Origin of the sequence: Parapedobacter lycopersici, assembly GCF_024643285.1 — a bacterium.
Taxonomy (GTDB): Bacteria; Bacteroidota; Bacteroidia; order Sphingobacteriales; family Sphingobacteriaceae; genus Parapedobacter; species Parapedobacter lycopersici.
Map to the genome: position 1 here is coordinate 1 of NZ_JAMSLW010000001.1, position 230,686 is coordinate 230,686.

At 49.6% G+C, this 230,686-nt stretch carries 202 protein-coding genes, 2 tRNA genes and 2 pseudogenes (1 of these 206 cut by a window edge); 117 read left to right on the forward strand and 89 right to left on the reverse strand.

Features of this window, described 5'->3' with window-relative positions; genetic code table 11:
* The 7 genes from NEV57_RS00005 to NEV57_RS00035 all read left to right on the forward strand — a co-directional run.
* Window positions 1–394 (forward strand): tetratricopeptide repeat protein (locus NEV57_RS00005; protein ID WP_257656232.1); only part of this gene is annotated, 394 nt, incomplete at its 5' end.
* Between the two features lie 17 nt (window positions 395–411).
* Window positions 412–2,139, forward strand: coding sequence for a TonB-dependent receptor (locus NEV57_RS00010; RefSeq protein WP_257656233.1), 1,728 nt, complete (start codon window positions 412–414; stop codon window positions 2,137–2,139).
* 39 nt (window positions 2,140–2,178) lie between these two features.
* Entirely contained in the window at window positions 2,179–3,252 is a 1,074-nt protein-coding gene (locus tag NEV57_RS00015) for an SPOR domain-containing protein (protein WP_257656234.1), read from the forward strand.
* Window positions 3,253–3,305: 53 nt separating this feature from the next.
* On the forward strand, window positions 3,306–4,007 hold the full coding sequence (locus NEV57_RS00020) for a MotA/TolQ/ExbB proton channel family protein (protein ID WP_257656235.1): 702 nt from the start codon (window positions 3,306–3,308) through the stop codon (window positions 4,005–4,007).
* Window positions 4,008–4,098: 91 nt separating this feature from the next.
* Window positions 4,099–4,506 carry an ExbD/TolR family protein gene (locus NEV57_RS00025; RefSeq protein WP_257656236.1) on the forward strand — a complete coding sequence of 136 codons (408 nt, stop codon included), beginning with the start codon at window positions 4,099–4,101 and terminating at the stop codon, window positions 4,504–4,506.
* An 81-nt stretch (window positions 4,507–4,587) separates the two neighbouring features.
* Window positions 4,588–5,406: an energy transducer TonB gene (locus tag NEV57_RS00030; RefSeq protein WP_257656237.1), complete on the forward strand. Its 819-nt coding sequence runs from the start codon at window positions 4,588–4,590 to the stop codon at window positions 5,404–5,406.
* A 19-nt stretch (window positions 5,407–5,425) separates the two neighbouring features.
* Window positions 5,426–6,742, forward strand: coding sequence for a bifunctional folylpolyglutamate synthase/dihydrofolate synthase (locus NEV57_RS00035; RefSeq protein WP_257656238.1), 1,317 nt, complete (start codon window positions 5,426–5,428; stop codon window positions 6,740–6,742).
* An 11-nt stretch (window positions 6,743–6,753) separates the two neighbouring features.
* On the opposite strand, the gene NEV57_RS00040 is transcribed toward NEV57_RS00035, so the two are convergent.
* The 6 genes from NEV57_RS00040 to NEV57_RS00065 all read right to left on the reverse strand — a co-directional run bounded on the left by NEV57_RS00040 (window position 6,754) and on the right by NEV57_RS00065 (window position 12,344).
* The gene (locus NEV57_RS00040) at window positions 6,754–7,776 is read right to left on the reverse strand and encodes an asparaginase (RefSeq protein WP_257656239.1); all 1,023 of its coding nucleotides are present in this window, start codon (window positions 7,774–7,776) and stop codon (window positions 6,754–6,756) included.
* Between the two features lie 38 nt (window positions 7,777–7,814).
* Window positions 7,815–8,594, reverse strand: a complete 780-nt coding sequence (locus NEV57_RS00045) for a TatD family hydrolase (protein ID WP_257656240.1) — start codon at window positions 8,592–8,594, stop codon at window positions 7,815–7,817.
* A gap of 110 nt (window positions 8,595–8,704) precedes the next feature.
* Window positions 8,705–9,655: an FKBP-type peptidyl-prolyl cis-trans isomerase gene (locus tag NEV57_RS00050; RefSeq protein WP_257656241.1), complete on the reverse strand. Its 951-nt coding sequence runs from the start codon at window positions 9,653–9,655 to the stop codon at window positions 8,705–8,707.
* A gap of 13 nt (window positions 9,656–9,668) precedes the next feature.
* Window positions 9,669–10,679, reverse strand: coding sequence for a DHH family phosphoesterase (locus NEV57_RS00055; RefSeq protein ID WP_257656242.1), 1,011 nt, complete (start codon window positions 10,677–10,679; stop codon window positions 9,669–9,671).
* Window positions 10,680–10,899: 220 nt separating this feature from the next.
* Entirely contained in the window at window positions 10,900–11,268 is a 369-nt protein-coding gene (gene panD, locus NEV57_RS00060; protein ID WP_257656243.1) for an aspartate 1-decarboxylase, read from the reverse strand.
* A gap of 41 nt (window positions 11,269–11,309) precedes the next feature.
* Window positions 11,310–12,344 carry a DUF6695 family protein gene (locus NEV57_RS00065; protein WP_257656244.1) on the reverse strand — a complete coding sequence of 345 codons (1,035 nt, stop codon included), beginning with the start codon at window positions 12,342–12,344 and terminating at the stop codon, window positions 11,310–11,312.
* A 538-nt stretch (window positions 12,345–12,882) separates the two neighbouring features.
* On the opposite strand from NEV57_RS00065, the gene NEV57_RS00070 reads away from it, so the two are divergent.
* Window positions 12,883–15,918 (forward strand): ThuA domain-containing protein, encoded by a 3,036-nt coding sequence (locus tag NEV57_RS00070; RefSeq protein ID WP_257656245.1) that lies wholly within the window; start codon window positions 12,883–12,885, stop codon window positions 15,916–15,918.
* A gap of 261 nt (window positions 15,919–16,179) precedes the next feature.
* Here NEV57_RS00070 and NEV57_RS00075 read toward each other — a convergent pair whose 3' ends face one another.
* Window positions 16,180–18,813, reverse strand: a complete 2,634-nt coding sequence (locus tag NEV57_RS00075) for a PQQ-binding-like beta-propeller repeat protein (RefSeq protein WP_257656246.1) — start codon at window positions 18,811–18,813, stop codon at window positions 16,180–16,182.
* 177 nt (window positions 18,814–18,990) lie between these two features.
* Between NEV57_RS00075 and NEV57_RS00080 the strand changes: the two genes are divergently transcribed.
* Window positions 18,991–19,380, forward strand: a complete 390-nt coding sequence (locus NEV57_RS00080; protein WP_257656247.1) for a DUF423 domain-containing protein — start codon at window positions 18,991–18,993, stop codon at window positions 19,378–19,380.
* A 46-nt stretch (window positions 19,381–19,426) separates the two neighbouring features.
* A complete protein-coding gene (gene priA, locus NEV57_RS00085; RefSeq protein WP_257656248.1) occupies window positions 19,427–21,910 on the forward strand; it encodes a replication restart helicase PriA in 2,484 nt (827 codons plus the stop codon).
* On the opposite strand, the gene NEV57_RS00090 is transcribed toward priA, so the two are convergent.
* Window positions 21,904–22,644: a hypothetical protein gene (locus NEV57_RS00090; protein WP_257656249.1), complete on the reverse strand. Its 741-nt coding sequence runs from the start codon at window positions 22,642–22,644 to the stop codon at window positions 21,904–21,906. The two genes, priA and NEV57_RS00090, sit on opposite strands and share 7 nt — an antisense overlap.
* Before the next feature lie 113 nt (window positions 22,645–22,757).
* Between NEV57_RS00090 and NEV57_RS00095 the strand changes: the two genes are divergently transcribed.
* Entirely contained in the window at window positions 22,758–23,414 is a 657-nt protein-coding gene (locus NEV57_RS00095; RefSeq protein ID WP_257656250.1) for a protein-L-isoaspartate(D-aspartate) O-methyltransferase, read from the forward strand.
* Window positions 23,415–23,458: 44 nt separating this feature from the next.
* Window positions 23,459–25,258, forward strand: coding sequence for a MutS-related protein (locus tag NEV57_RS00100; RefSeq protein ID WP_257656251.1), 1,800 nt, complete (start codon window positions 23,459–23,461; stop codon window positions 25,256–25,258).
* A 20-nt stretch (window positions 25,259–25,278) separates the two neighbouring features.
* Here the strand turns inward: NEV57_RS00100 and smpB are convergent, their stop codons facing one another.
* From smpB to NEV57_RS00120, 4 genes are all read right to left on the reverse strand, one after another.
* Window positions 25,279–25,734 carry an SsrA-binding protein SmpB gene (gene smpB / locus NEV57_RS00105; RefSeq protein WP_257656252.1) on the reverse strand — a complete coding sequence of 152 codons (456 nt, stop codon included), beginning with the start codon at window positions 25,732–25,734 and terminating at the stop codon, window positions 25,279–25,281.
* Between the two features lie 23 nt (window positions 25,735–25,757).
* Window positions 25,758–26,420, reverse strand: coding sequence for a metal-dependent transcriptional regulator (locus NEV57_RS00110; RefSeq protein WP_257656253.1), 663 nt, complete (start codon window positions 26,418–26,420; stop codon window positions 25,758–25,760).
* A 148-nt stretch (window positions 26,421–26,568) separates the two neighbouring features.
* Window positions 26,569–27,447: a succinate--CoA ligase subunit alpha gene (gene sucD, locus NEV57_RS00115; RefSeq protein WP_257656254.1), complete on the reverse strand. Its 879-nt coding sequence runs from the start codon at window positions 27,445–27,447 to the stop codon at window positions 26,569–26,571.
* A gap of 176 nt (window positions 27,448–27,623) precedes the next feature.
* Window positions 27,624–28,166, reverse strand: a complete 543-nt coding sequence (locus NEV57_RS00120) for an RNA methyltransferase (protein WP_257656255.1) — start codon at window positions 28,164–28,166, stop codon at window positions 27,624–27,626.
* A gap of 233 nt (window positions 28,167–28,399) precedes the next feature.
* Between NEV57_RS00120 and rpsT the strand changes: the two genes are divergently transcribed.
* Complete coding sequence (gene rpsT, locus NEV57_RS00125; protein WP_257656256.1) at window positions 28,400–28,654, forward strand: 30S ribosomal protein S20; 255 nt, start codon at window positions 28,400–28,402, stop codon at window positions 28,652–28,654.
* Between the two features lie 79 nt (window positions 28,655–28,733).
* Here the strand turns inward: rpsT and NEV57_RS00130 are convergent, their stop codons facing one another.
* The 9 genes from NEV57_RS00130 to NEV57_RS00170 form a co-directional block, all read right to left on the reverse strand.
* A complete protein-coding gene (locus NEV57_RS00130; protein WP_257656257.1) occupies window positions 28,734–29,585 on the reverse strand; it encodes a 3-keto-disaccharide hydrolase in 852 nt (283 codons plus the stop codon).
* Between the two features lie 22 nt (window positions 29,586–29,607).
* Entirely contained in the window at window positions 29,608–30,420 is an 813-nt protein-coding gene (locus NEV57_RS00135) for a helix-turn-helix domain-containing protein (protein ID WP_257656258.1), read from the reverse strand.
* Between the two features lie 111 nt (window positions 30,421–30,531).
* Window positions 30,532–32,928, reverse strand: coding sequence for a gliding motility-associated ABC transporter substrate-binding protein GldG (gldG, locus tag NEV57_RS00140; protein ID WP_257656259.1), 2,397 nt, complete (start codon window positions 32,926–32,928; stop codon window positions 30,532–30,534).
* 112 nt (window positions 32,929–33,040) lie between these two features.
* Window positions 33,041–33,622, reverse strand: a complete 582-nt coding sequence (locus NEV57_RS00145; protein ID WP_257656260.1) for a hypothetical protein — start codon at window positions 33,620–33,622, stop codon at window positions 33,041–33,043.
* A gap of 117 nt (window positions 33,623–33,739) precedes the next feature.
* Entirely contained in the window at window positions 33,740–34,453 is a 714-nt protein-coding gene (locus tag NEV57_RS00150) for an ATP-binding cassette domain-containing protein (RefSeq protein ID WP_257656261.1), read from the reverse strand.
* 10 nt (window positions 34,454–34,463) lie between these two features.
* A complete protein-coding gene (locus tag NEV57_RS00155) occupies window positions 34,464–35,399 on the reverse strand; it encodes a glycerophosphodiester phosphodiesterase family protein (protein WP_257656262.1) in 936 nt (311 codons plus the stop codon).
* Between the two features lie 8 nt (window positions 35,400–35,407).
* Window positions 35,408–35,938, reverse strand: coding sequence for a shikimate kinase (locus NEV57_RS00160; RefSeq protein WP_257656263.1), 531 nt, complete (start codon window positions 35,936–35,938; stop codon window positions 35,408–35,410).
* A gap of 12 nt (window positions 35,939–35,950) precedes the next feature.
* Window positions 35,951–37,135, reverse strand: coding sequence for a BT_3928 family protein (locus NEV57_RS00165; RefSeq protein WP_257656264.1), 1,185 nt, complete (start codon window positions 37,133–37,135; stop codon window positions 35,951–35,953).
* A gap of 10 nt (window positions 37,136–37,145) precedes the next feature.
* Window positions 37,146–37,694 (reverse strand): DUF1599 domain-containing protein, encoded by a 549-nt coding sequence (locus tag NEV57_RS00170; protein ID WP_257656265.1) that lies wholly within the window; start codon window positions 37,692–37,694, stop codon window positions 37,146–37,148.
* A 204-nt stretch (window positions 37,695–37,898) separates the two neighbouring features.
* Between NEV57_RS00170 and NEV57_RS00175 the strand changes: the two genes are divergently transcribed.
* The 4 genes from NEV57_RS00175 to cysM all read left to right on the forward strand — a co-directional run bounded on the left by NEV57_RS00175 (window position 37,899) and on the right by cysM (window position 40,832).
* Window positions 37,899–38,687: a HipA family kinase gene (locus NEV57_RS00175; protein WP_257656266.1), complete on the forward strand. Its 789-nt coding sequence runs from the start codon at window positions 37,899–37,901 to the stop codon at window positions 38,685–38,687.
* Complete coding sequence (locus NEV57_RS00180; RefSeq protein ID WP_257656267.1) at window positions 38,665–39,051, forward strand: DUF3037 domain-containing protein; 387 nt, start codon at window positions 38,665–38,667, stop codon at window positions 39,049–39,051. The genes NEV57_RS00175 and NEV57_RS00180 overlap by 23 nt, the downstream gene beginning before the upstream one ends.
* A gap of 88 nt (window positions 39,052–39,139) precedes the next feature.
* Window positions 39,140–39,952 (forward strand): serine O-acetyltransferase EpsC, encoded by an 813-nt coding sequence (gene epsC / locus NEV57_RS00185; RefSeq protein WP_257656268.1) that lies wholly within the window; start codon window positions 39,140–39,142, stop codon window positions 39,950–39,952.
* A 7-nt stretch (window positions 39,953–39,959) separates the two neighbouring features.
* Complete coding sequence (gene cysM, locus NEV57_RS00190) at window positions 39,960–40,832, forward strand: cysteine synthase CysM (RefSeq protein ID WP_257656269.1); 873 nt, start codon at window positions 39,960–39,962, stop codon at window positions 40,830–40,832.
* Window positions 40,833–40,848: 16 nt separating this feature from the next.
* Here cysM and NEV57_RS00195 read toward each other — a convergent pair whose 3' ends face one another.
* The 3 genes from NEV57_RS00195 to NEV57_RS00205 form a co-directional block, all read right to left on the reverse strand.
* Entirely contained in the window at window positions 40,849–43,086 is a 2,238-nt protein-coding gene (locus NEV57_RS00195; RefSeq protein WP_257656270.1) for a Tex family protein, read from the reverse strand.
* Window positions 43,087–43,113: 27 nt separating this feature from the next.
* The gene (locus NEV57_RS15705) at window positions 43,114–43,623 is read right to left on the reverse strand and encodes a Sec-independent protein translocase subunit TatA/TatB (RefSeq protein ID WP_307876364.1); all 510 of its coding nucleotides are present in this window, start codon (window positions 43,621–43,623) and stop codon (window positions 43,114–43,116) included.
* 189 nt (window positions 43,624–43,812) lie between these two features.
* The gene (locus tag NEV57_RS00205; RefSeq protein WP_257656271.1) at window positions 43,813–46,530 is read right to left on the reverse strand and encodes a M14 family metallopeptidase; all 2,718 of its coding nucleotides are present in this window, start codon (window positions 46,528–46,530) and stop codon (window positions 43,813–43,815) included.
* Between the two features lie 135 nt (window positions 46,531–46,665).
* Here NEV57_RS00205 and NEV57_RS00210 point away from each other — a divergent pair, with 135 nt between their 5' ends.
* Window positions 46,666–48,027 (forward strand): MATE family efflux transporter, encoded by a 1,362-nt coding sequence (locus NEV57_RS00210; RefSeq protein ID WP_257657015.1) that lies wholly within the window; start codon window positions 46,666–46,668, stop codon window positions 48,025–48,027.
* Window positions 48,028–48,100: 73 nt separating this feature from the next.
* Here NEV57_RS00210 and NEV57_RS00215 read toward each other — a convergent pair whose 3' ends face one another.
* The 3 genes from NEV57_RS00215 to NEV57_RS00225 form a co-directional block, all read right to left on the reverse strand.
* Window positions 48,101–49,444, reverse strand: coding sequence for a dihydrolipoamide acetyltransferase family protein (locus NEV57_RS00215; RefSeq protein ID WP_257656272.1), 1,344 nt, complete (start codon window positions 49,442–49,444; stop codon window positions 48,101–48,103).
* Window positions 49,445–49,584: 140 nt separating this feature from the next.
* Window positions 49,585–50,841, reverse strand: coding sequence for a competence/damage-inducible protein A (locus NEV57_RS00220; RefSeq protein WP_257656273.1), 1,257 nt, complete (start codon window positions 50,839–50,841; stop codon window positions 49,585–49,587).
* A 38-nt stretch (window positions 50,842–50,879) separates the two neighbouring features.
* Window positions 50,880–53,537, reverse strand: coding sequence for a putative LPS assembly protein LptD (locus NEV57_RS00225; protein WP_257656274.1), 2,658 nt, complete (start codon window positions 53,535–53,537; stop codon window positions 50,880–50,882).
* A gap of 181 nt (window positions 53,538–53,718) precedes the next feature.
* Here NEV57_RS00225 and NEV57_RS00230 point away from each other — a divergent pair, with 181 nt between their 5' ends.
* The 4 genes from NEV57_RS00230 (at window position 53,719) to tig (ending at window position 57,145) form a co-directional block, all read left to right on the forward strand.
* Window positions 53,719–54,522 (forward strand): N-acetylmuramoyl-L-alanine amidase family protein, encoded by an 804-nt coding sequence (locus NEV57_RS00230; RefSeq protein ID WP_257656275.1) that lies wholly within the window; start codon window positions 53,719–53,721, stop codon window positions 54,520–54,522.
* Window positions 54,523–54,595: 73 nt separating this feature from the next.
* Window positions 54,596–55,543 (forward strand): MlaD family protein, encoded by a 948-nt coding sequence (locus NEV57_RS00235; protein ID WP_257656276.1) that lies wholly within the window; start codon window positions 54,596–54,598, stop codon window positions 55,541–55,543.
* Window positions 55,544–55,645: 102 nt separating this feature from the next.
* Window positions 55,646–55,727 (forward strand) — tRNA-Leu (locus NEV57_RS00240).
* 68 nt (window positions 55,728–55,795) lie between these two features.
* The gene (gene tig / locus NEV57_RS00245; protein WP_257657016.1) at window positions 55,796–57,145 is read left to right on the forward strand and encodes a trigger factor; all 1,350 of its coding nucleotides are present in this window, start codon (window positions 55,796–55,798) and stop codon (window positions 57,143–57,145) included.
* Between the two features lie 94 nt (window positions 57,146–57,239).
* On the opposite strand, the gene NEV57_RS00250 is transcribed toward tig, so the two are convergent.
* Window positions 57,240–58,019 (reverse strand): copper resistance protein NlpE N-terminal domain-containing protein, encoded by a 780-nt coding sequence (locus NEV57_RS00250; protein WP_257656277.1) that lies wholly within the window; start codon window positions 58,017–58,019, stop codon window positions 57,240–57,242.
* Window positions 58,020–58,370: 351 nt separating this feature from the next.
* On the opposite strand from NEV57_RS00250, the gene NEV57_RS00255 reads away from it, so the two are divergent.
* Window positions 58,371–58,703: an ArsR/SmtB family transcription factor gene (locus tag NEV57_RS00255; protein ID WP_257656278.1), complete on the forward strand. Its 333-nt coding sequence runs from the start codon at window positions 58,371–58,373 to the stop codon at window positions 58,701–58,703.
* A gap of 77 nt (window positions 58,704–58,780) precedes the next feature.
* Window positions 58,781–59,311: an SRPBCC family protein gene (locus tag NEV57_RS00260; protein WP_257656279.1), complete on the forward strand. Its 531-nt coding sequence runs from the start codon at window positions 58,781–58,783 to the stop codon at window positions 59,309–59,311.
* A gap of 9 nt (window positions 59,312–59,320) precedes the next feature.
* Here NEV57_RS00260 and NEV57_RS00265 read toward each other — a convergent pair whose 3' ends face one another.
* Window positions 59,321–60,235 carry an NAD(P)/FAD-dependent oxidoreductase gene (locus NEV57_RS00265; RefSeq protein WP_257656280.1) on the reverse strand — a complete coding sequence of 305 codons (915 nt, stop codon included), beginning with the start codon at window positions 60,233–60,235 and terminating at the stop codon, window positions 59,321–59,323.
* A gap of 163 nt (window positions 60,236–60,398) precedes the next feature.
* On the opposite strand from NEV57_RS00265, the gene NEV57_RS00270 reads away from it, so the two are divergent.
* The 7 genes from NEV57_RS00270 (at window position 60,399) to NEV57_RS00300 (ending at window position 66,575) form a co-directional block, all read left to right on the forward strand.
* A complete protein-coding gene (locus NEV57_RS00270) occupies window positions 60,399–61,394 on the forward strand; it encodes a hypothetical protein (protein WP_257656281.1) in 996 nt (331 codons plus the stop codon).
* A 1-nt stretch (window position 61,395) separates the two neighbouring features.
* Window positions 61,396–62,022: a hypothetical protein gene (locus NEV57_RS00275; RefSeq protein WP_257656282.1), complete on the forward strand. Its 627-nt coding sequence runs from the start codon at window positions 61,396–61,398 to the stop codon at window positions 62,020–62,022.
* Window positions 62,023–62,030: 8 nt separating this feature from the next.
* A complete protein-coding gene (locus tag NEV57_RS00280) occupies window positions 62,031–63,386 on the forward strand; it encodes a hypothetical protein (protein WP_257656283.1) in 1,356 nt (451 codons plus the stop codon).
* Window positions 63,387–63,458: 72 nt separating this feature from the next.
* Window positions 63,459–64,151, forward strand: coding sequence for a deoxyribonuclease V (nfi, locus tag NEV57_RS00285; RefSeq protein WP_257656284.1), 693 nt, complete (start codon window positions 63,459–63,461; stop codon window positions 64,149–64,151).
* A 99-nt stretch (window positions 64,152–64,250) separates the two neighbouring features.
* On the forward strand, window positions 64,251–65,117 hold the full coding sequence (locus NEV57_RS00290) for an aldose 1-epimerase family protein (RefSeq protein WP_257656285.1): 867 nt from the start codon (window positions 64,251–64,253) through the stop codon (window positions 65,115–65,117).
* A gap of 43 nt (window positions 65,118–65,160) precedes the next feature.
* Window positions 65,161–65,700 (forward strand): NUDIX domain-containing protein, encoded by a 540-nt coding sequence (locus NEV57_RS00295; RefSeq protein WP_257656286.1) that lies wholly within the window; start codon window positions 65,161–65,163, stop codon window positions 65,698–65,700.
* Window positions 65,701–65,705: 5 nt separating this feature from the next.
* Window positions 65,706–66,575, forward strand: coding sequence for an SDR family NAD(P)-dependent oxidoreductase (locus tag NEV57_RS00300; RefSeq protein WP_257656287.1), 870 nt, complete (start codon window positions 65,706–65,708; stop codon window positions 66,573–66,575).
* On the opposite strand, the gene NEV57_RS00305 is transcribed toward NEV57_RS00300, so the two are convergent.
* Together NEV57_RS00305 and NEV57_RS00310 are read right to left on the reverse strand one after the other, a co-directional pair.
* Window positions 66,570–67,061, reverse strand: coding sequence for an SRPBCC family protein (locus NEV57_RS00305; RefSeq protein WP_257656288.1), 492 nt, complete (start codon window positions 67,059–67,061; stop codon window positions 66,570–66,572). The two genes, NEV57_RS00300 and NEV57_RS00305, sit on opposite strands and share 6 nt — an antisense overlap.
* A gap of 330 nt (window positions 67,062–67,391) precedes the next feature.
* On the reverse strand, window positions 67,392–68,648 hold the full coding sequence (locus NEV57_RS00310; protein WP_257656289.1) for an MFS transporter: 1,257 nt from the start codon (window positions 68,646–68,648) through the stop codon (window positions 67,392–67,394).
* A gap of 350 nt (window positions 68,649–68,998) precedes the next feature.
* On the opposite strand from NEV57_RS00310, the gene NEV57_RS00315 reads away from it, so the two are divergent.
* From NEV57_RS00315 to NEV57_RS00325, 3 genes are all read left to right on the forward strand, one after another.
* A complete protein-coding gene (locus NEV57_RS00315; RefSeq protein ID WP_257656290.1) occupies window positions 68,999–71,005 on the forward strand; it encodes a M13 family metallopeptidase in 2,007 nt (668 codons plus the stop codon).
* Window positions 71,006–71,148: 143 nt separating this feature from the next.
* Window positions 71,149–72,054: a DnaJ C-terminal domain-containing protein gene (locus tag NEV57_RS00320; protein WP_257656291.1), complete on the forward strand. Its 906-nt coding sequence runs from the start codon at window positions 71,149–71,151 to the stop codon at window positions 72,052–72,054.
* Window positions 72,055–72,058: 4 nt separating this feature from the next.
* The gene (locus tag NEV57_RS00325; protein ID WP_257656292.1) at window positions 72,059–72,355 is read left to right on the forward strand and encodes a chaperone modulator CbpM; all 297 of its coding nucleotides are present in this window, start codon (window positions 72,059–72,061) and stop codon (window positions 72,353–72,355) included.
* Window positions 72,356–72,394: 39 nt separating this feature from the next.
* Here NEV57_RS00325 and NEV57_RS00330 read toward each other — a convergent pair whose 3' ends face one another.
* Window positions 72,395–74,197 carry a CocE/NonD family hydrolase gene (locus NEV57_RS00330; RefSeq protein WP_257656293.1) on the reverse strand — a complete coding sequence of 601 codons (1,803 nt, stop codon included), beginning with the start codon at window positions 74,195–74,197 and terminating at the stop codon, window positions 72,395–72,397.
* Window positions 74,198–74,332: 135 nt separating this feature from the next.
* On the reverse strand, window positions 74,333–76,210 hold the full coding sequence (locus NEV57_RS00335) for a chloride channel protein (RefSeq protein WP_257656294.1): 1,878 nt from the start codon (window positions 76,208–76,210) through the stop codon (window positions 74,333–74,335).
* A gap of 78 nt (window positions 76,211–76,288) precedes the next feature.
* Here NEV57_RS00335 and NEV57_RS00340 point away from each other — a divergent pair, with 78 nt between their 5' ends.
* Window positions 76,289–76,990, forward strand: a complete 702-nt coding sequence (locus NEV57_RS00340) for a Crp/Fnr family transcriptional regulator (RefSeq protein WP_257656295.1) — start codon at window positions 76,289–76,291, stop codon at window positions 76,988–76,990.
* Window positions 76,991–77,018: 28 nt separating this feature from the next.
* Here NEV57_RS00340 and NEV57_RS00345 read toward each other — a convergent pair whose 3' ends face one another.
* Window positions 77,019–77,567 (reverse strand): DNA-3-methyladenine glycosylase I, encoded by a 549-nt coding sequence (locus NEV57_RS00345; RefSeq protein ID WP_257656296.1) that lies wholly within the window; start codon window positions 77,565–77,567, stop codon window positions 77,019–77,021.
* 216 nt (window positions 77,568–77,783) lie between these two features.
* Between NEV57_RS00345 and NEV57_RS00350 the strand changes: the two genes are divergently transcribed.
* From NEV57_RS00350 to NEV57_RS00375, 6 genes are all read left to right on the forward strand, one after another.
* Complete coding sequence (locus NEV57_RS00350) at window positions 77,784–78,779, forward strand: aldo/keto reductase (RefSeq protein ID WP_257656297.1); 996 nt, start codon at window positions 77,784–77,786, stop codon at window positions 78,777–78,779.
* 91 nt (window positions 78,780–78,870) lie between these two features.
* Window positions 78,871–79,284 (forward strand): DUF6157 family protein, encoded by a 414-nt coding sequence (locus NEV57_RS00355; protein WP_257656298.1) that lies wholly within the window; start codon window positions 78,871–78,873, stop codon window positions 79,282–79,284.
* 119 nt (window positions 79,285–79,403) lie between these two features.
* On the forward strand, window positions 79,404–81,389 hold the full coding sequence (locus NEV57_RS00360) for a sensor histidine kinase (RefSeq protein WP_257656299.1): 1,986 nt from the start codon (window positions 79,404–79,406) through the stop codon (window positions 81,387–81,389).
* A 1-nt stretch (window position 81,390) separates the two neighbouring features.
* Window positions 81,391–82,011 (forward strand): response regulator transcription factor, encoded by a 621-nt coding sequence (locus tag NEV57_RS00365; RefSeq protein WP_257656300.1) that lies wholly within the window; start codon window positions 81,391–81,393, stop codon window positions 82,009–82,011.
* Between the two features lie 127 nt (window positions 82,012–82,138).
* Window positions 82,139–82,603 (forward strand): SRPBCC family protein, encoded by a 465-nt coding sequence (locus NEV57_RS00370; protein ID WP_257656301.1) that lies wholly within the window; start codon window positions 82,139–82,141, stop codon window positions 82,601–82,603.
* A gap of 170 nt (window positions 82,604–82,773) precedes the next feature.
* Entirely contained in the window at window positions 82,774–83,439 is a 666-nt protein-coding gene (locus NEV57_RS00375; protein ID WP_257656302.1) for a ferredoxin reductase domain-containing protein, read from the forward strand.
* Window positions 83,440–83,506: 67 nt separating this feature from the next.
* Here NEV57_RS00375 and NEV57_RS00380 read toward each other — a convergent pair whose 3' ends face one another.
* Together NEV57_RS00380 and NEV57_RS00385 are read right to left on the reverse strand one after the other, a co-directional pair.
* Window positions 83,507–84,115, reverse strand: a complete 609-nt coding sequence (locus NEV57_RS00380; RefSeq protein WP_257656303.1) for a uracil-DNA glycosylase family protein — start codon at window positions 84,113–84,115, stop codon at window positions 83,507–83,509.
* 89 nt (window positions 84,116–84,204) lie between these two features.
* Window positions 84,205–85,254: an acyltransferase family protein gene (locus NEV57_RS00385; protein ID WP_257656304.1), complete on the reverse strand. Its 1,050-nt coding sequence runs from the start codon at window positions 85,252–85,254 to the stop codon at window positions 84,205–84,207.
* A gap of 133 nt (window positions 85,255–85,387) precedes the next feature.
* Here NEV57_RS00385 and katG point away from each other — a divergent pair, with 133 nt between their 5' ends.
* On the forward strand, window positions 85,388–87,664 hold the full coding sequence (katG, locus tag NEV57_RS00390; RefSeq protein WP_257656305.1) for a catalase/peroxidase HPI: 2,277 nt from the start codon (window positions 85,388–85,390) through the stop codon (window positions 87,662–87,664).
* Between the two features lie 112 nt (window positions 87,665–87,776).
* Here the strand turns inward: katG and NEV57_RS00395 are convergent, their stop codons facing one another.
* On the reverse strand, window positions 87,777–88,676 hold the full coding sequence (locus NEV57_RS00395) for a DMT family transporter (protein ID WP_257656306.1): 900 nt from the start codon (window positions 88,674–88,676) through the stop codon (window positions 87,777–87,779).
* A 305-nt stretch (window positions 88,677–88,981) separates the two neighbouring features.
* Here NEV57_RS00395 and NEV57_RS00400 point away from each other — a divergent pair, with 305 nt between their 5' ends.
* From NEV57_RS00400 to NEV57_RS00410, 3 genes are all read left to right on the forward strand, one after another.
* On the forward strand, window positions 88,982–93,178 hold the full coding sequence (locus NEV57_RS00400) for a T9SS type B sorting domain-containing protein (protein ID WP_257656307.1): 4,197 nt from the start codon (window positions 88,982–88,984) through the stop codon (window positions 93,176–93,178).
* A 10-nt stretch (window positions 93,179–93,188) separates the two neighbouring features.
* Window positions 93,189–94,088, forward strand: coding sequence for a PorP/SprF family type IX secretion system membrane protein (locus NEV57_RS00405; RefSeq protein ID WP_257656308.1), 900 nt, complete (start codon window positions 93,189–93,191; stop codon window positions 94,086–94,088).
* A gap of 151 nt (window positions 94,089–94,239) precedes the next feature.
* Entirely contained in the window at window positions 94,240–94,743 is a 504-nt protein-coding gene (locus NEV57_RS00410) for a DinB family protein (RefSeq protein WP_257656309.1), read from the forward strand.
* 82 nt (window positions 94,744–94,825) lie between these two features.
* Here NEV57_RS00410 and NEV57_RS00415 read toward each other — a convergent pair whose 3' ends face one another.
* The 5 genes from NEV57_RS00415 to NEV57_RS00435 all read right to left on the reverse strand — a co-directional run bounded on the left by NEV57_RS00415 (window position 94,826) and on the right by NEV57_RS00435 (window position 100,281).
* On the reverse strand, window positions 94,826–95,743 hold the full coding sequence (locus NEV57_RS00415) for an EamA family transporter (protein WP_257656310.1): 918 nt from the start codon (window positions 95,741–95,743) through the stop codon (window positions 94,826–94,828).
* A gap of 299 nt (window positions 95,744–96,042) precedes the next feature.
* Entirely contained in the window at window positions 96,043–97,956 is a 1,914-nt protein-coding gene (locus tag NEV57_RS00420) for a sodium/solute symporter (RefSeq protein ID WP_257656311.1), read from the reverse strand.
* On the reverse strand, window positions 97,953–98,249 hold the full coding sequence (locus tag NEV57_RS00425) for a DUF485 domain-containing protein (protein ID WP_257656312.1): 297 nt from the start codon (window positions 98,247–98,249) through the stop codon (window positions 97,953–97,955). Before NEV57_RS00425 ends, NEV57_RS00420 begins: the two co-directional genes overlap by 4 nt.
* Window positions 98,250–98,444: 195 nt before the next feature.
* On the reverse strand, window positions 98,445–99,104 hold the full coding sequence (locus NEV57_RS00430) for a DUF2461 domain-containing protein (RefSeq protein ID WP_257656313.1): 660 nt from the start codon (window positions 99,102–99,104) through the stop codon (window positions 98,445–98,447).
* Between the two features lie 115 nt (window positions 99,105–99,219).
* Window positions 99,220–100,281 (reverse strand): linear amide C-N hydrolase, encoded by a 1,062-nt coding sequence (locus tag NEV57_RS00435; protein WP_257656314.1) that lies wholly within the window; start codon window positions 100,279–100,281, stop codon window positions 99,220–99,222.
* A 281-nt stretch (window positions 100,282–100,562) separates the two neighbouring features.
* Here NEV57_RS00435 and NEV57_RS00440 point away from each other — a divergent pair, with 281 nt between their 5' ends.
* Window positions 100,563–101,894 carry a metal-dependent hydrolase family protein gene (locus NEV57_RS00440; protein WP_257656315.1) on the forward strand — a complete coding sequence of 444 codons (1,332 nt, stop codon included), beginning with the start codon at window positions 100,563–100,565 and terminating at the stop codon, window positions 101,892–101,894.
* 349 nt (window positions 101,895–102,243) lie between these two features.
* On the opposite strand, the gene NEV57_RS00445 is transcribed toward NEV57_RS00440, so the two are convergent.
* The 21 genes and pseudogenes from NEV57_RS00445 to prmC form a co-directional block, all read right to left on the reverse strand.
* Window positions 102,244–103,113, reverse strand: a complete 870-nt coding sequence (locus NEV57_RS00445; RefSeq protein ID WP_257656316.1) for an alpha/beta fold hydrolase — start codon at window positions 103,111–103,113, stop codon at window positions 102,244–102,246.
* A gap of 97 nt (window positions 103,114–103,210) precedes the next feature.
* Window positions 103,211–103,615, reverse strand: coding sequence for a VOC family protein (locus NEV57_RS00450; protein ID WP_257656317.1), 405 nt, complete (start codon window positions 103,613–103,615; stop codon window positions 103,211–103,213).
* Between the two features lie 96 nt (window positions 103,616–103,711).
* The gene (locus tag NEV57_RS00455) at window positions 103,712–104,383 is read right to left on the reverse strand and encodes a helix-turn-helix domain-containing protein (RefSeq protein WP_257656318.1); all 672 of its coding nucleotides are present in this window, start codon (window positions 104,381–104,383) and stop codon (window positions 103,712–103,714) included.
* Window positions 104,384–104,614: 231 nt separating this feature from the next.
* Window positions 104,615–105,106 (reverse strand): anthrone oxygenase family protein, encoded by a 492-nt coding sequence (locus NEV57_RS00460; protein WP_257656319.1) that lies wholly within the window; start codon window positions 105,104–105,106, stop codon window positions 104,615–104,617.
* Window positions 105,107–105,111: 5 nt separating this feature from the next.
* Complete coding sequence (locus NEV57_RS00465) at window positions 105,112–105,939, reverse strand: NmrA family NAD(P)-binding protein (protein WP_257656320.1); 828 nt, start codon at window positions 105,937–105,939, stop codon at window positions 105,112–105,114.
* A gap of 450 nt (window positions 105,940–106,389) precedes the next feature.
* Window positions 106,390–107,031 (reverse strand): DNA alkylation repair protein, encoded by a 642-nt coding sequence (locus NEV57_RS00470; RefSeq protein WP_257656321.1) that lies wholly within the window; start codon window positions 107,029–107,031, stop codon window positions 106,390–106,392.
* Window positions 107,032–107,930: 899 nt separating this feature from the next.
* A complete protein-coding gene (locus NEV57_RS00475; RefSeq protein ID WP_257656322.1) occupies window positions 107,931–108,833 on the reverse strand; it encodes a TIGR01777 family oxidoreductase in 903 nt (300 codons plus the stop codon).
* A complete protein-coding gene (idi, locus tag NEV57_RS00480) occupies window positions 108,830–109,348 on the reverse strand; it encodes an isopentenyl-diphosphate Delta-isomerase (protein WP_257656323.1) in 519 nt (172 codons plus the stop codon). The genes NEV57_RS00475 and idi overlap by 4 nt, the downstream gene beginning before the upstream one ends.
* 20 nt (window positions 109,349–109,368) lie before the next feature.
* On the reverse strand, window positions 109,369–110,670 hold the full coding sequence (locus NEV57_RS00485; RefSeq protein WP_257656324.1) for a cryptochrome/photolyase family protein: 1,302 nt from the start codon (window positions 110,668–110,670) through the stop codon (window positions 109,369–109,371).
* Window positions 110,660–111,226 carry a lipocalin family protein gene (locus NEV57_RS00490; RefSeq protein WP_257656325.1) on the reverse strand — a complete coding sequence of 189 codons (567 nt, stop codon included), beginning with the start codon at window positions 111,224–111,226 and terminating at the stop codon, window positions 110,660–110,662. Before NEV57_RS00490 ends, NEV57_RS00485 begins: the two co-directional genes overlap by 11 nt.
* Entirely contained in the window at window positions 111,207–111,542 is a 336-nt protein-coding gene (locus tag NEV57_RS00495; RefSeq protein ID WP_257657017.1) for a lycopene cyclase domain-containing protein, read from the reverse strand. The genes NEV57_RS00490 and NEV57_RS00495 overlap by 20 nt, the downstream gene beginning before the upstream one ends.
* 90 nt (window positions 111,543–111,632) lie before the next feature.
* A pseudogene (locus tag NEV57_RS00500) lies at window positions 111,633–111,908 on the reverse strand (lycopene cyclase domain-containing protein); the annotation flags it as partial.
* A complete protein-coding gene (locus NEV57_RS00505; RefSeq protein WP_257656326.1) occupies window positions 111,905–112,363 on the reverse strand; it encodes a sterol desaturase family protein in 459 nt (152 codons plus the stop codon). The pseudogene NEV57_RS00500 and the gene NEV57_RS00505, both read right to left, overlap by 4 nt.
* 1 nt (window position 112,364) lies before the next feature.
* Window positions 112,365–112,832, reverse strand: a complete 468-nt coding sequence (locus NEV57_RS00510; RefSeq protein WP_257656327.1) for an SRPBCC family protein — start codon at window positions 112,830–112,832, stop codon at window positions 112,365–112,367.
* 3 nt (window positions 112,833–112,835) lie between these two features.
* Window positions 112,836–113,294: a hypothetical protein gene (locus tag NEV57_RS00515; RefSeq protein WP_257656328.1), complete on the reverse strand. Its 459-nt coding sequence runs from the start codon at window positions 113,292–113,294 to the stop codon at window positions 112,836–112,838.
* The gene (locus tag NEV57_RS00520) at window positions 113,291–114,127 is read right to left on the reverse strand and encodes a phytoene/squalene synthase family protein (protein ID WP_257656329.1); all 837 of its coding nucleotides are present in this window, start codon (window positions 114,125–114,127) and stop codon (window positions 113,291–113,293) included. Before NEV57_RS00520 ends, NEV57_RS00515 begins: the two co-directional genes overlap by 4 nt.
* 5 nt (window positions 114,128–114,132) lie before the next feature.
* Complete coding sequence (gene crtID / locus NEV57_RS00525) at window positions 114,133–115,605, reverse strand: bifunctional phytoene desaturase/3,4-desaturase (RefSeq protein WP_257656330.1); 1,473 nt, start codon at window positions 115,603–115,605, stop codon at window positions 114,133–114,135.
* Entirely contained in the window at window positions 115,602–116,264 is a 663-nt protein-coding gene (locus NEV57_RS00530; RefSeq protein WP_257656331.1) for a MarR family winged helix-turn-helix transcriptional regulator, read from the reverse strand. The genes crtID and NEV57_RS00530 overlap by 4 nt, the downstream gene beginning before the upstream one ends.
* A 402-nt stretch (window positions 116,265–116,666) precedes the next feature.
* A tRNA-Lys gene (locus tag NEV57_RS00535) sits at window positions 116,667–116,739 on the reverse strand.
* 190 nt (window positions 116,740–116,929) lie between these two features.
* Window positions 116,930–118,576 (reverse strand): amidohydrolase, encoded by a 1,647-nt coding sequence (locus NEV57_RS00540; RefSeq protein ID WP_257656332.1) that lies wholly within the window; start codon window positions 118,574–118,576, stop codon window positions 116,930–116,932.
* A 7-nt stretch (window positions 118,577–118,583) separates the two neighbouring features.
* Window positions 118,584–119,453: a peptide chain release factor N(5)-glutamine methyltransferase gene (gene prmC, locus NEV57_RS00545; RefSeq protein WP_257656333.1), complete on the reverse strand. Its 870-nt coding sequence runs from the start codon at window positions 119,451–119,453 to the stop codon at window positions 118,584–118,586.
* A 68-nt stretch (window positions 119,454–119,521) separates the two neighbouring features.
* On the opposite strand from prmC, the gene ribD reads away from it, so the two are divergent.
* Genes ribD through NEV57_RS00570 form a run of 5 tightly spaced genes read left to right on the forward strand, consistent with a single transcriptional unit; the run spans window position 119,522 to window position 123,791 of the window.
* On the forward strand, window positions 119,522–120,571 hold the full coding sequence (gene ribD, locus NEV57_RS00550; protein WP_257656334.1) for a bifunctional diaminohydroxyphosphoribosylaminopyrimidine deaminase/5-amino-6-(5-phosphoribosylamino)uracil reductase RibD: 1,050 nt from the start codon (window positions 119,522–119,524) through the stop codon (window positions 120,569–120,571).
* A gap of 19 nt (window positions 120,572–120,590) precedes the next feature.
* Window positions 120,591–121,472 carry an ABC transporter permease gene (locus NEV57_RS00555; RefSeq protein ID WP_257656335.1) on the forward strand — a complete coding sequence of 294 codons (882 nt, stop codon included), beginning with the start codon at window positions 120,591–120,593 and terminating at the stop codon, window positions 121,470–121,472.
* Window positions 121,473–121,482: 10 nt separating this feature from the next.
* Window positions 121,483–122,238, forward strand: coding sequence for an ABC transporter ATP-binding protein (locus NEV57_RS00560; RefSeq protein ID WP_257656336.1), 756 nt, complete (start codon window positions 121,483–121,485; stop codon window positions 122,236–122,238).
* A gap of 43 nt (window positions 122,239–122,281) precedes the next feature.
* A complete protein-coding gene (locus NEV57_RS00565) occupies window positions 122,282–123,577 on the forward strand; it encodes a DUF2851 family protein (RefSeq protein ID WP_257656337.1) in 1,296 nt (431 codons plus the stop codon).
* Window positions 123,570–123,791 (forward strand): PspC domain-containing protein, encoded by a 222-nt coding sequence (locus NEV57_RS00570; protein ID WP_257656338.1) that lies wholly within the window; start codon window positions 123,570–123,572, stop codon window positions 123,789–123,791. Before NEV57_RS00565 ends, NEV57_RS00570 begins: the two co-directional genes overlap by 8 nt.
* A gap of 16 nt (window positions 123,792–123,807) precedes the next feature.
* Here the strand turns inward: NEV57_RS00570 and NEV57_RS00575 are convergent, their stop codons facing one another.
* Window positions 123,808–124,458 (reverse strand): ankyrin repeat domain-containing protein, encoded by a 651-nt coding sequence (locus NEV57_RS00575; protein ID WP_257656339.1) that lies wholly within the window; start codon window positions 124,456–124,458, stop codon window positions 123,808–123,810.
* A gap of 134 nt (window positions 124,459–124,592) precedes the next feature.
* Between NEV57_RS00575 and NEV57_RS00580 the strand changes: the two genes are divergently transcribed.
* The 9 genes from NEV57_RS00580 (at window position 124,593) to NEV57_RS00620 (ending at window position 131,275) form a co-directional block, all read left to right on the forward strand.
* Complete coding sequence (locus NEV57_RS00580; protein WP_257656340.1) at window positions 124,593–125,159, forward strand: UbiX family flavin prenyltransferase; 567 nt, start codon at window positions 124,593–124,595, stop codon at window positions 125,157–125,159.
* Between the two features lie 208 nt (window positions 125,160–125,367).
* Complete coding sequence (locus NEV57_RS00585) at window positions 125,368–126,633, forward strand: dihydroorotase (protein ID WP_257656341.1); 1,266 nt, start codon at window positions 125,368–125,370, stop codon at window positions 126,631–126,633.
* Window positions 126,630–127,301: a hypothetical protein gene (locus NEV57_RS00590; protein WP_307876367.1), complete on the forward strand. Its 672-nt coding sequence runs from the start codon at window positions 126,630–126,632 to the stop codon at window positions 127,299–127,301. Before NEV57_RS00585 ends, NEV57_RS00590 begins: the two co-directional genes overlap by 4 nt.
* 11 nt (window positions 127,302–127,312) lie before the next feature.
* On the forward strand, window positions 127,313–127,912 hold the full coding sequence (locus NEV57_RS00595; protein WP_257656342.1) for a DUF4199 domain-containing protein: 600 nt from the start codon (window positions 127,313–127,315) through the stop codon (window positions 127,910–127,912).
* Window positions 127,913–127,954: 42 nt separating this feature from the next.
* Window positions 127,955–128,905 carry a glycosyltransferase family 2 protein gene (locus NEV57_RS00600; protein WP_257656343.1) on the forward strand — a complete coding sequence of 317 codons (951 nt, stop codon included), beginning with the start codon at window positions 127,955–127,957 and terminating at the stop codon, window positions 128,903–128,905.
* A 36-nt stretch (window positions 128,906–128,941) separates the two neighbouring features.
* Entirely contained in the window at window positions 128,942–129,946 is a 1,005-nt protein-coding gene (locus tag NEV57_RS00605; protein WP_257656344.1) for a glycosyltransferase family 2 protein, read from the forward strand.
* A gap of 59 nt (window positions 129,947–130,005) precedes the next feature.
* The gene (locus NEV57_RS00610; RefSeq protein WP_257656345.1) at window positions 130,006–130,278 is read left to right on the forward strand and encodes a hypothetical protein; all 273 of its coding nucleotides are present in this window, start codon (window positions 130,006–130,008) and stop codon (window positions 130,276–130,278) included.
* Window positions 130,275–131,045 carry an MBL fold metallo-hydrolase gene (locus tag NEV57_RS00615; RefSeq protein WP_257656346.1) on the forward strand — a complete coding sequence of 257 codons (771 nt, stop codon included), beginning with the start codon at window positions 130,275–130,277 and terminating at the stop codon, window positions 131,043–131,045. Before NEV57_RS00610 ends, NEV57_RS00615 begins: the two co-directional genes overlap by 4 nt.
* A 77-nt stretch (window positions 131,046–131,122) precedes the next feature.
* Entirely contained in the window at window positions 131,123–131,275 is a 153-nt protein-coding gene (locus NEV57_RS00620; protein ID WP_257656347.1) for a lmo0937 family membrane protein, read from the forward strand.
* Here the strand turns inward: NEV57_RS00620 and NEV57_RS00625 are convergent.
* Both NEV57_RS00625 and queA read right to left on the reverse strand, forming a co-directional pair.
* The gene (locus tag NEV57_RS00625; RefSeq protein WP_257656348.1) at window positions 131,246–131,971 is read right to left on the reverse strand and encodes a 2-C-methyl-D-erythritol 4-phosphate cytidylyltransferase; all 726 of its coding nucleotides are present in this window, start codon (window positions 131,969–131,971) and stop codon (window positions 131,246–131,248) included. The two genes, NEV57_RS00620 and NEV57_RS00625, sit on opposite strands and share 30 nt — an antisense overlap.
* Before the next feature lie 63 nt (window positions 131,972–132,034).
* A complete protein-coding gene (gene queA, locus NEV57_RS00630; protein ID WP_257656349.1) occupies window positions 132,035–133,084 on the reverse strand; it encodes a tRNA preQ1(34) S-adenosylmethionine ribosyltransferase-isomerase QueA in 1,050 nt (349 codons plus the stop codon).
* 210 nt (window positions 133,085–133,294) lie between these two features.
* Between queA and NEV57_RS00635 the strand changes: the two genes are divergently transcribed.
* Window positions 133,295–134,539, forward strand: coding sequence for an ABC transporter permease (locus NEV57_RS00635; protein ID WP_257656350.1), 1,245 nt, complete (start codon window positions 133,295–133,297; stop codon window positions 134,537–134,539).
* A 49-nt stretch (window positions 134,540–134,588) separates the two neighbouring features.
* On the opposite strand, the gene NEV57_RS00640 is transcribed toward NEV57_RS00635, so the two are convergent.
* Complete coding sequence (locus NEV57_RS00640) at window positions 134,589–135,794, reverse strand: pyridoxal phosphate-dependent aminotransferase (RefSeq protein ID WP_257656351.1); 1,206 nt, start codon at window positions 135,792–135,794, stop codon at window positions 134,589–134,591.
* 190 nt (window positions 135,795–135,984) lie between these two features.
* Here NEV57_RS00640 and NEV57_RS00645 point away from each other — a divergent pair, with 190 nt between their 5' ends.
* The 5 genes from NEV57_RS00645 to NEV57_RS00665 all read left to right on the forward strand — a co-directional run bounded on the left by NEV57_RS00645 (window position 135,985) and on the right by NEV57_RS00665 (window position 145,778).
* Complete coding sequence (locus tag NEV57_RS00645) at window positions 135,985–136,965, forward strand: cation diffusion facilitator family transporter (protein WP_257656352.1); 981 nt, start codon at window positions 135,985–135,987, stop codon at window positions 136,963–136,965.
* A 71-nt stretch (window positions 136,966–137,036) separates the two neighbouring features.
* Window positions 137,037–139,430 (forward strand): transglycosylase domain-containing protein, encoded by a 2,394-nt coding sequence (locus NEV57_RS00650; RefSeq protein ID WP_257656353.1) that lies wholly within the window; start codon window positions 137,037–137,039, stop codon window positions 139,428–139,430.
* A gap of 88 nt (window positions 139,431–139,518) precedes the next feature.
* Window positions 139,519–142,647 carry a tolB protein precursor gene (locus NEV57_RS00655; RefSeq protein ID WP_307876368.1) on the forward strand — a complete coding sequence of 1,043 codons (3,129 nt, stop codon included), beginning with the start codon at window positions 139,519–139,521 and terminating at the stop codon, window positions 142,645–142,647.
* A gap of 103 nt (window positions 142,648–142,750) precedes the next feature.
* Window positions 142,751–144,025 carry an amidohydrolase/deacetylase family metallohydrolase gene (locus NEV57_RS00660; RefSeq protein WP_257656354.1) on the forward strand — a complete coding sequence of 425 codons (1,275 nt, stop codon included), beginning with the start codon at window positions 142,751–142,753 and terminating at the stop codon, window positions 144,023–144,025.
* A 10-nt stretch (window positions 144,026–144,035) separates the two neighbouring features.
* Window positions 144,036–145,778 carry a PQQ-dependent sugar dehydrogenase gene (locus tag NEV57_RS00665; RefSeq protein ID WP_257656355.1) on the forward strand — a complete coding sequence of 581 codons (1,743 nt, stop codon included), beginning with the start codon at window positions 144,036–144,038 and terminating at the stop codon, window positions 145,776–145,778.
* A gap of 3 nt (window positions 145,779–145,781) precedes the next feature.
* On the opposite strand, the gene NEV57_RS00670 is transcribed toward NEV57_RS00665, so the two are convergent.
* Window positions 145,782–146,102, reverse strand: a complete 321-nt coding sequence (locus NEV57_RS00670) for a GIY-YIG nuclease family protein (protein WP_257656356.1) — start codon at window positions 146,100–146,102, stop codon at window positions 145,782–145,784.
* Between the two features lie 110 nt (window positions 146,103–146,212).
* On the opposite strand from NEV57_RS00670, the gene NEV57_RS00675 reads away from it, so the two are divergent.
* The 31 genes from NEV57_RS00675 (at window position 146,213) to xth (ending at window position 187,273) form a co-directional block, all read left to right on the forward strand.
* Window positions 146,213–146,986 carry an XRE family transcriptional regulator gene (locus NEV57_RS00675; protein ID WP_257656357.1) on the forward strand — a complete coding sequence of 258 codons (774 nt, stop codon included), beginning with the start codon at window positions 146,213–146,215 and terminating at the stop codon, window positions 146,984–146,986.
* 455 nt (window positions 146,987–147,441) lie between these two features.
* A complete protein-coding gene (gene rimP, locus NEV57_RS00680) occupies window positions 147,442–147,906 on the forward strand; it encodes a ribosome assembly cofactor RimP (RefSeq protein WP_257656358.1) in 465 nt (154 codons plus the stop codon).
* A 1-nt stretch (window position 147,907) separates the two neighbouring features.
* On the forward strand, window positions 147,908–149,146 hold the full coding sequence (gene nusA / locus NEV57_RS00685) for a transcription termination factor NusA (RefSeq protein WP_257656359.1): 1,239 nt from the start codon (window positions 147,908–147,910) through the stop codon (window positions 149,144–149,146).
* Between the two features lie 116 nt (window positions 149,147–149,262).
* A complete protein-coding gene (infB, locus tag NEV57_RS00690) occupies window positions 149,263–152,130 on the forward strand; it encodes a translation initiation factor IF-2 (RefSeq protein WP_257656360.1) in 2,868 nt (955 codons plus the stop codon).
* A gap of 172 nt (window positions 152,131–152,302) precedes the next feature.
* Complete coding sequence (locus tag NEV57_RS00695; protein ID WP_257656361.1) at window positions 152,303–153,283, forward strand: formylglycine-generating enzyme family protein; 981 nt, start codon at window positions 152,303–152,305, stop codon at window positions 153,281–153,283.
* A 17-nt stretch (window positions 153,284–153,300) separates the two neighbouring features.
* The gene (locus tag NEV57_RS00700) at window positions 153,301–154,626 is read left to right on the forward strand and encodes a Gfo/Idh/MocA family protein (protein WP_257656362.1); all 1,326 of its coding nucleotides are present in this window, start codon (window positions 153,301–153,303) and stop codon (window positions 154,624–154,626) included.
* 14 nt (window positions 154,627–154,640) lie between these two features.
* Complete coding sequence (locus NEV57_RS00705; RefSeq protein WP_257656363.1) at window positions 154,641–155,651, forward strand: FAD:protein FMN transferase; 1,011 nt, start codon at window positions 154,641–154,643, stop codon at window positions 155,649–155,651.
* A 32-nt stretch (window positions 155,652–155,683) separates the two neighbouring features.
* Window positions 155,684–156,598 carry a hydroxypyruvate isomerase family protein gene (locus NEV57_RS00710; RefSeq protein ID WP_257656364.1) on the forward strand — a complete coding sequence of 305 codons (915 nt, stop codon included), beginning with the start codon at window positions 155,684–155,686 and terminating at the stop codon, window positions 156,596–156,598.
* Between the two features lie 78 nt (window positions 156,599–156,676).
* Window positions 156,677–157,909: a nucleoside permease gene (locus tag NEV57_RS00715; protein ID WP_257656365.1), complete on the forward strand. Its 1,233-nt coding sequence runs from the start codon at window positions 156,677–156,679 to the stop codon at window positions 157,907–157,909.
* Window positions 157,910–157,963: 54 nt separating this feature from the next.
* Window positions 157,964–159,643 carry a GMC oxidoreductase gene (locus NEV57_RS00720; protein WP_257656366.1) on the forward strand — a complete coding sequence of 560 codons (1,680 nt, stop codon included), beginning with the start codon at window positions 157,964–157,966 and terminating at the stop codon, window positions 159,641–159,643.
* 77 nt (window positions 159,644–159,720) lie between these two features.
* Entirely contained in the window at window positions 159,721–160,290 is a 570-nt protein-coding gene (locus NEV57_RS00725) for a gluconate 2-dehydrogenase subunit 3 family protein (RefSeq protein ID WP_257656367.1), read from the forward strand.
* A gap of 30 nt (window positions 160,291–160,320) precedes the next feature.
* Window positions 160,321–160,776 (forward strand): NUDIX hydrolase, encoded by a 456-nt coding sequence (locus NEV57_RS00730; protein ID WP_257656368.1) that lies wholly within the window; start codon window positions 160,321–160,323, stop codon window positions 160,774–160,776.
* 5 nt (window positions 160,777–160,781) lie between these two features.
* A complete protein-coding gene (locus NEV57_RS00735; protein ID WP_257656369.1) occupies window positions 160,782–161,174 on the forward strand; it encodes a hypothetical protein in 393 nt (130 codons plus the stop codon).
* A gap of 148 nt (window positions 161,175–161,322) precedes the next feature.
* Window positions 161,323–161,886, forward strand: coding sequence for an RNA polymerase sigma-70 factor (locus NEV57_RS00740; protein WP_257656370.1), 564 nt, complete (start codon window positions 161,323–161,325; stop codon window positions 161,884–161,886).
* Between the two features lie 132 nt (window positions 161,887–162,018).
* Window positions 162,019–163,032 (forward strand): FecR family protein, encoded by a 1,014-nt coding sequence (locus tag NEV57_RS00745; protein ID WP_257656371.1) that lies wholly within the window; start codon window positions 162,019–162,021, stop codon window positions 163,030–163,032.
* A gap of 194 nt (window positions 163,033–163,226) precedes the next feature.
* The gene (locus NEV57_RS00750; RefSeq protein ID WP_257656372.1) at window positions 163,227–166,688 is read left to right on the forward strand and encodes a SusC/RagA family TonB-linked outer membrane protein; all 3,462 of its coding nucleotides are present in this window, start codon (window positions 163,227–163,229) and stop codon (window positions 166,686–166,688) included.
* Between the two features lie 17 nt (window positions 166,689–166,705).
* Window positions 166,706–168,253, forward strand: a complete 1,548-nt coding sequence (locus NEV57_RS00755; RefSeq protein WP_257656373.1) for a SusD/RagB family nutrient-binding outer membrane lipoprotein — start codon at window positions 166,706–166,708, stop codon at window positions 168,251–168,253.
* 69 nt (window positions 168,254–168,322) lie between these two features.
* Window positions 168,323–169,522, forward strand: a complete 1,200-nt coding sequence (locus NEV57_RS00760; protein WP_257656374.1) for an aminotransferase class V-fold PLP-dependent enzyme — start codon at window positions 168,323–168,325, stop codon at window positions 169,520–169,522.
* A 47-nt stretch (window positions 169,523–169,569) separates the two neighbouring features.
* The gene (locus NEV57_RS00765) at window positions 169,570–170,679 is read left to right on the forward strand and encodes a bile acid:sodium symporter family protein (protein WP_257656375.1); all 1,110 of its coding nucleotides are present in this window, start codon (window positions 169,570–169,572) and stop codon (window positions 170,677–170,679) included.
* 29 nt (window positions 170,680–170,708) lie between these two features.
* Complete coding sequence (locus NEV57_RS00770; RefSeq protein WP_257656376.1) at window positions 170,709–172,175, forward strand: M81 family metallopeptidase; 1,467 nt, start codon at window positions 170,709–170,711, stop codon at window positions 172,173–172,175.
* 50 nt (window positions 172,176–172,225) lie between these two features.
* A complete protein-coding gene (locus NEV57_RS00775) occupies window positions 172,226–172,756 on the forward strand; it encodes a RidA family protein (RefSeq protein WP_257656377.1) in 531 nt (176 codons plus the stop codon).
* Between the two features lie 82 nt (window positions 172,757–172,838).
* Window positions 172,839–174,593 carry a gamma-glutamyltransferase gene (gene ggt / locus NEV57_RS00780; RefSeq protein ID WP_257656378.1) on the forward strand — a complete coding sequence of 585 codons (1,755 nt, stop codon included), beginning with the start codon at window positions 172,839–172,841 and terminating at the stop codon, window positions 174,591–174,593.
* 56 nt (window positions 174,594–174,649) lie between these two features.
* The gene (locus tag NEV57_RS00785) at window positions 174,650–176,008 is read left to right on the forward strand and encodes a hypothetical protein (protein WP_257656379.1); all 1,359 of its coding nucleotides are present in this window, start codon (window positions 174,650–174,652) and stop codon (window positions 176,006–176,008) included.
* A gap of 33 nt (window positions 176,009–176,041) precedes the next feature.
* Window positions 176,042–177,352, forward strand: a complete 1,311-nt coding sequence (locus NEV57_RS00790) for an aspartate aminotransferase family protein (RefSeq protein ID WP_257656380.1) — start codon at window positions 176,042–176,044, stop codon at window positions 177,350–177,352.
* A gap of 44 nt (window positions 177,353–177,396) precedes the next feature.
* Window positions 177,397–178,053 (forward strand): RNA polymerase sigma factor, encoded by a 657-nt coding sequence (locus tag NEV57_RS00795; protein WP_257656381.1) that lies wholly within the window; start codon window positions 177,397–177,399, stop codon window positions 178,051–178,053.
* Window positions 178,054–178,061: 8 nt separating this feature from the next.
* On the forward strand, window positions 178,062–178,829 hold the full coding sequence (locus NEV57_RS00800; protein ID WP_257656382.1) for a carbohydrate-binding family 9-like protein: 768 nt from the start codon (window positions 178,062–178,064) through the stop codon (window positions 178,827–178,829).
* 128 nt (window positions 178,830–178,957) lie between these two features.
* Window positions 178,958–180,118 (forward strand): FecR family protein, encoded by a 1,161-nt coding sequence (locus NEV57_RS00805; RefSeq protein WP_257656383.1) that lies wholly within the window; start codon window positions 178,958–178,960, stop codon window positions 180,116–180,118.
* Window positions 180,119–180,289: 171 nt separating this feature from the next.
* On the forward strand, window positions 180,290–183,688 hold the full coding sequence (locus tag NEV57_RS00810; protein ID WP_257656384.1) for a SusC/RagA family TonB-linked outer membrane protein: 3,399 nt from the start codon (window positions 180,290–180,292) through the stop codon (window positions 183,686–183,688).
* A 33-nt stretch (window positions 183,689–183,721) separates the two neighbouring features.
* A complete protein-coding gene (locus tag NEV57_RS00815; RefSeq protein WP_257656385.1) occupies window positions 183,722–185,281 on the forward strand; it encodes a SusD/RagB family nutrient-binding outer membrane lipoprotein in 1,560 nt (519 codons plus the stop codon).
* 125 nt (window positions 185,282–185,406) lie between these two features.
* Window positions 185,407–186,393: a 3-keto-disaccharide hydrolase gene (locus NEV57_RS00820; protein ID WP_257656386.1), complete on the forward strand. Its 987-nt coding sequence runs from the start codon at window positions 185,407–185,409 to the stop codon at window positions 186,391–186,393.
* Between the two features lie 103 nt (window positions 186,394–186,496).
* A complete protein-coding gene (gene xth / locus NEV57_RS00825; protein WP_257656387.1) occupies window positions 186,497–187,273 on the forward strand; it encodes an exodeoxyribonuclease III in 777 nt (258 codons plus the stop codon).
* Between the two features lie 28 nt (window positions 187,274–187,301).
* Here the strand turns inward: xth and NEV57_RS00830 are convergent, their stop codons facing one another.
* From NEV57_RS00830 to NEV57_RS00845, 4 genes and pseudogenes are all read right to left on the reverse strand, one after another.
* The gene (locus tag NEV57_RS00830) at window positions 187,302–187,646 is read right to left on the reverse strand and encodes a four-helix bundle copper-binding protein (RefSeq protein ID WP_504928503.1); all 345 of its coding nucleotides are present in this window, start codon (window positions 187,644–187,646) and stop codon (window positions 187,302–187,304) included.
* A 98-nt stretch (window positions 187,647–187,744) separates the two neighbouring features.
* On the reverse strand, window positions 187,745–188,665 hold the full coding sequence (locus NEV57_RS00835; protein ID WP_257656389.1) for a M28 family peptidase: 921 nt from the start codon (window positions 188,663–188,665) through the stop codon (window positions 187,745–187,747).
* A 197-nt stretch (window positions 188,666–188,862) separates the two neighbouring features.
* Window positions 188,863–189,711: pseudogene (locus NEV57_RS00840) on the reverse strand (prephenate dehydrogenase); the annotation flags it as partial.
* Window positions 189,712–189,728: 17 nt separating this feature from the next.
* Window positions 189,729–190,901, reverse strand: coding sequence for a pyridoxal phosphate-dependent aminotransferase (locus NEV57_RS00845; protein WP_257656390.1), 1,173 nt, complete (start codon window positions 190,899–190,901; stop codon window positions 189,729–189,731).
* Window positions 190,902–190,993: 92 nt separating this feature from the next.
* On the opposite strand from NEV57_RS00845, the gene NEV57_RS00850 reads away from it, so the two are divergent.
* From NEV57_RS00850 to NEV57_RS00870, 5 genes are all read left to right on the forward strand, one after another.
* A complete protein-coding gene (locus tag NEV57_RS00850; RefSeq protein WP_257656391.1) occupies window positions 190,994–192,814 on the forward strand; it encodes an ABC transporter ATP-binding protein in 1,821 nt (606 codons plus the stop codon).
* Window positions 192,815–192,864: 50 nt separating this feature from the next.
* Window positions 192,865–194,070, forward strand: a complete 1,206-nt coding sequence (mqnE, locus tag NEV57_RS00855; protein ID WP_257656392.1) for an aminofutalosine synthase MqnE — start codon at window positions 192,865–192,867, stop codon at window positions 194,068–194,070.
* 13 nt (window positions 194,071–194,083) lie between these two features.
* Window positions 194,084–194,710 (forward strand): histidine phosphatase family protein, encoded by a 627-nt coding sequence (locus NEV57_RS00860; RefSeq protein WP_257656393.1) that lies wholly within the window; start codon window positions 194,084–194,086, stop codon window positions 194,708–194,710.
* Window positions 194,710–195,459: a menaquinone biosynthetic enzyme MqnA/MqnD family protein gene (locus NEV57_RS00865; protein ID WP_257656394.1), complete on the forward strand. Its 750-nt coding sequence runs from the start codon at window positions 194,710–194,712 to the stop codon at window positions 195,457–195,459. Before NEV57_RS00860 ends, NEV57_RS00865 begins: the two co-directional genes overlap by 1 nt.
* 160 nt (window positions 195,460–195,619) lie before the next feature.
* A complete protein-coding gene (locus NEV57_RS00870) occupies window positions 195,620–196,078 on the forward strand; it encodes a MarR family winged helix-turn-helix transcriptional regulator (RefSeq protein WP_257656395.1) in 459 nt (152 codons plus the stop codon).
* A 7-nt stretch (window positions 196,079–196,085) separates the two neighbouring features.
* On the opposite strand, the gene NEV57_RS00875 is transcribed toward NEV57_RS00870, so the two are convergent.
* Complete coding sequence (locus tag NEV57_RS00875; protein ID WP_257656396.1) at window positions 196,086–196,838, reverse strand: ZIP family metal transporter; 753 nt, start codon at window positions 196,836–196,838, stop codon at window positions 196,086–196,088.
* Window positions 196,835–197,419: a phosphatase PAP2 family protein gene (locus NEV57_RS00880; protein ID WP_257656397.1), complete on the reverse strand. Its 585-nt coding sequence runs from the start codon at window positions 197,417–197,419 to the stop codon at window positions 196,835–196,837. Before NEV57_RS00880 ends, NEV57_RS00875 begins: the two co-directional genes overlap by 4 nt.
* A 229-nt stretch (window positions 197,420–197,648) precedes the next feature.
* On the opposite strand from NEV57_RS00880, the gene glmM reads away from it, so the two are divergent.
* The 4 genes from glmM to NEV57_RS00900 all read left to right on the forward strand — a co-directional run bounded on the left by glmM (window position 197,649) and on the right by NEV57_RS00900 (window position 202,939).
* On the forward strand, window positions 197,649–199,031 hold the full coding sequence (gene glmM, locus NEV57_RS00885; RefSeq protein ID WP_257656398.1) for a phosphoglucosamine mutase: 1,383 nt from the start codon (window positions 197,649–197,651) through the stop codon (window positions 199,029–199,031).
* An 82-nt stretch (window positions 199,032–199,113) separates the two neighbouring features.
* Window positions 199,114–200,562, forward strand: coding sequence for an arginine deiminase family protein (locus NEV57_RS00890; protein WP_257656399.1), 1,449 nt, complete (start codon window positions 199,114–199,116; stop codon window positions 200,560–200,562).
* Between the two features lie 9 nt (window positions 200,563–200,571).
* Window positions 200,572–201,483, forward strand: coding sequence for a citrulline utilization hydrolase CtlX (gene ctlX / locus NEV57_RS00895; protein ID WP_257656400.1), 912 nt, complete (start codon window positions 200,572–200,574; stop codon window positions 201,481–201,483).
* Window positions 201,484–201,493: 10 nt separating this feature from the next.
* A complete protein-coding gene (locus NEV57_RS00900) occupies window positions 201,494–202,939 on the forward strand; it encodes a glycoside hydrolase family 140 protein (RefSeq protein WP_257656401.1) in 1,446 nt (481 codons plus the stop codon).
* 6 nt (window positions 202,940–202,945) lie between these two features.
* Here NEV57_RS00900 and NEV57_RS00905 read toward each other — a convergent pair whose 3' ends face one another.
* Window positions 202,946–203,944 carry an acyl-ACP desaturase gene (locus NEV57_RS00905; protein WP_257656402.1) on the reverse strand — a complete coding sequence of 333 codons (999 nt, stop codon included), beginning with the start codon at window positions 203,942–203,944 and terminating at the stop codon, window positions 202,946–202,948.
* A gap of 116 nt (window positions 203,945–204,060) precedes the next feature.
* Here NEV57_RS00905 and NEV57_RS00910 point away from each other — a divergent pair, with 116 nt between their 5' ends.
* The 3 genes from NEV57_RS00910 (at window position 204,061) to NEV57_RS00920 (ending at window position 208,709) form a co-directional block, all read left to right on the forward strand.
* Complete coding sequence (locus tag NEV57_RS00910; protein WP_257656403.1) at window positions 204,061–204,507, forward strand: NUDIX domain-containing protein; 447 nt, start codon at window positions 204,061–204,063, stop codon at window positions 204,505–204,507.
* 112 nt (window positions 204,508–204,619) lie between these two features.
* Entirely contained in the window at window positions 204,620–205,888 is a 1,269-nt protein-coding gene (locus tag NEV57_RS00915; protein WP_257656404.1) for a Gfo/Idh/MocA family oxidoreductase, read from the forward strand.
* Between the two features lie 28 nt (window positions 205,889–205,916).
* On the forward strand, window positions 205,917–208,709 hold the full coding sequence (locus NEV57_RS00920) for a DUF1080 domain-containing protein (protein ID WP_257656405.1): 2,793 nt from the start codon (window positions 205,917–205,919) through the stop codon (window positions 208,707–208,709).
* Between the two features lie 21 nt (window positions 208,710–208,730).
* Here the strand turns inward: NEV57_RS00920 and dapA are convergent, their stop codons facing one another.
* From dapA to NEV57_RS00945, 5 genes are all read right to left on the reverse strand, one after another.
* Entirely contained in the window at window positions 208,731–209,609 is an 879-nt protein-coding gene (gene dapA, locus NEV57_RS00925; protein ID WP_257656406.1) for a 4-hydroxy-tetrahydrodipicolinate synthase, read from the reverse strand.
* A 134-nt stretch (window positions 209,610–209,743) separates the two neighbouring features.
* Window positions 209,744–211,762 (reverse strand): NAD-dependent DNA ligase LigA, encoded by a 2,019-nt coding sequence (gene ligA / locus NEV57_RS00930; RefSeq protein ID WP_257656407.1) that lies wholly within the window; start codon window positions 211,760–211,762, stop codon window positions 209,744–209,746.
* A 100-nt stretch (window positions 211,763–211,862) separates the two neighbouring features.
* Window positions 211,863–212,597 (reverse strand): hypothetical protein, encoded by a 735-nt coding sequence (locus tag NEV57_RS00935; RefSeq protein ID WP_257656408.1) that lies wholly within the window; start codon window positions 212,595–212,597, stop codon window positions 211,863–211,865.
* A gap of 69 nt (window positions 212,598–212,666) precedes the next feature.
* Window positions 212,667–213,740, reverse strand: coding sequence for a glycosyltransferase family 2 protein (locus NEV57_RS00940; protein ID WP_257656409.1), 1,074 nt, complete (start codon window positions 213,738–213,740; stop codon window positions 212,667–212,669).
* Window positions 213,695–214,516 (reverse strand): lysophospholipid acyltransferase family protein, encoded by an 822-nt coding sequence (locus tag NEV57_RS00945; protein WP_257656410.1) that lies wholly within the window; start codon window positions 214,514–214,516, stop codon window positions 213,695–213,697. Before NEV57_RS00945 ends, NEV57_RS00940 begins: the two co-directional genes overlap by 46 nt.
* Window positions 214,517–214,664: 148 nt before the next feature.
* Here NEV57_RS00945 and NEV57_RS00950 point away from each other — a divergent pair, with 148 nt between their 5' ends.
* Window positions 214,665–215,282: a WbqC family protein gene (locus tag NEV57_RS00950; protein ID WP_257656411.1), complete on the forward strand. Its 618-nt coding sequence runs from the start codon at window positions 214,665–214,667 to the stop codon at window positions 215,280–215,282.
* On the opposite strand, the gene NEV57_RS00955 is transcribed toward NEV57_RS00950, so the two are convergent.
* The gene (locus tag NEV57_RS00955) at window positions 215,271–217,478 is read right to left on the reverse strand and encodes a RelA/SpoT family protein (protein WP_257656412.1); all 2,208 of its coding nucleotides are present in this window, start codon (window positions 217,476–217,478) and stop codon (window positions 215,271–215,273) included. The two genes, NEV57_RS00950 and NEV57_RS00955, sit on opposite strands and share 12 nt — an antisense overlap.
* Before the next feature lie 135 nt (window positions 217,479–217,613).
* Between NEV57_RS00955 and NEV57_RS00960 the strand changes: the two genes are divergently transcribed.
* Together NEV57_RS00960 and bshB1 are read left to right on the forward strand one after the other, a co-directional pair.
* Window positions 217,614–218,237, forward strand: coding sequence for a DUF4294 domain-containing protein (locus NEV57_RS00960; RefSeq protein ID WP_257656413.1), 624 nt, complete (start codon window positions 217,614–217,616; stop codon window positions 218,235–218,237).
* Window positions 218,238–218,289: 52 nt separating this feature from the next.
* Window positions 218,290–219,030 (forward strand): bacillithiol biosynthesis deacetylase BshB1, encoded by a 741-nt coding sequence (gene bshB1, locus NEV57_RS00965; protein WP_257656414.1) that lies wholly within the window; start codon window positions 218,290–218,292, stop codon window positions 219,028–219,030.
* 53 nt (window positions 219,031–219,083) lie between these two features.
* On the opposite strand, the gene NEV57_RS00970 is transcribed toward bshB1, so the two are convergent.
* The 7 genes from NEV57_RS00970 to NEV57_RS01000 form a co-directional block, all read right to left on the reverse strand.
* Window positions 219,084–219,410 carry a HesB/IscA family protein gene (locus tag NEV57_RS00970; RefSeq protein ID WP_257656415.1) on the reverse strand — a complete coding sequence of 109 codons (327 nt, stop codon included), beginning with the start codon at window positions 219,408–219,410 and terminating at the stop codon, window positions 219,084–219,086.
* 277 nt (window positions 219,411–219,687) lie between these two features.
* Window positions 219,688–220,623 (reverse strand): transporter, encoded by a 936-nt coding sequence (locus NEV57_RS00975; RefSeq protein WP_257656416.1) that lies wholly within the window; start codon window positions 220,621–220,623, stop codon window positions 219,688–219,690.
* Between the two features lie 12 nt (window positions 220,624–220,635).
* Complete coding sequence (locus tag NEV57_RS00980) at window positions 220,636–221,694, reverse strand: cytochrome-c peroxidase (protein ID WP_257656417.1); 1,059 nt, start codon at window positions 221,692–221,694, stop codon at window positions 220,636–220,638.
* Window positions 221,687–222,535 carry an MbnP family protein gene (locus NEV57_RS00985; protein WP_257656418.1) on the reverse strand — a complete coding sequence of 283 codons (849 nt, stop codon included), beginning with the start codon at window positions 222,533–222,535 and terminating at the stop codon, window positions 221,687–221,689. Before NEV57_RS00985 ends, NEV57_RS00980 begins: the two co-directional genes overlap by 8 nt.
* 103 nt (window positions 222,536–222,638) lie before the next feature.
* Window positions 222,639–223,022 carry a hypothetical protein gene (locus NEV57_RS00990; RefSeq protein ID WP_257656419.1) on the reverse strand — a complete coding sequence of 128 codons (384 nt, stop codon included), beginning with the start codon at window positions 223,020–223,022 and terminating at the stop codon, window positions 222,639–222,641.
* 97 nt (window positions 223,023–223,119) lie between these two features.
* Window positions 223,120–223,326, reverse strand: coding sequence for a hypothetical protein (locus tag NEV57_RS00995; RefSeq protein ID WP_257656420.1), 207 nt, complete (start codon window positions 223,324–223,326; stop codon window positions 223,120–223,122).
* 348 nt (window positions 223,327–223,674) lie between these two features.
* Window positions 223,675–224,286, reverse strand: coding sequence for a C40 family peptidase (locus tag NEV57_RS01000; protein WP_257656421.1), 612 nt, complete (start codon window positions 224,284–224,286; stop codon window positions 223,675–223,677).
* Window positions 224,287–224,383: 97 nt separating this feature from the next.
* Between NEV57_RS01000 and yihA the strand changes: the two genes are divergently transcribed.
* The 5 genes from yihA (at window position 224,384) to cmk (ending at window position 229,507) form a co-directional block, all read left to right on the forward strand.
* Window positions 224,384–225,016 carry a ribosome biogenesis GTP-binding protein YihA/YsxC gene (gene yihA, locus NEV57_RS01005; RefSeq protein ID WP_257656422.1) on the forward strand — a complete coding sequence of 211 codons (633 nt, stop codon included), beginning with the start codon at window positions 224,384–224,386 and terminating at the stop codon, window positions 225,014–225,016.
* Window positions 225,013–225,867, forward strand: coding sequence for a UbiA-like polyprenyltransferase (locus NEV57_RS01010; RefSeq protein WP_257656423.1), 855 nt, complete (start codon window positions 225,013–225,015; stop codon window positions 225,865–225,867). The genes yihA and NEV57_RS01010 overlap by 4 nt, the downstream gene beginning before the upstream one ends.
* A 168-nt stretch (window positions 225,868–226,035) precedes the next feature.
* Window positions 226,036–228,366 (forward strand): type I DNA topoisomerase, encoded by a 2,331-nt coding sequence (gene topA, locus NEV57_RS01015; protein WP_257656424.1) that lies wholly within the window; start codon window positions 226,036–226,038, stop codon window positions 228,364–228,366.
* A gap of 56 nt (window positions 228,367–228,422) precedes the next feature.
* Window positions 228,423–228,836, forward strand: coding sequence for a hypothetical protein (locus NEV57_RS01020; protein ID WP_257656425.1), 414 nt, complete (start codon window positions 228,423–228,425; stop codon window positions 228,834–228,836).
* Window positions 228,837–228,841: 5 nt separating this feature from the next.
* On the forward strand, window positions 228,842–229,507 hold the full coding sequence (cmk, locus tag NEV57_RS01025) for a (d)CMP kinase (RefSeq protein WP_257656426.1): 666 nt from the start codon (window positions 228,842–228,844) through the stop codon (window positions 229,505–229,507).
* Here cmk and NEV57_RS01030 read toward each other — a convergent pair.
* A protein-coding gene (locus tag NEV57_RS01030) for a pyridoxal phosphate-dependent aminotransferase (RefSeq protein WP_257656427.1) crosses the window boundary here: on the reverse strand, window positions 229,504–230,686 show its 3' portion. The gene runs 14 nt beyond the window's last position; only the last 1,183 of its 1,197 coding nucleotides appear in the window; its start codon lies beyond the right edge, outside the window; the stop codon is at window positions 229,504–229,506. The genes cmk and NEV57_RS01030 overlap by 4 nt on opposite strands.

Genomic DNA, 230,686 nt, shown 5'->3' on the forward strand with positions numbered 1-230,686 from the left:
CTCGGAGGAGGATATCGCACGGGCCCACCTGTACACCGGCCATGCACTGCTGCGGGCGGGTAATGCGGCGGAAGGGGCCAAGGAGATGAACCTGGCGGCCCTGAAGAGCCAGACGGTGGTGGGAGCGGAGGCGCAGTACTACGTTGCCCAGCTGCAATACGAGGCCAAGGAATATGACAAGGCGATTGAGAGTGCTTTTGATGTGATCAACAACAGGTCGTCATACGACTACTGGGTAGCCAGGAGTTTTATTGTGCTGGCCGACGGCTATGCACGTAAGGGCGATGACCTCCAGGCGAAGAGCACCCTGGAAAGTGTCATTGAAAACTATGGAAATGATGAAGACGGCGTAATCGTTTCGGCTAAGGAACGATTGAAGAAATTAACTAAATGAGTAACAGGAATTTAACTATGATATTGCGAAAATCGATGCGTACGGGGTATTTACTGGCTTTCTTTTGTTTGGGAGTATTTCGGGTCGGATTGGCCCAGGAGGAGCGGCCTGTCACGAGTGAGCGGCCTGCTACCATTGACTCTATTGATGTGGTACGCGATTACCGGCCGGTCCTGGCTGATGCGGTAAAGATCCGCCGCAGTCCGGATATGACCAACAAACGGCAATACCAGCCGGCGCTCACCTATAATATCCTGGATAATAAACTGGATATTACCTCAGGAACAAAACGCCTTACGGTGCAGGAAATGCCGTTTACAAACATCGAGGCGCGGACAAACAACTATGTGAAGATCGGCGCGGGCAACCTGGGCACGCTGCTCGGAGAGGTGTACCTGACCACCGACCGTTTTCCGGATGCCCGGATAGGGGGGTATCTGAAACACCTCAGCCAGAAAGGAAACCTGGAAGGACAGGCTTTTTCGCAGCAGCAGATCGGTGTTTTCGGCCGTAAGACATTGGTGCCGTTTACGCTGAATGGCGAACTCGGATTTAACCGTTATGGTACCCGCTTCTACGGTGTGGTGCAGGATGAGTTCGGCATGAACCTGAACCCTGATCCGCAACGGCAGGCTTTTAATGACATTTTTTTCAATGGGGAGCTGACCAGTAATTTTGAAGAAGACGATCCGGATGCGGTAAGCTATTCGGTGAAAGCGGATGCCTATGCGTATGGCGATGCCTTCAGTGCCCGCGAAAATTCCGTTGCCCTGAGCGGCTACTTCAATAAACGGGTCAGGGCATTTAATGTCGGGGCCAATGTGTCCGGCGACTTTACCGGTGTGAAAGGTACTGATTACCAGCTGGGCAACCACATCGCCCGGTTGAACCCCTATATCCGTTTTCAGGGGAATAACTATAACGTGACGTTAGGGGCTGCTTTTGTGGCGGAGTTCGGCGGCACATCGAGGACCAATATTTTCCCTTCTGCTGAAGTCGATTTTGCCGTGGTTCCGCAATATGCCCACCTGTTCGGTGGCATTAACGGCGATGTCAATAAAACAGCCTTCCGTGAGCTAAGCAGGGAAAACCCGTTTCTGGCACCTGATATTGCCATACGCAATTCAGTGGACCGCTTGCACATATTCGGTGGGATCAAAGGGAATGCGGGCGCAACCTTCGGATATAAAGTGCAGGCGTTCTACCGGCAGGTTGAGGGAATGCCTTTCTACCGGAATAACACGGATTCGCCCCACCTTTTTGATATCATCTACGAAAGCGGCGAGGACGCGAGCAAGATCATCGGACTGGAAGGTGAGATCAATGTACGGGTTTCGGAAACAGTAAGCTTGGGTGGAAAGGCCAACTTCAATGAGTTCGATCTGGCACAGGAGCAGGAAGCGTGGTTCACACCCAAAATGCGACTGTCTGCACATACGCGGATCAACATCAGTGACAAGCTGTATATCAATGGGGAACTGCTCTTCCAGGGGCTGACCTATGGATTTATCGGGGATGCCGCAATTGACCTGAGTGATTATAGCTGGACGGAAATTGCAACCGGTGGAAGAAAAGTGACCATTCCGTCGTTTGTGGATCTTAGTGCAGCTGCTGAATACCGTGCGACCGACCGGATCGGTGTGTATGTGCGGTTGAATAACCTGATGAGCACCACTTACGAACGTTATCTGTTTTACCCGCGATTGGGGCTGAATGTGATCGGTGGTGTTAATTTTTCATTTTGACCGATAAGGTTATAACTTTGCAGGGAGAAAGTTGAAAGGATGAATCTGGGACTGTGCATAGCGAATTTGTTGAGGCAATATCCGGAAGTAAATGTGCCGGGTATCGGCATCTTCCGGAAAATTTCCGTTCCGGCCTCGTTTGAAGCGGAGGCACAGGTTTTTTCCGCTCCCGGCACGCGTATTGAACTGATTGAAGGACAGGGGAGTGGACTGCTGTTGACGGATTACCTGCGTGCCCAGCAGCAGCTCAGCGAAGAGTCGGCGGGGCGTATGCTGGAAGAAATGGTCCAGGGGCTGATTGCCGCCGCACAGCGTAACGGCAAAGTGCTTCTCTCGGGCCTGGGTTATTTAGCCGCCGATGGCGCATCGCTGGTGTTTGAACAGCTGAGCCCGGCGGGCCTGACACGTCGGCCGGTAAAAGCCCGGCCTCCGGTAGCCCCGGCGGTCACGGAACTTCCTTCGGGTACAACAGTGGAAGAACCGGCACCATTTATTCCCGCAGACGCTGCGGATGAAGAGCCGGTAACGGAACTGGAAGCAGCAGTGCCGGATGAGGGTGAGGAGACATTGGAGGAGCGGTCGCGCCGCACGGGCTGGTGGATCGCTGCGGCGGTGGTGGTGGCATTGCTGGCGGGCGGTATATGGTTTTACCAGCCTGCATGGCTGACCGGCATACAGCAAACACCCGTTTCGGACCAAACCGATTCGGAACAGCCTGTTGCCGGACAGGCCGCACAATTGCCGCTGGATAGCGGGTTGACCGATTCAACAGGCCAGCCGGTTGCCATGGAAACTGCCGGTGGGCGTGATAGTGTTCCTGCTGCCGCAGCTGCTACGCCGGCGCCGGTAGAAGCCAGCAAGCCCGCGGTTACCTATGAAATTATCGTCGGTTCGTTTGCTACCATGCGGCAGGCCGATAAATACGTGAAAGAAATGAAGGCTAAGGGGTATGACCTAAAGGCAATTGAAAGCCGGATGCCGGGTAACCGGAAAAAGATCAGCTGGGGATCGTTCGCCACGGAAGAGGAAGCTTACCGGGAACTGGTTAGCGTGCAGAAGAATTTTGAGCCGGGAGCCTGGATTGCCAAGGTTGTCCATGATGGAACGGAATAAAACGCATTGATATTAAAACAACATAATACTTAAAAAAATTACACGATCAATTTATGTTACTATTACAACAAGACACCATTTACCCGCTGGATACGATGGCGGAAGCGGCACAGCAGACGGTAGAGCTCGCAAATGAGCAGGTAAGCCTTATCGGGCTTTTATTTAAGGCAGGCTGGATTATGATTCCGCTGGCATTGTTACTCTTTGCCACCCTCGTGATTTTTATTGAACGTTACCTGACGATAAAAAGAGCCGCTAAATATGATCCGAACCTGATGTCGCACATCAAACAGAGTGTGCTTTCCGGCCGGTTGGACTCTGCATTGTCCGTTTGCCGGTCGAGTAACAGTGCACTGGGCCGGATGCTGGAAAAGGGATTGCTGCGGATCGGACGCCCCATCAAGGACATTGAGGGTGCGATTGAAAATGTCGGTAAACTGGAGGTCGCCCGGCTGGAGAAGAACCTCAACCTGCTGAGCATTATTTCGACGATCGCGCCGATGCTGGGTTTCATCGGTACGATTTTCGGGGTGATTATCATCTTCCGCGATGTGGAAGCTGCGGGTGGGATTGATATTGCCAGTGTATCCGGCGGTCTGTATGTGAAAATGATTGCCTCGGCCTCTGGACTGACTATCGGTATTTTGGCCTTTGCAGGATATCACGTGCTGAATACGATGCTGGAGCGGCTGATTCTCCGGATGGAGACCGATGCCATTGAGTTTGTTGACCTGCTGGACGAGCCCGGTTCCTAATTGCTGCTGATACGATTGGAACCTGCCCGGCAGTACGCTGGAAAGGCGATGCAAGCGGCGGTTTCATAAGGCCATAAAAAGTATTTGACAAATGAATTTAAGAGCAAAACGAAATAATTCGGAGATCAGGGTTTTTACGGATTCCCTGAACGATATCATGTTTTTCCTGATGTTATTCTTCCTCCTGGCGTCTGCCGTAGCTAATCCCCAGGTGGTGAAGCTGCTGCTGCCACGATCAAGCGCGGGGGAGCAGTCGGTTGCCAAGAAAACGGTGACTGTCTCGGTAACACAGGACCTGAAATATTTCCTGGATAAGCAGGAAGTGCCGTATGAAAACCTGATGACAGCCCTGGAGGCCTACGTACAGCCCGGTGAGGAATTGACCATCATGCTATACGCGGACAGCACCGTGCCCATTCAGAACGTGATTTCGGTAATGGACGTTGCCAATAAGTTGAAAATCAGGTTGGTATTGGCCACCGAACCCATTAGGGAATAACGGTGACAGACCGGTTATGGAAACAGGCCGATGATTTCATCATAGTTAATAGATAAGGATCATAGCACTGCATTTAGTACCATGAGTTATCATACACAGGAAGAGAATAATTACCCGAAGGCCATGTGGATTTCGAGCGGGATTATGGGAGGGCTGCTTTTGGTCAGCTTTTTCATCATGATCGGCTCGGCGCTGCCGCAATTCGGGATGGGCGGTATCATTGTCAACTACGGCACATCCGATATCGGGATGGGCGACGATTACATGACCGTGGATGAAGCTTCCGCGGACCCCAACGCAAATGAGGTACGCCCCGACCGGATTGACCCGCAGGAAGCGGTTCAGCCGACACCATCACAGCAGATCACGGAAAGGAGCGTAGTCACCCAGGACCTGGAAGATGCGCCTGCCGTAGTGGCCAACGAAAGAAAGAAAGCCAATGCCGAAGAGGCTACGGTTGAAAAGGAAGACAGCAAACCGGCCATCAATCCGAATGCATTGTACCGGGGTGCGAAGAACAACTCCACAGGGAGGGGTGACGGCACAGGTACGGAAGCAGGTAACCAGGGAAGTAAGCTGGGCGATCCGCTGGCGGCTAATTACGGGGAAGGTGGTTCCGGTGACGGAAATATGGCGCTTTCGGTGACCAACAGGCGCTGGGAGGTTCGGCCGGCGATCGAAGATAACGGGCAGCAGGCCGGCGTCGTGGCCGTGGAGATCCACGTGGCTCCCGACGGACGGATTACCTATGCCCGGGCAGGCGTGCGCGGTACAACACTGCCCGACCGGTCACTCTGGGAGAAATGCGAACGCGCCCTGCGGGGTGCACGGCTTAACCGGCTGGAGCAGGCTCCCCAGGTGCAGAAAGCTGTCGTTCCCATTTACTTCAGGCTGAAATAATTATCACATTCCATACCACATGCTGTACGAGGAGGCAATCGATTATCTGTACACCAGATTGCCTATGTTTACCCGCGACGGGGCATCCGCTTTCAAAAAGGATCTTTCCAATAGCTTAAGGCTTTGCGCTGCGCTGGGCGATCCGCACCGGCAATTTAAGTCCATTCATATTGCAGGCACCAACGGTAAGGGGTCCACATCGCACATGCTGGCGGCTATACTGCAGCTGGCCGGCTACAAAACCGGCCTGTATACTTCGCCGCACCTGGTGGATTTCCGCGAACGTATCCGGATTAACGGCGTGCCCATCCCCAAGCAGGAAGTTGCTGGCTTTGTTGACCGCAGCCGATCGCTTGTGGAGGAAATACAACCTTCTTTTTTTGAACTCACCATGGTCATGGCCTTTGCCTACTTCGCTAGGGAGAACGTGGATATTGCCGTGGTGGAAACCGGTCTGGGCGGACGCCTCGACTCGACCAACATCATCATCCCCCTGTTTTCGGTAATTACCAATATCGGTTACGATCACATGGCGATGCTGGGCAATACGCTGCCTGAAATCGCAGCGGAGAAGGCGGGAATTATCAAACCGGAAGTTCCGGTAATCGTGGGCGAGCGGCAGGAGGAGGTGAGCGGCGTGTTCGACCGGGCAGCTGCCGAACGGCAGAGTGTGTTGACCTATGCTGCGGAACAGTGGCAGCCGGTTTCGCAGCAGCGCGGGGAAGCGTATCAGGAAATAGAAGTGGTGCACCGAAACGACGGCGAGCACTTTCGTTATGCGCTGGACCTGATGGGCAGTTACCAGGCCCGCAACCTGCCTGGCGTGCTGCAGGCGGTTACGGAGCTGCGCAGGCAGGGGTATGCCATTGCCGAACCGGATGTTTCAGCGGCGCTGAAGCAGGTACAGCAGCTTACCGGACTTCGTGGCCGGTGGGAGACCTTGTCGACCCGGCCGCTGGTCATCTGTGATACGGGACATAACGAAGACGGATGGCGGGAGGTGCTGGCCAACATCCGGGCGACCCCGCATGCGGCGCTTCACCTGGTGATCGGTGTGATGCGCGATAAAGACCTGAGCCATATGCTTCCGCTGCTCCCCGCGCACGGCCGTTATTATTTTTGCCAGGTGGATATGCCACGGGCGCTCCCCGCTGTGGAACTGCTGGAACAGGCGCAGGGTTATGGATTGTCGGGAAGTGCATTCCCGGGCGTAATGCCGGCGTTGCAGGCCGCAAAAACACAGGCACAGGAAGCCGACCTGATTTTCGTTGGCGGAAGTACGTTTGTAGTAGCTGACCTGCTGGCTTCCCATGACACCGGGGCCGACGGTAACTAAAGTGATACCGGTTAATCCTGCACGGTCAGTTCGCCCCTGATATTCTTTTCCGCCCAATAGGCGACATCGCTTTGCTTGTCAAATTCGCCCTGCAAATACATCAGTTTGGTAACAGCAGCCTCAAAAGTCATGTCATACCCATTCAGTACACCCATTTCCTTGAGCCACTTGCTGGTTTCGTAACGGCCAAGCTCTACGCTGCCCACTTTACACTGTGAAATATTGAGTATATTCTTGCCGTTCCGTATGGTCTGCCGGAGCATGTCGAGAAACCAGCTGTCGGTGGTGGTGTTTCCCGATCCGAATGTTTCCATAATGACCGAACGGGCATCCGATTCCAGTACGGCGCGGACGACCTGCTTGCTGATTCCCGGGTATAGCTTCAATACCGAAACGGCATCGTCAAGCCGGGTATGGAGCTGGAAATCCATGCCACTGTTGTTTAGCAGCGCATCATTGTTGTATTTTAGGTAAACACCGGCTTCCACAAGTACGGGATAATTAGGCGAACGGAACGCCTCAAATTTAGCCGAGTTATACTTGAACGAACGGTTGCCCCGGAATAATTTATTATCGAAGAAAATACACACTTCATGAATGAGTGATTTCCCTCTTTTTTTGGCGGAAGCAAGCTCCAGTGCAGTGATCAGGTTTTCCCGGGCATCTGTCCGTATTTCACCGATCGGCAACTGTGAACCCGACAGGATTACGGGTTTCTGGAGACCATCCAGTATAAAACTCAGGGCCGAAGCGGAAAAGGCCATGGTATCCGAGCCGTGGAGGATGACAAAACCATCGTAGTCGTCGTAATTATCCTTGATCAGACTCGCCATTTCCAGCCAGATGGCGGGTGTCATATTGGACGAATCGATGATTGGCGTGAAGGAGTGTACGCGGAGGTTGTAATTAAGCCGGGCAAGCTCCGGAATGTTTTTGGCAATAAGGTCGAAATCAAAGGGGATGAACGTACCGGTCTGTTCATCCCTGACCATGCCAATGGTACCTCCGGTATAGATTACAAAGACATTATTCATCAGTTTGGCTGCTAGGGTATGGTTTGGTAAGCTGCATATTATATCCTGAAAATCCGTTTAGCGTTTTCGGTTGTTGCGTTGGCAACCGCTGCCAGGGGAATTCCCTGCAAATCTGCGATTTTTTGTGCAATATGCAAGAGGTAACTGCTTTCGTTGCGTTTTCCCCGATGCGGCACAGGGGCCAGGTAGGGAGCGTCGGTCTCCAGTACCAGGTGGCGGAGATCCAGCTGGCTGACCACCTGATCAAGGCCTGCGTTTTTATACGTTACCACCCCGCCGATCCCCAAATGGAGGCCGAGGGCAATCGTGCGTTCCGCCTGTTGCAGCGTACCGGTAAAGCAATGGAGCACGCCGGTGAGGCGGCCGTCCTGCTGCTCATCCAATAGCTGGAAAAGCTCATCGAACGCATTCCGGCAATGGATGGATACGGGCAGTCCGAGCGCTTTGGCCCAGTCGGTCTGTATCCGGAATGCTTCCTGCTGCTGGGGCAGGGTGGTTTTATCCCAATGCAGGTCGATGCCGATTTCACCGATAGCATACACCTTATTTTCGGCAATGGCCCGTTCAACGACGGCCAGCTCGTCGAGATAATCTGCCCGTACCTCACAGGGATGAAGTCCCATCATGGGATAACAATTGGCGGGGTAATCCGCCGCCATGCCCAGCACCTTAGGAATGGATGCACGGTCGACATTCGGTAACAGCAGCTGCTGTATACCATGGTCGAAGCAACGCTGCATCTGGATGTCCAGCTCGGCATCGCCGTACAGGTAATAGGCATGGGTGTGGGTGTCGATCAATACGGTTTCCTGTGTCATTATTAAAAATCATGTATCCCGCGGCGGATAGCCGCCGGATTGACTAATGGATAACTGCAAAGGTATTAAAAAGAAACGCCCCGGTAATAATCGGGGCGTTTCGCGGTATTTTAGTTTGCTGTGCTGTCCGGTGCAGCCGGTTTCAGTACATCGACCAGCTCGATGTCAAAGACCAGGGGAGCAAACGGCGGAATAGTCCCGCGCATGTCTCCGCGTTCACCGTATCCCAGTTCGGACGGAATGATCAATTTTGCCTTGCTGCCTTTTGGCAACAGCAGTAACCCTTCATCCCAGCCCGGAATTACCTGCCGCACGCCAATGGCAAATTTGGCGGGCTCATAAGGGCGCATGGGATTGAAAATGTTGTTCTTTTCGGCTATTTCCTTCACGGATGTGTCGAACACGTCGCCACTGGTAAGTGCACCGGTGTAATTAACCTGTACGGTATCGCCGGGCGTGGGCTTTTCGCCGGTACCTTCCTCAACGATTACGTATTGCAGGCCGGATGCAGTCTTCAATGGCTCCAGGTTGTTGTCTGCAATGTATTTGCTGATTTTTCCCGCTTCGGCCTGTTTCAGCTTTTCGATTTCAGCTTCGAAATAAGTGTTTACTTCGGCATACAGTGCGCTGTCGGTAAGCTCACCCTTTTTAAAATGCCTGTTCACCTTTACATTGAAGATAATGTATTTGTCAGCGAAATCAGGTTTGGGCTGCATGGTTTTGGCAGCCATGGTATCCAGGTCGAGCTTAAAGACGGCACTATCGCCTTCGCCGAGCAGTTTAAACATGGAGTTGTAGTCGCCGGCATAAAGGCCCGGAACACTGTCAGGTGCAATATTGATGATCTGTGGAAGACCAATTTTATAGGTGCTGGAGAGCAGCGAGTCCCGGTCGGTCTTCACTGTCATGGCGATCGATAGGAGGTCACCGGCCTGCGCTTTTGCCTGTCCGTTGTCTTTAACAATCTGGTATTGCAACCCGCCTTCGCCTGTCTTGAATTGCTGGCAGGCACCCATCAAAACCGCCGCCGCAAGTCCTAAAATTAAAATTGATTTCTTCATTTTTTTTGATTTGTTATTGTTTTAATAGTTCGTTATATGCAGGTAATATTGATTTGAATTTTTCCACGACTTTATCCAGCGGTTCGTTGGAATTGCCTCCAGCGGCATTCCGGTGCCCCCCGCCATTGAAATACTTTTTGCCGATTTCATTGCAGGGGAATGTACCGACCGACCGGAGCGATAGTTTTACCTGATCAGTACGGTCAATGATCAGCGCAGCAAGTTTAATGCCGCTGATCGAAAGGGCATAATTTACGAGGCCCTCGGTGTCGCCTGTGGTGATATGGAAACGGTTCAGGTCGTGGCGCGAGATGCTGAACAGGGCGGTATGGTATTCCGGAAGCACTTCAAGCCGGTTCAGCAGACAGAAACCCAGAAATTTGAGCCGGTTTTCCGATGAGCTGTTGTATACGAATTCCTGTATCTCCCAGTTTCTGGCACCCCGCCGGATAAGGTCAGCTGCAATTAGGTGGACTTCGGGGGTGGTCGTCTGGAAGCGGAAAGATCCGGTGTCTGTCATCAGTCCGGTATAAAGGCAGGTGGCTATTTCGGTGGTGATAGCCGAATGGTCGTCCATGACATTCACCAGAAAATCATAAACCAACTGGGCAGAAGCCGCCGCATGGCTATCCCAATGTTGGAAAACATCGAACCCTTCGGGTTCCAGGTGATGGTCGATCATCACTTTGGCAGCAGGTGCGTTCCGTACTGCATTTTCCATGGCATGGATGCGGGAAAGGTTGTTGAAGTCCAGGCACCATATCATTTCAGCGTTGGCAATCAGCATGTCGTTTGCCTGGATATCCGCAGTATAGATCCTGATCTCTTCCCTGGCAGGCATCCAATCGAAAAATGCAGGGAAATCGGAGGGAACAATGAGGTGCACGGTATGTCCCTTTGCCTTCAGCCAAAGGTAGATGGCCAGCGAAGAACCCAGTGCATCGCCATCTGGTTTATGGTGCGTAGTAACGACAATATGCTTAGGTGCAGCAAGTTGGTGCTTAAGGACTTCCTGTGTCAACATTCAGATGTTAAAAGAGTGCAAACCTACTATAAAAAATCCGATTACCGAATTTTTTATACAGGTAAAACGGAAAAATTAACCGGTTGCGTGTACTGGACTTTTTTGCCCCGTAAATCCCCCGATACCGGGGGTCGGTACCGGTATTCCGGCAAGGAAGCGGGTATGCGATGGACCGGTTTCCGTGAGTGGCGGATATAAAAGACATCCCGCCGAACGGATGTCAGTAATCATAGTGTTCTATGGAAGCAATCCGGTTGCCCGCTTCGGTGAATACCAACACCGGCCGGTAGCTGTCAGCTTCTTCTTCCGTGACATTGCAGAAGCTGAGAATATGGACGGTATCGCCGACTTTAGCGTGCAATGCGGCACCGCCATTCATGCACACCTCACCGCTTCCACGTTTGCCGGGCAATACGTACGTCATGATCCGGCTGCCGTTCACGGCATTATTGACATAAACCTGCTCGTATTTTTTTATCTGCGCAGCGTCCAGCAAATCAGCATCAATAGTGATGGATCCATTGTATTCAACATTTGCCTCGGTCACTTTTACCGTATGGATTTTTGATTTTAAGATGTTGATTTCCATTGTTGTTGTATGTAAGTATATTCGCTTTTTTTGTTCGTATTTCAGCTGTTCACCGGCACCGGTATGGCGCTCAGGGCAATTTTTAGCTGCCCTTGGCGGATCGTGTATTGTTGATGTTGGAAATGATACGTAAAATGATACGGAGCCTGAAGGTCCACAGCCTGTGCCGCGGCGCACTTCACCCGGTATTCTTCCCTGCCGTGGCTGGCGTATTTCACCACGTGGTACGTGTTGGTATTCGCACACCCTTCAAGCGAAAACCAGGCCCCCTCGCCGATGCCTCCCAGCCACTGTGCGGATTCGGGTAACTCATCCGGCCGGTCGGGCTCGGCAATATTACCGGGCTTCCGGTCGCAGGGCAGCAAGCGTGCCTTGCTCGACGAAAGATTGTGCAGCAGCAGGTCTGCCTGAAACCGGAGCGATTGCCAGCGGTTTATTTTACGTGCGGTGATTGAACCGCGGTAATAACAATAAACAGTTCTGTCGGGTACGGCGTTTATCACGTTGCTCATGGGACTTGGTTTGCCGCTTTCGGGAAAAACAAGCGGTCTTCTTGCCGGATGCCCCACGGGCATTCCAGCAAGAAGGGTCTGTGCCACAAAGCGGGAACAGCTGTTATTGCCCTTTGCAATCGCGCCGTATTTTATGGGACCCTGGCTGACGAGTCGGTCGGCGAAGGCCGTAGCCCGGTGATAGGAAATGCCGTTCGCTATGGAAAAGAACATTCTGCCACCGCCATGGGTTGCCGGTTCCAGCAGGTGCAGTTCGTCGACGATAGCCTGTATGTTGCTGATACCACCCTTTTCCGTGACGATGGCACGGGTGTGCAGCAAGAGCCGGGGATCGGAATTGACCGAGCGTGCCCGGCCGTAACCACGGGGGGTAATGTAACGGCCGAAATCGTAATAGGCCAGCTCACCACTCCGCTTCACCAGGATAATGGCGGCATGCCCTACCTTGAAGTTTAAATTCTTAACAACACCCAATGATTTCAATATGGCCATCCATCGCTCATCTCCCCGTGCCGTAACGTCGGGCCATGCGATTACCAATGCCAGATCAAGGCTTTCGTCCAAATAACCCTCCTTTACCTGCTGTTTTTATGTTTCTCTCCATAGTTGACCGGCCGTTTGACCAAAACGATAGCACAGCAGTGCTATCCGAATTTTTTAAGTCTTGTGAACAAAACGACCTTTGCTGTTGCTGTCATGCCGCATGTGATCTATTAGAACCTTCAAAGAATATGCCGAAAGCACCTTATCCTTCCCAGCATGCCGGACTGGATAAGTCAGGTCGAGGTTGAGCGGTTCCATTGATACACATGGGTGTCATGTCATAACAGGGGATGAAATAACAGGCTAAATCTGTAAAGAATTGGGAATGTCGGGGCAGTGGGTGTGCCATGACAACATTGATACAAACCCATTAACGAAATTTATCGGTCGGCCGGTTTAAATATGTCTGGAAAAATTACGACTTTTACAGGCATTGCATTGAACCTAGATACAATAGAGCAATAAACGATTATACAGATGAGACCTGCATAATTTCCGTAATAACAAATTATGAGTAATTTATGCCGGCTTCTTTGCCGTTGACAAACAAATTATGCTAATGAAAAACTCGTTCCGGATTTTACAGGTAAAAACTAAATCGATTTTATGGTTTTCCATGCTGGCTATTTTTATGATGGCGGCTGTTTCGTGCAATAAGCGAAGCGGGAAACCCAGGTTGCTGGTATTTAGCAAGACCGCGGGGTTTTACCATGAGTCCATTGTGGAGGGACGGGAAGCACTGATGCAACTGGCGGCTGCGAATGGTTATGAAGTGGATACGACATCCGATGCCTCTTGGTTTCAGGAGGACAGCCTGGCGCGGTATTCGGCCGTTGTTTTCCTGAATACGACGGGTGATATACTTAATCACTACCAGGAAGTTGCCTTTGAACGGTATATCCAGGCGGGCGGAGGCTATGTGGGCATCCACGCTGCTTCGGACACGGAGTACGACTGGGGTTGGTACGGCCGCCTGGTTGGGGCCTATTTTGATAGCCACCCGGTACCGCAGGACGCAGCATTCCAGGTCATTGACGCCAATCATCCGGCCACGGATTCACTGCCGGCCACATTCACGTACCACGATGAGTGGTATAATTTTAAGAAACTTTCCCCGGATATACATGTGTTGATTACCATTGATGAGAAAAGTTACGAAGGAGGGAAGAACGGTACGGATCATCCGATTGCATGGTACCATGACTACGACGGTGGCCGCGCATTTTATACCGGGTTCGGCCATTCAGCAGCAGCTTTTCAGGATCCATTGATTGCAAGGCATATACTGGGAGGGATCCGATATGCGATTGGGGATAACAGGAAGCTGAATTACAACCGGGCAAAGAGCCTGCCGGTCCCCGAACGGCAGCGTTTCGTGAAAACCCAATTGCAGCTTGGCGGCCTTTTTGAACCGACCGAAATGGCGATATTACCCAATACCGACATCCTGGTTGCGCAGCGACGCGGTGAACTGATGCGTTACAGCCAGGAAACACAGGCGTTGAAACAGGTAGGTTTTCTCGATGTGTACCATCGTACTGAAGTACCCAATGTAAATGCTGAAGAAGGGTTTCTGGGGCTGGCCATTGACCCGGATTTTGAGACCAATAATTATATCTATGCATTTTACAGCCCAACCGATACTTCGGTAAACCGGCTATCGCGGTTTGTTTATGCCAACGATACCCTGGATAAAAGCAGCGAGAAAATCATTCTCCAGTTTTACTCGCAGCGCAACATCTGCTGCCATACGGGCGGATCGGTTGCCTTTGGCGGCGACGGACTGCTATACCTGTCGACCGGCGATAACTCCACGCCATTTGACCAGCCAAACCAGCGTTTCCAGAACCATGGGTTTGCACCGCTGGACGGACGGCAGGGCTTTGAGCAATATGATGCCCGCCGCAGTTCGGGCAACAGCAACGATCTTCGGGGTAAAATCCTTCGCATTAAGGTATTGCCGGACGGCACCTATGAGATTCCCAAAGGCAATCTGTTTGCCGAAGGACAGGAAAAAACCCGTCCGGAAATTTACGTAATGGGCAACCGTAACCCATATCGCATCGCGATCGATCAGAAGACAAATTTCCTCTACTGGGGCGAAGTGGGGCCCGATGCCAATCACGATAGCCTCGCTACCCGGGGACCGCGCGGATACGACGAAGTGAACCAGGCACGGGAAGCAGGTTTCTTCGGCTGGCCGCTTTTTGTTGGCAATAATTACCCTTACCGGGAATATAATTATACAACCGGGCAATCGGGAGCTGCTTTCGACCCGGCAAAACCGGAAAATAATTCGCCGAATAACACGGGTTTGCAGCACCTGCCGCCGGCGCATCCGGCATTTATCTGGTATCCCTATGCTGCTTCACCTGACTTCCCACAGGTTGGCACCGGCGGACGTAACGCCATGGCAGGGCCGGTATACTACCGGGACTTCTTTCCGCAGGCAACACGCTATCCGGAATATTACGAAGGTAAGCTGTTTATCTACGATTGGATACGCGGATGGATCCGGGCGGTTACCCTGCTTCCCAATGGTGATTTTGACAAGATGGAACCGTTCATGGAGGGACAGAAGTTCAACAATCCCATTGATATGGAAGTGGGTAAGGATGGCCGGCTTTATGTGCTGGAATACGGTACCGGATGGTTTACGAAGAATGAGGATGCTGGGATTGCACGCATTGATTACCTGCCGGGTAACCTGGCTCCGCAGGTCGGCGCCATTGAAGTGGAGCAGGTTAATGGTGGTGTGCCGTTCACGGTACAGGCGAAAGTAGCTGCTACCGATTACGAGGGCGATCCATTGACTTATACCTGGAAGATAGGGGAAGTAACCCAGCAGACCAAGGAACCGGTGCTTAACTACACGCTGGACAAGGTAGGTGAATATGCCGTCAGTGTTACGGTTGAAGATCCTTCTGGAGCGCGGACATCCAGCGCACCTGTAGCGGTATATGCCGGAAACGACAATCCTGTTATTGAGGTTGTGCTGACCAATACATCCGGCCTTTATACGCCGGGTGAATCAATCGGCTACGAAGTAAAGGTAGCTGATGACGACAGGCCCATTGACCCCGCAAACCTGGTCGTGTCCGTGGACTACATTAAGGGCACTGATCTGGCCGGCGCTTCGCTGGGACACCAGCAGGTATCTGAACTGGTACTTGGGCGAAGCCTGATGCTGGCCTCCGATTGCCAGTCGTGCCACAAGATTGACGGGCCCAGTGTGGGACCGTCCTATACCCAGGTGGCGGCCAAGTACCGGAAGCAAAACGACGCGGCAGCTTACCTTACCGGGAAAGTATTGCAGGGAGGCAGCGGTGTATGGGGCGAAGTGGCCATGCCAGCCCATCCCGGAATGAAGGAATCCGAGGCCCGGCAGATTATCCAATGGGTACTTTCGTTGGGAGATAGCCAGCAGGCGAAACATAAATCGCTGCCAGCCAAGGGTACGATCGTGGTCCGTCCACCCGCTGGAAGCGACAGTACGACGGTGATGCGGATTACCGCACAGTATACCAATACCCCGGGAGCAGGCATCCGGCCGCTGTCGGGTGTAAAAACAGTTGATTTACGGCCAAAAAAGTGATCGGTGGCCAGTTTTGGTTTTAGTGGTCAGTGATGACTACTGGTGAAGGGTGAACAGTGGTCTGTGATTGGTAATCGGTAGTCTGTGACTGATGAACGGCGGTTAGTGATTGATGGAGGTGATAAGTGGTTCGTAAGACCCCCTCGTTCCGCGTAAAAGTCGCCTTAGCCAGTCGCGGCTTGCAGGTTGACGCACTACCGTGGTAGCGACTGGGTACAGCGACGAGTTTTTGCTTACTTTTTTGCGGAAAAAAAGTAAGATCTAAAACGGATAAGCATACAATTTGCGGTCGCCCTTATCAACCAGCAGGTAAGAACGGCCGGCATCCTGCAATGTCCCGAAATAAAACGGGGACAGGCCTGTTATCGGAAAACCCGGTACGAGCGTGCCGTCTTCGTTGAACACATACAGCAGCTGGTTGGCCGATGTGGCCACACCAACCCGGTACTTGCCGGCAGCGGCTGGGAAAAAGATCGGTCGGTTTTCGATGTCCTGGCCGAAATCATACTGGTAAACGAGATTGTCGCCCGTATTATCGTATATCGAAAGTTCCCCACGGTCTGTAAATACCAATTCGGGAACAGTGTCTCCGGCGATGTTTATGGCGTCAAAATAATGATTCGCACTTCTGTTTCCGGTCGTATCGACTGATTGCCGGTTTTCGAAGTAGAAGCGTTTTAATACACCCGCTGTGTCGCTGGTGATTACATACGACGAGGCGACTGCTTCCGGGCTGGACTGCAATGCGATGGGATTACGGAAAACGGTATGACCGTCACCTTCGTTCCGGTGGATCAACTGGCCATTGTAATTAAAAAAATAGACATTCCCTGCATCTGTAGCGGCAACAACATAATGAATATCCTGCAACGTTGCCTGTTTCAGTCCATACTGAATATCGCCCTTAAGCATCTGGTTTGTCCAACCGGATAACGTCTTCCCTTTTGCATCATAGGCCAAAATGCGGTTGCCTGCGGGTACAAACAGCCGGAGGTCGCCGTCGTTTTCATATGCGATGGCACCGTACGATGCACGATGGGGGAGTTCCAGCGAAAAGCCCGGCAGCGGATCACCGTGAACATCAAAGCGGTAAAGCCGTTCTGCGGTCGTGAGCAGTATGCTGCTGTCGGCAAGTTGAAGGATATCGCCCAATACCGGTCCGGGCAGCTGGGCATTCCACAACTGTTTTCCCGAAGTCGAAAGCGCATATAAAATATCACTGGATGCCTGTGCGAGGATAAACCGGCTGGTATCATCGTACTGAAAGACCATGGGCGGTGCGACGAGCCTGCCCCCCAGGTCAAACGTCCATTCGGGGGTAACACCGGGTGCCTCATCGTCGATATACCGGGCGTAAAAATTACTGAAAAAGCGGCCCGAAGCACCCGAAAGCTGGAATGACCAGGCGTAAAACCCAGGGTAGCCAAAATCATCTGCTGCGGTGTAAGCCGCCCGGAAAGCAGGCTTCAGGCGCTGTGCGATTGCATTTGCTGCATTTTCGTTGTGAACAAATACAGACACATTTGCTTTATTGGCCTGAAGCCGGTCAAAATTAAGGTATCCCGGTGTGGAGGCCAAGGTTCGTCCATCTGCATTGTCTGCCGCAAAACGCCGTAACGTACTGGTGTTGTTGGCAAAGACAAAATAATTACCGGTTAATAAGAAATAGGGGCGGGTAAATGACCGTAGCGGATCGCCAAAGCTGTAATAGAGCAGATTGGAATGGTTAAGCCGGTACATGTTTTCGGGGTAATCCGTACTGATCTGCTGGATTACCCGGGCAAAGCCAAGGGAATCCTTGACTTCGATAATGCCCAGTGTTTCGCGGTTGGCCAGTTCAATTACGGCGAACTCATTTCCCCATAGGGGTAGCAGGTCATCGGCAATGGAGACCTTGGACCGCTCCTGGATTAACCGGTGTTGTTCGCTCATTTGGGCCATTTCGCCGCGACTGTCCAATAGGTCGGCAATGCCCTGGTGCAGGGCAGGGAAATCGGACACGCCAAACAACAGGTAAGTGGCTGCGTCTGTAGGGACCACATTTTTCAGTAGCTGTTCCACGGGTTGCTGTCTGCTGTACAGCGCCAGGTAATTGGTGGTGGTATCCAGTGAACTGGTGCCGCTGAACATCAACGCATTACTGTTGAAATTCATTTTTAGCATCGACTGACCCGCTGTTTCAGCGAGTAGCTGGATGAAGTCGCCGGGGGCGCGTTGCATCAGGGTACCTGCCAGGCTGTAGAGCCTGCGATGATTGAGATACAGCGTCATTGGTGTGTTTTTGTTGTCCTCGCTCCGAAACTGCTCAATGGCCTGCATGGAAAGCTTGGGTTGACCCTTATCCATGGCACGCGCCACAAGGGTGTCAGCAAAACTGGCAAGGATGACGCCATCGCGCTGGCCGACGAACAGCGGTCGCGAGAGGTTTCGGGATGCGATGCGGAAGCGTTCTTGTCCGGTGCCTGCCCATGTCAGGTGAAAACTGGTGTCCATGGCGCTGATTTCGTCGAACAGGGTGGCAGTAGGGTGATCGGCATCCATTGGCACAGCCATCAGGTAATCGATCCGTGATTTTTCAGGATGGAATGAAAGTACAATTTCCTGTCCGCCCGTAGCGGAAATTACAGGCCCCTGTTTCAGTATGTTTGAGCGCAGCAGCTTCAAATCGCGGAACTGGGTGTCGCCGAGAATCGCTTCGAACAGTTTATAACCGGCAAAGATACGATCCGATGTCTCATCGTTACGGAACGATACCAGTAAGGCCGCATCTTCGGGAATGTGGGTAAATGGCTTTCGCCTGGATTGCCTGTCGCCATTTAAGTCCCTGAAATAAAATACAGAAGCAATAATCACCGCAAGGAACAATACCGACGTGATGATAATGGTCGTTTTCATCAACAACAAACCTAACATAAAAAGTACCGAATTAGAAATTTTCACAAAGTTTATTCGCATCTTTGTTACGCAGCGGAAGACACATGGTTCCGCTGGACCGGCATTGCATATCAGGCTATTTTTAGCTATGTTTGGCGGACAGTTGTACCGTTAACCGCATAAAACGTTTATGTACTAATGAACAAACGTATTATACTCACGGCCGCTTTTTTTGGTCTTTCTGCTGTGGTATTGGGTGCCTTTGGCGCACATGGTTTGGAAAATAAAGTCAGTGAAGATCACCTGGAAACCTGGGAAACGGCGGTGGATTATCAGTTTTACCATACCGTGGCACTCTTGTTTCTGGCTACTTTTTCGCGCGCAAAAAATTCATTTATCAAGCTTTCCTATATTTCCTTTACTTTGGGGATTCTGCTTTTTTCGGGGTCATTATACCTGTTAAGCACTTATTCACTGACAAATTTCGGGAAGCCGGCGATACTGGGTCCCATAACGCCTTTGGGTGGGCTCTGCTTCATTGTCGGCTGGGCCGGCCTGTTCATAGCCACTATTAAAAACAAGGGGTAAGGCTGCTGGCTTTCGGCACGGCCGCCCGTTAATCTTTTACAATTCCATGCTTGAATTTACCGAAGGTAATCCGGATGCACGCGTTACCTTGTTTGTCGAGGTTGTCCTTCCTTTGGCTATTTCGAAATTGTATACTTATCGGGTTCCCGGCGGATGGAACGACCGGGTGGCTGCCGGTAAGCGTGTGATTGTCCAATTTGGAAAAAACAAGGTCTACGCTGCCGTGGTTTACCGGGTTAGCGACCGCTCCCCCGAGCGATACGAAGCTAAGTATATCCTGGATGTGCTGGATGATTTTCCCATTGTCGGAGCGCGGCAGTTACAGCTGTGGGACTGGATGGCCGCCTATTACATGTGCACACTGGGAGAAGTGATGCAAGCGGCACTGCCTGCCGCACTGAAACTGGCCAGTGAGACGAAGATCGTTGCCGCTGCCGGGGAACATGTGGACCGGTCGACCCTGAGTGATAAGGAATACCTCATCATGGATGCGCTGGATATTGCGCTGGAGCTGAAAGTTAGCGACGTGATCAAGCTATTGGGGCAGAAGACCGTTTTCCCTATCCTTAAACAGCTTTTCGATAAACAGTTTATCCTGATTTCGGAAGAAATAGCGGTAAAGTATAAGCCCAAAATGAAGGTATTTGTTACCCTTGATGAGGCATATACTGATGAAACGGGCCGTAAAATGCTGCTCGATGCCCTCCATAAAGCCCCGAAACAGCAGGATGCCGTGCTGGCTTACCTCCAGCTGAGCCGCTCAAATCCCGAGGTGGCCAAATCGGATCTGATGGAAGCAAGCGGCTGCAGTGCCGCTACCATTGCCGCGTTGGCGGAAAAGGAGATTTTCCGGCTGCATGAGCGGGCGGTTAGCCGGTTGGGGGAGACTGATGTTCCCGTTTCACCGGTGTTCACGCTGAGCGATGTGCAGACCAGGGCACTTGCGGAGATTGAAGCCTGCTTTCTGGAAAAGGAAGTAACGCTGCTGCACGGCGTAACGGCATCGGGGAAAACCCAGCTGTATATCCGCCTGATTGAAGCAGCCCTGGAAGCCGGGAAACAGGTGCTTTACCTATTGCCGGAGATTGCGCTTACCGCACAGATTACCGAGCGGCTGCGAATGCATTTCGGCGATCGTCTGGGTGTTTATCACTCGCGGTTTAATGACAATGAGCGGGCGGAGGTATGGCATAAGGTGCTGAAAGGCGACTACCGGGTAGTAGTGGGTGCACGGTCCGCGATTTTTCTGCCGTTGCAGCAACTTGGACTGGTTATCGTCGATGAAGAACATGAAACTTCTTATAAGCAATTCGACCCTGCACCCCGGTATCACGCCCGCGACACCGCCATTTATCTGGCGCATCTCCATGGCGCCAGGGTACTCCTGGGATCGGCCACACCGTCGGTGGAAAGCTATTACAATGCGAAGGCGGGAAAGTATGGATTGGTTAAGCTTGATCAGCGCTATGGGGACGCGCGGCTGCCAAGGATTACAACATTGAGCATCGCCGAGGAAGCCCGTAAAGAAAATATGTTTTCCTATTTCAGCGGCCAGCTGCTTGAGGAAATGAAACGGGCTATCGATAACCAGCAACAGGTGATCCTTTTCCAGAACAGACGAGGCCATACGCCGGTATCCCAATGCAGTACCTGCGGGTATATTGCCAAATGTATCCATTGCGACGTAAGCTTGACTTATCACAGAAGCAGCGGCAAGCTGCACTGTCATTATTGCGGGTTTTCGGAAGAGCCGGTTCAGGTGTGTACTGCCTGTGGCTCAACCAATATTACCAGCAAGGGTTTCGGTACCGAACGAGTGGAAGAAGAGCTGGGTATGCTGCTTCCCCATGCCCGTATCGGACGCCTCGACCTGGATTCGACACGGGGCAAGCATGGTTTTGAGCGGGTGCTTGGTGCGTTTGACGAGCATCGTTACGATATCCTGGTCGGTACGCAGATGGTGGCCAAGGGGCTCGATTTCGGAAAAGTAAGCGTAATTGGGATCATCAACGCCGATGGACTAATCAACTACCCTGATTTCCGGGCATATGAGCGGGCGTTTTCCCTATTGGCCCAGGTAAGTGGCCGTGCCGGCAGACGGAACGATAGCGGGCATGTCATTATCCAGACGTATACGCCCACGCACCGCGTTATCCAGCAGGTTGTTGCACACGATTATGCGGGAATGTTTATGGCCGAGGTGACCGAGCGAAAGAATTATGCATACCCGCCGTTTTTCCGGCTGGTGAAAATTGATGTCAAACACCGGGAACAGCAGCAGGCGCAGGAAGCGGCCCTTCGGCTTGCTGCGGCATTAAGACAGGAGCTGGGGCACCGGGTGTTGGGACCGGAAGTACCGGTTGTTGGTCGCATCCGTAACCAGTATATTTACAGTATTTTGCTGAAAGTGGAGCGTACGGGTGCCAGCATTGCCAAGGTGAAACACCTGCTTTCGGCCATTCTGGTGGAGTTTAATGCACAGAAGATAAATAAGGGGATACGCCTGCAGGTGGATGTGGATCCTTATTGATTGATAAGGCCAAAGCTGTACTGCAGGGATACCGAAGCCAACGGAGCGAAGAAATACTCCCACTTATAGCGTCGGCTTTGTGTTGGCGGACCAACACGTGTTTCTTCGGCGTATGCGTTCAGCTTCTGGTAAGAGTAAGCAATGTTAAAGTTTGCTTCCGCACCAATGGCTATCCTAGGGATCAGGTACAGTTTAAAGCCGATAAACGGGGAAAACAGTGCAGCGTTTTTAGTATCTTCATTAAATACCTGCTCGGCCGACGTGTAATTGATGCTGCTTCCCCGGAATTTCTGGGCCATAAACCCGATATCGGCTCCGAAATAGGGCTGGAGGCGCGAATAGTTAATACTTTTTTCCATACCTACTTTTATGGTGGTGTTCTGCAGGCGTCCGCTCGCCCGTGCACATCCTTTGCACTCATTCTCAAAAGCGATATCCCGGTCAAAGTAGTTTCCCTGGAGACGGTATCCAATCTGATTGTCATTATATTTGAAAAGGATGCCGTTAAAGTAGGATGACAGGAAAGGTAATTCAGCCTGGTTCAGCAGTTGTGGAAACTGCTCATAGCCATATGTCCGTACGGCGACCGTGTACCAGTAGTCGATGTTAAAATTATTCTTCTTTGTTTTCGGGACATGCGGAGTAGGATAGGTTACCGTATCGATACGGACGACCTGCGCCCAGGCGCCGGAAATACCCGTGCATAATGCAAAAAATAGAAGAATACCTTTCATCTGCTAAGAATTACAGTCCCAATCCAATAAAATAAACTTTAAGGCCGCTATGTATTAGCGAATTAGCGCAATGATACTAAAAAATTGCAATATCTGCTTATTTTTGAAGCATAATGGCGTATAAGTTTATCGATAATTATCGTGAGCGGGGTGCCCGCAAACAATTGGTCGCACTGCTGAAACAGCGGGGCATCGCAGATACCAGGGTGCTTGAGGCAATCGGAAAAGTGCCGAGGCATTTTTTCTTCGACGAAACTTTCTGGAACCAGGCGTACAAGGATATTGCTTTCCCGATCGGCGATGGACAGACCATATCGCAACCCTATACCGTGGCCTATCAGACAGAACTGTTGCATATTGCATCGGGAGACCGGGTGCTGGAGATTGGAACAGGATCCGGTTATCAGACTTGTATACTGATGGAGTTGGGGGCCGATGTATATACCATTGAACGCCAGCGCAGCTTATATGACCGGACCATTCAGGTGCTTCCTTATATGGGATACCGACCCCATTTTTTCTTTGGCGATGGATCAAAGGGGATTCCGGAACATGCGCCTTATGATAAAATACTGGTAACCGCCGGTGCCCCGCTGGTACCGGAGGTCATGCTAACGCAGCTTAAAATCGGAGGCGTATTGGTGATTCCGGTGGGTAACGAAAAGGAACAGAAAATGCTGACCGTTATCCGGGTCGGAGAACGCGACTATGAACGGATCGAGCTGGACACCTTTCGGTTTGTGCCATTGGTGGGCGACCAGGCCTGGTGATTTAGATGAAGTTATGGTAATGCCAAAAAGCCAATCTCATGCGTATGGAAAATCTGGAATGTTATAAACACCATATTGCCTCGGCTGACGAAGCGCTTAACCGGGTACGCAGGTCCATAAATGCCCATGCGCTGCTTCGCCTCGGTACCATTATTGGCGGGTGTGCCGCATTGTTTGCCGCTGTGCGGGCAGAACAACTCTGGTTGTTCCTTGTCGCTTTCTTTGCCATACTCCTGCTTTTTTTCTGGCTGGTCTGGCGGCAGAGCAGGTTGGAAAAGGAAAGGAATGAACTACTGGACTGGCGTACAGTTAACCAGAACGAACTGGATGTGGCAGACGGTCGCCCCAACCGGTATCCTGACGGCACGGTATTTAAGGAAAAAAAGCACCCCTATAGCGACGATTTAGATCTATTCGGACCTTATTCGCTGTTTGCCCAAATAAATCGGAGCGCTACTGCGGAAGGGAACAGGTTTCTGGCATCGTGGCTTACCGCGCCTGCTGATGCACCACAGATTAAGAATCGGCAACAGGCGATCCGCGAATTGGCGGACGACCTGGACTGGTGCCAGGGGTTTCAGGTTAAATTATTGTTTAACCTCGCTGAACAGCGTGATTTTAAAGCCCAGTTTGCCGGCTACCTGAAACAGGAGGGGTTGTCATTTGGCAATCGATTGCTTCGTGCCTATGTGCGACTGGCTCCCTGGCTCATGGCACTGCTTATCGGATTGGCCTTTGTTGTTCCGGTATTTCGCAGCATTGCGGTATTTCTAGCGCTCGCCCACCTGCTCTGGACGATCGGTTATGCGGCAAGAGTAAACCGCATAGCGGGGAAAATGGGGCGTGCAGGTCAGGTACTTGCTGCTTTTGCAGCTGCGATTAAGCGCATTGAAAACAGGGATTGGCAAAGTCCGCTTAATGAAAAGCTATCCCGGGAATTAACATTTGAAAACAAATCAGCTTCCGGGGCCCTGGATGCCTTGGCCGGGATCCTTGATCGGCTGGATTACCGACTGAACATGCTGGTGGGTGCGGTGCTTAATATGAGCATGCTCTGGGATTTTAAACAGGTATTTGCCGTGCTCGATTGGCGCCGTCAATACGGTACGGAGGTTCTTGACGCTTTTGATGTGGTACACGAGTTTGAAGGGTTGGTAAGCCTGGCGGTGTTTTCACACAATCATCCCCAATGGTGCTTTCCCGTTGTTGTCGATAGCCCGTCGCCCGTGATTGAAGCCGTTGGCCTTTCGCATCCATTGATACCCGAAGCTACGGCAGTTGCGAACGACTACCGGATGGAAAATCACCGGATCGCACTGATCACCGGATCCAATATGGCGGGGAAAAGTACATTTCTGCGTACGGTAGGAAGCAATGCTGTGCTGGCTTTTTGCGGCGCTCCCGTCAACGCCACGGAGATGCGTATTTCGGTCTTCCGCCTCGTTACGTATATGCGCATTGCCGATTCGCTGAATGAAAGTACTTCGACGTTCCGGGCGGAGCTTAACCGGATACAGATGGTGCTGCAAACGGTTAAAGAACAACCGGATACGGTCTTCCTGATCGATGAAATGCTCCGGGGAACAAACTCAGCTGATAAGTACCGGGGGTCGAAGGCGATTATTGAGCAGCTGATAGCCGACGGCGGGGTGGGGATGGTGGCTACGCACGACCTCCAGTTGGCGAAATTGGCTGAAGAATATCCGGGTATCGTCGAAAACTACCATTTTGATATCCAGGTCAGTGAAGGGGACATGCTGTTCGACTATAAACTGAAGACAGGGGAGTGCACCATTTTCAACGCCTCAATGTTGCTGCGGAATATCGGTATTATCATCAAATAGGATGGAAGGGCGCAGCGCCCTTACCGTTTCAGTACCCGTGCGAGTTCGCGCTTGGTATCGCGCTCCTTGATGGTCTCTCGCTTGTCAAAATCCTTTTTCCCCTGAGCCAGCGCAATTTCAATTTTGGCGAAGCCACGGTTACTAATGAACATGCGCAACGGAATGATGGTAAAACCGCGCTCCTCGCTTTTGGTTTTCAGCTTTTTGAGCTCCTTCTTGGTCAGCAGCAGTTGCCGGTCGCGCTTTGCTTCGTGATTATAGAATGAGCCGTGGGAATACTCGGCAATGTGCATGTTGCGGATGTAAAGGCCGTCATCAAAGAAGGAGCAGAAGGAATCGTTAATATTGGCCTTTCCCTCCCTTATGGATTTGATTTCTGTACCCAAAAGGCGTATGCCGGCTACATAGGTATCCAGTATATGGAATTCAAAATATGCCTTCTTATTTTTGATGTTGATGTCTGAAGATAGTGCCATGGTGTTGCTAACAGGTAAACCGATCAAATGCGTTTGCAATAAATGCTCTGGGCCACTTTGTCAGAAATATTGATCTTGCGTCCGTCCACTTCCAGGGCCATCGAATTGTCGAAGTCGTATTTTTCCACCACCCGGGCTTCACTGCCGATGCCGATACCCATTTGACTGACATATTGCAAAAACGAAGGGCTGTTGTCTTTTACCGCAATGATGGTATATGACCTACCAGCAGCGGCTTCTGCCAGTGTTTTCCGGTCTTCGTTAACGTAGGCGCCATCGGCAGACGGTATCGCATCGCCATGCGGGTCAAATTGCGGATATCCCAGGAATTTGTCAAGCCGATTCACCAGTTTATCTGATTTGATGTGCTCCAGCTCTTCTGCGATGTCGTGTACTTCATCCCAGCTGAATCCCAGCTTATCGTATAAAAATGTCTCCCATAAGCGATGTTTGCGGATGACGGCAACAGCCAGGTCACGTCCGGTAGGTGTGAGGGAAATCTTACCGTATTTTTCATAGTTGACCAACTGCTTCTCCTTCAGTTTTTTGAGCATGTCAGTGGCCGTGGCCGGACGTACGTTTAGTTTTCCGGCCAGTTGGTTAGTGCCCGCTTCACCGGTGTTATTTTGTTCGACGGTGATGCGCAGCAATGCTTTAAGGTAATTTTCCTCTGTAACAGACAGCATGACAGCAAAGGTAGGTAATTGCAGGGAATTAACGGTCTAAATGCTGTTTTTGCATGTAAAATATCTGATGGGCGGGCAGCGGTGCTATCGGGTGGAAAATAAAAAGGCACCGGTTTTCGGTGCCTTTTTCGCCAACAGATGAGGCTGTTTATTTTTTTGCGGCCAGTTCTTCGGCCATTGCTTTTCCAATTTCAGCGGGGGATTCCACGACACGGATTCCGCATTCCCGCATAATTTGCATTTTAGCGGCAGCAGTATCGTCGGCACCACCCACAATAGCACCGGCGTGACCCATACGGCGTCCCGGAGGCGCTGTCTGTCCGGCGATGAAGCCTACAACCGGTTTCGTGCCATGTTCCTTGATCCAGCGAGCAGCTTCGGCTTCCATACCACCGCCGATCTCGCCGATGACGATGATTCCTTCGGTCTCCGGATCTGCCATAAGCAGCTCTACCGCTTCTTTGGTAGTGGTTCCAATGATCGGGTCGCCTCCGATTCCGATTGCTGTGGTGATTCCCAGTCCGGCTTTTACAGTCTGATCAACAGCTTCGTAGGTCAGCGTTCCGGATTTGGATACGATACCTACCGAGCCTTTTTTGAAAATGAAACCGGGCATGATACCAATCTTAGCCTCGTCGGCCGTGATAATGCCCGGGCAATTAGGTCCAATAAGCCTAGAGTTTTTATCACTGAGGTATGACTTAACCTGAATCATATCTTTGGTAGGAATACCTTCTGTGATACACACAATCACTTCAATGCCTGCAGCGGCAGCTTCCATGACGGCATCTGCGGCAAAGGCGGGAGGGACGAAAATGATGGATACATTGGCTCCGGTCTGGTCTACGGCATCCTGCACGGTATTGAATACCGGCCGATCCAAGTGGGTTTGACCACCTTTTCCGGGAGTTACGCCGCCAACGACCTGGGTGCCGTATTCGATCATCTGTGATGCATGGTAAGTGCCTTCGTTACCTGTGAAGCCCTGTACGATTACTTTGGAATGCTTATTTACTAATACGCTCATTGTTCTGGTTTTTGCCCCGCAAACTTAGATAAAATTGCTTTTAAATGCAAGTCTGTGGAATGGCATATAACGGCAACGCTGATTATGGCGAATCAACTGCCAAACTGCAGGTGTTGATCGGTGTGATCCAGGCATTGAAAAGAGCAAAGAAACGCAACCGGCGATTACACATTATTTTAATCAGCTTTCCGGAATTGGAGTTTGGCGTAGAAATCCCATAATACAATGCCGACTGACACAGCCACATTCAACGAATGTTTGGTGCCCGATTGGGGGATTTCAATGCAGGCGTCTAGTTTTTGCATGACGGCTTCCGATACACCGTGTACCTCGTTTCCAAAGACTAATGCATATTTTTCGGAAGGATCAGGGACAAACTGCTGAAGCGGGACGCTGCCCTCTGCCTGCTCAACCGCAATTATGCGGTATCCGGCTTCCCGCAGCTCCGAAATGGCGTAAGCGGTCTCTGAAACATATTCCCATTGTACCGACCGGGTAGCGCCGAGGGCAGTCTTTTCGATTTCCCGATGCGGGGGCGTGCCGGTAATGCCACAAAGCAGTATCCGTTCGATAGCAAATCCGTCGGCTGTCCGGAATGCCGAACCTACGTTGTGCATGCTCCGTAAATTATCAAGTACCATGGTAATGGGTGTTTTGGCTTGCTTGCGGAACGCCTCAAGTGAGGGGCGTTGCAATTGATCCATGGAATGTTTCTGCATGCTGCAAACTTAGCTAATTTCCTTTTAAAGGAATTAATTTGCAATAGCTCATTTTCGGATGTATCCGGGTGCTGCGTACCCAACTTACCTCTGCATACCCAGTCCCGAACAGTTATTCTGGTGGAAATACAGGGAAAACTTAAACTTTTGAATGATTAGGATTTTGAATATTAAAAATAAGGTGCTACATTTGCAGTCCGAAAATAAGGCAGAAATAAAATAGCTAAAAATAAATGGCAAATCATAAATCAGCACTTAAAAGAATCCGGTCTACGGCCACTAAGCGTTTGAGAAATCGTTATCAGGCAAAAACGACCCGTAATGCGATTAAAAAGTTAAGAAACACTACTTCAGCCGAAGAAGCAAAAACATTGTTACCCCGTGTCATTTCAATGCTTGACCGGTTGGCTAAAAAGAATGTGATTCATAAGAATAAAGCTTCCAATAACAAATCGAAGCTGACGAAACTGGTGAATAGCTTGTCATAATCTACAGATATAGTACAACAGTATGAAAGGCCGTCCCGGGATACCCCGGGACGGCCTTTTGTATTGTGTCGTCGTCAGCTTATTCGGTTGGGTTGCCGGCCAGGGAAAGTACCTGCCGAAGGGCTTGGGGGTCGTGGAGGTAAGGTGACAGGTCGAGCAACGCTACTTTCCGGAAATCAATTGGATGGCTTTCGCTTTGCAATGCAATGTATCCCTGCTGGAGCAGCATCCCGTCGATTTTTACCGCCGGGTCGAATTGGGAAACGTTGCTGCCACCAACTTGGGGTTGATAATAAGTCAGCACGGTATCCCCTTCAACGATGTGCTGAATCATGGAATCGGCCAGTACTAAAAATTCGGCAGTTACCCATTGGTCGCCATGAAACGTGCCGGAAGTTGAATTAATGCAATGGGGAGTAAACAGTGTGCTGTCCATTACCACGTTTGTGCCGGGCGTACAGAGGTTACAGGTAGGACGGGCTTCGGTGCCATTGCCCCCAAGAAACTGTCCTTCAATGGAAATTGGAAAATCCTGATTCTGCAACATGGATTTTGGGGCCTGTGCATGCAGCATGACGCCGCTGTTTCGCCATGCCCAATCTTCACCTCCGGGAGCCTGTTCGCCGGTAAAACGATATTCCACACGAAGAAGGTATGCCGAATAGGGTGTATTGTAGAAAATATGGCCGTATTGCTGATCGAAATCTGTATACCCATCGTACCGTACCTTCAGTAGCCCATCCTCGACACGGAACGTATTAGCGTAATTTTCACCGACAGGGTGTTTGGCAATTTTAATCGTCCATTCATTTAGATCCTTGCCGTTGAATAAGGGTTTCCATACGATCTCGTGTTCGTTTCCGCCGGTTGGATTTGCACAGCCGGAAACCAGGCAGACCGCGAAGGCGGTGACCAGTAAGGTGATCTTCATGTTAATGGTTTTTGTTTTCAAATTATTGATTCCACAGACTTTTATGCTTAACGTATTCGCTTGGCCGGACCCCGACAATTTTTGTAAATGTATTGCTGAATGTGGGCAAACTACTATATCCAACCCTGGCAGCCACCTCGTTAATGCTGAGTTTCTCGTCGAGCAGTAATTTCAACCCCTTCAGCATCCGTAAGATCGTAAAATACTGAATGAAAGACATGTTCAGCTCTTTTTGGAACAACCGGGCCAGCGAGCGCTCACTAATATCAAACTGATTGGCTATATGCCTGAAGCTGACATGGTTGGCAATATGCTGGTCCATGTATTCGACAATTTTAACCAGTCGCGGATCGCTTGGATAGGGCAAACTCAATGGCAGAGCGCCTCTACCCAGTTCGGATAATAGCATTTTGAATGCTTTCGCAATGCTGTATCGTCCATCGTCGTCCGGCCAGATGTTGCCATTCCACCGGTTCGTAAACATCATCAGTTCCATCAGCAGGCTATCGACCGGATAGATACCCGGGCGCATGAAAAAGTCATCGTCATGTTCGTATACCGGGAAATATAAATTGCGCATGATCACCTCCGCGGAACTTGGATGGATGCTATGGCGAACGCCGGCAGGGATCCAGATGTAGTGCCGGGCAGGCAGGAAGTAGGATTGTTTGGGTGTATTAAGGTAAACCACTCCTCCTTCGGTGTACAGAAACTGCCCTTTTTTATGCACATGTTCCGGAATCAGTTTCTCACCCATCATTGCATGGTGGCAATAGATGGTGTCATCATAACGATCTACTTCGGTGAGGTAATACCTGTTGACATATTTCTCCATGAAAGATTTTGTTCCAGCGATAACTTTAAGATACGGAATAAACTGCTGGCAAAAATAAGGCTTTTGTGTCTAATACGGATAATAATATGGCATTATATGATAACAATTCCTTTACCCAAACCGTCGTTTTCTACGATACTGCTGGAGTAATCCGGCAAGGAGTAGCAGCAGGGGAGGAAGGGCGACATTCAGCACTTTCCAGCGAAGCTGCGCATGCTTAACTTTGATCGGATCGAGTAGGCGGAGTTTTACCTCCTTGGCCCGCAGGGATATAATTCCTGCATCATCGGCAAGGTAATCGACGGCATTCAGCAGAAACGACCGGTTTCCATATTGCCGTTCGGCATAGCGGTCCCACCCAAGGGGATAGGGGGACCCGTCCGCTGGGTTTACCTGCCCCTTGAATACATCGCCATCGGCAATGGCAAGCATTTTTGTTGGTTTGCCCTGTGACGGGACTGCCGGAACGGAAACCAGGCCCTCCGGTATGGGGCGGTTTAAAAAGACCGATGAAAACGTGCCTTCAAGAAGGGCAGCTACCGGATAGGGGTGGTTCTTGAATTTAGCCGGATCCGGCGTTTCTCCCGCCATTTGCAGCGCCACTGTGGCAGGCACATCAAGCAACCGGGAGAATGGGGATGACTGGAGTATGATTTCCTTTCGGACACCTTGCGTAGCAATAGTGTCCAGCGTACCGGAAAATTCACTGTGGATACCATCCAGGTTCTTTAACACCGGATGTGCCGTGAGCGGCACGAAAACCGGATAGAACAGCCAGGGGGCCAGCTCGATCTGCGGCTGCCCACCGATATTGCCTACGGTAAGCGGGATTTGCGCGCTGTTCATATCGGCAATGAGATTGTAATTAAACCGGATCCCATAAGTAAAAAGCAGGTCGTCCAGGTTAAGTTGTCTGGCCAGCACCAATTGCTCCCCGGTTGTGCGCAGGCTGTCCAGGTCAGCGTTTACCTGATCGATGGCCCATAGGACACGTCCACCGTTCATGACAAAGTAGTCGATTTTGTATTTTTCGGCTTCGCTGAACGGCTGGCGTGGTTTAGCGACGATCAGTACATCCAGTTGGTTGAGTCCTTCGAATGTCATTTCCTTAAGATCGACCCAGCCGACCTGATATCCTTCCATCAGGCTTTGGATGGCATCATGTAGCTGCAATTCGTCTAATTCGCCATGCCCTTCGGTAAATCCGACCAGTGGCCGTCCACCGGCAGTGACTTTGCGCAGTGCCGAAACAAACGCATATTCCAGGTTCTGTACGGAGTTATTCAGTACCTCTTCATGCGATGCACCGGTACGATTTTGCAGTAAGTTTACCGCAATCTGTGTATCGCGGTAAGCTATCAGCGCACCGGGAAAGATCAATTTCTGTGTGAGGCCATCGTCTGTCCGGACCGTTAGGTTGGTCGGGTTAATTCCCTGTTCAGCCAAGGCGTTTACCTGTGTTTCCTGTTGCTTACTGTCTCCATCCAGGGGATTCAGAAAAGCATACGTCAGCTTTCCACCCGAATAGGCCTTCAGATCGGCCAGCAGGTCGGCCGTTGCCTGTTTTAACCGGCTGAATCCCGGGGGGAGGCTGCCGTCGAGAAAAACGGTGATATGCACTTTATCGGTCAGGCTTACTGCGGTTTCCCGCGAAAGCGGTGACAGGGTAAACCGCTTTTCCTCGGTAAAATCAACCCGTCCGAAATAGTTCGCCGCCACACCGTTCATCAGCAACACGGCACCTACGGCAGCAATGCCGTATACCAGCCTTTTCGTACGGAGCGATCCGCGGTCGGACAACACCAGCAGGCAGCTAAATAATAGCAGGAAAATGAAGCTGACAAAATAGACGGCATCCCGGCTATCCAGTACACCACGGCTGAGTGCGGCATAATGCGCTTGCATGCCCACGTTACTCACGCTGCTTTCCAAGCCATGGAACAACGGTATGCCGGCCAACGCATCAAAGGCATAGAAGCAGAAAAAACAGCACCATACGGCCAACAGAAAGGCAACAATGGGATTACGGCAAAGCGCCGACATCAGTACGCCGATAGCCGTGAACGCGGATCCTAAGAGGAAAAGACCAATGTATGAGCCTATTACCGCGCCCGTATCGATATTCCCTTCAGGGAGTCCGAGTTGGTAGATCGTATAATAGTACATCCCCGTTGGGATAAGCGCGAGCAGCACGACGGTAAAGCTCCCCAGGTATTTGCCCAGCAATAAATGGAAACGGCTGACAGGTTTACTCAGCAGCAGCTCCAAAGTGCCTTCTGCACGTTCACCAGCTATGCTACGCATGGTAATGGCCGGAATCAGAAACATAAACAGGTAGGGCGCGAGGTTAAAAAAGCCCGTTAATGTGGCATAACCATATTCCAGGATACTTGTATCCGGGAATACCCAAAGCAACAACCCCGAGATAAGCAGGAATATACCGATGGCCAGGTAGCCGGCCAGGGAGTTAAAAAATGCAGAAACCTCTTTTGCGTAAATACTAAACAAGCGCGTATCTGTTTATGGAATGCGGCATCGAAAATAGGAAATATAGCAGGTAAAACAAAAAGGCCGTCCCGGGAAATTCCCGGGACGGCCTTTTTGTTATAGAAAGTTATGCTTATCGCTGTCCAGGAAGATAAATCTGGAAGCCGAGGCTTACACCCAGGCCGGACTGTGCGTTTGCATTGGCTACCGTAGCCTTGCTGTAATTATAACCTACCATAGCTTCCAAAGCTACACTTTGGGTAATGAAGTGTGCATAACCTGCACCAATACCGAAAGCGAGATCAGCACCGGATCCAATGGAGCTACCTGCGATGCCCACCTCACCCTGTCCGAAAAACCGGCCGGTTGCGCTTGAGCCCTGTCCAAAGTAATAACGTACAAATGGAGCCACTCCATAAGTCCACACATTGTCAGCGTCGGGGCTGGTAGCTAATCCGACATTAGCACCTAAACCAACAGCCAATCCGTCTGATACAAAATAACCAGCACGAGGATTGAGGTTGATGTTAAATGATTCGCCTTCAAAGCTATACCCTAAGCTACCTAAACTACCACCTACGATCCAATTCCCTTGTTGTATGGGAGCCATCCCGACATTGGCTGAAGTTTGGGGCCGGTTAACTTCCGGTTGCTGTGCGCTGGCTGAGAAAATCACAGCCAATAGTAATACAGAGAATAAAGATAAATGTTTCATGGTTTTTACAATTTTAAGTGTCTACTTTTTGTATGTTTTCTTAAATACGCCATATTAGAAACATAAAACGTGCCATAATGTTTAAAAAAAGGGGAAAACAGTAACTATTAAGAAATTTTATTCGCCGACGGTCAGCCGGATGAACAGTTTTTCCAGGCTGGTATCGGGGTACTTCCTGTTTAAATCTGCTAATTCGAAATCAGCGACGATCTCGCCCTGGCGGATAATCACCACATCGTCACAGAGCGCTTCTACCTCCTGCATGATGTGTGTGGAGAGGAGCACGGTCTTTTCCTTTCCGAGTTGCCTGATCAATGTACGGATGTCACGTAGCTGGTTGGGATCCAGTCCGGATGTGGGCTCATCCAAAATAAGCACATCAGGATCATGTAGGATGGCTTGGGCCAGTCCAACGCGCTGGCGGTATCCTTTGGATAATTGGCGGATTTTCTTATTCAGCTCGGGCGCCAGTCCAGTCAGTGCGATCACTTCTTCAATCCGCCCCCGGGGTTGAGATAACCGGTGTATACCTGCCATAAAATTCAGTGCCTCCCGGATATACATATCGGGATATAGTGGGTTAGTTTCCGGAAGGTAGCCGATCTTTCTCCGGACTTCAAGGCTTTCGCGATGCACATGAAATCCGGCTACCCAGGCTTCTCCCGCCGTTGGGAGCAGGCTTCCGCAAAGAATCTTCATGGTGGTGGATTTTCCGGCACCGTTGGGGCCCAGAAAACCCAGTACCCGTCCGGCTTTTGCTTCAAAGGAAATCCCCTTTAACGCTTGCTGGTTGCCATAAGATTTGCTGAGATCAGTTACCCGGATAGCCATAGGGAGAAAACTACTTGATAAACGGCGAAGTGAGTTTATATGCGTTGCGGTATACGTCCAGCGCCTTACCTGCTTCCCGTGGCCGGTCGGTCGACAGGATATCGGCACCGCGTTCCACGAATTCGGTATAAACCTGGTCGCCCCGCGCTATGGCTTGCTTATCCAGGTTTCCCATGGTGCCCATTATACACATTATGCCATGGTTGTGTAGAAGTCTGTAAAAGGCTTCATCCGCTTCACGGGTGCCGATAAATGCAATCAGCCGATTATCCGGCACGTTGCGTTCATTGAGGCGAAGCAAGTCAGTTTCCGAGCCAATGGAGGCAGATATCATCAGTTCGGGATCCAGCTGGTGCACGGTAGCTGCCTGATCGGCATTATAGGTGATAACTACCGAATATGCGGCAGCGCTATTCCGCCTGATAGCTGAGACAACCGCCGTATAAGGGACATCGCGCTTCACGTCGAGGGTAAAGATCACTTTGTTTTTACCCCAACGCAATGCCTCGTCAAGTGTGGGGACGCGATAGGGCATCTCGTTGCCCTCCACATCCCGTAAGTACAGTTTTTTTATGGCTTCGAGGGTATACTCCGCAATTTTGCCCGAACCGTTTGTCGTGCGGTCCACCGTTTCATCATGCATGAGCACCAGCACTGAATCAGCCGTCATCCGCACGTCGCACTCAATGATAAGGGGTTGGCGTCGCGTCTGGTATTCGAAGGTTTCAATGGCATTCTCAGGGTATCCGCGTGCCGGTCCGCCGCGGTGCGCACTAACCAGCGGGTAGCGTTTCTCATGATAGGTCAGCAAGCGGTGCAGGTCGTCTGCGGTCTGTAACCGGATCCGGTTTGCACCATAACGGTATCCGCTTTCGGATGGCCAACAAGAAGCGGCGCAACCGGCGATCAACAGAAGTAGCAGAAATTGAACAGGGCGGTTTAACATCAGTAACCTCAGCTATTGTCAGTAAGTTTTATCAAATCATCCACAGTCAGGGACAGTTGGTTCATTACATGGGCAGCTTTCCGGTAATGCGGTTCCCTTTCCGCTAATTTTGCCTGAATATGCTCCAGCAGCTGTTCGCCGCTCAATCCCTGTAGTGCCGGTCGCGACGTAATATTGCTTTTGGTTAACCGGTCCCACAGCACTTTTGGGGGAAGCTGGAGATACACGGTTGTGCCGTTATCATTCATCCATGCCATATTATCAAAGAAACAAGGTGTGCCACCACCAGTCGACACAACTGTTGGCTGGGTAAATGCAAGGCCCTTCAACGTTCGGCTTTCCAGTTCCCTGAATGCATCCTCGCCGTAGTGTTCGAAATATTCGGGAATGGACTGGCCAATCAACTGGGTAATCTGTTCGTCCAGATCGATAAATGGCCATCCGGTTTTCTGGGCAAGCTTGCGACCCCACGTCGTTTTGCCGCTTCCCATAAATCCGATCAGGAATATGGTCCTGTTATTGGTTGTAGCACTTTCCAAGGCCTCGTTAATTTAATCCCCCTTACTAAAATACCGGGTTTCCAACACCTCGAAAGTCGGCAATGTATGATAATGCCATTTGTCTATTACGACACCATTTCGCATCAGTAGTACACCGGGATTTGCCCGCACCATGCTTTTTAAAGGCACGGCATCCGCGTAAAATATCTCCGTCAGTAATTTCAGCTCGTCACTGAGCTGCTGTGCCTCCTGGGCACTGCCCGAAGTTAGCAGTACGGATCGCACATTGTAGTTTTCAGCGGCATTCATAACCAGCGCATTTATCCGGCTTAGTGCCGCTAGATCAGTATGGCTCAGGTCCCAGGCCACCACAATGATATTATAATATGGGTTTTCGATAATTTCATGGGTAAAATCTTCCCCATTGGCATCAGCTATCAGTAAGTCCGGAATGGGAATGCGGTAACCCTCTTTTACCAGATGGCTTTCCGGGTCGCCGATAATTTCCCAGTTTTCATCCTTCCATATTTCATCGGCCAGGTATACTTTGTCGGATACCTTTTTTTGTTCGCCGGTTGTCTTGTTCCGCAGCGTATAAGTCAGCTCGTATAAATCACCCTGTTTACCTTCGGGCATTTTCATAAGCTCGGGCAGGTTATTGCCTTTTTTATAAGGAAGAAAATCAATAAAGGGCAGGAAATTAACGGTGTACACGCCGATGCCCAGAGAGCCAACGATTAACACCGCGGTTAAGAAACGCTGCGTGGATCGGCTTGCCATAATCGGCCGGATCTGCCGACGGTTGATGAAAATAATAACGATCAGGGCAAGGAGTACCAGGTCTTTGCTGAACGACTGCCAGGGCGTAAGCGGGATGGCATCGCCGAAACATCCACAGGAGGTAACCACTTCGAAAAAAGCGGAGTAAAAAGTGAGAAATGTGAAGAACAGAATAAGCAGCAGCAGACCCCAGGCAACCGTGCGCGCCCAGAAACCCAGCAGCAGCAGGGCACCCAGCAAAATTTCCAGGCCACAGATGACGACCGCCAGCTGGGTGGCATAGTCATTCAGGAAATCAGTGCCAAAGACGTGAAAATATTCCTGCAGCTTATAACCGAAGCCAGTTGGGTCATTGGCTTTGATTAACCCTGAAAAAATAAATAGCAGGCCCGTAAATATCCGTGAAAATCCAAGCAGGTAATTGGGGCGTGTTGCGGTAGTAGGTGTCGTCTGCATAATTAAACGGTTAAGGTTGGGTATCGGCAAGTCCTAATCTGATAAGCGCAAATACGGCATAGTTAAGCATATCCTGATAATTGGCCTTAATGCCTTCGGAGACTGTGGTATGTCCTTCATTATCTTCAATTTGCTTAACGCGGTATATTTTCATCAGGATGAGATCCGTCAGTGAACTTAAGCGCATTTCGCGCCACGCTTCACCATAATCATGATTTTTATCGAACATCAATGCTTTGGTCTCATCTACAGCCTGCCCGTATTTTTCGGCTACCTCGGCAGTGGGTAGGTTGGCTTCCCCAGTGCTACCCAGTTCCAGCTGCATGATGCCAATGACGCAATAGTTGACAATGGCGATATATTCATCCACCACGCTGTCGCCCACGCGGGAAACCCGCTTTTCTTCCAATGTACGGATCCGTTGCGCCTTGATATATAATTGATCAGTAATTGACGGAAGCCGCATGATCCGCCATGCTGTGCCGTAATCGGTGGTCTTTTTTATAAATAACTGCTGGCAACGGGTTATAATCCGGTCGTATTGGGCGGCTGTGTCCATAAGTACGTTACGTTTCCTTAAATGTTGTTGCGTTGTGGTGTTCGACAAATATAATGAGAATAACGTGATCCTCCCATCAAACGTGCCAAAAACGTGTTACTGACGGGCAAAACGGGAAATAAAGTTAGCACTACTTGTAAAATTATATGGATATTTGGCGGGAGTATCCAGCAGGAGCGGGGTAATCACAGTAAAAAAGAGAAAATGGAAATACCTTCATTGCGGACAGTTCAGGTGACCCGTTATGTGACGCCGCTGCGCGAAGGCGGCTCATTGCCGGCCATTGCGGAGGCTGATGACGGGTTTTTATATGCACTTAAATTCCGGGGCGCCGGACAGGGAAGCAAGGCCCTGATCGCCGAATTAATTGGAGGCGAAATTGCTCGTGCGTTGGGCCTCCGGATCCCCGAAATTGTATTTGCGGTATTGAATGAGGCCTTTGGGAGGACCGAACCCGATGAGGAGATACAGGATTTGCTGCGGGCCAGCACGGGACTTAATCTGGCGTTGCATTACCTTTCCGGTGCGATGACGTTTGACCCCGCGGTAACGGTAGTGGATCCACAGCTGGCATCCCGGATTGTCTGGCTCGATTGCCTGCTGACAAATGTAGACCGTACAGTAAAAAACACCAACATGCTGATGTGGCACCGTGAACTGTGGCTGATTGATCATGGTGCATCACTGTATTTCCACCACACCTGGGATGGCTGGGAGGAACAGGCGTTAAAGCCTTTCGTCCAGGTTAGGGATCACGTACTGCTTCGCTGGGCATCGGCCCTGGAAGACGCAGACGCGGCCTGTAAGGCAGTGCTGACAGCCGAGCGTATCCGGGCGATTGTAAGGCTGGTGCCCGATGAATGGCTGCTGGCATTCCCGGAAGTTTCCGTAGCCGAGGCGCGGGAAGTATATGCCCGGTTTCTGGAGATGCGGGTTGCTGCATCCAGCGTATTTATAAATGAGGCTGAAGATGCAAGAAGTAGAATTGTTTGAATACGCCGTCATCCGCCTGGTACCCCGTGTGGAACGGGAAGAATTTATCAATATCGGTGTGGTATTATATTGTCGTGGGCAACATTTCCTACAAATGCGGTATACGATTGATGCGAGCCGGTACACGCTGTTATTTCCCGATGTTGATGTGGCGGACCTGCACAGCTACCTCGCCGCATTCCAGCAGGTCTGTGAGGGCCGTGGTGGCGACATCACCGCAATCGCGACGCTGCCGCCGGCCGAACGTTTCCGCTGGCTTACCGCCAAGCGCAGCACCATGATACAGACTTCGGCCGTACATCCGGGACGCTGTGCCGATGCAGCGGCGGCGCTTGACCGGCTGTATTCCCAGCTGGTATGCTAATCCGGCAGTTTTTTTACCGTATTGTTACATAGTAAACGGCGGGAGGTTGCTTAAAAAATTTTTATATTCGATCTTTTATAACAAACTGATGAACGAGGAATTTATTCAATATATTCATAATAGGCAAAGCGGGATAACCAATGTGCCGCCGAACGGCGCGATTGCCGGATGGGCACTGCGTTTGCTCGACCTGGTATTTCCTGAACGGCAGACACATCCCGATCGCACCGCTGACCAGCTGAGGGCGCAATTCGTACAGTCCCAGCAGGAACTGGTCAGCATCCTGAACCGTACAAAAGCGTGTGAGGAATGCAATAACGACCTCGTTGCCCAGCATTTTTTTGATTACCTGTCCGAACTGCACCGCATCATGCGTACGGATGCAGAATCGATATATGACGGCGATCCCGCAGCGACCAGCGAGTTTGAAGTAATCCGTTCATATCCCGGTTTTTTTGCAATTTCGTTATACCGGCTGGCCCATGCACTGCTTCGGCTGGAGGTGCCGCTTATTCCACGCATTCTTACGGAACATGCCCACTCGGAAACCGGTATAGACATTCATCCCGGTGCGGTGATCGGGGAATACTTATTTATCGATCACGGCACAGGTATCGTTATCGGCGAAACAGCGGTGATCGGCAACCGCGTAAAATTATACCAGGGAGTAACCTTAGGGGCACTGAGTGTAGAGAAAGTGCTGGCGAATACCAAACGTCACCCCACGATTGAGGATGATGTGATCATTTATGCGGGAGCAACCATTCTCGGCGGTGAAACGGTTATCGGACACGACAGCATTATTGGGGGTAATGTCTGGCTCACCTCGAGCGTCCCTCCGCATTCGACGGCTTACCATCAGCCTACCGTGAAAATTGTAGATTCAAAGGCAGCACACTAATCGTACCATGGCAGATATCATAGACAGCATAGGAAACACCCCGTTGGTGGAAATCAAAAAACTGAACCCCAACCCCAAAATCCGGATTTATGCCAAGCTTGAAGGTACGAATCCGGGAGGAAGCGTAAAAGACCGGGCCGCACTGAACATGATCCGCAGCGCAATGGAACGTGGTGAAATTACAAAGGGTACCACGCTGATTGAAGCGACCAGCGGTAATACCGGCATTGCGCTGGCAATGATTGCCGGTATTTACGGATTGGATATTGAACTGGTCATGCCGGCCAGCTCGACGCGTGAACGGACGCTGACGATGGAGGCTTTCGGGGCAAAGGTAACTTTATTGGATTCCATCGAAGTGTGCCGTGATTATGCGGAGGAGAAGGGGAGGCAATCCGATTATTATATTCTGAACCAGTTTGCCAATCCGGATAATTCCCTGGCGCATTACAAAACTACGGGTCCGGAGATCTGGCGGGATACAGATGGGGCGATTACACATTTTGTCAGTGCGATGGGCACAACAGGAAGCATCATGGGTAACTCCATGTATCTCAAGGAAAAGAACCCGGCTATTCAGGTTATCGGATGCCAACCCACCGAAGAATCATCGATACCCGGTATCCGCCGCTGGCCGGAAGCCTACCTGCCTAAGATATACGATCCCGCCCGGGTGGATCAAATTATGGATGTTTCACAGGCCGAGGCAACGGAAATGGCCCGCCAATTAGCGAGGGCTGAAGGTATTTTTGTGGGCATGAGTACCGGTGGTGCTTTCGCCTGTGCCCTGCGTTTAGCGGCTGGACTGGAGGAAGGCGTTATCGTGTTTATCGCCTGTGACCGGGGCGACAGGTACCTGTCAAGCGACCTGTTCGGATAAGGAACGGCTGCTGTCTTTACGATCCGAATTTATTTTTCAATGCCGCCAGTTTTGAACCCATATCATCCTGCCGATTTCGCCGCCCCGTGGTGTTGCGGTCGCCCGGACGGCTTTTTTTCTGCACAGGTTTTTCACCGGTTTTCATTGACAGGCTGATCCGGTTACGCTTCTCGTCAACTTCCGTAACGGTAACCATTACCTTCTGTTGTACTTTTACGACCTCATTCGGGTCTTTTACGAACCGGTCGGCCAGTTGACTCAGGTGCACAAGACCGTCCTGGTGTACACCAATATCGACAAAAGCACCAAAATTGGTAATGTTCGTGACAATGCCCGGCAAACGCATTCCGATGCGGAGATCGGCCACGGTATTAACGCCATCCGTAAATGCAAACTGTTCAAATTGCTCACGGGGATCCCGTCCCGGCTTATCGAGTTCATTCAGGATATCCTTTAACGTGGGCATACCCACCGTGTCATTCACATATTGGCCCAAGCGTATCTGTTTTCGTAATTGCGGGTCACCGAGCAGGTCGGTTATGCTACAGCCCAGGTCGGACGCCATCTGTTGCACCAGGGCATACCGCTCGGGGTGCACACCCCCCGCGTCCAATGGATTCACGGCGTTACGGATGCGCAGAAATCCGGCAGCCTGCTCAAAGGCTTTCTCGCCAAGGCGGGGGACTTGCTTGAGGTCCTCCCGGCTGCGGAATGCGCCGTGCTTATCCCGGTAGCTCACAATCTGCTGGGCAAGGGAAGGCCCCAGCCCGGATACATAGGCGAGCACCTGTTTTGAGGCGGTATTCAATTCCACGCCCACTGCGTTGACACAGCTGACTACGGTGTCGTCCAGTGCCGTTTGCAGCTTATTTTGGTCCACATCATGCTGGTATTGCCCTACACCGATTGACTTAGGGTCGATTTTTACGAGTTCAGCCAGCGGATCCATCAGCCGGCGGCCGATGGATACAGCCCCCCGTACGGTAATATCATGATCCGGAAATTCTTCCCGTGCGACTTCTGATGCTGAGTAAATAGAGGCGCCGCTTTCGTTGACCATCACGACAATCACGTCGGGCAGGGCCAATTTTCGGACAAATGCCTCCGTTTCACGTCCGGCGGTACCATTACCGATAGCAATGGCCTGGATGTCATACTTTTGAACCAGAAAAGCAAGCGTTTTAACCGCTTCGGCTTCCTTCGCTGCGCCAGTATGCGGAAAGATGGTGCTGTTTTCCAGTAGCTTGCCCTGTTCGTCCAGGCATACCGTCTTGCAACCCGTGCGGAACCCCGGATCGATGGCCATCACGCGCTTCTGGCCCAAGGGTGCCGCGAGCAATAGCTGCCGGGCGTTTTCCGCAAATACACGGATCGCCTCTTCATCGGCCCGCTGGCGGGTCAGCATGCGGACCTCGGTTTCCATGGCGGGCTTGAGCAGTCTTTTATAGCCGTCTATCATGGCCATCCGTACCTGGGCACTTGCTTCACCCGAACCTTTTATATAGGCATGGTCAAGCAGCGGCAATATCGCCGTTTCAGCGACTTCCACATCCAGGTAGAGCATTTCTTCTTTTTCGCCCCGGCGCATGGCCAGTACGCGGTGTGAGGGCGCGCTTTTCAACGGCTCGGACCACGCATAGTAATCCCGGTATTTGATTGCTTCTTCTTCCTTCCCGGGAACCACCCGTGACACAAACAGGCCTTCGGCTAAAAACACCTGACGGGCTTTGGCCCGGATATCGGCATCCTCGGCAATGGTTTCCGCTATGATATCGCGGGCCCCGGCCAATGCATCCGCATCACTGGAAACACCGTTTTCAATGGATATAAAAGATTGGGCAGCAGTTGCAAGGTCTGTGATTTCCTGTGCCAGGATAAGTAGGGCAAGGGGTTCGAGCCCTTTTTCACGAGCCACACTTGCCCGTGTCTTGCGTTTGGGTTTGTAAGGGAGATAAAGATCTTCCAGCGCGGCCATGGTTTCAGCACTTCTGATCTGCTGTTCCAGATCGGGAGTAAGCTTGCCCAGTTCCGTCAGCGATTTCAGGATCGCCTCACGGCGCTTATCAAGCTCCCGGAGTTGTTGAACCCGGTCGCGGATGTGAGTAAGCTGTACTTCATCCAGACTGCCGGTCATCTCTTTGCGGTAACGGGCAATAAAGGGAACCGTAGCACCCTCGTCCAAAAAGGCCAGGGTTGTTTTGACCTGTTTTTCGGACAAAGCAAGCTCCCTGGAAATAATAATTTCGTAATTCATGGAATGGAAAGGCAGTGAGAAGGCTGCTTATGCGTTTTTCTCTTCGTTAACAGAAGCGGATGCGGGCGGATTGGACGATGAATCGGTTGAATCCTCCGAATGAACATCCGTAGCCGGCTTATCTTCCGCCTGCGTGTTTGCAGCAGTGGTCTGTGGCTGGTTATTGGATGGTTCGTTGTTGAAAGAATAGTCATCGGAATAACCGTCACTGCCATAGTAATCGTCCGGACTGGGGTTATGCTGATAAGTGCCTGCCGGAGCGGCAGTGCTGGCAGTACTGGCCTGGTTTAGTTTTTTGGGTTCTGACTCTTCTACAATGACGTCTTTTACCTCCAGGTCTTTTTCGAAATTATTGATCTGATCACTGATATCTCGCTTAATGCTTTCAGATGCATCTTTAAATTCGCGGATGCCACGGCCCAGGCCACGTGCCAGTTCGGGTAATTTTTTTCCACCAAATATTAAAAGGGCTACCACGATGATCAACATCATCTCACTTGTTCCAATATTCAGGAACGCCAATTCGGTACTCAACATAACAGTCGCTTTGTTTGTAACAGCTAAGGTAGGGTAAATTTTGTGAAATCCATGTAAATTTTGTGATATCCGCGGATGGGATAAAATAAAATATCCTGTCGCTTCCTTGCTTAATGCCGTGTCGGTCAGCGAAAAGTGTACTTCGGTGATCAATCGGCTGCTGCTCATCCATAGCGGAATGGCTGCATGTTATTCCGTCTGATACAGGGTGTTAAATAACCACTTCAACGTGCCGCGGGATTGTGCCCGGAAGGTGATGTCGGGACCAAAAGCATAAAATCTGCCCTTACCCACGGGCGCCGTAAATCCGGCGATCGTGTGCCGGAGGTAATCCGCTCCCCATATCCAGCCGCTAAGCAACGGATTTTGGTCGCCATACCACACTAATGGCTTGATTCCAAGGGTAGTTTTATTTTCTATTTGCCTGAAAACCGGACTGTTATCATACATCAACTGAACCGTATCCGGCATGCCCCAGCCTGCCGGATCAGCTACATCCGCATAAACACGGTGTACGCTGCCCGGTGCATAGAATTTTTCATTTGATAGGGCTTTTTCCTCTTCATTTTCATCGGTTTCCGTTAATGCGTTTTTTACCGGTAACCCCATATGATAGGCAAGATTAGTGCTTGTACCCGTCGTAAATATGACACCGCCGGCTTCTACAAAATCCAACAATTGGGGGATGGAGCGTTCAGCAGTAATATTTCCAAGCATGTGGCGGTAGGCTTCGGGGAAACTGGTTTCATCCGGCGGGGTACCCGCTGCCGCTTTCACGCCCGGGATTCCGGACCCGATGAAGAGCAGGATATCATATTTTTCCCGGAGCCTGCCTCCGTCGATCTCGCGCGGATACACAACCGTAAAATTGTCGAACCCGTACTGTTCCAGTATCCACCGTGTCCATCCGGACGTCATGGAGCCGCCATATCGATCGTAAAGGCCGATCCGCCGGCGCTTGATTTCCACCATCCGGCTGGGCTTTTTATCCAGCGGCGCCGGAGCTATACCCAGCGAATCCGCCAATTCGTCCAGCAACGGATAGGCGACTGATGGTACGAAAAAGGACCCCGCAGGCATGTTATTTACGGACTCTTCGGTCCGGTATACTGGAAAATTGGCTTTCAGCAAGCGGTTTGCCGCAACGTACGCATTATTAACCCGCGTATCGAGGAGGTATCCGATTGAGGATTCCACAGGCATTTTACCCGGCGGCGTCTGCAATTCACCGTATGGAATCGCGCTGAACGGACCGTCGAAATCATCCAGTATGCGATCAAATTCAATCCCGAACTGGTAAGCCAGCGTCCACCCCGCGGCATCATAGGGTCGGATAGGCGGGCCGCCCGGGTACTGGAAATCGTTTGGATGATCCTGGGGCTCGAACATATCCAGGACGTGCGGGCGGAATGCCTGATTGGTTTTTACGATGTAAGAACCTGCGGGGTAAGACTTGCCCGCCACTTCGAAATCCGCCGTTGCCCGGTGGATCAAAATGCCGGATTTGATCAGGGCATTGATAAAATGCACCGCCCTTGGGAAATCGACCTGGTTGGCCGGAATAACGAATCCGCGTGGGTCACGCAAATCCGGGTTTTCAAATACGGCTTCATAATACCGTAGCGGCATGCTGTGCTGGGATCCCGCTGTCTTGCTGCCCTTTTCCGCGGCCGTATCGGCAGCAAATGCATCTTTCATTTGGTCTATGTAGCCCGGTTTAGCGGTCCAGTTGTCGCGGCTTCCGCGTGCGATGGCGTGCTGGCCCATTTTGTACATATTGTACAGCAACTGATCCCCAAAGCGGCTTGCATAATCCAAAACGGCATAATTCAGGGAAACGGAATAGGCAATGGCATCGCGGAAGTGCCAGGGCCGCGGCTGCACGGGGTTGGGGGTGGCATTATCCGGAATCAGCCGTTCCGGAACCAGTGGAATAGCCATTGGCGTAGGATCCCCCGCAATTTCCGTGAGTATGCCGATACTGTTGTGGTAATAAGGCGTAGTGCGCAGACCACCGTTCCACCAGGTGGAATATACCGATCCGCTAAGCCGGGTGTAACCGGGTTTATCCTCAGCATTCAGCCGGTTAATCATTGCTGCCGCCACACCATCAATACCCGTAATCAACAGCGGATCAAGCACATGGTTGAATGGGTCCCGGTAAGGCGGTCCTGCCAAAACACTCCCCGGAGGGCCGGCTTGGTGGTGATTGTAAATGATCTGGGGCATCCAGTCGATATACTGGATCCGTGACATCGTGGTCGTTTCCCGCAGGTTGTTCATGTAAAAATCACGGTTGTTATCGTGCCCCGCGTATTTGTGATACAGCGTTGGGATATTCTTCGCCCGCTTTGCCGTATCGGCATATTGCATGTACCAATCGGAAACCAGCTCCTGCCCATCCGGATTGCAGTGGAACAGCAGGATAATAACGTCATCCAGTATCCGCAGGGTTTCCGGGTCGTTGCGACTGACCAGCTGGTAATAAGTCTCGATCAGCTGATGGGTCCCTACCGTTTCGGTGGCATGAAGCCCGCCGTCGATCCATATAACCGGTTTGCCTTCCATGGACAGTGCTTTTGCTTCTTCTTCCGGTACAGCCGCCCGGGCCATTTTTTGGGAAATTGAACGGTACCGTTCAAGGTTGGCTATGTTTTCCGGTGAGGAAATGATAATCAGGTACTGATCCCGCCCTTCAGCAGTTTTGCCTGCCACTTCCAATTTAACACGGGGCGAAACAGCTGCCAGTTTTTTAAAATAGGCGGCGGTCTGCGTGTAGTTGGCTAATTGGTAATCGTCACCGATATCGAATCCGAAATGCGCCTTTGGTGTTGGAATATCCTGCGCCCATACAGGCAGGGCCATGGTGATAAATGCCACCAGTGTATAAACGATTGATCTTATCATCGTAAGGGGTTAAAATGGTTAGTGCATGCTATCGTTGCCGCTAACGGCAAACTTAACAAAAAAATAATGGTTTATCCGGTGGCGGCTATGCTTTTGAATATTCGTACCTTTGACGGCCTTTGACGGGACGTTATGATGACTGGAAAATTGAAAGCTTACAGACCCTATTACCTGAGCAGTTTAGCCCTTGCCGGGCCAGTGGTCATCTCCCAGCTGGGGCATACGCTGGTGCATACGGCTGACAGCGTGATCGTCGGTCATTTTGCCGGTACGGTGCCCCTTGCCGCCGTATCCCTGGTGCACAGTGTATTCATGATTGTCATGGTGATCGGCCTGGGTATTGCCTACGGCATTACCCCGTTGATTGCCCAGGCCAATGGCAAAAAGGAATATGACGAGTGCGGTGTGCTCCTCTCGAATAGCCTGGTGATCAACATGCTGTCGGGCCTCCTGCTGTTTTGCATTGTTTATTTTGGCTCCATGGCGGCCATTGACCATTTGGATCAGGATCCGGAAGTGGTACGCGAGGCTAAGCCATACTTGTTCATCCTCAGTTTGTCTATGTTTCCGCTTATGATTTTCAGTGCGTTCAAGCAGTTTGCGGAAGGGCTTGGTTTTACCAAACAAGCAATGAACATTACCATCTGGGGAAACGTGCTGAACGTATTGCTGGCTATCCTATTTGTAAAAGGAATGTTCGGGCTGCCTGCCATGGGTGTAAGAGGTGTGGGATACAGCACATTAATCGACCGTTGCCTGATGGCACTCATCATGGGCTGGTATGTGTTCCGCTCTGTTAATTTCAAACGCTATCTTCCGCGGTTTAAACCATTCCGTGTCGACCGGCAGCGATGTAAAGCAATTCTGGGTATCGGCGCCCCGGTGGCGATGCAGTATGTGTTTGAAATCGGTGCATTCGCCGGTGCGGCAGTCATTGCAGGTACGCTGGGTGCCCATATCCAGGCGGCACATCAGGTGGCTATTACCCTGGCAGCCATGACGTATATGATGGCCAGCGGCATCGCCGCCGCAGCTACCATAAAGACAGGCAACAGCTTCGGCCAGCGTAATTTTTTCCGATTGAAGCGCTACGCGGTGTCGAGCTATCATATCGTGCTGGCGTTCATGGGAATCACCGCACTGTTGTTTGCGCTGCTGAACCAATGGTTGCCGTGGATTTTTACCCGCGACCTCATGGTAATCGGCATTGCGGCGGAACTGCTGATCATCGCCGGCCTGTTTCAGCTGTTCGACGGCACACAGGTCGTCGGTTTGGGCATCCTGCGGGGTATAGGCGATGTGAATATCCCCACATTGATTACCTTTATCGCCTATTGGATCGTGGGGCTCCCGGGTGCTTACTTACTGGGCATCACCATGGGGTGGGGGATTAAGGGCATCTGGTTCGGGCTTACCCTCGGTTTATTGACTTCATCGGCATTGCTGTATCTCCGTTACCGGAGGGTGGTTGCCGGACTTTACCGGGAATCGCGCTGAAAACGGGAACCGCATCCACCCGATGATGGATGGTCGAAAGCAGCGGATAAGCTAAGCAGCCAATAATTAGGGCTTAAATTTCGCGGTTGATATCCCAGTTTTCCAGGTAATCCGCTACACGTTTCAAAAACCGGCCGCCGAGTGCGCCATCCACCACCCGGTGGTCATACGACATCGAGAGGTACATCATGTGCCGAATACCGATCATATCCCCGTACTCCGTTTCGATTACTGCCGGCTTCTTGGTAATGGTACCTACTGCCAGGATCGCAACCTGCGGCTGGTTGATAATCGGCGTACCCATGATGTTGCCAAAGGCGCCGATATTGGTTAATGTGAATGTGCCGTCCTGGGTGTCATCCGGTTTTAACTGGCTGTTGCGTGCGCGGTTTGCCAGGTCGTTTACGGCTTTGCTGAGACCGACCAGGCTTAACTGGTCGGCGCGCTTGATCACGGGTACAACCAGGTTGCCCGAAGGCAGCGCAGCGGCCATACCAATATTGATGTTTCGTTTTTTTATGATCTGCGTGCCGTTAACCGAGATATTGACCATTGGGAAATCCCGCAATGCCTTGCTTACAGCTTCAATGAAAATGGGCGTAAGCGTGATTTTTTCACCTTCCCGTTTTTCGTAAGCGGTCTTTATTTTATTGCGCCAATTCACGAGGTTGGTGACGTCGGCCTCCACAAAGGAGCACACATGCGGGGCAATCTGCACGCTTTTTACCATGTGCTCGGCGATAAGCCGGCGCATACGGTCCATTTCGATAATCTCATCCGATGGTGAAACGATCACCGTGCCGGATCCTGCCGCAGGCTCCGGCGTGTATACGGCTCCGGTGGCAGCCGGTATTTCGGTTGGCGGGGTCTGTGGAGATGCGCCGCCGCCGTCTTTTCTGGTTTCGAGGTAATTCAGTATATCCTGCTTGGTTACCCGGCCTTCGGCGCCCGTACCCGTAATGCGTTCCAGTTCTTCTGCTGTAATCCCTTCCTGGGCGGCAATGCTTTTTACCAGCGGCGAATAGAACCGGGTGCCGGCAGCGTCGGTCGCCGGTGCCGAAGGTTCGGCAGCTGGCTCGTCAACACCGGTTTCTTCAAGCTGGTCGATCCCGGGAATAGCCGGTTCGGCTAGTTCCTGCACAGGCTCCGGTTGCTGCCCCATGTCTGTTGCTGCACCTTCTGTTTCAATGGTAGCGATTACATCGCCGACCTGAGCTACGTCATTTTCCGCAAACAGCCATTCTTTCAGGATGCCGGACACGGGCGACGGTACATCCGAATCAACCTTATCCGTGGCCACTTCCAGCACGGGTTCGTCTTCCTCAATCCGGTCGCCTGGCTGCTTCAGCCATTTTACAATGGTTGCTTCCGATACGCTTTCGCCCATGCGGGGCAGTTGTAACTGATGTATAGCCATAACCTTGATCGTACTATTGATGAAATCGGCCTAAGTTACATAGATAATTGATGAAAATTAAAAGATTAAAATATTATTTTGAAAAAAAAGCCGATGACGTAATTAAATTTCTTTATTCTGAATAAAGGGTAAATTGTCGCTTAGCGAAGTGCCGGGTTTTCTGCAAACAGCAATTGCCGCAGCAACAGCAGCGCGGCCGTGCCTGCCCGTTCAATGTTGACGAGCCTATCGCTCCCGAAGCGATACTCCCGGGTGATTACCTGCTGCTTTCCGGCGACGGCAATCCACACCAGCCCGACGGGCTTTTCGGCTGAGCCGCCATCCGGCCCCGCGATCCCGCTTACCGCCACCGCGTAATCGGTCCGGAAACTGGTCCGTGCACCTGCAGCCATTTCCTGCACAGTCTTTTCGCTGACTGCACCGTGTAATTCCAATGTTTCCCTGTTCACACCCAATAACTGCATTTTCAAGGCATTGGAATAGGTGACCGCGCCACCCTCAAACGCGCGGCTGCTGCCCGGTATTGCCGTAATGCGCCTAGCGACATCGCCCCCGGTACAGCTTTCGGCAGTCGCAAAGCGGTAACCAGCGGTCTGCATGGCCATTAAGATCTGAGATTCGAGCGCAACGTCCCCATCACCCAGGAAATAGTCGCCAATACGCGACTTGAGGGTACTGGCAATCTGCTGCGTCTCCTGTTGCAGCGCCCCCAGGTCTGCCCCGGTAGCCGTGAGCCGCAAGCGTACAAGTCCCGGTTTAGGGAGGTAAGCAAGGTGGATATGGGGAGGTAATGCCAGTTCGATATCGGCAATTTTTTCGGCGAGAAACGACTCACCAAGGCCACCGGTAAGCAGCGTGTGATGCCAGCGGGGTACACGGCCATCCAGTTGTCGGAGCCTGGGGAGCACGCGTTCCTGCATGATGTGTTTCATCTCAAAAGGAACGCCGGGCATGATGATGTATGTTTTATTGCGGTAATCCTGCCACATGCCCGGTGCGGTGCCGAGGTCATTAAACAGCACCGTGCTGCCGGTAAGCACGTCCGCCTGCTTGCGGTTTATGTCGAGCATGGGCCGTTGGGTGCGACTGAAAATGGTTTCCACATGGGTAAGCACATCGGCATCCCGGCGCAGGCCGCAACCAAAATAAGTGGCGAGGGCCTGTTTGGTCACATCGTCCTTTGTGGGGCCAAGGCCACCGGTGACGAAAATCAGGTCGGCCCGGTCCGCTGCCTCGCCAAGCGCCCGGATGATCGCCTCCGCGGTATCCGCTACCGAGCTGATCTGCTTGACATGGATGCCCTCGGTATTCAGCTGTTCTGCCAGCCATGCCGAATTGGTATCTACAATCTGGCCGATGAGAATTTCATCGCCTATGGTAATGATTTCAGCAAACATGATGTTTATATATGTGCGTGGCGGCAAAGCGCCGCTCATTAAAACCTATTGTATGAATCGTTCCGTTTGGTCAGTTTCAGGTCCTGCAGGATGGAGGCCTTCGCCCGGATGGTTACGTTATAACTCTGGAATTGCCCGAATGGCACCCAGCCGAATGACATATCCCAGCAATGCAGGTCGCGGTAAATGCTGAACCGCGTCAGTGACACTTCCTTCCGTTTGAAATCATACCCCGAATTAAACTGCACTTTCCATTTGGGCGTGACACTGAAGTCGCCATGTACGTTGACGGTACTGGTGATGTTTGCGGTGTTGCCGAATTTCGAATATTGAAAACTGAACGATCCGGCGAGGTTCCACGGGATATTGAAGTCGACAAACGCATTTGGATCCGAACTGATCCGTGCCAGTGCCTGTTGCTGTTCAGGGGTCATGCTGTTGCGCTGGTTGTTGAGCGAGTCGAGTCCATTCTGCCGGTTTCTGTTCGCGTCCGGGTTAAAACTGTAGTCGAAAGACAGGCCAAAGCTCGTCAGTCGTGCCAGTTTACCGTCCTTAATGGCAAACCGGTTGACACGGCGGCCGTTTTCATCGATACTGTACGGATCAAATGTACCGTTGAAGTTCAGGTTAATCTTCTGATTGAACAGTGCCGTACGGCCCGAGAAATTAATATTGGACAGGTTGAACGAGTCGGCCACAAAATTATAGTTCCCGGTAAATGTCAGGCCCTGCAGGATCGGGATTTTTTTGATCCCGCTTTCCGACGTATCACGTCTGCTGAGTACTTTTGCCTCAATATTATTGTTGATGGAAAAGCCGATTCCCATGGAGCGGCCGCTGCCCGGTGAACCGAACATACCACCTTCAAAAATGGAATACTGCGTCTCCAGCCCCTGGGCATTTACAAATGAACGGTAAAACCCGTACATGTCTTCCGAAAAATCCGGGCGGTAGTTGAGGTTTACCGAAGGTGTAATGACATGCCGGATCGCCTGGATCCGCCCGATCTTCGGGTACATGCCGTATATTTTCGTTGCCAGGCCCGTCGATACCGAATAATCATACGCCCGGTTAAAACCCTGTAACGTATCGCGGACTTCCTCGAACCCCGAAGGCGTGTTTTCCAACCGCCTCCGGATACTTTGCAGGTACCACCGCTCCGTGTAATTTACGCTGGTGTTGAACTGGAAGAACTTAAGAACATTGAGCGATAGGCTTACGGGGATATTGTGTTGGAAGCCATTGCGGAATTTCCCCAGCGTTTCCTTGTTGAAAAGCCCCGTTTCCTCGGCGTCGAGTGAATTGCGTCCCTGCAGGCTATAGGATACATTAATCCGCTGATACCATTTCTGTTCACCCACGCGGTCTTTGGAATCAAACGGGTTGAATGAGCTTACGTTCAATGCAAAGGTAGGTAGCTCCAGTTGCACCCTTCCGGTATTGATGTCCTGATTGTGGCGGAATGCGGAAGTAAAGTTCACCCTGCCGTCGGCAAATGTTTTCCCATAGGCAATGCTTGACTGCATGTTGTTCCGCGTCATCTGTTCGTAGTTGTACGAGCCGTTTGCCGCGGTGTTCTGAAAATATGAACCGGTACCGAAGTTAACGGAAGCGCTGAACGTGGTTCCCGGGTTGGCCTCCTGGCGCTGGGTGTGGTTCCAGGTGAAGTTGAAGTCCTTGGTCGGCCGGTATTCCGGTGTGCCCTCCACACCGTTGCGCAGGGAGGCAAAGCGGAAATTGAAGCCGCCGTCATATTTGTAGTTTACCCGGTAGCGCGTTGCCAGGGCAACTTCCCACGATCCCTTTGAATACAGGTTACCCCGCACTTCGCTGTCCCAGTAATCATTGAACGCAAAATACCACCCGATATCACGCAGCCAGAACCCCCGGGTAAAATCCTCGCCGAAGGAAGGGAAGAGAAAGCCGGAGGAACGCTTGTTCGGCTTGGGGAAGAAGCCAAAGGGAATGGTCAGAAATTTAAGTGGAACCCCTTCCATGACCAGGTATGCGGGTCCGGAGATGATCTGGTTCTCGGTCACGATGCCTTTGCTGATCTGGATGCCGAAATGCGTGTGGGGCTGGGGGAGGTTACAGGTACTGTACAGCCCGTGGTAGAGTGACATCTCGTTGTACTGGTTTTTGCGCACCCGCTCCGCCTGGATGTATCCACCCTCCACTTCGGTGAAAATACCGTGCGTAATTCCCACTGCTGTATCAAAATTATAACGCAGGGAGTCAACCGATTTCGGGGTCTCATTGGGAAAAATGACCACGGGCCGGCCCACATATTTATTGTTGTGGTCATACCGCCCGCTGGCAAATACTTCCTTGGTCGTCTGGTTCACGCGGATGTAATCCGCCGAAAGCTCGAACCCTTCGTATTTTACCCGTGCTTCCCGGTACAGGTGGATGGTATTGGAGGCCATATCGGTAACCTGCGAGTCGGCCGCGACAATGCTGACCACGGCATTCAGTCCACCCGGATCCTGTGTTAACGTATCCGGATTGTTACCCAGTGAATCTGCCGTCAATGTATCTGGTTGTGTGTTGCCAAGGGTATCAGCCAGGGGCTGCTGCTGAAGGGTGTCTGTGGCGGCTTTATCCCCTTCCGAATTTTCCTGTGCATATACCGATACACCGGAAAATATCGTTAAGAAGAATAAAGTATAAGAAAAAAAAGCTGCAACTGACTTCAAATTTGACAACGAATATTATTTTTGCAATAAATCGGATTGCGCACAAAATTAATTAAAAATAGTTAGGATTTCGGTGTTTTCAAATATATTCACCCGATCGTTATCCAACAGGATAACGAATTTGAATGCCGCGGTGTGACAGCGCAACGCGGCAGGAAAACCGAACCCCCAAAATAGCGATATGATCAGCAAATATTTTACACCATACATTTATTGTTTCCTGTTTCTGCTTGCCTTATCCTTACCAACGGCTGCATCGGCAAATCAGTATACCGATTCGGTCTATACCATCCGGACCATTGTTTTGGACGCAGGCCACGGCGGCGATAAACCCGGTGCCCGGGGGAGTTCCTCGCTGGAGAAAAACCTGGCACTGCAGGTGACATTGAAGCTTGGTAAGGCCATTGAGGCGGCCATACCGGGGGTCAAGGTTTACTATACCCGCACCACCGATACGGACGTTGAGCTGTATAAACGCATTGAGCTGGCGAACAGCAAGCGGGCGGATCTGTTTATTTCGATTCACTGTAATTCCGTGCCTGCCAAACTGGCGAAGCGGATTACCGGTACGGAAACCTTCGTGTCCGGATTCAGCCGGTTGGGCGAACAGGATGCCGCGTTCCGTGAAAATGCCGATATTCTGCTGGAGGAGAATTATGAAGATAATTATCAGGGGTTCGATCCGAAGGATCCGGAGAGTTATATTGTCTTTTCCCTGATGAAAAACCAATACCGCGACCAAAGTATCCGTTTGGCTTCGTTTATCCAGGGTGAATATGTCAAATCAGGAAGGCCGGACCGGGGTGTGCAGGAACTGAGCCTGGCCGTGCTGGCCCGTGCGGGTATGCCCGCTGTTCTTACGGAAATCGGTTTTATCAGCCACCCCAGTGAGGAGGCATACATGAAGTCGGAAAAAGGGCAGGCGGAAATCGTGAAAAATCTATTGGATGCCATCAAAGCATACAAGCGGCAGGTGGAGCGCTGAACAATTCGGCACCAAACTTGTTCTAAGGGTGAGTAACATGCAACGCATTATTGACTGATAAATCAATACCATTTTGAAAATTCCAAACGAAACCAAGGTCGGGATCCTGGCCGTTGTCGCTATTGCAATACTGGTGATTGGGTACAGCTTCCTGAAAGGGAACGACGTGTTCAGCAGCGACCAGACATTCTATGCGGTGTACGAACGGGTGGACGGACTGACCTCATCGAAACCCATTCTGGTGAATGGTTATCAGATTGGCCGGGTGTCTGAAATGGAATTGCAGCCCGATGGACGGATACGGACGGAGTTTAAGGTGAGCCGCAATTACGCAATCCCTTCCAATACCATTGCCCAGCTGGCCAGTACCGATCTTTTAGGGGGGAAGGCTATCGTCTTTGAATTGGGGGATAGCCCTGAATACGCGCAAAACGGCGATGAATTGCAGGCCTCGATCCAGAAGAACATTATGGAACAGGTAGAACCTATCCAGAAAAAAGCACAGGATATTGCTGCAGTGCTGGACTCCGTGCTCAGTTCGATCAACAATACCATTAATGCGGATTTTCAACGTGATTTTAACCGAAGTGTCAGCAGTATTGCCAACTCCCTGCAAAACCTGGAGGGGATTACGCGTCAGCTGGACGGGCTGGTTGTTTCCGAGCGCAACCGCATCAGCGATATCATGACCAATGTAGTGTCCATTACCGGAAACCTGAAAAATAACAATGAGAAGATCTCGCAGGTACTGGACAATCTCAACCAGATCACCGATCAGGTAGCCCGTGCCAACTTCGCTGAAACGATAACCAGCGCAAATAAAGCGATGGCTGACTTCCAGTCGATTACCGATCGCATCAACCAGGGCCAGGGATCGATAGGCCTGCTGCTGAACGACGAAGAGCTGTATAATAACCTGAATCAGGCTTCCATGAATCTGGAAGCGCTGATTGGCGATATGAAGGCAAGGCCCGGCAGGTATGTGCATTTCTCCGTATTTGGCCGGAAAAACACCGATTAGCCAGCCGGAAAAGGCACCGGTAAATCCATTGCATTTAATTAAAAAAGGATTTGTCATTTTGGGGAATAACCGTTATTTTTGCAGTCCAAAACAAAATCCTATGCGGAAGTGGCGTAATTGGTAGCCGCACCAGACTTAGGATCTGGCGCCGCAAGGCGTGGGGGTTCGAGTCCCTTCTTCCGCACTTGAATCCTCCCGAATACTTCGGGAGGATTTTTTATATAACGATGCGATAAACGCTTACTAATGAGTATGAATATTTCACACGAAAACATCGACGACGTCAACGCCGTCATTACAGTGGACCTCGGTCCGGAAGACTACACCCCCCAGGTAGACAAGGCCATTAAAGAGCAGGCCAAGAAAGCAAAATTGCCGGGATTCCGCCCCGGTATGGTCCCCGTATCACACATTAGGCGTACATATGGAAAAGCCATTCTGTTTGACGAGATCAACCGGGTGGTCAGCGATAAAATCAACGAATATATCGGCGAGCAGAAACTGGAAATCCTGGGCCAGCCGCTGCCGAAGGAAGACGATAAGAACGATTATAACTGGGATTTTAACGACCAGTTTTCCTTTCAATACGAAATCGGCCTTGCCCCGCAATTTGCTATTCCGTTTACCGAAAAATCAACGTTTACGGAATACGAGATTAAAGCAGACGAAGAAACACTGGCCTCACGCATTAAAAACCTGCGCCGCAGCTACGGCAAGATGACCAATCCGGATGTTTCGGAAGACGGGGATGTTCTGTATGGCGAGCTGCAACAGGTGGATGCCAAGGGCGAAGCGGTAGCAGGCGGTATCGTAAATACGGCGTCCGTGCGGACAGATCTGGTAGATGATAAGAAAATAAAGAAACAGCTGATCGGACTTAAGAAAGACGATGAGGTGGTTGTGGATATCAAAAAGGCGTTTAAAGCCGACAGTGATATTGCCCGTGTACTCGGCATTACGGAAGAAGAAGTAGCCGGACTGGATCCCGCTACCGTGAAATTAACCGTGAAAAACGTGAACCGGCTGGAAGAAGCGGATCTTAATGAAGCGCTTTATGATAAGTTATTCGGTGAAGGAACGGTAAAAACCGAAGAGGCCTTCAGGGAAAAAGTGCGGGAAGAAGTAGAAGGCATGCTGGAGCAGAATGCTACACAGAAATTGCAGAACGACCTGTATACAACGGGCATGGACGCTGTGGATGCGGCTTTCCCGGAAGAATTCCTGAAGCGCTGGCTTAAAGCGACCAACGCGAACATTAAGGCGGATGAGCTGGAAGAAGGTTTCCCTGACTTTTTACGGAACCTGAAATGGACGATCATTGAAAACCGGATCATTACCAAGAATAGCCTGGAGGTAAAATACGAAGAAGTGCTGGCACTGGCCAAGGAACGGATTGAAGCGCAGATTAAGCTTTATGGCCAGGGACAGGAAGTTAATGAGCAGCAGTTATCGCAATACGCTGTGCAGCTGCTTGGCGACAAGGAACAGGCCAACCGCCTGTTTGATGAAGTAAAAGCAAAGAAGGTATTTGATTACCTGAAAGGGCTGGTAAAACTGGAGAAAAAGGAAATCGCATACGATAAATTCCTCGAATTGAAATAAGATTCGCCCCGCAGGGGCCGATCACCTGAAAACCTCATCGCAAGGGCAGTATTGTAATGCCGGCGCGATGAGGTTTTTTTTATTTAGCTGATTTTTAGTTGTCAGGTACTGCTACAAATTTGGCCAGCGGCGCCATCCGTGCCCGGAATAATTGCAGGGTGTCTGTGCTGACGTGGTAGCTGTCTGCGGTTTCAAGGACTCCAATCATGTCGTTTTCGATTTCCATGTTTTCACAGGCCATCATGGTGCGGATCATGTGGGAGAAGCCGATGCGGTTGGGTGCTTTCAGCTCGAATGTACCGCCCATGCCGTTACAGCCCCCCGTTCCCTCAACGCGGTTTGAAACAGCGGTCAGCCGGATAAAAGGCTCTTTCATCGTGCTGCCCGGTTCCACCGGCTTGCCGTGCAACTCGACAAGCTTCCAGTATTTCCCGATCAGTGTGTCGTCTATTTTCTCAAGTACATAGTGGTCGGCCAGCGTGCCTGTTATGCGGTTGCCTTCGTGGTCGAGCTGGATCAGCCTGTTTTCGCCTACCTGGAATTTCTGGCCATCGCCATCCAGCGTGATCCTCCCGCCGGCATCGTCCCAGGTAAATTGACCGGTTTCGGTATATACCGAATCGCCCCGCTCCAGGTAACTGGTTTGCAGCGTATAACCGCCGTCCTCCGAGAGTGTCAGCGTGGTCTGTATACCCGGACAATCCGCACAGGGCAATGTCCCCTGATACATGCCGGCCCAATCAAGTGCATTTTGACTGTTGTGGGCCGGATCCGGATTTGCCTGTCCGGCTTCCCTATTGCTTTTGCAGGCAGTGACGGTGACGACTGCCAGCATCAGCACACCTAACGCCCATTTTCCGGTTTGTGTTTTCATGATATTTTCATTTAAAAACCAATGTACATAAAATGTACCAAAAAAGATAAATGTATTATGTTGAGCAGATTAGCAAATGCTTAATAAACCAGCTGTTGAAAAATAGCCGGACGGCGTTGCGCGCAGGTATGGAGGACTTGCCTATGGTACCCCGTTCCCGGAACTGAAATAATAAGCCTGTTTATTTTACTTATCTGATTCATGGCGGAACCCTAATGTGCTTTTTTTAAGTTATTAAATAATTGTATTTCAATGGATAAACAGGTTGATCGGTATAAAAATTGAGAAAATACTTGTAACCAAATGGTTTTGTTTTTACTTTTGTGAAACCAAATGGTTACAAATAATAATATGGAAATAAGAAGAGACGTATTTCAGGCAATTGCTGATCCTACCCGCAGGGCGATTATCCATTTACTTTCACAGCAGTCAATGAATCTCAACAGTGTGGCTGATAACTTTGAAATCAGTCGCCCTGCCATATCCAAACACATCCGTATACTTACAGAATGCGGTTTGGTTACCATCCGACAAAAGGGGCGCGAGCGCTATTGTAATGCAAATCTTCAACCCCTAAATGAGGTGTCGGCCTGGGTAAAACAATACCGGAAATTCTGGAATGGCCGGCTCGATGCTTTGGAAGAATTGCTGAAAAGCGATCTTGATACCGATAAACAGCAATAGGACGGCGGTGAATTCTCAAAAGGAACAATAAAGTAACTCATCTAAAATAGATCACTGTCAAACAAAAATAGCAACGTATGAATGCACATGGAAAAATGATCGCGCCGGATACGATCCGGTTTGAGCGGCTGCTGCCCGGGCCGGTTAGTCGGGTATGGGAATACATTACCGATGCTGAAAAACGCCGTAAATGGCTCGCTAAAGGCGAAATGGAACTTTCGGCAGGCGGTGAATATACCCTGCACTTTAAGCACGCCGAATTAAGTGACGAACAGGACACCCCTCCGGAGAAATACAGGGAAATGGTCGAAACAGGACACAGTTTTTCGGGTACGGTGCTGCAATGTGATCCGCCGCATTTAATTGCCTTAACCTGGGGCGATGGATCGGAGGTAACGATTGAACTCAGGGAACAAAACCAGGACAATGCGGTATTGCTCATCTTAACCCACCGGAAATTATCCCCGAAAGCGAATGTCCGCATCAGTGTCGCCAGCGGATGGCATACACACCTCGGCATCCTCGCCGCGATACTCAATGACGTTGCCCCGAAAGGCTTCTGGGAAATACACAACCAAGTGGAAAAGGAATACGAAGGCAACGTTTGAGGAACGCGGTCAATTTAGGAAACGTTCCTCCGCCAATTCCTTATTACATGCCGCTCCGGCCAGGTTACCGGTAGAAACGGCGAAGGCGACGGAACGGAACATCGACGAGTTGTCTCCTGCAGCAAAAACACCATCCACGGTTGTCTTCTGCAGGTCATCCACGGTAAGTAGTCCCCGTTCGTTTAGCGCGCAGCCAAGCTGTCCGGGGATATCGGAATGCTGCTCTTGCGGTAATCCGGCATAGAGCGCGGTGAACGGCATGGCAGAACCGTCTTTGAAAACGACCTGGCGGATCTGACCCTTGCTGTGGTCGATGTGGCCGACTTCTTTTGCCACTACCTGAATGTGTTGCTTTGCCAGGTGTGCCTCCTGATCCGGTGTAAATGACGGTTTACCATTGGTGAGAACGGTTAAATCACGGGTAAGGTTGGAAACCAGCGATGCATAATGATGAGCGGCATCACCATTCGCCAAGATTCCTGTTTGCTGTCCGTGGTATTCGTAGCCATGGCAGTAGGGGCAATGGATAGCCGAAATACCCCAGCATTCGGCGAAACCTGGAATGTCAGGCATGATGTCCCTGAGACCCGTTGCGAAGATCAGTTTTTTAGCCATGAATGTCCGGCCGGACTGCGTCTCTATTTCAAATCCGGCCAGACTTTTTCTGCCGTTAACCGCCGTATCATTATGAAAACGGACGGTATCGTATTGCAGCACCTGACTTTTGCCTAAATCAGCGATTTCCCGGGGGGCAACACCGTCCTGGGTCAGGAAATTGTGCGAATGCGGAGTCTGCCTATTGCAGGGTAAACCGCCATCGATGATGAGTACCTGCCGTAAGGACCGGCCCAGCGCCATGGCTGCGGATAAACCGGCATAGCTGCCGCCGATGATAATCACGTCGAATGTCTGCTGTTCTTTCATGGATTCCGGAATAAAATAAATCGTCAGGCAAAGATGCTAATTGATTTCTTTTAATGCAATTATGTTGCTTTTTATGACACTTGTTTTACGGTTTACACGTGTTGATTCGGGATGTCCGGCCGTACTGGATTAGGTATGCTGGCAAAAAAAATTATCTTTGTGTATGGCGTTTAAAAAGGGGATGTCTGTATTTTGGTCGCTGTATATGTTCTTTTTTGCCGTACCGTTTCCGATGTTCCTGTATTACAGCATCAATTATTCGGGCAGCGGCCAACGGCATGTGGGTTCATTGTCCAGCCCCTATTTGGCACTCGCATACCTGGCGTTGGCTGTCGTTTGCTGGTGCTGGCTGTTTTTCCGTTATTTCAGGCAGTGGATCGTCTCGCCGATCCGGGAAGAGCGCCAGCTGGCCGCGTTATTAAAGACCGGTATCCCACGGGAAGCGACGGTCGTTACATCAGAAGCCAAAGGAAAACCGGTCGATGGATACCCGCAACTGGCGGTTACGCTCCGGTTTGATAACCTGTCGGGCACCCCGATTCAGGAGACACTTCCCGTCGTTGATATGCGTCCCGGACTGCACCGTTTTGATACCGGTAAGCCGGTACGCCTCCGCATTAACCAGGACCTGGCGAAAACCCCGGTCATCGTTATGGACGGTTCCGAATTCCAGCCCGACCGCCGTCGGCAGCTGGTGATTGGACTGGGATGGTTCCTGTTGCTGGCTGTGGTAGCGGCTTATTTTGTGTTTAGTTACCGTTATGAAAACCAGGGGACGGGCTGGCGCTTTCTCACCTTTTTCCATCCGTTGCTGGTGTGCCCGATTACCCTGCTGGCCCTGCGTTGGCTGGTCAGCGGCGGCCTTGGAAAATTGTTTCTCAGTAACACGGATGCAATACAGCTGAAGTATGCAGGCCATCGCGCGGAGGCCCGGTTGTTGGAAGCCCGGCAAACGGGCACCTACATCAATGAACAGCCGCAGGTACGTTTTGAACTGGAATATGAAGATGCACGGGGCATCGTGCACCGGACCAGCTTTAAGAAAATCGTCGACCTGCTTGAAATGGATATTACCCGGTCGAAAACCATCCCCATTTTTTACTTGGCAGACCAGCCGCAGACCGTGGCGTTTGCTACAGACCTTGAAGATACTACGTAACATGAAGAACACTCGTTTTTGGATGCATGCACGTTATGTCGGAATATGCAGCACTATCCTGTTGATGGGCGCATGCCGCCAGGTATCGCAGAGCATAACCGATACCTTTAATACGCGGCCCGACGAACACCTGTTTTCGGAAGCCGACGAACGCATTAGCGGATTCGTGGCGGATGAAGTTGCGTTGGCCCGGGCAGAACAGCAGTTGCGGGAATTGCCGCAATACCGTTCCAGGTCCATTTACCTGTATGCCGATATCCATTTTTATGATGACGGCCGCATCATGGCCAAGCTGCAGCATCCGGAAAACCCGGAATTTATCGATGCCTATACCTATAGCGGGGGCAAATGGAGTGATCCCACTCCCGTCCAGCTTTCCGTGCGCGAGCAGCTGCAGGAGAAACTGGTGGCGCTGGACAGCGTTCCCTTCCGCACCGTGGCCACGGTGATCCGGAATTACAACGAAAAAGCGGCCCTGATAGCGGGAGCGGATCAGGCGGACCATGTTTACCTGATTATCCGCTATGGCATTACCCAGTGGTATCCCAACCAGATTGACGGGTCGCGGGAATTGTGGTATATCTATTTTCATCGCGATGGTTCGGTGGCTTCTTTCGAACGTAGCTGAACAATGGCATGACCAGTAAGGTATTTACGCTTTTATGCCGGTACAGCTGCATGGTGATCGGGTGCAGCCTGGCCCTCTCCGCGCTGGCCCAGGAGCGCCACGGATGGCCGGGCACGTGGACAGTGCAATACCAGCCATGGCCCCATATTCCACCCATTGAAATGCAGCTGCAGATCGCAAATCCGGTTGAAAACATGCTTTATCCTGCACGGCTATCCCTGGTGCACGGTCATTTCAAGGGTGAATATGAATTGCTGCTGGTGAAGAAGAATGACCACCAGCTGGGGATCGGACGGAATAAAGTACCGGTCGAAGAGCAGCCTTTCGGACTGGGGCCGTGGATGATGTACCTGAACGGGGTATTGGAGCGTGCACCGGCGAACACCGGAAACCAGCTGGTATTGAAGCGGCTTTGGATCGACCGTTTCGGCATATTCATGAGTGGCGTATACGATAACGAATTTTACACCAATACTAAGGTATATATCCGGGATTTCCTGTATCAGCAGCCGATCACCCTTAACCGTGTAAACGACATCCCCTGGGAACATCCCCATACCGAGCGGATTGTGCACACCGACTCGCTCTATTACGGGGTATATGATCCTGTCCGGACCGATGCGCCCCTGTTATCCTTTGCCGTACAGGATGAAGAACGGTACGACCGGGATACGGTAACCGTGGTACATAACGGCCGGATGGTGGCTGACCACCTGCCGGTTGAGCAGGCGATGGCACTTGATGGACTCAGATTGGACAGCGGGGAAAACTACATCGCCTTTTTTGCCGATAATTACGGCGATCTGCCACCCAATACGGCAAACTTCATTGTCGGTACCGAAGGCAGCCGCGCACAGCTTTATGCATTTGATTTCAGCGACCGGTCCAATGCCTATGCCACGGTGATGGTCGCGCGCTTTCAGTACCTGCCGGCAGGAGAGGGGAAGGATAGGTCCGGTGAAGGGGAAGCGCGTAGGCCGGTTGCGGATAACCCCGCTGAAAAACCGCGGTATTCCGGAAAGACGGCTGGGCGGCGCGACCTGCGCATTGGCCAGTGGACGGTGCAGTCCGAAAAGGTACAGCTGGAAATCTGGGACGAGCAGCTGGAAGACGGCGACATCATTTCCGTGCAGGTGAATGGAATCCCGGTTGCCGATCGGATAACCGTTACCAAGGGGGGTAACCGCTTTGGGATTGCGCTGAAGCCCGGAAACAACCGGATATTATTCCGGGCTGAAAATCTCGGCCGGATACCACCGAATACCGCAGCATTGCGCATTATCGCCGACGGGGAAGAACGCACGTTTCAGCTGAGCACCGACTTCGAGCGGAATAATGTGCTGGATATCGTGGTAAAAGACTAAAATCCGTATATTGTGTTGTCGGTTGGCTGCCGTTACGCGGTTTCCGGCCGGTTAAATTGACAGGTTTGCATTATGAAACCATACGATGAACTCAGTATACCGGAAGCAACGGAGCTGCAACGCGGACTCCGGGCCAAACTGGATATTGGCGAGCGTCCGCTTCAGCTGGACCTGATCGGGGGAGCCGATATTTCACTGAACCTATACAGCACCACGGTATATGCCGGCATTATCCTGCTTTCCTTTCCGGAACTGAAACCCGTCAGCTGGTCGCTGGTTAAGGCTGAAACCAGGTTCCCTTATGTACCGGGTTACCTGGCCTTCCGGGAAGTGCCCGCGCTTATACAGGCCTGGAACCAGTTGCCGGTTAAACCCGGCGTACTGGTGGTCGATGGCCACGGTATCGCCCATCCGCGCCGGATGGGTATTGCCACCCATTTCGGTATTGAAACCGGACAGCCAACCATTGGCTGTGCAAAAAAGCTGCTGACCGGCATGTTTGATCCGCCGGCTCCGGAAACCGGCAGCCACCGTCCGATACTTAGCAGAGAGGAGCAGATTGGCCACGCCTTCCGCAGCAAAAGGAACGTGGCCCCCGTTTTTATATCGCCGGGTCACCTCATGGGCATGAACAATAGCCTGCAGGTTATCCGTCAGTGCCTGGGCAGGTACCGGATTCCCGAGCCCACGCGGCTGGCCCATGAGCTGGTAAACCGGTTCAGGCGAGGAGAGCTGAAAGAAGGATATGCCTCGGCATCCGGTTGAGCCAGCGGAAAAGGAGCACGGCCGACTAACGGAGGCTTGCCTATTATAGGCGTTGCATATCACTGGAATTTAGCTAAGTTTGCGGAAAAGGCATAAATTATGGTCCTGGAAAATGACTACCTGCATGTGGCATTGGCCGCCAAAGGCGCCGAACTGCAAAGCCTGCGTCGACGGAGTGATCAATTGGAATACCTTTGGAATGCTGATCCGGCATACTGGGCCAAAACCAGTCCGATCCTGTTTCCAATCGTCGGTGCACTGAAGGATGATACATACCTGTACCAGGGCCAACCATACCGGTTACCGCGTCACGGGTTTGCGCGTGACCTCGTTTTTCACGAAAAGCAGGTTTCTGCAACGGCCGGTGAGTTTACCCTGACTGATACTGAAGAAACCAGAAACGTATACCCGTTTGCTTTTCAGCTGAAACTCCGCTATGCGCTTGCCGGGGCAAAACTTATCTGCACATACGAAGTGTCAAATCCGGATCAGCGGCAACCGTTGCTGTTTTCCATCGGGGGGCACCCGGCGTTTGCGACGCCCACAGCCGGCGATGCCGGCTACGGCGACTATTACTTGGAGTTTCCGGATGACGAGATATTGTATTGCCACCGTGTAGTGGAGAATCTGGTAGGTGATTCCATCAGCGCTATCCCCCTGGAGAATCACCGCCTGCCGCTTTCACATACGCTCTTTTATGCCGATGCACTTGTCCTGAAAACCCTGAACAGCCAGCGGGTTTCGCTCCGCAATATATTGAATGACAGCGGTCTCCGATTTAACCATGAATACTTCCCTTATTTCGGTATATGGGCGGCCCGGGACGCTGATTTCGTTTGCCTTGAACCCTGGTACGGTATCGCTGACGGCGTGGCGCACAACCAGCGGCTTGAAGAGAAAGAAGGCATCCAGCGCCTTGCAGCCGGAGAGACATGGACGGCAACCTGGGCGGTGGAATGTTTTTAAGCAGCCCCGGGGCCGATAACAACAGTAGTTAACAGCAAGAAATATGGAAAACAACTGGCAGACTACCCATACCGATACGGTTTACGAAAACCCTTGGATCAGGGTAGAACACCACGACGTCATTACACCTGCCGGCCATCCGGGCATTTACGGGGTGGTGGGATTCAAGAATAAAGCGATCGGCATTGTTCCCCTCGACGAAAACGGATTTATTTACCTCGTGGGTCAATACCGCTATACACTCGGGGAGTACTCGTGGGAAATTCCGGAAGGGGGAGGGCCGATCGGCGAAGATGCCCTGGCTGCGGCGCAGCGGGAGCTGCAGGAAGAAACCGGCCTGAAAGCCGGAAACTGGCAGCGGATCGGGCGGATCCATACGTCCAATTCGGTCACCGATGAGGAGGGGTTTATTTATTTGGCGCGTGAACTCACACAGGGGCCGTCCAGTCCGGAGGAAACGGAAGAATTGCAGGTCCGTAAAATTCCGCTGGCCGAGGCGGTAGATCTGGTAATGCGCTCGGAAATTACAGATTCCATCTCCATGTGCGCCATCCTGATGGTCGCGCGGATGATGGGTATATAACCATTATGGCAGTTAAAAACAAACGCATACTTATTACAGGGGCTACGTCGGGCATCGGCAGGGAAGCGGCTATTGCACTGGCAAAACAGGGTGCGCACGTGATCATACACGGGCGAGACGCAGCGAAAGCAGCCGCTGTAAAGCAGGAAATCGGGGTTATTGCGCCCGATGCCGCGGTGGACGTGCTCCTGGCCGACCTGTTGAAAAAATCCGATGTACTGGCCCTGGCCGAGGCATTTAACAGTCGCTTCGACAGCCTCGACGTGCTGATCAATAATGCCGGGGGCGTGATGAACACCCGGCGGGAAGAAACCGAAGACGGTTGGGAGAAAACGATTGCATTAAACGTATTGGCACCTTTTATGCTGTCTGCCCTGCTGTATCCCAAGCTGCAGCGCCAGCCGGATGCGCGGATTATCAATACGGCATCCATGGCGCATTATACCGCAAGACCCGATTTGAATGACCTGATGTATGAGCAGCGGTACCATGCGCTCCGTGCGTATGGCGACGCCAAGCTTTTCGTGATTTTAATGGGCCGCGAATTTGCCAGCCGGCAGCGGAATAACCCGCAGGACAACCAGGTGATCATGAACGCTTTTCACCCCGGCATGGTAGCCACCAATTTCGCGGGGCAGAGCGATTCACTCTACCATCTGTTTTTCCGCTTTTTCCGCCCGTTGCTAACATCGCCAAAAAAGGGGGCGGATACCATGGTGTACCTGGCAACGGACGAAAAAAAGGCAAACAACTTTAACGGCGCCTATTTTGTAAAGCGCAAACGGGCCAAAATCTACATACCGAAACGCAATGCCGAGCTGACCGGTGCACTTTGGGCCGCCTGGGAGCGCTACACCGGCATCCCGTTTTTATGATTTCACCTCAACGGTAAGCCGCTTCGCGGTCCGGGCGTGTTTTTCAAAACACGCTAACATATAATCCCAGCCCTGTTCGGCATCCATGGCCGCGCGGTATGTTTCATGCCCTTCCCCGTGGTTTTCAAATTTGTCGTGTTCCAGTTCAATGCGGGAACGGCTGTCGCCTGCCGGGACGAACCGGATGCGTACCTCACTGGCCTTGTCCGGATCCGGTTCCGGTGAACGGGATGCCGTGATCTGCCATTTAAATGCAATGTAACTGCCGTATTTTACCTCCGTGACAGTACCCCAGTCGCAGCGGAAATCCAGCGGGCCAATTTCGGTGCAGTGCCCGCCCGGGATGGGGTTGATGCCGATTTCGATCAATTTATCTTTTGACCAGGTATATGTTTTTGGCCACCATAACGTTAACTCCCTTACAAACGCATTAAACGCTTCCTGATGGGGTAGACCGACTTCGACCGATTTGCTGAGTTTTTGCATAATTAGCTGCTTTGATTCTGTATAGGTTCTGCTATGAAGTTTTGCGTAAATATACAACGTTTTTGTGATGCGGTTTGTTTTTTCGACTAAAAGACATGACCCCGTTCCCGGGTCCGGTACAGGCTGGTTCCTACCCGCTTCGGGACACCGTCGGAGTGAGTCCACGGTAAGTCCACCATGAGTCCACGTTGAGTCCACCTTTTGCCGAAGTTTTGCCGGACTCACCGTGTACCCAAACCGGACTTACCCTTGAGGTACCACGAAGCTTTTCCGTACGTGGCACGAAGTTGTCCAATGCAGCACACAGCTGGTTTATGCAGCGTAGTCGGCCTAGTCTTCCAATGGCTCCGTCTCCTCCACGGCCGTTTCTTTGCGGATGTCCAATTTCATCAGCTCCGGTACCATAAACGACACGATGCCGATAACGCCGACCAGGCTCCCCAGAATCATGAACGTCTGGCTGATGCCAATATAATCGGCAATAAAACCGGTACTCAGGAGGCCGATAATCGACGGCAGCAGGGCGATGCTGAAAAACATGGAAAATACCCGTCCAAGCATTGCGGGATTTACCTTCTCCTGGATGATGGTGGTGAATGTGGCATGATAAATAGACGCTGAAAGACCTCCCAGGGTTGTCAGCACCACGAACAGCACAAAACCACTTGCCGGCAGGATGCCGGAAGCCGCCAGCGAAACACCCAGCATAATATGCATGCAGTTAATGATGATCACTTTATTGACCGTCGGTTTGAATATACCCAATAATCCGCCGCCGGCCAGCATACCGATGCCCCAGACCACCTCGATCAGGCTCATTTCAAATTTGCCGCCGCCGAAGTGCTGCAGGGTGAGCAGCGGAAAGAGCACGGCTACGGGCATAATGCAGAAGGTTGCCAAAATGGAGAACAGGAACATATAGGCGAGCCCTTTGTTTGCCGTAACGGCATTGACGCCGATGGCGATGTCCCGCAGCACCTGCCTGACACCACCCGGAGCCTGGGCTTCATTTTCGGGATTGGGAATCTTGACCAGCAGTAACGAGCTAATGGCAACGACTGCCCCCGCAACGTCCAGCAGCAATACCTGCTGAATGTCCATCAGGCCAATGGCCAGTGCGCCCAATGCCGGGCCGGCGATACTTGATACCGACTGGATGGCCTGGTTGATCCCCGCAATCCGGAGCAGTTCCGTTTCCGGTGCCAGCAGCGGAACCGAAGCCTGCATGGCCGGCATATGAAAGGCTGAGCCCACGGAACGCAGTCCCAGCAGCAGGTAAATGAAAATGAGTTCAAAATGCCCGAAATAAAAAAGCAGCGACATGGCCAGTGTACAGACAGCAATGAAGCCGTCGGCGGCGATCATCACTGTTTTGCGGTCCCAGCGGTCGATATACACCCCTGCAAAAGGGCCGATTAATGCCTGTGGCAAAAAGGTGGCAATGGCAGCGAAGGCCAGCACTTCCGCAGAACCGGTTTCGAGGCTGAGCCAGATAATAATGGCGAAGTTAACCGCCGAACTGCTGAGGAGCGACATGAACTGGCCTGTCCAGATGATCGCAAATGTTCTTTTCCACGCTTGTTTCATGGTGTTGATGGTATAATGCATACTCCGGGTGTTGCCATCCACGGAAAGATACAGGTTAAAAGCTTAAACGTAATGAATGAAGGAATCGCTTCAGGGGATACCTGAAATAATGAAAGAGCTGAGGAGGGTGTTCCCCGAACTCAGGCCCTGTCCCGGTGAGACAGGTTGTAGTTTATGTGGGTGATCTTCATGAGTGCAATGATTAGTCGCACGGCAAATATATAATTTTATATCCAAAATTGTGAAATGGCGGTCATAAAATAGACTGTGTCACCCATTTACGATCGCTCCGTTCCTATCCAACATCGTTTTTTTCTATTTTTGCCCCGGATTAATATGAATAAGGTAATATGAAGAAGAAGTATTTGGCAATGGCCGCGCTGGCCACAATGGGCACCGCAGCCCTGGCGCAGCAACACCAGGCCATCAATCCCGGTTTTATGGATACATCGGTAAGGCCACAGGATGATTTTTACAACTACGTGAACGGAAGCTGGATGAAAACCGCTGAAATACCATCCGATAAGGCACGGTGGGGAAGTTTTGATGAATTAATTGAAAATACGGACGAAGCGACGCTCGCTGTGTTAAAAACTTCACTGGAACGCACATACGAGTCGGGATCGGAAGGACAGAAGATTGCAGATCTATACCGGAGTTACATTGACCTTGATGCCCGTGACCGTGCCGGCATCGAACCCCTTAAACCGTTACTGAAAAAAGTGGATGCGATCCGGGATTTTGACGGCTTGTACCGCTACTTGGTGGAAATGGCGCCGATAGGCGGTAATCCATTGTTTGGTACCTATGTGGATCCGGACATGAAGAACAGTAACATCAACGCGTTGTACCTGAGTGCAGCGGATCTGGGACTGGGACGCGCTTATTATCAACAGGAGGATGCCGCCAACATCCGGACCCTGGAAGATTATAGCAATTACATCAATCGCCTGTTTCCCCTGACGGGCCAGCGTACGCGCGACCTGAAGGGCCCTAAACTGGTTGCCTTTGAAAAAGAACTTGCCGGTCATATGCTTACCGTAGAACAGATCCGTGACGCGAGCCTGCAATACAATCCGGTGGCAGTGACCGACCTGAAAAACCTGGTTAAGCACCTGGATATCGCCCAATACCTGCAGGATGCCGGTTTTACGGCCGACACCGTGATTATCGATGACCTCCGTTACTACAAGGAGCTGGACGGACTGCTGGTGCCGGAAAACCTGGAAGTCATTAAGGACTTACTGCGCTTCCACCTGATTGACGGTGCTGCAACGAAGCTGACGCGTGAACTGGACGAAATCAGTTTTGACTTCTGGGGCCGGACCCTGCGGGGGCAACGTGAGCAACGTGCACTGGATAAACGGGGATTGCAGTTTGTCAATGCCGTAGCCGGGGAAATGCTCGGCAAGCTTTACGTGGAGGCTTATTTTCCGGCAGAAGCGAAAGCGGCTGCACAGGAGATGGTCAGTTACCTGGTTAAATCGTTTGAACACCACATCCAGCAACTGGAGTGGATGTCGGCCGATACGAAAGCGAAAGCATTGGAAAAACTGGGAAAATTCCATGTCAAAATCGGCTACCCCGACAAATGGAAAGATTATTCCGGACTGACGGTTGGACCGTCGCTGTTCGAAAATACACTGAACGCCCGTCGCTGGCAATTTGAGGAAGAGCGGGCGAAAGCGGGCAAACCGGTCGATAAGACCGAATGGGAAATGACACCGCAGACGGTAAATGCCTATTACAATCCGCCATATAACGAAATTGTGTTTCCTGCAGCCATCCTGCAGCCACCGTTTTATGATTACAAAGCCGATGCGGCCGTCAACTTCGGCGGAATCGGTGCGGTAATTGGCCATGAACTGTCCCACGGATTTGACGACAGCGGCTCCCAATACGATGGCGATGGCAACCTGAATAATTGGTGGACAGCAGATGACCAGGCCAGGTTTGGGCAGGCGACCGAAGCACTCGCAGCGCAATACAGTGCGTATGAACCGGTTCCGGGTGCTTTTGTCAACGGCCGTTTTACCCTCGGCGAGAATATCGGCGATCTGGGCGGTGTTTCCGTGGCGTACGACGCCCTGAACCTGTACCTGCAGGATAAGGGGAACCCGGGTAACATTGACGGATTTACACAGCAGCAACGCTTTTTCCTGTCATGGGCAACCATCTGGCGGACCAAGACAACCGACGCGTTTGTGACCAACCAGGTAAAAACAGATCCGCATTCACCCGCCCAATACCGGGCTATAGGACCGTTGGTCAATGTAGATGGCTTTTATGAGGCGTTTGATATTAAGGCGGGGGATAAGCTTTTCCTGCCGAAAGCCAATCGCATCGTCATCTGGTAGCTAACGGTCTCCGGATAAAACAGGGCCACCCCTTATACGGGGTGGCCTTTTTATTTTAAATTTGCTGTAGCTGTCCGCGGCGGCCTAACAACGGTATGATTATTGACCCCGGAACAGTGGCTTTTCAACTAAACGGCTTGGCTATGGAATTTTTGGATTACTATAAAATTCTGGGCGTTCCCAAAGGCGCCTCGCAGGAGGAAATTAAAAAGGCATACCGCAAGCTTGCGCGCAAGCTGCACCCCGACCTGAACCCGGACGACAGAGAGGCGCAGGTAAAATTCCAGCAGATCAATGAAGCGAATGAAGTGCTCAGTGACCCGGACAAGCGCAAAAAATACGACCAGTATGGGAAGGATTGGCAGCACGCCGATCAGTTTGAGCAGGCCCGGCGGTCGCAGCCGCAGGGCGGGGCAAGGCATACGGCCGGGCCGGAATCTTTTTCCGGTGATTTTGACGCCGGCGGTTTCTCCGACTTTTTTGAGTCGCTGTTCGGCGATGCGGGTGCCGGAAGGCGCGGACAGGCCAGGTTCCGGGGCAGCGATTACCAGGCGGCTTTGCATCTGGCGCTGCGCGATGCGTACAACACCCATAAACAGACATTAACCGTCAACGGGAAAAATATCCGCATCACCATTCCTGCCGGCGTTGCCGATGGCCAGGTCATTAAACTGAAAGGGTACGGTGGCCCCGGCGTGAACGGCGGTCCATCCGGCGACCTGTATATTACCTTCCATATTGCGGACGATCCGTTGTTCAAACGGCTGAACGATGATTTATACGCCACGGTCCCGATTGACCTCTATACCGCCGTGCTGGGCGGAGCGGCAACCATAGACACCCTGAACGGAAAAGTGAAGTTGAACGTCTCAGCCGGTACACAACAGGGTACGAAGGTCAGGCTAAAGGGCAAGGGCTTTCCGGTATACAGGAAGGAGGGTACATTTGGCGACCTTTATATCACCTATGAGGTGACCATACCGACGGACCTGACCGACAGACAGCGGGAGCTGTTCAGGGAGCTTGCAGACACATCACCTAACAAATGAAGTCATGGAAAAACAGGAATTAATCGCGGTACATGAATTCTGCGTGCACCATCATGCAGAAGTTACGTTTATACAGGCACTGGGAGAGTCCGGACTGATTGAAGTCGTCACCGTGGACAACGAATATTACGTCAGTCCGGATCAGTTGCCCGACCTGGAAAGGTGGGTGCGTTTTCATTATGACCTGGATATTAACCTGGAGGGGATTGAAGCCATTCAGCACCTCCTCCAGCAGATGAAGACCATGCAGGACGAGCTGAAGACCCTTAAAAGCAAGCTTCACCTGTATGAATTGCGGTAAACCGCACCGCACTGGCCGCACGGTGCGGTTTTCATTCGGTTAATCCAGTGCCGGAACCAGCGGCAGAACCAGGTGGCTGGGCCGTGCCCCGCCGTGATGGATGGTCTGCCGGGCAACGCGCAGCTCATCACTCGATCCCAGGGGGGCACCCGTGTTGGGATTGCGATCGAACTGCGGAAAATTGCTCGATGTAATGTCGATACGGATGCGGTGCCCCGGTTTAAATACATTGGCCGTACTGGTCAGCTCAATCTCGTATTCATACACTTCGTTTGGCGTCAGCAGCTTCACTTTATCCAGTCCTTCACGGAACCGTGCACGTAAAATACCTTCGGCTACCGGCATGGCATATCCATCCGGCTGCACATCAACCAGCTTGATCATCCAGTCGGTATCGGGACCGTCCGTTGCCGCATGCAGTTTCATCTTGATTGGGCCGGCAATGGTCAGGGGTTCCGTAAGGAAATCGCTCGTATAAACGAGTACGTCTTCCCGTCGCTCCAGCGGCCGCTGGTCCACCGGTCCCGCCTGGGTGGGCGTGCCGCAGCAGTTGTTCCCGCCGGTGGTGGGGACCGGTTGTGCCGGATCATAACGGTACGTATCCGTTGCCGCTTCCGCCGGCTTGTCAAACGTCAGCCGGCCATCGCCGCGTACCGAATTGGCCGAACCGCTGCTGTTCAGGTACAACTCGCGGTATTTCGTCTGGGGTATGGGCCAGTCCGACTCGCTGCGCCACTTGTTGGCACCCATGTAGAAGAGCTGTACCGGTTTTTCCAGATCGAGCCCGTTTTTAATTCCCTTCAGGTGGTAATCATAAAAATCCAGCTGCACGTCGAACATGTCCATATTGGCGATGGGCGTAAAATCAATCCCGCCAAAGCTTTGGGAGGGCCCATGGCCCCAGGGGCCGATGATCATCCGGGCGCCGGCCCGTGCTTCGGGTGTTGCCCCGTGATTCCGCATGCCGACATAGCCGTTGATGGTGCCCATCAGAAAAATATCGAACCATCCGCCGTACGTGTGCACCGGCACATTGATACGGTCAAAGCTTTCTTCATCGCTGATGGCCTTCCAGTATTCATCGTAGCTTTCGTGTTCCAGCCAGTCGCGGTAATGCTGAACGGGGGACCCTGCGCTCGCCAGATCGCCGGTATTCAATGGCAGGTGCATCAGGATGTTTTCGTATTTCAGCTCTTCCGGCGTGTAGGCAGCACTATGCCAGTATTGAGGGAGCATGATCCGGTTTGGCATGCGCACCACCCCCCAGCCGTAGTTGAAGCTTAGCCGGAAGGCACCCCCCATGGTAATCCAGTTGGCGTAAATGTTGGTAGACGCCACCCCCGGAAAGATGGCCACGAGGTGGGGCGGTGTCTTGCTGGCGGCCGCCCATTGGTTATGGCCCAGGTAACTGCCGCCCTGCAGGGCAACCTTGCCATTGGAAAATGACTGTGCCGCTGCCCATTCAATCGTTTCGTAACCGTCCTTGCCTTCGTCGCGGAACGGTTCCCAGGTACCTTCGCTTTCATACCGGCCGCGCACGTCCTGCACCACCACGGCATATCCGTGCTGGGCAAAGCGGATCATGGCTTCATGTACCCCATCACGTTGTACGCCATAGCAGGTCCGCGTCACAATGGTCGGATACTTGCCGGGAGCCGCTGGAAGATACAGGTCGGCATACAGCTTAACGCCGTCGCTCATGGGCACTTCCACATGCCGTACAATCCGGATTTCGTTCTGCGGTGCAGCGATGGCTGTCCGTGGGGAAAAAGAAAGGGACACGGCCATTACGGCAATGCACAGGCTTAACGGTTCATAGCGCCCGCGAATTAATCTTTTCATAGTTTATAGGTTAGTAAGCATGTTAATTCATTGCTACCCTGCAAACTAAGGTAAAATTGCGTTGATATGCAAGTTTACGGAAACGGGATATGCGCAAATGGGAGGTGGGTGCCCATTGCCAGGGCGCTGGACCGGCTATTCGGCCTTTCTTTTGGCCAGTATCTTTCTTCCCTTGACGAGAATCCGCATACCTGAACGTTTCACGGAGATGTTGGTGGAAGCGAGATCCTGCTGCCGGTCTGCCCGGTAATACGTGGACAGGATATTCTGGTAAGGCATTAAGCCGATTACGGTATGGTCCCTGGACGACAGGACGGGAAGTACATCTACGTTTTCCTCAATCATCTTGGCTACGGCTTCCTTCAGGGTATCTCGTTCACGCAGAAACACCGGTTTCCGTTTAATGAGCGCGCTGATTTGCTTTTGGTCATCCTGGTGATTGGCAAACAGGCTGGACGCACTGACGATACCGGTATATTGCTGATTGGCATCCACCACGATATAGTAATTGTCGGGCCTGCCATTCGCCTGCAGCCAGTCGCGCACCTCTTCGACGGTATTCCGATCTTCTATGATGATACCCCCGGTTTGGATGGCCTGTTGTACGGTCAGCTGGTTTAATAAATCCGGTTGATAGGAATCAGGGGTAAATATACCGCGCCTGGTTATTTTTTCAGTCATGATGGTTGTGCCCATACTGAGGTAAGAAACCGTATAGGCACCCACACAGGAACCCAGCAACGGCAGCAGCGCATGGAACTGGCCGGTAGTTTCCATGGCAAAGATGATGGACGTCAGCAGCGCCCGGGACGCACCCGCGAACATGGCGGACATGCCTACGAGTGCGGCCAGGGGCAGGGTAACCCCACTATTTGGAAAAAGATACTGGATGCCCATGCCGATCAGCACGCCGCTGGCGGCCCCGATGGTCAGTAAGGGAGCTAATGTTCCCCCCGAGGTACCGCTGCCCAGCGCAATTACCCAGGATATAAATTTGAGCAGGCACAGCGACAATACAATTTTTAACGGCATGCTGCCGGTCAGTAAATCAGTGATATTTTCGTAGCCCACACCCAAGGTACGGGGTGCAAAATATCCCACGATCCCCACGGCCAGTCCACCGATTGCCGGCCACCACATCCAATGGATGGGCAGCTTTTCAAAAGCATCCTCCACCCAGTAAACGGCCTTGGTTATGGCCACGGAAAGAACGCCGACGGCCAGTCCGAGGAAACTGTAGCATAAAATGGCCACAGTGGACGGCGTGGTGATCTCCACGGCCGTGTAAAACACCGGCTGCGTGCCGAAAAGCAGAAAATGCCCGGCAGCCCCCGTGATGCAGGCCAGCGATACGGCAATCAGCGATTTGGGTGTAAATTCAAACAATAATAATTCGATAGCCAAAAAGATGGCAGCCACCGGCGTACCGAAAATGGCCGTCATACCCGCAGTGGCACCGGCCGAGAGTAGTATTTTCCGCTCGGCATTGGAAATCTTAAATACCTGGCCCCACGTGGAACCCAGTGCACCCCCTGTGGCAATAATGGGGCCCTCCGCTCCGAAAGGCCCTCCCGTGCCGATGGCAAGGGCTGAAGATATGGGTTTAAGAAACGTAATGGCGGGCTTGATCTTGCTCTGGTTAACAAGTATCTGTTCCATGGCCTCGGGGATTCCGTGGCCGCGGATGGCTTTTGAACCATACAACGCAAGGATACCCACTGCAATACCGCCGATGGCAGGAATCACAATGACCCATAACCCCAGCGTATGATGTGCCGGACCGGCCTCTGCGAAGGAAAACGATCCGTAAAAAGACAGGTTGGTGATGCCATTGATGAGCATGACGAGTAGTTTGGCAAGACTACTGATGATGGCGGCGATCAATACCGCATAAGAGGCAATTAATAGAATACGCCACTTATTAACCCGGGGTGAAGCTACTGCTCCTTCGGATTTTAAAGTGTCTTCAAGTGAAATCGAAATGGGGATATTACCGTTCTGCTTTGCAATCATATGTGCTGCAAAAATATGATTTAAATCATGTTTTTTAAAAAATATTGTTTGTCCGCGTTAATTTGTTTATCATAGCTGATGATTTTACCGGACCAGCGGGAGGGATGTGATCTGAAAAACTGTTTTTTCTGTAAACACAGCGCAGCATCATCCATTGCTTCCATTGCAACGAACAGCCAGCAATATACCTTTAAAAAACGGGAGGTTATTTTCCGTGAGGGGGAACCCACATCGGGTATTTTTTTCCTGACCGGCGGTCAGGTCAAGATTCACCGGCAGTGGGGCCGGAACAAGGAGCTGATCATCCATTTCTGCAGGGAAGGGGACATACTGGGGTACCGTGGTATGGGTGCGGGTCGCTTTTTTACGGTAACCGCCACGGCACTTGAACCCTGTACCGCATGTTACATATCCCTGGAGTTATTTGAGCATGCGCTGAAAACAGATCATCAGCTGACCTACAATTTCCTGCATTTTTACCTGGATGAACTGCGGATTACCGAAAAGCGGATGGCCGACCTGGCGCACCTGGATGTCAGGGGAAGGGTGGCCAATACCCTGCTGATGCTCGCGGAAAAATTCGGGGTTGACGGAGCCGGCGCGCTCAACGTCCAGCTGAAAAGACAGGACATGGCGGCCTATGCGGGAACTACATACGAAACATTTTTCCGGGTGATGGATCAGTTGACCAAAGAAAACCTGATCCGGGTAACAGGGAAATCGATTCAGTTACTTGATACCGACGTTATCAGGCAATATGGATTAAATTCTTATGCGTGAAATTTAAATCTGAACCGATAATTTAAATTTAGGTAACCGACCACATTGGTTTGTTTTTCAATATCTTATTATAGATTTCACAGTCGGCAATATGTGCCCCGGGCAAAAAGCCGATGCTCATGAGGAATTCATTGACAATTTCGCCCCCGGTAAACTTGAATGTCTTTTTAAAAAGCTTAATCCATTCCGGAAGTGTCTTTGGGTGATGGTGTTCCAGCCACTTTTCAAATGCCCCATATTCCTGCTGCAACTGAAGGATTACCCGGGCATTTTCAATAGCGGCATTGATTTTAAGTCTGTTGCGGATAATGCCCGCGTCGGCCAATAGCCGTTCGCGGTCCGATTCCGTATAGGCGGCAACTTTAGCAATGCTGAAATGATCGTAGGCATTGCGGAATGCAGCTTCCTTTTTCAGGATGGTTTCCCAGCTCAGGCCAGCCTGGTTGATTTCCATCACCAGCCTGCCGAACAACTCGTCGTCATCGTGAAGTGGAAACCCATAGTGGTGGTCATGGTATTCCTGATGCAGTGTTTTACGGTCGCCGCTCAGGGCTTTGATTGCTTGGCAATAAGACATAATCACGAATTGAGGAATCAAGGACTCACGCGCCGGATCGGCAACGTACTGCAAACATACATAAACCGCTTTATTTTTGAAGAAGAAGTTTCCGGATCAGCGTACTGCATGCCTATGCACCGGGCAGGACTGTCCGGATTTATTGCCGGATTTTGCGGATATGTCGGGACAATAACGGAACTTTGCCGGATAAACTGACGTTGAAACCAAGAAAACATGAAATACCACAAACTGGGAAATACGGGCGTAGCAGTTTCGGCTATCGGGCTGGGCTGCATGGGCATGAACCATGGATACGGTGTTCCGGATAATGCCGAATCCATTGCCACGCTGCACCGTGCGCTGGACCTGGGCATTAATTTCTGGGACACCGCGGACGCTTATGCCGCGGGAAAAAATGAGGAACTCATCGCTAAGGTACTCGTACCGAATCGCCGCAAGGTATTTATCGCCACCAAATTCGGTTTTACCAATATTACGCTGACAGCAAATGGCATGCAGTCTACACTGGATTGCTCTCCGGCACATATGCGGCGGGCGGTGGACGCCAGTTTACGCCGGCTTGGAATTGACGAGATTGATCTCTATTATGCACATCGCCTTGATCCGAACGTACCGCTCGAAGAGCTGATCGGCGCCATGGGCGAACTGGTGAAAGCCGGCAAGGTCCGTTATCTTGGTCTTTCGGAAGCATCAGCCGCCTCGATCCGCAGGGCGCATGCCATCCATCCCATTGCTGCGCTGCAAAGCGAGTACTCGTTGCTGACCCGCGGGGTGGAGGCTGAAATACTGCCCACTATCCGTGAGCTGGGGATTGCACTGGTTCCCTTCAGTCCGCTTTCAAGGGGACTGATTACCAACGATGGCTTCGATGTGGGCGCGATTCCCGACAGCGATTTCAGAAAAACCGTTCCCCGCTACCAGGGGGCGCATTTGCAGAATAACCTGTCGCTTGCCGACGCGTTTAGGGAGTTTGCCGCCGACCGTGGATATACCACCGCACAGCTGGCACTGGCCTGGGTATTGGCGCAGGGCGATGACATTACCCCGATACCGGGAACAAAGAAGCGGAAATACCTGGAGGAAAACGCCCGCGCGGTGGACATTACACTTTCCCCGGCCGATCTGGAAGCCATGGAGCAGATCCTGTCCAGGTACCCCAACATCGGACCACGGTATAACGAAGCACAAAACAAGCTGGCCAACCGGTAATCCCGGTATTATCGAACCCGGCCGGATACACCTGCCATAGGGTTGTCACTAATCCGTATATATTTGCGGCATGGAATATAAACAGGGGAACATGAAAATACACACCACCAACTACCAGGACGCGTTCATTGCAGTAGCAGATGATTGTCCGGCGGAAAGAGGGGAAATCCCTCCGGTAAAAGGGGATAAGAAAAGCGTAGCCGGCCTGGCATTTGAGCTGATCAGTAAAAACCCCTACCGGTTTACTTCAGACGATGTGCTGTTCCGGGTGTACGCCGAGCGGCAGGAACTGACCGCTGATGAGCTCGAAACCGCAAGGCAATTGTTTTTCTCCAAGGGGCAGGCCTGTTTCAGGGCATCCCCGCTGACCAAACGGTATGGATGGGGCGTCCATAGCGATGCGGCCGGTAAAATTGCGCTCTATGGCCGCGAAACGCAGGAATATGAAGCCTTTCTCCGTGACGGCCGCATTAAGGTCGTAAAGGCGATGAAATCAAGCCGGTAGTTTCCGGCCGCTTCCGCAATCGCTCCCGAATCAAATCCTCATTTTCGTGGATTGCCGGATTTGGCGGTAATCTGTATTTTTACCCATTGTTACCAATTTGTGCATCACGTATTGTAGCCATGAAGCATTGCCTGTGTATTTTGATTGTTTTCTGTTGTTTTCACGGGGTAAGGGCACAGGTATCCGCTGAACAGGCTGCCGACAGCCTGTACCGGTTGGCACAGGAAGCGCCGGACGATAGTGTAAAGATTGAACGGTTGCTGGATCTGAGTTTTTTCTGGTGTGACCGCGATACAGCAAAAGCTTTTCATTACATTGATGAAGCCCGGAAGGTAATGGGTAACAAACCAACCGATTATCAGCGGGGCCTTCTGCATCACTTCACCGCAAATATCATTTATAACCACGACATCGAACGGGCGAAATCGGAATACATGCTGGCCGAAAAGTACCTGGCCCGGTATCGGTTTCCGCGGGCTTATTTCTACCGGTCAAAAGTGTGGAACAATTATGGAACGCTGCTGCAGCGGCAGGATAGCGCCAATCTTTTCATGGGTATTATTGTCGACCGCGCACTTCCGTATGCCCGCCTCGCAGGCGATAGCACCGCTGTGGGCAACCACCTGCAGAATATTGCATTATTACTTTCGAATGTACAGGATTACGAAAAGGCGGAATCCTATTTTAAACAGGCCCTGAACACGCTGTCAACCGGAGCGGCCACCAGTGAGGACCGGCTTACCGTTTTTGTCAATGCCGCCAAGAATGCCATACTTGGCGAAAACCTCGGACGGGCAAGGGGATACCTGGACAGCGCTGCGGTGGTATTCAATGCCATACCGTATACCACCTATGCTCCCTTCTATTTCCGTACCGAAGGCCAGTATTACCGCCACATCCGGGAAAAGGAGAAAGCCCTGGAAATGTTCAGTAAAGGGATAACCCGGGCCGAATCGCTGCATGATGCCTATTCACTGCGGGATATTTATTTTGAGATGTATGCGATGTACCGTGATTTCGGCGAATACGGCAATGCGAAAAAATACCTATTGATTTCCGATCGGTACGATCCGGTTCAGTCGACACATAACCGATTGCTCCATCTGCGGGAAATGGCCAATGTGGAATTCAAGCTGGGTAATTTCCGGACGGCCTATGAACAGATGGAAGCCTATGCACTGGGAAAGGATACCTTCCAGCAAAACAATATGGCGCTGAAGATCATCGACCTGGAAAAGCAATACGAATCCATTGGAAAGGAAAATGAGATATTGAAACTGAAGGACATCAACCAGCAGCAGCAAATGAATATCGACCGGAGCCGGTTCTGGCTGGTGCTGCTTGGTGCGGGTCTTTCCATCGCACTTATTATCGCTTTTTTTTCATGGAAACTGGCGAAAAGTAATCACAATACCCTTGTTCAGAATGAGTTGCTCCACCAGGAAGAGCTCAAAACACTGCGGCAGCAGGAGCAGCTTCACCGGTACCAGTCGATTTTGCAGGGGCAGGAGGAAGAGCGGAACCGGATTGCGCGCGACCTGCATGATGGCCTCGGTGGCTTATTGGCGGGAGTAAAGCTCCGCCTGTCGGCCATAGCCACGAGGGACCGCGAAAAAAACAGCACCGTAAGCACCGAGGTGAATGCTGTTATCGGCGAATTGGATCATGCGGTGGATGAGTTGCGCCGGGTATCGCGCAATATGATGCCGGAGGCACTGCTTTACATGGGGTTGGAGTCGGCACTGGCCGACCTCTGCAACTACATGGATACCCCGGCGACGGCCGTTAAATTTCAAGGGATCGGTCTCCGTGCGTCTTACGCCAAACCGGTGCTTATCGGTGTTTACCGCATGGTGCAGGAACTGCTGAATAACGCCATTAAACATGCCCACGCCACCCAGATTATTGTGCAATGCAGCGACAGCGACGGCTGCCTGTTCCTCACCGTGGAGGATGATGGCGTCGGGTTCAATATCCAGTTGCTGGTTGCCAAAGGGCTTGGCCTGAAAAATATTGAAGATCGGGTAGCCCTGCTGCAGGGCCGCATGGAGATTGACTCCAGGCCTGGCGAGGGGACTACCGTAAACATTGAAATACCTGTCTGATATGGAAATGATAACCCTTATTATTATTGATGATCATCCGGTGGTGCTGCAGGGGTTCGCCTATATGCTGCAGGATGCCGACAACATCAGGCTAATCGGCCAGTTTACTGATGCGGCATCAGGCATCCGCTTTATTGCCGGAGAACAGGTAGATGTAGTGCTGCTGGATATCAACCTGCCTGATAAGAACGGCATCGACGCCTGTGCGGAGATCAAGCAGCTGTGTCCGGATACGAAAGTGGTGGCCATCAGCAACATTAACGAATACAGCATCATCCAGCGCATGCTCGACAGCGGGGCCTCCGGCTACCTGCTCAAAAACTCCGCAACCGAGGAAGTAATGGAATGCATCCGCCAGGTGATGCGGGGCGAAACCGGTATCAGTGAAGGGGTGAGGGCCATTCTTTCCAGCCACCAGTCGGGTGAACTCCCCGTAGTTACGCGGCGCGAAAAGGAAGTGCTGGCGCTATTGGCCGACGGACTGAATTCGCATGAAATCGGCGATAAAATTTTTATCAGCCCGCTGACGGTGGAAAGCCACCGCAGAAATTTATTGCAGAAGTTTAAAGTGACCAATGTAGCCGCGCTGATCCGAAGGGCTACGGAGATGAAATACATCTAACTTCCGGTAACGGATTGTCGCAATTCCCCCCTGTAATTGGCGCACTGTGCCAATGTCTTTGCCGCGCTAACGGGTTATCTTTGTACTGAACAGTATTGAATATTCACCCTAAAAGAAAGGTTACGCGATGAAAAAGATGCAATTCAAAACGGACATCAACGCGCCGGTGGCAAATGTATTCAGCATCATGCTGGATAAGGAAACGTTCAGGAAATGGACGGCGGTATTTAACCCCGATTCGGATTTTGAAACCCCCTCCAGTGTGGAAGGAAATTGGAATAAAGGTTCAAAAATCCTGTTTATCGGAGCCAGTAAAACAGGAAAGCGCGAAGGTATGGTAGGCTGGATCCGGGAAAATATCCCGAATAAATTTGTGTCCATCGAATATGCCGGCATCGTGGATGGCGATGATGAAATTACGACCGGACCGGTGGCTGAGGCATGGCAGGGTTTTGAAAACTATTCGTTTACTGAAAAAAATGGAACAACTACGGTAACTGTTGATATTGACGTGAATGACGAGATGGTTGACTATTTCGCGGTGACGTATCCGAAAGCGCTCGAAAAGCTGAAAGAGATCTGTGAGGCGTAGCTGCGGTAAGCCATACCGGCATTTCTCGTGTCCGGCTAGCCGGACGATTCCATAGTAATCCGCTGTCTTAATGGAAAATTAAGTATATTCGTATGGTAATACGTGATGCCGGGCTGTCCATAGTGTCCCCATACCGGCATAATACCGATTGGAAATCATATCACTAAAAAATGGACCATACGTTAAAAGTTTTGTCGACTGCGGGCGTAACACATGACGTTTGCCGCATCCGGCTGGAAAAGCCGGAAGGTTTTGAATTTGTCCCCGGACAGGCTGCCGATGTGGCACTCAACCGATCGGGATGGACGGAGGAAAAGCGTCCGTTTACATTTACCTGTTTAAATGGCGATCCATACCTTGAATTTACAATTAAGTGTTACATGGACCACGACGGCGTTACCCGGCAGATCGCGTCGCTCGTGGCCGGCGACGAACTGATCATCAGCGATCCATGGGGCGCGATCAGCTACCAGGGCACGGGTTATTTCATTGCCGGCGGCGCCGGGATCACGCCGTTTATGGCTATTCTCCGGCAGCTTCATCAGGAAGGCCGGTTAAAGGGCAATAAACTATTCTTTTCCAATAAGACGGCGCAGGATATTATTTACGAGGGAGAACTGGAAGCAATGCTCGGTGATGACGCCGTGTTTATTGTGACACAGGAAAAAGACGGCCCGTATCCACATGATTTTATTGATGACAGGTTCCTGGATACGCACATTACTGATTTTAAAAAACCCATTTATATCTGCGGACCGGATCCGATGGTTGAACACTTGTCTTCCGTGACCATCAAAAAGGGAGCGGACCCGCACGCAGTCGTTTTCGAAAAATAGCCGCTGGGGCTGGTGTTCGCCGGCCGCGGGCCACGCTGCTACGCTTCACAGCAGCGCCCGTTACCGGTCAGCTTGGTTGGTTCCCGATGATTTCGCTTACTTTCCGCTGCAGAACGGGAATGACCGTATCGCCGAACCATGGGTTGCGCTTGTGCCAGATTTTATTGCGGGGTGAGGGGTGTACAAGTGGAAAAAATGCAGGCAGGTAATTCTCAAAACGGAGTACTGTATCGGTCAGTGACCTGGTTTTTGCTTTTCCGAGGTAATACTCCTGTGCATATTTTCCAATGAGCAGCGTCAATTTAATTCCCGGCATGCCGTCGAAGAGTTTCCGATGCCATAGCGGCGCGCATTCGGGTCTGGGTGGCAGGTCGCCTGATTTTCCCGTTCCCGGATAGCAGAAACCCATGGGGACAAGTGCAAATAAGTGCGGGTCGTAGAACTGAAAGGCGTCGACACCAAGCCATCGCCTTAATTCCTTCCCACTCTGATCATCCCATGGGATACCGCTTTTCTGGACTTTTTGACCCGGGGCCTGACCGATTATCGCAATTTTTGAATCGGCTGCGGCTTGTATAACCGGATTCGGGGCGTGCGGTAACTGCGCTTTGCAATATGTGCAGCTCCTGATGTCAGCCAAAAGTTTGTCTATGTTTGCGTATTCAGCCAAGGTCATTCAAAATTACGTTTTTTAGGGCGGTTCAACGATTTCGGGCGTAATAAAATAACATCATCAGGCAGCTATCCGGATTTCCTGTGATATGTTCACCGCACCGCGAGCTTCTTTTTTAAATAGGCCCTGAGCGGCATATCCAGGAACTTCATGACGACATGCGCGAAGCCGATCAGGAACAGCGTACCGGCCGGGATGATGTATATCAATTGACCGGGCGTATAATCCGGGTGGCTCAGATACGCACCAAAGAACCAGATTGCCCAATAGTGGGTCATGTATAGGGGATAGGAGATGTTTCCCAGCCAATTAGCGAGTTGTGAAAAAGCCGGTTCTACGGAAGTTCCTGCCCCCAGGGAAACGATGAACGGAAAAAGAAACAATACAATCAGTCCATCAATCAGCCAATTCGGCGAAAAGAAGGGCATGAGCAAACACATCAGCAGGAATGCGGCACTCAGCATAAACCCACCGCGGTTTTGGATGATCCACCGGTTGCGGTAAATGAACAGTCCGGCACCGAATGAATAACAAACCCTTGCTGCCCCTGCTTCCCAGTTGTCTTTTGACCATCCACCCAGTAAATTGCCGTAATGGTAGCTCGTGTAGATCAGCCAGACGGCGGCGATGCACAGGAACACCGTGAGTGTTTTCCGATGTATTTTGCTCAGCCAGATGGCATAGCCGATGTTGACGATATATTCCCAGAACAGCGACCAGGAAGGTGCGTTTAGGCTGAACAAGTTGAATGCCCTGCTTTCTAAAACCGGATAAGGAATCAAAAAAAGCGAACTAAGGAAGAGGATAAGGACACTGGAAAAAGAGTAATGTTCTGCGGCTCCAAAAAGGGGAAAAAGAAACCCCAGCAGTCCGAGAACAGAGCCGATAACGACCAGCGGATGCAGTCGGACCAGCCGGGCCTTAGCGAAGTTCCAGAACCCTATTGCCCTGACTTTTTCATCATAAGCATAACCGATAACAAAACCCGATAAGCAGAAAAAGAAATCCACTGCCAGGTAACCATGACCGATAAAATTGTCGCTGAAATCCGGGATGACCCATTCCATGAAATGAAAGATCACCACGGCAATGGCCGCAATACCCCTTAGTCCGTCGAGGACAACAAAGTGATTTCGTGTCATCTGGCAAAAATAGAAATGATAATAGCTTTTGGCTATTGAAATATAGAATTAATTGATTGTGATTCCTTTATGAAATAACATAACTTTATGAAATCATACACATGTCGCGTTCATTCATAATAAAGCTGAAAATATGGAAAAAGAATCAAAAGACATTGGCCAATGCCCATTTCACCAGGGCAAGCTAAAGCAAAATGTAGGTGGCGGAGGTACAAAGAGTCGCGATTGGTGGCCGGAACAGTTGAAAGTCAGCATACTGCGTCAGCATTCTCCCCTGTCAAACCCGCTGGGCAAGGACTTTAACTACGCGGAGGCCTTTAAAAGCCTCGACCTCGAAGCGGTGAAGCGTGATCTCCATGCGCTGATGACGGACTCGCAGGACTGGTGGCCGGCTGACTTCGGGCATTATGGGCCGCTGTTTATCCGCATGGCGTGGCATAGTGCGGGAACGTACCGGGTGGGCGACGGCCGTGGCGGAGCGGGTGCAGGACAGCAGCGCTTTGCACCGCTGAACAGCTGGCCGGACAACGTTAGTCTTGACAAGGCCCGAAGGCTGCTGTGGCCCATCAAACAGAAATACGGCGCAAAGATTTCGTGGGCGGATCTGCTGATACTTACCGGTAATGTGGCACTGGAATCCATGGGATTTAAGACATTCGGTTTTGCGGGCGGGCGTGAAGACGCCTGGGAACCGGATGAAATCGTATACTGGGGTTCCGAAACCACCTGGCTGGGCGGTGACGTCCGTTATGCACAGGGTTCCGAAGGGGTGGAAAAAGCACATGGCGTATTGGTTTCGGAAGATGACGCGGATGGGCAAATCCATTCCCGTAACCTGGAAAAGCCGCTTGCCGCCGTGCAAATGGGGTTGATCTATGTGAATCCGGAAGGGCCTGATGGAAACCCGGATCCGATCGCCGCAGCGAAGGACATCCGGGATACCTTCGGGCGCATGGCTATGAACGACGAAGAAACGGTTGCGCTGATTGCGGGCGGCCACAGTTTTGGTAAAACACATGGTGCTGCTCCCGCGACGCATGTAGGCAAGGAACCGGAAGCTGCCGGATTGGAAATGCAGGGGCTGGGCTGGAAGAATAATTACGGTTCGGGTAAGGGAGCCGATACCATTACCAGTGGACTGGAGGTGACGTGGACCAAGACACCAACCCAATGGAGCAATAATTTCTTTGAAAACCTATTCGGCTTTGAATGGGAGTTATCCAAAAGCCCGGCGGGCGCACACCAGTGGGTAGCTAAAAATGCGGAAGCAATTATCCCCGATGCATTTGACGGTACGAAAAGGCAACTGCCAACCATGCTTACTACCGACCTTTCCCTGCGGCTTGACCCGGTTTACGAAAAGATTTCACGTCGCTTTCTCGAAAACCCGGAAGCGTTCGCCGATGCGTTTGCCCGGGCATGGTTTAAACTGACGCACCGTGACATGGGGCCCAGCACACGTTACCTGGGACCGGATGTACCAAAAGAAGAATTGATTTGGCAGGACCCCATTCCGGCAGTCGACCATATGCTGATTGATGAAAAAGATGCAACTGCCCTGAAAGAAAAAGTGCTCGCATCCGGATTGAGTGTCGCAGAACTGGTTTCCACGGCTTGGGCCTCCGCAGCGACTTTCCGGGGTTCGGATAAACGCGGCGGTGCCAATGGCGCCCGCATCCGGTTAGCCCCGCAAAAGGACTGGCAGGTAAATAATCCGCCACAGCTGCAAAAAGTACTCGCCGTGTTAACCTCCGTTCAGGAAGCATTTAATGCGGCACAGGTAAACGGCAAAAAGATTTCGTTGGCCGATTTGATTGTACTGGCGGGCTGTGCCGGTGTTGAGCAGGCAGCGCGGGATGCGGGCCACGCCGTGTCGGTGCCGTTCACGCCTGGTCGCATGGACGCATCACAGGAGCAGACCGATGTGGAGTCCATCGGCTACCTTGAGCCGGTTGCTGACGGGTTCCGCAACTACCGGAAGTCAATGTCGTCGGTGTCTACCGAAGCGTTGCTGGTCGACAAAGCCCAGCTGCTTACGCTTACTGTGGCTGAGTTGACGGTGCTGGTAGGCGGCATGAGGGTGCTGAACACGAACACCGATGGCTCCAGCCACGGCGTTTTCACGGACAAGCCGGGGGTACTTACCCCTGATTTTTTCATAAACCTGCTGGATATGCAAACGGAATGGAAAGCACTATCCGAAGATAGGGAAGTCTTTGAGGGCCGCGACCGTGCAACCGGTGAGAAGAAATGGACGGGTACGCGTGCGGACCTGGTGTTTGGTTCCAATGCGGAACTGCGGGCGGTGGCCGAGACATATGGCAGCCGGGATGCGGGAGAAAAGTTTGTAAAAGATTTTGTGACCGCCTGGGATAAGGTAATGAACCTCGACAGGTTTGACCTGGCTTAGGGCCTGACGTAAAAGCTTAGGTTCTGTTTTTTGCCAACGCGCAGGGTTCCCTGCGCGTTGGTTGTTTCCGGACTACCCGGCCTCACCGGAAATGAAGATGCAGATTGTGTGATTAAGTTCCGCGGGAGATGTTTCTGATGGACAGTAGGAATACGGTCGTAATGATGAGCAGGGCCCCCAGCCAGTCCATCGCCTCGAAGGAAACACCGAGCCACAATACTGAAATCAGGGTTGCTGACAGCGGTTCTGCTGAAGTCAGCAGGCTGGCTTTCTGGCCACCGATGAGCTGTACTGCCTTGAGGTACATATAAAATGGAATCAGGGTCCCGAAAAGTACGACAAACGCAGTATTGGCATATGTGTAGCTGTCCCAGATGCCATCTGAATGCCACGGAGGATTAACAAATGAAATAGCCAGGCCGCCGATGAACAGGCCCCAGCCAATGACACTCATTGCATTGTATTTTTTCAGCAGCATGCCCGGTAGCAGGGTGTAAATGGCCAGGCTGACTGCCGACGCGATGCCCAGCGCAAATGCTGCCGGGGATATATTCAGCGTTTGGATATTTCCGTGCGTCACCAGCAGGAATGTGCCCAACAATGCCAGCAGTATGGCAGCATAACCAAATAGGCTGAGCCGTTGGCCATAGCGTACGGCAAGATAAATGGCAATCAATACCGGTGCCGAAAACTGGAGGATGGTAGCCGTCGCCGCATTGGAATGCTTGATCGCCGCGAAGTACGTATATTGAACGGCCAGCATTCCCACGATACCGAATGTCAATAATTTACGGCGGCTACCCGGCTCACGCCAGATCGCCCAGACGTGGCCATCTTTTCGTAGCATTGCCGCAATGAGCAGCAGGGTGCCGGCGCCGAGCATCCGTACCGACATGAGCCACTCCACACTGACCGCCCTTTGCTGAAACAGAAATTGGCCGCAGGTACCTGAGACACCCCATAGCGTAGCCGCGACCAAGCCCATAAGTACTCCCTTTGCCTGTTTATCCATGTCGATGAAATTGCACAAAAGTAAATTAAAAGGACGGTATTATCGTTAATGGGATAACACCCCTTAGCCTATTTTTTTCAGTCTTGTTTTGGTAGCATTTCAGGCTCAGTAGATACTTTGTATATGTTTTTGAGAGGCGTGTAGATGCTGTGTATGGGGACAGTGATGCCTTAGGCGCGCCTATCCAGCTACCTTTGTCGTTCCCGAATCCGTTCGCATACCAAGGGTTGGTTGGAAGTATGGACAACCACAGGGTATAGCAGCGCCATCAGTGTTGGCAACACGCGGTTCGTATATCTACCAATATGCAACGTATTGTATTGACGTTTTTTTTTGTGTGGCTGTTATCCGGTGTCCGGACACAGGCGCAGACGATCATTTATGTTTCACCCGTGGGTGTCGGTAATGGCTCTTCTTGGACAAATGCTTCCAATATAGCGAATGCGATAGCAACGGCTCCGGATAATGCGGAATTAAGATTACACGAGGGAGCATACAATATCACAACGACCTTGTCCATAACACAAAGATTAACTATCAATGGTGGGTATACCGGCGTGGGAGCAAATCGAAACGTAACGGCCAATCCTTCGGTGTTGAACGGCGGTGGCAACACCCAAATCATGGCGATTGACGCCGCAGGCGTTAAAATTGATGGGTTGACTTTTTTTGAAGGCTTCGCCGCAACGGGAGTCGATATGAATGACGGCACAGGCGGTGGTGCTATTTATATAAGTAGCAATGACGTAACCATAACTAACTCCATTTTTAGGAATAACGTTTCCGCGCATCGTATAGGCTCAGGTGCGATCTACTTATGGTCGTGTGACAATATTCAGATAGCGGATTGCTTATTCGAAAATAATAGGGTGGTTGAAAATGTGAGTACCGCTGGCAACATGGGAGGAGGAGCGATTCATATCCGATTTGGAAATAATACGCAGATAATCAATACAGTTTTTAGAAATAATGATTCGAGATATACAGGCGGGGCTATACATGACTGGGGAGTGGAAACCCGCTTTGAAAATTGTGTTTTTGAGGATAATGAGAGCGAAGAAGATGGTGGCGGATTATACTTACGAAGTGATCTTACTCATATTCATAACAGCAGATTTGAAGGTAATCAAGCTGTAAACGGTGGCGGTCTGGCAACCAATTTTGGAGGATTCAAAATTAGTGCTTCAACCTTCCATGGGAACAGCAGCCAAGATAAAGGTGGGGCGATTTATAATCACCGTTTCGCGGAACCCTCAACCATAGAACGGGTACAGTTCCATGAAAACGTGGCCGATCAGGGCGGTGCTGTCTATAATTATGGTGAAGAGGGGATAAAGGTGATCAGTTCGCTGTTTGTTGCCAATGAAGCAGCGGATAAGGGGGGAGCGATCTTCAATAACCGGTTTGTTGAAATTACGAATACTTCTTTTGTACGCAATACGAATACCGCATTGATCATGTCCCCCATTGGGCAGTCGGAATCTAATCACTGTGAAACTACTATTTTCAATTCCATTTTTTACTTGAATACGGCAAAAACCGGAGGGTACCGGCCGGATATCCATTCGGAAGATTTGGACATGGATTTAAGCACACAGCATGTCCGTCGAAATATATTGCAAGCGTATACGGGCACCGGTAATCAGGTGGGTGTTAATCCCATATTCGTCAATAACACCAATGATTTCAGACTGCAAGCCGCAAGCCCTGCTATCGATGCGGGCAGGGTTTCGTTATTTAACGGGGTTTCAGAGATGAATGCCGGGATTTCGACAGATTTAGACGGGAATGGACGGAATCAAGGTGCAAATATTGACATGGGGGCGTATGAAACTGACCCATCTACGATTGGAATTCCGGCATGTGTATTCATTACTGTGCCGGAAGAGGGCGCTGAAGACATCCCTCTTGCCACAGCAATCACGTGGTCAGCAACTGGAGAGGCTACGGGTTACCGCATAACTATTGGTACGACTTCCGGTGGGACAGACATTGTTGACAACGAGGAAGTGATGGGGACGACTTATACCCCGGCAACCGATTGGAATGAAAACACCACCTACTTTGTTACTGTGGTGCCGTTCAATGCCGCTGGGGAAGCGGAAGGCTGTGCGGAGATCAGCTTCACGACAGAGACGCTGCTGACCACCCCGGAATGTACGGTCATCACGGGTCCGGTTGCAGGGGCGGAGGATGTGGCACTTGATGCGGTGATTACCTGGGAAGCAGTTACTGATGCTGAAGGCTATCGTGTTTTTGTCGGTACTACGAGCGGGGGCGTGGACATTGTGGATGGTGAGGAAGTAATTGGCACGACTTATACGCTGGCCAGCGGCTGGGCGGAAAGTACCACTTATTACGTGACGGTTGTGCCATTCAATGCGGCCGGCGAGGCCGCAGACTGTCCAGAGGTCCGCTTCACCACGGAAACGCTGCTGGCGGCTCCGGAATGTACTGTCGTTACCAGTCCGGCCGCAGGGGGGGAGGATGTGGCACTTTATGCGGTGATTACCTGGGCAGCTGTTACTGATGCTGAAGGCTATCGTGTTTTTGTCGGTACTACGAGCGGGGGCGTGGACATTGTGGATGGTGAGGAAGTAATTGGCACGACTTATACGCTGGCCAGCGGCTGGGCGGAAAGTACCACTTATTACGTGACGGTTGTGCCATTCAATGCGGCCGGCGAGGCCGCAGACTGTCCAGAGGTCCGCTTCACCACGGAAACGCTGCTGGCGGCTCCAGAATGTGCTGTCGTTACCAATCCTGGCGACGGGACAGAAAACGTGGCGCTTGATGCGGTGATTACGTGGGAAGCAGTTGCCGATGCTGAGGGCTATCGTGTTTTTGTCGGCACCACGAGCGGGGGCGTGGACGTTGCGGACGGCGAGGAAGTGGCTGGCACGGCATTCGTTCCGGTCGGTGGCTGGGTGGAAAACACTATTTATTATGTGACTGTTGTGCCGTTTAATGCGGCCGGCGAGGCCGCAGACTGTCCAGAGGTCCGCTTCACCACGGAAACGCTGCTGACGGCTCCGGAATGTACTGTCGTTACCAGTCCGGCCGCAGGGGTGGAGGATGTGGCACTTAATGCGGTGATTACCTGGGGATCGGTTACTGATGCTGAAGGCTATCGCGTTTTTGTTGGCACCACGCCCGGTGGTACTGACGTTGCGGACGGCGAGGAAGAGACTGGCACGGCATTCGTTCCGGTCGGTGGCTGGGCGGAAAGCACCACTTATTATGTAACTATTGTGCCGTTCAATGATGCCGGTGAGGCCGCGGGTTGCGCGGAGATCAGTTTCACCACGGAAACGCTGCTGGCGGCTCCAGAATGTGCTGTCGTTACCAATCCTGGCGACGGGACAGAAAACGTGGCGCTTGATGCGGTGATTACGTGGGAAGCAGTTGCCGATGCTGAGGGCTATCGTGTTTTTGTCGGCACCACGAGCGGGGGCGTGGACGTTGCGGACGGCGAGGAAGTGGCTGGCACGGCATTCGTTCCGGTCGGTGGCTGGGTGGAAAACACTATTTATTATGTGACTGTTGTGCCGTTTAATGCGGCAGGTGAGGCCATGGGTTGCGCGGAGATCAGCTTCACCACGGAAACGCTGCTGACAGCTCCGGGGTGTACGGTCATTACCGGTCCTGGTGATGGGGCAATGGATATTGATATAGACGCCGCGATTGTCTGGGGAGCTGTAAATGGTGTCGACGGTTACCGCATTTACATCGGTACCTCGGCTGGTGGAACCGACATTGTGGATGGTGAAGAGGTGATTGGTACCAGCTATGCTCCCGCGGCCGGCTGGAAAGACAACACCACTTACTACGTAACCATCGTGCCGTTTAATGCAGCAGGCGAGGCTACAGATTGTTCAGAAATCAGCTTTACTACAGAAATCTTATCGACGGCTCCCGGATGCACCACGATTATCAGTCCGGTTGACGGCGCCAATAGTGTTTCTCTTGATGCGGGAATTCGCTGGACGGCAGTTGCCGATGCGGAGGGCTATCGCATTGCTATCGGCACAACGCCCGGTGGAACAGACGTCGTTAACAATGAGATCGTGACAGGAACCACATTTAATCCCGGGATTGTTTTTGCCGAAAACACGAGGTATTACCTCAGGGTTACTCCTTTTAATGCGGTGGGAGAAGCAAGTGGATGTGGCCAGACCTGGTTTGTTGTTGTACCTGACAAAGCGATCACTCGGACTAAATATGGTATTTCTCCCAATGGAGACGGTATCCACGATTTCTGGGAAATCGACGGTATCGGACATTACCCTGATAATACGGTATCGATCTTCAATCGATGGGGGGATATGGTATTTCATACCCGGCGTTACGATAATCATTCAAATGTATTTACTGGTGTAGCAAATAAACTGACCGGATTAGGCGCTGGGGTATTGCCTCCGGGCACCTATTTTTTTAGCATCCAGTATCGGGATGGTCAGGAAGTGAAAAAAGTAGAAGGATTTTTGGTGTTAAGGCGCTAGCATAAACAGGATGAAACAAGTGATAATGTGGTTTTTTGTGTTTTGGGGTTCGCCCGCAGTATTTGCTCAGCAGACACCGTTGTTTGCAGAATACGATTACAATCCGTTTATTATCAATCCCGCTTACGCCGGGATGGCTGCTGGATCAGTCGTTAGCCTGAGCCACCAACGATACACCCGCAATATAGACGGTGCGCCACGAAGTTCGGCAATGAGTATTCATTCCCCTTTATCAAACGGCAGAATGGGACTGGGAGCGGCTATCGTTGACGATAGAATTGGAGTCACCACTGTCACGGATGCTGTTTTAGCTTATTCTTATCAATTATTCTTTGATCTTAAACGCAACCGCCCGTATTGGGAAATGTATGACCAGCATGTGTTTTCCTTTGGGGTGACCGCTGGCATGAAGCGGCTTCATGAAAACCTGCTGGAACTGGGAGTTGATGATGACCCTGCATTTGCAGACAACCTTTCCGAAATGATTCCGGTAGTCGGGGCTGGTTTTTTATACAATAAGGTTGGGTTTTACATCGGTGTCTCCATTCCCAATCTGCTGGGAGGTAAACTGGCGTCGAGAAATAACCTGAACTTATCGACCCCTGTTTATGGTTACTTCGGATATCGGTTTTTTACTGATCTGTATAAAGAAAATATGATTAGACCCAGTGTGCTGGTGAAATATGAAAAAGGGGCGCCGGTACAGGTAGATATGAACCTTGCAGTCACATTTAGGAATAAATTTGAGGTCGGCGCAGGGTACCGAAGTAGTTCTTCAGTAAATTTTTTGGTGGGACTATATCCGATTGAACGGCTTCGGGTGATCTATCATTACAATGTTGGTCTTAAACGTCCTGTATTGGGTAATAATCATGGTCTTGTTTTATCCTATGCGTTTGGTTATGAATAATCACTGGGTTTGAATAGTTATATCGATGAAATGACCGTCCGCAGATTGAATTACTGGATTCACTCGGAAAATAAACAGACCGACGGATTCCAAGGGTTGATGAAATGAAGAATGTAGGCTATCTTTGTTATATCTGCTAATTTATCGTACTATGATACTGCACTACCTGACACAAGAATTCGAGCACGAAGTGAACAACACGCGTAAGCTGTTGCAGGCGATTCCTGAAAAGGATCTTAATTATAAGCCTTCGGAAATTTCCTGGACGATGGGCGAGCTGGCACAGCATATTGCCACCATTTACCATTGGTATGTAGGGGCACTCACTCAGGATGTTTACGACCTGGCCGCTGACCACCTCGAACGGGGAGATAAAAATGATATTGAGGCTACTTTGGCTCTTTTCGAGCGTAATGTCGAGAAAGCAAGAACTGCATTAAAATCCCTTACCGAAGAGAAATTGCAGGATAACTGGACAATGAAAGTAGGAGAGCGGGTAGTCCTTGGACCGATGCCGAGGGGGATCGTGATGCGTGGTTTTCTGTTTAACCATATTTATCATCACCGCGGCGAAATGATTGTTTACCTGCGTGCTACAGGCAATAAGGTTCCCGGTATGTACGGACCGACCTATGAAGAAAGTAATAAAGGTTAGTGCTCGATTCTTTCCTTTGCCTGTGCCGTCCATCCGGCTATCTGCCAAGTGCATTTTTCCTGCTTAGCCGGACGTTTATGTCTTAACCATCCACCCCCTGTTCGGCATATGTTAATGTAGGACTTCTTTTCCGCCCATACAGGTAGGCAACGTTGAAAATAATAACGGCGATAAAGATCATTCCAAAGCCAATCACCTGCGCCGCGTTGATTGGCTCTTTATAATACAAAACCGCCAACAGGAAACTAATAATGGGATTTAAATACAGCAGCGTACCCACAATGGAGGAATCTAACCCTTTCAGGGCAAAAATATTAAGGAATAACGGGATAATGGTGTAACCCACAGCAATGATGGTAATAAAGCCGTAGAACGTCACGGTTTTGGGAACTGTAGCATCGACAACCGTTAAGATGGGGAGTAACAGGATGGTACTTATGACAATGTGGATGGTCAACGTGAAGAACTTGTCCAGTTGAAATGTGTTCTTCTGAAGCACCAGGTAAATGGCATACGATAAGGCAATCACCATGCTGTAAACCAGGTCCATGAAATGGCCATAGGCCAGAATGATACAGCTGGTCAGGCTTAGCAATACAGCAAACCATTGGCCTTTATTCAATTTTTCATGTAAAAAAAGACTGGCCAGAACCGTGGTTAAGATCGGGCAGATCAGGTAGGCGAGGGAAGTGGCGTTGACACTGACTGCATTCATCACATAAATAAATAAGAACCAGTTCAGTCCAAGCACAACGGCACTTAAGAGTATGTTTACCGTTAGCCTCGTCCGTTCCGTTTTGGTTATCGTTTTAAGGTAACGAATGCTGGCGAGCGTTTGTTTTCTTCTGAAAATAAAGCAGGCTAACAGGATGCTGACCGCAGCAAAGATGACACGATGAATAAGGATGTCCAATGCTGCATAAGCGCTCAGTGGTTTTAGTACGAGTGCGAAAGTACCCCAGATAGCAAAGCCTGATATGGCCGATAGATAGTATTTCATAAATTTTTGACGAGAGGAAGTGATTGTTTGCCGCTGACTAACGGCAATGCAACTACTTCTCTCTTCTTACGAGATTGGAATTCATTTGCAAAGGTATTTAAATAAAACATCAGATTTATTTTCATTACCATCGGCCGTTAACAATTATGGACTTTCCTTCAACCCGCCAGTGTATTTGAAAAAGTGAGGGTAGCCGGAATGGCCTGAAAAACAAAAAACCTGCAAACGATTAATTTGCAGGTTTTAACGTATTTCTGGTTTACAAACTGTGAACCTCCCAGTACACAGAACCGAACGCTTTATTGGCTAACTGAATTCCGCTTTGGGAACCATAAAGAAACGAAATAAACAGTCAAAACAGACAGCGGGAAAGAAATAAGGGCTGGGTTTTCCAGTTGGTGTGGTGCAGCTGCACGTCCTAATCCATACAGATCCCACATGGTGGGTGATGTCAGGATAATGATCAATGAAGCTACGATGCCCACGATGATGGAAGCCGCTATTCCAGTTGCTGAGGTTTTTTTCCAAAAAAGCAGGAAAAGGATGGCAGGTAAATTTGCTGACGCCGCGATGGCGAACGCCCAGCCTACCAAGAAAGAAACATTTATTCCCTGGAACGCCATGCCCAAAAGAATAGCAAAAACACCCACGACCAAAGCAGCAATCTTTCCGGCTTTGACTTTTTGGTCATCACTTAGATTCCGCTTGAGATAGACATCAATGAAATCGTGGGCGATCGCTCCGGAAGATGCTACAATTAATCCGGATACTGTGCCCAATACAGTGGCAAACGCCACGGCTGATATGATCGAAAATAATGCCGCGCCGAATGCTTTCGCCAATAAGGGGGCAGCCATGTTGCTTGATTCTACATCCAGTACACCATTAACAGCTGCTCCAAGTCCCATATACAACGTAAGAATATAAAAGCCGCCTATGGCCGCTATGGCCAAAATAGTGGACTTACGTGCATCACGAGGTGTTTTGACCGTGTAATAGCGGATCAGGATGTGTGGCAGTGCGGCCGTACCCAGGAACAGTGCCAGCATCAACGAAATGAAATCCATTTTGCTCCACATATTTGCATCACGGCCGATTTTGTATTTAAGCCCGGGAAGCAAAAACGACTCTCCGGCGGTAGGTTGCTGATAATATACCGAAACATTGTCGGTTCCATCCGAAAACTTTACCTGCAGGAACCGAATGATCTCACTGTCCTGCAACGTAGATAAATATTCAAATGGCCCAAGTGCTCCGGTTTTATCCACTTCTTCTCCGTTGACTACAATCTTGCTCATGTGTCCAACCTGGTAAAAGCTTCCCTTCTCCTTCGCTTCTCCGTTATATAATGCCTGGCCATCGGCTTGTTGCGTTACGGACAATGCTTCTTTTAACACTTGCTTATCGTTGTCCTGCGTCCAGTTAAACCATCTTTCAACACCATTTTGGGAAAGTTTGACAAATGTTTTACCACCGGCTGTCTGTTGCGAAACAACTTCCCAACCAGGAACACTGACCACTTTGTCATTTTCCACTTGGGGTGTCAACTCGATGAATGTATAATGACTGCTGCTGCCTTTAAAATCCGGCGTTAGTGTCAGTCCATTTTTCAAAATGAAAAAAGTCAGTATAACAGACAGAACAATCAATAAACCGCCCTTTAAAAACTGCACATAAGTGGTAGATGCCATGCCGGCACTGGCTACAATAATAATCACAATCGCCCCGACCAATAGTACGCCTACCCAATGGGGCAGGCCAAGGAGCGGCATCACGAGATCGCCGGCACCCACCATTTGTGGAATCAGGTAAAATATCGAGACAATCAATGTGCCGATTGAGGCAGAAAGGGTAATGGCCCTTGAATTAAATTTTGCATTCAATGCATCGGTAAAAGTGAATTTCCCTAATCGCTTGAATGGTTCGGCAATGAGGAATAACGCTACGATCCAACCTGCAAGGAAACCAATGGCATATAAAAAGCCATCAAAACCCGATATAGCAATCATACCGCATATACCGAGAAACGAAGCTGCCGACAAATAATCTCCTGCAAACGCTATACCGTTGACTCCCCAGTGAATCTGGCCACCGGCAGCATAGTAAGAAGAGGACGAACTTTTCTTTCTTCCGAAATAAAAGGAAAGTCCCAGAACCAACCCTACAAAAACAAGAAAAAATGCTAAGGCTGTATAGGAAATCTCGTAAATCATGCCCGGCCTCCTTCTTCAGTTTCCATAGCCTGTTCTTCCTCATCCTCATATCTTGTGCAATAATAGTTGTACACGATACCCAGGATGACGGCAAAGACAATCAGCCCAATTCCATAGGCTAGGGCCAGGTTAAGCCCGCCGATTACCGGAACAGACAATAACTCATACTGAAATACTCCAATCGCAACAAAACCTGCATAGCAGATTAAATAAACAAAAAATAAACGTATGCCTAAACTGGATTTTCGTTTTGTCAGGCGTTCGCTTTCTTCGGACGTGTTGTTAACGTGCATGATAAGTGTTTAGAAATGGTTTGTAATAAAAAACATCGGTAACATATTAATAATACGCAACCGATGCAGTTACAATAATAGCTAAAAACGTGAAAAGTTTATGCGTTTTTTGAAATTTTAACAAACTTGCAGGAGGTGAATTTATTGCGATCGCCTGTCACAAAACAGGCTTCCCATCCCGGGGTGCTGGCGGACTTATAAAGATTCTCCATTTAAATCGGTAGTAAGTACCTCACTCATATAATCGAAAAAAGGCCGCATTGCCAAAAATGTCGCAATGACTTCATTTTGAAAATCGGGAGCAAAAACCGCTTTATCAGTAAAGTTTCTCATCACAACATATTGTTTCTTCCTGATCGGGTCAATGGCTGGATGATTCTTGTCAAAACCCTTTGGAGCAGTCTTTACACCCGCTTCTCCGCTGAGTTCCCCAAAATAGTTAACGAAAACTTTGTCCGACGTGATTTTTTCGATTTCCGCTGTATCTGTTTCAAACTCCTTACGGATACGGAACAAATCTTCATTATTCGGGGCCCAGAAACCTCCTCCAACAAAGCTGTTATTTGGCTCTAAGTGAAGATAATATCCTCCTCTAAGGGCAGGTTTTGTGCGGGAGAAGCTTACTCCAAAGTGTGTTTTATAAGGCGTCTTATCTTTTGAGAAACGAACATCATTATAAATCCTGAAAATATGGGTTCCTGCTAAGTTATCGTGTTTTCGGAGCTCGGTATAAATTCGGTTGAAAAAAACTTTATTTTCCGTCACGACTGCATCGTATTCCGGTTTATTTTTTGAAAACCACGCCCGGTTATTGTTCTCTTTTATCTGTTTCAGAAATTCAAATCCGCGTTCCATTATGATCGTGTTTTCGATACTAAGTGCTGTTACTTATAAGGCTATCGAATGGACTATTAAGTTAAGCCAATTGGAAGAGGAGGCCATTACCTGCTCCCTCTTTGGTTGACTAAGTTTAAATACCTTGAAATTTAAAAGGCGCTGTGTCGACAAATTGGCTTGAAGTTTCACCTGCATAAATTTGGTTTCTATCTAATGCAAGTTTTTTTACTTTTCCAGTTTCACTGAAATCCAGTTTTTTCAAATCGACCCAAATTGCATTTGGACTAAGGGCGTCTTCGAAATAATACACCAAGTTTTTCTGGTCAGAAACTGCTCTCCATCTTGTTGTGGATAGATTGGGAAAACCTTCTGTAGAAATGCCATAAGGTACGGAGCATTGCCTAATGACGCTGAAAGCTCCCGCCACGGCGATTCGGGTGTCATCTGTCTGCGGAATAGCCTTGATATAATAGGACGCACGTACAAACCGGTCTGCTGCCCTGTTGGTTCCCGGAAGGAAAATATTGCCGGGAATGCTTTTCCAGTATTCATTTATTGCCAATTGTTCTTCAAATATCGGGTCGTTGGTCATGACCGTGTAGGACGGATCGTGATGGATGATCAGCTTTCCGTTGATGTATTCCAGAATAGCATTATCGCCGTTGGCATCCGATAAGGACAAATGTACGGTTGTGTATTTATCTGTTCCAGGGATAAAGTCTGTCACCACCACAAACTCCTCTTTTTTAAACTCCGCCACTGCATCGGCTACTGTAGCAAAATTGTCCAATGCATATTGGGCCCAAAGCGAAACAGCCAGCCCTTTCTTACCATCGCCTTCCTTTGAAAATTCAGGATATTCCGAACTTACCAGCCATAGCATATTGGCAACCAGCCCTTTTTCATTCATACCGTCTGACGTTGCAATATCCCAGGAACTCGTTGCCATACTGCCGTATTTTGCGGTCCACTTTACGGTATTTTCCCCTGTATTTCCCTCGCGCGCAATTCCCCTTGGAAACAACCATAAATTAGCCGGGATAGCAATTGAAAAATCCATGCTTCTGGCGGTAATGATGGTGTTATTCGGACCTTTATAGACTACTCTTGTACAAGCCCCCGTTTTATGTGCCGAAGCAAGTATTGCCGCCAGGAGAATCAAGGTACTTCCGATTCGTTTAATTAATTTTTTCATATGAATAGTTTTTAGGTAAGCTCAAGTAACGAGAGAATATGAAATGAATGGTAGCCATCGTCAGCACCCAGTGGCAATTAAATAAGGGATACTGCAGTGCTAAAGTTAATACATTCGACGGGTCTGGCCAACGTTTTTGAAAAATTTTCGATGTTGCCTGTTATTAGCTTTCTTATGACCTGCAGCGTATGTCTGAAAAATGAACTTGTTTTAAGTTCATATAGCAACACAAAACAAAATTAAATATTTGTACTTTAGTAGACACTCAATAACATCTGCATATGCGATTATTTTATTTGTGCACTTTACTTTTTAGCGCAGCTTCTATTTATTCGGTCCAGGCACAGCAAAACCAGATTCTGTTAGAAAACGTTCGAATACTGGACGCAAAGACACAGTCTCTTACTCCGCCTAGTTATGTGCTGGTAACCGGCAATACGATTGAAACAATCAGCCCATCGCCAATTACGGTAAGCGGCACAGATGTCCTAAAAATCGACGGTGCAGGGAAGACCTTAATGCCCGGCTTAATAGATGTGCACGTACACCTGGTGTTTGGCTCGCTGACGATGCCTCAAATGATGACAAGCGATCTGTCAGAAGAGTTCGTGATTAAAACCGCGGGCCAGTCTGCCCATGATATGCTTATGCGCGGTTTTACGAGCGTTAGGGATGTTGGAGGACCTATATTTCCGCTGAAAGCTGCGATTGATGCCGATAAAATTCCCGGCCCCAGAGTCTGGCCTTCAGGTGCGACCATAAGCCAGACGGCTGGCCACGGCGATTTCAGGACACCGGATGAGAAGTCGCGCCGCTTTTTCGGTGAACCGTCACGCGCCGAAAAATACGGGGCGACATTCATCGCGGATGGACGTGATGAAGTATTAACGGCTGTGAGGGAAAACCTGCGTTTTGGAGCAAGCCAAATCAAGGTGATGGCAGGAGGGGGGACGTCATCGGCCTATGACCCTATTGATGTCACGCAATACACGCTGGATGAAATGAAAGCTGCCGTTGAAGCTGCGGAAGATTGGGGAACGTACGTAACTGTACACGCGTATACCTCCAAAGCGATCAGGAGAGCTATTGAGGCGGGTGTAAAGTGTATAGAACATGGACAGTTGTTGGATGAAGAAACCTTGAAATTAATGGCTGAAAAGGATGTTTGGCTCAGCCTGCAAAATTTAGTTGATAATACACCTGATATGGACCCGCAGCGAATAGCAAAACGTAAACCAGTCATTGAAGGTCAGGAAAAATTATGGCCTCTGGCAAAAAAGTATAATGTCAAATTAGCCTGGGGTACGGATTTTCTTTTCGAACCGGAGCTCAATGAAAGACAAAACGAGTTTATCCTGCGTTTGCAGAAGTGGTTTACAAATGCCGAAATCTTAAAGATGGTAACTCAGGATAATGCGGCACTGCTGCAACTTTCCGGCTTAAGAAGTCCGTATCCCGGCAAACTCGGAATTATCGAAGAGGGTGCCCTGGCAGATGTTTTACTGGTTGATGGGGATCCCCTAAAGGAGCTGGAACTGCTTGCTAATCCCGCGAAAAATTTTGTTGTGATTATAAAGGACGGAAAGATCTATAAAAATACATTGGGAAAATAAAAATAAGGCTGGATTATTGCCTGTCCTGATGATCCTTTCTCCTGGTATCAAAATCAGGACTTGCAAGGACCACTGATGTTTCAATCTGCCGTAGGGGGATATTCCAATATTTCCATAACAAGCGTTCCTTTTCTATATGTGAAACTTGGCCGAATCCGTTTTTGAGATATAAACTGATCGCCCAAATTGCGTCAGCCCAGGCTCCGATTAAAATTGGTTTTTCGGTAAGTGTTAACAGGTGGTTTAACAGCTTACTTCCAGCGCCTTTGCTGCGGGCTGCGGTCCTCACACATGCGTGTCGAATTAAAGTCACGTCCTACTTACCTTTGCAGTTCTTGAATAATTGAACTTAGGAACCCACACCCAGTTGTGTCCAATCGAACAACTGCGGTTCTTTGTTGAAAAATTCGATGAGAATGAGGTTAAATAGCTCCGGTCGCTCATACAATATAAAATGAGAGGCGGCGGGAACGAAACAAAGCTGACTGTTTGCGATGGATTGGTGTAACGCCAAAGCGTGTCCGGGTATAACGATGTCATTGTCGCCTTGTACGATGAGTACACTTGACTGTACTTCCCGAAGCTTTGCATCCGGGATAATAAGCGGGGTTGCGCACATCGCACTGAAATCTCTGACAAACTTTTTCCATTGATCTTTTTGGGGAGTTCGTTGCAGATGAGGTTCCAGCCACCATTTGAAGTCTTTTTCAAACGCCTCAGGGTTCAGTTGGTCAAGACCAGCAATGGCTTCGGGATAATAGCCGGAAGTATGTGAAGCGGCCGCAAAAGCAGCTGTCTTTTTTACCTTATCCGGCCGGTCTGCTGCCAATAATAAGGCTGCATTTCCCCCGTCGCTATGACCGAAAACATAGACACTGTCCAATTTCATCTGGTCGATTATTTTGGAAAAGTAGTCGGCCAGTAACTGATAGCTCAGGGAATCCGCCTGTTCAGATCGTCCTTGTCCCGGACAATCAACAGCGATTACCCGGTATTGCTTGGATAGTTCCGCGATCACAGGGCCAAGGTCGGCAATGGTAGAGAGACCACCGTGTATGGCCAGGAGTGGGGTGCCTTGTCCATATTCCTCATAATACAATTGCGTACCGTCAATGTCGATGTATTTTCCGTTGTTGGAACCATAAGGAACAGTGTCCTGCGGGAAACAGCACGAATACCACAGTACAGCTAAAATACTTATTATTATTGTTTTCATCATTGTTTGATTTTAATGGCTACACAGCAAGCACCATTATCCGTAGTTTCCGATGTTAGGCTAACAGCGAGAAATTTGTCGTATACCCAGTTTTAATTTACTAACCCGGCATCTGGCTTACGTCCACATAGGCCACTTCCCACTGGTGGCCATCCAAATCGGCAAAACTGTGTTGGTACATCCAACCCTGGTCAGCCGGATCAGTGTAGATGCTTGCCCCTAATTCTTTTGCCTTGGCAATTGTTTGTTCTACTTCTTCACGGGAAGCTGCATCCAAGGCAATCAATACTTCGGTACTTTGGGTCGCATCGCATATTGCTTTCTTAGTGAATGTCTGAAAGTATGCTTCCGTAAGCAGCATAGCAAATATGGAATCACTGATAATCATACAGGCCGCATTTTCGTCGCTGAATTGCGGGTTGAAGCTGAATCCAAGACCTGCGAAGAACGTTTTGGACTTGTTGAGGTCCTTAACCGGTAAATTGATGAAAATTTTTGTTGCCATAATCTTTTATTTTAATGATTAACACTAATGCAAAGGAAGAAGCTATACGGCACAAAATTTGGTCGATAAGTTGGGTTAGGTAGTAAATTTCACCGTTTATGCATTTTTAGAGAATGCTGAAGGGGTCACCCCTGATTCTTTTTTAAAGAATTTTCCAAAATTCGCCGGGTCTGAAAAACCCAACCGATAGGCAATTTCCGTTATGTTAAAGTCGGTGTATAAGAGCAGGGATTTAGCCTCTCTTACCAGCCTTTCGGAAATGTACGATAATGCGTTTTTGCCAGAGACAGCCTTGATCGTGTGCGAGAGGTGATTGGGTGTCACCGAAAGAAGATCGGCATATTCCTTTACCGTCCGCTTCTCAATATAATGGCTGTTTACCAAATGTAGGTATTTGTTCAGGAGCCCCTGATCAGGGGAAGCGAACCGTGCGGCATCGTATTGTTCATTTACAAATTCTTTGACACGGTAAAGCAGCGCAAGCAGTTTTAGCCTGGCTTCAATATGTGCGCCCTCGCTGCTCCTCTCGTAAGCTATGAAAACCTCTTCAAAATTGGGAGTTAATTGGTGATAAGCGGCCTGATTTAGTGTAAATAGGTTTGTGTAAAGACGATTAAAGAACGGAAATTCCTGATGGAAGTTCGGTTTAAAAAATGAAAAACATTCCGGCTTAAAATAAAAGATATACCCTTCCAGGGCATCGGCTTTGGAAAAACTATAGACTAAATCCGGTGAGTGACAGACAAGATAAGCCTCTGGGTTATTCACGGTTTTATCGTCATATTTTACTTCGATTTTTCCGGAATTTAGAAACAGGGCAAAAAAATAGAAGGCCCTTCGAAATGGGGGACGGTAAATTTCTGTTTTTGAATCTGATTTTTGTAATTTCCTACTATAAAACAGCGGGTTGCTTGTCCTCCCGGGCAAAGGTATTGTATCTAAAAAATCATTGATTTCGGTATAGTATGGGATGGAAAAAGTTGGTTTTGTCATTATTTTTTATGTTTTTGACTTTATGGACAGCACTGCCAGTAAAAAACTGAGGACGGCTGCCACTGTACGGATCAAATTCAGTTTGTTCCAAGGGGCTTCAAATCTTTCCCTCAGCGATAAAATATCTTCCGGAGTAGCCGTATTGAGGTTAAAACGTGCTATCATATTGTTTAAAGGTACATTTCCAAACATCGTTACGCCAAATACCCCAATCGCATACAACATTGTGGCCGACAACATTAGCCAAAACGAAAACTGAATATCCGACCGGTAGGAAAGCCACGTTGCCAGCGGCAGGAAAATTAGGCTGCCCATAAAACTGGCAAAGAACCAACCGTTCAATATCGCGGTATTGATCGACTGAAACGCCATGATATACTCGCTGTCCGGAAGCTTTGCCAATGCCCCTGTAACAGAACAGGCATAGCTGTAAAAGAGTCCCGCCACCAACCCGGTTAGCAGTACTGCTACGATTTGAACAAGCTGATAAAATGCCATATTGTTTAATTTTGTATGTTCCAAACACCGGTTTGATCGGTTTTGACCACATATTCGCGAAATGTAGTCGGTTTGCGCCCGATTACGTCTTCAATATCCTGGGTGAGCGATTCGTTCCGTCCGTCCAGCTCTTCAGTAAACAAGTGTTTCATGAGCCAAATAATGTTTTCGGGAACTTGGTAATCCCGAAGGATTTTGGTGTAACCATCCATGCTTACCTCTTCATACACGACCGGCCTGTTTATGGTTTCGGATATCATGCGGGTCGTATCGTTAAAAGACAGTAATTCCGGCCCCGTAAGCTCATAGATTTTCCCGTTATGCTTATCGTCGATCAATGCCTCGACTACCACGTCAGCAAGGTCGTCAAGATCGACGAAAGGTTCCAACGCCTTGTGTTCCGGGACTACGAAGTAGCCAGCCAAAATATTATCGAGAAAAAAGAATTCACTGAAATTCTGCATGAACCAACTGGACCTCACAACTGTCCAAGGCAGTCCTGAATCGATCACGATCCCTTCGGCTTCCTCGGCCTCATCCGCACCCCTCCCGGAAAGGAATACCAGTTGCTGAGTCCCGGACTTTTTTGCCGTGTCCACAAAGCGTTGGATTTTTTCCATAGCTCCCGGGGTCACAAAATCGGGGTAATAAGTGATGTAAACCTTTTGGACACCGTCTAAAACCGTATTCCAATTTTCGGGGTGATCCCAATCGAAAGGAGGATTTCCATTTCTGGAGCCTGCCCGGACAACCATTTCCTTTTTTTGGAGTTTTTCCGCCACCCGTTTTCCTGTTTTCCCTGTTGCGCCCAATACCAAAATTTCGTTTGCCATAATTTTTTGTATTTTTTGATTTAAAAACTAGGGCAAAAATACCGGGTCGGGATAACCGGAAATTGAACAAATCGGACAACAAAGCGACTGTTGCGAATTTTTTAGTTGCAAGGGCTTTTTACCAGCGAATTTCTTGATGCTTCGTATGGTAAGTACAGCACCCAGGTACCCATTGGGAAAAAAGTAAGGTTGGCATCCTGGGACGCTAAACTAATCTAAAACGATACTGAAGTGCATATTTTATTGAAACCGGTCTCTTCATGTCGAAACAAACAGACCATCTGATTGGCTGCTGGACGTAACATCAGTTCTGTTGAGCAAGTTGTAGCAGATGGTGATAAAAACTTCATATGTCATTATTAAACTTCGCTTAAATATTGTAGCGTAACGAGGCGTTTTTATAGTTCGTCCTTTCCATTTTATATGTAAGTGTTTAAGTTGTTAACTGGATTATAAATTTCGCTTGGCGCTTTCAATGGTAATGAACGCCGGCAAATATTCTGGAGTACATCCTTTTGATACCATCTTACCTTTGTAAAGGCCTGTTTTTTCCCCAAGTGCAATACAACGATTCCGATACTTTTGGTCATAAACTCCAATCCAGCCTGCTGTCAAATTCATAGCCCATTGAACTTCTGGTTCTTCTTTTTCAATGCGTATTTCAATTTTAGAAAGTAACTCTTCGCTGTTTGGTGGTGGTGTTTGCCCAACCCAACGTAAACGAGCTTGATAATACCAAAAAACTCGTCTTTGCAGTGAGGATCGGCTGTTTTCCCAAGTTTCCATTAATGAAATAGTCTTTTTGTCTTTGGAAAGCTGATTTGCCATTAACCAATCAATTAATTGAAGTCTTTCGCTTTCTTTGTGTTGCTTAATGTCGTTATCTAAGTTGTCAATAAGTTTTTGCGAAAGTTGTTTTTTGTCCATAAGCAAAATTGCCAATTGTCGGGATAAAAATTGCCCTGTTGACCAAAGTTCCAAAGCCAATTCGTGGTCTTTTTTAATCACACTCGCAATCTTTCGTAAATCTCCTAACTTAGTTTCTGTATTGATTTGAGCCAAGATGTTTTCAGCTTGTGAAGAGCGTTCCATATCAATCTTTTGTTTTTCTAGACAAATAAAATAATGCTAACCTTAAATAATCGTCCGCCTACTTTGTTATTGTCGGTTCAGGAGAAATATTTCTTTGTATTTACTTCTATTGCATTTTTCAGCTTAACCACGTTCGTTTCCTCTTGCTTTTTAAGAGAGCTGCTCATGAATACCAACAGTGATTTAGCAAATATTAATAGTGCCATACTATTAAACAGTGGATTATTGAAAATATTATCAACCAAACGACATATTAAAAAGTAACAAGTATGAATTATATCGATAAGAAAATTTCAGATCAGTAGGCAATTGCGATATTAGCAAAAAACGAAATTCAGGTGGATGATGATGAGGCTGTTATTATATTAGCGTTCTGTATCTTGTATCAAAGAATCCCTCAAAAGTAAGGAAAGACATCGGGAGCTTAAGGAGAAATTGAACTTCAGAAAAAACTCTTAAATAGTCCATGAAGGATGTCTTTTAAAAAATCATTCAACACACTAAAAAAGTTTTTTAAAAATCGAACTATAATTGACCAGACTCTACCAGTGTGGCTCGCAGATTTCTATTGGCATAAAAAAAGGAGACAACTACTGTGTAGTGTCTCCTTAAGTGATCCCGCTGGTACAAAACTCGAACCTTTTATTAGAAGATTTGAGGCGATTGAACCAATTGAAAGATAGCTATTATATATATGATTTGGATAAAAATAAAGTTAGTTGCTCTAAACCGAAAAACACTTTAAATAGAGAAAAAAGGAAATTGTAAAAATTATCGCTGAAGAAATCACAAAGCAATTTAACCTTACCGATTAACTCAAGAATGATCCTAATTTATAGTATTTGGTGCAACAGGAATAGGTATTCATAAAGCTGACTGAAAGCTTTATCGTCGCCTTTCTACATAAAAAGTGATTTCTCAAACGTATCAAATTCAAATTGAAAGCCGGTTTGTTTTATTTTTTCATTACTTGCCTTTGAAGCCTCCAACAACATCGCAGACATTTCCCCCAAAAATAATTTTATTATAAACGCTGGTACATTGGGCAGAAAACTCATTTTTCCAAATGATTGGAGCAGGGTTTTAGAAAAAACATTCATAGAAATATGCTCGGAAGAAACAGCATTAAAAACTCCACTTATTTTATTGGTTTTCAGAATAAACTCGTACAACCTTACTAAATCCCGAAGGTCGATCCAAGGCAAATATTGCTTGCCGTTTCCTAAAGATATATTGATGCCCAACTTCGCCAAAGGTGCTAATCTTTGGTATATGCCACCCTCTTTCCCGAGGACAACGCCCAGTCTTAAAATCACCGTAGTAATACCCAAACTTTCGAATTGCAATGCTGATTTTTCCCACTTTTCACAAACATTCGCTAGAAAATCGTTCCCGTTATTGGATTCTTCTGTAAGTATCTCATCGGAAGTAAACGCCCCATAGTACCCTGTGGCAGAAGAGGAAATGAAAGTATGTATGTTAGAACCCGTTGTTTTAACATACTTAAAAAGTAAATCTATTGCCTTGATCCGGCTTTCAATTATTTCAACTTTCCTTTTTTCCGTCCAACGTTTTTCGGTAATGTTTTCTCCGGTTAGATTGATGATTTTCGTCACCCCCTCAAAGGCTTTTTCGTCAATAAAGCCATTTTCAATATCCCATTTAAAATACTGGATGTTTTCCGTGGTATCGATACTGTTCCTTCGGGTTAAGACATTTACGATATAGCCACAATTTATCAGGTGTTTAATTAATGCTTTTCCAACAAAACCTGTGCCCCCGGCGATTAATATCTTTTTCATTGATTGATTTTTGAAAGTAACTCCGGAAAAGCCTGTTTGAACCAGACCGTGTAATGCGATGGATTATTTTTTATATCTAGTATAATTTCATCCGCATTCATCCACTTATAGTCCTGTGCTTCATCTCGGTTTAAAACAGGACTTTGGTCAGAGTAACCAACAAAAACATAATCCAACTCGTGTTCTGTCAAATTATTTTCAACCTGCTCATTGTATATAAATGAATAGATCAATTTTAAATCACATTTCAGTCCCATTTCATAATTTAGCCGCTCCTCCGCACTTAAAGCAACGTCTTCTCCCCATTGCGGATGCGAACAACAGGTATTTGTCCATAAACTGGCTCCATGGTATTTGTGCCCTGCCCGCTGCTGTAAAAGCAATTCCCCTTTACCATTGAATATAAATACCGAAAATGCTCTGTGAAGCCACCCTTGTTCATGAGCAACCAGTTTTTCCATCTCAGCAATTGCATTATCGCTTTCATCCACTAGCACTACATTGTTTCTCTCCATTTTTCAATTAAGGTTACTATTTAGTTGTCTCTAACAGTCTCTCCATATACTTTTAAAGCTCTTTCTCGTGCGAAACTGTGTTCTAACATTTGTTCGGGATAAGCATCTGTCCCAAATTCGGGAAGCCATTTTTTAATATATTCCAGCTTTTTGTCAAATTTTTCGGTTTGTAAAGCCGGGTTAAACACCCTGAAATAGGGTGCAGCATCGCAACCCGAACCTGCTGCCCATTGCCAGTTTCCATTGTTAGCAGACAGGTCATAATCGTTCAGTTTCTGAGCAAAGTAGACTTCGCCCCAACGCCAATCGATCAGTAAATGCTTGCACAAAAAACTCGCTACGATCATCCGAACCCGGTTGTGCATAAAACCTGTTTGGTTCAACTGTCGCATTCCTGCATCTACAATCGGATAGCCTGTTTTTCCCTCGCACCATTTTTCATATTCCCGCTCATTGTTTCGCCATTTGATAGTATCGTATTTAGCTTTGAAGGATTGCTTAACCACTTTCGGGAAATGATACAGGATTTGCATAAAAAATTCCCGCCAGATCAATTCATTCAGCCACGTTTGATTGTGGTTCAATGCAAAAGCTACGCATTTACGGATACTGATGGTGCCAAACCGAAGAGCGACGCTCAACTGTGTCGTGCGTTGGATTGCAGGGTAATCCCTGAATTTATCGTATTCATCAATGGTTGATGCATCTAATTCCGGCTTTTCAAAAGTGAAGTCCGTTTTTTCAAAACCGATTTCACTTAACGAATGGATTTCTGCAAACTCCTGCCTGAAAAAGTTAGCGTAATCAGGATTATGCAACTTGTAATCTTTTGCTGTCAACAACTCTTTCCATTTTTTTGAATACGGGGTATAAACTGTGTATGATGTTCCATCATTTTTCAACACATCGTTTTTGTCAAAAATCACTTGGTCTTTGAATGCCTTAAAAGGAACACTCCGTTCGTTGAAAAACTGGCATATCTCCGTATCCCGTTTAATGGCTTGCGGTTCATAATCACGATTGCAGAAGACACCTTGAACAGCATACTTTTCAGAAAGCATTTTAAAAACATCCAACGGATTTCCATTAAATGTATTCAGCCTTGCAGTGAATACTCTAAGTTCAGTATTTATCGTTGAGATTGCTTGATGGATGTAGTCAACTCTTCGGTCTTTTTTATTTTCCAGTTTATTTAAAATGGTTGGATCGAAAATAAAAATGGGAAGGATAGGAATACCAGAAGATAATGCCTGATACAAACCCACATTGTCTTCCAAACGCAAATCCCTGCGAAACCAAAAGACAGAGACGTTACTTTTCATTTAGAAATGGATTATCGTTCCTATCGTGCTTTACCCAGATCAATTTAGACGTGTCGTAGCCAATTTCTTCGGCAATTTTCAGGTAGTCGGCTTTAATCCCTTCAGGAACGTTTTTTGTCCTCGATAAAATCCATAAATAATCCAGGTTCTTTCCCGCAACCAAGGCGTACTGGTAATTTTCGTCCAATGCCACGACATTATATCCCGAATAAAAAGGACCGAAAAAACTTACTTTTAATTCGGCAAGGTCTTTATCCTTTCTGAATTTTGCCAAACCATCCGCTTTTTCCCATTCGTTTTTTCTGTAATTGTAACCACTGTTTAGCACAATGATATTGCCTTCTTTATTCAAACTGTATTGAGCAGAAACATTGTCCAAGTCCCTTTCAAAACGAAAATCAAAACGGGCAATTTCATACCAAGTGCCTAAATATTCATTGACATCAAAGTTTGCGACCGCTTTTGCCTTTTTGGGAATCGAGGCACATGAATTTATCAGAACAATTAATCCTATGGAAAGGGCTAGTGTTAAAATTTTATTTTTTGCGCTCATCATGCATATGTTTAAATCGTTTAAAAAAATAAAGCACCAAAAGAAATTGCGTATATCCATAAACGGCATCCTCAATTGGTATCGTTAGTATTCGCACACCCAGAAAGTCCCGGGGGTTGTAATTCACTATGGGTGTTTCCAATCCGGTGCCGGTCAGAAGGCCGTTTACCGGAAAGAAACCCAACATCAGTACCGTAAACACCAGCGATGCTCTGCCAATCCAATCCGCCCGGGCAATAAAATGCAGGTAGATTAAGGTTGTTGTGGTAGCGATAGCGGTGACCAGCGTATAAATTTTGTCATAGTGCAGCAAAGCCATAACCGAACAGATAATCACACTGACAAAAACGATCAGGTTATTAAAGGCGGATAGCCATTCCAACCTGAAAAACTTATCGAAACAGAAATAGGTAAATATACATGAAAACGGAATACAGATAAAAAATAGCCATTCTTCAATCGGTAACCCGGCCAAGACTATTCCGAGCGTATAATCTGTATTGAACCACCAAACACCTTTTGCCGTAAACCATATATCCCAAGAAATAAATGGTATAGCAACGAAAATCGCAGATTTTATAAACGCTCCAAAATAACGATTAAAGAGAATTCGCCTATCGTAAGATGCGATGAAACATATGATAACCGTAAAAAGCAACACTAATGAGTAAGTATATGCTATCATTTTTTCTCGGAGTTAAAATACATTTTAAAATACCTGAAAGGCACATATAGAAAACCAAAACACTCGCCATCTTCTTTGCCGATATGCTTGTGATGTTGTTTGTGTGCTCTGCGCAGTGCCAAAAAATAGGGGCTCTGGGTTCGGGACAGAAATTTAATCCGTTGGTGGATAAAAATATCATGTACAAAAAAATAAGCCATTCCATAAAGCATAACGCCCAATCCGATAAAAAACAGATAATTGAAATTTTCTAACGAACCAAAATACATCAAAGCAATAGTCGGTATAGCAAATATGACAAAGAAATAGTCGTTCTTTTCAAGAACGCCCTCATTGCTGTGGTCGTGATGGTCTTTGTGCAAAACCCAAAGAAATCCATGCATAACATATTTGTGGATAATCCAGGTTGCCCCTTCCATTAATGTAAACGTGATCAATACGATTAAAAAAGCCATATCAGTTCTTTATTGCGTTAAAAAGTTTTTCTAAAACGTCGTATCGGAAATCAAAGATGTCCTCCAATTTCTTTTTCACAAAAAGTAGATGTGCCATCTTCCCAAAAAAGCCGAAAGGTAACTCATAATCTACCGTATCTTTCATCAGCACTCCGCCTTTATTGGGGATAAATTCGTGAAAATGGCTCCAGTATTTATAAGGCCCTTTCTCCTGAAAATCAGTAAAGCTTTTATTGGGTTCCACATGGGTAATTCTCGTTCTCCACTTCAAAGGAACTTTCAGCAACGGCGAAACGATATAATCGATCACCATGCCTTCAGCAATCTGTTCGCTGTTATAATCCGACAGCAGCGTAAAACCCATATCTTTGGGTGTTATCTTCGAAAGGTTCTTAGGAGAAGAGAAAAAATCCCAAGCTGTTTCGATATCGCAATACAATTGTTGCTCCCTGTGCAATTGATGTTTCATTGCTTAGCCTTTTAAAAGCGTTTCTATCATTTTCTGAAAAATCTCCGACCTGATTTGGTGGCGGTTTTCCTTAATAAAAACGGTATCCTCATTTATGTTTGATTTATATCCTAAAAAAGAGGGAGCATTTTTTTGAACCGAAAGCCTAATAAACCTCAATTCCACATTAGTAGGTTCTTTTTTGATTGCCTGCTCGATGTTTTTCTTCCCTTCTTTAAATGTATTGAGTTTACCTATCGGACTGAAAACGTGATTTGCCCAAATGGTTTTTGAACCACCCAAATAAGCCAAATGTGTAGCTGAATTATTCTTTGTTTTCGTCAATTCTGCAATCATTCTTTTGCACAACGCTTTGTTTGATATCAGTGTGTTGTAATTAGCCCTTACTTCATCCAAATCGGTTGAATTAAAACTCATAAAAAAGAATATTGTCGATATTAGTAAGTCAGTTAATTTGATCATAAAAAAGCAGTTTTATATCTTACATAACTTTTGAATGCCACAAATGCCTTTTCAGAATTAGGAACCCGAATCCTATTATTCAATATCTCTTTGGAGGATCTTCTTTTTATTTTTTGAAACAAAGACAAATAGTATTTGTAAGCTAAATATACCCCAAACATTGCAGAATTGGGCAGCTTCTTAATCCCAATTAAAGCCTCTTTAAACTCTTCTTCTATTTCCTTTTCAATTTGACATTTCACACAATTATCAAATATGCACATATCAATATTCGGAAAATAAGTCCTACCCAAAATCTGATAATCATCTTTCAGATCCCTTAAAAAATTAACTTTTTGAAAAGCTGATCCAAGTTTCATGGCATAAGGTTTTAATTCTCTATATTTTTCCATATTCCCATCTGTAAAAACTTGCAGACACATCAGCCCGACTACTTCCGCTGAACCAAAAATATATTCTTCGTATAGTTCTGAATCATAATCTATTTTCTGCAAATCCATTTCCATACTATGTAAAAACTGTCCAATCAGACTTTCGTCAATTTTATACTGATTTACTGTTTCCTGAAACGATTGCAGAATAGGGTTGAGCGAAATTCCTTCATGCAGTGCATCGTAGGTTTCTGCTTTTAATCGATTCAATAGCTTCTCTTTATCGTACCCGTGAAAACTATCCACAATTTCATCTGCTAATCTTACGTACCCGTATATCGCATATATTGCAGAACGAATAGACGGTTTCAGCGCTAAAATCCCAAAAGAAAAACTCGTGCTATATTTTTGGGTTGTTATCTTGCTTACCGAGTAAGATAGTTCATCAAACAACTGTTTCATAGTTCTTATTGTTTAAGTTTGATTATTTCATTCGCTATAATTTTACCAGATATAATGGACGGTGGAACTCCGGGGCCGGGAACGGTCAATTGACCAGTATAGAATAAGTTTTTCAACCTTTTATTTCTAATTTTAGGTTTCAAAACCGCAGTTTGACCGAGCGTATTTGCCAATCCGTAAGCATTGCCACCATAAGCATTATAATCTGAAATAAAATCGCTGGCACAATAACTTCTTTTGTATTCTATCTTTGATCGTAAATCGGTTATGCCTGTATGTTTTTCAATTCTTAAAAGCATTTCCGTTAAATATTTTTCCCGAATAAGCTCTTCATCGTTTATCCCGATGGCTAAAGGCATCAACAAAAACACATTTTCTTTACCTTTAGGAGCAACGGCATTATCTGTTTTTGACGGACAACAAGCATAAAACAGTGGTTTCTCGGGCCATTTCTTCTCTCCATAGATAGAATCAATATGTTCGTCCAAATCATTTTCAAAGAAAAGTGTATGATGGTTTAGGTTGGGAATAGATTGCTTGATACCTAAATAATAGATTAAGCTTGATGGGGCGAATGTTCTGTTTTGCCAATATGTTTCTGAATAATTTCTACACTCTTTATCTAGAAGTGTTTCTGTATGATGATAATCCGAGGAAGCAATTACCGCATCAAATTCCAGGGATTCGCCATTGATAGTTAAAGATACGACTTTGCCATTCTCTGTATTTATACTTTCAACGGTTTTGTTAAAATGAAAAACTGCACCTTGGTTTTCGGCTACATTTTTCATCGCTAATACGAATTGATAAAAGCCACCTTTCGGATAATGCGTTCCTAAAGCATAACCTCCGTAATTCATCAAACTATACAACGCCGGAATATTCTTTGGAGACGCACCCAAAAAAATTACCGGGAACTCCATCAACGTTCTTAGTTTTTCATTTTGAAAGTATTTGGCAACATAGGTTCTGAAGTTTGTCAACAAATCCAATTTTAAAGCACTTTTAGCTATTTTTAGAGAAATGAATTCCGCCCAATTGTGGCAGGGCTTATTCACGAAATCCTGCATTCCGACTTCATACTTGAATTTGGCCGATTGCATGAATTTTTCCAATTGTAATCCTGCACCCTTTTCAATTTGTTCGAACAAGAATTTAAGTTCTTCTAGATTCTTGGGAACACTGATTTTGTCTTCTGAAAAAACCACTTCAAACTGCGGGTTTAACGAAATCAACTCGAAGAAATCAGAAGTTTTGTAACCGAAATCGGCAAAAAAGCTTTCAATAATATCAGGCATCCAGTACCAACTTGGTCCCATATCAAAGACGTAACCTTGTTCGGTAGAAAATTGCCTTGCTCTTCCTCCCGGCTGGTCGTGTTTTTCAAATACGTGAACTTCACTCCCTGCTTTCGCCAGATAAGCGGCAGCAGACAATCCCGAAAAACCTGAACCAATAACGGCTATTTTCTTCTTCATCGCCTTTTATCTTTTAAAACTTCATTCAATAAATATTCTGGTTCAATATTTTTATCGTAGATCTGTTGATGAAAATAATTGAGTTTATTGAGCAACCTGATCAATTCCATTTTTTCGTTATGGGTTAAATCTCCTGTAACGATTTCAGTTGCTTTTCTGATTTTGTCCATTTGCTTTTCTAAAACCTCAAGCCCTTTATTGCTTATTTTTAAAACTTTACTTCTTTTGTCGGTCTCAGAATCGGTTTGATTTACCCAACCTTGCGCAATCAACCGATTGATAACTTGCATTCCCGCAGGTTTTTCGTGAACGTTCCTTTTTATCAAGTCCATTTTGGTCATTTCCCCGAAAGCTTTTAAGTTAATGAGGTAGATAAAATCTTCCTGTGTAGAAAAATCCGATCCGAATATGGCGGACTTGGAATAACTCTTGGCATATCTGTTCATATGGACAATTAAAGTATTAATGACACTTTCTGCACTACGTCCCTTTTCTTTTCCATCCCAATTAGGTTCATTATTTTTTTCTTCACCTTTATAATTGGCAACTATCCATCTTTTAAAACCTTCTATATCATTAGGGTATGTTCTTCCTTGAAGAATATCTTCTTCAAATTCCTCAAGCAGATTGACAACATTTTTTAAAATATCATATTTCATATAATTATATTAGTTCACAAATATACTATATTCAACTTATTAAATGTATAAATTTATACTAAATTCTTTGCGGGTTTATTTTTAGCAATACAAGACTCTTGGTAAGGTCGGTAGTATATATATATTATGAGGATGTAATTAGTGGATGAAACGGCAATAATGTATCATTCAATTTATTACCGAAAATTAGCTAATAATAAATATTGGAGGTGAATCTTATAGAAAGAAAAGAAATAAAAGCTTACCCAAAAACCATATGGACTGTTTAACAAATCAGGTAGAAATAAAACAATGGTTGGTTGTTGACAAAAGCGACTGGGTAACCACAAGTGAAGATACTCATACCAAAAAAAGCCAAAAGGTACCCTTTGGATTCAAATGGCGCCTTTTGGCTTTTGTTTGTGATCCCGCTGGGATTCGAACCCAGGACCCATACATTAAAAGTGTATTGCTCTACCAGCTGAGCTACGGAATCATCCGTTTATACGGGTACTTTCCTGTTTTGGAAAGTGGTGCAAAGATAGAATTATCGGACGTATAGTCCAAAATAAATTTCAGATAATTTTCAGTTCGACATTAACAGGTTTTATTTCAGTGTGTAGCGTTTTGATAAGCCGTAGGGGGCTGTCTTTTCAGTAGGCTACCGGCCTTCCGGCACCGCCATATCAGTTCCTTTGATACGCGGTTTCGCCATTAATGGCCGTGCGTAGCACGTCGATGTCCCGTAACGATTCTTCCGGTGCAGTCATAATGTCTGCTGCTAACATGACGAAATCCGCTTTTTTCCCCACTTCGATGCTACCACGTTTATCTTCTTCAAATTTGGCGTAAGCTGCCCAACAGGTCATCCCGCGCAAAGCAGCTTCGCGACTGATGGCATTTTCCGGTTGGAAACCGCTATTTGGATACCCGTTTTGGTCTACCCGGGCGATCGCGGCATGGAAGCCGTATAGCGGATTAATATGTTCCACCGGGAAATCGCTTCCCAGCGCAAGTAATCCGGTTTCACTGAGCAACTGCCGATAAGCGTAAGCCCCTTTAACACGTTCCGGACCCAGTCGGTCCATTGCCCAGTACATATCGGAAGTCGCGTGGGTAGGCTGCACCGAGGGAATGATACTATACGCTTCGAATTTTTCAAAATCCTGGGGAGCGATAACCTGTGCATGTTCTATACTCCAGCGTCGATCATTTTTGCCCTGCAGGTATTTGCCATATATATTCAGAATCACCCGGTTGGCAGAGTCACCGATGGCATGGGTAGCCAACTGGAAATCACTCGCCGCTATCCGGGCTATGGCCGAATCAATAGCTGCAATACTGGATAATAGGAACCCCGAGGTAGGAGCATCGGCATAGGGTTCAAGTAAACAGGCCCCGCGTGAGCCGAGCGCCCCATCGGCAAACAGCTTAAACGTCCGGACCGTAAACCGTTCGCTCACATACGGCCCTTTCGCTAGGTAATGCCGGAGATTTTTTTCAGAAAACCCGGCCATGGCATGGTTACGGATACGCAGTGCCCCGGTAAGGTAAAGGCTGTCAAGCAGCTTGATATTCCGTTGATTAAGTCCTGCATCGCTCACCGTGGTCAATCCCACAGCGAAACATTCGGTCTCTGCCTGATGGAGCATTTTCGTGAGATCCGCAGTCGTATACTCGGGGATTTTCGAAGCTACCAGCCCCATGGCATTATCAATAAGCATTCCGGTAAGCCGGTTGTTTTTCACTTCAATAACGCCTCCGGTGACGGTCATCGGCGATTGGATGCCTGCCAGCTTAAGCGCGCGTCCATTGGCTATTGCCGCATGCCCATCAATCCGCACCAGGTACACCGGGATCTCCGGAAAAACTTCATCCAGCTTTTCCCTATCGGGAAAGGTCTGGTTTTCCCAAAGATTCTGATCCCATCCCCGGCCCCTTAACCAGGTCGTATTGGGATATTCGGTGCGGAACGCCTTAAGGCGATCAATGACCTCTTCAAACGATTTGGCTCCTGTTAGGTCTGCCTGACCGAATGTCTGGGCGAAACCCGTAAAATGCGCATGCGCATCATAGAAACCAGGGTAAACAGGCTTGCCGTGTGCATCTATTGTTTCTGCTGCTTTATAATTCGTCCGGATTTCGTCGGAAGTGCCAATAGCGATAAAGCGACCGTCCTGTACGGCAAATGCTTCGGCGGTTGAGAATGCGCTGTCAACGGTATACACCAGGGCATTATACACAATCAGGTCGGCCTGTTTCGGCCGGCCACACGATGTCATTGCTATTGCCGCTGCAAGTAACAGGCGGCCCATACAGGATCTTGTCATCATTTCGGATTTATGGTTTATTTGCCGCCCGTACAATACGGTCCGCACCGTGAATATCCGAATATAGTGTTACACCCGCAAATCCTTTTTTTTCGAGTAACTCACATACTTCTTCGCCATAGCGACGGTTGATCTCAAAATACAGGTGCCCGGCAGTTGCCAGGTGCTTCAGGGCAAATGCCGCAATATGCTCATAAAATAACAACGGTGTACTGTCTTCAACAAAAAGCGCCAGTCCCGGTTCGTGGGCGGCTACGTTCCGGTGCATTTCCTCCCGTTCAGTCATCGTGATGTATGGTGGGTTACTCACCACGACGTCAAATAACTGCGTTGCTTCAAAAACGGTGTCCCATTCCAGTATATCAGCATTTATAAACGAAATGTCTGCCGATTGCCGGGCGGCATTCTGCCGGGCAACAAGTAGTGCGTCGGTGGAAACATCCAACGCGTAAACTACTGCCTCGGGAAATGCCAGCTTTAGGGCGATGGCGATGCAACCGCTTCCCGTGCCGATATCAATGATGCGGTGCGGTAGGCGGCCGGTCACCTGACAGGTCTGGATAATCCGTTCAACCAGCTCCTCGGTCTCCGGGCGCGGTATCAATACAGATTCGTTAACCAGCAGTTCCATTCCCCTGAACCAGGCATGTCCCAGCACATATTGGATAGGTTTTGCAGTAAGCAGCGTCTGCAGCTTGTTGCTTAACCAGGTAAAGGTTGCTTCATCCGGTACATCCGATTTCCTGCGCAGGTATTCGGATCTGGACCAGCCAAATCGCGCTTCCAGGAGCATGAAATAGATTTGCCTGATTTCATCAGCGTCATATAAATCCTTCAGTTCATTTATAAATTGCTGTTCAATGGTTGCTATACGATCCATGTATGCAAACATACACATGTGCCCGTAAATGAGGTACAATTCATCGCAATTTTAGCTAAGTTTGTACCATGCAGGAGCACGAATTATATATGCGGCGTTGCCTGGATCTGGCCCGGCGGGGTGCAGGTTCAGTAAGCCCCAACCCGATGGTCGGGGCATTACTGGTACACGACGGAAAAATTATTGCCGAAAACTACCATCGCATATACGGCGGCCCACACGCTGAAGCATTGGTAATTGAAGACGTTAAGAAGAAGTACGGTGATGCCGCTGCAGACATCTTTCCGGAGTCAACAATGTATGTCAGTCTGGAACCATGTGCACATTACGGCAAGACACCCCCATGTGCCGGGCTGCTGGTGCAGCAGCAGGTTGGACGGGTTGTCATTGGCTGCCGCGACCCTTTTGCAGCGGTAAATGGAAAAGGAATCCAGATCTTACAGGAGGCGGGTATTGAAGTTGTGGAAGGGGTGCTTGCCGATGAAGCGCTTTGGCTCAACAGGCGGTTTATTACCCGTATCAGGGAGCAACGTCCTTATGTCATTCTTAAATGGGCACAAACGGCCGACGGTTACCTGGCACCGGCAGATGGCTCGCAGCGATGGATTACCGGCATGGAAGCACGCCAGCTGGTTCATCGCTGGCGCAGTGAAGAGGATGCGGTGCTGGTAGGCACCAGAACGGTACATGCCGACGACCCACAATTGACCGTAAGGGAATGGGAGGGAAGAAACCCCAAACGCGTTATCCTGGACAGACAGCTTACCATACCAGCTACTGCCCGGGCAATGGACGGTGCTGCGGAAACCATTGTGTTCAATGATTCAAAAACCGATTGGGTGGAAAACATCAAATACATTGCCGTAGAAGATATGGACTGGTACCTGCCACAGAAAATGCTATACCAGCTTTACCTGATGGATGTGCAGTCGCTGATTGTGGAAGGAGGGCGTAAGACGCTTGACCTTTTTATTGCGGCCGGATTATGGGATGAAGCCCGGGTATTCAGCGGGGTCGATAGCTGGGGTGAGGGAATGGAGGCACCGGTACTGCACCGCAAACCTGGAACCGCACAGTCCGTCGGGAGCGACCGGCTGGAAATTTTTTATAACAAATGATAATCCATATGATTGTATAATGGATTTTTATATTGCAGCCATTATTCAAGCACTGTGCTTTGGCCCGTTAGTGATGGGATTATTTCTTTCGATGAAGATTTTCAATATTCCTGATATCACGACCGACGGAAGTTATACGCTTGGTGCCGTAATTACAGCGGTTTGCTTATCCAGGGGATACGGATTGCCCGCCATATTGATACTTTCCATGCTCGGTGGCGCACTTGCGGGTTGCTGTACTGCGTTTATCCATACCCGGCTGCGGATCAATGCGTTGCTGGCCGGTATACTGGTGATGACTGCCCTGTATTCCGTTAACCTAACCCTGCTGGGACGATCAAACATGCCGCTGTTGTCCCATTCAACCATATTCAGTTGGTTTTCCGTGTTCGCTGTCACCGACCAGAATACGCTGGCCGTCTTAATTGCTTTGTCGGCTGTCTTGTTTTTTGCGATGAGCTTCATGCTTCAAAGTGATTTTGGCATTGCCATGCGGGCTACGGGCGATAGTGAGAGCATGGTCCGTGCGCAGGGAGTTAATACCGCCCGGATGAAAGTTTATGGGTTGGCAATATCCAATGCCCTGGTGGCACTCAGCGGTTGTTTAATCGCACAGTTTCAGGGATTTACTGATATTAATATGGGGATAGGTATCGTAATCAGCGGATTGGGTGCAGTGATCATCGGAGATACGCTGATCAACCTGCTGAAAATACGCGCGATTCCCCTGATGCTCGGCTGTGTGTTACTGGGTGTTATCCTATTCCAATTGATGCTGGCCGTTGCACTTGGTGCAGGCGTGGATGCCAGCATGTTAAAACTGACCACCTCATTGCTGGTCCTGCTGATCGTGGCATTGCCCCGCGTTGGAAGTACGGTCATTCAGTTAAGTAAACGTTAATTGCCGGGCGATGTTAGAGCTTCATCACATATGCAAGACATTTGACAAGGGTAAAGCCACGGAGGTAATGGCCGTAGATGGCGTAACGCTTCAGCTTGAAGCAGGCAGTTACACGGTCATTGTCGGTGCTAACGGATCGGGCAAGAGTACACTCCTGAACCTGATAGCGGGTAGTATTTATCCGGACAGCGGAAAGATTTTGCTGAAAGGGGAGGAGATACAGCGTCTCCCGGATTACAGACGGAGCCCGTGGGTCGCACGCGTTTTCCAGAATCCGCTGACAGGAACTGCCGCCTCCCTGAGTATTCTGGATAATTTCCGCATGGCGGCCCTGCGAAAATCCCCCAAGTGGATGAAGCGCGGAGTGGATCGCCGCTTTAAAACCACGGTTGCCGAGAAGCTTACCACACTGGGTATGGGCCTGGAAGATAAACTGACACAGGTCATGGGCACCCTGAGCGGTGGCCAACGCCAGGCAATTACATTATTGATGACGGTGATGACCGGCGTGGATGTGCTGTTGCTTGACGAGCCGACGGCCGCACTGGACCCCCGTTCCGCAAGAGAAGTAATGGAAATTGCCGACCGTATTATCCGGGAAAACAACCTGACGGCATTGCTGGTAACCCACAACATCAACGAAGCGCTCCATTACGGCACACGCCTGATTCAGATGGAGAACGGTAAAGTGGTGCGCGATTTTGATAATCAAACGAAGTCCGGACTTCAGCACGGCGAAGTCGTCACTTGGTTCGATTATTATTAGCCTGATTTTTTGTGTGATAACATAATAATAGGTAACTTTAGGCGTGACCTTGCCTGAAAACCTGTTGCATTTTATATGGAAATACCGGCTATACCACGCTCAGCGTATGGTTTCGGTGTCGGGAAATAACCTGGACGTGCTGGATACCGGTACACACAATACTGACGCCGGTGCGGATTTTCAATCGGCCAGAATCCGGATAGGTACTACGGAATGGTCGGGGAACGTGGAGATCCACTGGCGTGCTTCCGAATGGGAATTACACCGGCACCATCGGGATACGGCGTATAATAATGTGATTTTGCATGTGGTATACGAGTATGACAGAACGGTTGCCCGTGCCGACGGAACAATTCCGGAAACACTGGAGCTGAAACCACTGATCCCAGCCCATATTCTTCCGAAATACTGCGAAATGATGGAGCATATGCACTGGATTCCCTGTGAGAAACATATTCACCGCGTTTCTCCCTTCCAGCTTACTTCCTGGTTATCGAGGCTACTCATAGCGCGTTTTGAGCATCGGGTTGCTGCGGTATATCAATTGCTGGGCCAGCAGCGCGGGAGTTGGGAGGACACGTGTTACCTATGGATGGCGCGGAGTTTCGGCTTTAAGGTAAATGCGCCGGCATTTGAACAGCTTGCGTATGCTGTGCCGTTCAGTATGGTCACCAAGTACCGTCATCGCCCCACGGTCATTGAAGCGCTGTTTTTTGGTCAGGCCGGCCTGCTGGATACGATTGGTTTTACGGATGATTACCCAAAGGCATTGCAGGCCGAATATGCATACTTGCGCAAGTTACACGGACTTTTACCGATGGATGCAAGTGCGTGGAAATCCATGCGCACACGGCCGGGTAATTTTCCTTCCATGCGCATCGCCCAATTTGCCGCGTTTTGCCAACGACTGCCGCAGTTGCTACCGGCTATATTGGAAACCCCTACCAATGAAATGCCCGACACATTGTTTAACGCATTACCTGTAAACGACTACTGGAATAACCATTACCGATTTGATGTGCCAGCAGCGGTGCACAGCAATCAGTTGGGCGAACGGTCCATGACAACCTTGCTGATCAATGCCGTGTCGGTTATTTTATTTGCGTATGGTAAATATATTGGCAAAGAAATGTATATTTACCGGGCGATTGCGTTATTGGAACGGCTAAAAGCCGAAGATAATGCAATAATAAGGCGTTTTTCAACGTTAGGTGTTCAGGCAGCGCATGCTGCGGAGTCGCAGGCGCTGTTACAATTGAAAGCCTGTTATTGCGATAATAAAAAATGCCTGGATTGCAGCATTGGGCTTTCCGTTATTAAATATAAGAAGGATGATTAGGCGAGTGCTCTTGTTTTTTGAACAGCGATCATTTGGTGTGTGCACCTATATCGGGGAACGCTTCGGCATATCCATATCCAAACTCCGTTTGTTTTTTATCTACACTTCATTTCTGGCTGTCGGATTTCCGATTATCTTTTATTTCCTGGCAGGGGTGGTATTGGATTTCCGCAATTACGTCAAGCGTATGCGCCACCGGCTTTGGGACGTTTAGTCCCTATAAGCGCCCGCTAGGCTTTCAGAATTTCCGCAATATCCTGATACCCTTTTTCGGCAGCTAAATCGGAAGCTGTTTTACCCATATCATTTTTGACCTCAACAAGTGCCCCGTGTTCCAGAAGTAAGATAATCAGTTCAATATTGCCGATCTGGGAAGCCAGGTGCAACGGCGTTGTACGCGATGATTGCAACACATTAACCTCAGCGCCTGCTTCGATCAGCATTTTGGCAATGTTTTCAAACCCCGAACCAATGGCCGTATGAAGGGGATACACCTGATAGCCATTCTGCGAGTAGGTATTGGTGTCAGCTCCTTTTGTCAATAAAAACCGCACCATATCCTCATTCCCGAAATGAGTGGCAATGCCCAGCGGTGTAAATCCATGATCCGAAACCCGGTCCAGTAAATCAGGCATATCTTCAATCATGGCCTGCACCTGTTCCAGCTCATTCGCGGCGGCAGCTTCATGGATGGTCAGCTCATCCATATGGCGGAGCAATACTTTGATGATTTGAGGTTTATTATAATAACAGGCCAGCAGCAGGGGAGATATATCATGGCTGGTTCGTTGTTTGCACAAACTTGGATTTTCATTCAGTAGATTGTCAATCGCCAGACTATTGCCCGCTTCAATATATTCTTCTAATAAACTAAGACTCATGTGGTTTTTCGGATACTGTTTTAAGTTATACAACACGAAATAACTAAAAAAATATGAAATGACGCTTACAATTACTTTTTTTATGCCAACCCCCCGGGGCTTTTTCATAGCTTTGATGGGAAAATTCCGATATCATGTCAAGAAAAATCATCGTTTCCATCACCGGCGCAAGCGGTGCCATCTATGCCAAGGTATTGTTGGATAAGCTATTGACGATCCGTGACCAATGGGATGCTGTCGGTGTCGTCATGTCGGATAATGCAAAAGACGTATGGCAGTATGAGTTGAAAAACGACGACTACCGCCATTACCCGTTTACCTTTTACGAAAAAAATGACTTCTATGCGCCGTTTGCATCGGGATCAGCGAAGTTTGACACCATGATTGTATGTCCATGCTCCATGGGGACACTCGCACGGATTGCGCAGGGAATCTCGTCCGATTTAACCTCGCGGGCGGCCGACGTGATCCTGAAGGAAAAGCGGAAACTGATTCTCGTGCCCCGGGAAACACCACTAAGCCTGATCCACCTCCGCAACTTGCAGACCATTGCCGAAGCCGGCGCCATTATCTGTCCCGCAAGCCCTTCGTTTTATAGCCTGCCACCTGATTTTGAAGCGCTGGCCGCTACGGTGGTCGACCGGGTTCTGGGGCTGGCCGGACTTGAGGTAGATGGCTACGAGTGGGGGAAACCCGCATAGTATGGGTAGTATTGGGCACCGGTCGTTAAATGTTAAAATAAGGTTTGCCATTGCGATGGATTTTGTACTTTTGTTCTTTAATGAACGCACTTATAGCAATAAATCCGTTAAAAGTCAGCTTTCCGGTCTTTTTCAGCACGTTATTTTATTTGCTTATCTGGTCTGTTTCATTGCCTAATCGAAAATCTGCAACCCCATTATTACATTCATGAATACGCTACTTATCAAGTCAGTCAATGTCGCCTTTCCCGGTCACCCTTTTCATAACAGGAAAGCAGACATTTTGATAGCGAAAGGTAAAATTGCCCGTATAGCATCCGAAATAACGACTGAGGTTGATGGAGTAAAGGTTATCGATGCCGGAGATCAGTTTATTGCCCCCGGTTTTTTTGACTTAAATGCCAACTTCGGGGAACCGGGCCTCGAAACCAAAGAGGACATCATCACCGGCAGTGCAGCCGCCCTGGCAGGAGGTTTTACCGGCGTCGCGGTGCACCCGAATACCCAGCCTCCGGTCGACAGCCATGCCGAGGTAGCACTCATTGTCAATCGTGCAAAAACACTTCCTGTCGATGTGTATCCGATAGGTACCATCAGCAAAAAAAGGGCCGGGGAAGAACTGGCAGAACTTTATGATATGAAGCTGGCAGGTGCCATTGCTTTTGGCGATGGCAATAAGCCCGTGCAGCAAGCCGGCTTAATGAGCAGGGCGCTGCTTTACAGCAAGGGTTTTGACGGACTGATTTTTTCGTATGCAGACGATACTTCGGTATCTGGCGGGGCAAAGATGAATGAGGGGATTACCAGCACGTACCTGGGCATGAAAGGAAACCCGAACCTGGCCGAAACATTGATGATCGCCCGCGATCTGTACCTGGCCGAGTATCACGACGCAGCAATACACTTCACCACCGTAAGCACGGCACAGGGCGTGGATCTCATCCGTCGGGCGAAGGAACGCGGCATCCGGGTCAGCTGCGATGTGGCCGCCCATCACCTGGTGTTAACAGACGACCTGGTTGCGGGTTTCGACAGCAATTATAAGGTCAATCCACCGCTGCGCACTGAACAGGATGTGACGGCACTGCTCAAAGGACTGGCAGACGGCACCATTGATGCCATTGTTTCACAGCATACCCCGCATGAAGTAGAATTTAAGAATGTAGAATATGAGATTGCGGCTTATGGAATCATAGGCTTGCAAACCGTGCTGCCGTTGGCGCTGCGAGCGGGACTTACACCGCATCAGCTTGTCGAAAAACTAGCAGTTAACCCACGGAAGATCTTAGGGCTGGGCATTCCAGCGCTTGATGAAGGGGCTGAGGCAAATTTCGTGCTGTTTAATCCCCGGGAAAAATGGATGTTTACTTCACAGCGCAATCGTTCCAAATCAGCGAATAGTCCGCTGCTGGGAACTGAACTCACTGGAAAGGTCACCTTGGTTGCAAATAACCGGCAATTGATAACGATATGATGAACCCGCATGTACAACAGGCGCTGGAAGCAGCCCTCCACACTTATGCAAAAATTGAGACGCTGGATGCAGCTGTAATCTCGGCCCGGCTCAGCTCGGTATTCAATGCCGACCTGCCTTACATGGAAAAGGTAGCGGGCATGGATGCTGCATTTGATGACAGTCCCCGGTTTGAAGCACTTCGCGAACCCGTGTTTGACCTATTGCTGATTAACTTTTTTGCTGCCGACGTAAACAAACTGGAAGCAGATTACCTTGAGTCGGAAGAATGGGAAGCCATTGAGGACCAGACAATCGACCGGGGTACTGAGCTGCTTAACCTGTTGCTTTATTTACGTGAATGCGCTGACGAAGACATTGATCCGTACCTGGGCGATTACCTTAAGGAATTCCTATTGGTGGATGAAGATGAGTTCCAGGACGAACACCGGATTTATGAGCCGGTAATCGCAAATCAATTGCTTGTCGACAGTTCATATGAAGCCATTGCACAGGCGGCCCATCAGCTGCCGGAAGACCAGGAGCTGGCGGAATTATTCTATCCCCTGATGGGATTTTTCTGCGAACCCAATCCGTCGGAACAAGATTGGGCAGCCTATGTGAAAGCCAGTAAAAACCCGGCATTTGATGCCGCCATGTATAAATTGATTACCCAATACAATCATTAAATCTAAAGATTATGACAATTAACCCAAACGCAGAGGCAACGGCACCTAATGCCAAGCGGGCCGCCATCAACAATGCATTGATCTGGGCGGCAATCAACATCATTATTTTTTTGTTGATTTATTACGCAGCACCCTCATTAATGGGCAATTTTGCCTATGGTCTTATTCAGCTGGCCATTGGGATCGGACTCGCCATTTATTTTACACTTGATTTACGCAGAAAGGCCGGCGGTTATTGGTCGTTCCGCGAAGCGCTGAGCAATATTTTTATCATGTTCATCGTTCAGGTAGTTGTTGTCACGCTGTTTACCACGGCATTTGCAAAATGGATTGAACCGTCATATGCGGACACCATGCGTGAAATTTCGCTGAATGCGACAACCCGGATGGCGGAAACGTTATCCTCTGATCAGGACCAGATTGATAAAATCATCGAGGAAGCGGAAAAAAGCATTGAAAAGCAGGTTAATCCCGGCTTTATGGATGTCGTGCAAGGGTTGGCCATTGCGGCTATTTTCTATTTTGTCGGTGCACTGATCTTTGCCGCTATTTTCAAGCGCGAGCGCCCGGTATTTGCACCGGTAACAGAAGAAGGTGAAGAAGAAGTTTAATGCCGGCGTGATGCAATGATTGACAGTTCCTGTAACCATACTATGGATATTTCAGTAGTCATTCCTTTATATAACGAAGCCGAATCCTTGCCGGAACTGACGGCCTGGATTAAGCGGGTGATGGACGACCACCGGTTCAGTTATGAAATCATTCTGATCGACGACGGCAGTACAGACGGGTCGTGGATGATCATCGAGGCACTGAAAGCGAAAAACCCAAAGGTAACCGCGGTGAAGTTCCGTCGGAATTACGGCAAATCGGCCGCACTCAATGTCGGGTTTACAGTTGCCCAGGGGGATGTGGTAATTACGATGGACGCGGATTTACAGGACAGTCCGGATGAGATTCCTGAATTGTACCGGCGGATTACCCAGGAAGATTTTGACCTGGTTTCGGGGTGGAAGCAGAAGCGCCACGATCCGCCTTCGAAGACCGTGCCTACCAAGCTGTTTAATTCCGTTACGCGGAGCATGTCGGGAATACACAACCTGCATGATTTCAATTGCGGGTTAAAGGCCTATAAAAAGGACGTGGTAAAAAGTATCGAGGTGTACGGCGAGATGCACCGCTATATTCCGGTAATCGCCAAGTGGGCCGGGTTTACGCGCATTGGTGAGCAGGTGGTACTGCACTATCCAAGAAAATACGGCAAAACAAAATTCGGGCCCGGCAGGTTCGTTAAGGGGTTTCTGGACCTGTTGTCGATTTTCTTCGTCGGTAAATTCGGTAAACGGCCAATGCATTTTTTCGGTGCGATGGGCGTGCTTAGCTTTCTGGCAGGGTTCATCATTGCCATCTGGCTGATTGTAGAAAAGCTGATCAGTATATCCAACCATACGCCATACCGGAATGCCACGGACCAGCCGTTGTTTTTTTTCGCGCTGATTGCGATTATCATCGGCACGCAATTATTCCTGACCGGATTCATCGCGGAGCTGATTTCCCGCAATGGATCTGAGCGCAACAGCTACCAGATTGAAAAAGTGATATAAGTCGGCCGGTAAATTAAGCACCGCAGATCCTGATCCATGTTTTTTTCCATTATCATCCCGCTATACAACAGGCCACAGGAGATCGATGAGCTGTTGCATTCGTTACTGCAGCAGCAATACACGCAGTTTGAGGTACTGGTCATTGAAGACGGTTCCACCCGTGACGCGCGCGCGATTGTGGAAGGCTACAAAGGACAGTTGGATATACATTACTACGCAAAGCCAAATGAGGGGCAGGGCTTTACCCGCAATTACGGTTTCCAGCGGGCCAAAGGCGACTATTTTGTCATATTTGATTCCGATTGCCTGATTCCGCCCAACTACCTGTCCAACGTAAAGGCTTTTCTGGATAAAACACCACTGGATGCCTACGGCGGTCCCGATGCGGCCCATGAGTCCTTCACGCCCGTTCAGAAAGCGATCAGCTATGCAATGACATCGCCCTTTACCACGGGCGGAATCCGCGGCAATAAAAAACATATCGGTGTATTCCACCCCCGAAGCTTCAATATGGGTGTGTCGAGAAAAGCCTGGGAGCAGGTGGGGGACTTTAAGCTGACTCGGCTGGGTGAAGATATTGAGTACAGCATCCGGATCCACACCGCGGGGCTAAAAATAGGCCTGATCCCCGAAGCAGTGGTATATCATAAACGGCGCACCGATTTTAGGCAGTTTTATAGGCAGCTGCATTTTTTTGGCAGGGCACGGATCAATATTTACAAGCATTTTCCCGCCGAGCTCAAACCCGTTCACTTTTTTCCCGCATTGTTCGTCGTGTGTTTGGCCCTGCTGGTCGTGCTGAACTTATACCGGGCGATGGCAGCCCCTGATGGTATACAATTGCTGTTTGTCCTCTGCGGGCTCGGCAACCTACTCCTTACCGGCTATACTGTACTTCTCTTTCTCCATGCGTTATGGCGCGTCCGGAGTGCCTACATTGCCGTACTGAGCGTAATCGCGGCTTATATCCAGCTGACGGCCTATGGGCTGGGTTTTATACAGGATTTTTTCCGGCGTGTCATATTCCGGCAATGTGGATAAAACACTTTGGGAATTTAGGAGATGTATCGTAATTTGCCGCATTGATTTAATATAAACCATTGCTTCCGAACACACAACATAGCCTGGATAAGCTCGAATCGCTGCTGCGCGATCTCGGATACCGGGTGCGGTATGAAAAAGGGAATTTTAGAACCGGTGCCTGCATGCTGCAGGCCAATAAAATGGTAGTGGTTAACCGATTCTCCAACCTGGAGATGAAAATAAATGCGCTAACCGGGCTTTTACAGGGAATAAATACGGAGAGCGATGCCCTCAGCGATAAGCAAAAGCAGTTTTTACGAAGCATCAAACAAACGAAACTAACAATTTGACAGTTAAATTTTTAGGTACAGGTACTTCCCAGGGGGTCCCGGTGATTGCATGCGACTGCAGGGTATGTACCTCGCCGGATCCAAAAGATAAGCGACTGCGCTCATCCATCCTGGTTGAGCTGAACAACCGGAACATTGTCATTGATACCGGGCCTGATTTCCGTTACCAGATGCTGCGGGAACAGGTAACCCGGCTGGACGCTATTCTCTTTACTCATTCACATAAGGACCATGTTGCCGGATTGGACGACGTGCGCGCCTTCAATAGGCAAAAAGGGGGAGCTATCGATATTTATGGTAGCACGGAGGTGCACGAGGCGCTGGAACGGGAGTTTTACTATGCCTTTTCCGCAAAAAAATACCCCGGGGTTCCCCAGCTGGAGCTGCATCAGATTACCACGGCGGCGTTCCCATTATTCGGCGCTATGATACAACCCATTGAAGTGATGCACTACATGATGCCGGTACTGGGCTTCCGCATTGGGGATTTTACGTATATCACCGATGCCAAGACGGTCGCCGAACCGGAAGTAGCGAAAATAAAGGGGACAAAAATACTCGTGGTCAATGCCTTGCAGCGCGACCCGCATATCTCCCACTTCACGCTGGATGAGGCGGTGGCGTTTGCACAGCAAGTGGGTGCCGAGCAGACTTATTTTACCCACATCAGCCACCGGCTGGGGCGGCACGAAGAAGTGCAGCGCGAATTGCCAAGCAGTATCTCCCTCGCGTACGATGGCTTGATGCTAACCGGATTGCACGCGTAATCCAATACCATACACCAAACATTTTTCCCATATGTCTGTTGATAAAGGTGATTATTAATCATTAACCTTATAATGCTATGGGAAATTTATTGTATTTCATTGCGATCATCCTGGTTATCGCCTGGGCGATCAGTTATTTTGGCGGGTATTACACCGGCGGCATCATCCACGTATTGTTGGTTATCGCAATAATAGCGATTCTACTGCGCGTAATCCGGGGAGCTGCCTGACCGGCGGCTGGTCAATAACCGTTCGGCTACCAGCAGGTCATCCGGAAAGGTGATTTTGATATTGCAGGTATCCCCAGGCACCAGGGTGATGGGGATGCCTGTTTTTTCTACCACCGAGGCATCGTCGGTGCAGGTGTTGTCTTCGGGCTGTTCATAAGCATGAAAAAGATCCGCAGCCCTGAAGGTCTGCGGAGTCTGCATCAGGTAAACCTTTTCCCTTGGGTAGGAGAACGTCCCTGCACCGTCCAATTGTTCAATCCGGACGGAGTTGCTGCTCGGTACTGCCAGTGCCGCATTTCCGGAACGCGCGGCCTCCGCATACGACAAATCAATTAAATCGGGGTTAATCAGTGGCCTTACGGCATCATGAACGGCAATAAGCACCCCGGGAGCCTGTCCGTCCGTCAACCTGATCTCTTCCAGCCCGCTTCTCACGCTCTCGAACCGGCTCTCGCCGCCAACAACAAGTTTATGCGGCACCTGAAAATGATGGGCGTTACAGAGTAAGCGCCATTGCTCCTGCATTGATGGGTGGAGCACGAGCACCAGATGCGGGGCACACTTGCTTCGCTGAAAAGCCAATAATGTATGCATCATTACCGGAAGCCCGTTAAGCAGCATAAATTGCTTGGGAACATCGGAACCCATACGGCTTCCCGTTCCCCCCGCAACGATTATGGCATAATGAATGGTCATCTTCGAACGCGAGCACTGCGCAACGCAGGATCAGTTAAAGTGCTGTAATTCCCAGTCCTGTATTTAGATAATCAGCATGGCATCTCCGTAACTGTAGAACCGGTATTTCTCCTTAACAGCTACTTCGTACGCATGCATTACATGTTCATAACCACCAAAGGCAGCAATCATAACCAGCAGCGTAGACTCCGGCGTATGGAAGTTGGTAATCATGCTGTCGGCAATACTGAAATCATAGGGAGGATAAATAAATTTACTTGTCCACTCGTTAGCCGGTTTCAGGTGCCTGTCGGCCGATACAGAAGACTCAATGGCACGCATGGAAGTCGTACCTACAGCGCACACCCGCTTTTTCGTGTCTATCGCCCGGTTTACCGTATTGGCTGCTTCCGGTGTGATGATAAACTGCTCCGAGTCCATTTTATGTTTGGTAAGGTCTTCCACCTCTACCGTGCGGAATGTTCCCAGTCCAACATGTAACGTAATTTCGGCAAAATCCACACCCTTAAGCTCAAAACGCTTCATCAGCTCCCGGCTGAAGTGCAATCCTGCGGTAGGGGCCGCCACGGCACCCTCATGCTTGGCAAAAATGGTCTGGTAACGGAATTTATCTTCCGGCGTGGCCTTGCGCTTAATGTATTTCGGAAGCGGGGTTTCCCCCAGAACTTCGATGTTCCGGCGGAATTCTTCATCGCTGCCGTCAAACAAAAACCGGATGGTACGGCCGCGGGAAGTGGTGTTGTCCACTACTTCGGCAACCAGCAGGTCGTCCTCGCCAAAATAAAGCTTGTTGCCCACCCGGATTTTCCGCGCCGGGTCTACCAATACATCCCACAGGCGGAGCTCCTTATTCAGTTCACGCAATAAAAACACTTCAATCGTTGCCCCTGTTTTCTCTTTATTGCCATACATGCGGGCCGGAAAAACTTTCGTGTTATTCAGGATCAAAACGTCCTTATCGTCGAAATAGTTCAGGACATCCTTGAATATTTTGTGTTCTATTTTCCCGGTTTTCCGGTCGAGGACCATCAAGCGCGACTCATCCCGGCTTTCGCTGGGTTCGTTTGCAATGAGTGATTCGGGGAGATTGAATTTAAATTGAGATAGCTTCATTGTTGATGCAGTTATATAGGAGGCTGTCCGATGCCGTGTGCCGTTTCAGTAGGATACCCTGAGGAACCCCTTTCGGACAATACCAATTAAATTAGCGCGCAAATTTATGAAATTATTTTGGTAATATGATGAGGGTTTCGCAGTTTTATAGCCGGTGACGGCACCCCATTTTTTTATGTAACTTTTGATGATCCTATACGTCTATAGAACATGTTGTTTCTGAAGCTAATCGGTGAGAGTTTTGGTTTCGCGTTTTCCGCCCTGCGCGAAAACCGTACCCGGACGTTGTTATCCCTGCTGGGTGTGACCATCGGGATCTTGATTATTATCGGCGTATTCTCCGCGGTGGACACCCTGCGGGCGAATCTCGAAAGCAGCGTTGAGAAACTGGGGAGTAAAACCATCTACGTGATGAAATGGCCATGGGACGGCGGACCTGACTTTCCCTGGTGGCAGTATGTCAACCGGCCCGAGCCGGACCTGCGGGATTACGAGGCGCTGAAGGAACGGATGACCACCGCGGAAGCCGTTTCGTTTTCCATTGATATCGGGAACCGTACCGTCCAGTACTTCAATAACAACGTGTCGGGTGTTACCGTTACGGCTACTTCGCACGAACTCTATGACATCCGGAACCTGGAAATCCAGGACGGAAGGTATTTTACCGAAATCGAATCCAGCCGGGGCAGTACCGTGGCCGTGATCGGCGCAACCATTGCCGAGGGATTGTTTCCCAATGCGGACCCGATTGGCAAGGAAGTTTCAGTGCTGGGCCGGAGAATAACGGTCATCGGTATTTTCAAAAAGGAAGGAGAGGGGATGATCTTCGACGTTTCCATGGATAACGTGGTGATGATTCCACTTAATCTTGGCCGTAATCTCGTAAATATCAGGCGTTACAGTCCGGCTATCATGGTGAGCGCCCGTCCCGCTATCGCACTGGAAGAAACGGAGAGCGAATTACGGGGTGTCATGCGGTCCATTCATCGGCTAAGCCCGCAGCAGCAGGACGACTTCTCCCTGAATAAAACAACGGTGATTACCGCGCAGCTGGATTCCATGTTTAAGGTAATCAACCTGGCCGGTGGGTTTATCGGTATCTTCTCCATCCTGGTAGGCGGATTTGGCATCGCAAACATCATGTTCGTGTCGGTGAAGGAGCGGACCCACATCATCGGCATACAAAAGTCACTGGGTGCAAAAAATTATTTTATCCTCTCCCAGTTTCTCATCGAAGCCATTGCGCTGTGTGTAATCGGCGGGTTTATGGGGTTATCCATCGTCTATCTGCTAGCCTTCCTGGTCAAGCTGGTCTTTGGTTTGGGTATAGTCGTGAATTTGGGGATGGTTATGCTTACGGTCTTGCTGTCTACCCTGATCGGGCTGGTAGCAGGTATCGTGCCTGCAGCCATGGCTGCCCGGCTTAACCCGGTAGAGGCGATCCGAAGCAAGTAACTTCCGGATCGCCGTAATAATATAAAAACCTGTGCGGGCCGTTGTTCCCTTAGCTCAGTTTAGCCAGGCCTTCTTTAATGCGCCGCAACGCTTCTTTCAGATTTTCGTCCGATGCTGCATAGGACAACCGGATGTAATTATTATTCCCAAAGGAGTCGCCACCCACGGTAGCCACATGGGCCTCATTTAAGAGATAAAGCGCCAGGTCACTCGAATCTTTGATGATATTCCCCTGAGGGTCCTTTTTTCCGAAAAACGAACTGATGTCCGGGAAAAAGTAAAACGCACCTTCCGGCAGGTTCGTCTTCACGCCCGGAATTTCCTTCAACAGGTTGTATACCAGGTCCCTGCGGCGCTCAAACGCTTCTTTCATCTTCAATACGCTGTCCAAGCCCTGTGCATAGGCAGCAATGCCTGCCCGCTGGGCAATAGAACAGGTTCCTGATGTGGTTTGTCCCTGCAGTTTGTCATTAGCTGCCGCTATTTCTTTACTGGCTGCCAGGTAGCCCAGGCGCCAGCCCGTCATCGCAAAAGCCTTGGAAAAGCCATTGATCAGGATTACGCGGTCTTTAATGCTGTCGAACTGCGCAATGGATTCATGCTGTCCGATGAAATTGATGTGCTCATAAATCTCGTCGGAAATAATATAAATGTCGGGATGTTTCTCAAATACCCGCACAAGCCCTTCCAGCTCCGCTTTGCTGTATACGCTGCCCGTGGGATTGCACGGTGAAGAAAACATGAAAAGCTTGCTTTTCGATGTAATCGCAGCTTCCAGTTCTTCGGGTGTGATCTTAAAATCGCTCTCGATGGTTGTATTAATGAATACCGACTTGCCTTCCGCAAGTGTTACCATCTCCGAATAGGATACCCAGTAGGGCGTGGGGATGATGACCTCATCGCCCGGATTGATCAGGGTCAGTATCGCATTGGAAAGCGATTGTTTGGCCCCGGTCGATACCACGATCTGCGAGGCATCATAGTCCAGGTTGTTTTCTTCCTTTAGCTTCTTCACGATAGCCTTGCGGAGATCCGGATACCCCGGTACAGGGGAATAGCGGGTGTAGTTTTCATCCAGCGCCTGCTTGGCTGCGGCCTTTACATGGTCCGGGGTGTGAAAATCAGGTTCACCCACGCTGAGGCTAATGACGTGAACGCCTTTTTCCGCGAGTTCACGGCCAAGTTTGGTCATTTTTAAGGTGGCCGATTCGGACAGATTATTTATCCTATCGGAAAGAATAGAAGATGTGCTCATGGTGGACAAAATTAGACAAAACTGGCGATTCCAACAACAATTATTATTTGTCGGGAATGCGGATTTCCCGGGTGTTGCCACATTGTTTTATATGTGGGTGTGCGCGGCATTCGTTATCTTTGCCTTCCAACGTTCGAACGATTGTTTTGTGTAAATAGAAAAACATATTTGGTAAGCAGAAAAATATATTTTGAATAAACAGAAAAATATAATCCGACTCGCACTGGCTGCCGGTATTCTGCTGATGCTGATAAAATTCGGCGCTTATTTATTAACGAACTCCAACGCGGTCCTCACCGACGCCATGGAAAGCATCGTCAATGTCGTGGCCTCCGGATTTGCTTTTTACAGCATCCACCTGGCAGCCCGGCCGCGCGATCAGAACCATCCGTACGGCCACGGTAAGGTGGAATTTTTTTCGGTATTCCTTGAAGGTGGATTAATTTTTATTGCCGGGATGCTGATCCTGGCCAAGGCAGTATATAACATCTTTTTTCCGGAAACGGTGGGTAACCTGATCGGGGGCATGGGACTGCTGGCGTTTACCGGGGTGGTCAATTTTGTACTGGGTACATACATGGTCACCCAGAGTAAATCGCTCAATTCGCTGACGCTGCTTGCCGATGGCAAGCACTTACAGACCGATGCGTACAGTACGGTCGGACTTTTGGTGGGACTGTTCCTGATGTATATCACCGGATTCGGGTGGATCGATATCGTACTGTCACTGGGGCTGGGCACGTATATCCTGATCAGCGGATATAAGCTCCTGCGGCGGTCTATCGCCGGACTGATGGATGAATCGGACATGAAACTACTGGGGAAGGTAGCCAATATATTACAACGGCACCGGAAAGACGATTGGATTGATGTGCACAACCTGCGTGTCCAGCGTTATGGGCATGAGCTGCATATCGATTGCCATGTAACCTTGCCCAACTATTACGATCTCAACAAGGTGCACGACGAGGTGTCGCTCATCGATACCGTGATTAACAGTAACTTGCACAGCAATACCGAATTATTTATCCATGCAGACCCCTGTATACCGGCATGCTGCAAGTATTGCCGGGTTAAAAATTGCCCTATCCGCTCGGAAGCACAGCAGGTGGATCATGTGTGGGACGAGGAGCGACTGGGTAAAAATGAAAAGCATTTTGAAAACGGCTAACCGCGCATTGATGGCCGAATTTTAACATTTTTGATAGCCGCATTGCAAAAACAATTCTTCATCTTTACCTGATGTTTAAAGAAATACGGAACAAATATTTACGATATACCCTGATCGTTGGCTATGCTATCGTCATCTTCATCTGTGCCGTCGAAATTAATTTCCTGTGGCTGTTCGGATATTCCCCCACGTCCCGCGATATCAACATGCCGGCGCAGCACGTGGCTTCGGAACTTTACACGGCCGACAGTGTGCTGATCGGGCGCTATTTCAAGGAAGACCGCTCGCCGGTGCCCTATGACAGCATTTCGCCCAACGTGACCAACGCGCTGATCGCAACCGAGGACATCCGGTTTTTCCAGCACCACGGCGTGGATTTCCGGGCCGTATTTTCCAGTTTGCTGTCCACGGCACAGGGTGATCGGAGAGGAGCAAGCACCATCACCCAGCAGCTGGCGAAAAACCTATACCGTACCCGTTATGACCAGGCTGAGGGACTCCTGGGTCGTATACCCGGCATCGGACTGGTCATCAATAAATTCAAGGAATGGGTCACGGCCTATAAACTGGAAAGTAAGTACAGTAAGGAATCGATCATTACGATGTACCTGAATACGGTTTCCTTCAGCAACAACGCATACGGCATAAAAACGGTGGCTAAGCGCTATTTCAACAAACAGCCGTCGGACCTGACGGCTGCGGAAGCAGCCGTGCTCATCGGCATGCTTAAAGGGACTACGTTATATAACCCGGTGCGCAACCCGGACCGATCTGTTGAGCGGCGTAATATCGTGCTCAGCCAGATGCAGAAAGCCGGATTCCTTTCAGCTGAAGCCTATCAGGAGGCCCGGGCAACACCGCTCCGGTTGAGTTTCGGCACGGAAGAGGAAGCCGCCCGGGAAGACTCCTACCTGCGTGCTGCTGTTGAAAAATGGCTGGAGGCCTGGTGCGCCGAAAATGGATATGACATCTACGAGGACGGGTTGAAGATTTATACCACCATTGATTCCCGCATGCAGCGCCACGCCGAGGAAACGGTCGCTGAGCAGATGAAAACCCTCCAGCGCCGACTGGAAAATGCGTGGCAGGGCGAGATCCCATGGCGCAATTCCAATGGGGAAGTGATCGATGGTTTTCTGGAAAACCTGGCCTCGCGCACCAGCTACTATCGCCAGTTAAATGAACGCTATAAAGGCAATAAAGACAGCATATTCCATTACCTCAACCAGCCCAAGACCATGCAGGTGTTCACCTGGGACGGGCCCCGGGAGGTGCAGTATTCCAGTATGGATTCGCTGGCCCATTATGCCATGATGCTGAATGCCGGAATGATGTCCATGGATCCGTATAATGGCGAAATAAAAGTATGGGTGGGCGGAATAAACCACCAGTATTACCAGTACGACCACGTATTCCAGGCGAAACGCCAGGCGGGCTCTACATTCAAGCCCTTTGCCTACCTTGCCGCCCTGGAGGCGGGCATGTCTCCGTGTGATAAATATGTGGATAAGGCGGTACGGATTACGTATACGGAGAAAGGGGAAGAAAAAGTATGGGAGCCGAAAAATGCCGACTGGGTGTTCAGTGGCCGCGACATGTCGCTGCGCTGGGCCATGGGGAAATCGGTAAACTCCATTACAGCGCAGATCACGGAAGAGGTCGGCTGGGACAAGGTCGTGGATGCAGCCAAACGCAGCGGCATCACCAGCCCGCTGGCTTCCGTGCCCTCGGTTAGCCTGGGCTCCAATGATGTCAGCGTCTTCGAAATGGTCAACGCATACGCAACCTTTATGAATAAGGGCCGGCGCGTCGACCCGATACTGGTATCCCGGATTGTCGCAATGGATGGCCGTACGGTCGCCACGTTTAAACCCCGGGACACCCAGGTGATCAGCGAGGAAGTCGCCTGGCTGATGACCTACATGCTCCGGGGAAGCATGGAAGAGCCGGAAGGTACCTCGCAGGCCCTATGGGAATGGGATCTATGGAAAGAAAATAATCAGATTGGCGGAAAAACAGGCACCTCGTCCGATTACGTGGATGGCTGGTATATGGGGGTAACCAAAGACCTGGTGACCGGCGTTTGGGTGGGATGCGACGAACGCAGCATTCATTTTAAGAACTCCCAGACCGGTGAAGGTTCACGTACGGCATTGCCTATTTTTGGTAAATACATGGAGAAACTATACCATGATAATGCTCTGGGATATACCTACGGCCCGTTTCCGGAAGCCGGTGTGCCGATAAACCGGCAATACAATTGTCCCAGCCCACGCATCATCCACCGCGACAGTACACAGACTGACAGCATTTCGCCGCTGCGACTGCCCGACTCACCGGCGCTGGAGGAACCACTTGATATGGAGGAACTGAAGCGACAGCTTGATGGTAGCCGGCAGATCACATCCGTGGACAAAACCAAAGGGGAAGCAACGGAATGGTACCGGCCGGCACGCAAAGGCTAACCGAAAACAAATAGCATGATGATTATTAAACCATTTTACCGATATTCGTTCTAACTTTACGTTCAAAAACTATCTCAGCTGACGTTCCATGACACATTTTCGTATCAACAGACCTTTTTATTTCCAAGTGCTGATCGGTATGGCGCTCTGCCTTTTTGCCCTGGGCGCACAGGCGCAATATTTCGGACAGAACAAAATGCGGTATAAGCAACTGGATTTTAAGGTATATGAAACGCCCCATTTTAACCTACATTACTATGTGCAAAACGACTCACTGATCCGGTGGCTCGCCAAGGAAAGTGAGGTCTGGTACGAATTGCATCAACAGGTATTCCGGGATACTTTTCTCCGGAAGAACCCCATCATTCTGTATGCTAACCACCCTGAGTTCCAGCAAACCACAACTATACAGGGCGAAATCGGGGTAGGTACCGGCGGGGTAACCGAAGCACTGAAGACTCGCGTGGTCATGCCGGTCATGCTCATTAACCAGCAAACCCGCCACGTACTCGGCCACGAGCTGGTGCATGCCTTCCAGTACCGGGTGCTGATGGAAGGGGGCGATACAACACGGCTTGAGAATATCGGTAATATTCCGCTTTGGATGGTTGAGGGGATGGCGGAGTACTTTTCTGTCGGGAAAAAGGATGCCTTCACAGCCATGTGGATGCGGGATGCTTACCTGAATAATGATATTCCCTCGCTGCGGGCAATGACGGAAAACCAGAACCGGTATTTTCCGTACCGGTTCGGGCAGGCCTTCTGGTCATATGTCGGGTCTACTTACGGTGATACGGTCATTATGCCCTTATTCAAAGCCACCGCCATGTACGGTTATGAAATGGGGATCAGGCGGGTATTCGGGTATGATTCCGAAACACTGTCCAACCTATGGAAAAACAGCATGATCAATGCCTACCGCAGCCTACCCATCGATACTTCCAGGGCGCCTGTGGGACGGTCCATCCTCAATCGGCAGAATTCCGGGGGGAGCATGAACGTTTCGCCGGCCATTTCACCCGATGGCAAATACGTGGCTTTCCTGTCGGAACGCGACCTGTTCAGTATTGATCTTTTCCTGGCCGATGCACAGAGCGGCGAAATTATACGAAAGCTGAGCAGCCGGCTTACCAATACCGATATTGATGAATTCAGTTTCCTGGAGTCGGCGGGGGCTTTTTCCCCCGATAGCCGGAAATTTGCGTTCAGTGTATTCAGTCGGGGCCGGAGCAAACTGATGGCCGTGGACGTGAACAATGGCCGTACGCTGTTCCTGGAAGCCATGGGTGACGTCACGGAATTCGGTAACATCGCCTGGTCACCAGATGGCGAAACCCTCGCGTTCTCGGGCCTGAAAAACGGGGTCAGTGATTTATACCTCTATCATCTTGGTACGAAAAAATTGACCCAGCTGACCAACGATGCTTATTCCGACTTCCAGCCCAGTTTCTCCTGGGATGGCCAGAAAATTGTATTCAGCACCGACCGGGTAGCCTGGCAGAAGCGTTCGCGGGATGTCAACATCCCCATGAACCTCGCGGTGTTTGACCTGGCTACCGGCGAAATCAGTAACATCGACGTATTCCCCGGGGCCAACAACCTGAATCCGCAGTTCTCTGCCGATAACAGCCAACTCTATTTCCTGTCGAACAGCGATGGCTTCCGGAACATGTTCCGGTATACGCTGAGCGATGGAACGACGGAGCGGATGACGGAATATTTTACCGGTATCAGCGGCATCACGGAGTATTCACCGGCATTAAGCCTGTCGGCAAATAACGATGTCGTTTATTCGTATTACCGACGGAATGAATACAGCGTATATAATGCAAAAGTGGCTGACTTTGAGCCGGTAAAAGTAGATCCGTTAACGGTCAACTTCAACGCCGCCATGCTGCCGCCGCCGGAAAATCTTGGCGTCGATGTAGTGAATGCCAACCTCAGCAATTTCAATTTATTTCAGCGGATTGCCGATAACCAGATAGACTCTGTAGGCTACCGGCCGAATTTCAAACTGGATTACCTCGCAAACAGCGGGATGGGTATGGCCGTCGGCAGCCGTTACGGTGCCGGTATCTCCAGCGGTATCCAGGGTATGTTTTCGGATATCCTCGGCCAGAACCAGATTTTTGCGGCCCTTTCCATCAATGGCGAGATCTATGACTTCGGCGGACAGGTTGCTTATATCAACCAGAAAAGCCGGATCAATTGGGGTGGGGCCATTTCGCACATCCCGTACATGTCCGGATTTTCGGCATACGGTACACGTCCGGCTTACGACCAGAATGGCGATATCATCCAGGTACCCAGTTTTGAAACCTATATTATCCGTACATTCCAGCAGCAGGTAGAAGCTTTTGGCGCCTATCCGTTCTCCAAGCATCACCGCTTTGAGCTTGGCGGGGCGCTTGCCCGGTACAGCTACCGGGTAGATAACTGGTGGCAGGATTATATCGGCAGGGGTGGCCGGGATAAGATAACCAATGAACAGGCCAGCGCGATTTTCGGAGGCAACTTCAATGCGTTTACCATCCAGCAGGCCAATGCGTCTTTCGTGGGCGATAATGCCGTGTTTGGCATTGCTGCCCCGCTGCAGGGATTCCGTTACCGGCTCGGCATGGAAAAATATTTCGGAGATTACAACTTTTCGGCTTATACCTTTGACCTGCGTAAATACAGCCGGTTTAAACCGATTACGATCGCAGCACGTGCATACACATACATGCGCGCGGGTAAAGACGAGAATGCGCTGTACCCGCTGTTCCTGGGCTACCCGCACCTGATCCGCGGATATGAAAGCGCATCGTTCCGGAATAATTCCAGCGTGTTTAATTTCAATAGCATGATGGGTACGCGTATCGCCGTTTTCAATTTTGAAATCCGGCTGCCTTTTACCGGTCCGGAACGGCTGGCGGCTATCCCGTCAAGCCTGCTTTTCTCGGACCTTAACCTGTTTTTTGATGCGGGGCTTGCCTGGAACAGCGATTCCAAGGTAGCTTTCCGAAGCACCCCGCGCCTGGTAGGTACCCGGCCGAACCCGCTTGATCCGACACAACCAATTGAAGTATATGAACGCATTCCTGCGTTAAGCGCGGGCGTGTCCCTGCGGGTTAACCTGTTCGGTGCCCTGGTATTAGAACCGTATTATGCATTTCCGTTTCAGCGGACTGATCTTGAATTCGGTACATTCGGGTTAAATTTCGCTCCGGGCTGGTAGGATAAAAAGGGAAAACGGGGTCTTCTTATTAGTGTAGACGCGGCAGTTAAAGCCGCGATCACTTGTTTAATCGTTTAAATAACTAACCTTAAATTAAAACCATATGATGAAAAGAACAGGCTATTACCTATTTGTTGCTATTTTTTGTTTCGCGGTGCTGCAGGTGCGGGCACAGCAATACGACCTGCTGTTAAAGGGAGGGCACGTCATCGACCCGAAAAACGGGATCGACGGTGTGATGGACGTTGCCATCGGCAATGGAAAGATTGCCGCAGTGTCCCCGGACATCAATGCCTCACAGGCGAAGAAAGTCGTCGACGCCAAAGGCCTGTATGTAACCCCGGGGTTAATCGACCTGCATGGCCATCACTTCTGGGGCACGGTTCCCGACCGGTACCTGAGCAACAGCTTTACTGCGCTGCCGCCTGACGGCTTTACGTTCCGTGCGGGTGTAACGACCGTTGCCGATGCGGGAGGCGCCGGCTGGAAGAACTTCAATCTCTTTAAGGAACAGGTGATCGACCGCTCGCAGACCCGGGTGCTGGCTTTCCTCAATATTGTGGGCGAGGGCATGCGGGGTGTGGTTCCCTATGAGCAGAACCTCTTTGATATGGATCCGAAGATGACCACGATGGTTGCCAAAGCGCACCCCGAGATCATCGGCATTAAAATAGCCCATTACCAGGGCCTGGAATGGGAGCCTTATGAAAAGGCAGCTGAAGTGGGAAGGAATGCCGGTATTCCGGTGATGGTCGACCTCGGCGGCGCCGGCGCCAGCGATTCCCCGCTGCCGCTCGAAAAGCTGTTTACCGAGGTGCTGCGGCCGGGGGATATCTTGACCCATATGTATGGCGGTGACCACTCCGGTCACGGTCCGAAGGAGGGAATACTGGACGCAAACGGCCGGGTAAAGCCCTATTGGGTGACCGCACAGAAGAACGGGCTTATCTTTGACGTGGGGCATGGCGGCGGAAGTTTCTTTTACCGGGTGGCCGTACCTGCCACCCAGCAGGGATTCTGGCCGAATACCATCAGTACTGACCTGCACACGGGCAGTATGAACGCCGGTATGAAGGATATGCTTAATGTGGTGTCCAAAATGCTGGATCTCGGTATGCCGCTCGGCGCAGCTATTGAAGCATCCACCTGGAAACCTGCGCAGGTGATCCACCGCGAAGAGCTCGGTAACCTCGATGTAGGCGCCGAGGCGGACGTCGCCGTGTTCAGTCTACAGCAGGGCAGGATCGGCTTCCTGGATTCGTCATTGAATAAAAAGGAAGGCGACAGCAAGCTGCAGGCCGAGTTAACCATCCGGGCCGGACGCGTTGTCTGGGACCTCAACGGTATTGCGTCGGCCACATGGAATGCGAACCAATAGTACTGCCGTTATGAGAACATTACCTTTTTTTCTTATCCTGGTCTTCTTTTGCTGCGTCGGGTGTACACGCATGGCGGATACACTCCCCCCGGGCGACGCCGACAATGGCGGATTAATTCTCCCCGGTGGATTCGAGGCGGTTACCGTGGTTGACAGCCTGGGGAAAGCCAGGCACCTGGCGGTGACTGCCAACGGAGATATGTACGTAAAACTGCGTGACGCACAGCCAAACGCCGGAAATGTAGCCCTGCGGGATACGGATGGCGACGGCAAAGCCGATAGCATCGTGTTTTTCGGCGACTATGAAGTAACGCCGGGGTATGGCCCGACCGGCATGCGGATTTATAACGATTACCTCTATTTCAGTTCGGCAGGGGCGGTTTACCGCACCAAGCTGACACCCGGCCAGCTGGTCCCGGAAGGCGAAACGGAGACCATCCTCGTGGACGATTATAAAAATGACGTCCATGGATACGAGCACATGGCAAAACCCCTTGCATTTGATAATGAGGGACACCTGTATGTTTCCTTCGGCGCGCCAAGTGATATCTGCCAGCTGGGCGGACGCGTGCCCGGTGCGCCGGGGCAATTCCCCTGCCCGGAGCTGGAAGACCACGGCGGAATATGGCAGTTTGATGCCAATAAGACCAACCAGACACAGCGCGATGGCAAGCGGTACGTTACCGGCCTGCGGAGCGTAGTGGGGATGAGCTGGAATTCCGAAAGCAATGCGCTGTATGCCCTCCAGCACGGCCGTGATTACCTCAATACTTCATGGCCCGAGTATTACAATGCATGGGACAGCGGCATGCTTCCGTCCGAAGAGTTCTTCCGGCTGGAGGAAGGGGATAATGCCGGATGGCCTTATTATTATTACGATCAGCTGCAGGGCAAAAAGCTGCTGAATCCCGAATACGGTGGTGACGGAAAGAAGACGGGGGGCGCCGACAGCATTGCACAGCCATTGATCGGTTTCCCGGGGCATTGGGCCCCGAACGACCTGCTGTTTTACACCGGCGACCAGTTTCCTGCACGCTATAAAAACGGGGCATTCATCGCATTCCATGGGTCGACCATACGTACCCCGTATCCGCAGTCGGGATACTTTGTCTGCTTCGTGCCGTTCCGTGACGGAAAGCCCTCAGGCCCCTGGGAGGTGTTTGCGGACGGTTTCGCGCAGCAGGACACGATTGTGAATACCAGCGATGCCGCCCACCGGCCCGTCGGGCTGGCCATGGGTCCTGACGGCTCGTTGTATATCAGCGACAGCGTAAAAGGCACAATATGGCGGGTCATGTTCAAGGGCGACAAAAATGCGTTTGGCGCGACCGAGCTGCAGGCCATGGAAGAACGGAAAATGCGGTCCAATATCAAGGATCCGGATCCCGTTGCCGATCACCTGGACCGCGGACAGGCGAACGTGGGTGCAACGCTGTATAACAGTTACTGTGCCTCCTGCCACCAGCGGAACGGCCAGGGCGACAGCAACCGTTTTCCACCGCTGAACGGATCGGAATGGGTTAATGGGGATAAGCGGAAACTGATTGAGTTGACGTTGCAGGGACTGGAAGGGCCGATTACCGTGAAAGGCCAGTCTTTTAACGGCGTGATGCCGCCCCATGGTTTTCTGGCCGACGATGAACTCGCGAAAATACTGACTTACATCCGATTGAATTTCGACAATAACTCCAGCGCGATAAGCGCGGCGGATGTGGCGCGCTCCCGTAAGGCAATTGCGGACAGAACGGAATAGTAATTAGCCGGCGACGGCACAGTGCCGGCGGGTCACGGAGAACGTGGCCGTGCGGGACAGGCTGATCCAGTTCGGGTTATACCGGCGGATCAGCCTTTCTTTTTGCATACGGGTATACCGGCTCAATTCATTGAAACGGGCCAGGGCTGCCGTTTCCGTTGGATGTGCCTCGTGGTACACCAGCCGGGAAACGGTTGACCCGGTATCGGAAAACAAGGCTGTCAGCTCACGATAGGCCGCGGCGGCCTGGCATAGGTCGGCTGTCATGCCCACATGCAGGCATTTCCGGTTGCTGTCTGTCAGGATATAAACATAAGTGCTCATCTGTTGAAAAATTATTTTCGGCTAAATTTTGCCATTTAAATTATTGTTGCTAATTTTATTGGCACAATAATACTAATTTATTTAGTTAATCAAAATTAATTTTCAATTTTATGTCCAACATTGCCAAAAATCTTAAGTACTTACGGAAGAAAAAAGGCCTTACCCAACAGCAGTTTGCGGATGAAATGGGGATAAAGCGCGCTTCTGTGGGTGCCTATGAAGAGGAACGTGCAGACCCCAAATACGATTTGCTAAAGAAAATCGCTTCGTTCTATGGGCTTACCATGGATGAACTGGCCAATGACACCATTAATGATAAATGGAAACCGACCCCCCGGGGCAATGCAGCCAACGTACGGGTATTAAGTATTACGGTAGACGGGGAAGACCGGGAGAATATCGAACTGGTTCCGGTCAAAGCCAGTGCGGGCTACCTGAACGGTTATGCCGATCCGGAATACGTTGCTGAGCTTCCCAAATTCAGCCTGCCCATGTTCAGGCAGGGGACTTACCGCGCGTTCGAGATCAAGGGCGACTCCATGCTGCCGCTGCAGCCCGGAAGCATTGTAATCGCGGAATATGTGGAAAACTGGGTGGAAATAAAACCCGGCCAGACCTATATAATCATTTCCCGGTCGGATGGTGTGGTATATAAACGTATTGCATTTAAATATAAGGAGGACAAGGGCCTGAAACTGCTTTCCGATAATAAGAATTATGAGCCGTATTGGGTGGAAGCTGCAGATATACTGGAAGTTTGGCAGGCAAAAGCCTACATCAGCACGCAGCTGCCCGAACCCAGTCCGGAACCCACAATGGAAACGCTGACGGCAATGATGGCACAGATGCAGAAAACGATCAGCACGGTGGTTGAAAAGCGTTAGGTTGTGGTTTCCGCGGCCTGATAAGGAAATCGGAAGCACGCGCGTCGGAATTATCTGACCCGGGCATTTAGTGCACTTCGACGTTTCTTCGACTGTGCTTCGAGTGTTGTTCGGGTCTTCTTCGAGTGTTGTTCGAGTCTGCTTCGGGACTTGTTCGACCGGGCTTCGACTTCGCTTCGAGTGCGCTTCGAGGCTGCTCGGCACGCAATCCGTTGCGTTACGAAGTGCCTCGAACGGACATCGAAGAAGTCCCGGAGAAGGGTCGAACCAACCCCGAACAAGTCCCGCAGGAAAGCCAACGCCCTGCCATCCGGCCGGGTCAGTTGTCCGATGTATTTTTATTAACGTAAAACACGGCTTTTTAAAATATAAAAAAATTATTATCTTTGCATCATCTTGAGAAAGAGGGGACACTTGATCGTCCCCTTTTTTAATGCACGTTAATCCCAAAAGGCATGGAAGTAGAAGCTCGGGTTATCGAATTGATCAATGCGAAGATTGCAGATCGGGAAGACCTTTTTTTAGTGGGGGTCAAGATGCATTCCAGCGGAAAATTGGAGGTGCTGGTCGACGGTGACCAGGGGATCAGCATCCAGGATTGCGCGGCAATCAGCCGCCACGTGGGATTCCACCTGGAAGAAGAGGGGCTTATCCATCACGCGTATCGGCTGGAGGTTTCCTCGCCGGGGGTGGATGCACCGCTCACCTCGGTCAGGCAGTACCGGAAGAATATCGGCCGGAATGTACAGCTGAAATTGCATGATGGCCGGATACGGGAGGGCGCATTACGCGAAGTGACCGATACCGGCATTACCATCGAAGAAAAAATAAAGGAAAAAGGGAAGAAAGCGGTTGTTCAGCAAAACACGGTTCCCTTTGATGATATCATAACAACAAAGGTGTTAATTTCATTTAGGTAAAATGAGCAATAATATCAATTTAATTGACTCTTTTCAGGAATTTAAAGAGTTCAAAAACATCGACCGCCCTACGGTCATCAGCGTGCTGGAGGAAGTCTTCCGGAGCATGATCCGGAGGAAATACGGCACAGATGAAAATTGCGACGTCATCGTGAACCCGGACAATGGCGACTTGGAGATCTGGCGGACAAGGGTGGTCGTGGAAGATGAATTTTCGGAAGATGACGACCTGGAAATTGAACTGTCAGCAGCGCATAAGTTTGACCCCGATCTGGAAGTAGGTGACGATTATATTGAGGAAATCACACTCGAAAGTTTTGGTCGCCGGGCCATTCTGGCTGCCCGTCAGACACTGGTTTCCAAAATTCTGGAGTTGGAGAAGGACGAGGTATTCAAAAAATACAAGGACCGGGAAGGGGAGCTGATCACAGGTGAAGTATACCAGATATGGAAGAAAGAGACCCTGGTGCTCGACGATGACGGTAATGAATTGATTTTGCCAAAAACCGAACAGATACCGGCAGATTATTTTAAAAAGGGCGATAGCATCCGCGCCGTGGTACATAAGGTGGAGATGGTAAACAGTAATCCCAGGATTATTATTTCCCGTACGGCACCGGAGTTTCTGCAGCGGCTGTTTGAGCTGGAAGTACCCGAAATATTCGATGGTTTGATTACCATCCGTAAAATTGTGCGGGAACCGGGTGAACGGGCGAAGGTAGCGGTGGAATCTTATGACGACCGCATCGATCCCGTAGGTGCCTGCGTCGGTATGAAAGGGTCGCGGATCCACGGCATCGTCCGGGAACTGCGCAACGAGAATATCGATGTTATTAACTACACGAACAATAATTCGCTGTATATTCAGCGGGCATTGAGCCCGGCACGGATCGGTTCCATTAAACTGGACGATGAGAATAAAACGGCTGCCGTATACCTCAAATCGGACCAGGTTTCCCTGGCCATCGGGCGTGGCGGACATAATATTAAGCTTGCCGGAAAGCTCACCGGTTACGAAATCGATGTATACCGGGAAGCAGATGAAGTGGAGGAAGATGTGGATATTGAAGAATTCGCAGATGAAATTGACAGCTGGATCATTGATGAATTGAAGCGCGTGGGATTGGATACGGCGAAGTCCGTACTGGCGCTTTCGATAGATGATCTGGTAAAGCGGACTGATTTAGAAGAGAATACAATCCAGGAGATTATCCAGGTGTTGCAAGCGGAATTTGAATAACGCTGCCACCGGTAACGCCTCGTGCCTGTCTTTTTTATTTCTTGTTGAATTTGCCAATAAACATATAAAAAAATATATTTTTGTATCAGCACAAAAAAAGGAGCTAGATAAATTAGATGTCAGAAGGTAAAAGCATAACACTGCTGAAAGCAGCAAAGGAACTGAACATTGGTATCGGTACTGCGGTCGATTTTTTGGCCAAGAATGGCTATGAAGTTGAATCCAAACCAAATACAAAGCTGGACAGTGATACCTATCATGTGCTCTTGCAGGAGTTTCAGGGGGATAAAATCGTAAAGGAAGAGGCCAACCAGATTATCATTGGCAAAATCCGCCGCGAAGAAACCCCTGCCGAACCTGTTGTGCCCAAAAAACCAAAAGATAGCGATGGCGAAGAGATCCTGATTAAAGATACGGGAGCACTTACAACAGCAGATAAAAGCACGGAAGCTCCGGTAACGGAAAGCCGGCAGCATGAGCCGGAGGAACCCCAGCAAACCGAAAAGCCGCATACTTCGGGCATGAAGATCGTCGGAAAAATCGATCTGGATAGCCTGAAACGCGGAAAACCGGCCAAGGAAGCACCTAAAGCAGCCGAAAAGGAGGAAGTCGTTATACCTGAAGCCAAGGCGGAAGAACCGAAGGTAGAGGAAAAGGCCCCGGCCGAAACACAACCCCCGGCCCCGGAAGCCACCAAGCAACCGGAAGAAAAACCGCAGCAGGAAACGAAACCCCAGGAGCAGCCACGCGATAAAGCGCCGGAAAACAGACCCGGCGGCGAAGGCGTGATCCGTGCCCGTGCGCAACGGCTTGCCGGACCGCATGTGGTCGGCCGCATTGACCTGGCTGCACACCAGCCCAAAGACAAGCCGGTTGCATCGTCGTCCAGCGCGACGGGTGTATCGGCGCATGACCATAAACGGAAACGCAAACGGAAGGATCGTCCGGGTGGCGGAGGTGGCGGCGGACAGCGTCCGGGCGGAAACGCACCGAACCAGTCGGCCGACGGTAAGGGAAGGCACGATTTTAAAGGAAAACCAAGACATACCACCGAGCATAAAGAGGAACCTTCGGAAAAAGAAATCCAGGATCAGATCAAGGCTACGCTTGCCCGGCTCAGTGGAGCGGGTAAGTCGGGAAAATTTGCACAACGGGCAAAACTCCGCCGTCAGAAGCGGGATGATATAGCCCACTCGGCGGAAGAAGCAGCACTGGAACAGGAAATGATGTCCAAAGTGCTGAAAGTAACGGAGTTCGTAACGGCAAATGACCTGGCCAGTATGATGGGGGTGCCTGTAACACAGGTTATTGGTACCTGTATGAGCCTGGGATTATTTGTGTCAATCAACCAGCGGCTAGATGCGGAGACAATTGCCATCGTGGCCGATGAATTCGGTTACGAAATTGAATTCGTGAAGCCGGATGACGAGGAACACACCGAACTGGAAGAACCCGACAATCCGGATAACCTGCTGCCCCGTGCGCCGATAGTGACCGTTATGGGACACGTAGACCACGGTAAAACATCACTGCTCGATTACGTGCGCAAATCCAATGTCATTGCCGGTGAGGCAGGTGGAATCACGCAGCACATCGGTGCGTATGAGGTGACGCTTGAGGACGGAAGGAAAATGACATTCCTTGATACACCGGGTCACGAAGCATTTACCGCCATGCGTGCGCGGGGTGCTAAAATCACGGACATCGCCATCATCGTGATTGCGGCTGATGACAGTGTGATGCCCCAGACCCGGGAAGCCATCAACCACGCGCAGGCCGCGGGTGTGCCGATTGTGTTTGCCTTTACCAAGATTGACAAACCCGGAGCCAATGCCGATAAAATACGCGAGCAGCTGGCCACCATGAATATTTTAGTGGAAGACTGGGGCGGTAAATACCAGTGCCAGGAAATATCGGGTAAAACAGGGCAAAATGTAGACCTCTTGCTTGATAAAGTACTTTTGGAAGCTGAGCTGCTTGAACTCCGCGCCGATCCGAAAAAACGGGCAGTTGGCTCCGTCATCGAAGCCAGCCTGGATAAGGGCCGGGGAATCGTGGCTACCGTACTGATCCAGTCGGGAACGCTGCGGGTGGGTGCGCCGATTCTGGCGGGATCCTATAGCGGCAAGGTAAAAGCATTGCATAACGAACGCGGACAAAAAGTAACGGAAGCGGGGCCGGCTACACCGGTGCAGATACTGGGTATGTCGGGTGCACCGACGGCGGGCGATAAGTTCTATGAGATGGAAAGCGAGTCCGATGCCCGTCAGGTAGCTAATAAACGCCTTCAGTTGCAGCGTGAGCAGGGGATGCGTACCCAGAAACACATTACGCTGGATGAAATCGGGCGGCGCCTGGCCATCGGTAACTTTAAGGAACTCAATATCATTGTCAAAGGTGATGTGGACGGTTCGATCGAGGCCCTGTCCGACTCCCTGTTGAAGCTTTCCACAGAGGAAATCCAGGTGAATATCATACACAAATCCGTCGGGCAGATCTCCGAATCGGATGTGTTGCTTGCCTCGGCCTCGGATGCGATTATTATCGGTTTCCAGGTGCGGCCATCCACCGGTGCGCGCAGACTGGCTGAACAGGAACAGATCGATATCCGGCTGTACTCCATTATCTATGATGCAATCGAAGAAGTGACAGCGGCGATGGAAGGCATGCTGGCACCGAAACTGGAAGAGAAGATCGTGGCCAACGTGGAAATCCGGGAAACGTTCAAGATCAGCAAGGTGGGCACCATTGCCGGCTGTATGGTACTGGACGGAAAAATTAACCGGAACCATGATATACGGGTAATCCGCGACGGCGTAGTGGTCTATACCGGACACCTTGCTTCACTGAAGCGGTTTAAGGACGATGTAAAAGAAGTGTCCAGCGGCTATGAATGTGGTCTGAATATCCAGAATTTCAACGACATCAAAGTGGGCGATATCATTGAAGCCTACGAGCAGGTGGAAGTGAAGCGCAAGCTGTAGCTTGCCGAAAATATAGCATATCAAAGCCGGACACCATCTGTGTCCGGCTTTTTTTATGGGTTAGCGCCACCGCCTGCGGTGGCCGGGTATCGTGTACCTTTTACACCAATATATTTTGTATTTCGCCAAAAAGACCCTAAATTCAACCCACCGATTATCCAAAAGAATACACATGTTTATAGACCGTTCCCTCTTTTTGGGCAGCCTGATGCTACTGACTGGCTTCATACCGAATGATGCGGCTGCCCAGCAGGGCTTCGATCCGTATGTGCAGGAGATCCCCGGCATTAACCTTCGGTTTGCCATGCAGCCTATTCCGGCCGGCACTTACCAACAGGGAAGCGATAGCGGAAACCCCGACGAGCGGCCGGTTCACGAGGTTACGGTCGATGCCTTCTGGATGGGCACTTACGAGGTAACCTGGGACCTCTATGAACCTTTTGTATATAAGGACCTGGAAACGATGAAGTCGGACGGGACGGTAACCCCGGCGGTGGACGCGGTAACCCGGCCTACCAAACCCTACCTGGACATGACCTTTGGCATGGGTAAGGAGGGCCATCCGGCACTTGCAATGACCCAATACAATGCCATTCAGTTTTGCAAATGGCTGTATGTTCGCACCGGTGTGTTTTATCGACTTCCTACGGAAGCTGAGTGGGAATACGCCTGCCGCGCGGGAAGCGACACAGAGTACAGTTTCGGAGACGACCCGTCGATGCTGGGTGAATATGGATGGTTCGTGACTAACAGTGACGGCACCACGCACGCGGTGGGGCAGAAGAAACCGAACGGCTGGGGGCTATACGATATGCATGGCAATGTTGCGGAATGGACGTACGATCAGTACGATGCCGGCGCTTATGGAAAATTTATGAACGGACCGGTGGAAAATCCGGTTATGAAACCCGACCAGCTGTATCCCCACAGTATCCGGGGCGGGTCATTCGAGGACGATGCCGGTGCCTTGCGCTCGGCTGCCCGGCTGCCTTCCGATCCGGAGTGGAAGCAGCTCGACCCGCAGATACCCAAAAGCAACTGGTGGTTCCCCGAGGCGCCGTTTATCGGGATCCGCCTGGTACGGCCGGTGCAACCGCCTACGGAAGCTGAAATCGGGGCTTATTACGATAAGGCACCTATTGCCGATTACTAAAACATAACCATTTATCCATGATGAATAACAGCAGAAATGACAAACAGCGCCGCGAATTTTTGAAAACTTCTGCATTACTGGCGGGAGGGACGATGCTCAGCGGCATTCCCCTTGCCGGGGCCTATGCCGGTGGCGATGACACCATTAAGGTGGCCGTCATCGGTTGTGGTGGTCGCGGCACGGGTGCAGCATTCAATGCGCTGAGTACCGATGCCAACATCAAAATCATTGCGTTGGCCGACACGTTCCGCGACCGGCTCGATGAGGCATATACGAAGCTGGCCGAACGCCACGCGAAAAAGATTGATATCCCGGAAGAGCGGAAATTCGTCGGGTTTGACGCATACCGGCAGGCCATACCGCTGGCCGACGTTGTCATTCTCGCCACGCCGCCCGGTTTCCGCCCGGTGCATTTTGAGGAAGCCGTGCGTGCTGGTAAGCACATTTTTATGGAAAAACCCGTGGCCGTGGACGTGCCCGGCGTACGGCGGGTGCTGGCGGCTGCGGAGGAAGCCAAGCGCAGGAAACTGAATGTAGTGGTAGGGCTCCAGCGGCATTACCAGGCGAGCTACCGGGAAGGCATGAAACGCATACAGGATGGCGCCATTGGTGATGTCGTATCCGGCCAGGTGTATTGGAACAGCGGCGGGGTATGGGTACACCCCCGGAAACCGGAACAGACGGAAATGGAGTACCAGCTGCGCAACTGGTATTATTTTAACTGGCTCTGCGGCGATCACATTGTGGAACAGCATGTGCATAATATTGACGTAGCGAACTGGGTAAAAGGCAGCTATCCGGTTTCCATACAGGGTACGGGAAGCAGGGCATGGCGCACTGGGGTTGACTACGGTGAAATTTACGATAACCATGCCGTGGAACTTACCTACGCCGACGGTTCGGTCATTTACAGCCAATGCCGGCACTTTGAGGGCACCTCAAACCGGGTGGATGAAACGTTTCAGGGTACCCGGGGACGGGTGTTCTTCAATGCGGGCGGTAACCAGGCTGTGCTTTGGGACAGCAAGGGAAATGAGCTTTACAATCACCCCCGGCGCGGGAACCCCAATCCATACGACCATGAGCATGTGGAATTCTTTGACGCAGTAGGTAAAGGCGAATACCGATTTGCCGATGCGGAAAACGGGGCGTACAGTACGCTGACGGGTATTATCGGCCGGCTGGCCACCTATTCGGGACAGGTAATCAAGTGGGAGGATGCCCTCCAGTCCAATGTCGACCTGATGCCCGAACGGCTTGCCTGGGATGCCATGCCAAAGGTACTGCCCGATGCGCAGGGACTTTATCCATACGCCATTCCGGGTAAAACAGTAGTTTTATAACCTGAACGGTGACGATGCGTAAACTGTTTCCCTGGACATTCCCGTTGATCATCCTGTTGTGCGCCATGAAAGCGGATGGGGTGTGGCATACGTACGCCATCCATGGTTATGCACAGGGGACAACTTATACAATTACGTACTATGCACAGGATAGCCTGGTTTTGCGGGGAGAAGTGGAGCAGGTATTGGCGATGATCGACAGTTCCATGTCGCTGTATAAACCATATTCCCTGATCAACAAAATAAATAACGGCGAAGGCACCTTTCGGGTAGATCCCCATTTCGGAAGGGTGGTGCGAAAGTCATTTGAAATCTACCGTCGCAGCGGCGGCCTTTTCGACGTGACCGTAGCGCCGCTGGTCCGGCTGTGGGGGTTCGGTGCCGAACGGATAGACCACCTGCCCGACAGCGCAGCGGTACAGCGGGCCCGCGCCTGCGTGGGGATGAACCGGATACGGCTAAGGGGCACGCAGCTGAAGAAAATGCAACCGTGCGTTCAGCTCGACCTGAACGGTATTGCGCAGGGCTACAGCGTGGACGTGCTGGCGGGCCTGCTGGAAAGCAAAGGGATTGGCCATTACCTGGTGGAACTGGGCGGTGAACTGCGTGTGAGCGGACCGAAACCCGATGGTACACCCATGCGCATCGGAATAGAACGCCCGCCGAAAGATGATGCCCGATACCCGGTGATCAGCGAGGTGCTTGAGCTGCGGAACGGGGCCGTTACCACAGCCGGGAATTACCGGAAATTCGTGATGGACGGTGAGCGGCGGATTTCACATCACATTAACCCCGAAACAGGCTATCCGTTTCATACCGGCGTTATCAGCGCCACCGTGTATGCCCCGGATGCGATGACCGCGGATGGTTATGATAATGTTTTCATCGCCATGCCGCCGGCAGCCGCAGTAGCCTTGGCTAACCGGACGGCAAATGTGGAAGTGTACCTGATTTACCAGGACGATCATGGGATAACCAGGGACACCATGAGCTCGGGATTTGGCCGGCTGATCAGCAATCTTTGAATATCAGAACAGCAAACATAAACGATATACCGATGAAAAGAAGTCAATTTATCCGGAAGAGCCTATTGGCTACGGGAACCATCGCCGGCGGCGCGTTGACTGCCATGGCCGGCAACAGCAGGCAGGACGGCAAACCGTTTAACCTCAATTACGGTCCGCATCAGGGGCTGTTTGAACACCATGCAGGGAAGAACATCATTGACGAGATCCAGTTTGCCTATGACCGGGGATTCCGGAGCATCGAAGACAACGGTTTTTCCGGCCGTCCGGTAGCCGAGCAGGAACGTATCGGCGCAACGCTCGCCAAACTCGGGATGGCCATGGGGGTATTCGTATTGGATAAAGGCGGTAATGGGGCCAATACGCTGGCGGCCGGCAAGCCGGAGCATGTGGATATTTTTCTGAAGGGGTGCAGGCAGGCCGTTGAGCTGGCTAAGCGGTCAGGCGGTAAATTCACGACCGTGGTACCGGGTGATTTTGAACGGCGCCTGCCGATGGATATCCAGACGGCCAATGTCATCGAGGCCCTGAGGCGCGGGGCGGAAATCCTCGAACCCCATGGAATCGTGATGGTGCTGGAGCCGCTGAGTGATACGCCGGACCTCTTTTTGCGCACGGCTTCCCAAACTTACCTGATCTGCAAGGGGGTGAACAGTCCGTCTTGCAAAATACTGTACGATGTATATCATATGCAGCGGAATGAGGGCGACCTCCTGGCGAATATCGACCGTTGCTGGGATGAGATTGCATACTTCCAGGTAGGGGATAACCCGGGCCGGAAGGAACCGACTACCGGAGAGATTAACTACAGGAACCTGTTCAGGCATATTTATGATAAAGGGTACCGGGGGGTAGTGGGCATGGAGCATGGAAAATCAACAGCAGGCCGGGAAGGTGAGGAAAAACTGATTGCCGCCTACCGCGAGGTGGATGATTTTTTGGGCTAAACCGTTAAAATTGTTGCGGTAATCCCGAATATATCCCATATTAGCTATACAAAATTGTAAACTTCAATCGCAGATTATATGAATGCAAGCATAAGAATCAAACTGTCTTCCATGATGTTCCTCGAATTTTTTATCTGGGGAACGTGGTTCGTTACCCTCGGGACCTTCCTGAGCCAGAACCTGGGTGCGACCGGACTGGAAATGGCCAATGTGTTTTCCACCCAGTCGTGGGGAGCAATCATTGCCCCGTTTATTATCGGCCTGATTGCCGACAAATATTTCAACGCTGAACGGATCCTCGGGGTCTTGCACCTCGTCGGGGCTTTCCTGATGTATCAGCTGTATAACGCGCCGAACGTAGGGGTATTCTATCCTTATGTACTGGCGTATATGATTTTATACATGCCTACGCTTTCACTCGCTAACTCCGTGTCATTCCGGCAGCTGAAAAATCCGGAAAAGGAATTTTCCGCCATACGTGTCTGGGGAACCATCGGATGGATCGTAGCCGGACTGGCGATCAGCTACGTGTTTAAATGGGATGAAGGTGAAGGGCTGTTACGCAATACGTTTATGATGGCTTCTATAGCCTCGCTGGTGCTCGGACTGTTTAGCTTTACGCTGCCGAAGACACCGCCGATAAAAAGTGAAACCACCGGAAAACGCAGTGTATCCGAAATTCTGGGCCTGGATGCCATCCGGCTACTCAGCAATAAAAACTTTCTGGTGTTTTTTGTTTCCTCCGTGCTGATCTGTATCCCGCTGGCGTTTTATTACCAGAATGCGAATCTGTTCCTGACGGAGATTGGTCTGGAAAACCCTACGGGCAAAATGACGATCGGCCAGTTCTCGGAAGCTTTTTTCCTGCTGTTGCTGCCGGTCTTCTTCTCGCGCTTCGGATTTAAGCAGACGATTATGGTGGGTATGTTAGCCTGGGCCATCCGCTACCTGCTGTTTGCTTACGGCAATGCGGGGGAAATGGCATATATGCTGATCCTTGGCATCGCGCTGCACGGAATATGCTACGACTTTTTCTTTGTGTCCGGGCAGATTTATACGGATGCCAAAGCCGGTGAGCGGTATAAAAGCTCGGCTCAGGGGTTGATTACATTGGCTACGTATGGCGTGGGGCAGCTGATCGGATTCTGGGTGGCCGGATTCGTGAGCGAATATTACAAGAACAATCCGACAAACGACCCGTTCTGGCAGAATGTGTGGCTGGTTCCGGCGGGCATTGCTGCGGTGGTGCTGTTCCTGTTCATGCTGTTTTTCAAAAATGAAAAAAAAGAACCACAGGCTGCCGGGCAATAAAAGCCCGGTTAGTGACGTAAAAAATGAAAAGCTAAACAACAAAATAAAACGACTATGGCAGCTAATGTGTATGATGCGATTGTGATCGGGTCGGGTATAAGCGGTGGGTGGGCCGCTAAGGAACTCACCCAAAAGGGACTGAAAACCATCATGCTGGAGCGCGGGCGGAATGTGGAACACGTGAAGGACTATGTGAGCGCTACAAAACACCCCTGGGAATTCCCGCATCGCGGCGGACGAACGCAGCAGATGATCGAGGAATATCCCGTACTCAGCCGGGACTATCCGCTCAACGAGAAGAACCTTGACTTTTGGGTAAACGAAAAGGAAAGCCCGTATGTGGAAGTCAAGCGGTTCGACTGGTACCGCGGCTACCAGGTCGGTGGACGCTCCCTCACCTGGGGGCGGCAGAGCTACCGGCATAGCGACCTGGACTTCGGGGCAAACCTCAAAGACGGGATTGCGGTTGACTGGCCGATCCGGTACCGGGATATTGCTCCCTGGTACAGTTACGCAGAAAACTGGGCGGGCATCAGTGGAAACCGCGATGGCCTGGACGTGCTGCCCGACGGTGATTTTCTGCCGGCGATACCCATGAATGTGGTGGAAAAGGACCTCGCCGCACGCATGAAAGCGCATTATAAAGGTAAACGCCCGTTGATTAACGCCCGGGTGGCAAACATATCCGTTCCTCATCAGGGGCGCGTCAATTGCCAGTTTCAGAACCAATGCTGGCTGGGTTGCAATTTCGGAGCGTATTTTAGTACCCAATCGTCTACGCTGCCTGCTGCCGTGGCAACGGGTAACCTGACGTTGCGCCCTTTTTCCATCGTTACGCAGATTCTTTACGATAAGGATACCAAGAAAGCAAAAGGGGTGGAGGTACTGGATGCCGAAACCAACCAGACGTATGAATTTTTTGCCAAGGTTATTTTCGTATGTGCCTCCGCGTTCAATTCAACCTGGGTATTGATGAACTCGGCTACGGATGTCTGGGAAGGCGGACTGGGCAGTAGCAGCGGCGAACTTGGACACAATGCGATGGACCATCATTTCCGTTGCGGTGCCGGCGGCCGGATTGAAGGTTATGAAGACAAATATTACTACGGCCGGCGGCCAGGCGGGCTATACATACCGCGGTTCCGCAATGTCGGCGATGATAAGCGGGATTACATCCGGGGGTTCGGTTACCAGGGTGCCGCGAGCAGGGGGCGATGGAGTGGGGAAATTGCTGAACTGAGTATCGGCGGCGAATGGAAAGATGCCCTGTGCGAACCCGGCGAATGGTCGGTGGGCTTTACCGCATTCGGTGAAATATTGCCGTATCACGAAAACCGGATATTCCTGGACAAGGAGGTAAAGGATAAATGGGGATTGCCCGTGCTGGCCATGGATATGGAAATCAAGGAAAATGAGCTGAAGATGCGGAAAGATATGATGGAAGACGGTAAGGAGATGCTGGAAGCCGCAGGGGTAAAGGATGTATATACCTTTGACAGCGGCTATGGGTTTGGGCAGGGGATCCATGAGATGGGGACCGCCCGGATGGGACTCGATCCGAAGACATCGGTGCTGAACGGCAATAATCAGGTATGGGATGCCATGAATGTCTTTGTCACGGATGGTGCCTGCATGACATCAGCAAGTTGTGTCAACCCATCGTTGACTTACATGGCGCTTACTGCCCGTGCGGTGGATTTTGCGGTTGGGGAGTTAAAAAAGGGAAATTTGTAGTATGAACGGTCAATCAGGGGCCGGCGGCTATCCATTTTCAGCCAATGGCCGGCAGTTGATCGCTAAAACACAATAAAATGAACAGAAGAGAAGCATTGACCAGGGTTGCCTGGATTATGGGTGGAACCGTTATCGGGGCCAACCTATTTTTGGAAGGATGTACCCGTAAGGCTACGGGCAGCGTGGAAAGCCTGTTTGAACCGGAGACCATCGATTTACTGGGGAATATTGCTGACACGATATTACCGCCGACGGGAAGTCCCGGTGCAAAAGAAGCCGGCGTAGGATCATTTATCCCCGTGATGGTCCGTGATTGCTATACCCCGGAGGACCAACAGGTGTTCCTGGATGGACTCCGGCAGCTGGATAAGGTGTCTAACGATCAGTTTGGCCGTAAATTTCAGAAATTGACTGCAGATGAACGGACGGAATTGCTGATTGCGGCGGACAGGGAAGCGAAAGCACACCAGACACAGAAGACCGAGAATGATCCCAATCATTATTTCCATTTGGTTAAACAGCTGACGTTGCTTGGCTATTTTACCTCTGAACTGGGCGCTACCAAGGCGCTGCGCTATGTGCAGGTCCCGGGTAAGTATGACGGGGATTTTCCGTACAAAAAGGGCGACAAGGCCTGGGCGATATAAATTCGTTCGCTGGCCATAATGTAATCCGTGATGCCAAAGGAAAGTGCAGGAATCCTCCTATTCCGCCGGAATCCCGATATACAGGTTTTTCTGGTACATCCGGGAGGTCCGTATTTTGCACGGAAAGATTTGGGCAGCTGGACGATACCCAAGGGCGAGTTTCTCCCGTCAGAAGAGGCATTGGAGGCCGCGAAGCGTGAGTTTCTGGAAGAAACCGGTTTTCCCGTGGATGGGAAGTTTATCCGTCTCCCGTCGATAAGACAAAAGGGAGGAAAACAGGTTCACGCATGGGCATTGGAGGGAGACATCGACCCGCAGGCGATCCGGAGCAATACGTTTACGATACCCTGGCCACCCCGGTCGGGTAAACTACAGACATTCCCTGAAATTGACCGGGCCGAATGGTTTGGAATTGCGGAAGCCCGCGAGAAAATTAATCCGGCGCAGGCGGAATGGCTGACCGGGGAAGTAATAGCTAATTTATAGTCGATATGAAATTTAAATCACTGACCGTATGCCTGCTGCTTTCCGCCGTTTACATCGGACTTGCACAGCCTGCTGACCCGATCCAGCGGAAAAAAGAAGACAGGCACCCGATCAGCGGCCACTTTGAAGGCACTGAACCGTTCTGGGACATGGAAGTCCGGGATAATGTGATTATCCTGAACATCGTAAACGATACAGTACAGGATACGTTATTTCTGTCCAGAAAGCAGACACACACCGAAACCTACGCCTTTCGGGGCGGGCATGTCTTCGGAATTATCAGGCAATCTTCGGGCGAAGGCTGCCAGCTTGATATTACGGAAACGCCAAACCCCACGCACGAAATTTATTTCAGTTATAAGGACGTGACCTACATGGGATGCGGTAAACTGAATTAAGCACACCTCCCGCGCATAAGCACTATACTGCGTTGCTGCGATCAGGTTACTCCATCCTGATGCAGAAATAATACTTATTTAAAAAAATTTATATATTTACCATACAATGTCCGTGTGCCGTTGATACCAATGTTAATCGCTAAATTTCTTGAAGCACCCCAGTTTACATAATGAACCGGAACTTTTACGGTTAATTGTTGAAGAAAGTGACGAAACTGCCTTCCGCAAGCTATTTGATCATTATGCAGACAGGTTATATGGATACGCTTGTAAAATTGTCAAAAGCGAGGAAATAGCCGAGGAAATTGTGATGAACGTATTTATGAAAATCTGGCTGAATCATCATAAGCTGCTCTCTATTGCCCGTTTTGACGCCTATTTATATTCGATTGTCCGAAATCAGTCGTTGAATGTCATCAAACGCGCCGAACAGGAACTCCGCATCATCCGGGAGCTGAGCCAGGTAAATGCCAGGCATGCAGAGTCGACGGAGGAAACGGTGATCTACAACGATTATAAACAGCTTTTGCATCAGACGGTGGACCGGCTACCGCCACAGCAAAAACGGATTTACCTGCTGAGCAGGGAAGAAGGTCTGAAATATGACGAAATAGCCGTCAATTTAAGTTTGTCTAAAAACACGGTAAAATCCCATTTAAAAAAAGCGATCAGCACGCTGCGTAACGTGCTTAGCCACAATTTGTTATTTTGACACGCTAACCGGCTTGCCACCGGTACCGTCAAAATAATTCACATATCACTAACCCCCTTTTTCCTGCCGATTGTCTCTTATTACAAAGGGCATGGTGGATGTTCATGCGTTGTGCCCGACTAACTGGCCAATATGTCTACGCATCGGTTTAATCATCTTTTTCAACAGTACATCAATGAAACGGCCACGCCGGAAGAGGTTGCGGAATTTCTGTCAATGGTCAGGCAGGAACAATACAGGGAGATTGTTCAGGATCACATGGACAGCCTGTGGGAATCGCCGTTTACGTTTGCGTCGTTAAGCGCTAAAAAGAAAGCAACGATGTTTAATGACATCGTGAGCGTGGCGGATAATAGCCGATCGGCGGCCCCGGCTGCTAGGCGGCATTGGTTCAGTATTGCTGCTGCCATCCTCATCATCAGCTCCTTTTTATTTTTTTATAGCCGGAAATATGGGCGATCCGACCGGATGCCGGTCGATGCTGCGACAAGCAGGGTTGTGCAGTCAACCGATAACGAGCTGCGGTTCATAACGCTGTCGGATGGCAGTTCGGTCGTGCTGAACCAGCGCAGTACGCTGGAAATCAGTGAAACATTCGATACGGGTAAGGTGCGTGCAGTGTACCTGACGGAGGGTGAAGCCTTTTTTGAAGTGACCCATAATGCAACCCGGCCGTTCATTGTGTATACGGGTAAATTGCGTACGACGGTGCTCGGAACCGCTTTCAGCATAAAGGCAAGCCCGGGAGCCAGTATGGTAACGGTGACCGTCACCAAGGGAAAAGTGAAGGTGGGGGATGATTCCCGGACGTTTGATGTGCTCGATCCGGACGAACAAGCCATCTACCAGCATGATCGCTCCTCCATAAAAAAACAGGTTGATGCTAAGCAGGCTATCGCCTGGAAAAATGAGGATATCTTTTTTGATAACGTAAACCTGAAAAGCGTGAGCGATGAATTGCATGACCGCTTTGGCGTAACCTTTGTTTTTGCCAACGAGACGATAAAGACATGCCGTTTCAGCGCTACGTTCCTTAAAAGTCAGTCGTTGGAGCAGATACTTACCGTAATCGCTGAATTTAATAATATCAAGTACCGGTTTTTGGATAAGAAGACGATAGAACTGGATGGAACAGGATGTGTGTGAGCGACGGCGGGGATACACCCGGTGCACAAAATAAAAAAAATGAAAAACGCCTTACCACCTTAAAAAAACAGCCCTCTATGACTTCAGGGCAATGAAGAAAAGAGGGTTGTTCGATCCTGGTATAGACCAGAATTCCAGCTAAATTAATCACATCCGGCCAAGGATATTAACTAATTTAAACTTGCTGTAAATATATGAAATATTTTACACGGCGGATAACGGGAGCCATCTCTTTGAATTACCGTCCGGAAGATCATCACCGAAAGGAAATTTTTATACAGCTTATGCGTGTCGGCTTCATTCTTATGGCGATTGTGCTTATTTCCTTGCAGCTACTGCTTGCTACACCAGTCAAAAGCCAAAAAATAACGCAGGTAGAGATCACGTTCGGTCTGAAGCATGAATCGCTGTTGGCAGCCCTAAAGGAGATTGAACAGCAGACCCCGTTCCGTTTTGTATACCGCATGGAAGACCTCAGTGCCGTTTCTTCCAAGGGAATCGGAGCGTCAACCTATACCGTTAAGCGGGCACTCGATCTCCTGCTCGGCAGCAGTGGTTTTTCTTATAAGCAAATGGGTAATAATATACTCATCAAAGCAACCGGGGAAAAGCTGGCTGTCCGGGCGCTGCATAGCCCGGCAGCGGATAATACAGTTGCCGACATTACGATAAAGGGCCGCGTCTCCGATTCGACGGGCAGGGCACTGGCAGGCGTCAGTATCAAGGTCAAAGGCACGCCAACGGAAGTGACAACCGATCAGCAGGGACAATTTACCATTAGCGTCCCCGGTAACAGCAGCTCCTTGATTTTTAGTTATATCGGCTACAACACCAAGGAAGTTGCGGTGAATAACCAGACGGTTATTGACGTGGTGCTGGAAACGGCTAATACCGCGCTAAACGAGGTTGTGGTCACCGCCCTGGGAATCTCCCGCGAGCGGAAGGCCCTGGCCTATGCCGTCTCAGAAGTAAAAGGAGAAGAGTTTACACGGGCGCGGGAGAATAACATCGCCAATGCGCTAACGGGAAAAATTGCCGGTGTGAACGCCACGGGTATGGCATCGGGCCCCGGTGGTTCGAGCCGGGTCATCATCCGGGGAAACGGGTCGCTCAGCGGAAACAATCAGCCACTTTATGTGATAAACGGCATGCCCATGAATAACGTCCACCGCGAGCAGGCGCAGGGGGAAGGTTCCACCCTGCTGGACAGGGGCGACGGGATTGCCGCCATCAACCCGGATGATATTGAGAGCATTAACGTATTGAAAGGCGGACCGGCTGCTGCGTTATACGGCAGCCAGGCCGCGAATGGGGTTATACTGATCACGACGAAAAAAGGCGCAATAAGACAAGGTGTGGGGGTGGAGGTCAACAGTAATTTTGTGGTTGGGTCCCCTTCCATGTATCCCGAATTCCAGTATATCTACGGACAGGGACTGGATGGCAGGAAGCCGGAGACGCAGGCCGAGGCAATCAGTTCCGGGCGGTTGTCGTTTGGCGCCCGGATAGATGGAGCGCCCTACATGCAGTTTGATGGCGTTATGCGACCGTATTCGGCCGTCCAGGTAAAGGATAACTGGAAAAACTTTTACCGCCCCAGCACAAACTTTACGAATACCATCGCATTTTCGGGAGGGAGTTCGTCAGCACTGGTCTACCGGCTGTCGCTTTCAGACTTGGAAGCGCAGGCATTGGAGCCGGGCTCCCACTATAACAGGCGGACGGCCAACCTGAATCTGCAATCGGTGCTTGGTGAACGGATCACCGTTGAGGCTACTTTCCAGTATAATTTTGAAGGGGGGAAAAACAGGCCCGGTAATGGTTACGCCGACAATACAACCTCCTGGGCAACGAATTTGCTGGCAAATACAGTGGATATCAGGTCGCTTGCTCCCGGATATGATGAGCATTTCAATGAAGTGCAATGGCAACAGGTTCCAGAGGCACAGAATCCCTATTTCGTAATTAATCGGATGGGAAACAAAGATTCGAAAAACCGATTCATTGGACAGGGGAGCATTCAATACAATGTCGCCGATAATTTATTCCTGAAAGTAAGCGGCATGCGGGATATCGATCGGTTTGAATCGATGGACTACATGCCCATCGGCACGGCGAAAAGACCACGAGGGCTGTTTAATTCGGGGACATCGTTTGTTACGAAGACGACCGGCCAGTTGCTGCTTAATTATAACACCGAATTGCTTCGAAACGTGGATCTCAACCTGATGGTCGGTGGAAATATGGAACGTAACACCACGGAATCAGCAAATCACAACGGATCGGAGTTCATTGTTCCCGATTTTATCAGTTTCTCAAACCTGGCCATCCAGTCGACTACCGTGGGTTTTAGCCAGTACGGCCAAAACTCGTTGTTCGGGTCGGCCGACCTCGGTTACAAAGGGATGCTGTACCTTACCTTTACCGGAAGACAGGACTGGTTTTCCACGCTGAATCCGGGTAATAATTCCATTTTCTATCCTTCGGTGGGTACAAGCTTCGTCCTGTCGGATGCATTTACCCTCCCCAAGGCAATCAGCTTTGCCAAGCTTCGGCTTTCGTGGGCACAGGTTGGCGGTGCAACCGTAAACCCTTACCAGATCAACCAGCTATACACATTTGAACAGGGAGGGCATCTGGGCCGGCCGGTCTTAAATACCTCGAGTGCATTGTCAAACCCGGACCTGAGGCCACTCACATCAACGACCTATGAAGGGGGGATAGACATACAGTTTTTGAATAACCGGCTGGGGTTGGACTTTACCTACTACAACCGGAAAACAACGGATGATATTCTCAGTACCAGTATTGCCGCATCGTCCGGGTATACGACGGCATTGATGAATGTCGGAGAACTGAGCAATAGGGGAATCGAGCTGCTGGTTTCCGGTCAGCCCGTTCGATCGGAGCGGTTCACCTGGGATGTAAGCTATAACATGGCTTACAATAAAAGCGAGATACTTAAGCTGGCCCCGGGGCTTTCCACGGTTGGGGGCGCCGGTGTAGGCAGCCCCTACAACACCCTGCGGGGGCGCACATACCTAACCAACGAAAGCGGACAACGGGTGTACAATAAATTAAGCGGCTATGAAGTCCAGGGTCCGGAAATCGAATACGGTACCGGTGTCCCTCCCTATACTATGGGATTCACGAATAACTTCCGGTACGGAAATTTTTCGCTGAACATACTCATCGACGGCAAGTTCGGCAATATCGTACAATCGGGCCTCAGCCGCTATATGTACCGGTTCGGTCTCTCGAAAGCGACGCTGCCAGGACGGGAAGGGGGGCTGACCGTAAGCGGCGTCGACGAAGATGGGGCGCCTTTTACGAAGACATGGCCCGTGGAACAGCTGGATACATATTATAATAACCAGGCCAGTATCAGCCCCCTGACGACGTCGGTGTTTGACGGTAGTTTCATCAAACTGCGCAGTGCTGTGCTGACTTACCGGCTGCCGGCCGATAAACTCCGGTTTTTAAAGGCACAGACCATTGATTTTTCGATCGTTGCGAGAAACCTGGCAATTCTTTATAAGAAAATTACGGATTTTGATCCGGAGTCTTCTTATACGGTAGGTAATGACCAAGGCCATTCGTCGAATACCATACCCCGGACCCGCGAAATCGGGCTGAATTTAATCGTTAAATTTTAATGCTGAATAACTGCGCTATGAAAAGAACTTATTACATATCATTTGGTGTATTCATGGTCATTTTGCTGCTGGCCTCATGTACTGAGGAACTGGCCAAACTCAACAAAAATCCAAACGCCTATGAAACAGTTAATGCCGATTTCCTGTTTACAAAAGCACAATTGGGCGCCGTTAGCGTAAGTCCCAGGGCCAATCGCTTTAATATCATGCAGCAGCTGCAACAGGAGGCCACATACAGTGAAGTGACAGCCCCGGGCGACAAATATTTCGCGGAGGGGTATGTCCGGGACAACTGGGGTGCCTATTCAGGCTGCCTCAACCAGATCCAGCTGGTTATCCAGCATGTTCAGGAGCCGGACCTGATAAATAAGCGCTCGGCGGCCCGGATATGGCGGGTGTATATCTTTCATCACCTTACTGATTTATATGGGGATGTGCCTTATTTTGAGGCTGGTCAGGGTGAAACGGGCAACTACCAGCCGAAATATGATTCCCAGGAAACCATTTATCAAGATATGCTGAAAGAGTTGGATGAAGCGGCCAATGCTTTTGACCTGTCAAAACCTACATTTGAAGCAGCCGACTTATTTTACAATGGGAATCCCGATCAATGGAAACGGTTGGCGTATTCCCTGATGTTACGGCTGGGCATGCGTTTAACCGAGGTAGCACCGGACCTGGCTAAGCAATGGGTGGAACGGGCGATTGCCGGCGGTCCGGTTTTGGAAGACGGGGATATCGCACAGATACCGTATGCAGACAGCGGATTGCTAAGCAACCGGAACCCGTTCTCCGAACAGATGCGCGTGCTGGATTATGCCGATGGCCAGAACCCCAATAACGTACAGGGCTCCAAGCTTTCGAAGCGGTTTATCGACCAGCTGAAGGGAAACGGGACAACAACGAGGGACCCTCGGCTGAATGTCATCGCGGTGTTGTGGGTGAAGCAACCGTCAGGGACATACGTGACCGACACGGCAACGGCACTTCAAAAGGGAATGCAAAATGCCCAGTATAATGCGTATCCACCTGATTTTGAAACGTATTCGGAGCCCAACCCCAATACGGTAATGCGCTATGATGCACCGGTGCTAGTGATGACGCCGGCGGAAAGCTATTTTCTGCTAGCGGAAGCCGCCATCCGGAACTGGTATAGCGGAAACGCAGGGGAAGCTTATGAAAATGGGGTGCGGGCAGCGATGCGGCAATGGTCGCTATACGGTTCAGCTGCTGAAATTTCGCCGGAACAGATCGCTTACTATGTGGCAAACAACCCATTTAAACTGACCGGTACGTTTGAGGAGCAGCTGGAACAGATCTCCACACAGAAATGGCTATTGTTTTACCTCGACCAGATTGAAAATTTCGCGAATTGGAGGCGAACCGGCTACCCGGATTTAATCCCCACGAACTATCCAGGGAACATAACAGGTGGCCAGATTCCAAGGCGGTTTATTGTCCCGGAATCTGAAGAGACATTGAACAGGGACAACTTTCTGGCGGCGAAAGAACGTCAAAGCGGAAATAACACCCTGCTGAGCCGCGTCTGGTGGGATACGGAATAACCGGCGGCGCTCCTCCGCAGGCGGTAATCATGCGGTGTGTCATTTACTAACCTATATACGTAACGAATTATGAAACGCAGAGAAGTACTGAAAACATTGGCTGCCCTACCCTTGTCTGGGGCCGTTGCCCCGACTGCCTTGCTGGCTGAACTCCCGGTTCCGGGCAAGCGGAATCTCTTTAAAGAATTAGGACTCCGTACATTTATCAATGCAGCGGGTGTTTACACGTCCATGTCTGCTTCGCTGATGCCGGAAGAGGTGCTTGACGCCATTACGGCGGGTGCCGGGGAATATGTCATGCTTGACGATGTCCAGGATAAAGTCGGTGAAAAAATAGCCGAATTGTGCCACGCGGAAGCCGCTATGGTGACCGCCGGTTGCTGGTCGGCCCTGGTACTCGGCATGGCGGGCGTGTTAACAGGCAGGGACATGAAAAAAGTGGCTCAGTTGCCTTTTTTGTCAGGTACAGGGATGAAATCCAAGGTGATTCTCCAAAAAAGCCATGCAACGGGTTATCACCACGCGCTGAGCAATGCCGGCGTTTCCTTTGTGACGGCCGAAACCAGAGGGGAAGTGGAAAATGCCATCGATGAGGATACCGCCATGATGTGGTTTTTGAATCGGGAAGCACCGTCTGGAGCGATTCAGCACGAGGAGTGGGTTGAGATCGCCCGGAAGCACGGGATACCGACGATGATTGATATCGCATCCGACGTGCCGCCGGTTGAAAACCTATGGAAGTATAACGACATGGGATTCGACCTGGTTGCCATTTCCGGTGGGAAGGCCATGCGGGGCCCGCAAAGTGCGGGTATCCTGATGGGAAAACGTGACCTTATTGCTGCGGCACGTTTAAACGCGCCACCAAGGAGCGGCATCGCGCGGGGGCAGAAGGTAAATAAGGAAGAAATACTGGGGATGTACGTGACCGTGGAACGGTACATCAACCTGGACCATAAAAAGGAATGGCAGCTGTGGGAAGACCAGGTTGCTTTGATTGAGCATACGGCTAAAGGGATAGATGGGGTGATGACCACTGTCTTTGTGCCGCCCGTCGCTAACCATACCCCAACCCTCAACATCTACTGGGCCAAAGACAAGATTGGTATGTCAGGGAATGACCTTTGTGAACGATTAAGGGACGGGAACCCCTCCATTGAGGTGAGAAACGGCGAGAATGACGGCATTGAGTTAACTGTTTTTATGCTGAAGCCCGGCCAGGAGCGGATTGTAGCCCAGCGGATCAGTGAAGAGTTACGGTCGGTGTAGTACAATTGAATTGATCAGGGTCCTATTAATATAACCTAATTTATGAAATGAGTAAGCGTCATTATAAAACACTGCTCGGGCTGGCTATTACCTGCCTGGTAATTGCGATTACGATGGCGGCAGCAGGCTACATGCACAGCGCCGGCCCGTTTTTAATTGCCTTTTTTCTCGGACTGTCCTTTGCGGTCAAAGGTTTTCCACCGGTGAAAGGCCTTTCTTTTACCATCCTGATCCTCGCTGTGGTTACCACGGCGATGTATTATCCCCATTTATTCGTTGAAATCGGGGGATTTGAACTCGCCATACTGATCACCCCGCTGGTGCAGGTCATTATGTTCGGGATGGGATCGTCTATGGGATTGAAGGATTTTATCGAGCTGGCTAAACGCCCGCGTGCGGTATTCATCGGTGTACTGGCCCAGTTTACGATTATGCCGGCACTGGCTTATGCCTTGGCGTTAATCAGTAATTTTCCACCTGAGATTTCGGCCGGACTGATTTTGCTGGGCTGCGCACCGACATCGGTTACCGCGAGCCTCTTTTCCTACCTGGCAAAAGCGAATGTGGCATTGGCCATTACCGTTACCTCATTGACAACATTGCTGGCCCCCCTTTTACTTCCTCTGCTGATGAAATTGTTTGCCGGAAACTTCGTGGAAATAGCGGTATTGGCCATGATGTGGGATATGGCGCAGATTGTGCTTATTCCGATCGGTGTAGGGCTGCTCTTCAACCATTTTCTGAGTGGCCGAGCCAAATGGCTGGATGCGGCCATGCCCAAAGTTTCGATGGCGGGTGTTGCACTGATTGTTGCGATTATCATCGCGGCAGGGCGTGAAAGCCTGTTAAATATCGGCTTTCTTTTATTGTTTATGGTATTGGCCCATAACGTATTGGGTTACTTCTTTGGTTACTGGATGGCCCGCCTGTTCAAGATGGATGAACGGGATTGCCGCACGATTGCCATTGCCACGGGCATGCAGAATGCCGGACTTGTTTCCGGAATCGCGAAGACCATGGGGAAGATCGCGACGATTGGGCTGGCATCTGCGGTATGCGGTCCGATCATGGGCTTTACGGCGTCCATCATTGCCTCGCACTGGAGTAACGCGGGGTCCAAGGCAAGTGTCCGTCATAATGAAAATAAAGAATTGTAACGTAAATAGTTGTGTAAATCAGATAAGCTATGGCTTTAAAAGTTGCGCTATTGGGCATATACCACGAATCCAATACGTTTGTCGAGCGTCCCACCACATTGGATAACTTCCGGAACGGGCGTTATTTAAAGGGGGATGACATCCGAAGGGAATACCGGGACGCGCACCATGAAATCGGTGGGATGCTGGAGGTGCTGGACCAGCATCAGATTACGGTCATTCCCCTGTTTTATGCCGAAGCGACTCCCGGCGGCACGATTACGGCGGAAGCCTATCGGACCCTGCTGGATGATATGATGGAGGAGGTCGATCAGGTGTCACCGGTGGATGCATTCCTGGTGGTGCCTCATGGTGCGGGAGTGAGTGAGGCAATTGCAGATATGGACGGCCATTGGCTGGGTAAATTGCGGGAAAAGGCCGGACCCGGTGTCCCCATCGTGGGTACACTGGATCTCCACGCGAATGTGAGCCCGCTTATGGTTGCATCAACCGATGCATTGGTGTCCTATAAGCAAAACCCGCACGTTGACCAACGCCAGCGCGGAAAGGAGGCAGCCACACTGCTTGTTCATTTACTGCAGGGGAAAGCCAGCCTTTCGCAACAACTGGTACAGGTACCTGTTGCCATTAGCATTGAACAGCAATTTACCGAACAGGAACCCTGCAAAAGCCTGTATGCCTATGCCCGGGAACTGGAACAGCGGGAAGGCGTACTGTCGATCAGCATCCAGCTGGGTTTCCCTTATGCGGATGTCGATGAGATGGGCACGTCAGTCATCGTGGTTTCCGACGGTGATCCGGAACTGGCTCTGGTAACAGCGAAAGAACTGGAAGCCTACATCGTGGAGCACAGGGAGCGTTTTGTGGGCCGGAAAAACAGTGTGGCGGAATCAATCGCGTTAATTGAGCACCGCGAAAAGCCGGTGTTGCTGCTGGATATGGGCGATAATATCGGTGGGGGCAGCCCGGGCAACAACTGTTGCCTGCTGGAAGCACTGGAAGCGGAACAGCAATATAGCTATTTTGTCTGTATTTGCGATCCACAGGCTGTTGTGCAGGCATCCGGACACCAACCCGGCGATCGTTTTCACCTGCTCATCGATGGTATTGGACCGGAAGGGGAAAAGCAATACACCCTAGAGGTCAGCTTGCTCCAGGTCAATGACGGGAATTTTCAGGAGGACAGGCCGCGGCACGGCGGACAGGTTAATTATAAAATGGGAAAAACGGCAATTGTGACGACCAATGTCGGGGGCGTGATCATGCTGACTTCCCTACGGGTTCCACCGTTTAGCCTGAGGCAATTGACCGCTTTCGGCATCGACCCGAAAGCGGTTGATGCCGTGGTTGCAAAGGGTGTCAATGCACCCATTGCGGCTTATGCACCGGTATGTCCGACCATTATTCAGGTTAATACGCCGGGTGTTACCCAGGCTGATATGACGCGGTTCACTTTCCGCCGCAGGCGAAAACCGCTGTTTCCTTTTGAACGGTAATCATAACGAGGCTTTTAAATTACCATTACTAATCACCAAATCAATTAAACATGAGATTTATACCTGTCATTGTCATTGCTTTTTTTATGTCGGTTTGCTGTCCGTTTAGTTTACAGGCACAAAATCCGGAAGCCCGGCTAAAGGAACTGGGGATTGAATTGCGGATTCCGACGGAACCGGCCAATATCAAACTGGCAAGCCGTGTGGGCCAGGTGGTTTACCTTTCGGGCCAGGGACCGCTGTTGCCCAATGGCGAATTGATGATCGGTAAAGTGGGCGAGGAGGTGGATGTGGAACAGGCAAAGGAAGCCGCCCGGTTAACGGCTATTGCATTGCTGGCAGCGCTTAAGGGCGAGATCGGCGATCTGAATAAAGTGAAGAAAATAGTCAAGGTACTCGGCATGGTCAACGCGGTACCCTCCTTTACCGAGCACATACCGGTAATGAATGCGTTTTCGGAAGTAATGGTCGAGGTATTCGGTCCGGAAGGTAAACATGCCCGGTCCGCCATTGGCCTGGGTTCGCTGCCCCGGAACATTCCGATTGAAATCGAGATGATCGTTGAACTGAAAGCGGAATAGCTGACGTCTACTATTAACTGAACAAAAACAATATGTGATGATACATAATACTCTAATTGTGAAAAGAATAAAATCAATATTTATGTTAACACTGCTTTTCCTGACGTGGTATACATTACCCGCAGGTGCACAGGCATCCAAGGAAAACCTGAGACCCGCGGCATTAGGGAAACAGGGCATGGTGGCAACCGCCAATCCGCTGGCTACACTGGCAGGACAGAAAATACTGGTGAAAGGCGGCAATGCCATTGATGCCATTGTTGCCGCGGCGGCTACGTTGAACGCCGTTGAACCGTACATGTCAGGAACAGGCGGCGTAGGTTACATGTTGTTTTATTCGGCTAAGGAAAACCGGGTACGGTCCCTGATCTTCGGTGGGTGGGTTCCCGAACACTTTGATGCCCGGGCAATGGCCGGCGACGATAAATATGCTGACGGTGCGGGGCATGGTGGGGTAATGGAAACCGTTGGACCCAGAACAGTAGCCGTTCCCGGAAACCTCGCGGGATGGAACAGGGCGCTGGAAGATTACGGCACGATGTCACTGGCGGAGGTTTTTGAGAGCGCCATCGACTACCTTGAAACCGGCATCCCGATTACGGAAATGGACCAGGCAATGTGGGCAGCAACGGTCGACCGTGTCATCAATTATCCGGAATCAGCAGCCATTTTTCTGAAAAATGGCAAAGATCCATATGTGATTGGTGATGTTTTCACCAATAAACCGCTTGCACGGACCATGCGGCGTATCGCGGAGGAAGGTATTGATGTCTTTTACAGGGGAGATATTGCCAGGCAGATTGCTGCTGCTTTTCAGCGCGACGGCGGTTTTATTTCCGAAGCCGATCTTGCGGCGGTTCCTGACCGGGTGAATTGGGTAGATCCCATATCCATCCAATACCGCGACTATACAGTTTATAATAATCCGCCGCCGGGAATGGGCATCCAGCAATTGCAGGTACTGAAAATCATGGAAGGTTTTGACCTGAAGGCGTTAGGGCACAACAGCGTCGACTACCTTGCCTATTTACTGGAAGCCATTCACCTGAGCCGGACCGACACCGATACGTATATCGGTGACCCGGCCTTCGTTCCTGTGCCGGTGGACCGGCTACTATCCGACGACTATATTGCGCAGCAACGTCAAAAAGTGATTGAGCGGGTAAAGCAGCGGAAAGTGAAGATGCAGGAAGCAGCGCTTTCGGACGTGCCTTTCCCGATTCCAATGGATGATGCCCGCAATCCGAGGTATACTTTTGCAACCACCAGCCTGTCGGCTGTGGATCAATGGGGCAATGCCGTGGTCATCATCCAAACCCACGGAGGTGGCTTTGGATCGGGTTATGTTGCCGGTAAAACCGGACTGGTGTTTAACAGTGCGATGGACTGGATGACGCTTGAGCCGGGTAAAGCCAACAGCGTTGCACCGGGTAAGGCGGTAGGTTGGTGCATTGGTGGGATGATGCAGTTCCACCGCAATGGAAAGCCGGAGCTGATCGTCGGGTCGCCGGGAAGCTTTGGTATTCTCCAGTCCGTTCCACAGGTGGCAATGAATGTAGTGGATTTCGGTATGAACATCCAGGACGCCATCAGCGCCGCACGGTTCCGGTGGAAAGATGAACTGGGCAGTGTGCCGGCAACCGAACTCATCATGGAAACACGTGTTCCGGCGGAAGTCCGCAAAACACTCCAGGCCATGGGCTATGTATTGGATACCAGTCTGGGCGACTGGACCATGACCGTTGGCGGGGTGCAGGGTGTGGCCATTGACCGCAGTACCGGCTGGCTCATAGGCGGAGCTGATCCGCGGCGGAATGGTTACGCGATGGGCTGGTAATTTATTTAATGTTCGTGTTTATATACATTTAATAACTAGTTTAAAATTTTGTAGTTATGAGTTTAGAATCCAATCATCCCCGGCGTAGTTTCCTTAAGCAGTCGGCCATCGCCGTGGCCAGCATGTCGCTCTTTCCTGAATGGGTAGCTGGCGCACAGGCACAGCCGGCAGGGCCACATCCCGTTCGGCAGGAACCCAAAAAAATCGCACTGATTGCCAATATCTACCGCAACAGCGCCCACGCCGATGTGATCGGGACGAAACTCTTTGCCGGGATACCGACCGACGAGGGCATCGTAGCACCGGAGGTGCGGATTGTTTCGGTATGGATCGACCAGATCGGTGCTAATGATACCGGTGTGCGCATCGCCAAAATGAATAATGCAACTGTATATGATACGATCGCGGATGCCCTTACACTCGGCGGCGACCGGCTTGCGGTTGACGGGGTAATCTATGTCGGCGAACATGGCGAATACCCGAGCAGCCGCTACGGGGTAAAAATGTACCCGCGGATGAACTATTTGGAACAGATATTCCGCGTCTTTGACGCTTCCGATAAATCGGTGCCGCTTTTTAGCGATAAGCACCTGTCCTATAGCTGGCTGGACAGTAAATGGGTGTACGATCGCGCGAAAGAGCTGCGTGTACCGATGATGGCCGGTTCCTCGCTGCCCGTTTGTTGGCGCGACCCGGGACTGGAACACCCGATCGGTACAAAAATTACCGATGCCGTGGCCATTGGCTATGCATCGCTTGACGCTTATGGGTTTCATGTGGCCGAGATACTGCAGTGCATGGTTGAACGGCGTGCCGGTGGCGAAACAGGCGTGGCCAGCGTTCAGGGATTACTTGGCGATGCCGTGTGGAAAGCCATGGATGAGGGGAAAATCTCCGAAGAACTGGTTGATGCGGCGTGCAACAGCATCAGGGGCAGGGCAAGCGGGTCGTACCGGGAACTGGTAAAAGAGCCCAAGGCCGTGCTCATCAACTATAATGACGGCCTGACGGGCGCCATTCTGATGCTGGATGAATATGTCAATTCCGGTTGGGCTTATGCGGCCAGGGCAGACGACCGGGTAGTCGCCACGGAATTTGTGCTCGATAACAGCATGAGCTATTCGCATTTCAGTTACCTCACGCTGAATATCCAAAAGCTGATGGTTACCGGAAAGCCGACCACTCCGGTTGAACGGACGCTGTTAACCAGCGGTATCATGGATATGGCGATCCGTTCGGCGGTGGAGGGCGGAAAAGTCAGGGAAACCCCATTCCTGAATATCCGCTACTCAGCGGAGGGTTACGAACCGATCCGTCCGACCAGTCCACGGCCCACGGGAAAAGACATGGAAAACTGGCCGCCCAAAGGATACGAGTTTATTATCCCGGAGAAGTTTAAACCCAAAGCATCTTAATTATTTAACAAATTACTAATTAACCAATTAGTTATGCCTAACTTTAGTTATGATAAATCTGCTGCCTTACTGGAACGGGCAAAAAAAGTAATGGCCGGCGGTGTTTCTTCTGAGTTCCGGAAATACAATCACCCGCACGCGATTTTCTATACACACGGCAGGGGAAGCCGGATTGTGGATGTCGACGGTAATGAATACATTGACTTTACGTTAAGCCAGGGACCCCTGATTCTCGGGCATTCCCATCCGCATGTGCTGAAATCGGTGTCGGATTATTCAAGGGACGGACAACTGTTTGCCGGCCAGCATCTGCGGGAAATCGAACTGGCGGAAAAACTCCAGCAGCTGATTCCTTCGGCGGAACGGCTGCGTTTCTGCCTGGATGGTTCCGAGGCTGTACAGACTGCTTTCCGGATTGCCCGCGCGAAAACGGGCAGGTCAAAATTCCTGCGTTTTGAAGGGCATTACCACGGGTGGCTCGATAACGTAAGCTGGGGGATATCCACGCCTTCCGTGGATGCGCTTGGCAGTCGCGAACATCCGAATGTATTCCCCTGGTCGGAAGGACTGCCCGACCGGTCGAAGGACGAATTTATTACGTTGCCATGGAATGACCTCGACCTGGTCAGGCAGACACTGGCTGAATCAGCAGCCGATATTGCGGCCATTATCACGGAGCCGGTCATGTGCAACAACGGTTGTATTCCGCCTGCTGCCGGGTTTCTCGAAGGACTTCGGGCCTTATGCGACCAATACGGCATCGTGCTTATTTTTGACGAAGTGATTACCGGTTTCCGTCTTTCCCTGGGCGGTGCACAGCAACATTTCGGGGTTACGCCCGACCTATCCATATTCGCCAAGGCACTGGCGAGTGGTTATCCGATCAGCGCTGTTGTGGGTAAACAATCCTGGATGGATGCGATCGAACAGGCCCGTGTAATTCACGCCGGGACCATGAATGCCGGTAACCCGACCGTAGCTGCGGCGCTTGCCACAATTGAAGTGCTGGAACAGGAGCATCCCTATCCCCGGATGTTCCAGCTTGGACAGGAATTGATGGAGGGACTGCGGAATGCTGCCCACGATGCCGGTATTCCGGTCCTGGTGCAGGGCATGGGACCGATGTTCCATATCAGTTTTACGACTAAAAAAGCCCTGACGGACTACCGGGATACGCTGACAGTAGACCGTACGAGGCTAAACGAATTCATTGAGGGTATGCACGATGAGGGAATCCGCATTATCGGCCGGGGACTGTTTTACATCAGTGCCGCTCATACACCGGCAGACATCAGCCGGGCTATTGAGGCGTCTCGCGCTGTAATGAAAGGGATCAGCGGGTAATCACTTAAATGCCCATCGGGTAGGCCTTATTTAATTGTTTGCGCATGAATCCGACAAAAAACGGCAGGGACCTGAAGACCGCATGGGATGCATTTATCAGCGATGCAAATGAACAGGCATTCTATTGTCTTTATGGACATTATTATGATTATTTTAGTTTTTTAGGCGGTAAGAGAAACCAGCGTGCCGACCGGGTAGCAGATAGTATTAACGACCTATTTCTCTATGTATACGAAAATCGGAGCAGGCTGTTGAATGTGAGGGACCATCATAATTACTTGGTTACTGCTTTTATCCGGAAATTATTCCGCAAAGTACCCGTAGAACGCGAGCTGTCCGGATGGTTATCGGAAGAGCACGTTTACCCGTCGCCGGAAGTGCAGCTGATTCAGCAAAGCATGGATGACGAACTGAAGTGCGCATTGAAAAAGCTGATTGGCCAATTGCCTGCAAAACAGCACCGGATGATCTACCAGAAATTTTACCTAGGCATGTCGTACCGGGAGATTTCGCTAAGCAACCGGGTATCAGAGAAGACGGCCTACAACACCATTTACATCGCCGTGGATAAGCTGCGTAACCTGTTGGGTAAAACGGTACATTATATTCTTTCGTTTATTGCACTTTATTTACCTTTATACATGCTGATGCTGATTGCCGAAGGGGTTTCGGCCGTTGCATCCCAATTTGAAAACCAGTAAACTATCCTATGAAATTAGCACACAACTACGGCATTCTCCTGATCAGTTATTTCCTTTGTATTACTTCTGTAATGGCCCGTCAGCCGAGCGAAGCTGTGGCAGCGGAACGGCCGAAAGAAACCTACCGGATACAACGGTTAACTGGCGATCTACCCATCAATGCCGAATGGAATAAGCCGCAATGGCAGGACGTTCCATCCATTAAACTAAGCAATTACATGGGGAAAGCACCGGGGTTCTGGCCCGAAACCGAAGTGAAAATGATGTATGATGACACTAATGTTTACGTTATTTTCCATGTCAAAGACCATTACGTCCGCAGCACTGTCCGGGAATATAATGGCAGTGTTTCGCAGGATGCCTGTGTGGAGTTCTTTTTCGCCCCCGATTCGGCTTCGCCGGAAAAGTATTTTAACCTGGAAATCAATGCCGGGGGCACCCCGTTGTTATATTACGTTACGGAACCATGGACAACATTCACTAAACTGGATTCGACGGATATTAAGCGTGTCGAAATTGCTCATTCTTTGCCCAGTGTGATCGACCCTGAGATTACGGAGCCGACAGACTGGACAATCGAATACCGGATTCCCCTCGCCGTACTCGGCGCATTTTCCAATGTAACCCAACCGGGCCCGGGTGCTATATGGCACGCTAATTTTTATAAAACGGCAAGCAAAAGCATCAATCCTCACTGGATTACCTGGTCACCTGTCGATTACCCCAAGCCTAATTTCCATCTCCCGCAGTTTTTTGGTACGTTGATTTTTCAGTAAACTTTTACAGCCGCTTTCCGACGGAACACCGGGCCGCGTAGGTTATTTTATACCGCTCCCGATAATAAACTGATTTTTTCATTGGGAAAAATCAGCAACTCCTGCTCTATTCCCTAAAATTGGACGAGATGCAGGAAAAGGAACTTTCGGCACTGTTGAACGATGAACGTTTTCTGAATTATTGCCTGGGCCGCAATGCAGCAGATGTGTCGTTCTGGGAAAGCAAACTCCAGTTCGATCCGGACCTTGCCGACCAGATTGAGCCGGTCCGGCAGGCGGTTGTTTTCCTCGCACACGAAAGCAGCATGCGGGAAAAGGAACGGGCCTATGAACTACTCCGGCAAAAAATCAGCGCCGCAAATGCCGCTTCTTTACAGCGGCGGCGACTGTACCGGACCATTGGCTATTCGGCAGCGATCATGCTCCTTGCACTGCTTTCGGGATATTATTTTTATCTCGACCGGGGCGGTGCCAACACCATTCAACCCGGCGGAAATGCGGCAATGCTCACATTGGCTGACGGACGCCGGGTGCAGCTGAGTGATGAACAGGAGGGGGTCGTCGCGCAGGGAGATAAAATGATGTACAGCGACGGCACTCCAGTTGCCGGCCCGGGCCCTGGCATCCGGTCTACAACCAATACCATCGAAACGCCTAGGGGCGGACAATATCACATTGTATTGGAAGACGGTTCAAAAATATGGCTTAACGCAGCGAGTAAACTTATATACCCCACTCATTTCCAGCACAATATACGAATGGTTGAGCTAGTTGGAGAAGCCTATTTCGAGGTGGCGGAGGACCGGACACGCCCGTTCCGGATACGTGCAGGTAGACAGGAAATTACAGTGTTGGGAACGGCCTTCGGTGTTTCGGCGTATAGTGACGAACCGGCCATACGGACTACCCTGGTCAGTGGCAAGGTACGCATAGATTATCGGAAGAAACCGGATTCGGACCGTCTTTTCCGTGATTCCGTCTTTCTTCAGCCGGACCAGCAAAGTATCCTTCGCGGCGACAGCATTGTCATCCATCCGGTGGACGCCGCTAAAGTAACGGCCTGGGTGAAGGGGATATTTTCATTTGACAACGAATCCCTGGAAAGCATCATGCAAAAAATATCCCGCTGGTATGACGTAGAGGTCGTGTTCGCCGGAGCAGATAAAAACAGCCGGTTCTGGGGAGGCGTATCGCGGTATGAAAGCGTGGATGAGGTATTGCGGCGCCTGCAGGCAACCGGGGACGTACAGTTTAAGATAGAAGGAAGGAGGGTTATGGCGACGAAGTAAGGCGGTTACCCAGCTGCGCTGCCGGCAGGTTCCGGCACCAGAAAAGTAATAACCGGAAGCAGCTGCTCCCGGTTCAGGTCTTGATTGTTCAGCGATCATATTGAGCTTTTATCCGGATAGTCTGGAGCGACAAACTTACAGGCTATCCGTTAACCAAAACATGTATTGCAAATGTATACAATATGGAAGAACCGCCAAAGTAAAGGCTTACTTTGGTGGCTGCAATTCAAACGGATTGCAATGGTATTTTCTTTTAGTATGGCGATTCTGCAGGTGGAGACAGCAGTGGCAAACCAGACGCAGTTGATTACGCTGAAGCGGAGCAAGGCAGATCTTCGGGAGATCCTGGAAGAGATCAATCAGCAAACGGGCTACCTGACACTGGCTAACGCTAGGTTTCTGGATAATGCCAAGCCGGTTGATGTAGATTTTGTACGGACACCGCTCGACGTGGCCCTGGATAAGATACTGGAAGGGCAGAAGCTGAGTTTTGAGATTGAAGGAAAGGAAATTATCCTCAAACCCGTGCGGGATGAGGAACAGCGCGATCCACCGTCATCCCGGCAGGGTACCGTCCCTGCAGCCCGGCAGAATGGTGTAAGCGGGCGCGTAACGGATAGTTTGGGTAACCCGATATCAGGTGTTACGGTACGCGTGACCGATGGCCCCCAGGGTACTACTACGGATAATAACGGCATGTATTCCCTTGAACTGCCGACAACCGTAAAACAGCTGGAGTTTTCTTACCTGGGTTACGTTACCCAGGTTGCTACCATACAATCGGGTACGCTGAACATCACCCTTGCCGCTTACAGCCAACAACTCGAAAGCGCAGTGGTAACCGCCTTAGGTATTGTCCGCCAGGCGAAATCGCTTACCTATTCCGCACAGGTGATTGATGGTTCCAGTATGGATGAGGCACGGGAAACCAATATGATCAATTCCTTGCAGGGAAAAGTGGCCGGGGTGGTTATTTCCCGCAGTGCGACAGGGCCGGGGGGATCGTCTAAGGTACTGCTGCGGGGCAGCCGCTCGATAACTGGCAATAACGAGCCATTATACATTATCGACGGCGTACCGCTGAACTCGGGTAGCCGTGCTTCCGGTGGAACCAGTTTCGGCGGTCGCGACGGTGGTGGGGGAATAAGCATGCTGAACCCGGATAATATTGAAAGCATGACCGTGTTAAAAGGTGCATCAGCGGCCGCACTGTATGGGAGTCTGGGCCAGAATGGCGCCATCATAATCACAACCAAGAGCGGTAAAAGTGGTAAAATCACAGTCGACTATAACGGTGGAATGACCCTGGACCAGGCCGTTGCACTTCCGGAATTCCAATATGTATATGGTCAGGGCGACGGAGGCGTTTATTCACCGAATTCCGAGCGGAGCTATGGCCCGAAGGCCGATGGGCAGGAAGTAACGTTATGGAACGGCAATGTGGTGCCTTATGTGGGTCACCCCGATAACGTAAAGAATTTTCTGAGAACAGCAAAAACGGTGACCAACTCCGTCAGTGCCAGCGGGGGGAATGAGCGGATGAGAACGTTTTTCTCCTATGGCAATGTTGTGGCGGAAGGTATCCTCAGGAACAACGATATGGTCCGCCACAATATCGATTTGAAACTGGATAACACCATTTCCGACCGACTTTCCTTTACGACGAAAATCTCTTACATCTATTCCGAAATTGATAATATGCCACATACGGGTGAACGGGGGTATGCATTGTCTTCCATATTACGTGCACCGGTTTCCATTCCGTTGGATCAGATGAAGGATTTTGCCTATATAGATGAGGAAGGTGTGGAGCGTCAAAGTTACTGGAATCCGGGCTCTTCTATTTTGTCAAATCCATACTGGAACCTGAACCGTGAAATTTTCCACGAAAAGAAAGACCGGGTGCTTGGGCTGTTTTCTGCAAGGTATCGGTTCAACGACTGGATAGATCTTCTGGTGCGCGGAAGCATCGATAAAACCATGGAGAAAACGGAGAACAAAATATACAACGATACCTATACCACCTATGGACTGGGATCGAACTACATAACCGGTGATTATTCCAGACAAAGTACCAACGTAGATGCATTACTTTCCCTGCAGCGCGATTTGACACCGTCCATTAACCTGAGTGCGAATCTGGGTGCTTCCCTGCAGCAGGGCAGTGCCACCAGTATGTCGGTGGACGCTAATGGGTTGAATAAGCAAAATTATTTCTTTCTGGTTAATGCACGCAGTCCGCTGACAGACAATAATTTTGTTCAAAGTCCGCAGGTGCAGTCGGTTTATGCTACCGCTACCTTGTCTTATAACGATTACCTGTTTTTGGATGTTACCGCCCGTAACGACTGGTCATCGGCATTGCCGCCGGGTAATCAGTCGTACTTTTACCCTTCGGTGGGATTATCCGGCATTTTGACCGATATGCTATCGTTCCCTTCGTGGGTGACCTATGGGAAAGTCCGGCTCTCACTGGCCTATTCCGGCTCGGGAGGCTCGGCTTACCGCGACCGGAATTACTACGCCGTGGCACGCGGCGGATTAGTCAGCACCCCGTCAACCCGGTCGCTTCCAACCTACAAGCCCGAATTGACCTCGGCATTTGAGATCGGGGCGGAATGGCGTTTTTTCAACAGCCGGTTTGGGTTTGATTTTACGTATTATAACACCGACACAAAAAACCAGCTGATCACGATATCAACACCTGCAGCCTCATTATTTGCAAACCAGTACATCAATGCAGGACTGATCAATAACCACGGAGTAGAGGCGACGGTGAATGTGGTGCCCATCCGCACCGGTGAATTCTCCTGGGATGCCACGCTTAACTTCTCCAAGAATGTCAATAAGGTGGAGCGGTTAACTGACGAAGTAACCCGCGCTATTATTGTTGATGACAGACAGGTACTTATAGATGCTGCAGTTGGGGGTAGTTATGGTGATATGTGGGGGATGGGCTGGCAGCGGGACGAACAGGGAAGACCATTGGTTTCAGATCAGGGGCTACCGTTGCTGACAGCAGGTAAAACAGTATACTTGGGTAATTATAACCCGAACTATAACCTTGGGTTTAACAATAGCCTGGCATACAAAGAGCTTTCGTTGAGCTTTTTGATTGATTATCGAAACGGGGGTACGGTAATCGCCGGAACCCAGGCATTACTGGATGCCGACGGGCATTCCAAGGCATCGTTGTGGGGCCGTGAGGAGGGAATTATATTGGATGCATATACCGTGGAAGGAGAGAAAAATACAACGAGTATCACCCCGCAGAGTTATTTCGGTACGGTCGGCGAGCGGTATCCGGCGGGCGAATTTTATGCCTATTCGGGATCTAGTATCAGACTGCGGGAAGTGGTGCTGGGTTATCGGCTTACCGGCCTGATCAGCCAAAACGGATGGGTAAAAGATGCGAAGATCTCATTAATTGGCAGAAACCTGTTTTTCTTTAGCAGGGAAGCCCCCTTTGATCCCGAGCTCGTATCCGGAACCGGAAATTATGGCGGTATTGAATATAACTCGCTGCCGGCTACCCGGAATATCGGCTTGAACGTAAAGTTAACATTTTAACCGAAGGCAATTGCTATCTTAAATTTAGCTAACATGAAATACGGGAAATCTAATTACATGACGATGATGGCCGGCCTGGCATTGTCGCTGTTCATGGGCTTGACAGGCTGTACCAAGAATTTTGAAGACAGGAATACAAGTCCATCCGGTTTAGAATCACTAAATGCCGAGGATTTAAAATCATTGTTTCCGAACGCCTTATACAGGGGCTGGAATCAAGGAAGCTACCAGACCGGGCAAAACCTGACCGGCGACATGTACAGCCAGTTGTTTGCCTGTACACAACCTGCATTTGCCTCGCACCGCTACGTAATCAATCAGATGTGGATGCAGGGATTCTGGACGGGGACGTATGTCCAGACGATGCCCTCATTGGTGACGATTATCAAAGAGTCCGGCGATCTTCCGGTGATCAATGCGATAGCGAGGATATGGAAGGTTTTTATCATGAACCGTACGACTGATTATTTCGGTCCGATTCCTTATTCTAAAATGGGGGAATATGAAGAAGGCGAAGGCGTAGCCTACGATGCGCAGAAAGATATTTACTATGATTTTTTCAAGGAACTCGATGAGGCGGCTACCTTATTGAAAAATAACCTGGATCAGCCGTCTTACGGAGAAAAGGACCTGATCTATTACGGCGATAATGCCAAATGGCTGAAGTTCTGTAATTCGCTGCGGTTGCGGCTGGCGCTCCGGATTTCGTTCGTTGAGCCGGAAAAGGCACAGGCCGAAGCAATGGCGGCACTGGCTGGCGGTGTAATGGAATCGACAGCAGATGATGCGTTCATTGAATCATCTGCTGCTAACTTTAATGGCCTGAACCGGATATCTGGATGGAATGAGTTCAGGATGAGTGCAAATATGGAGAGCCTGCTTGTGGGCTATAATGATCCCCGGCTGAGCATTTACTTTCAGCCCGCAGCGGCAGATGGCAAATGGCGAGGGGCCCGGAATGGGATGGTTCCGGGGGAACAGACCATCGGTTACAATACTTATGACTTTACGTCCGATGTAGGTGTCCGGTTTAAACCCGAAAACCAGTCGACCAACCCCATGACCGTAATGTATGCAGCGGAAACTTATTTTCTGCTTGCCGAAGGTGCATTAAACGGCTGGAATATGGGAGGAACAGCCGCAGAATTTTATAATAAGGGCATCGAACTTTCGCTCCGCACCTGGGGGATTGATGACCCGGCCGTGATCGATGCTTACATTAACGGAACCAGCCTGCCGATTGCCCCGGCACCGGAAAACGGCTGGAATACACCGCCGCTGACCGATATTCCGGTGAAATTTGCCGCCGATCCGGAAAAGCAGCGTGAGCAGATCGGTACCCAGAAATGGCTGGCTTTATATCCCAATGGCATGGAAGCCTGGGCTGAAATGAGGCGGACAGGCTACCCGAAAATGTATCCGCTGATTCACTCCGATAACCCTGATATGCCCGGAAATCAAATGATCCGGCGGATCGTGTTTACGGATTTGGATTGGCAGACGAATAGAAAAGCCGTAGAGGCAGCTGTTCCCCTACTGGGAGAGGGTGGCGATAAGGTCAGTACCCGGCTTTGGTGGGACGTAAAACCTTAGCAAAAACCCGCTGAACTGCAACATCGCCGGGCAATATGACTTTAGGTTCATGTAGCGTCGTTAAAACTGCGTTATTTTTATAAATTTGTTTATTGCGTAATAACCAGCAGCTAAACACAATTAAGATGAAAAGAACACAATTGATGACCTCAGCTTTTTGGTGCCTGGCGATGTTGATCGTGATCGGCGTTGATATTAACCCCGCATCCGGCCAGGTTGCGCCGGTACAGGCAGCAACCGTCAGTGGTGGCAATCTGGTGGGTCGCTGGAATATCACCATGGATGTAAATGGCCAACCCAGGCCTTCATGGCTGGAAGTGGAACTTTCCGGATTAAAGACGTTGGTAGGCCGGTTTGTAGGCTCGGGAGGAAGCGCGCGCCCGGTTTCAGAAGTTAATTTCGATAACGGCAAATTCGGATTTGCCATTCCGCCGCAGTGGGAGTCGTCTGACCGTGACCTTGTACTGGAAGGTGTCCTTTCGGGTGAGACCATCAGCGGTACTATTCAGACCAGTGACGGACAGCGCCATGATTTTAAGGGCGTAAAGGCTCCTTACCTTACCCGTACAGCCGAGCCGGTATGGGGAGAACCCATCGCCTTATTTAACGGAAGGGACCTGACAGGATGGAAGGCCACCGGAACTACTAACCCGTGGACGGTCAGGGATGGTATCCTCACCAGTCCGGGATCCGGGTCGAACCTGGTTTCGGAACGTACTTTCGAGGATTTTAAGCTTCATGTCGAATTCAGGTACAATGAAAACAGCAACAGCGGCATTTACCTTCGCGGTCGGTATGAACTGCAGATTATCGATAATCCGAAAACCGACCACCCCAACAGCCATTTGTTTGGTGGAATATACGGATTCCTTGTTCCCAGTGAAATGGCGGTACTCGGACCGGGTGAGTGGCAGACATTTGACATCACGCTGGTTGGTCGTATGATTACTGTTGTGGCCAACGGGAAAACCATTATCTGCAACCAGGAAATCCCCGGTATCACCGGAGGGGCACTCAACAGCAATGAGGATCAGCCGGGACCGATTTATATACAGGGAGACCATGGACCGGTTGAGATCCGTAAGCTGCTCATCACACCAGCTACCTATTGATGTGATAAACTTAATACAGATAAAACCGGGCATAAGCTGCCGCTAAATTGGGTGTGCTTAAAAAGCATACAAGCTTCATCGCCGTTGAAAATGAATTCTGCTAATGAAAATTGCCACATATAACGTAAATGGAGTGAATGGACGGTTGCCGGTATTGCTGCGCTGGCTACACGAATCCGCACCGGATATCGTATGCCTGCAGGAATTAAAGGCACCGCAGGAAAAATTCCCATTGGAAGCCATCAACGATGCCGGCTATGAAGCCATATGGCACGGACAAAAAAGCTGGAATGGGGTAGCGATACTTTCCAAAAAGGGACAGATTGCCGAAGTCCGGCGGGCGCTACCCGGTGACCCCGATGATGTGCATAGCCGCTATATTGAAGCACGCATTAACGGACTGCTGATCGGATGCCTTTACCTGCCGAATGGTAATCCGGCCCCGGGACCCAAATTTGATTATAAACTCAATTGGTTTAAGCGCTTGATTCAACACGGCCAGGAATTGCTGGCCCTGAAAGAACCGGTGATACTGACCGGTGACTTTAATGTGATCCCGACCGAATTTGATGTGTATAAACCGGAACGTTGGGTCGACGATGCATTGTTCCGGCCGGAGACCCGGTCGGCTTTTCAGGATTTAATGGCGCAGGGCTGGGGAGACGCGCTGCGAAAACTGTATCCGAATGAGCAGATTTATACCTTCTGGGACTATTTCCGTAATGCGTATGGCCGTAACGCCGGATTGCGCATCGATCATTTTTTGCTAAGCCCACAGCTGGATAACCGCCTGCAATCGGCAGGGGTGGACCGCCACGTTCGGGGATGGGAAAAAACAAGTGACCATGCGCCGGTATGGATAACCCTGGCGGACCAATAAGTCAACCCCGGGGGCAATTTCGGTTAAATCAGGCTGCCATTTTACGGCACGCTTCTGCACAATCCCGGCATGCTGCTGCACAGGCCCTGCAATGATCGGCATCGTGTTTCTCACATGCTGCAGCGCAGTCGTCGCATACCTGGGCACACAGCGTACACAGCTGGTTTACATACCCTTCGTGACCGACTCCGCTGGTCTTTGCCATAAATGAGGCGGCCATGCGGCAAATTTCTGCACAAAAACGATCCAGGTGAATGCAGGTAGCCATGGCGCCTATGTGTTCTTCCATAAGGCATGCTGTTGCACAGTGATCGCATGCATCGGCACAGGTATAACAAGCGGCGATGCAATCTTTATATTTTTCCTGTATCATAGCAAATTCGGATATGGTGTGTCATCAATGCTAACACCTGTAGTGCCGTATTGTTTAATCCGGAGTCTGCATGAATTTGCGGGATAGGCGAGATTTCCCTACGGAGTAACCGGTTCGCGCTCCATGGACTTTGTTTTGATCAGGCTGGGATTGTGGTCTATTTTCTCCATTACATCCAATATGGTTAGTACCGACTGGTAAAAGAAATCGGGCTGGATATTTTCAAATGTATCGCCCGGTGTGTGGTAGTCCGGATGATCCTCGACGCCAAAATAAATAAATGGGATGTGTTTTGCGTGGAAAGCTGCATGATCACTTTGTGTGGTCCAGTCGGCTGGTCCGGAGCCCGGAATATCGTGACCTGCCCTAAGCCTGACATGGGGGTTGTCACTTTTCACCAAAGGCAATAAGTAGGGATAATGATACGTGCCGCTGGCATACAGTTCGTGGTTTTCATTCCGGCTGATCATGTCCATATTCACATTCAGCATAATAGTCGACAGTGCCAGCGGCGGATGGGCCACAAAGTACCGGGCGCCGCGAAGTCCCATTTCCTCGGCATCGAATGCAGTGAAAATAAGCGTATGGTTTGGTTGATGGGCACTGTAATACCTGGCCAGTGCCAGTAATCCCGCCACACCACTCGCATTATCATCGGCACCTAGATACACTTCACCCTGACGTTCCCCAAGGTGATCATAATGTGCGGAAATAACCACCGTTTCGTGTTGTTTGCCCAGGATGTATCCGATAATATTGTATCCGCTGACGCTGTCATTCAGCGGAAATTGCTGAAGGTAACCGGGTGTAAAAGCGGTCAGGCCTAATTCAGTAAACCGGTCAACGATATAGTTTTTTGCTTTTTCGTGACCCGCGGTACCCGGCTTTCTTCCGGAGAACTCCGGGGATGACAAGGTTTTGATGTCGTTGATTAGCTGTGATTTATCGACGGTCTGTGCCCTGGGCGTACAGGCCCAGCTGAAAAAAAGAAATAAAAGGAGACAATGCCTGATTTCCATAATCGATATGCTAAGCTTCCGCTCCCTGGAATAAGCGGTCACATAAATAAATGTTAAAAAAAAATAGACACCCATAAAACAAAAGAAAAATATGGGCGTTATAAGTGTAGGTTTAGGTTGATAAAAAAACATTTTGTTTTTACCGCGCTTCCCCAAAGGCGCGGTTTTTTTATGTCTTTGCTGCCGGGACCATTCCGCTATTTGAGTATCCTCCGGATTTTATTTGACTTTTTAATCAGCTTATGAAACGTTTCATAATCTTCCGCAGCCAGCACATCGTATACATTTTGCAATTGCTTGATGTGCTCCCGGAGTACTTCGAGTACGTTTTCACGGTTTTGGCGAAAAATAGGTGTCCACATATCCGGTGAGCTCTTGGCCAGCCGTACGGTGGATTCAAATCCGGAGCCTGCCAGCTCAAAGATCCGGCCCTGTGATTTTTCTTTTTCCAGTACCGTAAGCGCCAACGCAAACGATGTGATGTGTGAAATGTGGGACACGTAAGCCGTATGCACATCATGTTCCCGCGCGTTCATAAAGGTAGTCTGCATCTCCAGGTGATCGGTAATAGCGTCGGCTATTTCAAACGCATCGTCATCACTGTTTGTCGCATCCACGTACACCATTACCTTCCCTTTAAACAGCCCGGGTATGGCTGCTTCCGGTCCCGAATATTCAGTCCCCGCCATCGGGTGGGCAGCAACCAGCCGGCCACGCTTCGGATGATGGGCAATGGCTTCGATAATTGCGGTTTTGGTAGAACCCATATCGATAATAACCTGGTTGGTGACCTGGTCGAGAATATGAGATAGCGAACTTAGAATGGCATCTACCGGCATGGTTAAAAAGATGACATCCGCTTCCTGGATTGCCGTATCCAGTGTTGCTGCTTCGTCAATGAGTCCAAGCTGCAGCGCCTTTTTTAAATTGCTTTCGCTTTTATCTACGCCAATGACTTTTTTGACAACTTGTTTTTCTTTTAGGGTGATGGCAACCGACCCGCCAATGAGTCCAACGCCAACTATGGCTATATTCATTGATGTGGAATTATTCGTTTGTAAATTTAGTGTAGCGTTACCGCTGCCTTAGTGATCCGGTTGATGGCCGTGTCAAAGGTTTCTTCGGTGGCGCAGAGGCTTACGCGGATATACGCGTCACCACCGCTGCCGAAAATACCTCCCGGCGTAATGAAAACCCGTGCTTTCTGCAGGATTTCATCGCTCAGCGCATAGCCGTCCGCGTACCCTCCCGGAATATGGGCCCACACAAAGAGACCGACCTGGTCCCGGTTATATACACAGCCCAGCCCATCCAGCAACTGATACACCTTTTTGCGCCGGTTCCGGTACGTTTCATTTAGTGATGCATACCAATCCGGTCCCAGGGACAACGCCTTGGCGGCAGCAAGCTGCACAGGAAGAAACATGCCCGAGTCCATATTGCTTTTAAAGCGAACAATCTCATTGATGCGTTCCTCGGCAGCAGCCAGCATGCCGACGCGCCATCCTGCCATATTACCTGATTTGCTCAGGGAATTGAGTTCGATGGCAACCTCCAGTGCACCATCGACGGCCAGGATACTTTGTGGTTGTTCGTTTAAGATAAAACTATATGGGTTATCGTGGCATAATAAAATCTGATGCTGTTTGGCGAAGGCTACCAGCTCACCGAAAAAAGAAGCAGGTGCCGCTGCGCCGGTAGGCATATGCGGATAATTCAGCCACATCAGTTTCACCCGGCTTAAATCAAGTTTCGCCAATACATCCAGGTCGGGTAGCCAGTTTCGCCCCGCATCTAATGTGTACGGAATTGCGGTTGCCTCACTGAGACGGACGGCAGAAGCATACGTGGGATAGCCCGGATTGGGAATGAGTGCCTCGTCACCGGCCTGGAGATAGGTCATGCAGACATGTACGATGCCCTCCTTGGAACCGATCAACGGCAATATTTCCTTTGCCGGGTCAAGTGAAACCCCATAATAGCGGCTATACCAGTCGCCAATCGCCTGTCGCAGAGCCGGAATACCACGGTAATTCTGGTAACCATGGGTGTTTGGTTGTTCGGCATATTCACTGAGCGTCTGGATAACGGAAGGGTGCGGAGGCAGGTCCGGACTCCCGATGCCCAGGTTGATGACTTTTTCGCCATTTTGGTTCAGTTGGTCAATTTCCCGTAATTTTTTGGAAAAATAATATTCCTCGGTGTGCTGTAAACGCCCCGCAACGTGTATTTGCATCGTATTTCTTTTGAGCGACTAAATTAAGTAATCTTATCCGTTTTTCCACGCTACCTCTCTTTTTCATACCTTTGCTGCTTGCTTATTAGTTGATGAAGACATACCTGCGATTACTTTCATATGCCAAGCCGATAGAGAAATATGCAATTCCCTATGTGTTGTGCACATTGATCACGGTTGTTTTCAGTACCTTAAACCTGGCATTGCTGGCTCCGTTGCTGCATACGCTTTTTTTGGCAGGAGGCAGCGAAGCGATGGTTGAGAAACCCGAACAATGGCATGATGTGCTGGGTTATTTCACCTACTATGCACAACAGGCCAATCTGCTGTATGGGCCTTACGGAGCGTTGAAATGGGTCTGTATAACCATTGTCTGCTCGGTATTTATCAGTAACCTTTTCCGTTATTTCTCCCAGCGTGTGATGGAAAATTTACGTATCCATACACTGCTGAACCTACGGCGTACAGTCTTTGATAACGTGATGGATTTGCACGTGGGCTATTTCAGCAACCACCGTAAAGGAGATATTATTTCTAAAATCGCTTCTGACGTACAGGTGGTTCAGTTTTCGGTAACGGGTACGTTGCAGGTTGTCTTTAAGGAACCGTTGCAGTTGCTGGCTTACCTGGTGATGCTGTTTCTGATTTCATTTAAGCTGACACTATTCACAATACTGGTAATCCCGGTCTCGGCTTTTATCATTTCCCGGATTGTGAAACGGTTGAAGGCCCAGGCAAAAGAAGCACAGCAGGTGTATGGAAATATGATTACGTACCTGGACGAGGCATTGTCGGGGATTAAGATTATCAAGGCTTTCAACGCTACTGAATTTATTAAAAAGCAGTTTAACGACGAAAATACCTATTTCTCCAAGCTCAGCCGCCGGATGGTGAGGCGCCAGCAATTGGGATCACCTGTTTCGGAGTTGCTGGGTGTCATTATGGTCGCCGTGATCCTGCTTTATGGCGGACACCTTGTGCTGAGTGGTTCCGGGGAGCTGGCTGCAACCGATTTTATTGCTTATATCGCGCTGTTTTCACAGGTTATGCGCCCGGCTAAGGCCCTGACCGATTCTTTCAGCAACATTCATTCAGGATTGGCTGCGGGCGAGCGGGTACTTGAATTAATTGATCAGCAAAGCGCGATTCAGGATGCGCCGGATGCCAAAGTAATCACCAACCTGAATGAAGGCATCCAGCTGGAGAACGTGCATTTTTCATATGGAGACAAGGAAGTACTGCGAGGGATTAATCTCACCGTTCCGAAAGGAAAAACGGTAGCGCTTGTCGGTCCATCAGGAGGAGGAAAATCCACACTGGTTGATCTGATCCCACGTTTTTTGGATGTGTCTGATGGACATGTGCTGTTCGATGGGATTGATGTACGTGCCCTGCGGGCTGACTCCCTGCGTCAGCTGATCGGCTTGGTGAACCAGGAGTCCGTATTGTTTAATGACACGATTTTCAATAATATCGCATTTGCGACACCCGATGCAACGGAAGAGGCAGTCATTGCGGCGGCAAAGATTGCTAATGCCCACGAGTTCATTCTTGATGCCGAGCATGGGTATCAGACGAATATCGGTGATCGGGGAACGCGGCTGTCAGGTGGACAACGCCAGCGGATCTGCATTGCCCGCGCGGTATTGAAGAACCCGCCGATTTTGCTTTTGGACGAAGCCACGTCGGCATTAGATACCGAATCCGAAAAACTGGTGCAGGATGCGCTGTCGCGATTGATGGAAAACCGGACAACCGTTGTGATTGCCCACCGGCTGAGCACGATACAGAACGCGGATAAAATCGTTGTACTGGAAGCAGGCCGTATTGTGGAGGAAGGCAACCACCAGCAGCTGCTGGCCAAAAACGGACTCTACAGGCGCCTGATCGATATGCAGCAATTTGGCGATTAATTGCATTTCCGTGCAAGTTTAGCTAAATTTGCAAGATAAGATTTCAGGATATGGATGCCGGAAAAAAACTCACTTTTCTTCTCAGTAATATACACCTCGACAACAGATTAAAGGCCATCGCTGAAAAAGTATATCACGGTGTCCGGATAAGCGAGGAAGAGGGCGTGTTATTATTCGAAAAAGGAGAACTGGGATATCTTGGTACGCTGGCTAATTTTATCAGGGAACGGCGGCATGGCGATCTGACCTACTTTAACCGTAATTTTCATATCGAACCCACCAATCTCTGTGTATACGATTGCAAATTCTGTTCATATTCCCGCTTGATTAAGGAACGGGCCGATGGCTGGGAAGCAACGATGGAGGAGATGCTCAGCCAGGTGCAATCGTACGATGGCGAGCCGGTAACCGAAGCCCACATTGTAGGGGGAGTGCTACCTCAGTATGATATGGCCTTTTACATGGAGCTGTTTTCGGCCATTAAACGGCATCGGCCCGATCTCCATATTAAGGCACTCACACCGGTTGAATATCATTATATCTTCAAGAAAGCGAAGGTAGATTATGCAACGGGTATGGCCATGATGAAAGAAGCGGGCCTGGATTCGATGCCCGGAGGGGGGGCGGAGATTTTTCATCCCGAGATCCGGGAACAGATTGCAAAAGATAAATGTGACGCTACTCAGTGGCTACAGATCCATGAGGTCTGGCATCAGCTGGGTATGCATTCCAATGCGACCATGCTGTACGGACACATTGAGCAATACTGGCATCGGATTGATCATATGGAACGCCTCCGCGCGCTGCAGGATACAACCGGAGGATTCCAGACGTTTGTGCCGCTTAAATTCCGGAATAAGGATAACCAGATGTCGCACGTTGCTGAATCGTCTGTCATCGAGGACCTGAAGAACTATGCAGTCAGCCGGATTTACCTGGATAATTTTCCACATATTAAGGCTTACTGGGCAATGATCAGCCGGGAAACGGCCCAGCTGTCACTGGGGTTTGGTGTGGATGATATTGACGGCACGCTCGATGACACGACCAAAATTTATTCCATGGCAGGTGCGGAAGAACAACATCCGGCAATGAGCACGCGCGAGCTTGTGGAACTTATCCGAAATGCGGGTAGACATCCCATTGAACGCGATACCCTCTATCGTGTCATTACCGATTACCGGGACGTTGTGTTCGAGGAAAAAACTACATCAACCCCTGCCGCTTATTATCAGCTGCCGGTATTGAATAAATAATAGAACTATATTGTTGGAAAAATCACTTTACATCATCCGCCACGGCCAAACGGACCTTAACCTTAAGGGGATTGTTCAGGGTAGGGGAATTAACTCCCCGTTGAATGATACTGGAAGGCAGCAGGCCGAAGCATTTTACGAACATTATAAGAACGAGCAGTTCGACAAAATCTATACGTCTACTTTACTGCGCACCCATCAAACGGTGGATCTGTTTCTCCGGCAGGGGATTCCCTGGGAACAGCTGGAAGGCCTTGATGAAATAGGATGGGGAATCTACGAGGGAAGGGAACAAACCCCTGAAGTTATGCAGGGCTTTCTGGAACTGACCGGAGGCTGGCGGAATGGCGAACTGGACAGTAGCGTGGAAGGTGGGGAAACACCTAACCAGCTGCTTGCCCGGCAGCGCCGTGCACTTGACCATATTATGGCATCTCCCGGTGAAGAACAGGTGCTGATCTGCATGCATGGCAGGGCAATGCGGGTTTTCCTGTGCATGCTCATAAACCAGGATATTGCACTGATGGATGATTTTCCGCATACCAACACCGCATTGTACCGGGTACATTTTAACGGCGAAGAATTTGCCATAACAGATACATATAACATTAAACACCTGGAGGGGTTACTGACGGATTAATGGAAAAAGTGAAGGTTTCAGCGGTATCTTATACGAATACTTTACCGTTTATTTATGGGTTACAGCATTCGGATGTGATGCAGCACATTGACCTTGCGCTTGATGTACCCAGTGAATGCGCACGCAAATTAATCGATGGCCGTGCCGACCTCGGCATCGTGCCGGTGGCAGCTTTACTGGATATCCCGTATCCCCATATTGTTTCTGATTTTTGCCTGGGGGCCTCCGGACCGGTTAATTCCGTGTTTATTTTCAGTGAAATGCCCATTGAAGAGATTCGTTCCATTCGATTGGATGCGCAGTCGCGGACATCAAATGGCCTGGCGCAGGTACTGCTCCGGCATTATTGGAAAAGGGAGGTGCTCGTAGTGAACCAGGGTGAGGCAGATGCCTATGTGGAGATAGGCGACCGCACATTCGGGAAAAGGAATTTACATCCTTACGCCTACGACCTGTCGTTGTACTGGGAAAAATTTACGGGATTGCCCTTTGCATTTGCCGTTTGGACGGCGAACCGGGCATTGCCCGATTCATTTATTCAACTGTTCAATAAGGCGTTGGCATATGGTGTGGATCACCGGGAAACCGTTATCGACCAACTGCCTCCGAGACTCGATTTTGATTACCGACATTACCTGATGGAGTGTATTGATTATCAGTACGATCAAGCTAAAAATGAAGCCGTTACATTGTATTTGAAGCTATTGAAGTCATTGAAAAATATTCCAGTGGCAAATAAAACAATCTGATCGCGGAAACTGTATTATAATAACCGACTTTAACTTAACAGCCCGAATGTTTTATCAGACGTAATTTATCCAAATGAATCCGGCAGGATTGAATAATCAGCTAACACGACGCCATGCTCATTTTACCGTAAAGCAGCTGGGCGTGAAGTAAAATAAGCAGATGAAAATCGAGGAAGAAATCAAAACGGACAAATTCGTCAACGAGCAGCACAGGGCTACGGTAAACATTGTATTTACAAGTAACTGGATTAGCCATATCCTGGAAGAAAGGGCCGGAGAAGAACAAATAACCCTCCAGCAGTTTAATGTATTGCGGATATTGCGGGGCCGGCATCCCAAGCCGGCGACCAATAACTTGCTTAAAGAACGGATGATTGACAAAATGCCGGATATCTCCCGGATTATTGATCGTTTGGTAGTTAAGGGGCTTGTCTCCAGGGGGCGGTGTGATACCGACCGCAGGGCAGTGGACGTCCGGATTACACCGAAGGGATTAGCTGTGCTAAACAGACTGGATGAGCGGATGCTGATGATGGATATGCTTCATAGGATGACGGATGAAGAATGCCGGCAACTTAATGAGTTGCTCGACAAAATGCGGGAAACAGCCATTGGGTAAAGAACTATCAATGCCTATGTCCGCCGGAATTTATTAGAAAGTTTGCCAGCGCCACCATGATTCCCAAGACAACCGCAATCATCTTCCGGCGGTTAAATTTATGATGATCTGCAGAACCTGATTCGAAGAGGATCGTGGTGGAAATATGGAGGAATACACCAATAACCATCGCCATGATCCGGTCGAAATAGCGTTCAATGTTGCCGATACCCCCAGAACTGATTCCCTTGCTGAGCAGGAATCCGAGTGGCGTCATAATTGAAAACAGAATCAGTAAAAGAATGATCCCCCGTTTGGAAAGCGATGTATGTATTAACAGGCTTCCCAAAGCGAAAGCTGCAGGTACGTGATGGAGCGCAATACCAAATACCAATTCATTTTGATGGCGTGCGGCCAATGGCATGCCCTCCAGTAGCGCATGCAGGCATAAACTGAGCATGATACCCAACGGAAAAACATTGCGGCGGCTCTCATGTGTGTGGTGCAGGTGTCCATGCTCTACACCGTGAGAAAACTGCTCCAACACGAGCTGGAAAAAGAAACCCGTTAAAACATAGATGCCAATGGTTTCCCGCGGTTCGCCCGGCGTATAATATACATGAGGGAATAAATCCAGTACTGTGATGGAAAACAGGTAGGCCCCTGTAAACGAAAGAACCAATTTCAGTGTGTTGGTGTTATCACGCTTTACGAAAAACACAGCGATCCCGCTGGCAAATGCGGAAGCAAACAATAGGGCAAAAATGGAAAAGTCGTTCATGCAGGTGTTTTTACCAGGGTTAGCCCCGGCTGTAAAAATCGGAAAACCAGTCCTAACAGGTAGCCAATGAGCGATCCTAATAATGCACCGCTGATAATATCCAATGGATAGTGTACTCCAACGTAGACCTGTGCAAAACTAATGATGGCGGCCCATACCAGGCCGATCCATAGAATAGGCTTCCATCGTCGGTAAAATACCATAATCAGAAATACGGCAATCGCGAAATGATTGGTTGCATGGGAAGATGTGAAACTGTATCCGCTTCCGCACCGCACACGTACGTTAACCAATTCCTTGAACTCGATATCATTGCAGGGACGTACCCGCTGCACGGACTTTTTAATGACGGATGAAGAGGTGAAATCGGAAATCCCGAAAGTGACCAGCGTAAAAAGCACCACCAGAATACCCTGCTTCCCATAATTCTTCACACAAAAAATAATAATAAACAAGTATAGCGGTGCCCAAGTATACCGATTGCGTAAAATGGGCATTAGCCAGTCAAAAAACACATTACTGAGCCCCTGGTTGATACTGAGGAAGGCCTCCTGATCCAATGAGACAAGCTGGTCAATCATGTTGAATAGCTAATAAGTTGATAGTCATACAGTGATGAGATCCGATGCGCAAATATAGTGCTTTATTGCTTATGTATATGTCGCGGGATAAAATCCTGTTGATTATAATTGAAACAATGTTGCAACAAATATAGGTATATATCCCGGATTTCCAACAAAGCGGAAAAGAGTTAGGCATGGAAGGGAGAGATTCCTTATTTTTACCACCCTACTGCAAAGACAAATCATTATGACACTTATCAAATCCATTTCAGGTATCCGGGGCACTATCGGAGGAAAACCCGGAGAAGCACTTACTCCCATTGATGTTGTAAAATTTACCGCGGCATTCGGATCATTCATTAAACAGCGATCCGGTATTAACAGAATCGTCGTTGGGCGTGATGCACGAATATCGGGGGAGATGGTACGTAACCTGGTGGTTGGCACATTACAAAGTATCGGGATGGATGTAATTGACCTGGGTTTATCTACAACACCCACGGTTGAAATTGCAGTACCCGGTGAGCGGGCAGGTGGGGGAATTATCCTGACTGCAAGCCATAATCCGGCGCAATGGAATGCATTGAAGCTGCTTAATGGGGAAGGGGAGTTTATTAACGATGAAGAGGGGAAGCAGGTGTTGGAGATGGCTGAAAATTTTGAATTTAGTTTCGCTGACGTGGAAAGCCTCGGACAGGTCCTTTACGACGATACTTACCTGCAAAAACATATCGACCAGGTACTGGCCCTCGAATTGGTGGACGTGGAGGCGGTCCGGAAGGCTAACTTTAACATAGCGGTGGACGCCGTTAACTCAACCGGAGGGATTTTCGTTCCGGCTTTACTGGAGGCGTTGGGCGTAACGAATATCCATAAAATCCATTGCCTGCCCGATGGGCATTTTGCCCATAACCCCGAGCCATTGGCCGAGAACCTGACGGACCTGTCGGCATTGGTTATCGAACAGGGAGCCGACCTGGGCATTGCAGTTGATCCGGATGTCGACCGGTTGTGTTTCGTCATGGAAGACGGTAAAATGTTCGGCGAAGAATATACATTGGTCGCTGTCAGCGATTACGTACTCCGGCATACGCCAGGCGATACGGTATCAAATTTATCCTCTACACGGGCGTTGCGCGACGTGACAATACAGCAGGGTTCTGTGTACCATGCCGCGGCAGTGGGCGAAGTCAATGTGGTGACCAAAATGAAGGAAGTGAATGCTGTAATAGGAGGCGAAGGCAACGGAGGCGTGATTTATCCGGCTATCCATTATGGTCGTGATGCGCTGGCGGGGATCGCCCTGTTTTTAACCCACTTGGCAAAAAGCGGAAAACGGATTTCGGAATTACGGGCGACATACCCGCCGTATTTTATGTCGAAGAATAAAATTACACTTACACCCGGACTGGACGTGGATCAACTATTGGCGGCCATGCAGCAACGCTACCGGGAGACTCCCCATAGTACGATTGACGGACTGAAAATCGATTTTGAGGAGGGTTGGGTACACCTTAGAAAGTCAAATACCGAGCCCATAATCCGGGTTTATTCGGAAGGGCCTACACCGGACCGGGCGGAAGCACTGGCTGGGAAGGTCATGGAAGAAATCCGGGCAATAGTCGGGTAACCGCCCACTCAGACCGGACCGGGAACGATGTGTCGGATTTAAATAACAGGTGAATTGTTCGTATCTTGCCATAACCTTGTTTATGAGCGATATGAACAAACATCAGATTGGCGTTTCGTCCGAAACGGGTAAGCTGCGGAGGGTGTTAATCCACAGTCCCGATAGCGGCTTGGGGAGGGTGGTGCCCTCCAAAGCGCAGGATTGGTTATTTGAGGATATTGTACACCTCGATACAATCCGTAGGCAAGAATATGACTATTATGTAAAACTCCTGCTCTATTTTTTGGATCCTGATAAAATCAGGGGTCGGCTGGCTGAAATCGATGACACAGCTCACCGACGGAATTTTTATAAACCGGAGCATACTGATTTTTATCGTTCATCCTATGTGGTTGAATTGCAGGTGCTACTGCAAGAAATACTTGACGATCATACGATAAGAAGCCAGCTGGTTGCTGCTGTATGTGCACTTGAGGCTTGCAGCTACAAAATTCAACAGGAATTGATGACCTATAATCCTGCTGCACTGGCCCGTGTATTCTTCAGTGGTACATACAACGAACGGACGATGATTTTTCCGCCGATTCCCAATTTTATCTTTACCCGTGACATTGGCATTGTCATCAACGATCATATTCTGCTTAATAAACCCATGAAGGAGGCCCGCAAGCGGGAGGCACTGATTGCGAAGTATATCTTTTTTCACCACCCTTATTTTTCGGCCTGGCGGGCCAATATCATCGAACTGACCGACACGCAGCACCATTTTCTGTTACCAAGTGATACCGATATGGAAAAAGTGACCCTTGAAGGCGGAGACGTCATGGTCATTAGTAAGCACCACGTACTGATTGGGATCAGCGAACGAACCAGTAGGGAAGCGGCTGTCCAGGCCATCCGTTGTTTGTTTGACAAGGGGGTAATAAATAAGGCTAGCGTGATAAAAATTCCCAACAGAAGGGATTATATGCATATTGACACCGTCTTTACCCAGATAAAAAAGGATACCTGGGTAATGCTGGGTGATTTTTCCAACGCCCGTATCAAAGGTTCGCAAAAAGATGAATTACGCGGAGTATTGAACATAACACCTAATCTGACGGAACAAGTTGAAATCATACAATTTGAACACGGAAACGAAGCAACTCCCAAGTATTTCGATACCTTGGAAGACCTGCTTCGGGATATTAGTGTAACAGACTTGAATTGTCCTGCAACAGACGTGCAAATCATCCTTTCGGGAAATGATACATTCCCGTATAACGCACGTGAACAATGGACGGACAGTTGCAATCTGCTGGCGCTGCGGGAAGGCGTGGTATTGGGATATGACCGAAATGACCGTACAATTGAAGCTTTTAGGAACGCTGGCTTTGCGATAGTGGATGTCAAAGATTTAATCTCCGCTTTTGAAACCGGAACCCAGCAACCCGAAAAACTGAATGATACACTGATCCTTATGCCCTCTGCTGAATTATCGCGTGCGCGGGGTGGATTCCACTGCATGAGCATGCCTTTGTTACGTGACTAAAAAACGAAAATGACAATACTGATGATTCGCCCGGCGCATTTCGAGTATAACCCGCAGACTGCGGTAAACAATGCGTTTCAGCAAAAGGGACTGCAGCACAGTGTACACGTGGATGCAGTGGCAGAATTTGATCATTTTGTTGAAGTGCTGCGGCAATACGATATCGATGTGCTGGTGGTACAGGATACTGAAATACCGCATACACCGGACAGCATATTCCCGAATAACTGGATTTCATTCCACCGCGATGGAACAGTGGTACTTTACCCCATGTTTGCCCGGAATAGGCGATCGGAACGCAAACAGGCAGTCTTTAACGCGCTTAACCAGCACTTTGTCATCAAACAAACCATTGATTATACACATTGCGAGGAAAATGACCGGTTTTTGGAAGGGACCGGCAGTTTTGTCCTGGACCGGGATAATCACGTTGCCTTTGCTGCACGTTCACCGCGGACAGACGATGCCTTGTTTGAGGAGTTCTGTAAGCAAATGGGCTATAGGCCGGTTCTTTTTTCGTCGTTTGATACATCGGGAAGGCCAATATACCACACGAATGTTATGTTATGCGTGGCTGACCGTTATGCAGTCATTAATTTGACGAGCATTCCGGAACATGAACGCGCACTGGTACGGGAAGAACTGGAAAACATAGGTAAAACGATAATACTGATTACTCCTGTGCAGATGCGACAGTTTGCGGGTAATATGCTGCAGGTGAGGGACAGACACGGGAAGCCATATCTTGTGCTTTCTTCCCGTGCTTACCGTGCACTGTTGCCCGAGCAGGTATCCCGATTGGCGTCTTATAATCCGATTATCCATGTATCACTGGACACGATTGAGGAAAATGGCGGGGGCAGCGCGCGCTGCATGATGGCCGAGGTGTTTCTGCCCGTAAAACCAATGACAAATCTGTAATTTCATTGCTATGTGTCAAGTTAATAATACACCAATTCGCTGCCGATCCATTACCAGGACGGTATGCGGGGTCTTCTGCTTGTTGCTCCTCCTGGGGCATGGCCCGCGGACAGTTGCGCAGCAGAAATGGCCGTACAGCCCGCTTACCCTATCAACGAATAGACATTATCTGCAGCACGCTGATGGCACCCCTTTTTTCTGGCTGGGTGATACGGCCTGGGAGCTTTTTCACCGACTCACCCGGGAAGAGATTACCCGGTACCTGGATAACCGGGAATCGAAAGGGTTTAATGTAATTCAGGCGGTCATACTGGCCGAAATGGACGGTCCACGTGCACCCAATCGCTATGGAGATCTTCCATTAGAAAACCTGGATCCGGAGCGACCCAATGCATCTTATTTTAAGCTGGTCGATTGGGTCGTTACGCAGGCAAAGCAGCGGGGCATGTATGTCAGCCTTTTGCCCACCTGGGGCGACAAGGTACTCCGACTATGGGGTCAGGGTCCTGAAATATTCAATGAAGTCAATGCATACCACTATGGTTATTTTCTCGGCGAACGGTACAAACGCTTCCCTAATATCATCTGGATGGTCGGGGGTGACCGTCCTGCTACGACGGACTCCATTGATCGCCGGCCGGTATGGCGGGCCATGGTGAAGGGTATTCGAGAGGGAGGCGGGACTGATGCCTTGGTGACCTATCATCCGGCCGGCGAATCATCCTCTACTAAATTCTGGGGGGACGAGCAGCTGCTTGATTTTCATACGTTGCAGTCGGGACACCGTAAGCGGGACCTGCCGGTTTGGGAAATGATTCAGCATGATTTTAACCGGATTCCGGCAACTCCGATTTTGGATGCGGAACCCAATTATGAAGACCATGCCATCAACTGGAAAGCGGAAAACGGTTATTTTACCGATTATGATGTGCGGAAACAAGCCTACCGATCGGTATTTGCCGGTGGGACCGGTGTAACTTATGGTAATCATGCCATCTGGCAATTTTACCAACCAGGCTTTGCACCCGTTACGGACGTCGACCGCTTTTGGACAGCGGCGCTGGATAGGCCCGGGGCCTCCCAGATGATTTACCTGAAAGAACTGGTGCTCTCAAGGCCAGCATTAACGCGTGTGCCGGATCAAGCCATAATCCGGAAAGGGCAGGGGGCAGCCGGGGAGTACATCACGGCATACCGTGATGAAGCGGGTACGTATGCGATGTTGTACTTGCCGGTAGGTAAACGGGTGGTTGTCGGGACGGGATGGTGCAGTGCGGCTGAACTGACCGGCTGGTGGTATAATCCACGTAACGGCGACGCACAGTTAATAGGCAAGCTGAACAGGCAAGATCAACTTGCATTCACTGCGCCTACACAGGGTAATGGAAATGACTGGGTACTCGTACTGGAAAATGCGCAGACATATCGCGCTGCACCGGGAAGCAGTCCCAAATAATAGTGATTACCTGGCGTGTATCCAGCTGAAGCTGTAAGGTTTATCCGGTATGCGCATGCGGTCGGCCAGACGGAGCAGTCGATCGGGTAGACGCATCAGGTAATCCCGGGCGCGTTCACCGGCCTCATTAAGTTCCCGTACCGATTCAATATTCCATTCCCGTAATAATTCTTTCAGGATGTCCACGTAATCGACAGCTGTATAGACACCAATCCGCTGAGCAGCGTCAGAAAAGTGAGCAAAAGTTTCACCCTGTGGCTGTCCGGCTTCACGGAGCAGATGTGCGGGCATGACAATCTTTTTGCGCATCATGTCTTCGAAGGCAATCATCACTTCGCTTGCATCCACTTCAAGGGCCTTGGAAATAAATGACATATAAGCTTTGGCGTGCCGTGCCTCGTCAGACGCAATTACACCGCACATTTTTGCAAGAAGTTTATCGCCGTCCCGTTTAGCAAACCCGGCAACACGCCGGTGTGAAACGTTCGTAGCCAGTTCCTGGAAGGAAGTATAGATGAAATTCCGGTAGGGGTCATTCCCTGTGCCAATGTCAAAGCCATCCTGCAGCAGGTATTGTGTGGATATCTCCATCTGCCGCATGTCAACGCATCCGGAAAGATAAAGGTACTTGTTCAGCAAGTCTCCATGGCGATTTTCTTCCGCTGTCCATGCGCGCACCCATTTCATCCAGCCGCCCTGCTCGTGTTTTTCCACATCTTTGACCATGGTAAGCCACGACTCATAAGTAGGAAGGGCCTCTTCAGTAATTGTGTCGCCAATAAGTACGGCTACCAGGTCGTACGATAGTTCCCTGGCACTTTCCTGTAATTCCTTTACCTCTTGGAAAAAAGTGTCACGCGAAGCGTCAGGCAAAAAATCTGCCGGTTGCCACATCTCCTCAACGGGCTTCAGGTATTCGCTCATCTCATTGAGCATAAACGGCTCTAAATAAGCCATTACCTCTTTGCGTGATCCCTCGGGTATCTGTTGGTTTAACTCTTGCATAATTTCTTACAAAGGTAGGTAAAATAGACTTGTAATCGCTTTTTGTTGTGAAGAATATGTTAAAAAATGATGCGAATCACATTTAAGACTTACCTTTAGCGTCAATCAATTAGCTCATGAATAGATTTAATGTCCGGGTTTATGGTATCCTGCTCAATAACAAACAGGAGGTACTCATCAGCGACGAACGGGAGTATGGAATGGAATTCAGTAAATTTCCAGGCGGCGGACTGGAATTTGGCGAAGGCCTGATTGAGGGGCTTCAGCGCGAATTTATGGAAGAATGCCAGTTGCCGGTTGACATTATACAACATATTCACACGACAGACCGTTTTCTAAAATCGGCATTCGACGACAGCCAAGTCATTGGTGTATACTACCTGGTAAGAAGCGACGGCCGGCTGAGTTGCCGTATTGGAAAACGTCCCTTTGACTTCGACAGCGATACTGAACCCAATCAGGTCTTTCGCTGGATCAATATCCACCAGCTACATCCCGAAACACTCACGTTTGAGATGGATCGGATTGCCTGGCAGGCATTTTTAGCGACGAAGAAACCCTGAGACCGGTTAAGCAATCGTTTGCTTAACTATTGGATTTGCATAGTAACAGGAATATTACTATTTTAGGCAGTGAAAGACCAATTTACTTCCAAACTACCTAAAATATGTACCTATGACGGAAAATAATACATCCCGCAGGACATTCATCAAACAATCACTGACCGGCGCTGCGGCGTTCACCATTGTTCCCCGTTTTGTTTTGGGCGGCCAGGGCTTTTTGGCACCGAGTGATCAGCTGACCAAAGGCGTGATTGGGGTTGGTGCAATGGGACGTGGCCATCTGCGCTACGCCGGTGCACGAACGGTGGCTATTTGTGATGTGGATACACGTCACCTGGCTATTGCCGCGGAGCAAATCGGGTATCCTGTGAAGCAATTTGCAGATTACCGCGAGTTGATTGAACTGCCCGAAGTGGACATTGTCCACATTGCCACACCACCTCACTGGCACGGCATTATGGCTGCCGAAGCTGCCCGTCGCGGGAAGGATATCTGGTGCGAGAAACCCATGACCCGCACCATTGGTGAAGGCAAGCGCGTTGTTGAAGCCATCCGGCAACACGGCAACATTTTTCGTTTGAATACCTGGTTTCGGTTCCAAGATATTTTTTACGGGATGAACGTACCGGTTAAAAAGATTAAGAAATTGGTGGATTCCGGAATGCTCGGGTGGCCTTTAAAGGTGACAATAAGCAGGCATACGGGCTTCGATTGGAAATTTTACTGGGTGGGTCGAGACAACCTTCCGGTAGAACAGGCACCGCCCGAACTGGATTACAATATGTGGCTCGGTCCGGCACCCTACAAGCCATACAGTACACATCGGGTGCATACGACATTCCGAGGGTATTGGGATTATGACGGGGGAGGATTGGGTGATATGGGCCAGCATTACATCGATCCCGTACAATATTTCCTGAATAAGGATAACGAAAGTCCGGTATCGGTAGAGGTGGATGCACCACAGCAACATAGCGATGCAGTTGGTGTCTGGAGGCGTATTGAATTTACCTATGCCGACGGCTGTAAAATCATACTCGATGGAGAGGGCCGGGATGTTGGCATGCCCTATATTGAAGGTCCGGAGGGAAAGCTATATCGCGGATTTCAATCCGATATTCCTGATATGGAACGTAAGTTGGCGGCTTTCCCGGAACCGGCAACCCAAGTGACTGATTTTATTGAAGCGGTAAAAACGCGGCAACGGTTTGCCCTGAACGAGGAAAACGGCTATCGCTCCTGCACCATCGTCAACATGGGGCTAACGGCGCTCCGCCTGGGGAAATCGCTTCAGTTCGATTCGCAGAAACAGGTGTTCATAAATGACGATGCCGCTAATAGGTTACTGGACCAACCCATGCGCGGGCCGTGGTCGATATAAACATAATGAAAACGCTGATTTGATTGTTATGCTAAAACCGATATATACTTTCCTGTTCCTGTTGATACTGCAAACGGTTACCTATGCACAGGACATCCAACAGGGGAACCGCGACAAAATAGCCGACGTACTGGCATTGCAGCCAGCGGAAACTTCGGCAGGACTTAAGGTATCCATGACACTGCTCGAAGCATTTTCACCTTCGGAAATCGCAGATCTCCTGCAACGGCTGCGTCCTCCCGGCCAGGGAAATAATGCGGCCATTGAGTATGCTACAAACAGTTATAGCTACTACGTCATGCAGCCTGGAAAATCGACCCAGCGTGCGTCTTTTGTCAAGGGCACGCTGATGGCATTAGAAGTAGTAACCGATAACGATAACCGGGGCTATCTTATCCAGTTATTACAAAATGCAGCTGATGATACTGCGATTGAGGCACTCAGCCATTACCTGAACGACCCGTACCTCAGTGAAAAGGCTGCCCGGGCGCTGGCCAGGATCGGCACAGAACCTGCCGGTAGGGTATTATTGAATGGACTTGCTGATGCTACGGGTGCCACGGCCGTACAACTGATCAATGCATTGGGGTTTATGGCATATAGACCCTCGGAATCCGAGATAATAACTTACGCTAGCCTTCCGGATACTGCGATGCGGCGGACGGTATTTTATGCGCTTTCACAGCTTGGTGGCAATGTATCAGGCGTTGTACTCAGGAAAGCAGCCCGGGACGCCGCATATGCTTATGAGCCGACGCAGGCGACGAGCGCTTACCTGAATTACGCTCACCGGTTGCAGGCACAGGGGGATGCGGCAACCGCGGCTAAAATAGCGTCTGAGGTGTTTAAGGGGGCGGAACGGACTGGTCAGACACATATCCGCGGGGCTGCGTTGGCATTACTCACGACCATCCATCCAGACAAGCAGAAGAAGACCTTGATTCGGGCTGCGAAAGACGAAGATATGGTATACCGGAATAGGGCGCTCCGTGTATTGGCCCCCCACCTGAACGACCGGGATGTGGCACAGCTTGTCCGGGGATTTTCAGGGTTAGATGAAGGGGTGCAGGTAGACCTGTTGCAATTTTTAGGGAAACAACAGCAACAATCTGTATTACCGGAGGTAAAGTATGCGCTACGGAGCGCGTCACCAGCCGTCCGCATTGCCGCGATAAATGCCTTTTATCAGCTCGATGCCGGAAATGCCGTCCCTGAGTTGATGCGGTTGCTTCCGACGAGCGAAGGGGAGGTCAGCCAATCCATCAGGGAAGTACTGCTGACGGCCGATAACAAACAGCTTCCGCAATTATTGATGGATGCATTAGCTGCCAGCCCGTCGCCGGCAACAACGGTAGCCATATTGGAATTGCTGGCACACCGTGGCGTAGGGGAGGCGATGCCTGCCGTGGTCGCTCGGATTCAGGGTGATGCGCCGGCCGAAGTAAAAGCAGCCGCATTCAACGCGCTGCCACAGCTGGCCCGGCCGGTGGATTTGAAGATTTTACTGCAGCTGCTTAGCCATGCTACCGGTGAGGAAGTAATGCCAGTACAACAGGCGATAACGATCGCAGTCAACCGAAGCGAAAGCAAAGCTGAATTGACCGGGCAAGTGATTTCGGCATTGCATGCCGCAGACGCTCCGCAACAGGCCGTCTTTTTCCCGGTTTTATCGGGCATTGGTGGTGACAAACCGCTAGCTGTGGTACTGGATAATATAGAAAACACTAATCCCGAACTACGGAATGCTGCCGTCCTTGCGCTAGCTGCGTGGACAACTGTTGAAGCATTACCCCACTTGGTCGATCTCAGTCGCAGGATAACGGATGCCGGCGAGCTGGATGCTGTGGTAAAAGGATTGGTTCGGTTAGTTAGCATATCCGATGCCCCAGCATCCCAAAAAGTGCTTTTGCTTCGTGACGCATTTGAAGTAGCGCAGACGGACGAACAAAAAGAAGGGATTTTGCGAACACTTGAAGCGAATAAAACTTACAATGCTATGCTGTTTGCCGGTCGTTTTCTGGATGATGAACAGCTTAAATCAACTGCGGCGAATACGGTCATGAATATTGCCCTGGAAAACCGCAACCTTTATGGGAAGGAAGTGACCCGGCTATTGGATAAAGTAAGTGGAATCCTTTCAGGAAGTGAGAGCAGCTACCTTCGCGCAGCCATCCGAAAACACCTTGCAGAATTACCTGAAGGCCCCGGTTGGACATCGCTGTTGCAGGACGATAACTTATCCGGATGGAAGGGCCTCGTTGGCGATCCAATTAAACGGCGGACTATGAGTGAGTCCGCATTGATTGCAGCACAGCAAAAGGCAGACGAACGGATGCAGGAGGGTTGGTACGTGGAAGGTGGGGTTTTGCATTTCCGTGGTGCAGGAGATAACATCGTAACCGAAGAGCAATACGGTAATTTTGAAATGTTAATTGATTGGAAATTAGCTAAGCAAGGCAAGGATGGTGATGCGGGAGTTTACTTAAGAGGTACACCCCAGGTGCAGATTTGGGATACTTCCCGGATTAACGTCGGTGCACAAGTTGGCTCCGGCGGGCTGTACAACAACCAGAACCACGAAAACAAGCCACTTACCCTTGCCGATAATCCATTAGGAGAATGGAATACATTCTATATTAAAATGATAGATGATAGGGTAACGGTATACCTTAACGGCATACTGGTGACTGACAGTGTGGTGCTGGAAAATTACTGGGACCGAAGCCAGCCAATTTTTCCAAGTGAGCAAATTGAGCTCCAGGCACACGGTACGCAGGTATCTTATCGTGACATCCACATCCGGGAATTGCCCGCAAAATAAATAATAAGGAGAAGTACGGGCCTAACGCAACAACTGCAGCTCATCGGCGATTGCCATTCTTGTGGCATCGCTGACTTCTACCAGTGGTAACCTGACAGTGCCACCGCAGATGCCCAGCTGGGTTAGTATATTTTTTATGCCGGCAGGATTGCCCTCTACAAAGCACAGTTCCGTAATGCGGATGAGCTTGTTGTGTATTACCCGTGCCGATTCGTAGTCGCCAATGCGGCATAACCGGGCTAATTCAGCAATTTCACGTGGAAATGCATTTGCCACAACGGAAATAATTCCGACAGCCCCCAATGCCATCATGGGAAGTGTCATGGGGTCATCCCCCGAAATCAGCAGAAATTCTGCTGGTTTGTCCCGCATGATCCGGCTGAACTGGTCAAAACTTCCTGAAGCATCTTTTGTGGCCACAATATTATCAAAATCCCGGGCCAGCCTAACCGTGGTCTCAGGACTAATGTTACTGCCGGTCCGTCCTGGAATATTATAAATAATCAGTGGGAGCGGAGTTGCGACGGACAGCGCTTTATAATGCTGATAAATACCCTCCTGTGTCGGTTTATTGTAATAAGGACTTACAGATAGTATTGCTGCATAACCCGTCGTATCAAATGCAGCTAACTGATGTACGATCTCGGCGGTATTATTGCCTCCGATTCCCGCAACCAGAGGAATACGCCCGGCCGCATGCCGCGCAGTAAACTCCCAGACAGATTTGCGTTCCGTTTCCGAAAGCGTAGCCGTTTCACCAGTAGTTCCCAGGGAAACAAGGTAATCCATCCCGCCCTTGATCTGATGATCAATCAATTTCTCCAAACTGCCGAAGTCAATTGTTCCATCCGCATTAAATGGAGTGATCAAAGCCACTCCCGCGCCGTTAAGCTCGTCCATGATACCTTATTTTCCTGTAATGTGTTTTATATGAAGTTGTTGACCCTAAATATCGCGTTCCTGCGAGCAACCTGCTGCAGAAAAAAGATGCGGGCGGGTAAAATTAGTGCAAATAAATGATTTTATCGTACGATTTAAGCAATCATATCCAGTAAATCCTGATCTGAGATAATGGGAATGTTCAATTTTTCCGCCTTGGTCCGTTTAGAAGGTCCCATCTTGTCTCCGGCGACAAGGTAATCTAATTTGGCCGATATGCTGCTCAACATTTTACCACCATGGCCTTCAATCAGCGCAGTAAGTTCCTCCCGGCTGAATTGTTCGAACACGCCGGAAATGACAAAGGTCTTTCCCTGCAACCGGTCGCCCAACCGCTCCACCTTTTGCTCCACCAAGGCCAGCTGTAGTCCATATTGCTTGAGCTGCTCCAACTGTTCCCGGTGTGTTGTATTGGCGAAATACTCCAGTACGCTCTCGGCGATCCGTTCGCCGATTTCATGGACTGACTCGATTGCTGTTCTGGATGCAGCAGTAAGTGTGTCGATATCTTTGAAATGAGCAGCAAGTTTTCGGGCAACCGTTTCGCCAACGTAGCGTATACCAAGTGCGAAAAGTACTTTTTCAAAAGGTTTTTCCTTGGATTTTTCAATGCCCGTCAACATGTTGTCAATGGATTTCTGTCCAAAACGATCCAGTCCGATCAGCACGTCCTGTTGATCCTTTAGCTTATAAATATCGGTGATGTTATGGAGCAGTCCGTGCCGGTAAAATGTTTCGATCGTTTCATCGCCCATGCCTTCGATGTCCATCGCTTTACGGCCGATAAAATGCTGCATGCGGCCGACAATCTGTGGCGGACAACCCTCTTCATTGGGGCAATAATGTACCGCTTCCCCTTCTTTGCGGATGAGCGGAGTGTCACATTCAGGGCAATTGGATGGGTATACGATGGGGTGGGTGTCCGGGTTACGCTTCAACATGTTGACACCCATGACTTTGGGGATAATTTCCCCTCCTTTTTCTACAAAAACCGTATCACCTTCGCGCAGATCCAGTCGTGCAATCTCATTAGCATTATGCAGACTGGCACGTTTTACGGTGGTGCCAGCCAGCAATACCGGTTCCAGGTTAGCCACAGGAGTCACAGCACCCGTTCGGCCCACTTGGTAACTGACTGAATGGAAAATCGTTTCCACTTGTTCCGCTTTGTATTTATAGGAGATAGCCCAGCGTGGCGATTTGGCCGTAAAGCCCAGCTCTTCTTGCTGACCATAATCATTTACTTTGATGACGATGCCGTCAATATCGTAACTCAGCTCATGACGTTCCTTATCCCACTTGGTAATAAATGCAAGTACCTCGTCGATTGACGAACATAAGGCAGTATGCTCGCATACATGGAATCCCCAGGATTTCACCGCCATGAGGCTTTCCCAATGATTACTGAAGAGCCGGTTGCGGTTATCACTGTATAAAAAATAGAGAAAACAATCCAGCGGGCGCCGGGCAACTTCGGACGAATCCTGTAGCTTGATCGTGCCTGCGGCAAAATTGCGGGGATTGGCGTAAGCCATTTCTCCATTTTCGATGCGCTCGTTATTCAGTCGCTGGAATGCCGGACGGTGCATGAAAATTTCACCCCGTATTTCAAATAGGTCGGGATATCCGTTCGTTCGTAAGCGATTCGGTATTTTTTTGATGGTACGCACGTTGGTAGTAACATCATCACCCTGCACCCCATCTCCGCGGGTAACCGCCTGTTTAAGCAGCCCGTTCTCATAGGTAAGACTGATGGATAAGCCATCAAATTTCAATTCGCACACATATTCGAAATCATCACCGATAGCTTTGCGTACCCGTACATCGAAATCACGAAGCTCCTGTTCGCTGTAGGTATTGCTGAGCGAAAGCATAGGCCATCTGTGACGGACCGTGGTGAATCGTTGTGTAATATCGCCGCCAACTTTCTGCGTGGGTGAGTCGGGGTCAAGGAATTGGGGGAATAACCGCTCCAGATTCTCAAGTTCCTTGAGTTTCTGATCGAAATCATAGTCTGAAATGGACGGGTTTGCCAATACGTAGTATTGGTAGTTATATTCGTTCAGTTCCGCGGTCAATGCAACAACGCGTTCCGCTGCTTCTGCTGGTGACATAGGGGCGAAAATACGAAATTATTATTAGTGATTGGCGTGCTATCCGCTTACTGTTCGTTGATTTTCGTTTATCCACCAATCACGCGTTGTCGGTCATCGATTACTCTTCCAGCTTGCTCCATATTTCATAAATCGGATTGCCCGTGGAGCTGCGTCCGGAATGATGCCATTGCCCGTTTTCAATTTTTCCATCAAAGGATAGCGAGGCACCAACGCGGTTGTTGTCACGCGAGAAAAATTCAATGTGCTCGGTATATTTGCCGTTCTGGAAGGTGTATGTGCCGCCGCCCGTACCCGAAAATTCACCTGTCTTTACATTAATGGCCACCCACTGGAATCGGGTGCCACTCATGATCTTTAACGTCCGTCTGTCACGCAGGGGCATCTGTCCCATATCTTCACCCTGTTTCCGGCCGGTAATGCGCCACACACCGGCCATCGCTCCTTCATCGCTGTCGATACGCTGCCAGGTAGCCTGTGCACCCGACAGATTGGTGGTGAGCGTGTTGTCCGCTGCATAGTTAAATGTGGTCGATTGGTTTACCCAGGCTCCTGCATCCACACCACTGGCCGCTTTTTCGGTGTCATATTGCCACGTAACCGTAAGTTGGTCGCCATCAGTGGTGTAGGTGCCGCCCCTTGTGGATATAAATTGCTTGTTTTTAACATCAAAAGTACAGTGAGACAAATAGCCGTCTACAAACACGGCTGTTTGTTTTTTGTCTCCTTCCTGGTGATGCCAGGCTCCCGCGAGAATATTCTCGGATGGCTGCGCCCGGCCGACAAATATCCCTGTAACCAGCGTTACAAAAAAAAGTGCGATCCTATGTTTCATAAAGCTATAAATTGGTTTATATGCTAAATAACAACTTAATAATTAAAAAGTTGCTATGTAGTTTCTATGTTACAGAAACCGTCTGGGGTTCAATTTACTGAACATGGTTTTGCCGTGGACATAAAATGCCCACACAACGCTGCCGCGGTAATGTCCGGCATGCTGGAATACCGCAGCGTATTTTCTTCTTTTCTTTGCTGTTTTTGCAAAGTTGGCAAAGAATTGCTGGTGTGCCCGACTAATTGCCCAGGCATCGCTGAATTTTCCCAATGACAAGAAGTGGAAAAGTGCCACCAGGTCAATCCACATCCGTGCAAAGATGATCCATGCAGCCTTGAAAAACGGTAGGTTTTTTTGCAGCAGAAACAGGCTGTTACGGAAGTTAAGGAACGTCTTCTGTGGGTTACTGGCACTTAGTGTGCCTCCTCCCACATGAAAAACAACGGATTTCGGACAATATCCCATTCGATATCCCATAAGTTTCAGCCGCCAGGCCAGATCCACTTCCTCCATATGGGCAAAAAAATCATCATCAAACCCTCCTACAACCTCCCAGCAGGTACGTTTGATGAAAAGTGCTGCGCCAGACACCCAGAATACCTCCCGGATATCATCGTACTGGCCATTATCTTGTTCAATAGCATGTAGGATCCGGCCACGGCAAAAGGGGAAACCATAACTATCCAAATATCCGCCGGCAGCTCCCGCATGTTCAAAATGGTCGCGTTGATGGAGCGAGCGGATCTTGGGTTGGGCAGCAGCCATGTCCGGTTGGCTTTCCAATAGTTCAATGACTGGCTGTATCCAATCCGGTGTCACTTCCACATCTGAGTTCAATAATACAAAATAGTCCGCATCTACCTGTTTGAGCACTTCATTGTACCCACCTGCAAAACCCAGGTTTTGTTGGTTAGTGATAACGCGGATTGTCGGATAATCGGCACGGACAAAAGCAACGGAATCATCACTTGAAGCATTATCGCCTACAACAAACTCGATATTGGGATAGGTGCTGTTATAAACGTATGGTAGGAATTTCTCGAGGAAAAACCGGCCATTCCAATTAAGGATCACGACGGCTACTTTAGGGTGCTGTTTCATGTGCGCGGCTTCCTTTTCCACCGCCGGTGCGACCAAAGCCATAGGGCTGGTTTCCGACGAATGATTTCTTCTGTAAATCGGGTATGTATATCCGTAATCCCATGTGCATCCACACTGGCTGAATTTTCAACGAGTGTGGTAAACGTGCATTGGTAATATCCCCGACGGATCCGGTCAATATGGCAAAATACAACAGCGGCATCCGTCATCTTTGCTATCCGTTCAGCGCCCGTATAAACCAGTGTATCCTGGTTAAGGAAGGGGATGAAATAATCGGAATCGCGGTATTGCGGTGTCTGGTCAGCTACAAAGATGCTGATGTGAGGTTTATCGCGATAAGCCACAATCTGCCGAAGTGTCTGTTTCATCGGTACCATTAAAGCGCCGAACCGGCTTCGTATTGCATTGTACAGGGTATCAAATGCCTTGTTTTTCAGTGGTTTGTATATGATTAATACCGGGTTTTCTGTCAACAGGCTGAGTCGGTGAATCCCCAATTCCCAATTAGCATAATGGGCGGTTACTCCAACAATGGGCCGCCCCGCTGCAAAGTGGCGCTCGATCTCTTCTATTTGATGGATGACTATTCTTTCTTTTACTTCCTTCTCCGATATCCGGCTCATTTTTATTGCCTCTACAATAAGGTCAGGCAGAAAGCGGAAAAACTGGCGTGCGATGGTACGCCGTTCCTCCGCTGATTTTTCGGGAAACGCATTCCGTAGATTTTCAAATACTACGTTTTTCCGGTACCGGATAATATAATACAGCACGACAAAAAGTATGTCAGACAAAAAATAGAGCGCCCAAAAAGGCAACATTGCCAGCAGGTTAATGAAGAAAGATAGTAAGGAAGACTTTCGCATTACGGCTAATGATCGTGCGTATGGCTGCAAATATCCTTAATTTAAGTTATTTTTGCAGCACAAACTTAGATAAAGTTGCTTTTGAATAGATTTGTTGCCGCGCATGGACAATCAGCTCATTTTACCTGTATTTTATTTACCCCCAATCGCTTACTTCAGCGCTATCTTTAAGACCGAAAAATCCATTCTACTGGAAAGATACGAGCATTTTCCCAAGCAGACATACCGGACCCGTACGTCGATTTGTTCCGCCAATGGGAAGCTTGACCTGATTTTGCCGGTACAAAAGGGGAGTAACGGACATACGCAAATGAAGGATGTTAAAATTAGTTATGAAGCTGACTGGCAGCGGTTACATTGGATGGGCCTGCAGACAGCATATCGTAGTTCCGCTTATTTTGAATATTACGAAGACGACTTTTCGGTTTTTTATAACAAGCGTTACGACTATCTTTTTGATTATCATGAAGCCCAGCTGAACCTGTTGCTTACCTTGTTGAAAATAAATCGGGAGATCGGTTATACGGAAAGCTATCGGGAAGATTATGCGCCGGCCGTTGATCTGCGACAAACAATCCATCCCAAGAAAACACCCCTACACAATATAACGCAGCCCTACTACCAGGTGTTCGAGGGGAAATTTGGCTTCATAGCTAATCTCAGCATAGTAGACCTGCTGTTTAATCACGGACCACAGAGCACCGACTATTTAATTGACTGAGTCAAACCGTGTAATACCGGTAATGCCCTTGATCTGCTTGAGGTGTTTGATGAGGTTTTCGAGATGGGCGGTATCGTTGACGAAAATCATGATCGAGCCCTCAAAAATACCATCATTACTTGAGATGGTAATGGATCGGATGTTTACCCTGAAGTCATCCGAGATCACCTTGGTGATCTTGTTAACAAGGCCTACGTCATCAATCCCGACAATGTGCAACCCGGTAAGGAAGGCCAATTCCTTCTGAGATGTCCATTTGGCCTTGACGATTCGGTATCCGTAATTGGCCATCAATTTTGCGGCATTGGGACAGTTGGTCCGATGTATCTTAATTCCTTCATTAACCGTGATAAAACCGAAAACGTCGTCACCGGGTATCGGATTGCAACAGGGCGATAATGTATAGTCAATTTTCTGCAGATCGTCGCCGATCAGCAGGGTTTCATAGTCCTTTTTATTGATTTTATCTACCAGTCCGCCAATGTGTGAATTGAATTGTTGGCCATTCTGTTGCTCTGCACTTTTTTCATTTAGCGCAAACTCCTTGAGGTTCCGGATGTCGATTTCACCCTTTGCCACATTATAAAACAGATCCTGTGAAGAATGAAACTTGAAATACATCGTCAGTTTATTGATGTTTTCAGTATTGTAGGTGATCTTCAGTGATTTAAGTTTGCGCTCGAGAATCTCTTTTCCATCTTCGGCTATTCGTCGTTTTTCTTCCTTGAGTGCCGATTTGATTTTGGATTTTGCCTTCGCTGTTACGACAAAGCTCAGCCAGTCTTCTTTAGGTGTTTGCTTGCTCGAAGTAATGATCTCTACCTGATCGCCGTTCTGCAGTCTGTGGCTTAGGGGGACCAGCTTATGGTTCACTTTGGCACCAATACAGCTAGCGCCGAGGTCAGAGTGGATTTCAAAAGCAAAATCAAGCGCTGTAGCGTCGTGCGGTAGCTGAATGAGCGCACCTTTTGGTGTAAAGATGAAAATCTCGTCCGAAAAGAGGTTCATCTTGAAATCGTCGAGAAAGTCCATCGCATTAGGCTCTGGATTACTTAAAATTTCCCGGACCTTCTGTATCCATTGATCCAATCCGCTGTCCGAGTTGGATTCTTTGTATTTCCAGTGTGCAGCAAAGCCTTTTTCCGCGATTTCGTTCATTCGGACGGTGCGGATCTGCACCTCTACCCACTGGCCTTTGGGTCCCATCACGGTCGTGTGCAGTGACTCGTAACCATTGGCTTTGGGTGAAGAAACCCAGTCACGCAAACGGTCGGGATTAGGCCGGTATAAATCGGTCACAATGGAATAGGCTTTCCAGCAGTCAGCCTTTTCGTTCTCCTGCTCGGAATCGATAATTACCCGGATTGCGAACAAATCATATACCTCCTCAAAGGGAATCGATTTCTTACGCATTTTATTCCATATGGAAAAAATGGATTTAGGGCGGCCGAACACCTGCGCCTTGAGCCCCTGTTCGTGCAGAATTTCCTTAATCGGCTCAATGAAGTTATGGACAAATCGCTCCCGCTCGGCCTTTTTTTCATTCAGTTTTCTCGCAATGAACTTATATGTATCCGGATCGGTATATTTCATGGATAGGTCTTCCAGCTCGGATTTGATCGCATACAGACCCAGCCGGTGGGCTAGGGGAGCATATAAATAGGAAGTTTCAGATGCAATTTTCAACTGCTTATCCCGCGGCATGAAGTCCATCGTACGCATGTTGTGGAGACGGTCCGCCAGTTTGATCAGGATTACCCGGACGTCGTCGGCAAGTGTAAGCAGCATTTTCCGAAAGTTTTCGGCCTGCATGGAACTGTTAGGGTCAAATATTCCCGATATCTTTGTCAGACCATCAATGATCCGGGTCACCTTTTTGCCAAATTCCCGTTCAATGTCTTCCAGTGTAATGTCGGTATCCTCCACCACGTCATGCAGCAGCGCGCATACGATGGATGTGGTGCCCAGCCCAATCTCCTCAGCGGCAATCTGTGCGACGGCGATCGGGTGATAAATATATGGTTCGCCCGATTTACGGCGCATATCTTTATGGCTTTCCAGCGCCATGTCAAAAGCCCGGCGGATCATCTGCTTGTCACCCCGTTGCAGCGTAGGCTTACAGGCGCGCAACAATGCCCGGTACCGCTTGCGGATTTCTTTACTCTCTGCTTCTAAATCAATCACCAATTCTTTCATACAGATCGCCTTATCTTTTTATAACGTACAATTCCTATATTTGTATAGCCGTATTTATTGGACTGCGTTTTGCTGTGTCCGTTTAATTCAGATAAATATACGGAATTTGTCAGTGATTTTAAAACAAGGGTTCCCATGAATCTGCCTGCTTTGTTGATTTTTTGTGGCGGACTGCTGTTCGGTACGGGTGCGGTGGCCCAGGACACCGTTGCTATGGATTCAGCGACCGTGCAGCCGGGTGGCCGGTTGGTACGCACTACGGTGACGGATGGCGAGCCTATGCCCTGGATGCGGATCCCAGAGGTGCAAGTGGTGCGGAAACGTATTTTTAGAAGCCCTGAAGACAAGGCTCGTTACATGCGTCTGCGTTATAACGTCATCAAAGTATTACCCTATGCCCGTTATGCACAGCGACGGTATGAACAACTTTATCGTGACCTGGCAATGACCAGCAGCAGACGCGAACAAAAGCTACTGGTAAAAGCCTGCGAAAAGGAAATTAAGGATATGTTCAACCGGGAAGTGAAAAAAATGACCATTTCGCAGGGCGAAATCCTGATCAAATTGATTGACCGGCAGACGGGCAACTCCAGTTATGAGGTAGTGCGCGAATTACGGGGCGGGTTTACAGCATTCTTTTACCAATCGATTGCAAGGGTATTTGGGCATAATCTCAAAAGCAAATACAATGTGGAAGAGGAGTATGAAATAGAAAATATCATCCGCAGCCTGGAGCACCCGTCATCCAGGTATTTTTGACCCGGTTATCGTATCTTTGTGCACGGTAACGTAAATACATAAGCACACATACATGAGCGAGATTCATACCAAGTTAGCTATATTGGTTATCACCGTACATCCAGACGATGCCGAATTGGGTTGCGGCGGTACAATCCTGAAACACGTGGCTATGGGCCGTAAGGTTGGCATCGTCGATCTGACCCGCGGCGAACTCGGTACCCGTGGCACGCCAGAAATACGGGCGGAGGAAGCTTCAGCCGCGGCCAGGATACTTGGCCTGCACACCCGGGAGAATCTGGGCATGCGTGACGGGTTTTTTAGTAATGATGAACGTCATCAGCTGCAGGTAGTCCGCGCAATACGCAGGTACCGTCCGGAGATAATAATTACCAATGCGCTGCATGACCGCCATCCGGACCATGGACGGGCAGGTGAGTTGGTTAATGATGCCACGTTCCTGGCCGGTCTGCGTAAAGTGGAAACGGAGGAGGACAATGGGCAACCACAGGTACCCCATCGTCCGGGGCTACTGCTTCAGCTGATTCAGGACCGCTATATCAAACCGGATATTGCTGTTGATGTAAGCGACTACTGGCAGCAGAAAGTCCAGGCCATACAGGCATATAAATCACAGTTTTATCATGCTGGATATCATGCAGATGAGCCCGAAACCTATATCTCCCGGCCGGATTTTATGGAATATATCGAAGCTCGTGCCAGGGAATACGGTAAATATATCGGAGCCCGCTATGCAGAAGGATATACCTGTCGCAGGCTATTGGGTGTCGATGATCTGTTTTCGCTGAAATAAATCACCGTACACGTTCGGATGCGGGAATAAGGTAAGGAAGTGGAATTACACGATTAAACGGCAAAGCTCTCGCCGCAGGCACACGTACGTGACGCATTGGGATTATGGAATTCAAATCCCTTGCCCGTCAGCCCGTCTGAATAGTCGAGTTCAGTGCCGGCAAGATACAGGTAGGACTTGATATCCAAACAGATGCTGATGCCATTGTCTTCAAATACCTGATCACCTTTTTTTTCCTCATTGTCAAAATGAAGCTTATAACTTAAACCCGAACAGCCGCCACTTTCCACCGCTACGCGTACAAAGTAGGAATCGTCGTAATTTTCATTGCGCATAATGTCCAGAATGCGCGCTTTAGCCTTTTCTGTTACGGTAACCATCGATTTTATAATTTAATCCCTATGATTATGGTTACAAAGATCGGCATATTCATTAACTATTGCAAAAGTGTGCGTTTGTGGGATGTCATTTTTTGGACCTCCGATAGTTGATACGGAAATAAGATGAGTTCAATGTGGCAATAGATTAACACCGTTGACTTACAGATCATCAATACACCGTACACCCATTTTATCCGGATGGATGTACGGTGTAAGTAATTGTAATCCTGCTCCCAGGATTGGTCGATGCCTTTTTGATTAAGCAGGCAAGACGGAATCAGAATGCAAACGATACATGTGCCATCCATCGGTTTCCGGCAATAGCCCGGCCATCTGCCAGGTGCTGGTCAAGCAGTAATTGGTGATTCGCACCGAGAGATAGTCTACCGGCATTCAGTTCCAGGCCGATAATACCGGTAGTTGCATATCCACCGGACTGAGCAACCGGATAGCGTTTCTGTGTTTCATCTTTTTCCTGTGTTTCATACATAATTCCGGCATTGGGTGCAATGCGTAGGCGATTCTGAATATTAAACTTATAATAGAAGAGGGCATTTGCAGTGAATTTGTTACCATAGCGGTATGCGTAGTTGTTCTCCGTATTGATTTTGTAGCTTGCATTCACATTCAACCCCAGATCCATTAACCGGATGTCATAAGCCAGGTTAGCCATGAAATCAGTGCTGGCGGTACCCAACTGGAAATTGTTAGGTGAGTCCTGTGACGCATTGGTCCGTTCACTGTTATCATACTGTCCTGTAGGTGTTTTTATTCCAACGCCTGCCCATAGGGAGTGGATTAGGATTTTATTGTCGGAAGTACCGGTTAGCTGTTCAAATACTTTGTAATAGCCCATTAAGGCCACGTCGCCCAAGCCACTTTTCTCACCTGTCTCCCCACTTCCAGGTATTTCCCTGCGGTTGAAATTGTAGGGGATAATGGCCATCGCCCGCCAGCGGGTACCAAAATTCCAGGCTCCCCAGAGCTCGTAGCTTTGATAGGTTTCGTCAGCCGTAAGGGGCGTCCGGTTTCCTGATGGACCCAAATGCGTCGTCAGTGGGCGGTGTTGATAACGTAGCCCCACGAACCGCTTGTTGAAGTCGGGTAGAATGCCGAGATAGTATGTGCCTACGCCACATCCGCAGATGTCGCAGGCAAGGGCAGGACGCAATGCTGCCAGGCAGAGTAAGAGCGTAATGATGGTATGTTTCATGATAATAATTTTTTAATTTCCTACCCCCAGAAAGGGATCGGTTACGAATTTTTCGTCATTCAGGGTTTGCAAAAAGGCCAGAAGGTCCGTCTTTTCCGTTTCGGAAAGCACAATACCCCGTGACCCATCGGGATTACGCAACAGCGGGTCAAGGTTGGGTGTATCCCGTACTTCGCGACGATAGTGCGCAATTACGGCCGCTAAGGTAAGCAGCCTGCCATCGTGCATATACGGTGCGGTATATTTCAGGTTCCGGAGACTGGGTACCTTAAACTTGTAGCTGTCCGTGTCGTTGAGCGTAATCATATACCGTCCCTGGTCATTAATGGGATTCGGCCCCAGTCCGTTGTCCCGGAACGACTGGTCGGTAAACAACGGTTCCGCATGACAACCTGCGCAATGTTGCTGATAAACGGCATAACCTGCCTGCTCATCGGCAGTGAAGGCTGTGTGACCCTCGCCGCGCATGACCTTATCGTATTTTGCATTGCTGCTCACGGCCATCAGCATAAACTGCGATAACGCTTTCAGGAAATTTGCTGTGCTGATTTCCGGACTACCGAATGCCTTTTCGAATAACCGGGGGTACTGTGTGTGCTGGCGGAGTTTAGCCAGTACGTTCATGAGCGACTCATCCATTTCCACCGGATTTTCAATGGGTGCGATGGCCAGCATGTCCAAGTGGAACACACCGCCGTCCCAGAAGAAATTTTTGCTCCAGGCCAGATTCATGATTGGCGGTGCGTTCCGTGTACCCAGTTTGTCATCTATTCCGTGGCTTACGTCATGACCGTGATGGGTAAACGCGGACGACTGAATGTGACAACTCGCGCACGAGATGGTGTTATTGCGCGATAACAAAGGGTCATGGAATAACTTCCTGCCCAGTTCGAAACCTGCCTGGTTAATTGGGTTGGCATTCAGGTCGTACACCGGTTCGGGAAAGTTGGCAGGCTTTTTAAACCCACCGAACCAATCAGGAGCAACATCAGCAGCCTTGTTACAGGCTACGGCGCAGGCGAGCACCAGGCAGAGCACGGCGAATGGCCTCCCTGTTCGTCGACTATTCATGTGTGCCATTCAACGGTTCAAAATTATGTGTATGGTCATGCGAAAACATAGCCTGATAGTTATTGGCAATGAAGGCGCTGTAATCACCGAACATCACAGTAGGGTTTTCGGCTAGGCTCACGGTTGTACTTCCATTGAAAACCTTGGCCAGGTCAATAAAAAGATGGACATTGCTGCTGAGTTCCTGCCGAACATTGGCGGTGCCTGCGCGGCTCAGGTCGAGCGATACCGTCTTAATGTTATTGAGCGTCGGCGCGTCATAACCGCCAAATCCACCGATATGATAACGGTATCGGTGCTGTCCGGTGGGATCACCTTCAAGGTCAACCGCCGGGGATTGACCTTCCATCTTAAAGAAGATGTAACCGCTGTTCCACGACCAGTACATGCCACCACCGTTGTGATCGCCGGCAGGGTCAAGTACTCCCGTTCGATCTTCTACGGGCATGGTGCTGCGCAGGCTATCTACACCCAGTAGGAACGTCAGCTGAGTATAGTCACCCTCGGGTACCTCAATATTCACAAACTGGCTTTCGGTAACCGACGCGTCGATGAGGAAATAGCTTTCTTCTTGGGGCACCGTGTAAGTACGTCCGTCGGCTGTACTGATTTTGACATTACTGACATAATACTTCAATAGATCAACTGTAAACAATTCGCCGGCTGTATTGGTATATTCGCCACTGCCGAGTTGCAGCTTTTTGTCACCCACGATGTGGTCAAACTTCAGCTGCAGGTTACCCGTCAGTTGCTGGTCGGGTGCAGGCCCCTCATTCTTGCTGCAGGAAGTGAATGATAAAACACCTAAGGTGAATACAATGAGATATTGATAAGCTTTCATTTTGCTGTTATTTGTTATTCCGATAATTTGTTTATTCACAGGATATCCGGTATAGAACAGCTACTGCTCCATACGATGGGATTATGTAATTATGGTGTGTTAATTATCCTGCAATTGGGGGTCGGAAAATATCAGCGTCGGGGAGGAAAGAATAAGGAGTTAGTGCATGAGGGAAACGATGGGTGGCCTTTTCATCGAAGTCAATTGGCGTGATGCGGTAATACTGTACAATAAAGGCGGGGATTTCGAGTTTCAAAGTTCCAGAGGCCCCCTGGTTGGTTTCTTTTCGGTCTGAATCATCCAGGTTCCGCAGTTTCTGCGCCAAAATACATTTGCCATTGCAATGCAGTTCGGGTTTATCCCGGTTGATGCACAGGTTAGCCACAATAGATGTACGGTTCGCCTCATACCAGGCAAATACACCAAGGCTACCCAAGCATTGGTAAACCAACGACAATAGCAGTAAAAATGCGACCGGGGTTTTCAATCCATGTAAAAATGAAACGGAACGAACAAGAAGTTCCACTTAAAACAAAAAATGAGTGCTGCATGCAACTGGGCATGCGATGATAGGGACTGTGGGGCTAAGCGGCCGGTGGACGGAAAATAGATGCGAAAAACGTATGGACATGCAGAGATTCACGGTAAAGTGACTGCCGTTCGGTACGCCGGTCGGTTGACGGACGCAGTAAGTTAACGACGCCTAAATGCTGGTTGAACAGCAGCGCTTCCTTGAATTTAATATCGGGCTGCCGTCTTTCCTTTTCTTCCTGTTCTTTCAGTTTTTTCATCAAGACGCACTGTCCAAGGCAGGAATTGTTGAGTGTAAAGCGATTTTCGCAGCGGGTTTTGGCAATCAAATCCCGATTGGCGTAAAATCCGACTGAAATCCATAACGTAGCGAAGCTTTGTAGCAGTACAATGGGGATCAGCAATATAAATACAATGCGTTTCACGGGATGGCTATGGTGTGCTGTTTCGTCGGCAACAAACTTAGTTAAATTTACTTTTATATGCAATTTAACTGCACTGGATACGATAGGGTATTCACTGCATCTGACTTTCTTGGATTCGCTGACGCGCGGCATTTATCAACCTATCGAAAAGGGCACAGGAAATCTGTCGTCAGAATACACCTACTATTGTCTGACAGAGCCGGCACGTCTGAAATATTTGTAATACCAGGTGTCGCGCAGGTCGCTGATGATGACTCCACGGCTGGTGGAAACGTGGACGAACTTGCTATTCTGCAGGTAGATACCTACATGATCGATGCTTCCCCGTCCAAATGAAAAGAAGACCAGGTCACCTTCCTTAAGTTGCCTTTCGTATTTTCGCTTAACCTGCTGGGCCATGTCCTGTGAAGTTCGGGGTATCGACTTGCCATAAACGTCGTGCATGACCATACCTACAAAGGCAGAACAGTCGATACCCCGCCGGTCAGTGCCTCCCAGCCGGTGCGGGGTGCCTATCCATTGGTCAATGTATTGGTACAACTTCTGGTTTTCCAGTTCGCCGGGTCGTACGCCAAGCACTTCCGCATACCCTTCGAGTAACCCGCTTTTGCCGTGTGCTGGCACATTCCTTCCTGCCGATGATGCATCGGTAGGGATTGTTGCATTCCTTGCTGGCTTACGGTAGGGAACCGAAGAACCCGTCCGGTTTGGCGGAAGCGCATTTCTGCGGGTAAGACAGCCGCTTAGTAAAATGGAAAGCAAAAGGCAGAAGGAGAGGGTCCCGAATCGATACATGACGTACATTTGGGCGACTAATTTAGTGAATTTACCCGGAAGGGGAAAGAAATGGTATGAATTTGCGCAGCAACGCCATTTAGTCTTACCTTTGCATATGCTTATCAAAACGGCAGTATTTATTTGTAGCAATACCCGGGTCGATCAATTACCGAAACCGAGTCTTCCCGAATATGCATTTATCGGGAGGTCTAATGTAGGTAAATCATCGTTGATTAATGCCCTTACGGGCAAACGAAGCTTGGCAAAGACATCGCAGACACCTGGTAAAACACAGGTTATCAATCATTTTTTGATAAATGACGATTGGTATCTGGTGGATTTGCCTGGCTATGGTTTTGCAAAAACTTCCAAATCCAATCGTGCTGCATGGGAAAAGTTTATCCGACGGTACTTGTTGATGCGCGAAAACCTGCAGTGTGTTTTTGTGCTGGTTGACAGCCGGCACGGGCCGCAGCAGATCGACCTTGATTTTTGCTGTTGGCTAGGTGGGCAGCGTATTCCATTTATGCTGGTTTTTACAAAGGCTGATAAACTGTCTCAGGCCGGGTCCGCAGCGAACATCAAGAAATTCCGACAGGCGCTACTACAATGGTTTGAAACGGTTCCTCCCCATTTTCTCACATCGGCCGAAACCCGTATGGGGGGCGAACCATTGTTAATGGCAATCGATGAGATCAATCGTAATTTTAATGAACAACAGATTAACGCGCTGGACAACGATTTATGAATAAATATTTTTCCCTCGTATTATTTGCTCATAGCATATTTGCACTTCCGTTTGCCATCATTGGCTTTTTTCTTGCCGTCAACACAACCGATTATCCATTTGCATGGATGAAGTTGTTGCTTATGCTGGCATGCATGGTATTTGCCCGTAACGCGGCGATGGCATTCAATCGGTATCTCGACCGCGATATCGATGCAGCTAATCCACGTACCGCCATGCGGGATATTCCGGCCGGACGCGTAAGTCCACGCCAGGCGCTTACATTTACGATTGTCAACTGCGTGCTTTTTATCGGCGCAACGGCATTGATTAATACCGTTTGCCTTTACCTGTCGCCCGTTGCCCTTGCCGTGGTGCTGGGCTACAGCTATACAAAGCGGTTTACACCACTTTGTCATCTGGTGCTGGGGTTGGGCTTGGGGCTTGCACCTTTGGGGGCTTATCTTGTCGTTACGGGTACATTTCACCTTGTCCCCGTATTTTATTCACTGGCAGTGCTGTTTTGGGTCGGTGGTTTTGATATCATTTATGCATTGCAGGATGAAGAATTTGATCGCGAACAGCGCTTGAATTCCATACCCGCCTGGCTCGGGAAACGAAAGGCGCTGCGACTCTCGGAATTTTTCCACGTATTGTCAGTTGTATTCGTGGTGTTACCCTTATTTTATGTGCCTTTACGTTGGTTTTATATAGCAGGCGTTGTTTTTTATATGCTGTTACTTATTTATCAGCATCGAATTGTAAGTCCAACTGATCTAAGTCGCGTAAACCGGGCATTTATGACAACCAATGGTGTGGCATCTGTTGTTTTTGCCATTTTCTTTTTGTGCGATGTAATTTTTTTGTGGTGATTGGTCTTTAGTACCAATAATCAATAATTAGCTATTGTTAATCCTACTGTTATGGCTTCCCTGGAAGCCATTGACTGAAAACAATAGCCGACAGATGATCGCTAAAAATCACAAAACGTTTTGTCATTCCCTGAATAAATCCCTTTATTTGCAGAAATCTGAAAATTAATGGCGAAAAACTTACTGATCGTTGAGTCTCCGGCAAAAGCAAAAACAATAGAAGGATATCTGGGAAAGGATTTTTTAGTGAAATCCAGCTATGGACATATCCGTGACCTGGTAAAGACAGACGACGCCATAGACACCAAAAATGACTTTACACAAAAGTATGAGGTGCCTGCCGATAAAAAAGCCATAGTCAGTGAGTTGAAAAAATTAGCCAAAAATGCAGAAACGGTCTGGCTCGCATCCGACGAGGACCGCGAGGGAGAAGCTATTTCCTGGCATCTTTACGAAACGCTTGGATTACAGGATAGCAATACGCGGCGCATTGTATTCCATGAAATTACCAAACCCGCTATTCTCCGTGCTATTGAAACCCCGCGGAGCATCGACTTTAACCTGGTGAATGCACAGCAGGCGAGAAGAGTGCTCGACCGCCTGGTTGGTTTTGAACTCTCACCTGTGCTATGGAAAAAAGTGAAACCCGCACTGTCCGCCGGTCGGGTGCAGTCCGTGGCGGTTCGCCTGATTGTGGACCGTGAACGGGAAATCAACCGATTTCAGGCAGAAGCGGCATTCCGAGTCGTAGCGATATTCAATACCGGGAATGCCAAAGAGCTTTTTAAAGCGGAACTTCCGCAGCGATTTTCAGATGCAGCAGCAGCGGAACAATTTTTAAGGGATTGTTCCGGCGCCGGATTTTCCGTGGCGGAACTGGAAACCAAGCCCTCAAAGCGTAACCCTGCCGCTCCATTTACCACCTCGACGCTGCAGCAGGAAGCAAGCCGTAAACTGGGGTTTTCTGTAGCCCGTACGATGGCCGTGGCACAGCGTCTTTATGAATCGGGCCGCATTACCTATATGCGTACAGATTCAGTGAATCTGAGTGATACGGCACTGGAAGGAGCTGAGCAGGAAATCCGTACGGCCTATGGTAACCAGTATCATAAGCGCCGGCAGTATAAAACAAAATCTTCCGGAGCCCAGGAGGCCCACGAGGCCATCCGGCCCACCTATTTCAATCAGCATACGATTGAAGGTGACCCAGCCGACAGGCGGTTATATGAATTAATCTGGAAACGGGCGATTGCCTCCCAGATGAGCGAAGCCATGTTTGAAAGGACAACGGCGAAGATCGGTATTTCAACGCGGGATGAATTACTTGTGGCCAATGGCGAAGTAATGAAATTCGATGGTTTCCTGAAAGTATATTTTGAATCAACTGATGAGGAACACGAACCTAATCTGGATGATGATACGGGAAATGCATTATTACCCCCATTGCAAAAGGGACAGGAATTGACGTTGAAAACCCTTACTGCCACGGAACGGTTCTCCCGTCCGCCGGCCCGGTATACCGAAGCCAGTCTGGTGAAAAAGCTCGAGGAACTGGGTATTGGACGCCCCTCTACTTATGCACCGACCATTTCTACTATTCAAAACCGCGGTTACGTTGTAAAAGAGGACCGGGAAGGCAAACCCCGGGATTATCGCGTACTGGAACTTCAGTCCGGCGAAATCGCCATGTTGAAAAGAACAGAAACAACCGGTGCGGAGAAAGCCAAATTATTCCCCACAGATATTGGTGCGGTTGTCAATGACTTTCTTGTGGAGCATTTTAAAGGTATTGTGGATTTTCATTTCACTGCCAAAGTAGAAAAGGAGTTTGATGAGATCGCCCAGGGACTCAAGGCGTGGACAGATATGCTCCACGATTTTTATGGCCCTTTTCATAATGAAGTAGAAACAACGATTAAAACGGCTGATCGGGCAAATAGTGAGCGCGAATTGGGTACGGATCCGGAAACCGGCAAGAAAGTCAGTGTACGTATCGGCCGCTTTGGCCCTATGGTACAGATCGGTACGGCCGATGATGAGGAAAAGCCCCGGTTTGCCAGTCTACGCCCCGGACAGATGGTCGAGACCATTACCTTTGAGGAGGCAATGGAATTATTTAAGCTTCCCAAAACAGTAGGTCAGTTTGAGGATAAAGATATGGCGGTTGCCATCGGCCGATTCGGGCCATATATCCGCCATGACAATGCGTTTTATTCCCTGCCCAAAACGGTTGACCCACATGATGTGACAGAGGAGCTCGCTATCCAGATTATCCGTGAAAAACGCCAGAAAGATAAAGAGAAAGTAATCCGTGTTTTTGACGAAAACCCAGAAGCGCGCATTGAAAACGGACGATGGGGACCGTTTATTCGGTTTGGTAAGCAAAATATCAAAATACCCAAAGGGACGGACGTAGCGGCAATTACTTATGCCGACGTGCTGAAGTGGGCGGAAACAGGGGAGCAGAAGCCGAAAAAGAAGACGAGGGGAAGAAAGTAATTTATATGGCTACCGCTAGCCGATAACAGCTGATCAGCTGCCAATCGCAGAAAGAAATGAAAAAAGACCTGCCGGAGAATATTGTTGAAGATGTTTCCATTGCTATTGTATTGGAGCGTGAATCACCCGGTGAGAAAGTATGGCATGTGTATCTCATTAATGAAAAAATGACACCGATTCAGAATGTCATGGTGAGTTCCAAAGGTTATGGCGTGAAAGATGGCAAAGATGTGAAAACATCTATATTGCGGCATTTTATCGGTGATATAGATTCAGGAGATTACGCCCGGATTGAAGCCATTGACGAACAGGTTTTCGGATTGACCAATGAGTATTGGTTGAGCTACTACGTTAATGGAACAATTTACGATAAAAAATATATTTTTCTGCCCGAAAGCATTATAGATGAGAACCTTACCAAGATACCGGTGCTTAACAAGCCAGGCGTGCTGATCGGGGGCAACAACTGACGCTAATGGGAAGAAAAAACAACATTATTGCCATTGACGGCTATTCCTCATGCGGTAAAAGTACACTGGCCAAGGCACTTGCCAAACGGCTGCATTACCTGTATATCGATAGTGGCGCAATGTACCGTGCCGTTACCCTGTATTTCCTTCGGAACGGGGTGTCATTGGACGATGAGCAGGAGGTAAATAAGGCGCTGGCTAATATCCGGATCGATTTTCACGCTACACCTGAAAAAACCAGTATCTTCCTCAACGGAGAGGATATCAGCGATGAAATCAGACAAATGCATATCTCGGATAATGTCAGTGAAGTAAGCGCCATAAAAGCAGTCCGGCAGTCCATGGTGGCATTGCAGCAGGAAATGGGCCGGAGCAGGGATATCGTCATGGATGGTCGGGATATCGGGACTACCGTCTTTCCGGATGCTAATGTCAAGATTTTCATGACTGCCGATCCCAATGTTCGTGCCGAGCGCCGGTACCTGGAACTGAAAAACAAGGGGGAACAGATCACCCTTGAGGAAGTATTTGAAAACCTGGCGCACCGAGATTATATTGATACTACGCGCGAGGAAAGCCCGTTAGTGCGGGCACATGATGCCGTCATATTGGACAACACGGAACTGAACGAAGAAGAACAGCTTCAGTTCGTGCTTGATAGACTACCTTAAACCCGACCCGGATAAGTGGCTAATCCTTTTTCAATACAAATCAATGCCTTTTTTAAGTCGTTGATGTTTAGTACATAAGCTAGCCTTATCTCTTTTTTTCCTTCCTGTTCGTGACTATAAAATCCGGTGGCAGGTGCCATCATTACGGTTTGATTTTCATAAGCGAAATCCTCAAGCATCCACTGGCAGAATCGGTCCGAGTCATCAATGGGAAACTGGGCTAGCACATAAAAGGCTCCGCCGGGAAGGGGACAGTGTACCCCGGTTATCCGGTTCAGCCCATCGACTAATACATCGCGTCGGGCCGTATATTCGCGTTTTACGGCATCAAAATAACTTTGTGGTGTATCTACTGCGGCCGTCGCTGCCAGCTGCGCAACGGCGGGTGGACTCAGACGTGCCTGTGCAAATTTCAATGCAGTTTCCCATACGGCCCGGTTTTTTGTGATGATACACCCTAAACGGGCACCACAGGCACTGTATCGTTTGGATACCGTGTCGAGTATAACGACATGCTGATCAAAACCGTCCAGGTGCAGTGGGGAGATAAAGGAGCGGTCGCCGTAACAGAATTCCCGGTAAGCTTCATCAACCAAAAGAAAGAGATCGTGCTTAATACAGAGGTCGCGAAGTGCCCCCAACTCTTCACGCGAGTAGAGATAACCGGTGGGGTTATTGGGATTGCAGATGGCAATCGCTTTAGTTTTTTCCGTTATCAGTGATTCAAATGCTGAAATTGCCGGCAGGGCAAACCCATTTTCAATGTGTGAAAGAATGGGTTTAATAATAATGCCGGCAGTATGCGCAAATCCACTGTAATTGGCATAGAACGGTTCCGGTATGATGATTTCCTCATCCGTATTCAGACAGGCCTGCATGGCGATGGTAATCGCTTCCGAGCCACCATTGGTAACCAGGATATCCTGCGGATTAATACCATATCCCAATTTATTGTAGTATTCACTCAGTTTCTTCCGGTAGGCAAGCGTACCTTCAGAAGGTGTATAAGCCCATATTTTAAAATCGATATTCCGAATAGCATCCAGCATGATTTCGGGTGTTTCGATATCCGGTTGTCCAATGTTGAGGTGGTAGACCGTTTTTCCTTCCTCCTTAGCCCGGTCGGCATAAGGTGTAAGTTTACGTATAGGCGAAGCCGGCATTTCCCGGCCTTTTTGA

Bases quoted from the DNA above. Each gene is read 5' to 3' on its own strand.
- NEV57_RS00900 (WP_257656401.1), top strand. From the start codon at position 201,494: ATGTGTCAAGTTAATAATACACCAATTCGCTGCCGATCCATTACCAGG.
- NEV57_RS00730 (WP_257656368.1), top strand. From the start codon at position 160,321: ATGCCAAAGGAAAGTGCAGGAATCCTCCTATTCCGCCGGAATCCCGAT.
- NEV57_RS00220 (WP_257656273.1), bottom strand. From the start codon at position 50,841: ATGTTTGCTGAAATCATTACCATAGGCGATGAAATTCTCATCGGCCAG.
- NEV57_RS00180 (WP_257656267.1), top strand. From the start codon at position 38,665: ATGCAAGAAGTAGAATTGTTTGAATACGCCGTCATCCGCCTGGTACCC.
- NEV57_RS00790 (WP_257656380.1), top strand. From the start codon at position 176,042: ATGCCTAACTTTAGTTATGATAAATCTGCTGCCTTACTGGAACGGGCA.
- NEV57_RS00955 (WP_257656412.1), bottom strand. From the start codon at position 217,478: ATGAAAGAATTGGTGATTGATTTAGAAGCAGAGAGTAAAGAAATCCGC.
- NEV57_RS00505 (WP_257656326.1), bottom strand. From the start codon at position 112,363: ATGGCTTTTTTAATCGTATTGATCACGTTTACATTAATGGAAGGGGCA.
- NEV57_RS00345 (WP_257656296.1), bottom strand. From the start codon at position 77,567: ATGTCTTATTGCCAAGCAATCAAAGCCCTGAGCGGCGACCGTAAAACA.
- NEV57_RS00705 (WP_257656363.1), top strand. From the start codon at position 154,641: ATGCGTAAACTGTTTCCCTGGACATTCCCGTTGATCATCCTGTTGTGC.
- NEV57_RS00970 (WP_257656415.1), bottom strand. From the start codon at position 219,410: ATGGTTACCGTAACAGAAAAGGCTAAAGCGCGCATTCTGGACATTATG.
- NEV57_RS00540 (WP_257656332.1), bottom strand. From the start codon at position 118,576: ATGATGACAAGATCCTGTATGGGCCGCCTGTTACTTGCAGCGGCAATA.
- NEV57_RS00425 (WP_257656312.1), bottom strand. From the start codon at position 98,249: ATGCACGTTAACAACACGTCCGAAGAAAGCGAACGCCTGACAAAACGA.
- NEV57_RS00270 (WP_257656281.1), top strand. From the start codon at position 60,399: ATGGCGTTTAAAAAGGGGATGTCTGTATTTTGGTCGCTGTATATGTTC.
- NEV57_RS00800 (WP_257656382.1), top strand. From the start codon at position 178,062: ATGAAATTAGCACACAACTACGGCATTCTCCTGATCAGTTATTTCCTT.
- NEV57_RS00575 (WP_257656339.1), bottom strand. From the start codon at position 124,458: ATGAGTCTTAGTTTATTAGAAGAATATATTGAAGCGGGCAATAGTCTG.
- NEV57_RS01000 (WP_257656421.1), bottom strand. From the start codon at position 224,286: ATGTATCGATTCGGGACCCTCTCCTTCTGCCTTTTGCTTTCCATTTTA.
- NEV57_RS00410 (WP_257656309.1), top strand. From the start codon at position 94,240: ATGATACTGCACTACCTGACACAAGAATTCGAGCACGAAGTGAACAAC.
- NEV57_RS00880 (WP_257656397.1), bottom strand. From the start codon at position 197,419: ATGATTGACCAGCTTGTCTCATTGGATCAGGAGGCCTTCCTCAGTATC.
- NEV57_RS00510 (WP_257656327.1), bottom strand. From the start codon at position 112,832: ATGAAACATCAATTGCACAGGGAGCAACAATTGTATTGCGATATCGAA.
- crtID (WP_257656330.1), bottom strand. From the start codon at position 115,605: ATGAAGAAGAAAATAGCCGTTATTGGTTCAGGTTTTTCGGGATTGTCT.
- NEV57_RS00650 (WP_257656353.1), top strand. From the start codon at position 137,037: ATGTTTAAAGAAATACGGAACAAATATTTACGATATACCCTGATCGTT.
- NEV57_RS00095 (WP_257656250.1), top strand. From the start codon at position 22,758: ATGGCGTATAAGTTTATCGATAATTATCGTGAGCGGGGTGCCCGCAAA.
- NEV57_RS00605 (WP_257656344.1), top strand. From the start codon at position 128,942: ATGTTTTTTTCCATTATCATCCCGCTATACAACAGGCCACAGGAGATC.
- NEV57_RS00920 (WP_257656405.1), top strand. From the start codon at position 205,917: ATGCTAAAACCGATATATACTTTCCTGTTCCTGTTGATACTGCAAACG.
- NEV57_RS00775 (WP_257656377.1), top strand. From the start codon at position 172,226: ATGAGATTTATACCTGTCATTGTCATTGCTTTTTTTATGTCGGTTTGC.
- NEV57_RS00145 (WP_257656260.1), bottom strand. From the start codon at position 33,622: ATGAAACATTTATCTTTATTCTCTGTATTACTATTGGCTGTGATTTTC.
- NEV57_RS00290 (WP_257656285.1), top strand. From the start codon at position 64,251: ATGGTCCTGGAAAATGACTACCTGCATGTGGCATTGGCCGCCAAAGGC.
- NEV57_RS00530 (WP_257656331.1), bottom strand. From the start codon at position 116,264: ATGAAATATGATATTTTAAAAAATGTTGTCAATCTGCTTGAGGAATTT.
- NEV57_RS00580 (WP_257656340.1), top strand. From the start codon at position 124,593: ATGTCAAGAAAAATCATCGTTTCCATCACCGGCGCAAGCGGTGCCATC.
- NEV57_RS00150 (WP_257656261.1), bottom strand. From the start codon at position 34,453: ATGGCTATCCGGGTAACTGATCTCAGCAAATCTTATGGCAACCAGCAA.
- yihA (WP_257656422.1), top strand. From the start codon at position 224,384: ATGCTTATCAAAACGGCAGTATTTATTTGTAGCAATACCCGGGTCGAT.
- NEV57_RS00640 (WP_257656351.1), bottom strand. From the start codon at position 135,794: ATGAGCACATCTTCTATTCTTTCCGATAGGATAAATAATCTGTCCGAA.
- dapA (WP_257656406.1), bottom strand. From the start codon at position 209,609: ATGGACGAGCTTAACGGCGCGGGAGTGGCTTTGATCACTCCATTTAAT.
- NEV57_RS00830 (WP_504928503.1), bottom strand. From the start codon at position 187,646: ATGATACAGGAAAAATATAAAGATTGCATCGCCGCTTGTTATACCTGT.
- NEV57_RS00595 (WP_257656342.1), top strand. From the start codon at position 127,313: ATGACAATTAACCCAAACGCAGAGGCAACGGCACCTAATGCCAAGCGG.
- NEV57_RS00020 (WP_257656235.1), top strand. From the start codon at position 3,306: ATGTTACTATTACAACAAGACACCATTTACCCGCTGGATACGATGGCG.
- NEV57_RS00035 (WP_257656238.1), top strand. From the start codon at position 5,426: ATGCTGTACGAGGAGGCAATCGATTATCTGTACACCAGATTGCCTATG.
- queA (WP_257656349.1), bottom strand. From the start codon at position 133,084: ATGAAGCTATCTCAATTTAAATTCAATCTCCCCGAATCACTCATTGCA.
- NEV57_RS00175 (WP_257656266.1), top strand. From the start codon at position 37,899: ATGGAAATACCTTCATTGCGGACAGTTCAGGTGACCCGTTATGTGACG.
- idi (WP_257656323.1), bottom strand. From the start codon at position 109,348: ATGGAGAGAAACAATGTAGTGCTAGTGGATGAAAGCGATAATGCAATT.
- NEV57_RS00915 (WP_257656404.1), top strand. From the start codon at position 204,620: ATGACGGAAAATAATACATCCCGCAGGACATTCATCAAACAATCACTG.
- NEV57_RS00350 (WP_257656297.1), top strand. From the start codon at position 77,784: ATGAAATACCACAAACTGGGAAATACGGGCGTAGCAGTTTCGGCTATC.
- NEV57_RS00205 (WP_257656271.1), bottom strand. From the start codon at position 46,530: ATGATAAGATCAATCGTTTATACACTGGTGGCATTTATCACCATGGCC.
- topA (WP_257656424.1), top strand. From the start codon at position 226,036: ATGGCGAAAAACTTACTGATCGTTGAGTCTCCGGCAAAAGCAAAAACA.
- NEV57_RS00315 (WP_257656290.1), top strand. From the start codon at position 68,999: ATGAAGAAGAAGTATTTGGCAATGGCCGCGCTGGCCACAATGGGCACC.
- NEV57_RS00195 (WP_257656270.1), bottom strand. From the start codon at position 43,086: ATGAATTACGAAATTATTATTTCCAGGGAGCTTGCTTTGTCCGAAAAA.
- NEV57_RS00625 (WP_257656348.1), bottom strand. From the start codon at position 131,971: ATGACCATTCATTATGCCATAATCGTTGCGGGGGGAACGGGAAGCCGT.
- NEV57_RS00745 (WP_257656371.1), top strand. From the start codon at position 162,019: ATGTCTACGCATCGGTTTAATCATCTTTTTCAACAGTACATCAATGAA.
- NEV57_RS00635 (WP_257656350.1), top strand. From the start codon at position 133,295: ATGTTGTTTCTGAAGCTAATCGGTGAGAGTTTTGGTTTCGCGTTTTCC.
- NEV57_RS00130 (WP_257656257.1), bottom strand. From the start codon at position 29,585: ATGAAGATCACCTTACTGGTCACCGCCTTCGCGGTCTGCCTGGTTTCC.
- NEV57_RS00430 (WP_257656313.1), bottom strand. From the start codon at position 99,104: ATGGAACGCGGATTTGAATTTCTGAAACAGATAAAAGAGAACAATAAC.
- NEV57_RS00325 (WP_257656292.1), top strand. From the start codon at position 72,059: ATGGAAAAACAGGAATTAATCGCGGTACATGAATTCTGCGTGCACCAT.
- NEV57_RS01010 (WP_257656423.1), top strand. From the start codon at position 225,013: ATGAATAAATATTTTTCCCTCGTATTATTTGCTCATAGCATATTTGCA.
- epsC (WP_257656268.1), top strand. From the start codon at position 39,140: ATGAACGAGGAATTTATTCAATATATTCATAATAGGCAAAGCGGGATA.
- NEV57_RS00560 (WP_257656336.1), top strand. From the start codon at position 121,483: ATGTTAGAGCTTCATCACATATGCAAGACATTTGACAAGGGTAAAGCC.
- NEV57_RS00620 (WP_257656347.1), top strand. From the start codon at position 131,123: ATGGGAAATTTATTGTATTTCATTGCGATCATCCTGGTTATCGCCTGG.
- infB (WP_257656360.1), top strand. From the start codon at position 149,263: ATGTCAGAAGGTAAAAGCATAACACTGCTGAAAGCAGCAAAGGAACTG.
- NEV57_RS00675 (WP_257656357.1), top strand. From the start codon at position 146,213: ATGTCCAACATTGCCAAAAATCTTAAGTACTTACGGAAGAAAAAAGGC.
- NEV57_RS00365 (WP_257656300.1), top strand. From the start codon at position 81,391: ATGGAAATGATAACCCTTATTATTATTGATGATCATCCGGTGGTGCTG.
- NEV57_RS00420 (WP_257656311.1), bottom strand. From the start codon at position 97,956: ATGATTTACGAGATTTCCTATACAGCCTTAGCATTTTTTCTTGTTTTT.
- NEV57_RS00330 (WP_257656293.1), bottom strand. From the start codon at position 74,197: ATGAAAAGATTAATTCGCGGGCGCTATGAACCGTTAAGCCTGTGCATT.
- bshB1 (WP_257656414.1), top strand. From the start codon at position 218,290: ATGAGCGAGATTCATACCAAGTTAGCTATATTGGTTATCACCGTACAT.
- NEV57_RS00010 (WP_257656233.1), top strand. From the start codon at position 412: ATGATATTGCGAAAATCGATGCGTACGGGGTATTTACTGGCTTTCTTT.
- NEV57_RS00520 (WP_257656329.1), bottom strand. From the start codon at position 114,127: ATGAAACAGTTGTTTGATGAACTATCTTACTCGGTAAGCAAGATAACA.
- NEV57_RS00300 (WP_257656287.1), top strand. From the start codon at position 65,706: ATGGCAGTTAAAAACAAACGCATACTTATTACAGGGGCTACGTCGGGC.
- NEV57_RS00030 (WP_257656237.1), top strand. From the start codon at position 4,588: ATGAGTTATCATACACAGGAAGAGAATAATTACCCGAAGGCCATGTGG.
- NEV57_RS00805 (WP_257656383.1), top strand. From the start codon at position 178,958: ATGCAGGAAAAGGAACTTTCGGCACTGTTGAACGATGAACGTTTTCTG.
- NEV57_RS00280 (WP_257656283.1), top strand. From the start codon at position 62,031: ATGACCAGTAAGGTATTTACGCTTTTATGCCGGTACAGCTGCATGGTG.
- NEV57_RS00940 (WP_257656409.1), bottom strand. From the start codon at position 213,740: ATGGCTTTGGTCGCACCGGCGGTGGAAAAGGAAGCCGCGCACATGAAA.
- NEV57_RS00265 (WP_257656280.1), bottom strand. From the start codon at position 60,235: ATGAAAGAACAGCAGACATTCGACGTGATTATCATCGGCGGCAGCTAT.
- NEV57_RS00055 (WP_257656242.1), bottom strand. From the start codon at position 10,679: ATGTTGACACAGGAAGTCCTTAAGCACCAACTTGCTGCACCTAAGCAT.
- NEV57_RS00335 (WP_257656294.1), bottom strand. From the start codon at position 76,210: ATGATTGCAAAGCAGAACGGTAATATCCCCATTTCGATTTCACTTGAA.
- NEV57_RS00275 (WP_257656282.1), top strand. From the start codon at position 61,396: ATGAAGAACACTCGTTTTTGGATGCATGCACGTTATGTCGGAATATGC.
- nusA (WP_257656359.1), top strand. From the start codon at position 147,908: ATGAGCAATAATATCAATTTAATTGACTCTTTTCAGGAATTTAAAGAG.
- NEV57_RS00380 (WP_257656303.1), bottom strand. From the start codon at position 84,115: ATGACCTTGGCTGAATACGCAAACATAGACAAACTTTTGGCTGACATC.
- NEV57_RS01020 (WP_257656425.1), top strand. From the start codon at position 228,423: ATGAAAAAAGACCTGCCGGAGAATATTGTTGAAGATGTTTCCATTGCT.
- NEV57_RS00485 (WP_257656324.1), bottom strand. From the start codon at position 110,670: ATGAAAAGTAACGTCTCTGTCTTTTGGTTTCGCAGGGATTTGCGTTTG.
- rimP (WP_257656358.1), top strand. From the start codon at position 147,442: ATGGAAGTAGAAGCTCGGGTTATCGAATTGATCAATGCGAAGATTGCA.
- NEV57_RS00945 (WP_257656410.1), bottom strand. From the start codon at position 214,516: ATGTTGCCTTTTTGGGCGCTCTATTTTTTGTCTGACATACTTTTTGTC.
- NEV57_RS00555 (WP_257656335.1), top strand. From the start codon at position 120,591: ATGGATTTTTATATTGCAGCCATTATTCAAGCACTGTGCTTTGGCCCG.
- NEV57_RS00100 (WP_257656251.1), top strand. From the start codon at position 23,459: ATGGAAAATCTGGAATGTTATAAACACCATATTGCCTCGGCTGACGAA.
- NEV57_RS00050 (WP_257656241.1), bottom strand. From the start codon at position 9,655: ATGAAGAAATCAATTTTAATTTTAGGACTTGCGGCGGCGGTTTTGATG.
- NEV57_RS00490 (WP_257656325.1), bottom strand. From the start codon at position 111,226: ATGATGAGCGCAAAAAATAAAATTTTAACACTAGCCCTTTCCATAGGA.
- NEV57_RS00170 (WP_257656265.1), bottom strand. From the start codon at position 37,694: ATGGACACAGCCGCCCAATACGACCGGATTATAACCCGTTGCCAGCAG.
- NEV57_RS00210 (WP_257657015.1), top strand. From the start codon at position 46,666: ATGACTGGAAAATTGAAAGCTTACAGACCCTATTACCTGAGCAGTTTA.
- NEV57_RS00810 (WP_257656384.1), top strand. From the start codon at position 180,290: ATGTATACAATATGGAAGAACCGCCAAAGTAAAGGCTTACTTTGGTGG.
- NEV57_RS00230 (WP_257656275.1), top strand. From the start codon at position 53,719: ATGATCAGCAAATATTTTACACCATACATTTATTGTTTCCTGTTTCTG.
- cmk (WP_257656426.1), top strand. From the start codon at position 228,842: ATGGGAAGAAAAAACAACATTATTGCCATTGACGGCTATTCCTCATGC.
- NEV57_RS00815 (WP_257656385.1), top strand. From the start codon at position 183,722: ATGAAATACGGGAAATCTAATTACATGACGATGATGGCCGGCCTGGCA.
- NEV57_RS00710 (WP_257656364.1), top strand. From the start codon at position 155,684: ATGAAAAGAAGTCAATTTATCCGGAAGAGCCTATTGGCTACGGGAACC.
- NEV57_RS00295 (WP_257656286.1), top strand. From the start codon at position 65,161: ATGGAAAACAACTGGCAGACTACCCATACCGATACGGTTTACGAAAAC.
- ribD (WP_257656334.1), top strand. From the start codon at position 119,522: ATGCAGGAGCACGAATTATATATGCGGCGTTGCCTGGATCTGGCCCGG.
- NEV57_RS00755 (WP_257656373.1), top strand. From the start codon at position 166,706: ATGAAAAGAACTTATTACATATCATTTGGTGTATTCATGGTCATTTTG.
- NEV57_RS00075 (WP_257656246.1), bottom strand. From the start codon at position 18,813: ATGAAAACGACCATTATCATCACGTCGGTATTGTTCCTTGCGGTGATT.
- NEV57_RS00870 (WP_257656395.1), top strand. From the start codon at position 195,620: ATGAAAATCGAGGAAGAAATCAAAACGGACAAATTCGTCAACGAGCAG.
- NEV57_RS00715 (WP_257656365.1), top strand. From the start codon at position 156,677: ATGAATGCAAGCATAAGAATCAAACTGTCTTCCATGATGTTCCTCGAA.
- NEV57_RS00725 (WP_257656367.1), top strand. From the start codon at position 159,721: ATGAACAGAAGAGAAGCATTGACCAGGGTTGCCTGGATTATGGGTGGA.
- NEV57_RS00835 (WP_257656389.1), bottom strand. From the start codon at position 188,665: ATGGAAATCAGGCATTGTCTCCTTTTATTTCTTTTTTTCAGCTGGGCC.
- NEV57_RS00850 (WP_257656391.1), top strand. From the start codon at position 190,994: ATGAAGACATACCTGCGATTACTTTCATATGCCAAGCCGATAGAGAAA.
- ligA (WP_257656407.1), bottom strand. From the start codon at position 211,762: ATGTCACCAGCAGAAGCAGCGGAACGCGTTGTTGCATTGACCGCGGAA.
- NEV57_RS00910 (WP_257656403.1), top strand. From the start codon at position 204,061: ATGAATAGATTTAATGTCCGGGTTTATGGTATCCTGCTCAATAACAAA.
- NEV57_RS00435 (WP_257656314.1), bottom strand. From the start codon at position 100,281: ATGAAAAAATTAATTAAACGAATCGGAAGTACCTTGATTCTCCTGGCG.
- NEV57_RS00935 (WP_257656408.1), bottom strand. From the start codon at position 212,597: ATGAAACATAGGATCGCACTTTTTTTTGTAACGCTGGTTACAGGGATA.
- NEV57_RS00040 (WP_257656239.1), bottom strand. From the start codon at position 7,776: ATGAATAATGTCTTTGTAATCTATACCGGAGGTACCATTGGCATGGTC.
- NEV57_RS00660 (WP_257656354.1), top strand. From the start codon at position 142,751: ATGATGAAAAGAACAGGCTATTACCTATTTGTTGCTATTTTTTGTTTC.
- rpsT (WP_257656256.1), top strand. From the start codon at position 28,400: ATGGCAAATCATAAATCAGCACTTAAAAGAATCCGGTCTACGGCCACT.
- NEV57_RS00450 (WP_257656317.1), bottom strand. From the start codon at position 103,615: ATGGCAACAAAAATTTTCATCAATTTACCGGTTAAGGACCTCAACAAG.
- NEV57_RS00735 (WP_257656369.1), top strand. From the start codon at position 160,782: ATGAAATTTAAATCACTGACCGTATGCCTGCTGCTTTCCGCCGTTTAC.
- NEV57_RS00985 (WP_257656418.1), bottom strand. From the start codon at position 222,535: ATGAAAGCTTATCAATATCTCATTGTATTCACCTTAGGTGTTTTATCA.
- NEV57_RS00135 (WP_257656258.1), bottom strand. From the start codon at position 30,420: ATGGAGAAATATGTCAACAGGTATTACCTCACCGAAGTAGATCGTTAT.
- NEV57_RS00375 (WP_257656302.1), top strand. From the start codon at position 82,774: ATGGACCATACGTTAAAAGTTTTGTCGACTGCGGGCGTAACACATGAC.
- NEV57_RS00960 (WP_257656413.1), top strand. From the start codon at position 217,614: ATGAATCTGCCTGCTTTGTTGATTTTTTGTGGCGGACTGCTGTTCGGT.
- NEV57_RS00770 (WP_257656376.1), top strand. From the start codon at position 170,709: ATGGCTTTAAAAGTTGCGCTATTGGGCATATACCACGAATCCAATACG.
- NEV57_RS00155 (WP_257656262.1), bottom strand. From the start codon at position 35,399: ATGTTAAACCGCCCTGTTCAATTTCTGCTACTTCTGTTGATCGCCGGT.
- NEV57_RS00495 (WP_257657017.1), bottom strand. From the start codon at position 111,542: ATGGCTTTGCTGCACTATGACAAAATTTATACGCTGGTCACCGCTATC.
- NEV57_RS00590 (WP_307876367.1), top strand. From the start codon at position 126,630: ATGATGAACCCGCATGTACAACAGGCGCTGGAAGCAGCCCTCCACACT.
- NEV57_RS00445 (WP_257656316.1), bottom strand. From the start codon at position 103,113: ATGATGAAAACAATAATAATAAGTATTTTAGCTGTACTGTGGTATTCG.
- NEV57_RS00400 (WP_257656307.1), top strand. From the start codon at position 88,982: ATGCAACGTATTGTATTGACGTTTTTTTTTGTGTGGCTGTTATCCGGT.
- NEV57_RS00995 (WP_257656420.1), bottom strand. From the start codon at position 223,326: ATGAAAAAACTGAAAGAACAGGAAGAAAAGGAAAGACGGCAGCCCGAT.
- NEV57_RS00310 (WP_257656289.1), bottom strand. From the start codon at position 68,648: ATGAAACAAGCGTGGAAAAGAACATTTGCGATCATCTGGACAGGCCAG.
- NEV57_RS00465 (WP_257656320.1), bottom strand. From the start codon at position 105,939: ATGGCAAACGAAATTTTGGTATTGGGCGCAACAGGGAAAACAGGAAAA.
- NEV57_RS00215 (WP_257656272.1), bottom strand. From the start codon at position 49,444: ATGGCTATACATCAGTTACAACTGCCCCGCATGGGCGAAAGCGTATCG.
- NEV57_RS00080 (WP_257656247.1), top strand. From the start codon at position 18,991: ATGAACAAACGTATTATACTCACGGCCGCTTTTTTTGGTCTTTCTGCT.
- cysM (WP_257656269.1), top strand. From the start codon at position 39,960: ATGGCAGATATCATAGACAGCATAGGAAACACCCCGTTGGTGGAAATC.
- prmC (WP_257656333.1), bottom strand. From the start codon at position 119,453: ATGGATCGTATAGCAACCATTGAACAGCAATTTATAAATGAACTGAAG.
- NEV57_RS00045 (WP_257656240.1), bottom strand. From the start codon at position 8,594: ATGACACAGGAAACCGTATTGATCGACACCCACACCCATGCCTATTAC.
- NEV57_RS00385 (WP_257656304.1), bottom strand. From the start codon at position 85,254: ATGACACGAAATCACTTTGTTGTCCTCGACGGACTAAGGGGTATTGCG.
- NEV57_RS00370 (WP_257656301.1), top strand. From the start codon at position 82,139: ATGAAAAAGATGCAATTCAAAACGGACATCAACGCGCCGGTGGCAAAT.
- NEV57_RS00670 (WP_257656356.1), bottom strand. From the start codon at position 146,102: ATGAGCACTTATGTTTATATCCTGACAGACAGCAACCGGAAATGCCTG.
- nfi (WP_257656284.1), top strand. From the start codon at position 63,459: ATGAAACCATACGATGAACTCAGTATACCGGAAGCAACGGAGCTGCAA.
- NEV57_RS00090 (WP_257656249.1), bottom strand. From the start codon at position 22,644: ATGAAAGGTATTCTTCTATTTTTTGCATTATGCACGGGTATTTCCGGC.
- NEV57_RS00460 (WP_257656319.1), bottom strand. From the start codon at position 105,106: ATGGCATTTTATCAGCTTGTTCAAATCGTAGCAGTACTGCTAACCGGG.
- NEV57_RS00765 (WP_257656375.1), top strand. From the start codon at position 169,570: ATGAGTAAGCGTCATTATAAAACACTGCTCGGGCTGGCTATTACCTGC.
- katG (WP_257656305.1), top strand. From the start codon at position 85,388: ATGGAAAAAGAATCAAAAGACATTGGCCAATGCCCATTTCACCAGGGC.
- NEV57_RS00305 (WP_257656288.1), bottom strand. From the start codon at position 67,061: ATGCAAAAACTCAGCAAATCGGTCGAAGTCGGTCTACCCCATCAGGAA.
- NEV57_RS00475 (WP_257656322.1), bottom strand. From the start codon at position 108,833: ATGAAAAAGATATTAATCGCCGGGGGCACAGGTTTTGTTGGAAAAGCA.
- ggt (WP_257656378.1), top strand. From the start codon at position 172,839: ATGTTAACACTGCTTTTCCTGACGTGGTATACATTACCCGCAGGTGCA.
- xth (WP_257656387.1), top strand. From the start codon at position 186,497: ATGAAAATTGCCACATATAACGTAAATGGAGTGAATGGACGGTTGCCG.
- NEV57_RS00250 (WP_257656277.1), bottom strand. From the start codon at position 58,019: ATGAAAACACAAACCGGAAAATGGGCGTTAGGTGTGCTGATGCTGGCA.
- NEV57_RS00070 (WP_257656245.1), top strand. From the start codon at position 12,883: ATGAAAAACTCGTTCCGGATTTTACAGGTAAAAACTAAATCGATTTTA.
- NEV57_RS00795 (WP_257656381.1), top strand. From the start codon at position 177,397: ATGAATCCGACAAAAAACGGCAGGGACCTGAAGACCGCATGGGATGCA.
- NEV57_RS00750 (WP_257656372.1), top strand. From the start codon at position 163,227: ATGAAATATTTTACACGGCGGATAACGGGAGCCATCTCTTTGAATTAC.
- NEV57_RS00695 (WP_257656361.1), top strand. From the start codon at position 152,303: ATGTTTATAGACCGTTCCCTCTTTTTGGGCAGCCTGATGCTACTGACT.
- NEV57_RS00975 (WP_257656416.1), bottom strand. From the start codon at position 220,623: ATGAAACATACCATCATTACGCTCTTACTCTGCCTGGCAGCATTGCGT.
- NEV57_RS00950 (WP_257656411.1), top strand. From the start codon at position 214,665: ATGGACAATCAGCTCATTTTACCTGTATTTTATTTACCCCCAATCGCT.
- sucD (WP_257656254.1), bottom strand. From the start codon at position 27,447: ATGAGCGTATTAGTAAATAAGCATTCCAAAGTAATCGTACAGGGCTTC.
- NEV57_RS00865 (WP_257656394.1), top strand. From the start codon at position 194,710: ATGGAAAAAGTGAAGGTTTCAGCGGTATCTTATACGAATACTTTACCG.
- NEV57_RS00700 (WP_257656362.1), top strand. From the start codon at position 153,301: ATGATGAATAACAGCAGAAATGACAAACAGCGCCGCGAATTTTTGAAA.
- glmM (WP_257656398.1), top strand. From the start codon at position 197,649: ATGACACTTATCAAATCCATTTCAGGTATCCGGGGCACTATCGGAGGA.
- NEV57_RS15705 (WP_307876364.1), bottom strand. From the start codon at position 43,623: ATGTTGAGTACCGAATTGGCGTTCCTGAATATTGGAACAAGTGAGATG.
- NEV57_RS00015 (WP_257656234.1), top strand. From the start codon at position 2,179: ATGAATCTGGGACTGTGCATAGCGAATTTGTTGAGGCAATATCCGGAA.
- NEV57_RS00110 (WP_257656253.1), bottom strand. From the start codon at position 26,420: ATGCTGTCTGTTACAGAGGAAAATTACCTTAAAGCATTGCTGCGCATC.
- NEV57_RS00470 (WP_257656321.1), bottom strand. From the start codon at position 107,031: ATGGAACGCTCTTCACAAGCTGAAAACATCTTGGCTCAAATCAATACA.
- ctlX (WP_257656400.1), top strand. From the start codon at position 200,572: ATGACAATACTGATGATTCGCCCGGCGCATTTCGAGTATAACCCGCAG.
- NEV57_RS00340 (WP_257656295.1), top strand. From the start codon at position 76,289: ATGATTTTACCGGACCAGCGGGAGGGATGTGATCTGAAAAACTGTTTT.
- NEV57_RS00405 (WP_257656308.1), top strand. From the start codon at position 93,189: ATGAAACAAGTGATAATGTGGTTTTTTGTGTTTTGGGGTTCGCCCGCA.
- NEV57_RS00440 (WP_257656315.1), top strand. From the start codon at position 100,563: ATGCGATTATTTTATTTGTGCACTTTACTTTTTAGCGCAGCTTCTATT.
- NEV57_RS00905 (WP_257656402.1), bottom strand. From the start codon at position 203,944: ATGCAAGAGTTAAACCAACAGATACCCGAGGGATCACGCAAAGAGGTA.
- NEV57_RS00415 (WP_257656310.1), bottom strand. From the start codon at position 95,743: ATGAAATACTATCTATCGGCCATATCAGGCTTTGCTATCTGGGGTACT.
- NEV57_RS00585 (WP_257656341.1), top strand. From the start codon at position 125,368: ATGAATACGCTACTTATCAAGTCAGTCAATGTCGCCTTTCCCGGTCAC.
- NEV57_RS00760 (WP_257656374.1), top strand. From the start codon at position 168,323: ATGAAACGCAGAGAAGTACTGAAAACATTGGCTGCCCTACCCTTGTCT.
- NEV57_RS00395 (WP_257656306.1), bottom strand. From the start codon at position 88,676: ATGGATAAACAGGCAAAGGGAGTACTTATGGGCTTGGTCGCGGCTACG.
- NEV57_RS00570 (WP_257656338.1), top strand. From the start codon at position 123,570: ATGATTAGGCGAGTGCTCTTGTTTTTTGAACAGCGATCATTTGGTGTG.
- smpB (WP_257656252.1), bottom strand. From the start codon at position 25,734: ATGGCACTATCTTCAGACATCAACATCAAAAATAAGAAGGCATATTTT.
- NEV57_RS00875 (WP_257656396.1), bottom strand. From the start codon at position 196,838: ATGAACGACTTTTCCATTTTTGCCCTATTGTTTGCTTCCGCATTTGCC.
- NEV57_RS00980 (WP_257656417.1), bottom strand. From the start codon at position 221,694: ATGAATAGTCGACGAACAGGGAGGCCATTCGCCGTGCTCTGCCTGGTG.
- NEV57_RS00165 (WP_257656264.1), bottom strand. From the start codon at position 37,135: ATGCAGACGACACCTACTACCGCAACACGCCCCAATTACCTGCTTGGA.
- NEV57_RS00260 (WP_257656279.1), top strand. From the start codon at position 58,781: ATGAATGCACATGGAAAAATGATCGCGCCGGATACGATCCGGTTTGAG.
- NEV57_RS00255 (WP_257656278.1), top strand. From the start codon at position 58,371: ATGGAAATAAGAAGAGACGTATTTCAGGCAATTGCTGATCCTACCCGC.
- NEV57_RS00320 (WP_257656291.1), top strand. From the start codon at position 71,149: ATGGAATTTTTGGATTACTATAAAATTCTGGGCGTTCCCAAAGGCGCC.
- NEV57_RS00820 (WP_257656386.1), top strand. From the start codon at position 185,407: ATGAAAAGAACACAATTGATGACCTCAGCTTTTTGGTGCCTGGCGATG.
- NEV57_RS00720 (WP_257656366.1), top strand. From the start codon at position 157,964: ATGGCAGCTAATGTGTATGATGCGATTGTGATCGGGTCGGGTATAAGC.
- panD (WP_257656243.1), bottom strand. From the start codon at position 11,268: ATGGAAATCAACATCTTAAAATCAAAAATCCATACGGTAAAAGTGACC.
- NEV57_RS00665 (WP_257656355.1), top strand. From the start codon at position 144,036: ATGAGAACATTACCTTTTTTTCTTATCCTGGTCTTCTTTTGCTGCGTC.
- NEV57_RS00120 (WP_257656255.1), bottom strand. From the start codon at position 28,166: ATGCAGAAACATTCCATGGATCAATTGCAACGCCCCTCACTTGAGGCG.
- NEV57_RS00655 (WP_307876368.1), top strand. From the start codon at position 139,519: ATGACACATTTTCGTATCAACAGACCTTTTTATTTCCAAGTGCTGATC.
- NEV57_RS00360 (WP_257656299.1), top strand. From the start codon at position 79,404: ATGAAGCATTGCCTGTGTATTTTGATTGTTTTCTGTTGTTTTCACGGG.
- NEV57_RS00355 (WP_257656298.1), top strand. From the start codon at position 78,871: ATGAAAATACACACCACCAACTACCAGGACGCGTTCATTGCAGTAGCA.
- NEV57_RS00890 (WP_257656399.1), top strand. From the start codon at position 199,114: ATGAGCGATATGAACAAACATCAGATTGGCGTTTCGTCCGAAACGGGT.
- priA (WP_257656248.1), top strand. From the start codon at position 19,427: ATGCTTGAATTTACCGAAGGTAATCCGGATGCACGCGTTACCTTGTTT.
- NEV57_RS00515 (WP_257656328.1), bottom strand. From the start codon at position 113,294: ATGATCAAATTAACTGACTTACTAATATCGACAATATTCTTTTTTATG.
- tig (WP_257657016.1), top strand. From the start codon at position 55,796: ATGAATATTTCACACGAAAACATCGACGACGTCAACGCCGTCATTACA.
- NEV57_RS00600 (WP_257656343.1), top strand. From the start codon at position 127,955: ATGGATATTTCAGTAGTCATTCCTTTATATAACGAAGCCGAATCCTTG.
- mqnE (WP_257656392.1), top strand. From the start codon at position 192,865: ATGGATGCCGGAAAAAAACTCACTTTTCTTCTCAGTAATATACACCTC.
- NEV57_RS00785 (WP_257656379.1), top strand. From the start codon at position 174,650: ATGAGTTTAGAATCCAATCATCCCCGGCGTAGTTTCCTTAAGCAGTCG.
- NEV57_RS00025 (WP_257656236.1), top strand. From the start codon at position 4,099: ATGAATTTAAGAGCAAAACGAAATAATTCGGAGATCAGGGTTTTTACG.
- NEV57_RS00845 (WP_257656390.1), bottom strand. From the start codon at position 190,901: ATGCAAATACACGTTGCGGGGCGTTTACAGCACACCGAGGAATATTAT.